The sequence below is a fragment of the Bacillus sp. SA1-12 genome, assembly GCF_000981385.1.
Lineage (GTDB): Bacteria > Bacillota > Bacilli > Bacillales > Bacillaceae > Metabacillus.
Window position 1 is genome coordinate 1 of the sequence record NZ_LATZ01000002.1, and the last position, 230,686, is coordinate 230,686.

A 230,686-nucleotide genomic window follows, 5' to 3' on the forward strand; every position below is an offset into this window, starting at 1 on the left:
TTTGTTGATGATAAATAACTTGAGCTTACATACCCTTCTTTTCCTGCGGCCTTTACTTTTGACCAGCCATTAGTTTCAGAGTAGACCGTTACTTCCGTTCCTTTTTTCAACGATGTGACCACCTTGGAGCTTGCGGACGCACTTTTTCGCATATTTAGCGAGCCGCTTTTTATATTGACATATTTTGTGGTTGCCTTGGAAGATTCGGTTTTAGTTGAGCTGACACTTTTGTTCGTTGATGATAAATAACTTGAGCTTACATACCCTTCTTTTCCTGCGGCCTTTACTTTTGACCAGCCATTAGTTTCAGAGTAGACCGTTATTTCCGTTCCTTTGATTAATGTAGCAAGAACAGTTGCGTTAGTTGATGGTATTTCTCTTAAATTTAGGAAGCCACTTTTAATATTCACATATTTAACTTCAGAACGTATCGAGTTTTCGCCGGATTTATTCTGCTCGGCAAATACTGTTTCCTCAATCGCAAATGTAGACAATACAGCAACACAAACAGTAGGTAATAGTACCTTATTCATATTTCCTCCTTACTAATTAAATTTATCTACGATATGTATTATGAACACTAGTAATCTTTGAAAAAGTGTCCAAAACTATATTAGCACAATTTACCAATGATAATGGCGAACTATGTCTAAAATGGGTATAAATACCTATTTTTTATTCAGGTGATTTTTAAAAAATAATTTACCGATCTAAGTGATTATTCTTGTTTCAAGAAAGAGAATGTGGGGGAATCAACTGGTATGTTTACAAAACTAAAAAAATGGATGAACTCCTCTGAGTCATCCACTATCCCAACCTATTTTGTTTAGTATCTTTTCGCCTTTCATACATCTGATCTAATTCTTTTATAAATTGATCGTCAAATTGATCTGAAAGCTGTTCACAAATTTGTTTTGCTAGCTTAGGGCTTGCCCCATTCGTAGATACAGACAAGGTTAGCCTTCCTTTTTTTACAGATTTAGGAACAATTACATTTCCTTTATCAGCGTTACTGACAACATTTACAAGCTGATTTACTCCGGCTTGCTCAGCGATCCATTCATTAACTAATGGATCATTAGTTGCGGCAATAATCATAAATGCCTGCTCTAAATCAGATTGTTCTACCTTTTTTTTTATCCATTGCAGTTTGTTTTGATTTGCGTGCTCCTCTATTTCAGGTAAAACTTCAGGACTAACCACGGTAATACTGGCACCTTCATGTAAAAACAGTAAAAGTCTCCGAAAGGCAATATTGCCTCCCCCAACTATAAGAACTTGCTTTCCTTTGACATCAATATGAAGTGGAATCATAACTTTATTCCTCTATCAAAATTGAATGCGCCATTTTTATTAACAATCGTCTCACTTATTCGTTCTAGAAAAAGTTCAAGCAGTACTGGATGCGGTCCAAGATAAGAACAAACTTCAATACTCCGTTCTTTCCAATCATACTTTTTAATTTTTTGATCAATTTCCCTTTTTAATAATCCAGTAAAAACCAAATAAGGAATAACAATAATTGATTGTTCATTTGTATGATATATATCTTCGATTACTTGGTCAAAGCTCGGTTCAGCAGCGGTTAGAAAGCAAGTAATAACATGTTTTACAGTTGTTTGATGATTAAGCAACATTGCAATTTGAGTTAAATCCTGAACAACGTCCATATCACTGCTTCCTCTTCCTACAAGTACCACAACAGATGATGCTTTAATGTCAGCTTTTTCGGTCATCTTGTCGACTAGCATATTTGCCAGTCTCCTATCAACTCCGATTGGTCTTCCATATGTTACAGAAACATCAGGAAACTTAGTCATCACATGTTTTATCTCTTCTGGAATGTCTAATTTAGCATGAGCAGCTGTTAATAAAAGCAATGGAATAACCGCAATATGAGTAGCTCCTTTTTCAACACATGTTGTAAATCCTACTTCAATTGAAGGTTCAGCTAATTCCAAAAAACAAACTTCCTGAATATTCGCCTCTACAAGCGGTTTTACCTTTTCAATGAATTGCATCGCCTCTTCACGAGCTTTTGGTACACGACTACCATGACAAACATATAACACAGCTTGTTTCATAAAAATAGTGCCTCGTTTCGAGTATTTTTTATTAACATATCCTCATGCCAGCTAAGTTTATCCCTTAAACTGCCAACTTCCCCACATTAATGATACTTGGAATTGTGATATTTTGCTGCTCACAAGGCCATTGATTGATTCAAGAGTAGCGAAAATCATTTTTTGAACATTCGTAAGGGTCAATTCCCTTTGCTAACGATTCCCACTTTGTCTCCTCGTCAGCACCAGTATTAAGAGAACCCGTAACACTTATTTCACGATGTGTTACAGTAAACCCAGCTTAAGCCGAAGCCGCCACTCCTAAGGTAATATCAGACACGATTTCAAAAGGGATCTGATGAATGGCTAAGGCTTCAGCTTCATCTCCGCCCCGGCAAAATATATATGGATCTCCGCCTTCTAGCCTTGTTACAATTTTGCCTCTTTTATCGTACTTTATAAAAAAATGATTAATTGTTTCTTGTTTCATTGTATGATAGTTTGCTAGCTTTCCGCAATAAATCAAGTCACAATCTTGCTTAGCATGCTGCAATATTTCTTTATTCACAAATCGGTCATAAAGAATGACATCAGCTTTTTGAATGCATTTGATAGCTTTAATTGTTAACAAATCTTCGTCACCAGGATCAGCTCCAACTAAATATACCTTAGCCATCCTATCTCCCCCTTTCTTCATCATCTAGTATTTCTCGTTCCAATTAAAGCTTGGCAGGCTTGTTTAATTAAATGGCCCGCAATTAGGAAAGCTCTTGGCTAATTAATCCCTTTTTAAAAAGAAAATCAACGATTTGTTTAACAGATTCCTCAACCGTTTGTTTTTCTGTATCCACTATAATAGCGGGGTTTTCAGGTTCCTCATATGGTGAATCAATACCTGTGAAGTGTTTAATTTCATTGTTTCTAGCTTTTTTATATAAACCCTTCGGATCACGAATCTCACATTCATCTAATGAACATTTTACGTACACTTCAAAAAATTCATTTTCATCAAGAATGTCTCTGACTTGCTGTCTATCCTCGCGAAACGGTGAAATAAAGGCCGTTAATACTATTTGACCGCTATCAACAAATAACTTGGATACTTCACCAATGCGGCGGATGTTTTCTTTACGGTCTTCATCTGTAAAACCTAAATCTTTATTTAATCCATGTCTGATATTATCTCCATCAAGAACATAAGTTTGAATATTTTCATTAAATAAATATCTTGCAAGTGCGTTAGCTAATGTTGATTTACCTGATCCTGATAGACCAGTAAACCACAAAACATAGCTTTGATAATTATTCTTCTTTCGTCTTTCTTCTTTTGTGACAGATGCATCATGCCACACGACGTTTTTCGATGCCATGCTTGGTGACCTCCTATGAATTTACAGTTTCTTTCATTCCATTAATTAATACTTCTACAACCTCTTTACGACTGAATGTGCTTGGCGGAAGTTCTCCATTGCGTAGCATTTCACGAACCTTTGTACCTGATAAAATCACGCGATCCTCTTTACCATGCGGACATGTTTTTGAAGATGCCATTGCCTCACATTTCGTGCAATAGAAGCTGTGCTCAAAGAATAAAGGAGTAATCCCTAGTTCATCAGCTGTAAAATTAGAGAATATTTTTTGTGCATCGTACGTACCATAATAGTCACCAACACCAGCATGATCTCTTCCAACAATGAAATGTGTACAGCCATAGTTTTTGCGAACCATTGCGTGGAAAATTGCTTCACGAGGTCCAGCATAGCGCATTGCAGCAGGGAAAACGGCTAAGCGAACACGTTCTTGCGGATAATAGTTTTTCAATAAAACTTCATAGCTTTCCATTCGGATATGTGCAGGAATATCATCAGACTTTGTTTCACCAACTAATGGATTTAAGAATAGTCCATCAACTGTTTCTAAAGCTGTTTTTTGAATGTATTCGTGAGCACGGTGCACCGGATTACGAGTTTGGAAGCCAACGATTGTTTTCCAGTTTAATTCCGCGAACATCGCTCTTGTTTCTTTCGGATCAAAATAATATTCTGCAAATTTCTTTTCTGGACGCTTAACAAGTGTAATCTCTCCGCCAACGTATACATTGCCTCGTTCAAACATTTTTCTCACACCTGGGTGAGCAAGCTCATCTGTACGATAAACATTAACAGCCTCTTTTTGTTTATCAGGTGTATAAATGTCTGCAATTTTAATCGTGCCATATGTTACGTTGTCTGCTACAAGGCGTACTTCTTCACCAATTTCAAGTGATTCTGCTTTTTCTTCAGAAACTGGTAGCGTAATTGGAATACTCCATACAAACCCATTTTTTAATTTCATGTTTTCAACAACAGATTCATAATCCTCTTGGGTTAAAAAGCCTTCAATCGGGCTGTATGCACCTATCGCTATTAACTCTAAATCACTTAAAGAAATTGCATCAAGTTCAATTTCCTTTTTGATGTGTGATACATCTGCTCCTAAAGATTGTTTTTGAATTAATGTTCCTCCATGTGGAAGTAAGCTCATTTTCATATCCTCCAATTCTTTAATTGAACCTTTTTTATAGGGATTAAATCCCTCCACCTTCTTCATGCACGGCACGTCTTTCTTGTTTACTTGCTTTCATTAAGCTTAGTGCACCAATTGTTGCAAGCAAGAGACTCCCTAACACAAAGATTGTATATAAATCACTTTCAATAAATAACTTCACTAGGAAATAAGACATCGTTAGTGATATTAGTGGCGAAATCAACCATACCATTAACATGTTTTTCACAACTCTTTGCTGAAACACATTTGTACCCGATTTTGCGATGCCGATACCCAAGATTGAAGAAGTCGTAATCTGCGTTAACGGGACAGGCATGCCAAAAATTGAAGCAATAATTACCAATGTGGCCCCAGTTCCAGATATTAATATCCCTTCAATTTTTGTAAAGCTCGTAATTTTCTTTCCATTTGTTTCAAGTACTCTTTTGCCTAATATCAGTGCACCTAAAGCAACAAATATGCCTCCAATAAATGTCCCTTTTGAGACTGAAAGGATTTGTGCACTCACTAGTGGTCCAACTGCATTTGCTACATTATTCATTCCTGCTGAAAAAGCTTCAAAGAAACCTGCCATGATAAGAAGATACGTAATAATCTTCCCTTGAAACGAAAATTTAGCCTCTAAATTAAAAGAATGTAACACCTTAATAAAGGTATATGCAATTAAAAACGCAATGATTGGAATTATGACCCAAAATAAGACAATCCATAGCAAATTGTTTACAAAAAGTACTTGATAAGCAATACCTACACCAACTACTGCCCCAACTGTGACCTCACTAGTAGAAAGTGGTATCCCTAATAAATTAGCTAAAAACAGCGAAAAAGTAGAGGAAAAAAGAATGATGATAACAATTTTAATTGTAATAAGTGACGTAGGAATAATTCCTGAACTTATTGTTTTAACAACCTCTCCTCCGCCAATAACAGCACCCAATACAACACCTATCGCACATAGGATCAGCGCGTTCCTGGGACGTAGAATCGCTCCTGCCCCATATGCAATTCCCATTGATGCAGCAGCACCGCTTGCACCAATGTTCATTGCAAAAAAGAGGCTGATGATTATTGCAATAATCTCTAACATCGTTTATAACCCCCTATTGATGGAGGCCGCATTCTGTTTTCATATTCCCAGTCCATCTGCCTGATCTTAAATCATTTTCATCAAATGCAGGCTTTGTGCAATGAAAACATCCGATGCTTGGATAACCCCTGTCATGTAGTGGATTATAGATTAAATCATTCTTATGGACGTATCTCCAAACATCCTTCCACGTCCAATGAATAAGCGGGCAAACCTTTATTGAATGGAAGCGTTCATCCTTATTAATAAAATTAACATGTTTTCTTGTTTCTGATTGTTCACGTCTAAGCCCAGAAATCCACGCTGTTGCTCCTTGCAATGTTTCATTTAATGGGATAATTTTACGGATGTTGCAGCATTTATTCGGATCTGTTTCCCATAGCTTATCACCATATTCTTGAGCTTGTTCTTCTAATGTAAGCTTTGGTTTTTTTAATTCAATATTAAGCTGAGGATACTTTTCCTTTACTTTATCAATTAGCTCATATGTTTCCTTAAAATGAACATCTGTGTCTAAGAAAACAATTTTTGCATCTGGTTTTACTTTAGAAATTAAGTCGATCAAGACAATTCCTTCGATACCAAAGCTGCAGGCATAAATAATTTCTTCTCCATAGTGGTCATATGCCCAATTTAATACATTAAGTGCACCTTTATAGGTGTCATCAACTTCAAAATTCTCGCCTACTTCAATCCAATTCTCATAAGTTAGCATACTATTCACCTCTTTCTTTCTAACTACTTAACTTTGTTTCTAAAACCCTTTATTCACACATTAATACTCGGAATTAAATTTAAACCAATATAGTATGAATTATACACGAAATTTTTTTTATGACAATCATTAAGTATTGCCAATCGATCTAATTTTTTTTTTAAAACTCCCCTTACTATATATATCTAGTCTATAAAAAGCCTTCCAAAGGAAGACTTTTAAGAACCATCTACACATATCTTCCAAATTGTATAGATATGGCCGAAGTTAGCTCCTTGCTATTGTAGCAGGTTTCCGGACTTCACAGGCCAGAACACTCTTGATAAGAACTTTCCTATCGATTCAAAATTTTAACACAATTCTTGCAAAAGTCAACCCGACTTTATTCATCGGAATAATTAATTCTCATTTTCTTTAATTTTTCTTCTTTTTCCTTAACAATTTGGACAAAATCTACTTCCCGGGTTTACGATTGAAAGTATAGGTTATATATATACAAAAACATAAAAAGCGTACTTTGTTCATTTCTTTTTTTGTGTGAATCTTGAACAATATTAGAATATTCAATGTTCGTCCTCGTAAACTAGTAATACAAAGAGTGAAAAAGAGAGGTTTTTCCAATGTGGGACATTGTTTTTAACAGCAGTTTAGCCATTATTGGGTTTTACTTATTTTGTTCCAGCATGGCCTATGTGTTTATGTATAAGCCAAACAAGTTTATTCTCAATGAAATAAAAGCAATTAAACATGCTTATCTTTTTACTCTTCTCGGCATTGGGGTTTTGATACTTATAGAAAAAGCCAAAATCCCTGAAAGACTAAATGAACCTGTGTTTAAAGGATGTTTCTTCACATTTGCTTTAGCTTCTTTTTTCATCATGATCTTTCATTTATAACAAAACATAGTATACAGCGGTCAAAAAAGGTATCTCCTAGGAGGATAATAAAAAAGAAGCAGTGAGGTTAATAATACACTCTGCTTCCTTTCTAAATTATTAATGGTGGAGATCCTTCCCTTTAAGTTGGGTTATAATGCTATAGGAGATTGTTTCCCAAACTGACTCATCATTTAGGTAAGCGTTTCTAAATTTGCCGTACATCTCCATTTGCTTCTCTTTAAAATCCGGAGCATCGTTTGCTGGTAAGGCTGCTCTTTCTTGATCAACAATCTTTTGAATTTTCTGTGCTCTTGGTCCCCAAACTGCTTTTTCTTCACCTTTTTGGTCGATAAATATATAAATTGGGATAGCACGGGAAGTACCGTTTGTTAAATATTGATCCATCAGCTCCAGATTTTGATCCCTTAGTAAAAAGCGTACCTCCATATTTGAAGCTTCTGTTATTTTCATAAGGATCGGATTATTAACAAGTGCATCACCACACCAATCCTCAGTTAAAGCAATTACTTTAAGCTGTTTATCTTGCAGCTTTTCTAAAAAGGCAACATCGTCTTCATTTAACGTATAGCGATCATATATAGATAGCATTTCTTCTTTATTAATGGTCATCTGATTCGTATATTTTTCAAAAGTAAAGCCTTTTTTAAACCATTCAAGTAAATTTCCGCTCACTTTTTCCACCCCATTATCAAATTTTAATCCTTAAAAATAAAGCTATCAAATTTTGAATATAGAAGCCAGTAAAAAGCTTGTTTATTTTTATGAAAGAAAAAGAGACTGTCAATCTAAAGGGTATTCCAACCTTTAGGGACAGCCTCTTACCAATCGTACAGATTAAACCTTTAATTTTGTAACCAAGCTTCTGAAGCAGGATTTTCTCTCCACATTTTTAGCTTGTTAAGATCTTGTTCACCAACATAGCCTTCTTTAACAGCCACTTCAATTAACGTATCATAGTCACATAATGACTTTGCATCCACATTCGCCTCAGCCAGACGCTCTGAACCAACTGAGAGACCGTAAGTAAAGATGGATACAATGCCAAGCACTTCACAGCCTGCAGCACGAAGCGCTTCAACTGCAGTAATTGCACTTCCACCTGTTGAAATAAGATCCTCTACTACCACAACCTTTTGGTTTTCCTTAACTTGTCCTTCAATTTGATTACCTTTACCATGTCCTTTGGCCTTGCTGCGTACATAACACATTGGCAAATTTAACTGATCGCTCACCCATGCAGCATGTGGAATGCCTGCTGTAGCTGTACCTGCGATCACTTCAACATCGGCAAAGTGTTCATTTACTAAACCTGCAAGTCCTTCAGCTATTTGTTTACGAATTTCTGGAAAGGAAAGTGTAAGACGGTTGTCACAGTAAATAGGCGATTTCATTCCGCTTGACCATGTAAATGGATCGTTTGGCTGGAGAAAGACCGCCTTGATTTCTAATAAATGTTTCGCAATTGTTTGTTTCATTATCCTATTCCTCCCATAATTTTTTCACGTTCAAATAAGCTTCATATGGATTAGGCTGTTTCGTAATGCTTCTTCCAACGACAATTGCAGTTGAGCCTAGACAACGTGCAAGATCCGGGGTAGCGATTCTAGTTTGATCATTTGCAGAATCTTCTTTCATACGGATTCCAGGCGTCACTGTCATGAAAGAGCTGCCAAGCTTTTCATTAAGGATTTCAACCTCATGTGTTGAACAAACGACACCATCTAGTCCGCTTTCTTGCGCCATTTTTGCATAATGAAGCACAACGTTCTCTATGTTTTCTTTTATTAACAATTCTTTTTCGACCATTGCTTGGGAAGTACTTGTTAGTTGTGTGACAGCAATACAAGCTGGACGCTGTTTCCCCATTAATGTTCCAGCCTCTAAACCTTCAATTGCTGCTTCCATCATCTTTTTCCCACCTGCAGCATGAACATTGACAATGTCAACATCAAGTTTAGCCAAGCCCTGCATTGCCTGTTTCACTGTATTTGGAATATCATGCAGCTTTAAATCCAAAAAAATATCATGTCCGCGTTGTTTAAGATGCGAGATAATCTGTGGACCTTCCTGATAGAACAGCTCCATGCCTACTTTTACAAAAAGCTTTTCATCATGAAAATGATTTAAAAACGCATCAACCTCTGAACGATCCTTGAAATCAAGTGCAATGATAAGCGGTCTTTCACTCATGATTTCCAGCTCCTTCCGATACATTCTGTAACATGCTCAAAGCCTAGTTCTTTTAATCTGTCAGGGAGCTGATTAATGATTTCAGGGCATACAAACGGATTAACAAAGTTAGCTGTTCCAACAGCAACCGCACTTGCACCAGCATATAAAAATTCAATTACATCGTCAACTGTTTGAACACCGCCCATTCCGATAATTGGAATATTGACAGCTTGACTTACTTCATGAACCATTCTAATTGCAACTGGCTTAATCGCTGGGCCGGACAATCCCCCAGTTTTATTAGCAATAACAGGTCTACCTGTTTTAATATCAATTCTCATTCCGATCAACGTATTGATCATCGTTAGACCATCAGCACCTGCCTGTTCAATGGCTTTTGCCATATCCACGATGTTTGCCACATTTGGCGAAAGCTTAACATAGACAGGGACAACAGATACTTCCTTCACTACTTTTGTTAATTCAGCAGCAACCTCAGGGATTGTACCGAACGCAATTCCTCCTGTTTTCACATTCGGACAGGAGATGTTTAATTCAAGAGCATGAACATTCTTGGATTGGCTGATTTTTTCTGCCACATATACATAGTCTTCAATTTGTGATCCAGCTACATTTGCAATAATCGGCAAATCAAATTGCTCAAGCCACACAAGCTCTTCAGAAACCACTTTTTCTACCCCAGGGTTTTGAAGTCCAATGGCATTAAGCATTCCTGCTTCTGTTTCCGCAACGCGCGGTGTCGGATTCCCAAAGCGCGGTTCCTGAGTACTTGCTTTAATCATAATTGACCCCAGCTGGCTTAAATCATAAAACTTGCTATATTCTCTTCCAAAGCCAAAGCAGCCGGATGCTGGCATAATTGGGTTCTTTAGATTTAAACCAGGTAAATTAACTTGCAACATGATTATAAAACCACCTCTCCGGCCTTAAACACAGGACCGTCACTACATACTTTTTTATAGCTTGTACCAGTTGGATCATCACCAGTGTGACATACGCATGCGAAACAAGCACCGATGCCGCATCCCATTCTTTCTTCCAGTGATAAAAATAATGGCTTTTGTCCATAGAATCTTTCAAGGGCTTTAAGCATTGGCGTTGGTCCGCAAGTAAACATCGTATCAAATTGTAAGTTATGCTTGTTTATCGCATCTGTTACAAATCCTTGGAAACCATAGGATCCGTCATCTGTTGTGATGATTGTTTGTCCAAGTTCAGAAAATTCATTCTCAAGAAAAACGGCAGCTTTAGTTTGGAAGCCCAATACATGTTGTACAGTAACTCCTTTTGCAACTAATTGTCTTGATAATTCAAGTAAAGGAGGAACACCAATGCCCCCTCCAACTAATAACGCTGCTTGTCCGCTATTTATTACATCTAAAGGAAAACCATTGCCTAATGGACCTAATACATCAACAACATCATCAGGTTTCTTTTTAGAAAGGAGCTGAGTGCCAGCTCCTTCTGCTCTGTAAATCATTGTGAATGTTAGTTTTTCTTTATTTATTTCAGAAATGCTGATCGGTCTTCTTAAAAGCGGTGTAGATCCTTCCGATACTTTGAGGTGAACGAATTGACCAGGATTACCCATTTCTGCAACAAGCTCACCTTGAAGGGTCAGCTGAAATATTTGTTCGGCAATTTTCTCATGTTTGGTCACGACCATCAGCTCTTGTTTCATCACGTTAAGCTCACCTCTAGCTGTTTGTTAATCTTTGGCATTGTATCAGTAGAGAATGTCATTGATTCAAGGACACGTAAAATTGCTACAGCCGTATCTAAAGATGTTAAGCAAGGGATTCCATTTTCAACTGATTCACGGCGGATTTTAAAGCCGTCTCTAGCTGGTTGTTTGCCTTTTGTAAGTGTATTAATCACAAATTGTGCTTCACCTTTGCGAATAACATCAAGTAGATTTGGTTCATCTGTTCCAATTTTATTTACAACCTTTGCTGGAATATTAAATGATGATAAATAGTCAGCTGTTCCGCTCGTTGCAAGAATCTGGTAGCCAATTTGATGGAATCTTTTTGCGATTTCCAATCCTTCCTCTTTATCTTTATCAGCGATTGTCAGTAAAACTGAACCATGATTCTTAATTTGAATTCCTGATGCGACTAGAGCTTTGTAAAGAGCCTTTTCTAACGTAATATCTTTTCCCATTACCTCACCAGTTGATTTCATTTCTGGTCCTAACGTAATATCGACATTGCGAAGCTTTGCAAATGAGAACACTGGAGCCTTCACATATACACCTTCACTTTCAGGATGAAGACCTGTTTCATATCCTAAGCTGCTCAACTTTGCACCAAGGATCACTTTCGTTGCAAGGTTTGCCATTGGTACACCCGTAATTTTGCTAAGGAATGGAACAGTTCGGCTTGAACGAGGGTTTACTTCAAGTACATATACTTCACCCTTAGATAAAACGAATTGAATGTTTAGGAGCCCTATAATGTTTAAACCTTTTGCAAGCTTTACTGTATAGTCAATAATCTTATTTTTAGTTTCAGCAGTTAACGATTGTGGAGGATATACTGCAATTGAGTCACCCGAGTGAACACCTGCACGCTCAATATGCTCCATTATTCCAGGGATCAGAACCGTTTTACCATCGGAAATGGCATCAACCTCAATTTCTTTACCTGTTAAATATTTATCGATTAACACCGGATGCTGCGGGTTGATTTTTACCGCGTTATGCATGTAATGCAGCAATTCTGCTTCTTGATAAACAATCTCCATTGCACGGCCGCCAAGTACGTAAGAAGGACGAACTAGGACTGGGTAACCAATTTTCCCAGCAATTTTCACAGCCTGTTCAACAGATGTAGCTGTTTTCCCAAGCGGCTGAGGAATGCCCAATGTTTCAAGTGTTTGTTCAAATTTATCACGATCTTCTGCACGGTCTAGATCTTCCAAAGATGTTCCAAGAATCTTAACTCCTCTAGCTTCTAAAGCACTTGCAAGGTTAATCGCAGTTTGTCCGCCAAATTGTACGACAACACCCTTTGGCTTTTCTAGATCAATGATGTGCATAACATCCTCAATCGTTAATGGTTCGAAGTAAAGCTTGTCGGAAATACTGAAATCTGTTGAAACTGTTTCAGGATTGTTATTTACGATAATCGCTTCATAGCCTGCTTCTTTAATTGCCCAAACTGAATGTACGGTTGCATAATCAAATTCAACCCCTTGCCCAATTCGGATTGGACCTGATCCTAAAACAACAACACTTTCTCTGTCCGAAACTATTGATTCATTTTCGTCCTCAAAAGTTCCATAGAAATAAGGTGTTGCTGACTCAAATTCTGCAGCACATGTATCAACCATTTTGTATACTGGAATGATATTTGCTTGTTTGCGAAGCTCATATACTTCACGATCATTCGTATTCCATAGATTTGCAATAACAGAATCAGCAAATCCCATTTCTTTTGCTTTTTGCAATGTTGTTAGTTCATAAGGATTTTCCTTGATATTCTTTTCAAATGAGATGATTTTTTCAATTTTCATTAAGAAGAACAAATCAATTTTGCTCCACTCATGAATCTGTTCTTTTGTCACACCTCTTCTAAACGCTTCTGCAATATAGAATAAACGTTCATCGCCAGCTTTACGGATACGTTTTTCGATCAACTCATCTGTAATGCTCTCTGCATCATTTAAACATAGGTAATCCACATCTGACTCAAGTGAACGGACCGCTTTTAGTAGAGATTCCTCAAGCGTGCGTCCGATCGCCATAACTTCACCTGTTGCTTTCATTTGCGTGCCTAAGTGACGATTAGCTGATTCGAATTTATCAAACGGCCAGCGAGGAATTTTTGAAACAATATAATCTAGTGCAGGCTCAAAGCAAGCATAGGTTTTGCCTGTTACAGGGTTTTCCATTTCATCAAGTGTTAACCCAACCGCAATTTTTGCCGCTAGCTTTGCAATAGGGTAACCTGTTGCCTTCGAAGCCAAAGCAGATGAACGGCTTACACGAGGATTTACCTCAATAATATAGTAGTTAAAGCTATCTGGATCTAAAGCAAGCTGAACATTACATCCGCCTTCAATTTTCAATGCACGAATAATTTTTAAGGAAACATTTCGCAGCATTTGGTATTCACGATCACTTAGCGTTTGGCTTGGAGCAAAAACAATGGAATCACCAGTGTGAACACCAACAGGATCAAAGTTTTCCATATTACATACAACAATCGCATGGTCATTGGAATCTCGCATAACTTCATATTCAATTTCCTTGAATCCTGCAATACTTTTTTCTAAAAGACATTGTGTAACAGGACTGTGTTTTAATCCGCTTGAAACAATTTCAATTAACTCTTCATCATTATGGCAGATACCGCCGCCAGTTCCGCCTAAGGTATAGGCTGGTCTTACGATTACCGGGTAGCCGATCTGCTCAACAAAAGCGAAGGCTTCATCGAGATTGTGGATGATTTCACTTTCCGGTACCGGCTCGTTTAACTCATTCATTAAAGTTCTAAAGAGATCGCGATCCTCTGCCTGTTTAATAGCAGATAGTTTTGTTCCAAGAATTTCAACACCGCATTCTTCTAAAACTCCAGATTCAGCAAGCTCAACTGCAAGATTAAGTCCTGTTTGACCACCTAATGTTGGCACTAGTGCATCTGGACGTTCTTTTCTTATGATATTGCTTAAAAATTCCAAAGTAAGGGGTTCGATATATACTTTGTCTGCAATTTCTGTATCTGTCATAATTGTTGCCGGATTTGAGTTAACAAGAACAACTTCATAGCCCTCTTCTTTAAGTGCAATACATGCTTGTGTTCCGGCATAATCAAATTCTGCTGCTTGACCAATAATAATTGGGCCTGAACCGATAACAAGAATTTTATTGATGTCTGTACGTTTTGGCATTATAAAACCCCTTCTTTCTTATTAACTTCAATCATGTCTAAAAATTGATCAAATAACCCGTTTGCATCCTCTGGACCAGGTGAAGCTTCTGGATGATATTGCACAGTAAACGCTGGTGCATGCTTATGCTTTAATCCTTCAACTGTTCCATCATTTAACGCGACATGTGTTACTTCTAATTCAGTATTCTTGATTGAATCATCTTTTACTGTATAACCATGGTTTTGTGAGGTAATATCAACTTTCCCAGTGCTAAGCTCTTTTACAGGATGATTAGATCCACGGTGACCGAATTTCATTTTTTCCGTATTTGCACCACATGCAAGGGCAAATAATTGATGTCCTAAACAAATGCCGAATAATGGGATCTTGCCTATTACCCCTTTAATCATTTCAATTGCTTCAGGTACATCCTTTGGATCTCCAGGACCGTTAGAAAGCATGATACCATCAGGCTTTAATTGTAAAACCTCTTCAGCTGTTACATTATGCGGAACAACCACAATATCACAATTCCGTTTATTTAATTCTCTTAGAATTCCGTGCTTCATTCCATAGTCGACTAACACAACACGATGTCCTCTTCCTGGAGAAGGGTAAGCAGTTTTTGTTGAAACTACCTGCACTTGATTTCTTGGCAGTTCTTCACCTTTCAGTTTGCTGATCATTTCTTCAGGATTTACCTCAGCTGAACAAATAGCGCCTTTTAACGTTCCGTGCTTTCTAATAATTCTCGTTAATTTACGTGTATCTACCCCTGAAATACCTGGTATGTCCTTCATTTTAAAGTATTGGTCAATTGAATATTCGCTTCTCCAGTTAGAAGGGAAATCACAGAATTCCTTTACAACAAATCCATTAATAAAAGGTGTTATGGTTTCAAAATCGTCACGATTAATTCCATAGTTTCCGATTAACGGATAAGTTAATGTAACGATTTGTCCGCAATAGGACGGGTCAGAGAGAATTTCTTGGTAGCCTGTCATCCCTGTGTTAAATACAACCTCACCACTATTCTCCTTGTCGCTGCCGAACGCTTCTCCTAAAAACACTGTTCCATCTTCTAAGATAAGTTGTCTTTTCATACTGTGATGCCTCCTAGTTTCCAAACAATATTTCCATCTACAATTGTTAATGTTGGCCAACCTTTACATGCCCATCCTGTAAATGGTGTGTTTTTTCCTTTTGATAAGAAGTTTTCTGGATCAATTTTCTCTTCGGTTTCTAAATCAACGACTGTTATGTCTGCTGGTTCGCCGACTTTCAACAGTCCACCTGGTAATCCAAATGCCTGTGCTGGTTTTATTGTCAAGAAGTCTACCAACTGTTTTAATGTTAGCTTATTTGTTAAGACAAAATTTGTATATAGTAAAGGAAAGGCCGTTTCTAATCCAACGATACCAAATGGAGCTAACTGCATACCCTCCGCTTTTTCTTCACTAGTATGTGGAGCATGATCAGTAGCGATAAAGTCAATAGTTCCATCAAGCAGCCCTTCAATTAGTGCTTCCTGATCTGCCTTGCCTCTTAATGGGGGATTCATTTTAAAATTCGGATCCAGACTTGGAATATCTTCTTCACATAATAAAAGATGATGTGGTGATACTTCAGCTGTAACATGAATTCCCGCACGTTTAGCGTCTCTCACCACTCGGACAGATTCCTTAGTACTGATGTGACACACATGGTAATGACAGCCCGCAGCTTCTGCAAGCAGGATATCTCTTGCGATATGGACAGATTCACATACAGAAGGAATACCATTGATCCCGTGCTCTCTTGAAAACTTGCCTTCATGAACAGCCCCTTTATTTATCAAGGTGTTATCTTCACAATGAGCAACAATTGCAGCTCCAATTGAAGCCGCCTGTTTCATTGCTTCAAGCATCTTCCCTGCTGATTGCACGCCAACGCCATCATCAGTAAAAGCGAATGCACCTGCTTCTTTTAGTGCCTTAAAGTTTGTTAACTCTTCCCCAAGTTGTCTTGTTGTAATTGACGCATATGGAAGAACCTTTACAACCGCTGTTTCCTTAATTCGATTTTGCAGCCATTCCATTTGCTCCTTTGTATCAGGAACAGGGCGTGTATTTGGCATTGGTGCTATTGTAGTAAAACCGCCCCTGGCTGCACTTTTTGTTCCAGTTTCAATCGTTTCTTTGTGCTCACCGCCAGGTTCTCTTAAATGAACATGTAAATCGACAAAGCCTGTTGATACAAGCTGTCCATCTACACTTATGACTTCACAGCCATCTGATTTAAGATTCTCACCAATTTCTTTTACCATCCCGTTTTCTATTTTCACATCTGCTTTTTTCAACTCACCAAGCTCATCTAAAATAAATCCATTTTTAAGAATAAATAACATTACCGTTTACCTCCTGATTATGCTCAATTTGTTGTAAAGCTCTTTTCAATACAGCCATTCTAACGAAAACTCCATTTTCCATCTGTTTAAAGATTCTTGATCTATCACACTCAATCAAAGCATCGTCTATCTCAACACCGCGATTAACAGGGGCTGGATGCATAATGATTGCATCGTCTTTCATTTGTTTTTCTCTTTCCTTTGTCAAACCGTATTGCTTTAAGTAATCATCCGCACCTGCCTTTTGATCATGTCTTTCATGTTGAATTCGAAGCAGCATCACCACATCTGATTGTGTGATTGCTTCATCAATTTCCACATATGTGCCATACGGATTTAAAGGATCTTGCCACTCTGAAGGACCGGAGAACAATACCTTTGCTCCAAGTCTTGTTAATACTTCAGCGTTTGATCTTGCAACACGGCTGTGGCGAATATCCCCTAAAATAGAAACGGTCAAGCCTTGAAACTGTCCAAATTCTTGTTTAATCGTTAATAAATCAAGGAGTGATTGTGTTGGATGATGACCACAGCCATCTCCAGCATTTATTATTGGAATCGATACCTTACCAATCAAATCCTCAAAAAAGTGATCTTCTTGATGTCTGATAACCACTGCATTTGCACCAATAGATTGTAACGTTTTGACTGTATCATATAGCGTTTCACCTTTTTGAACACTTGAATGCTCTGCAGTAAAGTTTAAGACTTGAAGCCCAAGTTTCTTCTCAGCTACTTCAAAGCTAAATCTAGTTCTCGTACTTGGTTCAAAGAACAGATTTGAAACAAACATCAAGCTTTTCGGCTTCCATCCTCTTCCTAAACGGTACATTTCAGCATCCTCAAGAATTGAGTAAATTTCCTCATTAGTAAGCTGATTCATTGTAAGCAGGTTTTTCATACCTTTAACCACTCCTTTTTTCGTAAAAAAACACCCTGATGCTTATCATCAGGGTGTAGAAAGGTAGCGCAAATTTCAGGTATCCATGTACCCTTTGTTTGCCTTACACCCTTTTAAGCCTCTCTGGACTTGCATTTAAAAGATCTAAGCAAATTATGCTGTTTCATGATTTGTTTGTTCGTCTTTATCATAAGGAAGAACGAGATTTAAAATGATTCCAATGATAGCTGCTAAAGCCATTCCATGTAAATCAAACTTTTCAAACTTAAGGGTTGCTTCACCGATTCCAATGACCAATATGACCGAAGGAATAATAAGATTTCGTTTACTTCCAAGATTAAGCTTGCTGTCAATCATCATTCTAAGTCCTGATGAAGCGATGATCCCGAAGAGAAGGATCGATACACCACCCATTACAGGTGTAGGGATCGTGCTGATAAATGCTGATATTTTCCCGATGAATCCGAACAGGATCGCAAAGACCGCTGCACCTGCGATTACATATACGCTGTAAACTCTTGTAATCGCAAGGACGCCGATGTTTTCGCCATAAGTTGTATTTGGAGGTCCGCCTATCAGCGCTGCTAGCATGGTTGCGAGCCCATCACCAAGTAATGAGCGATGAAGACCAGGCTTTTCTACATAATCTCGACCAACTACATTTCCAAGCACTAATTGATGTCCAATGTGCTCTGAAATCGTAACAACTACTACAGGAACCATTAATAGAATGATTTCTAATGAGACAGAAGGTGTATATTCAACAAAAGGAATGACGAAGTCTGGCGCTTGTACCCATTTAGCTTCAATTACTTTTGAAAAATCTATGATACCAATCGCTAATGAATAAAGGTATCCCCCAGCAATTCCAATTAGTACAGGTATCAGATTAAAAAATCCTTTTAAAAAGATCGAACATAAGATGGTGATTAATAATGTAACTAACGCTACTGAAAAGTATTGTAAGCTATATTCACCTGCAGGATTATTTGTTGCCATATCTACTGCTGTCCCAGCTAGTCCTAACCCAATTACGATAATTACAGGTCCCACTACGACTGGAGGCAGGATTTTCATGATCCACTTATGACCTGTAGCTTTAATGATTAGTGCAACGATCCCATAAACTAAACCTGCTAAAAAGCTTCCTACCATTGCCGCTCCAACACCGCCTGCAGCCTTAGCGACAATGATCGGGGTGATGAAAGCAAAGGATGAACCCAAATATGCGGGAACTTGGCCTTTTGTAATCAGCAGAAATGTAATTGTACCCAATCCGCTGGATATTAGTGCAACCGCCGGGTCTAATTCTACAAGATATGGGACCAAGATGGTTGCCCCAAACATTGCGAATAAATGTTGAAAACTTAAGGCGAGCCAAGTCATTGGTTTCGGTGTATCTTTTACATCAAGAATAATTTGTTCCTCTTTCACCTAAATACCCCCCCCAGTATGATGAATGTTCATGTTAGTTTTAATGTGTGAAGGAATGATGATTTTTAACAAAAAACCTCTTTGCTTTTGTGCAAAGAGGTGCATAAAGATCCTATTCTCGCATAATAAGCGATCCTAAGTCTTTAATTACCCCTTGCAGCCTCTCTGGACCATCTTTAAAAGGGCGTTTATTCAATTTTCATGGATTGTTACTTGATCTTGGTTATCTGCTTCACTGAGCTCAACCATAATTTTTTCAGAGCTTGAGGTTGGAATGTTTTTTCCAACATAATCAGCTCTTATTGGCAATTCACGATGTCCTCTATCAACCAGTACAGCTAACTGAATATTAGCTGGTCTTCCAATATCTACGAGTGCATCCATAGCTGCTCTTACTGTTCTTCCTGTATATAATACGTCATCGACTAAAATTACTTTTTGATTTGTTACATCTACAGGGATATCTGAACCTTTTACCAGCGGCTCAAGATCATCTGTCTTTTTCGATAAGTCATCACGATAAAGTGTGATGTCAAGCTCACCGATATGAATTTTCTTTCCCTCAATCTGTTCTATGCGTTCGGCCAGTCTTCGAGCTAAATAAATACCACGTGTCTTAATTCCTACTAAAACGCTATTTTCAATCCCTTTATTTCGTTCAATGATTTCGTGTGCTATTCTTGTTAGTGCTCTGCGAATTGCTTGTTCATCTAAAACCACTGCTTTTTGCGGCATATGACGATCTCCTTTCGTTACGAAAGTCTTAAAAAACAAACCTTAAAGAAACGAAAAACCCTCTCACCGATTTGTGAGAGGGTTTACGAAGAGATAGTTATACTAGGTCCTACGTTTGACCATAGTCAACATTTCCGTTTTCCTTCTCAGCCTCACGGGACTGTGTTAAAGGTTCTGATTAAGTTAAGTCTATTATGACAAACATGTAGAAATGTGTCAACGATTATTTCTAATTTGATTTAATACATTCTCGAATTCCTCAGGGAGCGGTGCTTCAAATTCAAGATATTCCTTTGTACGCGGATGCACGAAACCTAAAATGCCAGCATGTAAAGCCTGTCCATTAATAGAGAGCGTCTTTTTTGGACCATATTTTGGATCCCCGACTAATGGATAACCAATATATTTCATGTGTACACGTATTTGATGAGTTCTGCCAGTTTCAAGCTGACATTCTACAAAAGTAAAGTTTTCAAAGCGATCTATCACTCGAAAATGAGTAACCGCTTCTTTACTGCTTTCATTCGTTACGGTCATACTTTGGCGATCCATTTTATCACGGCCAATCGGAGCATTGATTGTTCCATGATCATGGGGTATACTCCCATGTACAATCGCTTTATACCTTCTTGTTACCGTTTTTTTGACAAGCTGCTCGACTAATGATTCATGTGCCAAATCATTTTTTGCCACCATTAATAACCCCGAAGTATCCTTATCAATTCGATGTACAATTCCTGGTCTTAGCACACCGTTAATTCCTGAAAGATCTTGACAATGAGCCATTAATCCATTCACAAGTGTACCGCTCATATGGCCAGGTGCAGGATGGACAACCATTCCCTTTGGTTTATTAACAACCAGTACATCTTGGTCTTCATAATAAATATCAAGGTCCATTTCTTCAGCAACAACGTCTAAAGGCTCTGGCTCAGGAATTTCAATGACAATTTTATCATGGAGCTGACATTTATAATTTGTCTTTACTGTTTGCTCATTTACTTTTACAACTCCTTCTTTGATCCAGAGCTGCACTTGGGTACGAGACCATTCTTCGTTATAAGATGATAAATACTTATCAATTCGTTCATTTTGATGTCCTTCACTTACTTGTAATTCAACGATGTCCATTTAAGCCTGCTCCTTCTCTTGTTTCCCTTCAAAAAACAACATATGAATAAATAATAATCCAACACCAATACATAATGATGAATCAGCTACATTAAAAATAGGGAAGTCATAGGTAAAGATATATGTATTAATAAAATCGACAACTTCTTTACGGAATAAACGGTCTATGAAATTTCCAATTGCTCCGCCCAGCATTAATCCAAGTGCAACGCCCATTACCTTATTATTCTTCGTATATTTTTGAATATAGTAGATAATTCCTACAATAACGATCGTCGTGATAATATAAAAGAACCACATTTGTCCCTGCAAGATTCCCCAGGCTGCACCCCGGTTGCGATGTGAGGTAATATATAAAAAGTTTTCGATAACCGTTATACTTTCTCCAAGCTCCATATTTTTTACAATTAGCCATTTTGTTATTTGGTCAATTACAATGATGATTGCTGCAATTAGATAATAAAACACAACTGTCCCCCCATCTTTGTCTTTTCTCCTATTTATTTAGCGTCTTTATCCTTTTGCATTGTACCATATAATAATGTTTAAAGCACTAGTAAAGACTGCATCAGCCCTGAAACATCGCTTCTTTTCCGCAAAAAGATAATGACTTAAACTTCTCCAAATAATAGAGAATTTAAGTCATAATAATCAAGAGTATCATTTTATTGGTTAATAATCGCTTCCGCTCATATATGCTTCGTATGGGGTATAATCAAATTGAGGGAGTGATTTTCGTTCATACAATTCCTGGAAAAAGAAATCATATTTTGTTCTAGCTGTTGGGAGTATCCTTAACTTCTCAAAAGGAATTTCTTCACCTGTTTCCTCACAATATCCATAAATTCCTTTATCGATCTTCGTTAAGGCACGTTCTACATCTTGAAGTTCCTCCTTTATATGATGCATCAAGGTACGATCCTTTCCTTGATGATCATCACAAGCCGCATCAAACAAACTGTGCTCAAATAATCGTGCTCTCAGTTCTTCTCTCATCACTTGCAATTCATAACGGATCCCAAAAAATTTATTCAAGATGGACAACTCCTTATCCTTCTCATGATGTAACAATAGTTTATCCTGATAAATACGACCTCACCCTGCTAAGATTTTTCCTTTAGTTGAAATGGATGTTAAAGTATAATACCAGCTTTTTACTCGATGCTACTTTTTACCCCGCACTTTTTGTCCCTTAAACCTTTTTTCATAAAAATAGGCTCATGTTTAAAATATAGTAAGTAAAAAGCAAAGGGACTTTCCCCAAAGAAGTGTAGACTAAATACTTAGCACTACTCTCTTTTGGGTCAGTCCCTCACAAAGTAAGTCTTATTAATAATGCTCTTTCACAATACCAGCACAACGCTGACAAAGTGTTGGATGTTCAGCTACTGAACCTACTTCAGGTGTGACAATCCAGCAGCGTTCGCAAGTTTCACCTTCTGCTTGTGTAATCACGATTTTTACTGTATCAAATGCCTGTGCTTGGTCGGGAGCGGCATCGTAATCGCCGGCAATTTCAAAGCCTGAAACGATAAATAACTGCTTTAAATCTTCTTCAACTGTATCAAGTAATGCTTTTGCTTTATCATTTGGATAAAGCGAAATACTTGCTGTTAAGGATTTCCCAATTACTTTTTCATTACGGGCAACCTCTAGCGCCTTTAAGACATCGTCACGTAATGACATAAATGCATCCCACTTAGCTTCCAGCACCTCTTCTTGAGGATATTCCTTAACCTCTGGCATATCAACTAATTGAACACTTTCTTCTGTAACAGAATCAATATGCTCCCAAACCTCATCAGCTGTATGCGGAAGTATTGGAGTCACTAATTTTACTAATGAAAGCAATGTTTCATATAAAACAGTTTGAATAGCGCGACGTTCTTTATTATCTTTAGATTCGATATAGAGTACATCTTTCGCAAAATCTAAATAGAATGAACTTAATTCGATTGTACAGAAATTATGAACAGCATGGTAAATTGCTGCAAATTCATATTGTTCATAAGCTTCCTTTACACGTTTTGTCAGTTTATTTAGTTTAACAAGCATGTAGCGGTCAACATCACGCAGACCTTCAAGGCTTACTGTGTCTTGGGCTGGATTAAAATCAGCCAGGTTACCCAGCAAGAAACGGAATGTATTTCGGATCTTCCGATATACTTCAGCTACTTGTTTTAAAATGGCATCTGATACCCTAACATCTGCTTGATAATCAACAGATGCTACCCATAAACGTAAAATATCTCCGCCTAATTGTTTCATGACTTTAGCAGGTACAACAACATTTCCAAGTGATTTACTCATTTTACGTCCTTCACCATCAAGAGCAAACCCATGGCTCAATACGCCTTTATAAGGTGCTTTACCTGTTACAGCAACCGCTGTTGATAAGGAAGAGTTAAACCAACCACGATATTGGTCAGAACCCTCAAGATATAAATCAGCTGGTCTTTGCAGGTCTTCTCTTTCAAATAATACAGCTTGGTGTGAAGAACCAGAATCAAACCAAACATCCATAATATCATTTTCTTTTGTAAATGTACCGTTTGGACTTCCTCCATGGGTAAAGCCTTCTGGAAGCAGATCCTTTGCATCCCGTTCAAACCAAACATTTGAACCAAATTCACGGAATAAATTTGAAACATGTTCAATTGTTTCATCAGTAATAATTGGCTCACCATTTTCAGCATAAAAGACTGGAATTGGAACACCCCATGCACGTTGACGTGAAATACACCAGTCTCCGCGATCACGTACCATATTATATAGTCTCGTTTCACCCCATGCAGGCACCCATTTTGTTTCTTGCACAGCTGTTAATAAATCGTCACGGAAATCTTTTATCGATGCAAACCATTGTGCTGTTGCACGGAAAATTGTTGGTTTTTTTGTTCTCCAGTCATGCGGATAGGAGTGTGTAATGAATTGAAGCTTTAATAATGCTCCAACCTCTTCCAATTTTTCAGTAATTGGCTTGTTCGCTTCATCATAGAATAATCCTTCAAATCCAACTGCCTCATTCGTCATATAACCTTTTTCATCGACTGGACATAATACATCCAAGCCATATTGCTGACCAATGATAAAATCATCCTCACCATGACCAGGTGCCGTATGAACGCAGCCAGTACCCCCATCACTCGTAACATGTTCACCCAACATAACCAGAGAATCGCGGTCGTAGATTGGATGCTTTGCAACAACACGATCAAGTTCCTCACCTTTTAAAGTTCGATCTACCTGATAATTATCCCATCCAATTGTATTTGCCACAGATTCAACTAATGCCGAAGCAACAACATACTTCTCGCCTTCTACAGCAACTACACTATATTCTAATTCAGGATGAACAGAAATTCCTAAGTTTGCTGGAATTGTCCAAGGAGTTGTTGTCCAGATGACGATTTTTTCGTCATTTGCTAACACATCTTTACCATCCTTGACAGGGAAAGCGACATAAATAGATGGTGAACGCTTATCAGCATATTCAATTTCAGCCTCAGCAAGAGCAGACTCACTTGAAGGTGACCAGTATACCGGTTTTAACCCTTTGTAGATATAACCCTTCTTGGCCATCTCACCGAAAACTTTAATTTGTTGTGCTTCATATTCCGGCTTTAATGTAACATAAGGGTTATTCCAATCCCCACGTACACCTAAACGCTTGAACTGCTCACGCTGCCCGTTGATTTGTTCCCATGCATATTCTTCACAAAGCTTACGGAATTCAGCAACAGACATTTCTTTTCGATTCACTTTTTTGTTTTTCGTAAGAGCTGTTTCAATTGGCAAACCATGTGTATCCCAACCAGGTACATATGGAGCACAATAACCGCTCATTGATTTATAGCGAACAATAAAATCCTTTAAAATTTTGTTTAAAGCATGCCCCATATGAATATCGCCATTTGCGTAAGGTGGACCATCATGCAAAACAAATAACGGCCGATCTTTCGTACGTTCTTGTACTTTTTCGTAAATATTCATTTGCTCCCATTTTTCTTGCATGTTAGGTTCTCTGTTTGGAAGATTTCCTCGCATTGGAAATTCAGTTTTTGGCATAAGCAAGGTATCTTTATATTCCATGTTCATTCCTCCTGCATTCATGATTAAACAGTTTTCACAAAACACAAAAAACCTTCTCATCCCACAAGGGACGAGAAGGTTTATCTCGCGGTACCACCCTATTAGATTAATGTCTTTTGATATTAATCCACTCTACATTCGTAACGTGAATGATTCGCCATTGCTTATTTATCTAAAGATGTTCAGCATGGAACTCAAGGGTGATCTTCATTCTTTGCCTTATGTCGAGCTTCCACCGTCCTCGATTCGCTAAATAAGGTTATAAAGGACTACTTTCCCTTTCACCGTTTTGATATAACGTTTTGCTAAAATTATTAATTTTTAAAAATAGTCTACGTTTTCGTATTATATGCGAATAAAATTCAAAAAGTCAAGTCTAGCTTTTAGTTTCTTCTGCTTCACCAAAAATTGGCTCAACTTCATATTCCAATAAATGATCCCAATCATCATTTTTAAGAAGGTCAAGCTGTGCTTCAATTAACATTTGAAAACGAGTTCTAAAAACTTTTGATTGTTTTTTAAGCTCTTCAATTTCCATGGCGATTTTTCGAGATTTTGCTAGTGATTCATTAATAATACGGTCAGCGTTTTTTTCAGCCTCTTTAATAATAAGTTTTGATTCTTTTTGGGCATTTCGTTTTACATCTTCACCTGCTTCTTGAGCAATGATGATTGATTTATTCAATGTCTCTTCTATATTGGTAAAGTGACCTAATTTTTCAGTTAGCTCTGACACGCGAGATTCAAGTTCTTTCTTTTCGCGGATAATCATTTCATAATCTTTTATCACTTGATCCAAAAATTCATTTACTTCATCTTCATCATATCCACGAAACCCTTTACTAAACTCCTTATTATGGATATCTAATGGTGTTAAAGGCATGGATGCCACCTCCAATATGTAGTGAAATAGTTAATCGTTGACAATATTATAAATCATATTTCGACAGGTTTGGTGAAAATCCTGCTAAATCCTCAAAATTATTTTTGTTTATGTATAACGATCCTCCACTTATCCTTCTTTGTTTTCCCTTCAATAGCCAGTAATTTGCTGCGCCCGTATCCGCGTACAGATACAGTATCACCTGTACGGCATTCAAAAGAAACGGAATCAACTGTTTTCCAATTGACTTTTACCAGTCCATTTGCGATAAGCGGTTGTATTTTTTGACGTGAGAGGTTGTAAATTGCTGAGCATACCACATCAAGACGTAAGGATGAAACCGTCGTAACAAGCTCGTGAACGTCTTCAAAATGCGGGATCAACTCGTTCATTGTAATTTCTTTAAGGCTGATTTTAGCTCTACCAACTTCTTGAAAATTCATTTTTATGTAATCTGCCACTTCACTTGCACAAACAAATTGGACGATTGATTCAGAAAAGCGGATATCGCCAAATTTTGAACGTTTTAACCCAAGGCTCATTAGTGAACCAAGAACCTGTCGATGCTGCAGGGTTATAAATTTACTAGGATACTGCACTTCAAAAACTGATAACTTAAAATCCTCTTGTTCCGGCTGAAAATAATCTGGATACAATAACGCTCGTTTCCGTTCTGTATCAAGACTGCCCCCTGAGAATGAAACTTTCACATCTGAATTTTCTCCAATCACAGAAGCAACAATCTCTTGCTCTCTGGGATCTAAAAAGTCGGTAAGCTTAGGGTGGTATTGATCAACAACACTTTCCATCCATTCCAAGACCTGGTCAATAAAGTGACGTTCTTCACCCCGAAAATGCTGATAAATTTGGTCCATTATTACAACTCCAGTAAGCTCATTCTCAATATATAAAATTCATGTGAAAATATGGCTCTTTTCTAAAAAGTACTTAGTATAACATTACATTAGGCAATATGCCTTACTCCTGTAACTTCAGACCCTGTCTCACACTTTGTCTTAAACAAAAAGAGGGACGAAATAGTTGTCCCTAGCCAATCATTGTAAAGAGTGATGAAACTCCGTATTGTGCAAAGCGCAATGCTAAGATAGCAACAATTGGAGAGATATCAATCATTCCTAATGGAGGTATTATTTTGCGAAATGGTTCTAAATATGGTTCACATATTTTTGCTAAAAATTGTCCAAAACCTGATTCTCTAGCTCCTGGGAACCATGAAAGTAATATGTATACAATAATTGCATACGAGTAAAACGTTAGCAATGTGTGTATTACACTATATAAAATGTCCATTTGTGATTACCACCTTTGTTGTTCTTCGTCTGAAACCAGCTCAGAAATAGATCCTGAGACATCTACGTTATCAGGTGTACATAAAAAGATATTCATTCCGATCCGCTGAATATCACCGCCGATCGCATAAACTGTACCACTTAAAAAGTCAACAATCCGCTTCGCCTGATCCCGTTGAATGCTTTGAAGATTAACAACAACAGCACGACGATTTTTTAGCTGATCTGCAATTTCTTGTGCCTCTGCATAAACCCTTGGTTCACATAGAATAACTTTAGAGGATTTTTGCACGCTTTGCAAACTTACAACATTTTGTTTTGGGGCATGCGGCTGTGATTTTTGAGGGATCTGCGGCTGCTCCTCATATTCAGGCTGCTGTTGTTCTTCATTCTCAACATATTCATATTCTTCATCATCTAATGCAAAAAAACTTTTAAACCTATTTTTAATTGACATATTAAACACCTCCGTTTTCATTACCAACCAGTGATGTACCAATACGAATAAAAGTTGCTCCTTCTTCAATTGCAATTTCATAATCATTGGACATTCCCATAGATAGTTCATGGCAAGGTGCAGATGAAAGCCCTAAAGCTTGTACTTCTTGCTGGATCGTTTTAAGTTTTTTAAAGCATGTCCGGATTAACTGTTGATCATCTGTAAAAGGGGCCATAGTCATTAAGCCGACAACTTGAATATTTGGATAAGATTTCAAGTCTTTTACAAAATCGATTATATTTTCAGGTGAACACCCGTGTTTTGACTCTTCTCCAGATACATTTACTTGAATAAAACATTTAATCGGTTTTGTTGCGCGTTTATCAATTTCCTTTGCGAGTGAAAGGCGATCAAGTGAATGGATGAACTCTACCTTATCAATGATGTTTTTCACCTTTCTCGTTTGCAGGGTACCAATAAAATGCCAAATTGCTGCATCATCAAGTTCTTGATATTTTGCATTCAGTCCTTCATCGCGATTTTCACCTAAATGAGTAACTCCAGCAGCAATTGCTTCTTTTGCCCTTTCAATGCTTACATACTTCGTCACTGCAATGACTTTAATTTCTGCTGGATTTCGACCACTCCGATTACAAATGCTTTCGATATTTTCCCTGATTGTTAAATAATTATCCTGAACGTTCATGTATCAAGTTAAGCCTCCTTATAAATACCGATAAAGCTTAACATTCGACCTGTTTTACCACCATCACGCCGGTGCGAGAAATACAGATCTTTTTCACAGCTTGTACATTGCTGTGAAATTGTTATGTTTTCTTCCTTTACTCCCGATTCTAGAAGCAAGTATTTGTTAAGCTGTTTTAAATCCAATTTATATTGTCCATCTGAAACAGAGTGATATACAGAAGGATACTTCCCAACAACGGTTTTGTTAATTGCAGAAATCACCTTATCATCCACTATGTAGCAGCATTCACCTATCGCAGGTCCAATTGCAACTTTAATATCCAATGGATCGGCATCTTCTTCATCAATCCATTTTCTAACCATTTTACCGCCAATATCATTTACAGTTCCCTTCCAGCCGGCATGTGCCAGACCAATTAAATGTTTTTCGGGAGCAATAAAATAAAGTGGGACACAATCAGCAAAACATAATGACAGCATTACCCCAGCATCTTTTGTGTATAATCCATCAGAGCCTGCAAGACCTTCTTCATAAGCGGCTAAGCCTCTCCCGCGATCCTGTTTGGATACTTTTTCAATATGAGTGGAGTGAATTTGTTCAGCAAACACCCAATTCTTCAATGGAAAAGAGAGGCATGATGCCAAAATCCCCCTGTTTTGGACAACCTTTTCCGAATGGTCCTGAACATGTAATCCAAGATTTAAGGTAGAGTATGCATCACTGCTAACGCCCCCAGATTTTGCGGTAAATCCTACGGTAAGACCTTTTATAAGGTTCTCCCACTGAGGCAGTGATAAAAATGTTGTATCTTTTTGTTGAAAAGGTTCTGCTGCCATTATCATTCAATCCTTTATTTTCGATATTTAAAAACGGTGTTTCGCACTTATTTTACCACATCTTATCAGTTAGGGTTAGTTTGAATGACAAATTATTCATCTAGCCCCTCAATTTGTCGATTCATTCTCACTAGAATAACATCTTCTCCTATCTTCACTATATTTCGCCATGGAATGACGAATTCCTCGTCTTTTCCAAAAAAACCTAACATTTTCCCATGACTATTAATAATAATCGCTTGTATTTTCCCATTGGTCACATTGATATCAAAATCATCGATATTCCCCAATTTTTTCCCATCAGACACATTTACAACATCTTTTGTCTGAAATTCTGAAATATACATCATAACGCCTCCTGTCCCTTATAGCGACACCCTATTACATATCTATGTAATGTGGATGATAAACTATTCAGTTGAAAAAAAATTTTTTAGTATTATTAAGAACAAAAATTCAAATTCCTGAAACCGCCTAAAGCAATTAAAACGATTTGGAATAAAAGAGTGTTTTTCTCTTCAAAATCCAAATTGTAGAGATTTACAGAGCTAGGATATACCCAGGAATCGAAAGTAAATTTTTATCATCTGTTCCAGAGCTTATATAAACGAAAAAGACTACTCATATTGAGCAGTCTTAGTTTTGAATATTTTTATTCATTTGTTTGATTGCAGCTTTTTCTAATCGAGATACTTGTGCTTGTGATATACCGATTTCTTCAGCAACCTCCATTTGTGTTTTCCCTTGAAAAAATCGTTTTCGAAGAATTAATTTTTCTCGACTATTAAGACGTCTCATTCCTTCTTTTAAGGCCAATTCTTCAATCCATTGAATATCTCGATTTTTTTCATCGCTTAATTGGTCCATGACGAAAATTGGGTCTCCCCCATCATTATAAATGGGTTCAAATAATGAAACAGGATCTTGAATGGCATCAAGTGCAAAAACAATCTCTTCATGCGGGACTTCCAGTACTCTTGAGATTTCTTCAGCAGTCGGTTCTCTTGATGTTTCACTCATAAGACGTTCCCTGACTTGGAGTGCCTTATAAGCAATATCTCGAAGTGAACGGGAGACACGAATGGGATTATTATCCCTCAAATACCTGCGAATTTCACCAATAATCATTGGTACAGCATATGTTGAAAATTTGACATTCTGGCCTAAGTCAAAATTATCGATTGATTTCATTAATCCAATACAGCCAACTTGAAACAAATCGTCAACAAATTCTCCTCTGTTGTTAAAACGCTGGATTACACTAAGTACCAATCTTAAGTTGCCATTCACCAGCTCTTCTCTTGCTGATAAGTCTCCATTTTGCATTTGTTTAAATAGTTCTCTCATTTTCTCGTTTTTGAGGACTGGAAGTTTTGAGGTGTCTACTCCACAAATTTCGACTTTATTTCTTGTCACATCTTTCCCTCCTAACAGGAGCTGCTGTACAGTGTTAAGTATCTCCTTGAGTGGAAAAAATATGCACAAGCCTTTCATGCAAGGAAGGGAAGATTTGTGTATTTTATTTGATAAAATAAGGAATTTTTAAGTGAAAAAAATTTTTTAAACCATTTTATTAAATTCTTTTTGCAATCTTTTAATAATTCGCTTTTCAAGCCTTGATATATAGGATTGGGAAATACCAAGCATGTCAGCAACATCTTTTTGGGTCTTCTCTTCGCCGCCTTGGAGACCAAATCGGAGCTCCATAATTTGTTTTTCCCGATCATTTAACTGCTGCAGAGCTTTCATTAATAATTTACGATCAACATTTGCTTCAAGGTCCTTTGTTATGATGTCATCTTCAGTTCCTAATACATCGGATAAAAGTAACTCGTTTCCATCCCAGTCAATATTCAACGGTTCATCAAATGAGACCTCTGAACGTAATTTATTGTTTCTTCGTAAATACATAAGAATTTCATTTTCAATACATCTTGAAGCATATGTAGCAAGCTTAATCTTCTTTTCTGGATTAAAGGTATTAACCGCTTTAATTAAGCCGATTGTTCCAATGCTTATTAAATCCTCAATATTAATACCTGTATTTTCAAACTTACGGGCAATATATACCACAAGACGTAAATTTCGTTCAATTAAGATTGATCTGGCTGCTTGGTCCCCGGAAGGCAGCTTTTGTAACAAAAGTTCCTCTTCTTCCTTTGAGAGGGGTGGCGGCAATGCCTCGCTGCCTCCGATGTAATATACCTCGTCAGTTTTGATTCCTAGCTTGATTAATAGTTTATACCATAAGTAAGTAAGGTGTAGTTTAAGTTTTTTCATGTTCCTCCCCCTTCTAAAATAAAAGAAACAGAGTAAGATAGAAGTAACCAAATTTTTATTGATTTCTAACTATAATCTAAAAAACAAGTTTAATTGTTGTAATAAGCATTAATAAACTGCCTAAGATACATGTTCAATAGATTGACCTTGCAGCATTTTTGGATGAACAATGCATTCATATTCATTTTCAGAAGATAAAGTTGTACGGTTTAAGCCAACAATTGTTTTATGTACCTTAATTTTTTCATTTTTTGTTTCTATCCACACTTCATCTGGTTTAAAGCCTAATAAAAACTGATTCTCGCTTCCAACAACGCGATATGGAATAATTCGGACACGATGTTCCCAAGGATGACTTTCATCCCCGCTCTCACTCAAAGATCTCATGACATCCTGCTGAAGAGCTTGATAAACAAGCTGAGCTGGTATATACTCCTTAGCCTTCATTGTATCAATAACCATAACCGGGCTTCTTGTGATTGGATCATAAAGCTGATTACCGCTATCAACAAGACCGCTTAACGTAAACTGGGTTGAATCTACACTTATCGTAACGGTTACCATTTGGTCGAAATGAATCTTTTTTGCTTCAAGACCCTCAAGTCGATTCCTTGAAAATATCCACATAATTGGGAAGCCGATTAGTACAAATAGCCAGCTTATTGGATGCCCAAAACCGGAGGAATTTGTCATGAGAAGCCCATCTAAATACTTCATTTCTGCTTGTAAAAAATAATGAGCACCAATCATACCTCCGCCAACCATAAAAGTAACAAAATAAAAGGTTAGCAAGCTTTGAAAAAAATAGCGAAACCGATAAAATCCAAAGGCTATAATCACCATCATCATAGATATAATCATTTTTCCTATAGGGTGTGTCGCCATAAACGCTAATGGTGAAAACATCATTAAGACTATGCTTGAACCTAAAAAGGCTGCAAGAAGAATTCGAAGCTTATAAATTTTCCTTTTCAATGCAATAGCTGTTAATAAGAGCAGAAACAAATCAAAGGAGAAGTTTAAAAACCAAATAACGTCTAAATAAATAGACATTCTCTACTCCTTTCCGTCTGGTATAAAGCGAGATTACAGCAGTAGGGGTTTTCTCGAAGTACAGGATGTGTATTAATGGTCTGACTTTGGTACAGGACTTGCCAAAGTTAGTCGACTATCTCCCACTGATGGGCAACAATACTTATCCCGCTTAAACCGCCGCGTCAATTTGCCTAGCGAGACATGAACATCCTGTCTTAGTTGGCACTTCATGTGCTGATATCCCCACTCAATTTTCTAAGCTTCACTTGAATCTTTAAATGGGAGCCTTACTGCCCGTCAAGGTTGGGATAAGAGTAGCTTTAAGCCTGATTTGTATTGCCCGATAAGATTGGATAAAGATACCTTTTCATCTATTACTTCCACATTATAAATAGATGAGGACCTATAGCCATTAGTATAAATCTTCATTAATAGGAAGTCTGTCACTTACTGCCGAGAAAACGTAAGAATTTTTGATAGATTATTAGAATTTTTGTCGAGTTTTTAGAAGGAAAAAACGATTTGTGAGAGGTCTAGAATAGTAGCGATTACTATTAACGAGGGGATAAAGCGAGACTTATCGGATCTTTACTAGTTGTTTTCTTCTAATCTTTCTTACTTTACTTGTTTTACTGCCCCCTTAAGATGGGATTTATGAGACTTCTATCAGTTGAGTTTCACAAATAGTTAGCAAAACATATTACGCATAAAACGTGATGCCTAATGTTTCCGCATCACATTGACAATCTGATCTTCAATGAAGTTCCGCTAATTAACTTTGAGTTGCACTTCAATCTTTAAGCGGGGATTGAGTCTGTTAATATGGAATAAAAAAAGAGTGCATAAATCATATGATCTGCACTCTTTTTCACTTATTTTAAAGTTTTTAGCGTCGTTTGTTTCGATTTCTTAAGAATGTTGGGATATCTAATGTATCCTCAGCTTGTTGAATATTATTACGAGTAGGGTTTTCCTGAACTGGTTCTTCTCGCTTCATTTCACGTTTTGGCATAGCCTTCGTTACATTTCCAGTGTTAAATTGACGAGGTTGTTGACTTAGCGGGTTAACCTCTTGTTCAGTGAATCCAGTTGCAATGACAGTAACTACAATCTCATCTTTAAGATTTTCGTTAATGACAGAACCAAAAATCATATTTACATCTTGGTCTGATGCCGTTGCAACAATATCAGCAGCTTCTTGAACTTCATATAGACTCAAGTTTGTGCCTCCAGTAATGTTCATTAAAACACCTTGAGCCCCATCGATTGATTTTTCAAGCAATGGACTTGAAATAGCTTTTTTTGCTGCCTCTGCTGCGCGATTTTCGCCAGTTGCTACGCCAATACCCATCAAAGCAGAGCCTTTATTTGACATAATTGTCTTAACATCAGCAAAGTCCAAGTTGATTAAACCAGGAGTAGCGATCAAGTCAGAAATACCTTGAACCCCTTGACGCAATACATTATCAGCTTCTCTAAATGCTTCAAGCATAGGTGTGTTTTTATCAACGATTTCGAGTAGACGGTCATTCGGTATAACGATAAGGGTATCGACAGACTCCTTCATTGAAGAAATTCCGCCAGCTGCTTGCATAGCACGTTTACGGCCTTCAAATGTAAATGGTCTTGTAACTACCCCAACCGTTAAGGCGCCTAGATCTTTTGAAATTTGTGCAATAACCGGAGCAGCCCCAGTACCCGTTCCGCCTCCCATACCGGCTGTAACGAATACCATATCCGCGCCTCGGAGTGCTTCTTCAATCTGCTCTCTGCTTTCTTCAGCAGCTTTTTTTCCAACCTCAGGATTTGCACCTGCTCCCAATCCACGGGTAAGCTTTGATCCAATTTGCATTTTAACTTCAGCTTTAGATAAATTTAATGCTTGCGCATCAGTATTAACAGCAATAAACTCAACACCTTGAACTCCGTGCTCTATCATTCGATTGACAGCGTTATTACCACCGCCACCTACCCCGATTACCTTGATGGTAGCTAAGCCGTCAATATTTGTATCAAACTCCAACATGCGAAATCCTCCTAATCCCTCAAATGACTAATTGATGTGAACTATTCAAAGAAGTAGCCAAAGAACTTCTTTACTTTATTAACTTTTTTCTCTTCTTGTTGTTGCTTATGATTTGAACGTTGTTGCTGTGGCTGTGGTTCCTTAGCAGCTGCTACCTCCACAGTATTTACAGAAACATTTGAACCTATTTTTCTGCCTTGAATTTTGGCATTCTTATGTGCAAATTGAATTAAGCCTACTCCCGTCATATATTGAGGTTCTCTTACTCCAATGTAATCAGGGCTTGCGATTCTTACGCTGTTTTGAAAGACTGCTTGTCCTAATTCAAGAACTCCTGGCATCCGAACAGTTCCGCCCGTTAGGACAAATCCGCCTGGCAGTTCGCGGACACCAAGTCGTTTTAATTCGTAAAGAATCAAATCGTAAATTTCTTCAAGTCTTGCTTCAATAATATCAGCTATTTCTAATTGATTAAAGGATCTCTTTTGATCTGAACCAATGATGGCAACTTCAAATACTTCGTCTTCTGATGCATGATCGTAATAAGCATGTCCATATTTGACTTTAATACGTTCGGCTTCATCAGTAGTTGTACGCAGCCCGATTGATATGTCCTTTGTAATGGTTTCTCCTCCAACTGGAAGAACACTGGTTGCCACTAAATGATTCTGCTCAAATACAGCAATTGTTGTGGATCCACCGCCGATGTCAACAAGAGCTACACCTAGGTTTTTCTCATCCTTAGATAGTGCAACAGACCCAGCAGCCTGCGGTTGTAAACAAATATCCGTTATTTCTAAGCCTGCACGCTCTACACAACGCAGTAAATTATGTAATATCGTTTTCGAACCAGTGATGATGGATCCTTCCATTTCCAGACGAACACCCAGCATTCCTCTAGGATCATTGATCTCATCCAATCCATCTACTATAAATTGTCTTGGGATGACATCAATAATTTCCCGTTCTGGCGGAATTGAAACAACCTGAGCTGCCTCAATAACTCTCCTTACATCCTCATTTGAAATTTCCCTATTTTCACTTGAGACTGCTACAACACCATGGCAATCTTGTAAGTGTACATGGTTACCGGTAACACCTACAACAACTCTTTTTAAGGAGATCCCCACCATTCTTTCGGCTTGTTCAACAGCTTTTTTTATAGAATGAACGGTTTCATCTATATCAACTATAGATCCTTTTCTTAATCCTTCTGATTTTACGTTACCTACACCAATAATGTTTAAAGTATCATTCGCCATTTCACCAATAATTACTTTAACACTGGATGTACCGATGTCAAGACTTACGAATAATTCATTGTTGTTCATTCTAAGGCACCTCCCCATCTATCAATACTTTCTATTTTATTCGTTTAAGAACAACATGACAATGAATCTAGTTTTACATATTTGTAACAAAATGATTTTTTATCTATTTACTTATTTTTCGCCCTATTAGGTTTATTCGTCAAATAGTTAATTTTCCCTTTTAAATATTCAATTTTTTTTCAGTTTTTCTCTGGAAATAGACCATTTTGATATTAGGATTCTTCTAATGACAGCAATATTTTGAAATAATCTAACTCCAAAGGCAAATACTGCTACTAAATATAAGTCTACACCAAGATGTACACCGAGAAAAGCTAAACTTGCAGCTAAAATGATGTTAAAGAAAAAGCCTGAAACAAAGACAACTTCATCATATATTTCCTGCAGATGTGCTCGAATACCTCCTAGTAGAGTATCTAGGGCAGCTAATATCGCGATTGATAAGTAATTTGAATATTCAGGGGGAATCCGAAGCTCAGATACCAAACCTAAAAACACACCTAATATTAGACCTAAAATGGGAAGCCACATGTTATTTTCCCCCTTCTTTTGTTTCTAATGGCTTCATATTTTTCACTCGAATCGTATCTTCATAAGCAGGAATGATTATGTTTTCTAAAGGCTTTGACACGGTTAGGCTTAGGTTGTCAATGGCAAAATCTTCGTCAGTTGTTGACGCACTCATCCTATTATATAGTTTATCGGCATCTTTTGAGATTACATTAATTTCGATAGGATACTCATTCAGGCTGTAATTGTCCATTTTTGTTTGGCCATTAATATCTCTGATAACACTGGAATTAATTAACCGCCTACCTTGTATCGAAATTTCTTCTGCATCATATGAATTTAATTCATTAATCAGCCGTTTTAATAGATCTGGCGATATGCCTTGCAGAGGTTGTCCAAGCAATTCCTCAGAAAATAAACTATCAATTGTAATAATGATACCTGGTCCTGTTACTTCAGTTAGACCCGCCTCTTTTTTGAGAACATTTAAGGTTTCTTTCAAAGCAGCTTCAGGGTTCTGATTATTTTCAGCTTCATATGTTTCTATGATCTCATTGTATTTTCTAATTTCTGATAGTAGTTCGACCTGAAGCTGCTGTTCCTTTTTCAAATCTTCTCTAAGCTGCCACATATCCCTGGTATCCCTCACAATAGGCTCTTGTATTGTTCGAAATTGAATCGCAAGCATTAGTCCAAATATCATCGTTAAAAGTGAAAAACTAAATCCTTTTTTCCAGCTCGTTTGCTTCAATTCAACCACCTGACTGTTCCCAAAATATAACTAATGCTTATAGGAGCCTTTTATGAAGAGGACTTATCCTCTTGTAACAAAGGCTTCATGTTGATTTCATCTTTTTTCTCAACAGTAACAACAATATTATCATATACCAGTTGATCAAGAATTCCTCCAGCAATATTAAGTGCAGGGATTAAAACATCGGGATCACCGATTGCCGTGATGACAAATGGTGCCGGGAATTGATTTCCATCCACCGTTATAACGGGTCCGTTACAGTATATATAGGAATCACTTGATAACCTTTGGCCATTAATTGATATCGCATCAGCCCCTGAAATATAGAGTTCGTTAATAACATTAAATATATGGCTTTCATGAACAATATAATTATTAACATTTTCACCGTCTGGGATATAAGATGCATCCTCTAATGTTATTTCCACGCCCTTCCCAGCTACGGGGAGATCTCCAACATACATACGAAGCTTCTCAACATCTTCAACAAGATTAGAATAAACCTGCTTTTGATTTTTTAGAGACTCTTCAATTTTTTTCACTTGCTCTTGTTTTTCATATAATTCATTCTGTAAGCCTTGATTAATTTCTTCGTTTTTGATGAAAAGGGATCTTATTTCGTATTCTTTTTTCCATTGTTCCGCAGAAATTACATGCTCTTGATTTTTTTCTTTTGTAAGCTGATATGAATAGGAAATTAAAAAACCTAAAACAAGGAGGATAAGGGATAAAATAACATACCTACCCTTCAGTTTCATTCTCGCCTTCATTCTCCTCCTCCTCTGCATTTAATGGTTCATACGATTCAAAGTATGAGCCTACTTCCAGATGAATAATTCCCCGGCTATTTTCATCAAGCTGGCTTATAATATCAGGGTAAGTGGCCATTTTTTCTGAGAAAGTACGAACAGAAGCAAGGACTTCATAACCATCATTCATATAAAGATGAATTAACCATGGATCTGTTTTTTTCGGTGTATGATGGATTTCAGAGATCGAGTTTAATATTCCTGGCGATAGCTTTTTAAGTTCATCTATCATAACCTCAATCGCTTTGTCATTTTCCCAATCAATTAATACAGGAGCGTCTGCGGGGGCTGATACCTGTTTATCCTTTAATACATCACCATTTTCAAGGATAGGTAAATAGGAACCATCACGTTCAATATACGCAATACTATCATGCTCTTCTACTAGTAAGACGATATGGTTCGGTAATTTTTTTTCAACCTGTACATCTTTAATTTGCAAAAGACTTTTTACAGAAGTCACTACTTGTTCCGAATTAATGCTCCAAAATTCTGAAGAAGTCGTGATTCCACTTAGTTCAATAATTTTTTCTGACTCAACCGTTTTATTTCCTTTTACTGAAATACTTGCTACTTTACTCAAAGGAGATTGAAAGTAAATAACAAGCAAAATAAGCAGGAAGAAAACCGATAAAAAAGAAATTAGTCTCCGATTCGTTTTCTGTTTTCTTTGTTGCTGTAATTTTGGTATACGATCCTCTAACGAAACAACTTTTTTCTCCAATCCTGTTCACCCCACCCTATCAGACACTAGGCAAACTCTCCATTCATTTAAAGAATTCAATACTTCTCTAAAGTTATTATTACGAACACACAAAAAGCACTCATATGATTACGAAAAAAAACAACTTTTTATGAGAAGGTTATTTTTTTTCGAAAACAAACGAAGAGTGTTCATTGTTAATTTCTGATAACTTGTCCTAGTATATCGTATTTAATGATAAAACAGGACTGTCTCAAAAGCAAAGGGTCAGACCCTTCCTGAGACAGCCCATTTGTTAACCGAAACCATTATTCAATACTAAAAGAAAATCGAGCCAATTCCATTAATTCATGAACAATTTTACATTGTCATTATAACACAGGAAAAGGTAATAATGGTGAGGTTTGTTTAATTAAGGCCAATTATTTCGACCTCTGTTTCCAATGTAACTCCGTAAGTATCAAAAATCGTCTTTTTCACGAATGAAATAAGATCTAAAACATCTTGTGCTGTCGCTCCTCCAGCATTCACAATAAAGTTTCCATGCATTTCAGATATTTTTGCTCCACCAATTTGATACCCTTTTAACCCGGCTTCTTCCACTAGCTGCCCAGCATATTTAGGAAGGGGATTGCGAAAAATACTGCCAGCGCATGGGTAATTCCAAGGCTGAGTTTCTCTTCGATAATCCTTATTTTTTTGCATAACTGCTACAATATCTTCCTTTTCACCTTTTTGCAAGTTTAATACCGCTTCAATACAAATTCCAGGCCTTTTTTCTTGTAAGATCGAAGTTCTGTAAGAAAACTCCATCTCTTTATTCGTTAACCATTCCATCGTTCCATCTTCAAACAAAATATGTGCTTTCTCTACTATTTTGGACATATCTGATCCATGCGCACCAGCATTCATGTAAACTGCTCCTCCGATGGAACCAGGTATTCCGCTTGAAAACTCTAAACCAGACAAGCCTTTTTTACTTATAAGGGTTGCGAGTTTAATAACGGAACAACCTCCGCCAACAGTAAGAGTTTCCTCATCTAATTCAAAATCATCCATTCCTGAACCAAGCTTTATGACAACGCCTTGAATCCCCTTATCTGCCACAAGAAGATTTGACCCTCTCCCAATTGCTCTCCATTTTGCTCCATGTTTTTTTATAATTTGAAAAGCTCTACTCAGGTCGTCAATGCTATTGGGTTCAATAAAGATTTCTGCAGGCCCCCCAATTTTCATTGTTGTATGCTTTGCCAGCGGTTCATTTTCAAGAACCTTACCTATATTCGCATCTGCCAATTCTTTATATAATGTATTCATAGTTACCTCCTTAAGCTGCCTTTATTTCCTTGAAAGTTCCTTCATCACCTGATATAGCCTTGAAGCTGCATCTGGAATACCAAGTTCTTTTGAAGCCTTCTTCATCTCAACTAATTTTCTTTCATTTAATAAAATTTCATCAATATGAGATAGCAGTAAGCTTCCATTTAGATCTTGTTCACGAAGCATCATTGCTGCATCATGGTCACTTAAAGATCTTGCATTTTTTTCTTGGTGATTTGCTGTAACATATGGACTTGGAATTAATATGCTCGGAATTCCTAATGCGGTGATTTCAGCAAGTGATGTTGCTCCAGCTCTGGAAACAATTAAATCTACACATGCCAAAACCTCTGGCATATTGTGAATAAATGGTTTAATTACTACATGTGAAGCATCACTCAATGCCCCCATTTCCTCCATCACTTTCTCATAATGGACCTCTCCTGTTACATAAACAACCTGGTATGGTTTATCATTTAAAGACGGAATCATTTGCAGTACAGCCTCATTAATGGCTTTCGCGCCACGGCTGCCTCCGAAAATTAAGACCGTTTTCTTTTGTACTGTAAGCCCTAAAGAATGTCTCCCCTTTTCTGCATCTTGACCTAAAACCTCTGAAGCCCGAGGATTCCCTGTTAAAACTACTTTATGCTCAGGAAAATACATTCTTGCATCTTCAAAGCAAATGGCGACTTTGTCGACATATCGGGATAAAAATTTATTCGTAATACCAGGCAGACTATTTTGCTCGTGAATAATGGTCGGAATTTTCAGCTTTGAAGCTGCATAGACGACTGGTCCGCAAACATAGCCACCCGTACCGATCACAACATCAGGCTTAAAATCTCTTAAGTATTTCTTACTTACTGTTACACCTTTTAAAAATCGCATGACGGTTTTAGCATTATCGAATGAAAGTTTTCGTTTAAAGCCCGTAATTTCAATGGCTTTAAAATTAATCCCTTCTCGCTTTACAATGTTTTTTTCTAATCCATTATTTGTTCCAATATATAAAAATTCAACATGTGAATGATGTTTCTTTATTTCTTTTATTAACGCAAGAGCAGGATAAATATGGCCTCCTGTACCTCCGCCGCTAACAACGACCTTCATTTTGCTCCCCCCATTTTTATAAATTGTTATGGTTAGCGACTTAGTATAACAGTCGCTTCTTCATATGTAAACGTAACGAAGGCTGACTATTAAGGTACTCACTTAAGGCACATATTAAAGCCTAAAGTCTGTTGCTTCCCTATCGTCAGCCTCACTATATCATTATCATGATAAACAACTTTTGATTAAACCTTTAATATTTTGAATACCTGCTTACATTTAATAAAACACCGATGGCCATTAACATTAAGGTTAATGATGATCCTCCATAGCTTAAAAATGGCAAGGTAATTCCTGTAACAGGCATTAGACCTGTTACAACCCCAACATTAATCATAACCTGAATCGCAACCATTGTGATGATTCCAATTGCTAAAAAGCTGCCGTATAAATCAGGAGCTCCTAATGCAATCCTTACTCCCCGCCACAACAGTAAACCGAAAAGCAATAGAACAAACGAGCCCCCGATAAACCCTAACTCCTCTGCCAATATTGCGAAAATAAAATCAGTTTGCGGCTCAGGAAGGTAAAAAAACTTTTGTCTGCTTTGTCCGAGACCTAATCCAAATAATCCACCAGGACCAATAGCATAAAGGGACTGGATAATTTGAAAGCCGCTGCCTAAAGGATCTTCCCATGGATCTAAAAAGGATGTAATCCTCTTAATCCGGTAAGGCGCTGACAAAACTAATGCTACAAACCCTGCAACTCCTAAGAGACCAAGCCATACAAAATGGGTAATTCTTGCGCCCGATACGAAAATCATCACAATACAAGTTCCTACCATTACAGTACCTGTACCTAAATCAGGCTGCATCATTATAATGCCAAATGCCATAAAAACCAAACCCAAAGAAGGTATCAGACCTTTTTTAAACGAAGTAATCTTTTTCTGATTTTCAGAAAGAAACTTTGCTAAAAAAGCGATCATGGCCAGCTTCATGAATTCTGAAGGCTGAATGGAAAAAGCTCCGACACCAATCCAGCTTCTCGAGCCGTTCCTCTCCATTCCGATTCCGGGAATCAAGACGGCAATTAAAAGGAAAAAGCAAATGATGATTAACATTTTTGCCCATGATCTCCATGTCCAATAATCAACATTCATTAAAAAGAACATAGCGATAACACCCACACCAGCAAATAAGAGCTGACGCTTAGCAAAAAAGAATGAATCATCAAATTTATACGTCGCCCACACCGCACTGGCACTGTAAACCATAATGAGACCAACTGTTAAAAGGAGCAACGTAAGGATCACTAAAATAAAGTCTGGTGTAGACCTTTTTGCTGTCAACGCCGAACACCCCTGTACCAATTTATTTAAGGGCTGTGGTTAGAAAAGCGTAAGCGTCTTGCTCAGCGACATATGAACTAAGAGCACTCCAATTATTATAGAGGAAGTTCATTAGTCGCCAGGCGCTTGACCTAGACACAAAAGCTACGTACAAAAATTATACTTTTTTACCTTTTGACAAAAGCGCGAGCGCCTTGAACCAAAGTTTAGAATAAATCGTACAAGCCCTTACTTAAGCTTATGCACGGCATGTATAAAAATGTCTCCTCTTTGCTCAAAAGTTTTGTATTGATCCCAGCTTGCACAGGCTGGTGATAAAAGAATGACATCATTTTCTTCGGAGATTTCAAACGCCGCATTTACCGCTTGTTCCACATTATCGACACGTTTTACAACTTCTATTCCACTTTCAATTGCAATCCTTTCTAATTTCGGGGCTGTTTGACCGAATAAAATCATTGCTTTTACATTTTGCAAATAAGCTTTAAGCTCATCAAACTCGTTACCGCGATCAAGTCCTCCAGCAAGTAAGATAGTCGGTGCAGTAAATGCTTGAAGAGCTTTGCTGGTTGCTAAAATATTGGTTGCTTTAGAATCATTATAAAAACGGCGCTTGTTTATCGTTTCAACATATTGAAGTCGATGTTTTACACCTGTAAAGGTTGTTAGAACTTTATGAATGGATTCGTTTGCTACTCCCCTTGTTTTTACTGCAGAAACAGCAGCCAGTATATTTTCAAGGTTGTGAATACCAGGCAAGACGATATCCTCCAAAGAAATAATTTTTTCACCTTTATACCAAATGCTATTATCTTTTATATAGGTACCGCCATCTAGTTCAGTTGTTGTAGAGAAGTAGAGTTTTTTTGCATTCGATTTTTCTGAACGCTCACAAACTTCCTGATCATCAAAATTAATAATCGATACATCTGATTCCGTTTGGTTCTCATAAATTTTTCCCTTTGCGTAGACATAATCCGCCTTCGTTCCATGATAATCTAAATGTGCATCAAAGATATTTAGAATGATGGCAATAGCGGGCTTAAACTCAATCGTTCCTAATAGCTGGAAAGAAGACAATTCCATTACAATAACATTGTCTTTTGTAGCCTTCTGTGCCACCTCACAAGCAACCGTACCGATGTTTCCCGCAATTAAAGGCTGCTTTTGATCTTCCTTGAGCATTTCATATATTAAGGTTGTTGTTGTTGTTTTCCCGTTTGAACCAGTGATTGCGATGATATCTGCTTCAGATATTTTATACGCTAATTCAACCTCTGTAATAATTGGTAGATTGCGCTCTGCAGCTAGAGAAATCAATGGATTTGAATATGGAATTCCGGGATTTTTCACAACTAAATCAACTGTGTTTTCCTCAAGTAACGAAAGTGGATGTCCCCCGCAAACAACCTTTATCCCAAGTTCTTTTAACTCTTGAACAGCTTCATCCGTTTCAGTTGCTTTAAAATCATTAACTGTCACCTTTGCTCCAAGCTGATGTAACAATTTAGCGGCTGCTAAGCCGCTTTTTGCCAATCCTATAACTAAAATCTCTTTATGTATATAATCACTAATCTTTTTCACTTACATCCACACCTCAATATAGATTCCAAGCACTGCAAAGACAAACCCAATTGACCAGAATGTGACAACAACTCGCCACTCAGACCAGCCAACTAATTCATAATGATGATGAAGAGGGCTCATTTTGAAAACTCTTTTCCCAGTTGTTTTAAATGAAAGTACTTGTATGATCACAGATAGAGTTTCAATTACAAATACTCCCCCAATTAAAACAAGTAAAATTTCCAGTTTTGTTAAAATCGCGATTGTAACAATTGCTCCGCCTAGGGCAAGCGAACCAGTATCACCCATAAATACTTTTGCAGGATGTGCATTAAATACTAAAAACCCTAATACTGCCCCTACAACTGCAACTGAAAAAATCGCAACATCATATTGTGATTGATTCCAGGCAAGAACAGCAAAAGCACCAAAGGCAACAGCAGCGGTACCTGATAATAATCCATCTAAACCATCTGTCAGGTTTACAGCATTTGAACCCCCAACAAGCATAAAAATAACAAGCACAACATAACCCCAGCCTAAATCAAAGGATAACGAAGTACCCGGAACAGCAATCTCAGTCGAAAACCCATATTGGGTAAAAACAAGATAAAAGATAACGGCAATGATAACTTGACCAAGCAATTTTTGTCTTGATGTTAATCCGAGGTTTCTTTTCATTACAACTTTTATAAAGTCATCTAGAAACCCTAGTAAACCATAGCCGATTGTGACAAACAATAGTAAATACATTTCAACACTTAATTGAGAGAATTTTCCTGTCATCACGATTGTCGTTATAATGATTGAAATGATAATCATGACTCCTCCCATGGTTGGAGTGCCTGATTTCTTTTGATGTGATTTAGGTCCTTCCTCTCTGATGCTCTGACCAAATTTTAATCTCCTTAGGTAAGGAATAATGATCGGAGAAAGCAGTACACTTATTAAAAATCCCATGACGAGTGTAATTAATATAACCTGCTCTAGCATGTATACTCCCTCCCTTCTATCGTTGTCTTAGTCAATATTCTGCTTACATGTACATGGAAATTATCATATAAGCAGTATGCTTTAATAAGATTATTTAATTGAATATCATTCATTTTATCAACTTCTCTTTCTATCCTTTGTACCTATCCTATGATGAAATGGAGGACGAAACAACACCCATTTATATTACATAAGTTCCCCTATTTCAGTCATAGACTAGTTTGTTTCATAGACGGTGTATTCTTCATCGTACCCTAACATTGTTCCGATCCTTAACTTTACCTTTAACCGGAAGATTACTTGCTTTCATTAATGGCTTTTAAAGCAACTTCCTTGTCATCAAAATCAAATGTTTGATCACCGATAATTTGATATGTTTCATGACCTTTACCAGCGATTAAGATGACATCACCTTTTTTTGCTTTCTCAATTGCGAAGAAAATAGCTTCTTCCCGATTTGAAATTAAATGATAATGCTCTCCAGTAACCCCTGCTTCCATGTCTTTAAGAATCATCATTGGGTCTTCACTTCTTGGGTTATCTGATGTGAAAATAGGTTCGTCACTATATTTTACTGCAATTTTTGCCATTAGCGGCCTTTTTGTTTTATCCCTGTCACCGCCACATCCTACTACACAATACACCTTACCTTCAGCAAATTGCTTTATTGTTTGAAGAACATTTTCTAAACTATCAGGAGTATGAGCATAGTCGACAATTACAGTATAATCCTGACCTCCATCTACAAGTTCAAAGCGTCCTCTGACACCTTCAATTTCCTCTATTGCTTTAATAATTGTATTTAATTCAATACCAGATGCTAAACTTGCAGATACTGCAGCTAAAACGTTATAAACGCTAAATTTCCCTAGCATCTTAATGATTACTTTTTTCGTACTGGCTGGTGTCACTAATTCAAATTCTGTTCCTTTAGACGTCATTTTAATGTCCCTAGCCATAATATCCGCACGATTATCAATGCCATAGGTGATTATTTTAGCAGCTGTCATTTTTATAAATTCTTCTGAAGCTTCTTCATCCGCGTTTAAAACGGCAATTTTAATTTGATCATGATCAAAACGATTCCCTAATTGAGCAAATAAAAGGCCTTTTGCATATTTATATGCTTCCATCGTTTTATGGTAGTCTAAATGATCCTGAGACAGGTTTGTAAAAACTGCAACATTGAAATCACAACCATGTATTCTTCCTAAATGGAGAGCATGTGAAGAAACCTCCATAATGGCATGTGAAACCTTTTTCTCATTCATCTCCCGAAATGTCTTTTGAAGCGTCAAACTTTCAGGAGTGGTGTTTCTTACACTTTTTAATTCCTCTGCAATTTTTATGTACATCGTACCAATCAAACCTGTTGTTTTATCAGCTTCTTTTAATATTCTTTCAATGATATGTGTAGTTGTTGTTTTCCCATTCGTCCCAGTTACGCCAATTAGATGTAAATTATGAGTTGGCTGACCATAAAAGATATCGGCCAGCACCGCCATTGCCCGTTTCGTGTCCTTCGTTAAAACTACCGGAATATCTAACCCTTCCAGCTGTTTTTCGGCCAAAATTGCCGCAGCTCCACTTTCCTGGGCCTTCTTTGCATAATCATGGCCATCAACTGTATAACCTTCTATACAAATAAATAAACTGCCATCCTTTACTTCCCTTGAATCCATCTCAATCGATGTAATAAAGGGATCTTCTTTTACATCAATTAATGTCTCATGCAAATATGTAAGTAACTCTTTTAATTTCACGTTTCTTTCCTACTTTCATAAAGGTTCAGGTCATTTCATAAGTGAGACTTCAATCAGTGGGATTTTCTTCATCCCTACAAATGGTTTGCGAAATTTCGGATCTTTACGCAGTATCCCCACTTTTCTTCTTATCTTCTTATTATTTTTGCTGCATGTTAAGCTTAAGATGAGAACAAGGAATGTTGTTTTTATCAACTAAAACCTGCTTCATCATACTCCGTTATTATTTTATCTTACTTATTTAAAAAGAGCCATCCTTCGTTTCATTTTCTTTTGAAAAACGCAGTTAAAATTTAAATGTTTTATTTTTTTGAATTTTCATCCAACCTATTAAACAGAAAGAAAGCCTGACAATCTTGATTTCTAGATCACAATTGCCATGCTTTCTACAGATTACTCGTTTTCCTGGCTCTGCTTTTTATCGCTTTCACCTAAATATACTCGCAATGTAGATCCTTCTTTTACTTTTACACCTGCTTTTGGGGACTGTTGCACAACAACATCTCCTTCACCAGCAACATCCAGCTTCAAATTTACAAACTGCTCAGTTAACTCTTGTTTAGTCAGCCCTAAAATATTCGGGATTTCGACTAATTTTGTGTCCAGCCATTTATATTCCTTTTCAATTTGATTTTTTCGAGGTTTAACACCCAGCTCTGGCAAGACATCGCGCATGATATTTCCTACAATTGGAGCAGCGACGGTTCCACCGAATTGGATGGTTCCTTTTGGATTATCAACAGCCACATAGACCACCACTTGAGGATCATCTGCTGGTGCGAATCCGATAAATGAAACGATATGATTGTTTTCCATATAACGTCCATCTTTAACCTTTTGGGCAGTTCCGGTTTTACCGCCTACACGATAGCCGTCAACATAAGCATTACGTCCTGTCCCAAGTGCAACAACACTTTCAAGTGCGTAACGGATTTCCTTCGATGTTTCATCAGAAATTACCCGTTTTTTAGCCTCAGGTGTTTGTCTGCTGATCACCTCGTTTGTTACAGGATCCACCCATTCCTTTGCAATATAAGGAGTATATAGTATTCCTCCATTTACTGCAGCAGAAACAGCCGCCACCTGTTGAATCGGTGTTACCGACACACCTTGACCAAACGCTGTTGTTGCAAGCTCAACAGGTCCGACCCTCTCCGGATTAAACAAGATTCCTCTTCCTTCGCCTTGTAGGTCAATACCTGTTTTTTGACCAAAGCCAAAATCCTTAATATATTTGAAAAGTGTCTCCTCCCCAAGTCGTTGGCCTAGTTCTACAAAACCGGGGTTACATGAGTTTTGTACAACTTCTAAAAAGGTTTGGTGACCATGTCCTCCTCTTTTCCAGCATCGCAGTCTAGCTCCATCAACCTCTACCGAACCGCTGTCATTAAACGTATCTTTCGTTAGATTTACCTTATTTTCTTCTAATGCTGCAGCTAATGTAATGATCTTGAAGGTAGACCCTGGTTCATAGTTACTCCAAACAGGCAAATTACGGTTATACACCTTTGGGTCAACCTCTCTAAAATTAGCAGGATCGAAATCTGGCCTGCTAGACATCGCCAAAATTTCACCATTATTAGGATTCATTGCAATCGCTATAATACCGTCTGGATTATAGGTTGCTTGTACATTATCTAATTCTCGCTCAACAATTGTTTGTACTCGTGAATCAATCGTTAATCTTAAATTATTCCCATCAACAGGTGCTGTGTAATCATCTGCTTCATCAGGCATTCTTTGTCCTTTTGCATCCGAAAAAAACTTTACATATCCTTTTTTCCCTTTTAACTCCTCGTCATAGTAAGCCTCTAAGCCCAACAAACCTTGGTTGTCAATTCCGGCAAAACCGAGAACATGTGATAAATAGCTTCCGAATGGATAGTAACGCTTTGAGTCCTCCGCAATATAAATTCCTTTTAAGCTCAAGTCTCTTACTTCATTTGCTTTAGCATGTGAAATTTTTCGACCTTCAGGATTGATCCTGACTATGGATTCATTTTCGGTAACATGCTTATACGCTTTTTCCTCTGACATATTTAATACAGCGGCTAATTTTTTTGCGGTTTCAGCAGGATTTTCAATTTGTCTTGGTACTACATATATGGTAGGTGCACTCATGTTTGTTGCCAATTTTACACCGTTGCGATCTAAAATTTCCCCACGCTCAGGCTCAAACGGAATATTTCTGCTCCATAAATCCTTTGCACCAGATGTTAGAGTATCCCCAAGAAAAAATTGTACGTACCCTAGACGTATATCAATCACAAAGAAAATGAAAAAACCGAATAGCAACGTTAAAGCTAGGCGCTTTCTTACCGTTACATTTGATACCCGCATATCCATTACTCCCCCTTGTCTAGGCTCGTTCAAATATATGCTTGTACATCGTTAGATAGAACCTATTAAAGGAGTGTTTTGGTCTGCCATCTGTAAAAAGAGGCTGACTAAAGGGACACCCTTTTTGAGACAGCCTCTAACTCATTTATTCCGTTTCATTTTCTTCAGTTGTTTCTTTCTCTTCTGTTGTTTGCTTCTCTTCCAATGTATTTTTCTTTTCCGTTGCCCCTAAGGTGACAGATAATACGTCTCCTTTTTTCAAGATACTCCCCTTATTGATACTTTGCTTGACAACATACCCAGAGCCTTCTGTTTCAACAGATAGTCCTAATAGATTAGCCAGTTTCATGACATCTCGTTTTGACCAGCCTGCCATATTTGGCATTTCCACATTTTCAGAGAGTTGAAGGAACACTTTTTCATTCACAATGACTGGTGTTTCAGCTTCAGGGTATTGTGCTTTAATACTCTCACCGTTTCCAAGAAGGATTGGCTCCAACCCAAGCTCTTTCAATTTGCTTTTTGCCTCAGAAGTATTCATGCCCTCTAATGAAGGAAGCATCATTCCGCTGTCTGCTTCTTCTTCCACTTTTGTCGTCTCCGTTTCTTCTGTTGGTTCTATTTGCAGATACTGAAGACTATTCTTCATGACCGTATTAAAAATCATTGAAGTTGGCACAGATCCTGCTTTACCTTCCAATTCAGGCTTTTGAACAGCAACATAAACAATCAACTCTGGATCATCCTTTGGCGCCATTCCAAGAAAGGAAAAGACATGATTATCATTACCTGATAAATAACGGCCTTTTTCAGGCGAATATATTTGGGCAGTTCCCGTTTTACCTGCGACTTCATACCCTTCAATTCGAAATGGTTTACCTGTACCTTTTTCCGAGCTGACAACCGTTTCTAAAATATTTAAAACTTCCGTTGCTGTTTTTTCAGAAATAGGCTGACCAACAACCTTAGGTTTCGTCTGTTTGACAATTTCCTTATTATCGGTATCGACTATTTTATCGATCACATATGGCTGCATCATTTTCCCATTGTTTGCAATAGCTGTTGCTGCTTGAATTTGTTGAATTGGTGTAACAGCTGATGCTTGCCCAAATGCTGTTGTCACTCGGTCACGATGTGTTTTAAAATTAATCTGGCTATTGTCTTCATTTGGAAGATCGATTCCTGTTTTTCCAAGAAAACCAAACTTATTTAAATATTGATATAATCGATCAGTTCCTAATAGCTTATCTGCAATTAATGAAAACCCTACATTTGATGAGCGTTGTACCCCTTCATTGTATGTAATAGGTCCCCACCCTGATCCGTTATGGTCAGATATATCCGGCCCTTCAATTGCATATTTCCCTGACTGAAAATAGGCATTTCCATTATATACACCTTCTTCAATTGCAGCAGCAAGCGTAAAAATCTTCATCGTAGATCCTGGTTCAAATGGATAGGAAATCACATCATTTGTATATGACGTTATATCTCTCGTATTTGGATCAAAGCTTGGACGCTGACCCATAGCCAATATTTTACCTGTTTTCGGATCTGCAACAACAGCGATGATCTTCTCTGGTGAAAACTCATCAACAACTTGATTCATTGCATCCTCAAGAAAGGTTTGGATTTTCTGATCAATTGTCAAGTAAACGTCATTCCCATTTTTCGGTGCAACAATTTTATCATTACTATTTGGCAGCTTCCAGTTATAATTGTCTTTCTCAAACTTCACATAGCCATCTTCTTCACGTAGGTATTTTTCAAGGTTTTTTTCCAGTCCCATCATACCGACTGTTTCTTTCGTCTCCTCTTGGGTTTGAGCATAGCCGATCAAATGTGAAGAAAAAACACCGTTTGGATAGAACCGTTGCTTATCACGAATGAACGTTATACCAGGTAGATCTAATTCTTCAATTTTTTCTTTTTGTGATTGACTAATATCCCTGCCGGCTGAACCAAATTCAACCTGGAATAAATCTTCTTTTGAAAGGATTTTTTCCACTTCACTGACTTTCATATCAAGTAACGGAGCAAGCTTTTGAGCCGTTTCATCAACATCAACAACATGCTGTGGCTTCTTAGGATTTGTAGTTACTTTTTCATCCAAAATAGCGATAAGTTTATAGGAGGTTTTATCTTCAGCTATAACCTCTCCGCTATGATCCAGGATTCTTCCCCGAGTAGCTTCGATTGGCCGTTGTTCTTCATATAGTTTTTCTGCTCTGGCAGCAAGGGCTTCACCGTGAACCGTCCCTGTTGCTTGAATATAAAAAAAGCGGATAAATATGACTAAAAAAAGGAGTGCAAATAGTAAAGACAAAATCGCTGCTCCTCTGTTCATATTTGTGTTTTTTTGTGTGATCTTCATACGTACCTCCTCTTTCGGCTTTTATTTTACCATATAGCGAGACTTCCTTCAGCGGGGTTTTCTTCATCCCCGCTGATGGATAGCGAGACTTATCGGATCTTTACGGGCAGTTCATTCATTCTTATTTTTCTTAAAGTGCTGGATATTACTGCCTGTTTTGATGGGATATAGCGAGTAAAATTTAGTGTTTAGGCGGGATTTAAAAAAAGCTGGCTACACCACCTAAACATGTGTAGCTCAGCTCTATATATCGTCAGCTTTCTTGAATTAGTTTTGAACACTCTTTACATTATTTTCATCTAATGTTAATCCAAGTTCTTTTGCCTTTTCCCAGATGCGTTCGTATGTGCTTAATTCTTCAACTTGTACATGAAGATCTTTATTTAGCTTCGTCTGCTCTTCAATTTTAGCTTCTGTTTTTTGAATTTCAATATTGCTTTGATAGACGGTGTAACTTTTTGCAATGATCGTAATTGCACCAAATACGAGAAGGCCGATAAATAAGACGATAAGCAGTTTTTCTCCGGGTGTAATCGATGCTCTTCTCTTTATAATAATTGGTTCTTGTACACGTTGCTGCTGTTGTTGCTCCTGCCTTTGCTGTTCTAATTTCATTGCTAAATTGCTCATGTTTATAACCTCCTTCTTTTTACTTGAATGGCAATCTATACTTGTTACATTTTCTCTGCAATTCTTAATTTAGCTGACCTTGCCCTGTTGTTTTCCTCAAGCTCTTTTTCTGATGGAACAATTGGCTTTCTAGTTATAATTTTTATTTTTGGTTCATAGCCTTCCGGTAAAAATGGCATATTACGAGGAAGTTCTGGTGGTGTTGCTGCTTCTTTAAAAGCAGATTTACAAATGCGATCTTCCAACGAATGAAAGGTAATGACACTTACTCTGCCATTTGGTTTTAATAAGTCAATTGATTGCTCGATCGCTTCCTCAAAAACCTTTAATTCATCGTTAACTGCAATTCGAATAGCCTGAAAAATCCTCTTAGCTGGATGACCACCTTTTCTCCTTGCTGGAGCAGGAATAGCCTCTTTAATGATTTCGACTAGCTCTCCAGTGGTACGAATTGGTTGAGTTTCTCTATATGCTTCGATTTTTCGTGCAATCTGTTTGGAAAATTTTTCTTCACCATATTTGAAAAAGATCTTTACTAGATCCTCATATGACCACTCATTTACAACATCATAGGCTGACCGATCTGATTGTTGATCCATCCTCATATCTAATGGTGCATCGTGGTGGTAGCTAAATCCCCTTTCGGGTGTATCCAGTTGTGGTGAAGATACGCCGAGGTCAAAAATAATTCCATCCACTTTTTCTACGCCATGTTCTGCAAGTTTTTCAGTGAGGTAACGAAAATTGCTTTTTATTAATGTCACTTGACCCTGATAGTTCGCCAGTATTTTTTCTGCATTTGCTAATGCCACATCATCCTGGTCAAATGCAAACAATCGACCAGCTTTCGATAATTTTGATAACAGATAACTGCTATGTCCTGCTCCACCTAATGTACAATCCACATATGTACCATCTGGCTTGACTTGTAAGCCATCGACAGTTTCCTTTAACAAAACCGTTGTATGTTCAAACATAAGTTGTACCACCTTTTCAAATCTTTTTTTGATCTGCTTGTCCACTTTACTATTCATTTTTTGCTTAAGAGAGAATTATATATCAAAATCAATCATATTTTCAGCAATTTCTTCAAATGAATCCTCTTGTTCAGCAACATAATTTTCCCAAATGGACTTGCTCCATAGCTCAATTCGATTTGAAACGCCGATAACAACACACTCTTTCTCAAGTTTTGCATACTGCAAGAGAGGTGTAGCAATATTAACACGACCTTGTTTGTCCAATTCGCATTCGGTCGCACCAGAAAAGAAAAAACGGGTAAATGCACGAGCATCTTTTTTCGTTAACGGGAGGGCCTTTAATTTTTCTTCAATTTGCTTCCATTCACTCATCGGGTATCCAAACAAGCATTGATCCAAGCCCCTTGTTAGGACGAATGTCTCTCCTAGTCCTTCTCTGAACTTAGAAGGGACAATCATTCTGCCTTTTAAATCGATGGTGTGATGGTATTCTCCCATAAACATGCTCGTTGTCCCCACTTTCTCTCCTCATCTCACCACTTTCCCCCACTTATCTCCACTTCCTATTTTACAGATGTTTTCATAAAAAAAAAACCCTGTATAAACAGGATTTTCAAAAAACTTTTATTTAAATTTTGACAATTTTATGTTTACCATTAAAGGAATATGACAAGTTTAGCAATTCTCCTACAAAATCCGGCCCGAATTTATTTAAATAGTAATAAATATTCCAAATTCTCTCTTGCGGCTGTAAATTTGGGAGCAACGATAATTCGATCGCTTTAAATTTTGATATTTGCACCTCATGCTGTTGTTGTTTACGTTTCTCAACTGCGCGATTTAAAAAGTCGAGTTGTTCCTGTATAAATACACCATTCTTTTTTAATAATGGTTCAAGACTCTTATCAATTTTTAAAGCAGCTTCAATTAACCCTTCATGAATATTTGAAATTTGCTGTTTTGCCTCTTCAACAAGTGAAGTCATATCCACTGGTGATACCGATTGTAGAAAATCATCAATTAATTTTTCAACACCATTTTGCAGAACATCTTCCAACAGGATATTGGCTTCTGTTAAATTCCTTTCAATTGATCTTTCTAAAAGCGTAATCGTTAATCTAGGTAAAACAGGGGGCACTTTAATCTCCATGATTGAAAAGACACGCTTTAACTCAGCCCAATAAGTAACTTCACCTGGCCCAGCGATAAAAGCAAGAGTTGGGAATAAATGTTCCTGCATGATAGGTCTTGTAACCACATTATTGCTTAGTTTTTGTGGATAAGTATTTATTAAATCGATTAATTCTGCTTTTGATAAGGTTAAACCAATATCAGGAACGAAAAATTCCTCATCATTTTTCCGTTCCATAAGAAACCGCTCTCCTTCATGATGATAAAAAAGATTTGCACTGTTTTCAGGCATTTCAATTATTGAATGGTAACTATGTGCATGCATTTCCTTCTGTTGTGATTTAACAGCTTCATATAAACTGCGATTTTGATTCACAATCGACTGGAAACAGGATTTTTCAAGCTGGCGAAGAGCAGGATCGCCTGAATTAACAAGCACTAAGCCTTCATGATTAAAAAGCTTCATAATGGCATGCTCAAAGAATTCAACATATGTCTCAGAGTTCTTAATCATACTGGTTAATTGCTCTAATAAATGATTCGAATGATCCGATTCTCCAAATGCTTCAAATACTTGTTCCACCCAATCTACCGTTTTCTCCTTGTTTAATGGCAAATCAGAAACGGGTTGTTTTTTGAGAGGTGAATCTTTTATGGCCATTTTTTTAGGCAGATAGTTCTGTGCAGCAAAAACATGGTTGATTTCGGCAAAATCATGATCTTCACCAGCGATCCAAAAGACAGGAATAACTGGAATGCCAAGCTTCTTTTCTTCATTTTTAGCTAAAACAATAATCGAAATAATCTTATGTATTGTATACAATGGACCAGTTAAAAGACCAGCTTGTTGACCCCCAACGACCACTACACTCTCAGGGTGCTTTAATTTTTCAATGTTTTCTAATGTTTTCTCAAGATTTCCTGAAAATCGTTTTGCGTATTCCTTTAAATAAGCTGATAACTCTTCACGCTGAAAGGAACGATTTTTTAAATCCGCAGCTCTATGTTGGAAAACCTCATTATTATGGATGTTATAATCGAAGAATAAGTCTTGATTTAACTTCTGCTCATTGAAGTCGTTCATAAATTGATTTGTAGAGCGCAGGGAGAGTTCAATAATCTCCATATATGTAACTTCCTTTCTAGATTATGATATACCAAGGTTGAGTATAGCATTTATGGTCCTGAAACAAAAAAACTTTGCTTAAAAATATATTGTATTCATTAGAATTCACTAAACTCCATTTTTAAGATACATAATAATAAAAAGAGAGTAGCATCAGTTTACTGCCCGTTAAGATGGGGTGAATACATTTTGAATCATTCCAGCTGCTATACCGAATAAGGTTAAAATGATGTAACTGACAAAGAAAAATAAAAAAGACAACCGCCACACCTTTTTTGACACTCTTGTAAATGATGGTTGTGCTCGTTTATTATCCATATAATAAACAAATAAAGATAAACATAAAATTCCTACTATTATATAAAATAGAAAAGAGCGTCCAAATAGGGTTAACAAAAGAAAATGAACAGACATAATAAAGAAAATCGTTGATAGATCAAAAGTCAAAAGGATTGATTTCTTTTTATTTTTTACCATGAGTCGTGAGACGAAGAGTAAAAAAACAAAGCAAACTATAGGCAGTGCAAAAGCAAATGAAATGATCCATATAATGAAATCCATCACCATGTCACCTAACGCTCTCCATTCCTTTTATGGCATGATAAAGAAAAGTAATATGTGGGTACAATTTGTTTGTATTGCCCGCTTGATTTATTAAATAGCCTAAAATAGAATCGATTTCTGTCTGTCGCCCCCCTTGTATATCTTTCAACATCGAAGAGCTATTTTCAGAAGTATTTTTACAAATTGTTTGGACATGATCCCAGAGATGCATTTCTTTTTCCAATCCCAATATATGTACAACCTCAAGAAAGAGTTCATGCAATATTTTTTTAAAATAGCCATTCTCAATTAATAATCCATTTTTTACATGTAAAACAGCAGTTAAAGGATTTATCGTTGCGTTAACAACCAACTTCTCTGAAAGCATTTTTTTCCAATCACTTTTTAATTCCATAGGAAATACCGGATCTTGATCCATTAATAATTGATCTAAAAGTACATTTCGTTTATTTTTTTGGTTATAATGGGAGATTTTCGTGATACCTATTCCAGTGTGATTCACTATGTAATCATTTGTACGTAATGCCCCATGCTCAGCAATCCCTAACAGAATTTGATGCTTATCTAAAGATGACAAATATGACAAATGCCCCATCCCATTTTGAAGGAATAAGATCGTCCGCGGAGATTGGTTTTTCAACTGAGTAATAACCTGCTCAATATCATATTGTTTAACCGTTACAATGAGCACCTGTTCTTTATAGTTGCTTGAGAAATCCGCTTTTATAATTGTTTTATCACTTATTTCATTTTTTTGTAATAATAAGCCATTATTATTAATTTGATCTGCTTGTTCTTTTCGCTTTGTATAAAGGGTAATTACATGGTTTTTACTAAGATAAAAGCTGTAAAGCAGACCGATCGAACCTCCGCCAATTATTCCAATTTCCATCTTTACCACCTTCATTTACCTACTAGTATCTATTTGAATTTCCATTTTGAGTAAATTTCCATTTTTTTGTATCGTTAGCTTAATCATATCAAAATAGCCGTTGATTTTACTAGACCTTTGCCTAATTATTGAAAATGTAAGGTTCATTCGGAAGTCGCCCAAACAATTGAAAGCGATTAACTTATTAAGCTACATTAATAATAAGTGTCATGATATAATATATAGTAGCTTATTTTCAATTAAATCAAAATATTCATTACAAGAAATCTTATTTATTTGATTTGCATCAAGGGGGTATGAAACATGTTTAAAGTTGAAAGATTGTTAGTTAATTATAAAACCTTAGAAGAATTTAAGAAATTTAGAGAGTATGGTATTCAAGAGCTTTCCATGCTTGAGGATCTTCAATCAAATATGATTGAAAACGATAGTGACTCGCCTTTTTATGGGATTTATTTTGGCGATAAGCTTGTTGCACGAATGAGCCTTTACCGGGTGGACAAAAAATTCGACCAATATTTTAGTCCTAAGCAAGATTATTTAGAGTTATGGAAGCTTGAGGTTTTACCTGGATATCAAGGGAATGGTTATGGCAAAGCACTTGTTGAATATGCAAAATCATTTAATCTGCCTATTAAAACGAACCCTCGTGTAAAATCTGGGGATTTTTGGTCAAAAATGGGGTTTGAACCCGTGAAGTATGATATGGAACGTGATAAGGGTGAAAATCCATTAGTGTGGTATCCTGCTGGGGTATCTGAACAACAATAATAAACATATAAATAGGGGCTGACATTACATCAGTCCCCCTTCTAATTTATTTTTCTACTCTCTCTAAATTCCCATTTTTATCCATTTGAAATTTCACTTTCCTATTTCTCTCGTCCTCTTGAAGAATGACCATTTTTCTTGCACGATCCATAATTTCAATCAATGCGTGATAATCCTCTTCAATAACTGTTAAGCTATTTGTCAGTGTTTCCTTTTCTTGTTGAAGAGTTGCTACTTTTTCTTCTAATTCACTTATTTTTCCTTTTAATTGTTGATTTTCTTGTTGAATTTCTTGTACAGATGGAGCTTCCTCATATTGCTGAAGAAATGAAATAAGTTCTTTAATAGCATTTTTTGATTGTCCAGTTGGCACATTGCTATCTTCTTTATTAATCGGCTTCTCAACTGGCTCCTCCTTTTGCTGAGGTAAGGTTCTGAGTTCTTTTCTTTGTTTTTTTGCCACTTCAATCCCTGTCTTATACTGTTTACGGACATGAGAATTCCAACGAAACCCGCATGCAGCAGCTGTTCTCGATAACTTTCTGCCTACCTCCTCAAAAGCTGCAAGCTGTGTTGCACCTTCGCGGATGTGTCTTAGTACAACCTCGGCTAATAATAAATCCTCATCATGTGTCCAAGCATCTTGACGCGTCGTAGTCATCTATAATCCCTCCAATAGTCACTTTTTTTCTATACATATGCAACTACTAGAATAGATAGACTAAATACAATCTATTACTTGTAAAAGAAAAAGCACAAACGCTCAGATTGTCTTGATCAAGCCATGTAATAGCCGTGGTGGCAGCTCTTTTCAAAAGAAAGCAATTATGTACTACTTATATTAATAAAACGAATAATATGATCATTACTTTTTCCTATTTATAAATAAGGAAACCGCTTTATGGTGCTCCTCCATTTCCCATAATTCAGCACAGCGCTTGATTTCAGACATTATTCTTACATGCAATTGCATTTGAGTCCATTGGTTCACTTTTACAGATTTGTACGCCCTCAATACAGAAGGATGTTCCACCAAGAAATTCCTAATAAAGTGATACGTCTCCGTGTAACCATTGGTAGCAGGTACAATTTTATCAATAAAGCCATAGGTTTCAGCTTCCTCTGCCGACAGTCTTTTTGCCGATAGAAGGAGGGACATTGCTTTTCCGTAAGGCAATTTTTCATGAAGCATTGTCGCTCCACCCCACCCTGTTGTAATGGCTAACTTTCCTTGAATAAATCCCAAAGATATTCCTTCTTGGGCGATTCGAAAATCACATGCTGTTGCAATTTCACAACCACCGCCTAATGCCACCCCATTTAAATAAGCAAAAGTAGGTAATGGAAAAGTCAAAAGCTCATAAAGGATATCCCCCATTTTCGAAAGCATTTCATATGCCTCTTCCTTAGTTATTAGGTTTTCAAAAGCCTCTATATCCCCTCCTGAACAAAAAGCCTTTTCTCCCTCCCCTGTCAGGACCAATCCTTTTAAATCCATTCTTTCACGAAGGGAAGAAAGACTCACTTTTAATTCATCCATCATTTCAACGTTAACTGCATTATGTTTTAAAGGACGATTGAACTTTATTTCAACAATTCCTGTTACTGGTTCACTAAGGATCAATTTATTCATAAAATTCCCCTTTTTAAGCCCATTGTAGTGCTGTTTCAATTAAAATAAAAGCGCAAAGTGTCATGTTCAAAAATTAGAAAGAAACACACGCTCCTGTAAGAATCTGACTAAACTTGCATGAACATGTACTGTAGTTTCCCTTTTATATTTGTACATAACAATACCAGAATCTTTTATGTTTTAACCAAAAAAAATAAAAGCGTGAAGATCATTGATCCTCACGCTTTTATTAGCTGTAACAAATAATTATTTGTTAACAACGTCTTTTCCTTTGTATGTTCCACATGCTTTACATACACGGTGCGCTAGTTTGCTTTCACCGCAATTTGGGCATTCTACCATACCAGGTACTTGTAATTTAAAATGCGTACGACGTAGTCTTTTTCTTGTTTTAGAAGTTCTTCTAAAAGGTACAGCCATTATTCCCACCTCCTTAAAGAGCGTTGCATCCTAAACCGATTAAAGTCGGTTTCGTTTGTGTTATAAGCTAATTTAATTTAGCTATCCTCATTTTCGAAGAATTTTGCCAAACCGGCTAATCGTGGATCAACCTTGTCTTTCTGTTCTTCTTCAGAAATAACCTGCCAGTCTTTCCCAGATTGCGGAGCAGCGCCTTCTTCATTCATACCATCATCACAGAATATCTGCATCGGAATTTCTAATAGGATTAATTCTTTAATAACAGGTGTTAAATCAACCATTTCACCTTCAGCAAGATAAAAATCCTCTTCCGTATCATAATCTGCTGGTTTTAATAAAAATGTTTCAGTTGTATCAATTGAAAATGGATACTGAACATCCACTAATGTTCGAGAACAAGGCAGAACCATTGAACCTGAAATTGATAAATGAAACGTTACCTTGGTCGAGCTGATATCTGCTCTTCCGCTTACGTTTACAGGTGTGATATCACGAATATCTTCATGACTTGTGATCAGTTCACTTAAATCAATTTCTTCATCAATTCTCAATCCCTTGCTTTGCAATTGATGTAGTTGACTAATTGTCCATTTCAACATGTTATCACCTCAAGGCAACAAAGGTAATTATAGCCTTCGTAAATATATTTGTCAATATTTTTTCTTTACAGTGTTAGTATTCATGAAAAATGCATTTTTAATTAACATGTCTTATTTTAATCATCCTGTAAAAGCTTTTCAAGCTATAATGATATTAAGTTTAAGTAAAATAATCCATATCTCAATTTTTACGAGCTTAAACGCCATAAGCTGTTGGAAGTTTCTCTTCACTGTATTATAATAACGATACTATAAAAAGAACGTGGTGATCTTTTGAACGCATTAGGTCTTGTTGTTGAATATAATCCTTTTCATAATGGTCATTATTATCACTTAACACAATCGATAAAAGAAACAAATGCAGATATTGTGATAGCAGTGATGAGCGGGAACTTTTTGCAAAGAGGTGAACCTGCCATCATATCGAAATGGGAACGGACGAAAATGGCATTGCACAGCGGCATTGATATAGTGATTGAGCTTCCTTATGCCTTTGCAACACAAAAAGCCGAAACTTTTGCAAGTGGTGCGGTTTCAATATTGGGAGCATTAAAATGTCATTCACTTTGCTTTGGAAGTGAGTCAGGAGATATCTTCCCTTTTTTAGAAGCAAATGAATTTCTTTTACAAAACAAAGAGCAATATGATCTATTAATCCAAAAATATATGAAAACCGGTGTGAGTTATCCCTCCGCCTTAACTCGTGCCTTCCAGGAGATATCAAACGGCCGCGACATTCTTGATTTGTCCTTACCAAATAATATACTTGGATTTCATTATGTGAAAGCCATATACCGGCAGAATGCTAAGATAAAACCATACACGATTAAACGGACAGCTGCAGGTTATCATGAACAAAACTTTGTTTCTCCTTCAATAGCTAGTGCGACTAGTATTAGAAAAGCTTTATTCGAAAATAAAGGACCTATTACGAATTATGTCCCAAATGAGACGCTTCAAATAATGGATCAATATAAAAATCAATATGGTTTGTTACATAATTGGGAGCATTACTTTGACTACTTAAAATACAGCATTATGACAATGAGCAGCGAGGAGCTGCTAACAATTTACGAAGCAGAAGAGGGGTTGGAAAACAGAATTAAAAGAATCGTTCCATCCTCTGAAAGTTTCCTGCATTTCATGGAACAACTCAAAACGAAACGATATACCTGGACGAGACTTCAGAGACTATGCACACATATTTTGACGAGAACAACCAAACAGCAGATTAGCTTTATTAATAAAGATCAAACAGCTCCCTATATTAGACTATTAGGTATGTCAAAAAAGGGACAAGAATATTTGAGTTCCGTAAAAAAACAAACCGAACTGCCGATCATATCGAAACTTTCGACAATTCAGCACCCATTGTTGGAGATCGATATTAAGGCTTCATCTGCTTATAACATTATATTTCCTGAACCGCTTCGCTCTAAGCATTTAAAGGCAGAATATGCAACTCCACCCATTAGACTTTAAAACATATAAGACAACAGATATGGGCCCTTTAAACAGCCCAGAGAATAAGAAGATTTGGAAACTGTCACACTGATTCACTTGCATAGCTTGTGGTTCTGGTCTCTTTGTCCGCGCTTATCCACAGGTTAAATCGTTATTTTGATGAAATAAAAAGAGAAAGGATTATAAATTAACCTTTCTCTTTTATATTCATTAAGTATTCTAGCGCTTCATCAAACGTATCGATCGGAATGATCTTCATATCTGTATTGATTTTTTCTCCTGCTTTTATGGCCTCTTTGTAATTAGATGTTGGACTATTGTTTTCATTAGGGGCAAAGAAAATATCCATCCCTGCATGATCAGCAGCAACAATCTTCTGAGAAATTCCTCCGATTGGTCCAACTTCTCCTTCTGTATTAATAGTTCCTGTCCCGGCAATATTATAGCCTTTTGTTAAATCACCTTTAGTTAACTGATTATATATTTCAAGCGACATCATTAATCCGGCAGAAGGACCGCCTATTTCCTCAGTATCGAGTTTTATATCAGGCTCTACGTCTATTTTGCTATCAGTTACCAATGAAATTCCAATCCCAACTTTAGTAGGATCATCTTTAAAAGCTGCAAGCTTTATCTTTCCTTGTTTTTGTTCTTCATCTCTTTCAAAAGTAATGGATATTTCCTCCCCAGCTTTCTTTTGCCCAACATAATCAATAAATTGTTCAGCTGTTTGAAACTCCTTTTTATCTACTTTAAATATACGATCCCCAACCTTAAGAATCTCGGCTGCCGGCATACCTTCGACTATACCGTCTACATAAATCCCGTGGAAAGAATACTCAACTGGCTTATTCGCTTTTTCGTATGCAACAGATATCGCTGCTTCCTGTGAAGCTTCCATCATATGTAATTGTCTTTTGAAATATTCTTCATCTGATTCTTCTTCTCTTTTAATTTCTTCTAGGGGGTGAATATAATAAAAATCATTCAGCTTAGCCCATAAATAAGTAATAGGATTTGCTCTTCCAAACCGGACTGTTGTTAAAGAAAAGCTCCCCTCTTCATCCTTATATCCGTTTTCAACCTCGATAATCGGCTCTAGCTCAGAAGCCATCCCTGGTTGTGTTACATAATAAGGAAGCTTAATAAAGGTCATGATAAGTGCAATCATTGCTAGCAAAATAATGGACCGTATAAATGTCTTACTCTTCACAACAATTTGTCTCCTTCCACTTTGCAATAAGTGTATGTATTTTTTCAACATGTTGCAAGGCTTCCTTCTCACCTATTTCAATTATTTCTTTAATATTTGTAAATGCACGGGAGCTATATTGTTCAACATGTGGACGAATCATTATATCTGAGGCAATTTCCCGATGATGTACCAGCTCATCCTGCATGATATCAAGACTCTGCATGATAACATCAAATATTGACGTAATTTCTTCATTTCTCTTTACATGGGAGACATCAACAGCAATGATAATGTCTGCACCCATATCCTTTACGACTGAAACAGGTACCCGATCTACAACACCTCCATCAACTAATAGTTTACCATTTATTTTTTCAGGAACAAAAATACCAGGAATGGCAATACTTGCTCTGACAGCTTCTGCCACAGGACCATCCTTAAAAATAACCTTACTACCATCATATAAGTCTGTTGCTACAACAGCAACCGGAATGTCTAATTCCGAGAACGTCTTACGATGTGTAAATAAACGGATCAATTCTTTTACTCGATTACCAGCAATAAAGCCCATTTTAGGTACTGTAAAATCTAAATAGTACTTTCTTTTAAAAGCTAATGCAAATTGGTACATTCTTTCTATACTTAAACCAGAAGCATAAAAGCATCCAACAAGCGCCCCCATGCTGCTTCCAGCAATTAAATCAACCTGAATTCCTGCATCTCGTAAAACCTTTAATACCCCCAAATGCGCAAACCCTCTTGCACCACCTGATCCAAGCGCTAGACCAATTTTTGGCTCCTTCGTCAAGGAGATGCCCTCCTTTTGATTGAAGAAAAAGTTCCTTCAAGAAAAATTTTTTATATAAAGTTATGATTAAATAAACGTTTTCATCCAAATTTCATTCACATTTATTTTCTAAATAGGATATACGACATTCTTATGGTCTAAAATATGCACCTATTCTCGTATATTGAATTAAAGAGGTTGTACGAAAATTGAAAATTTACTATCTCGCTTCATACTACCGTACAAATGCATTCAGATGTTTAGGGGGCATCATTTTGAGTCTTTCAAAACTAAAAACTATTTTTATCGCTATTTTTATCGGCGGACTTACGGTCGCCATTATCCTTAATCCCGAACAATCACTTGTTGCTTCAACCCGAGGATTAAAGATTTGGTGGGAGGTTGTGTTCCCATCCTTATTGCCTTTTTTTATTGTATCAGAATTACTGATAGGATTTGGCGTCGTAAAATTTATCGGTGTATTGCTTGAACCGTTAATGAGACCGATTTTTCGTGTACCTGGTGTAGGGGGCTTTGTTTGGGCAATGGGAATGGCCTCAGGGAATCCTGCTGGAGCAAAATTGACAGCTAGAATACGACAAGAGAAGCAAATCTCTTCTATACAAGCAGAACGTTTAGTATCATTTACCAGTTCCTCAAATCCCTTATTTATTTTCGGTGCAGTAGCAGTGGGCTTTTTTGGTGAACCATCACTGGGAATTTTACTTGCCGCTTCCCATTACTTAGGTAATTTATGTGTAGGACTAACGATGAGATTTTATGGAGGATCTGAAAAACAATTGGAGAGAGGAAAAAAATATAGGTTGTTACCTTCAATAAAACTCGCATTTAAAGAACTCCATTTAACAAGGATAAATGAAACTCGTCCTCTAGGAAAAATGCTTGGTGATGCAGTGATCTCATCAATACAAACTTTGCTGATGATCGGTGGTTTTATTATTCTTTTTTCTGTTTTCAATCAGATAATGGCTCTTGTCAATATTACCGATTGGATTGCAGCTGTTTTTTCAGGGATTCTGTCGCTATTACATCTTGCTACAAGTTTAAGTGTGCCTCTTATAACCGGAATTTTTGAAATAACACTTGGAAATCAGCTTGTCAGTGAAGCAACCGCAGATTTATTAGATAAGGTAATGATTGCAAGTTTTATATTAGCCTTTGGCGGGTTATCAATACAGGCACAAGTAGCAAGCATTTTAGCAGATACAGATATACGTTTTCAACCTTTTTTTATCGCCCGTATATTACAGGGAGTCTACTCTTCTGTTATTGCTTACTTTTTATTTAAGCCCTTGTATTTAGATTTAAAGGCTGAAAACCCAAATTCACTACCGGTCTTTCTGATGGAGCATAGTCCTGATTGGGCAAAAGATTACTGGGAATTAACAATCCATCTTGGACCACTTGTCACTATTATTTCATTGTTTGTTTATATTTACTTATACGGAAAGCGAAATGTATTTACGAAGACGACATAATTCCCTAAAACCAATGGCGCCTGGAATTAGAAACCAATATTAATAAAAACTCTACAATTTCTTATCTTAAAAAAGATCAGGACATCTGACATCCTAGAAAAATAAGACGTAAAGAATTTTTGTTTTCCATTCTTAAGTGGCTTAACTTGCGGAGCTAGGAGCTGGAGTTGAAAATCAATAATAAACTAAAAGGATGGCAGCTGCATCCGTTGCTCTGGAGCTGGCAGCTGCACGTTTACCAAAAGTAGTAAAATGTTTACATTTATCAAGAAGAACAAAAAGGTGAGGAGCTCCTCACCTTTATTTGTTAAACTTACTTTTTAATGCCTTTTCAACGGCTTCAGGCACTAACTCCGCTATATTCCCTTTATACTTTGCAACCTCTTTTACTATGCTGGAACTTAAAAATGAATATTGATTATTTGTCATCATAAAAAAAGTTTCAATTTGATCGTCAAGCACCCTGTTCATAGAGGTAATTTGCATCTCATATTCAAAATCCGATACTGCACGAAGACCTCTTAAAATGGATTTTGCTTGTTTTTCACGAGCATAATCGATGAGCAGTCCTTTATATGACTCAACAAAAACATTTGGGAGGTCCTTTGTTACTTCCCTAATTAATTCACAACGCTCTTCCACCGAAAATAAGGGCTGTTTTGAGGAGTTGTTTAATACACATACATAAACTTGATCAAATACCTTTGCACCTCTTTTAATAATATCTAAATGTCCGTATGTAATCGGATCGAAGCTACCTGGACAAACTGCTATGCTTTCCATCATTTATTCCTCCCCTAAACGACTCTTAGATCCGTAAATGGATATTTTCGTCATACCGTAAGTTTCATTTTTTATTAGAGAAAATTGAGCAATCCCCTCAGGTAATTGTACATCTGCGGCATGTTCAGTAATAATAAATCCCTTTTCCTGCAATAAAAGATTTTCTCCAATCGAACTGATAAGCGCTTTCAATTTTTGTTGCTTATACGGTGGATCTAAAAAAATCAATTCAAATCGTAGCTCACGCTTTATAATTGCTTTTAATGCCCGCTCTGCATCATTACGATAAACTTCAGCAGCTTCTTCAGCATGACATGCCTCAAGATTTTTATGTATAGTTTGTATAGCTTTATGCTCACGATCTACGAAAATGCAGCGCTCAATGCCGCGGCTAATCGCCTCAATACCCAAGCCTCCGCTTCCTGCAAACAAATCTAAGGCCATTCCTCCGTCAAAATAAGGACCTACCATATTGAAAATGGCTTCCTTTACCTTATCTGTTGTAGGCCTTGTCGTAACACCGGGAACTGCTTTCAATGGCCTGCCTTTATATTGACCTGATACTACTCTCATTTCTTTCACCACTACTTTTTTTAGTAAACATCCTAAAATAGAAAAACTTTACTATGTTAAAATATATCCAAGCTATATCCTACCATACGCCGTCAATATGTTACAACATGTAACCTCTACGAATAGAATAAGAAAAATTTTAACATTTATGTATATGGAAAAACCAATTGGTGATAATGAATAGTAACAACATCGATTCGTTGATGTTGTTGCCAACCGCGGAGAAGACTTACGTTTCCCCATAAGTTCTTCCTCCGGTTTCTCCTCTCCCTTTGCCTTCAGCCTTTTATTTAAAAGGTATTGAAGGACCCTGCAGAGAATATCTGCAGGGTTTTTTTTATCTATGCTCTATTTAGCATGCCTTTTGATTTCCAATAGTAGCTCCCTAACTTTAGACGATGGTCCATATGCACAAACACAGTGCTATGGGGTTTATTACGTCTCCCTTGTTCCATGCACCCTTAGGAGTCGTTTCATCCACTCTGATAGCACTATTCATAGTGAAAAAATAAACAATAAACTCTAACTAAGCTTACATTTAATAGTTATTTCTATCTCATTTCTTCTCATTTTATTCTCTTCATGATATAGTAATATGTCGACCTTAAATTATAGAATTTTACTTATTAGGGGGAGGTACAATGATTCAACGATTTATAGAAATTGGTGAAGGCTACTCAGATATTTATGAACTTATTGAAAATGCAAAAGCCAACAAACATCGTGTATCGAAATTGATTGCCTTACATACAAAATTGAATGAACGTGAGGTTTCTTCCTTAGTAGTGGTCATGCAGCCTACTGATCCGGGGAAATTTCAAGCACTCTATATGTGCAGGGAAGGAATTCCAAATCCAAAGTTCACACAAAATAAACGATATGAGCTGTTTGAAGAGCTTGCTTCCTTTTTAAATAAAGACATTATTCAAATCACAGTTAAACCATCTACAATGTTTAATGAACATGCCCTGTACTATCAATATTTAATTGGCATCCTGAGATTGAATCATTATATTCCACCATTACAATAGTATCATTATGATTAACATAGTGCCTATTCTACAAAGACCCTTAATATAGCCGGAAAATAAAAAAGCAGATCATTGGATAGTCAATGGTCTGCTTTTTTACAAAAAATCCAGTTCACGGATTATAAACCAATCTTATAATCATATTCCTTTGCCTTATCCACCTTGGATTCATATTCTAATTTTAAGTAAGGCTTATAAGAAGGCTCTGCATGTTTAACGAACGAATAGGATGTAAGCTTTTGTACATTTTGCTCCAGCATTTCCATATTACAATACAGAACTACATATTTAAGCCGTTTTGAAACATAATGGACATTTCCGAATTTTCTAAGCATCTTTATATGCTTTAATGAGTGAAGCCAAACAACGATACCTTGTCGCTTTTCAAACATAATGATTCTCCCTTATTGATAAGAAAAACGCTTGCGTTTTTCAATGATGTAGGAAGTCTGTGGCCAGACTCAGTGAAAAAAGACGAAATAATTTATAATAAATCAATCATAAAAAGTCTAGCAAAAATTTTAACTTCTCACAATATTTCACAAAAAAAAATTAAAAAAACTGAATATACCAAAAAATAAGAGGTTGCCTCTAAAGGGTTTGACCCCATCCAATAAACACCAATACAAGGAATTTTTTGTCCTATTTGTGTTTTGGAGTCTAACCCTATGGTTTGAGACAACCTCTTAAGATACCTTACAACCGCAGCCTCCGCCTGAGCCGCAACCACCGCCGCAGCTTGAACCTGTATCAAAAAACGGATTTCCGGTTGGAACTTTAATATGTTCAGAAACGGCTTGACCAACTTGAACACTTATTTCATCAAGTAAAGCTTGCAATTCATTTTCAGCCTTTTTAAAATTAGCTACACTCTCATTTAAATCGAGCTCTCTTTTTATATCTCTCATTTCCTTTGATATCTTACGATAATCTGGATGATATTTACCAAAACGCTGGACATCTTCATATATATCCTTTGTTTTTGCAAATTTAGAAATAAGCTGTTGCGCGTTCTTATCATTTTTTAATCTATAATAACTGCTTCGATAAGCTTCAGCCTGTTCAGATTGAAGCACCAATTTAGCAAGCTGATCGGCATGATCGAGCAGTAACATGCTTTCCATAGTAGCAAACATAGAGTATTTGCACCTCCGTCATTTATTTTACCATGTTTGCTGGAAAATGAAAAACATCTGCTTTTGCTTTTTACTATTGGATGTTCACTTCCAATGTTTTTTTCAGGTTATAACTTGAGGAATCATTATGTACAACCTCGACTGTCATAACATGATTTCCTGGTTCTAATCCCTTAACAACGAAGGCTGCTGTGTTCATATCATCAACTTTTTTACCATCTACATATACACTTAGATGACCTTCGCCAGCTACTTTATTTCCGCCTGTTTTTTTAAATTTAAAGTTTGGAATATAGCATTCCACATAAACAGACCGATTTCTCACATGATGTTTTATCATGAAAGACGATTCCCTGTTTTGGCTTACAACTTCTATAACATCCTTTGATGCCTCTGCAACTTGAATTGGAATTATATTCAAGGAACCTTCTGGTCTTGGCTTGTGTTCAATACATCCTGACAAACAAATAATTATTACTAAAAGAGCTAATAATCCCTTCATTGTTTCGCCTCCTTTTTTGTATTGTTTACCTTAAAGAATAAATTCATGAGTCATTATTATCTATATAGTAAGACTTCCATCTTTCTCGAGGTACAGGATGTAAAAGTGCTGACTTTGCCAATGGAAGTGGCGAGTCAGTCTTCTACATTGATGGTAAGCGGACTTATCATTCTTAAACCATTACATCTTTAAATATGGCCTGACTTGGATAACAATCCCTCGTGGCATTTTTACAGGCAGTTTACTCCACTTACCTTGTTAGATTCACTTTTACTTTTTAAGCTTAAATTTGGTATTAGTGCCCCGTTAAAACGGGATAATGAAAAAAACGACTTGTCAAAAGTCGTTTAATCTTGTTGCCTCATAGAATGAAACATTGCAATCATCATGGAGGCCATCTGTACTGAATTTGAAAATTGTTGAACTTTGTGGGGGATTGTTTTTTGATAATAGTTCATCATATTTAGTTCCAATGACTCTAAATCAGTGGGATTTCTTGAAAGTTTTCGAAACCAGATTGGTTGCTCTCTTAAAAAATTCTGCCGTTCTTTATTTGCTCGAATATGTTCTTGTACTTCTTTTCTCATATAACCACTCCTACAGCCGTCACAATTGGTTATTAATCCTTTCTGAAAGAAAAGGGATGTTGGTTACCACTTGATGAACTCTGTCTTGAACCTTTGGATAATCCAAAGGTATCAAACAATCCTTGTATTGTTGATATCGTATTGCTCATATTTGATATATGATGATTAACTGTATTGATATCCATATTTTTTACCGCTGCAATCACTTGAGACATAATGTCGGTTTTTTTTTCTGCAGTTGCAGTTGTTTCCTCTTCACTTTTACCATCACGGTATTGCTTCCAAACTTCATCATTTTCACCTAGTAAGTACCAATCCTCAAACACTTCCTGCCATTCTTTGTTTCCTTTTCTTACTTCTTGTACTAGCTTTGGATGCAGTTTAACAAATTCCTTAAATTGTTGAACAGATTGATGTGTTTTTTTTGATGCCATTATCCTCACCTCATTGCATTTACCTATCATATCTTATCGAAAAAGAAACATGAACGTTCGCCCATTTTTTCTGATTTGATATTTTCTTATTCGCCTTCCAAGAGTAAAAAAATGGATCAACCTTTTTTCAAAATGATTCTTACATTTTTGAGTAAGGCGCTAAATTTACTGTTTAATTTTCCTGTTGACGCTTCATTTAAGCGGGTGATCAGCGTGCCTCCTCAGCTCTTCTTGTCTCTCCCCTGTCCCGTTTTTCCCCTTAGCGTTTCGTCTATCCGTTCAAACAACTTACTTCACAATATACAATTTTAGGAACATAACCTTAAAACAAAGAAGTTTTAATATAAGGCAACTATATTACTTCGAAGTCAAAATTAATAATTGCTACTACATAGAATATTTTGGTAAAATATCACTAGCAAAAGGAGAGGGTTAGCCATGACAAAAGAAGAGCTTTTACAAATGACGAAAGAGATCTTACAAGTGGGAGATGATGAGAATCTATATGTCCTTCAACTTTTACTCAGCGGGTTAAAGAGGAAACAATATCATGAAAAGGGCTCTTATATCGGTGCACTCCTTCACGCGGAAGGTGAATTTAAAGATAATCATTTCACCATAAAAATCCCAAATACTCCGATTATCCAAAATTCCTTACAAATTGTCCATGGCGGTATTACTGCCACTCTGCTGGATTCAGCAATGGGCGGGCTTGTCCATCACGTGTTACCTCCAGACAAAACTGCTGTAACAACAGAAATAAAAATAAATTATGTAGCCCCTGGTGTTGGAAAAGAATTAACATGCACAACCAATATTATTCATAAAGGAAATAAAACTGTTGTGACAGAAGGGAAAGTTTTTCGAGACGATGGAACACTTATAGCACATAGTACTGCAAGCTTTTTTATCATTAACCGGAGTTAATTTAAAAATAGAGTTTAAATTTACATATTGAGACTGTTAAAAAACGAAAGGGTCAGATCCCCATGCCTAATATATGATACCTAAAAAGTCATATATTAGTTATTGGAAAGATCAGACCCTTTTTAATTACCTTACTGTTCCCACTTTTTTATAAAGTTTTGCGTGTAATACAAACCATCTACACCCACACCTAAATGGGTAAATTCTTCATTTAACAATGTTTCACGGTGTCCCTTGCTGTTCAGCCAGCCCTCAGAAGCTGCAATTCCATCTACATATTGTGCAGCAATATTTTCTCCCGCCATTTCATATTTCACATCTAGATCTGCAAGCCGATCAACTAATGTCCCTTCGGTAGGAGATTCATGTGAGAAATAATCATTAACCTTCATATCCTGACTGTGTAAAAATGCTACCTCTGAAGTCGGATCGTCCCACTTAACAGACGGGACATCATGACGGGCACGAATTACATTAGTTATTGACAAAATTTGTTGTTCTGCACCATCCTCTATTTTTCCCCATTTTTCTTCACCAATTTCATTTGCTTCAATAAGTTCTCCGCGATATGTTACTTCATATGAACGCTGCTTAATGAATGTTTCGGCATCCACTACTCGTATACTTGATAGAGTTCCATCAAACTTATCAATATATAATTGTACATAAACATCTTCAAGCTTAACTGTAGGCCTGGTGTTCATGTCTTCCTCTGAAAATTCAAATCGATAAGAATTACCATCATAATCCAATGAAATACTAGGAGAAACTGGTGCAATTTTAAATACCTCTTGGACAGGTTGTCCAATTTTGAATGGATCTGCATTTACCTCACTACCGATTGCATATACAGTCACAACCCGCTGACCTAATATCCCGATCTGCATGTATTGATTATCAGATTCTTGGTAAATCCACCAATCATAATCATACGCAGAAGGGTCAATTCGATCTGGTTCTCCAAAAAGAGCTGTGATTTCTTCTGAAGATTTATTCATTAACGACAATATTCCCTCATCAGGCAGCTTAGCAGTTTTATCTTTTTTCTCAGACTCTTCCTTTAATAATTCTTCATTTGAAATTTGAACATTTTCTTCCTCATGCTGTTCAGATGGAGTATATTGTCCAAAATATATAAATAGGGTGTAACTTAAAAAGATGATTAAAAAAATGACGGCCGTTCGGATCAAAATACGCAGTTTAATCCCCTCCTTTACTGCTCTGCTTTCTATCATTATATGAAACGTGACTATTGATATACTTGTTATTTGTTGTGTACGTGTTAATGCTATTGTTCCCGACCAAATAGTCTGTTAAACGTAGTATAGTATATGTTTACGTTTTTTCCTAATATAATGAATTAGAAACCTTCTTCATCTAAATTCGTCTTCTTATTATATTATACTAAATATTAGTTGATCTGGTGGACAAAAAATAGACACCTGCCAAAAAGGTGTCTACTTACTATAAGCATGTGACAATAACCTTTATTACCTTCCGATAAACATCTGTGTCCAATAATGGCCATATGAACCGCCTTTTGCATATCCAACACCTATTTCAGTTACATCACGTTTTAATATATTGGCACGATGTCCCGGACTCTGCATCCACGCTTTTACTACTGCCTCAGGAGTTGTCTGCCCAGCAGCAATATTTTCTGCTGCTGTTCTGTAAGAGATCCCAAAGTTTTTCATCATCGTAAATGGTGACCCATATGTAGGTGAAGTATGACTAAAGTAATTTCGGTCTCTCATATCAACAGACTTATAGCGAGCAACACGAGATAACTCCCAATTGCCTCTTAATGCCGGCAATCCAGCCTTTTGCCTCTCAGCATTTGTAAGTGAAATAACTTGTTGTTCAATTGATTTCGTTCCACTTATTTGTGGAATGTTCACCTTTTGACCTGGGTAAATTAAATTTGGATTTTTAAACTGTGGATTGGCACTTATAATTTCCGATAAGCCAACCTGATAACGCTGTGCAATAAGCCATAGAGTATCCCCGCTTTTAACAGTATGAGTAGTCGTTTGGCCTAAAGCGTTTTGCGGGAAAGAAAATAGCCCAATTAATAAAAAAATCATCACAAAACCTTGTATTGTTTTAGTCATTTGTACACCCTCCTTCAACGAATAGTTTTACCCATAAAGGAAGTTTTAACTCTATAAAAATAAGCCTCGCCATTTTAAGTTATTAACTTTACATTGCAAGTTGCATTCATTCATAATATTATTAAAAAAGATGCATGGTTCTTTATGGTGCATTTTTTGTTATGCGTTTACACAATGTAAGTATAGTAAAGGATTAAACTAAGAAAACAATATTTTCACTTTAACTTTTTAAGATAATTAAGCTATAATATATTATGGTGAAAAGGCTTTAGGAGGGACATACATATGAGAATGGAAGGTACAGGTATTGAAGGTGTAACACTCGATTTATCTCGTCTAACTGAAATAATGGAAGATCATGGTCTTGTATTAGCTGGTCAATGGGATTATGAGCGTGTTACATATGATCGTAAAATTGAAACAAAAGGGGAAATTTATTATCTTCGTATTCAAGGCTACGCTGTAGAGGGTGATGTAGGCGGCCGTCATGCAGTCATTAAATTAATAACTCCGCTTTTAGGTAAATATTATTACCCACACGGTGTTGAGTATGGCGAAGGCGAAAACTTCCCTGAAAGTGTTGTTAGCACTAGCAAAACTGTATTAAAGCAAGTTTCTGAGGCATTACAAAAAGTTCAATAATTGCAAAATAAAAAAGGTCAGGCCCTAAAAAACTTATAGGTGGAGTTATTTAAATCCACTCTTTTATGTTTAAAGGGTTCTGACCTTTTATTTTACACTGCGTCTTAAGTCGTCTGTTCTAAAAAAAGTCAAATAATAAAGATGTACCTGAAGATGGAAGTAATTCTTGAAGTAAGTTCAATTGTTGTTCTTCACCTTGGATCATGCCTATTTCAAATAGTTTTTTTGGATCAGAATGTCCCAATAAAACAGATGTTAATATCCCAATATTCATGATTAAGCCTTTCTTAGGAGCATTTGTGGATGCACCATTATCTTTTTGAAAAGATTTAATTGAATCACCTTGTAAAAAGAAAGTCCCATTATTCCACGTACAAACTGGATCTGATAGATGCAGGATTAAGGGATTCTCACCTTGAATATAAAATGGATATTTTTGAAGAAACCTCATTACATTAACAATTCTCCCCATAAAATAAGGATGAATTTCTGTTTTAACCCTGGGATTTGGGATAAACAATGTCAATCGATCTTCTTCATGTGTCTTCCATTTTACTGTCGATACCATTGAGTCATGCTGACAAATAAAATTCCAAAAATCCTTTTTCGACATTTCACTTAATACAACTACTTCATGAATAACTAATTCGCGGTCTTTCACTGTGTAAAGCATATAACCATCTTCTTGTTTATGCTCATTCACATGTATAATAACATGCTCACCTTTTTTTAATACAACATCTTGCCACCAGCTTTGATCTCGGATAAGCAGACTATTGTATGTTTCAGAAAATGCTTCGTATATATTCATTAAAGAAGGCAAGGCATCTTCTTTTGTTTTTCTAATAAATGTTCCATTTGAATTATGTATAAAAATTAAATCTTCTTTCGATATGGTATAGGTTTTTTCTGAGCAAATAAGCTCCCAACCAAATTTCCGATAAAAAGGAACATAAAAAGGATGCAAATATGAAATATCATATTCTTCATTATTCATCCAATTTAAACTTTCATTAAGTAAGCTTGCTACTTTCCGGTTTCTCCTTGCCTCTGGCCATGTTGCTACCGAAGCAACCCCTCCCATTTTAAACACTTGGTTTTTTATTTTAACTTGCAGAGGGTATACATGAAGCTTTGCATGAAGTTTATTTTCGTCGAAAGCTCCTAAAATGTACTGGTTATCCAATTTTCTTTTTACTTCATTCAACTCTTGATCCGCAACTTTAAATTGAAAGGCATATTCTGATAAAGCAATGATATCTTCATAATCCTCGGTTGTTATTTCCCGTATCACGCACATTCACTCCCCTGCGGTGGAAAGGGGAAAAGCCCGCATTCCACCAATTAAAGTTTCATTCTAAATCTTTCTTTTGAATCTCCCATTTTAAAAAGCGTCCATCTTTTTTCGTACAAATCATCCCTAGCTTTTCAAATAGTCTGATTGATTGATCCTTCCTGACATCGCACTCAATGACAACTCTTTTAACAAATTTTTGATAGGTTAACCAGTCAATAAAAGCATCGACTGCTTCAAATGCAATCGATTCATCAGTATACTTATCATCTACATGATAACATAATTCAACCTCACCTTCCTTAGAAGGCTTTCCTAATAATAAAATATCACCTATTATTTTCTTCTCCTCATAAAGTATAATCAACCATAAACCGCAATCTTTTTCAGGCAGTTTTTTTTCTAAGCATTCAATGTAAAATGGAAGGAAGCCCTTTACTAAAGGTGACGGCCAGCTATAAGGGAATTCAATTGGCGACCGTTTATCAAGCTCCTTTCGATGAAACACTAATGATTTAGCAATGTCCAGTGAACAAGGTATTATCATTAGCCGATTCGTTAAAATTTCGATCAATCCATTTCCCCCCTTTACCAATTATTATGGATGATGCAGAGGACTTTCCAAGAAAATTATACGTATACAAAAATGAGATTATCAGTGAGTGTTTTAAGATGTACAAATTCGACTTTACCTTAGAATGCGGCAAAGACCATCCCCCACCGATGATGTTTGCGAAACTTGTTAGGTCTTATTGGGCAATAATCCCTCACTTATCTTAACTTCACTTAAATCCTACTTCGGGTATTTTACTGTAAGTTGATAAATAAAAAAGGTGGTTTAGAACAGTTTATTCTAAACCACCTTGTAAATATGTTTAAAACCCTAAGATTGCTTTAATAACAGAGGTTGTTTCACCGCCGCTATAAAACACATACAGCAGTAAATAAACGGCAACACCAGTAATTCCTGAAAAAAACCAGATAATACTTGTTACCGGTCCTAATTTACGATGTCGTTCGTAATTTTTTTTATAACCTGAAACCAAAGTAATAATTCCTAATATTGCTCCTACTGTTGCTAATGTAATATGAAAAATCAAAAAGATCGTATAGTATATTTCAATATTTTCTGGACCACCAAAAGCAGTATTTCCAATAAATATCGTTCTAGATGCATAGATAAGGAAAAACAGAACTGCAAAAATGGCTGCAACCGTCATAGCCTTTCTATGAGCATCAATTTTTCGTTGTTTAATTAAATACCAGCCAATTGCAACAGTAATTGCACTTAACACAATAAAAGTGGTACTTATGGTAGGCAAAATAGGTAATGAAGTATTCATTTTTATTCCTTCCTTTATGTTATCGAAACAGTAACAATACCGATATTATGTATCTGGTGACGCAATTTCAACTCCCTTTCCATTGCTGACTTGCCAAAAGGAGCTGCGTCACCATAACCTTATTTAACAGGTTCAGGAGAAAAATCCTTTTTCATATCAATCTCATCTTTTTCACGTTCTTTACGTGCCCATTGGAAAAAGATATATGCCAGAATGGTTCCATAAACTATTTCTTGAATAATCTTCATTAGTACGCCGCCAAGTTGTTGATCTTCAATGAGCGGTAACGTATTAAACATTTCAGGGCCTGTTAAATTTAAACCTGAAAGCATATCAGCAGGTACACATAATGCTAGTGCATTTACCCATGCTTGGGGCTCAGAGTAGGTTGCATACATTGGATCTGATGCAAAGATAATCAAAGCACAGGCTGGAGTTAGCAAAACACCGTCGGCAAAGATGTAGCCAACCTTTTTAATTCCTGTAAGCGATTTCCATCCAGGCAATGTATTAAGTAATGGAAACCACATAAACATAGCTGTAAAAAAGATAATTATTGTCATTGCTGCATGGTAAACAGGATCTGTTTTCACAAAATCAAACACTAGTGGAACATGATAAAGTGAAAATACGCCGTTAAAAAGTATCAAAGCAATAATTGGATTTGTAAACAACTTCATCAATGGCTTAATTACTGGACGATAAATCATTGCCTTCCACAACCAAACAGGAATGCCAAGGATCAACAATGGAGGAACCACTAAATACAAAATGGCCATTTGCGTCATGTGGGCACTAAACATAATATGTCCAAGTAAATCCACTGGACTTCCCTTGCTTATATATAATGCCGCAATACTGCTGATAAATAATAATTTCTGTTTAGTTGAAACAGGAGTACTTTCTTTAAATTTAGAACGCCATGGTCCAATTATTAAAAAATACAAAATGGTTATTAATATCATAACGACTAAAAAGTAAGGACTCCATAACGCACGAAATCCAAATATTCCAAAGCTCATTTCCAAATCAGCTCCTTAAGCTAGTCCTTCAAACCAATTATACACATCTGCTAATCCTGTATCAATGAACGTTCTATGACAAAGAATGGATTACTTGAGAACGAAAAGATAAAAGGACAATCAGCATTAAAAGCCAATTGTCCTTTAAACATACTTACCACCAGATAATTGTAACAAAGGTTAAGATTGTTAGCGCTGCAACACCAATACCTGAGTATAAAAATAACGCTGCTGTTTCATGCCCTTTGTGACTCATATGCATGAAGTAATATAATTGGAAAATGACCTGAACAACCGCTAAAGTGATGATAAATGGCACTTTAAACCATTCTCCAATCCCATCATATCCAATTGCGATAAATGCAACTATCGTTAAAAAGATCATCAATGCAAATGATATGACCTGGTGCTTCATATCCTCTGCATTTTTCTTACGACGATATGCCAAGTCTACTTTTGGGTTTGCTGAATTATGATTATTTGCCATCAGTTTATCCCACCATTCCCATTAAGTATACAACCGTAAAGATGAACACCCATACGACGTCAATGAAATGCCAGTAAAGACTAGCTACATAATATTTAGGTGCATTGTATAAGTTTAATCCACGTTTTGCATTACGAACAATTAAGGTAGTGATCCATAAAAGACCGAAAGCAACGTGCAATCCATGAGTTCCAACTAAAGTGTAAAACGCTGAACCAAGAGCACTGCTTTTAATTGTAAATTCATAATGATGAATATAGTGATTAAACTCATATATTTCTAAAATAAGAAAGCCTAGACCTAAAAGAACTGTGATGATTAACCACAATTGCATTTTACCGAAGTTAAAGTTCTTCATATGATACATTGCGTAAACACTTGTCAAACTTGATGTTAAAAGCAGCATAGTTGCCAAAAATGTAAGAGGTATCTCAAATAGTTCTTGAGTTGTCGCTCCACCTGCTGTGGATTCTCTCAATGCTAAGAAAGTAGCAAAGAGACTAGCGAATAAAACTGTCTCTCCGCCTAAAAACAACCAGAAGCCTGTAAACTTATTTTTTCCTTCGAGGGTAGCTTTTTCAGGCGATGCAGGAAAATTTTCCGCAGTTAATTTTTCTTCAACTTGTGCCATTATGCTTTCCCTCCTTTATCTTCTTTAAGTAAATCTTCTTTATGAATGTGATACCCATGATCGTCGATTATGGATCGTAAGAACATACAAGCAAATGTAATAATGAAACCTACAAATATTGCTGGTAAAGCCCAAGCATGGTCTTCACGGTACATTAATCCAAACGATACAATGAATAATCCAAATGCCATAAAGAAAGGTAATATAGAACTATTTGGCATATGAATGTCGCCAAGCGGTTCTGCAGGTGTCAATTCTTTATTACCTTCCATTTTTTCAATCCAGAGTGCATCAAGACCACGAACAAGTGGAGTTTGCTTAAAATTATACTCTGGCGGAGGTGATGAAATTGACCACTCAAGAGTTCGGCCGTCTCCCCATGGATCTTTGCCAACTCTCTCACCTTTCACAGCTGTATAAACAACGTTTATTAAAAATATAATCGTTGCTGCTGCCATAAAGAAAGCACCAACTGTACTAATAAAGTTACCAGTATCCAAACCTTGACCAGGTAAGAATGTAAAGACACGACGAGGCATACCCATTAAACCTAAAAAGTGCTGAATAAAGAATGTTAAATGGAATCCTATAAAGAATAAAACAAATGTAATTTTATTCATTGCCTCATTTAACAATTTTCCAAACATTGTTGGCCACCAATATATTGCTCCGGCAAATAAACCGAATACAACTCCACCTACAATAACATAATGGAAGTGGGCAACTACGAAATAGCTGTCATGGTATTGATAGTCAGCTGCTGCTGCAGCCAACATAACCCCTGTAACCCCACCAATAACAAATGAAGGGATAAAGGCAACAGACCAAATCATCGGAGATGTATATTTTACTGAACCGCCCCAAATGGTAAATAACCAGTTGAAAATTTTAATACCGGTAGGGACAGCAATTGCCATTGTTGCGACTGCAAAGATCGCGTTTGCAATCGGTCCTAAACCAGTAGTGAACATATGGTGAGCCCATACCATAAATCCAAGGAATCCAATTAACACTGTTGCAAATACCATTGAAGAATATCCAAATAGGCGTTTTTTTGAAAATACCGGAAGAATATCCGAGAATATTCCAAATGCAGGTAAAATCAAGATATATACTTCAGGATGTCCAAAAATCCAGAATAAATGTTCCCAAATTATTGTATTTCCACCCAAAGCAGGGTCAAAGAATGCTGTACCGAATAAACGGTCAAACATAAGTAACGCTAAGCCCACAGTTAATGCTGGGAAAGCAAATAAGATAAGTGCTGATGCTACAAATGTAGTCCATGTAAATAATGGCATACGCATGTAAGTCATTCCTGGGGCACGCATGTTAATTATTGTTGCAAGAAAGTTAATCCCTGCAATAAGCGTACCTATACCAGATACCTGTAATCCCAATAGGTAAAAATCGACTCCATGACCTGGAGATTGTGTTGCTAATGATGCATATGAAGTCCAACCAGCGTCAGGCGCTCCACCTAAAAACCAGCTTAAGTTTAAGAATACTCCACCGAAGAAGAATAACCAAAAACCCAGAGAATTTAAGAATGGGAAAGCTACATCACGCGCACCAATTTGTAAAGGTACAACCGCATTCATTAATGCGAATATTAATGGCATTGCAGCTAGAAAAATCATAGTTGTTCCGTGCATTGTTAAAACTTCATTATATAGGCCTGCACTAACAAAGTCATTATTCGGAACAGCTAGCTGAATGCGGATCAGTATTGCTTCTAATCCACCAACAAGGAAGAAGAAGCCACCGGATATCAGGTAAAGGATGGCAATCTTTTTATGGTCAACTGTTGTTAAGTAGTCCCATAAGACCCCTTTTTTCTGAGTTAACGTGCTCACAGTGTTACCTCCCTTTTCATTTTGCTAAAAATTAATTGCTAGAGACTTTAAGTCCCATTAAGTATTCTGTTAGAGCATCTAGTTCTTGATCAGATAATTCTGGATAAGTTCCAGTCATCTTATTGCCAGGCTTAAAGCTTTCAGGATCTTCCAGCCAGTTGCGAATGCTTTCCTCATTATGCGGGAGGATGCCAGCAACTCTTGCACGCTCTCCAAATGTGCCTAAGTTAGGTGCAGTACGTGCTGCTGCAGGACGCTCATCAGTTGGAGATACTGCGTGACACGCAATACATCCCTTTTCTTCAAATAATTGTTCACCTTGTTTAGCTAAATCAGTTGCAGCGACTGATTTTGCACCTTTCATGTCAGAGATCCATTGGTCAAATTCATCTCTTGATAATGCTTTCACTTTAAAGTCCATTAAACCATGTGATGGTCCACAAAGTTCAGCACATTTCCCATAAAAGTATTCCCCTGCTTGATCAGCTCTCTCTGAATCAAACTTCAACCACATTTGGTTAACGTTTTCAGTGTTAGTATCAATCTTTCCACCTGCTGATGGAATCCAGAATGCATGCTTAACATCAGAAGAGATTAAGTTAAAGTAAACCTTCTCATCAGTTGGAACTACTAAGTCTTGACTCGTTACAACTCCGAAGTCTGGATATTCAAACTCCCACCAGTAAAGATTTGCACGCACATTAACGACGATTGCATCTTCTGGTTTACGATTCTTATCATCAATCGCATCAACTTCTGCAAGTTTAAAAGTTGCAGTAACAACAGGAATTGATAAGACAAGAAGTAAAAGAATAGGAATAACAGTCCAAATGATTTCCAGTTTATGATTCCCTTCAACTTGAACAGGAATGTTAGTTTCTTCACCTTTGCGTCTTCGGAATTTAACGAGAACATAAATGAAGATTACCGTTACGACTGCAATGACAACAACCATGATGAGCGTGCTTAACATCATCAGGTCGTACTGCATATCCGCTACTTCACCAGCAGGCTTTAGCGTGGAAAGAAACGGTTCACCACAGCCGGCTAAAACTAGCGTCATGAGAGCAAATAATGAAAACAGACGCCATTTTGTCAGCCATTTTTTCATAGCTAAATCAAACCCCTCTTTCAAAATTTTTAAAGTCCTATCAGTATTTCATTCAGGAACTCTTTTTATAAATAAATTCTTTTTAAGAAAGAATTTCACTATTAAACAATGGTAAAGAGCACCATTGATACAAACAAAATTGTTAAGTAATTGATGGAATAAACAAACATCTTTGTTGCCCATTTCATCTCTGCATCTTTATTATTAAAACCCTTTATTCCAATAATAATCCAGCCAATATTTAACGCTGTTGCTAATAGCAAAAAAACAATGCCCAATTCATAAAGATAAAATGGGAGCGGAAGCAAACAAGCAATCCAAACCATGATTTGACGTTTAGTTACATCAAATCCATGGACAACTGGCAGCATCGGAATATTAGCAGCGCGGTATTCCTCGGTTCTGCGCATTGCCAAAGCTAAAAAGTGCGGCGGCTGCCAAATAAACATGATTAAAAACAGCACCCATGCCATTACACTTAGATTAGCATCAACTGCTGCCCACCCAATCAACGGTGGAACAGCTCCAGAAACACTTCCTATTACAGTGTTTATTGTATACAGTCTTTTTGACCACATCGTATAAAGAAAAATATATGTAACAACCCCAATTAAAGAGATTATTGTTGCAGTTAATGTTGTCATTAACATAAAGACAAACCCGATTGTTAGTAGAAAAATTCCGATCCGCAATGCTTGGAGGGGATTTACTTTTCCGGTAACGGTCGGCCTTTCTTTTGTTCGTTCCATTAAGTGGTCAATATCACGATCATAATAGTTGTTAATAGCACATGATCCTGCTATGACCAAAGATGAACCAATTAAAGTAAACAAGACAATATCTATATTAGCTAGAAACCCTTCTCCACTAAAATAAAGGGCTAGCCATATGCCGGTAAATGTTGTAATTGCATTAGAATTGACAATACCTACTTTTATTAAAGAAAGGAAATCCTGCCAAAGCGTTGTTTCATGCATATCGTTTGAATGATGCTTGACAGCTGCATCGTCCAAAACTTTCGTATTTGCCAACTCTGTACCTCCTAACTTTCATATCATTATGCTAAATCTCTTCATTCATGTATGCCTATTCATTTCAGCGTAAGATGAAGGCGGTTCCAACCGACTATTTTTCTATATCCTATGATACTAAAAAATCGACAAATTAAAAACGGTCTACTTGTTATTAAATCATAATTCTACTTAGAATTGTGAACAATTCATGAAGTAATTTTGTCGAAATTGTGAAAGGGTAATTTTTGAATATATTCTATTAATTGCCACTCAGAAACCAACCATCCTATTTTATCATAGATCAGCAAACATTACTTAATAAAATAAACCAATTTCAATCTTTCTATTACTAAAGCTAATGTAAGAAAGTTACATGGGACAAAAGAAGCTAGACCCATAAAGCCAAAGTTAACAAAAAAATCAGGAGAACTATTTCAAAAAATGACAATACTTCAAATTTCTCCCCTTTTATTTCTAGCAAACTCCACTTGAATATTCAACCTTTTTTGTATAAATCACTATGAATAATGTAAAAATTTTATACTAGGAAAATTTTCATTCATTATTTCATCAGTTTATGGATGATAAATGCAATTTAATTATGAATAATAATTACTCTGTACTTTGGCTTCGCTTCATAAGCCAAGTCCCTAGAGTTCACTGTGATTGGCTGAACTTGCTGAGCTAAGAAGCCGCCAGTAGGTTGTAAAACTCTTTTTTTCCGCAGCGAGCAAGGCGCTTACGCATTTGAAGATATCTTATAGTTTTGTGAACTTTTTAGAGAATTTATTGTCTTTTTTTACTACATTGTGTACTATCGATGGAGTATTTACCAAAATATTTTTATCAATTTACTATATAAGTAGGTGAACATTTTGCAACGTGCTCTTAAATGGTTTGCCGTGTTGACGACAGTCATTATGCTGTTTGTTTTACTTGGCGGAGCCCTAGTGACAAAAACCGAGTCAGGTGCAGGATGTGGAACTTCTTGGCCATTATGTCATGGCGAGTTAGTACCAAGTGAAATTACCTTTGAGCTAGTAGTAGAATTAAGTCATCGAATGGTTAGCGGGCTTGCAGGGATTACTGTTCTAGTCCTTTCTATTTGGTCATGGAAAAAGATTGGTCATATTAGAGAAACAAAATTCTTAGCCATACTATCGATATTTTTCTTAGTTTTACAAGCATTAATTGGTGCTGCTGCTGTTAAATGGGGCCAATCAGATGCAGTCCTTGCTCTTCATTTTGGTATATCACTTATATCCTTTGCATCCGTACTTCTTTTAACATTGTTAATCTTCGAGGTAGATAAAAAATTTGATGCAAAGAAGCTGATTATTGATAAACAAATGAAGTTTCATATGATCGGTATTATTGTCTACTCTTATTTGGTTGTTTATACAGGGGCTTATGTCAGGCATAAAGAAGCAAGTCTTGCTTGTCCAAAATGGCCCTTATGCAGCAACCGGACTGGCGGGATGCCAGCAACATTGCATGAATGGATCCAAATGGGGCATCGTTTTGCTGCAGGATTAATTTTTGTTTGGATCGCATATGTGACATGGCAAGCAATCAAACACCATAAACATCAAGGAATTATTTATTGGGGTTGGATTATTGCTTTTATACTTGTTTCACTGCAGGTTACAACAGGTGCACTTATCGTTGTAACAGGGTTAAACCTGTATATTTCTTTAGCCCATGCGTTAATTATTTCTTGTTTATTCGGTCTTTTGAGCTACTTCCTTCTCTTAGTAAGCAGAAACAAAATGAATACTGGCGAATAAACTGATATCTGAAGCATTAAAGGAAAAAATAAAAAAGGGTTGTCTCAAAAACAAAGGGTCTCCCTCCAGCACTAAAAATAGGAATAAAGCAATGTAGTCCTATTTTAGTACCTGGAGGGGATCCTCTTGAGACAACCCTTTTTTTATGAAGCTTAAAAGTTAAATATTTTTCATTAGTTTTGTTTTTATCTCAATACCCCATTGGCAGGGTACAGAACGTGCAAGTGCAATCAAGCGATAAAGACGCCGCTTTTTAGACGACCTTTATGGGTTAGTGAAAATAGGAATTGAAGGTAAAAAATCCTTCGATTCCTATTCTTAGCATACTTAGTTTACTTACGCTTAATTTAATTAACCTTTTACGATTTCAATTAATAAATCACCGGTTTGTATGCTTTCACCATTTGAGACATGTACCCCTTTTACTGTACCTGCAAACGGAGCTTGAACGGTTGTTTCCATTTTCATGGCTTCAGTTATAATTAAATGGTCACCTTTATTTACCTTTTCCCCTTTTTCAACAAGGACTTTTATGACAGTTCCAGGCATCGTGGCACCAATTTGCTCCTCATTGCCTATTTCGGCTTTCACTTTTGAAACTACAGTTGATTTTATGCTTTCATCCTTAATAACGACTTCACGAGGCTGTCCATTTAATTCAAAATAAATAATTCTTGTTCCGTCAGCCTGCGGTTCTCCAATTGAAACAAGCTTAACAATAAGTGTTTTCCCTTGCTCTATTTCTATCTCAATTTCCTCGCCTAATCTCATACCATATAAGAAGGTTGGTGTATCCAATACGGAAATATCCCCATACGCTTCAAAAGTTTTGATATACTCAGAGAATACCTTTGGATAAAGAGCATTCGCTATTGCTTCAAAGCTTGTTACCGGTCTTCCCAGACTATGGAAAAGTTCTTCTTTCATTGCTGGAAAGTTTACTGGCTCAAGCCGTTCACCCGGACGATCAGTTAAAGGCTTGCGTCCTTTTAAAATAATCCGTTGTAACTCTTTTGGGAATCCGCCATGCGGCTGTCCTAAATATCCTTCAAATAATTCAATAACAGAGTCAGGAAAATCTAAACTTTCACCTTTCTCAAAGATATCATCTTCAGTAAGGTTGTTTTGCACCATAAATAAAGCCATATCTCCAACTACTTTAGAAGACGGTGTAACCTTCACAATATCTCCGAATAGATCATTCACTCTTCTGTACATTTCTTTTACTTCATTCCATTTTTCACCAAGCCCTACAGCTTTCGCCTGTTGTTGCAGATTACTATATTGTCCTCCTGGCATCTCATGCATGTAGATTTCAGTATGTGGTGAATTCATTCCGCTTTCAAAATCCACATAATATTTTCTTACACCTTCCCAATACTGGGAAAGCTTCTCAAGTGACTTGATATCCACTTTTGGTTGGCGTTCTACACCTTCTAATGCATAATAAAGCGAATTTGCACTAGGCTGAGAAGTAAGTCCTGCCATGGAGCTTACTGCAACATCCACGATGTCAACTCCAGCTTCAATTGCTCTTGCATAGGTAATAATGCCATTCCCGCTAGTATCATGGGTATGAAGATGTACAGGAATATTAACAGCCTCTTTAAGTGTTGAAATTAAGTTATATGCAGCTTGTGGTTTCAGTAGGCCAGCCATATCCTTTATCGCTAAGATGTGAGCGCCTGATTGTTCAAGCTCCTTTGCCAAATCCTTGTAATAAGTAAGATTATATTTTTGTCTGGTTGGATCAAGAATATCTCCTGTATAACAGATTGCGGCTTCAGCAATTTTACCAGTATCCCGAACTGCATCTATGGCTAATGTCATACCTTTTACCCAATTCAGGCTGTCAAAAATGCGGAATACATCAATACCTGCATAGGCAGACTTTTCAACAAACTCTTTTATCACATTATCAGGGTAATTTTTATAACCTACTGCATTTGAAGCTCTTAAAAGCATTTGTAATAAAACATTCGGAACCTTCTCACGAATGGTTAAAAGACGCTCCCATGGATCTTCTTTTAGGAAGCGATAGGCAACATCAAAAGTTGCTCCTCCCCACATTTCCAACGAAAACAGATCAGGTAATAGCCGTGCGGTCGGCTCAGCAATATGCTTCAAATCTTCCGTACGTACTCTAGTGGCTAATAACGACTGATGACCATCTCTGAATGTTGTGTCCGTTAATAGTACTTGTTTCTGGTCCTTAATCCAATTTACAAGTCCATCAGCACCATAATCAGTTAAAATTTGCTTTGTCCCGTTTGGCATCGCCTCAGAGTACTTTACCTTCGGAATAATCGGCTTATCAAATACAGGTTTCTTCTTTTCACCAATTCCCGGAAATCCATTCACAGTCACATTTCCTATATACGTAAGCATTTTCGTTCCACGGTCCTTACGTTTCGGGAAAACAAATAACTCTGGAGTGGAATCAATAAACGATGTATTATATTGGCCAGATAAAAAATCTTCATGCTTTACTACATTTTCTAAGAACGGGATATTCGTTTTAATTCCACGAATTCGAAATTCCCTTAAATTTCTGACCATTTTAGCTGCAGCTTGTTCAAATGTTAGAGCATGTGTAGAAAGCTTTACTAGCAATGAATCATAGTGCGGTGTAATAACGGCCCCTTGGAATCCGTTTCCTGCGTCTAATCGTACACCAAAGCCTCCGCCTGAACGATAGGCCATAATCTTTCCAGTATCAGGCATAAAATTATTCTGTGGATCCTCAGTTGTAACACGTGATTGAATCGCATACCCATTAATTTTTATTTGTTCTTGAGAAGTGATCCCGATCTCTTTGCTAGAAAAAGAATAACCTTGTGCCACCATAATTTGTGTTTGAACGATGTCAATGCCAGTAATCATTTCTGTAATGGTATGCTCTACTTGAACACGAGGATTTACTTCAATAAAATAAAACTCATTGCCAGATACTAAAAATTCTACCGTTCCGGCATTTAAGTACTGAACATTTTCCATTAATTTAACTGCTGCTTCACAGATTTCCATTCTTAGGTCTTCTGCAAGCGACACGCTTGGAGCAACCTCTACCACCTTTTGATGACGTCTTTGAACAGAGCAATCTCTTTCAAAGAGGTGAACAATCGTTCCTTCATGATCCCCAAAAATTTGAACCTCAATATGCTTTGGGTTTTCAATGAATTTCTCAACATACACTTCATCATTGCCAAAAGCAGCCTTCGCTTCAGACTTTGCACGATCATATGAATCTTTTAAACCTGCTTCGCTGCGAACGATTCTCATACCTCTTCCGCCGCCGCCAAGAGCGGCTTTAATTATAAACGGATACCCAAACGTTTCTCCAAACTGAATGACTTCCTCTAGGTTTGAAACAGGACCATCACTTCCCGGAATAACTGGAATGCCAGCTAATTCCGCCTGAGTACGTGCCTTTACTTTGTCACCAAACATATCCAAATGCTTGGATTCAGGCCCAACAAAAATAATTCCTTCTTCTTCACACCGTCTTGAAAAATGAATATTTTCAGATAAGAAACCATACCCTGGATGAATCGCATCAACATTATTCTTTTTTGCAATTTCAATGATGCCTTCGATATCCAAATAGGCATCAATCGGCTTTTTCCCCTCCCCTACCAGATAAGCTTCATCAGCCTTATAGCGATGGTAAGAGCCTGAATCCTCTTTAGAATAAATTGCGACTGTACGAATATTTAATTCGGTACAGGCACGAAAAACACGAATGGCAATTTCTCCTCTGTTTGCCACTAAAAGCTTTTGAATCTTTTTAAGTGCCATGATAATCCCCCTAAAGACAATGCAAATACATCATCATTTTTTACAAAAAATAGTATAACACATTTAAAAAAAACGCAACATAATTATCTTTCACTTTAACGCATAGAAGAATTGCGTTTTTGTTGGATTGGCTTGACAACGGCAATAGGCTGGGTTGTTTGCGGGACTGGTTTTTGATAGGTTTCGCGGTAATTAGTAAACATTGAAACATTAACTAGTAGTCCCATTGATATAAGTAATAAAAGGATCGAAGAACCACCGTAACTGATAAATGGCAGCGGGACACCTGTAATAGGAATTAACCCGGTAAGACCTCCTAAATTAATCAACGCTTGAATTGCGATCATACTAGAAATACCAACTGCAAGCAATGTACCGAATGGATCTTGGCATTTCCTAGCAACGGAAAAACCTTTTAATACAATAAAAGAAAGAAGAATCAATACGAACAACACACCAAATATTCCAAGTTCTTCAGCAATGACTGCCATTATAAAATCCGTATGAGATTCAGGCAGGTAGCCATACTTTTGTACACTTTGTCCCAATCCTAACCCAGTAAGGCCGCCTGAACCAATAGCATAGAAGGAATTAACCAGTTGATATCCCGCTTCGTCTACATGGGCAAATGGGTCAGCAACACCTTCAAAACGGCTTAGCTGTTCCTTACTAAAAATGCCTTTCCAAATGATAAATGGTGTCAAAAGCACTCCGAATATTAATACGAGAGAGATAAGTTTTCCGATGCTTTTAACAGCCATTCCAGAAGCGATAATCATGCAAACAGCAATCATAGCAATTATGAATGTTGTACCAAAGTCAGGCTGAATCAAAACAAAGAAACAAATAACCCCTGTAAAAATAAGCGGAGGCAAAACTCCTCTGCCAAACTCATCTATGTATGATTGTTTCTTATCATAAACTGCCGCTAAATAAATAATGACACTTAGCTTGACAAATTCACCAGGTTGAAGATTCATTCCCCCCAGCTTTATCCAGCTTTGTGCTCCTCCTGCAACATGACCAATAAAAAATAAAGATCCCAATAAACCAATTGATCCAAACACAACAATCTTCAAAATATTCCCATTTAAAAAAGCTCTGTATGGGAAAATCATCATGACAATAAATGCCAATCCACCGGCAAGCAGAGCCAATTTTTGTCGTTGATAAAAATGATCCGGCTCAAATCCGTAACGAGCAACAGCTGTTATCATGCTTGAACTATATACCATTACAAGTCCAAAAGCGCACAATAATATAACTGCTAATATTAATGAATAATCATAGGATTTTAGAATTTTTTTAATCATAATTATCTCTTCCTTATCTAATCATGGGGTTTATACTATGTTGTTTTTATTTTACTATATCTTCGCCTTGCAAAAATGAAATTCCTTTAAAAACATAACATTTATCAGGAATAATTAACATTACAAATATATTTCATCCATATTTCTTTTTACAGGCTATAACTAGTCTTGTTAAACCGGCTTGTTGAATTCTCTTTTGCTGCTTTCTATAAAACAGAAGTCACCTTAAGATTTCATACTTTGTAGTATTCCTTCTAATGCAATGGTTTCACAGACAAATAAAAAAACTCAAACTTACCTTATGTTAGTTTGAGTTTTGAATCATTATTTGGCTGTAAATGCATCATGTAATGCAGACAACTCTCGCTCAAGTGTATCAAGCAGTTCTTTTCCTTCACGTTCCTCAATTAATCCAAGCCTTACAGCGAAGTCTATTTCCCTAGATAAGCCAAACATTTGTGTATCTAAAACCTCTTCATAAAGAGGACATTGAGGCATCGTTAAATTGTCCATTTGGACTTTAATTAATCTCATGATTTTATCAGCATCTGCCTTTAAAACCGCAAGTGCCTTTTCTCGATGATCAACAGCAATCTCAGACGCCAATTTAATCCCTCCGTTTCCGAGCGATTACCCTATTCTATGTATTAATATTAAATCCAAATCGTTTAAAAAGCAAGGACAAACAATATAATCAGCTAAATTTGCATCTATCTTGTCAAATCATAAAATTTTATTGCCATAACAAGTGACAATTTTTTTATAAAAGCTTATACTTGCGAAGTAAGGGGTGTATATAATGGAATCGATCGTTATGATAAAAGGCAAGGTGGACTATCAGATTACATTGGATCCGGGAGTATGGATCTTTGACGATAGAAAGGTTGATTTAACCACCTTTTTTGTTCAAGAGCAAGAAATAAAAGATGAACTTGAAGAGTATACAAAGTCTGTTTCAAAGCATTGGGAAAGAGAAATACGTGAAGGAGCTATCTACCCTCCAACCTTAAAATCTGAAAAGAAATATGAAAAACAGAAAGTGTTAAATGGAACATTCGGGATTCCTTTCAAGCCTTTTCTTGAAAATGCTGGAGTACAGGCTGGAGCATCAAGTGTACAATTTATTACAAATAACGGACCTATATCGGTACCGATTGAGGAAGCATTTGACATTATTTTAGGTTTTAGTATAAAAGGCAAGCCATTAAAAGAAGATGGACCTATTCATATTTATTTCGGCGATGGATCAAATGCTTCCGAGCCGATCAAGCATGTAAAGGAAATTATAGTTATTTAATTTCACTTTCAAAAGGGCGGCTAAACCGCCCTTTTGCCATTACATGAACAATCCCTCTACAAAATTAGAGAATATCGGCTGCGAGCTGTGCCAAGCCGGAACGTTCCCCTTTAACAAGTCTGACATGACCTGCAATTGGCTGATCCTTGAATTTTTCAACAACATACGTAAGACCATTATTATACTCATCTAAATATGGATGATCGATTTGTTCCGGGTCTCCCATTAACACAATTTTACTTCTTTCTCCAACTCGAGTTAAAATTGTTTTAACTTCATGTTTTGTTAAATTTTGCGCTTCATCAATAAGTATAATTTGCTCCGGGATGCTTCTGCCTCTAATATAGGTTAGCGCTTCTACTTCAATCGAACCCATTCCAGCTAATATCGCATCGAGCTCACCCGGTTTTTTTGTATTAAATAAGTATTCTAAATTATCGTAAATCGGCTGCATCCATGGCCTTAATTTTTCCTCTTTTTCACCTGGTAAAAAGCCTAAATCTTTTCCGACTGGTACAATTGGTCTTGCAACTAATAATTTTTTATAAATACCTAAATCTTCCGTTTGCATAAGTCCCGCTGCAAGGGCAAGCAATGTTTTACCCGTACCTGCCTTGCCGATTAACGTAACCAATGGAATATCGGTTCGAAGCAGAAGCTCCAATGCCATTGTTTGCTGCACATTCCTAGGGCGAATTCCCCAAATATGATCATGGTCAAAAACAAGGCGCTGAATCTTTTTTCCGGATTGGTCAACTTTGCCAATTGCTGATGAAGAGCCGCCTAAAGCATCCTTCATCACTACAAATTGATTTGGATAAAAGGGATGATTCGTTATCTCAGATAGAACGAGCTCATTTTTTTCATAAAACCGGTTTAGATTATCACCGCTTATATACAAATCAAGGAAGCCCGTATATATATGATCAATTTCAACTACTCGATCACTAAGAAAATCCTCTGCTGTTAGCCCAATAGCATCTGCTTTAACACGAACTAGTGTATCTTTACTTACTAAAATAACAGCTCGGCCATTTTCCTTAGTCTGTTCCTCTAATGATAAATTTTTCGCTACAGCAAGAATGCGATTATCATTCGTTTTTTCAACAAAGATTTCTTGCAGCTGATGGAAAGATCGATGATTCAGTTCAATTCTTAATGACCCGCCGTTTGGCAATGGAATTTTTTCATGTAATTTTCCTGATTCCCTTAATTGATCAATTAGTTTTGATACTTGTCTTGCATTACGACCAATTTCGTCCATATAGCGCTTTTTTGAGTCCACTTCCTCTAAAACAACTGCTGGAATAACAACTTCATTTTCTTCAAAAGAAAAAATTGAATTCGGATCTTGCAACAATACATTTGTGTCTAGAACATAAATCTTCCTCAAACCTCCGCCTCCTACTCCGTTGCTATTTTTTAATGGAGTGAAACAAATAGGTAGTGAAAAAAGTCAAGCTGTGAATGAAGCGTTGCTAAAATATATGAAAGGATGAATAAAGATAGAAGGTTTATTAGACAATAAAATTAAAAAGCAAAGAAAAAACCTACATTTCATGGACCTTCATATATGTGATCCTAACTTTTAAGGAGTGATTTCATGCGATATTTACTTGCTGTTTTTCTACTATCATGTCTTGCACTTACTGGATGTGCCGTTAATCAAGGTGCACCTGAAACCGATAATGAAAGCAATAAAGGGACACCGATTAAAGTTAAAAACAGCGTTGACGAAACTGTAGACCGAAAAACTGGGCAACAAATTTCAAACCATTTAGTTGAACTTGCTAGCCAAGTACCACAGGTCAATGATGCAACCGCCGTGGTTTTAGGCAAATTTGCTGTCGTTGGTATTGACGTAAATTCAAATCTTGAGCGAAATAAGGTCGAATCAATTAAATACACGGTTGCTGAAAGCTTGATGCATGACCCATATGGAGCAAATGCAATTGTCATTGCTGATGCTGATACCAATGCCAGACTTCGAGAAATGGGCCGTGAAATTCAGGAAGGCCGCCCAATTGCTGGTATCTTAGATGAATTAGCTGCGATTGTGGGACGAGTGGTTCCTGAGGTTCCAACTGAGATCCTTGACAACCAACAAAAACAACCTACAAATCAAAATAATGATCAATTAAATCAAAAAGAAGAACAAATGTTAGAAAAGAACCAAGAAGAACAGTCTAATGATCATTTGAAAAAGTAACATTAATTCGTACTTTTCTGTTGCTTTTCGCTGAAGACTTTTGTTTACTGGGCGTCTGGGAGCTTCATTAAGTGACTCCCTTTGCGCTCTCCCCCACAGAAAGTCTAATTATGCCTTTTTGCTCCAATATTTTATTAGCAAGCTGTATAAAAATGGACTGGCCAATATGATGTGAATAGCTAAGAAAAGAATCAAACTATCGGTATTAACTGAGCTTATTCTTAGGATGTTATCACTTCTATGGCAGTCCATCTTTTTATGCTTTGCTTTTCATCGCATCTAATACTTGTTTATCAAGTTTTGCGGCAGCTTTTTCATCATATGTTTTTTCATATTGCGGTTCTGTTGCTATTTTCGATCCATAAAACATAACATCACGAACCTCAGAAATCGTTAGTTCAATTAAAGCAAGCTTTAAAGGGACATGTTCAAGTCTATCCTCCTTTAAATGTGCATTTCCGTTTATGGAATAGATTGATTCATTTGCAATGAGATTCAAAACAATGGCAGGATGATTATTAATATTTTCAACAATTCTTGAACGTTGATCAACCGCGAATAAAACTCGATCTCTGTCTGGGGCATAAACCCAGGAGATCGCACTTACATTTGGAGAACCTGTTTCATGATCAATCGTTGCTATTGTTACAAATCGTTCTTTTTGTAAGCAATTATACAAAGGATCAATTAGTGCAGTTTCAACCTTATTTGCCATCTCAAGCCCCCCTTTCTTGGTTTATACTCATATCATACCTTGTTTCCTAAGCTGATCCAACTATAAACATCTTATTCGCCATAATATCTTCCTAAAAATCATTTTTCAACAAGTGCTTTAAGCCAAAATAAGGTTTTTTTGAGAATACGTGATATACTAAAATTAGCAGATTTTATTCTGCTATATTTATTGTTTGAGGTGTATGATGAGAGTAAAATGTGTTATTTGCGATAAAGTTGAAACGATTGATGACGAAACGTTAATGGCAAAACGTCTTAGAAACCGCCCTATCCATACATATATGTGCAAACCATGCAATGAGCGAATCGAAGAAAAAACAAATGCCCGCATTGCAACTGGCAAGTTTCGCTTATATCAGGACAAAAAGTCGGAAGATTCCTGGTAAACCATTGGGCGAAATGAATCTGCTGTATAGATTGGGATAAATGAAAAGGCTGTCTAAAATAGGTTTGATCTTCAAACACAATAGATAGAAGCTAAGAATTCTATATATTGTTGATTTTGAAAGAGTCAGCCCTTTTTGAGACAGCCCTATTTCATGTTCTCAGCTTCCTGTTTCTTTGATTGATGAAGCCTGATTTTATAAATGATTAAGATAAGAGCAGCAACTACTAATCCTTCTGCTACTGGCAAAAATATTCCTAAAAAAGTTAATACGGTACATCCAAATGCTAAAAAGAGATAAATAACTGCTGACTTTAAGATAGGCAGTTTTTTCGCGAATCCGAGCTTATAAACAACGATAGATAATGCGAGAATGGTGAGATACAGCATCCACATTCCTACTTTTGGATGCTCAACAACGTTATATAAGCTTGGAAAAAACGACAACCTTTCGGTGATATCCATTTTTTCCTCCTCCTTATACCATATTAAATGAGACTTCAATCTGTCCGGTTAACTTTACCCTCATTGATGATTGGGCTGAGACTTATCACGCTTAAACTGCCACATCCTTATGTATCGTCTGGCTTAGACAACAATTCCTCATCGGATCTTTAAGGGCAGTTATCTTCCGCTTATCCTATTACCCTCTTTTAAATCTTAAAATGGGGTTTAAGTGCAGGTAAATGATAGAAAGAGGCTGAATCATTTGAATCAGCCTGCTACATATTCTTTTTCCAGCGTTCTAGATCCCAGCTAATTTTTTCTTTTTCGCTGCTTTTTCCCGTTCATTTTTATCCAAAATTTTCTTTCTCAGTCTAATTGATTCTGGAGTTAATTCACAATACTCATCATCATTCAAATATTCAAGAGCTTCTTCCAATGACATAATACGCGGTTTTTTCATTGTGCTCGTTTGATCTTTTGTTGCAGAGCGGATATTGGTTTGTTGTTTCATTTTGCAAATATTGACAACGAGATCATTTTCACGAGTGTGTTCCCCAACAATCATACCTTCATATACATCTACTCCGGCTTCAACGAAAATGACACCGCGATCTTCAACACCTTGTATACCGTAGGTTGTAGATTTTCCATTTTCCATAGAGACAAGAACACCTTGGCGGCGGCCTCCAACTTTACCAGGCTGCATTGGCTGGTAGCTGTCAAATGTATGATTTATAATACCGAAACCACGAGTTAATGACATAAACTCTGTTGAGTATCCGATCAAGCCACGTGCAGGTACATTAAAGATCAAACGCACTTGCCCGTTACCATTGTTGATCATATCCAGCATTTCACCTTTACGTGCACCAATTGATTCCATTACAGAACCTGTATGTTCCTCTGGAACATCTATCTGTACACGTTCAATTGGCTCACATCTAACACCATCAATTTCTTTTACAATAACCTCAGGTTTTGAAACCTGCAATTCATAGCCTTCACGTCGCATATTTTCGATCAGGATGGAAAGATGCAGTTCTCCGCGGCCTGACACTACCCATGCATCAGGAGAATCAGTCGGATCAACTCGTAAGCTTACATCTGTTTGTAATTGAGCCAATAAGCGCTCTTCAATTTTTCGAGCAGTGACATATTTACCTTCTCTTCCTGCAAATGGACTATTATTTACAGCAAAAGTCATTTGTAAAGTTGGCTCATCAATACGAAGGATTGGCAGAGCTTCTTGATGTTCCACAGGACAAACTGTTTCACCTACATTAATGTCCTCCATTCCAGAAACAGCAACAAGATCACCAGCAATAGCTTCTTGTATTTCTACCCGCTTTAAGCCTTGGAAACCAAAGATTTTTGTTACACGGAAGTTTTTAACTGAACCATCTACCTTCATTAATGCAACTTGTTGCCCGACCTTCATTGTCCCACGAAATACTCTTCCAATTCCAATACGGCCAACATAATCATTATAGTCAAGCAATGCTACCTGGAATTGAAGCGGTTCTTCCTGGTTATCAACTGGAGCCGGAATGTGTTCAACAATTGCATCAAATAAAGCTGCCATGTTCTCTTCTTGATCAGCAGGGTCCGGACTTGCACTTGCAGTCCCATTAATAGCACTAGCAAACACAACTGGGAATTCAAGCTGTTCTTCATTTGCATCAAGTTCAATAAATAAATCTAATACCTCATCAACAACCTCAGTAGGACGTGCAAAGTCTCGGTCAATTTTATTAACGACAACGATAGGCGTTAAATTTTGCTCCAATGCTTTCTTCAACACAAATCGAGTTTGCGGCATACAGCCTTCATATGCATCTACGACAAGTAAAACGCCGTCTACCATTTTCATGATACGTTCCACCTCGCCGCCAAAGTCTGCGTGACCAGGTGTATCCATAATATTAATTCGTGTGTCTTTATAATTAATTGCCGTATTTTTTGCTAAGATTGTAATCCCGCGTTCACGCTCTAAATCATTGGAATCCATTGCACGTTCTGCCACTTGTTCGTTTGTACGGAACGTTCCAGATTGATGTAAAAGCTGGTCAACCAAGGTTGTTTTCCCGTGGTCTACGTGAGCAATAATAGCTATGTTGCGGATATCGTTACGAAGTTTCACAATTTCATCTCCTAAAATGTATATTCAAATAGGCTCTACTAAAGGATTTGCCATAAATTCTTGTAGTATTCTGATTGAACATCCTAATTAATTTAAAAATCACCTTCGATATTATACCATAAACAATCTAGAAAAGCGGAATGATTTTCAGTAAACTATAGGAAGTAAGAAAATATTTTTTTTGCATGTAGGGAGATGTCAGTATTAATGAGACCTGGAAAGTGGATTTTTCTTATTTTAGCTTTTTTAGCGGCAGCTTGTATGATAGGGATCGGAATAGCAATAGGGGAACGCAGTATTCTTGGAATCCTCCTTGCAATAATTGGTTTAAATGCTGTGATGGCATCTGGCTTTATCTTAAAAAAAAGAATGAGGGAAAAAGGTATTTTATAAGAAAAGCGCAAGGCAATGGAAACATTTTTATTTCCACCCGAATACTGAAACCTCGTTGACCGGGGATCAGACAAAGGAAAGGTGATTTCTCACCTTTCCTTCTGGAATTTACTGGTCCTGCTTTATTATTTAAACCGCTGTTGTTGCAGTTAAGTTTATGATAAAGGCTTTAAAGTGATCATATACTCTTTAGAAGTCGATTCATCCTTTTCTACTTTAAACTGCTCAAATCCACATTTTCCGAGAAATTGAAGCCAAGAATCTTGTTTAATTGGACAAGCAGCAAATACAACTTTTTGGCCTTTTTGCTTTAGTTCAAGACCTATCTCAGCTAAAATCCTCCTACCCAATCCTTGTGAGCGTGAGGCTTGATGAATTAAAATTGTGCCGATCCAAGGTTTTTCGTTGGTGGGAGACCACTCCAAGGAATAAGTAACCCCTACCTGGACTTCTCCTAACTTCCATATTTTCCATTCACCATTGTACATTTTATAAGCATTTAGATATGAATCCAATTCTTCCGCATGACATTCTTCATTCTGCCATTCGGGGCTTGCAGCAATGATCTCTTTAAGAAAAAAATAATCTTCTTTTTCTAATGTTCCCGACGAAAGTTCCTTCAATTATTGAGGTACTCCTTTAAAATATGCTGATGAAGATTTTTTTCTCCTACGAAGAAAGAATTTTTTGATAACAAGTTAAGCTTTTCTCCGTTCATAGTTGACGTTATGCCGCCGACCTCTTCAATTAAGATAATGCCTGCTGCGAAATCCCATGGAGCTAGTCTCATGGTCATATAAGCATCCAAACGTCCTGAAGCTACATAGGCACATTCTAAGGCGGCGGAACCATACGAACGGGTACCGCGAACTTTTTTTACGATCGGGGTTAACCGGTTATAATCGATTCGAGGATTTTCAACCAACCATGTTGAATTAATACTTATAACCGCTTCTTTTAGATCGACCTCATCTAATTTCGGCAAGGGCAGATCGTTCATATAAGCACCTTCACCTTTAAAAGCATGATAAAGTTCATTATGTACGACATCATAAATTAAACCGATATATCCTACACCATCTCCGTAAATACCAACTGATATCGCAAAATTGCGCTGCTGATGAACAAAATTCATCGTACCGTCTATTGGGTCAATAATCCATATAACCCCATCAAGAGATGTTACTTCATCACCATAACCTTCCTCGCCTAATATTCGATGGTCAGGGTAAGTGTCTTGAATTTTCCCGATTAAATATTGTTCAATTTCCTTGTCCATATTTGTAACTAAATCATTGGGGTTTGATTTGTATTGAATGGAAAGTGTGGACTCAAAGGATTGACGAATTTTTTCGCCCGCTTCTTCAACCCATTGTTTTGCCTTTTGATCAATGTCCTTCCAGTTTGTCATAAAGCATCCTCATTTCTATGTATTAAATCGTTCTCTATGATAAGGATACTGCATTGATTTAAAGGAAAGCAAGTATGATCAATTATCATTGCGCAGATAAAAACGAACCCTAACGAGGTTCGTTTGCAGATCTTAGAATCTCCAGCTATGCTTGGAGCTTCATCCACTCTTTTCGCAACTTTTCAAGCCTTTGTTTACATTCTATTTTTTTCTTTGTATCTTCATTTTGCATCGCTTCATAAAGGGTGGCTAACTCATAATCTAATTCTAGCCTTAACACCCCAATACGATTGTTTATGATTTTTTGACCACTGGTTTTTACTACTTGTTTCATCTTTCTACCGCCCCTTTCGTTTCATCTCTTTTCATTTTATTTAGGTATCATGAAATGATTTCAAAGATTCAATCAATGTGTTTAATAGTTTTTTTATATAATATGTGAAGCGAAAAAAAGTTGGAACTACCTGAAGAAAATTGTGTATTTACCTATTTCTTACCACCTAAGATCGAATGCAAAACATCTTAGTTTATAGAAAGCACCCCATGTGATACTATATGCATATCCATTTAAGACAGCTAAGGAGGAATTTTTTCGATGAACTTTAATGGTTTTACTTCTGAGGATTTCCAAACGTTTACAATAGATGGCCTTGAGGAAAGAATGGAAGCTATACGTACGAGGATCCAGCCTAAATTTAATGAGATAGGGCAAGTATTAACTGAAGAGTTATCTATATCATTACAAACTGAAATGTTTCTTCATATTGCGAAACATGCAAGAAGAACAAAAAATCCGCCTAAGGATACATGGTTAGCAATTGCCGCAAATAAACGCGGATACAAGCAGCATCCGCATTTTCAAGTCGGTTTATTTGACGACCACCTTTTTATCTGGCTTGCATTCATATATGAATTACCTAATAAAGAGAACATCGCTGACGTTTTTTTAAATAATATCAACACCCTTTCTTCTGTTCCTGATGATTTTTATCTCTCATTAGACCATACAAAAAAAGATGCACAATCGGTGGGAGAAATTGACTTAAAAAAATCTCTTGAACGCTTCAGAGATGTAAAAAAAGCCGAGTTCCTAATAGGTCGTCATATTGAAGCAGATAAGCCTATTTTGCAAGATGGAGATCAATTAGTCAGAGTAATTAAGGAAACGTTCCAAACACTTATTCCTTTATATAAGCTTTCCTTTAAGCATAAAAATGTCCATGACTAAGCATGGACATTTTTAGTATTACATTTTTACAACCGAAACCTCATCTGAAGACTTTGCTTTTTTCATGACTCGATATGAAGAATACCCGCTAACTTCTTCAAACTCATTACATAGTGTCTTTTCTTCAGCTTTACTTGGAACAATTTCCTTAAATCTGCGGTAAGCTATCATTAATTGACCGCGTTCTATCCCTTTTTCATATGCATGTTCAATACATTCGAAAAATTTAATAACATCAACTATTTCTTGTGTACTCCAGTCTAAGGAGATCGGATATTGATAATCCATGATGTACTTATTCCTCACTCTCTTTTAAGAAGCGGAATAATGGACTTTATGCCCATTCTCTCCGAATAGATTCCGCTTCTAAAATCATTCTAGCGATTAAGTCATATGCAGATGGTATGTCCGAGATAAGACCCATTACCTGTCCTGCCCATGCAAAGCCTTCATCTATTTTACCATCATATATATATCTTTTGTTAGCAACACCGCTAATATAATCCTTAAGTTCTTCATAGCCGCCTGAATTTCTTTCGATTTCAAGTATTTGTTCTGCCCACTTATTAGCAATTACTCTTGCAGGAGCCCCAATTGTTCTTTTAATCACTACTGTGTCACTCTCATCACTTTCAAGCAATGCTTGTTTATAGACTTGATGGGCATGGACACATTCTTTTGTTGCGATAAACCGAGTGCCCATCTCTATCCCTTCCGCGCCTAGGCTTAATGCTGCCATCAATCCTCGGCCATCACCAATGCCTCCTGAAGCAATGACTGGGATGGAGACAGCATCCACCACTTGAGGAATTAAGACCAACGTCCCTACGTCACTTCTTCCTAAATGGCCGCCTCCTTCCTGTCCTACAACCATTACGGCATCAGCACCAAGTTCTTCAGCCTTCAACGCTTGTCTTTTTGCAGCCACTAAAACAAGCTTTTTAACATCAACACCTTCTAGCATATTAAATATTGGTGCCGGGTTTCCGCCGGTCATGGAAATGATTGGAACCTTTTCATCAATCGCAACTTCTACTAAATCTTCATAGCCGTGACCATGCTGTCCGATCGCAAAATTCACACCAAAAGGCTTTGAGGTTTTTTCTTTTAATTTTCTAATTTCATCTCTTAAGGCATCTGCCGTTCCTAAGGACATAGCTGTAATTTGTCCTAATCCGCCTGCATTGGATACAGCAGCTGCCAGCTCAGAATAGGCCAAATAAGCAAGACCACCCTGTATGATCGGATATTGTATTCCTAAAAGCTCCGTTACCCTTGTATTCCAGTTCATTGCGATACCTCCTATTTAAGCTTCTTATTCTAGATAAAACAAGAAAATCCTTCCCGAATGAATGGTATTGTACCTGAGAACACTAAAAAGCAATGGCTATTTAAAGGAAGGAAAAGCACTTGGCCGCTATTCTTCGTTAAGATATAGAAGGAACGAATCGCATGTGAGACCATTAAAATTGGTGAATAAATTACATGTTATTTTTATTGACTGTCACTATTGATAAAGGTATAATTCATTTGTTTTTATAAATATACAATTTTCGACATGATCTATCTGAGTCTTTTAAACAACATAAATTTATCGTAATAGGTCAATAGGCAGCATTCTTTTTGTAGAAAGTTTTCAGTGACCTTTATCTATAAAGACGACATATAGACGAACATTAAACGATTAATGAAAAAAGAAGGTGGGAATAACTTTGTTGCAAAATGAAACTCCATTGTTTACAGGTTTAATTGAACACGCTAAAAAAAATCCAATTCAATTCCATATTCCTGGACATAAGAAAGGGATGGGAATTGATCCTGAATTTCGAAATTTTATCGGTGATAATGCCCTTTCAATAGACTTAATTAACATTGGTCCACTTGACGACCTTCATGCACCAAAAGGAATGATTAAAAGAGCTCAAGAATTAGCAGCAGAAGCGTTTGGAGCAGATCATACATTCTTTTCAGTTCAAGGTACAAGCGGTGCCATTATGACGATGGTGATGGCTGTATGTGGACCTGGAGATAAAATTATTGTTCCGAGGAATGTTCATAAATCTGTTATGTCAGCTATCGTATTTTCAGGCGCCACACCAATTTTTATTCATCCTGAAATTGACAAGAACCTTGGAATCTCCCACGGTATCACAACAGATGCAGTTGAAAAAGCTCTTGAACAACACCCTGATGCAAAAGGGGTTCTGGTTATTAACCCTACTTATTTCGGAATTTCGGCTGATCTAAAAAGGATCGTTGAAATTGCTCATTCCTATCATGTTCCGGTATTAGTTGATGAGGCCCATGGTGTTCATATTCATTTTCATGAGGACTTGCCTTTAAGCGCCATGCAGGCTGGAGCCGATATGGCTGCAACAAGTGTTCACAAACTTGGCGGTTCCATGACCCAAAGTTCTGTACTAAATGTAAGAGAGGGACTAGTTTCACCACAGCGTGTCCAATCAATTTTAAGCATGATGACAACCACATCAACATCTTATTTGTTGTTAGCATCCCTGGATGTAGCTCGAAAGCAGCTTGCTACAAGAGGCCGTGAGTTAATTAAAAAAACGATCGATTTAGCAAATTATACAAGAGATAAAATTAATGCAATCGATCATATTTCTTGTATTGGCAAGGAAATCCTCGGAACAAAAGCAACCTTTGATTATGATCCGACAAAATTAATTATCCCTGTTTATAAATTAGGCTTAACAGGATATGATGTTGAGAAATGGCTTCGTGAAAAATACAATATTGAAGTAGAATTGTCAGATTTATATAATATTTTGTGCATCGTTACTCCTGGAGATACGAAGGAAGATGTTGATACACTCATAACTGCTCTTCAGGATCTTGCAAATGAATTTAATATGCAACATAAAGAACAAGAAGCAAAGGTCCGTATTTTATTACCTGATATCCCTGTCTTGGCATTAACACCTCGTGATGCTTTTTATGCTGAAACAGAAATTGTCCCATTAAAAGAGTCAGCAGGAAGAATAATAGCTGAATTTATTATGGTATATCCTCCAGGAATCCCGATTTTTATTCCTGGTGAAATCATCACAGAAGACAATTTAGCTTATATTACAAAAAACCTGGAAGTTGGATTACCTGTTCAAGGACCTGAAGATCCTTCATTAAATACAGTCAGAGTCATAAAAGAACATCGGGCAATACGATAAATAAAAGCGGAAGGGCATTGTTCAGCCCCGACTAAAATAAGACACTTAGGAATGGAAGACGTTTTTTGTCTTCCATTTCTAAGTGTAGACTTGCGGGTCTTGGCGCTGCAGCTACCCACCAAGACAAGTACAAATAGTAATACATTCGCAGCTTTAAAAAAGCAAAAAAACACCTTATTAAGCCGCACAGAATACTTGTATCCTGTGCGGCTTTGCCTTTCATATGCGAAAATCCACATATAAAAATAAAGCATGCAACTTGAAAAATTGCATGCTTTCATCCCCTTATTTTTCCTATATTGTAAACCCCTTTATTTGACTTTTAATTTGCTCTCTTCTTTATTGCAATCATGATGACTGCATTTTCCATACAATGTTGTCACTTTTTCTACTTCAATATGACCGATTGTAGAGTTGCAGTGTTGACAAACGATTGTTCCCATCTCCATACCCCTTTTCAATCATGATTTTTTCACTCTCAAAGTCTCTTATTCTTTGAAAGCGGTTAACGTTTTGTTATTTATATAATAATATGTCACATTTAATTCGTCAAGCACTAAATTGTATAACACATTTATTTTTTTATAAAGAATATTCATCATTTAAAAGATAATTAAGCAATTGAATAAAATTCTTCACCAGACAGTTATTCGCTTCAATCTGCTGAAGAAATTATTCATGTGATCGATCTGTATTGCACAGTATGAAACATTCTTTCTCAAAAGGATCATCTAATAATGCTGATTATACAAATAGTAATAAAAACACTTGCTTCCCAAGCATAAAAAATATGAGCGTGACTAAAGAAATGAGAAATGCTGCTTTTTTGGTTTTTAAACATGTATATGCGATCAAATATGCTAAATAGAAAAAAACGAGAAGCAAAATTGCCTTTGCTATCAAACTATCCTTCTTGGATAACCAGCCTACTAGACTATAACCACTCCATAGAAGGAGCTGATAACAATATACAAAGCCAAATGTTAACTTCATACCACCTTCTCCCCTCACCTAAAACCTATAAAAAGTTTATGCTAACAAGATGTGAAACTTACATCTTTCACAATAGAAAGATTAAACTAACCAAAAGTAAAAGTGGGTATATTACATGTTAAACTAGGATAAACGGTTTATTTTTCAATTATGTAACAAATAGATGACAAGAGGAAGAAACTTCATTATTTATGATAAAATAGGTTTAATTTAACAGAATAATAAGAGGATTAGCCTTAAAGTTTCTGTTTGCGCATACTAAATTAGACCTATTTTATCCATAATAAAGAGGTGGGCAGGGATGACAAGATCAATACTCATTGCCTTCATCATTCCAGTTATTATCCTTTCTTCATGTGAAAGTGTCTTATATTCACAAGCTAAACCAGATGAAGAAATGACAAGTGAAAAGCAGCTATTATTTTTTTCGGATGAAGAAAATATTGATCGTGAAGCAGTCTACTATGATGCATTATTAGATATTCAGAAAGAGTTTCCTGAGGATTTTAACAATATGAAGGTTATCCCGGAAAACAGTAACTATAAGGATTTTGAGGTGGACATCTACCCTTCCCTTCTTGTCATAAAAGAGGATAAAGTGATCGTTCATATAGAAGGAGCCCTTCTAACAAAGGATGAAATTATGAAACCTATTTCGAAGGCCCTATCAACAAACTAGCCATAACCTTCCTACCCAATGAAGTTGTTTCAAAAGGCCCTGCCCCTGTGAGACAGCTTCTTTTTTATTAATAATAATCTGAAGGCTCTTGATTAAAACCGAAAGCAAGGAGCGGAAAGCAACAGTCAAGTTCAAGAAATCAAAAAAGAGGCGTCCTCATAAAAATGAGAAGCCTCTTTGGTCATTTATTTTACGATATGAATTGGAGTACCAATAGCAACTTCTGCTGCTTCCATTGTGATCTCACCTAATGTAGGGTGAGCATGAATTGTCATAGCAATATCTTCTGCAGTCATACCAGCTTCGATTGCTAAGCTTAATTCAGAGATCATATCAGAAGCACTAGGACCAGCAATTTGTCCGCCAATGACTAATCCATCTTCTTTACGTGTAATAAGTTTTAGGAATCCGTCCGTATCATTTAAAGATAATGCACGGCCATTCGCAGCAAATGGAAACTTAGCAGCGACCACTTCAATTCCATCCTCTTTTGCTCCTGCTTCAGAATAACCTACAGATGCAAGCTCTGGCTCAGAGAATACAACAGCTGGAATACCTAAATAATCAATTTCAGCTTTTTCTCCGGCAATTGCTTCTGCAGCAATTTTCCCTTCATAAGAAGCTTTATGTGCTAATTGTGGTCCTTCAACAATATCACCAATTGCATAAATGTTTGGAATATTTGTACGGCATTGTTTATCAATTTTGATGATGCCTCTTTCCGTCATTTCAACACCAACTTGCTCTAATCCAAGCTCATCAGTATTTGGACGGCGGCCAACTGAAACAAGTAAGTAATCGGCTTCAATGGTTTTTTCTTCACCTTTTACTTCAAATGTTACTTTTACGCCAGTTTCACTTTCTTCAACACTCTTTGCTGAAGCATTTGTATGAATTTCTGCACCTTTTTTCTTAAGGCCGCGTTTAACTAAAGCGCTCATTTGCTTTTCAAAACCAACTAAGATATCATCAGCTGCTTCAATGAAAGTAACTTCAGTACCAAAGTTAGCATATGCACTTCCAAGCTCGATTCCGATAACCCCTCCGCCAATTACAGCAAGTTTTTTAGGAATTTCAGGAAGGTTTAATGCACCTGTTGAATCAATAACACGTTTTGTATATTTGAACGCAGGGATTTCAACTGGACGTGAACCTGTTGCAATAATTACGTTTTTAAACTTGTATGTTTGTGAAGATGTTTCATCCATTACTTTAACTGTTTCATTATCTACAAAGTATGCTTCACCATAAACGACATCAACTTTATTACCTTTAAGTAATCCAGCAACACCGCCTGTTAGCTTTTTAACAACACCTTGCTTAAACTCTTGAACTTTTGAGAAATCAACTGTCACGTTATCAGCTTTGATACCCATATCTTCTGAATGTTTAGCTGTTTCATAACGATGACCAGCTGCAATTAATGCTTTAGAAGGAATACAGCCAACATTTAAGCAAACTCCTCCTAATGTTGCTTTTTCAACAACTGTTACCTTCTGTCCTAATTGAGCAGCGCGGATCGCTGCAACGTATCCGCCTGGGCCTGCTCCGATGACAAGAGTATCTGTTTCAATTGGGAAATCTCCAACTACCATCGATTACGCCTCCATTAAAATTAATTGTGGATCATTAAGTAAACGCTTGATGTGGTTAAGAGCATTTTGTGCAGTAGCACCATCGATCATTCTGTGGTCGAAGCTTAATGATAGTGCAAGAACCGGAGCTACTACAATCTCTCCATCACGCACTACAGGTTTTTCTGCAATACGTCCAATACCTAAAATAGCAACCTCTGGGTGGTTAATAACTGGTGTAAACCATTGTCCACCTGCTGATCCTATGTTTGTGATTGTGCAAGAAGCACCTTTCATTTCATTAGGAGCTAATTTACCTTCACGCGCTTTTGTAGCAAGTCCATTAATTTCATCTGAAATTTCAAATACAGATTTACGTTCAGCATGTTTTACTACCGGTACAAGAAGACCTTTTTCAGTATCAGCAGCAATACCAATATTGTAATAGTGCTTTTGAACAACTTCTTCTGTTTTGTCATCAAGTGAAGTATTAAGAACTGGATACTTTTTCAACGCAGAAGTAAGAGCCTTCACTACGTACGGTAAATATGTTAACTTAATACCCTGCTCTGCTGCAACATTTTTGAATTGTTTTCTGTGAGCAACTAGGTTTGTTACATCAACTTCATCCATTAATGTTACGTGTGGAGCTGTATGCTTAGAGTTAACCATTGCTTTTGCGATTGCTTTTCGGATTGGGCTCATTTTCTCGCGAGTTTCTGGGAAATCACCTTCAGGAACCGCAACTGCCTTCGCTTGTTTTTCTTCTTTAGCAGCTGGTGCCACTTCTGATTGCGCTGGTGCTGCTTCAGACACACCGCCACCTTGAAGGAATGAGTCTACATCTTCTTTTAATACTCGGCCATTTTTGCCGCTGCCAGAAACTTGGCGAATATCCACATCTTTTTCACGAGCATATTTGCGTACAGAAGGCATTGCAATTACGCGTTTATTTGGATCAACTTCAGCTTCTTTTTGTACTTCTGCTTCTTCCTTTTTAACTTCTTGTCCAGCTTCAGCTGTTGCTTGAACCTGTGCTTCTGTTTTTTCTTCTGCTTTAGGTGCATCATCACCGTGATCGCCTTTAAACTTCAAGTTTTCATATCCAGGCGCATCGAATGTTATAATTGTTTGTCCAACAGTTGCTACCGTTCCTTCCTCAACGTTCACCTCTGTAACTGTACCTTTAACAGGTGATGGAATTTCAACAACTGCTTTATCATTTTGTACTTCCGCTAAGACATCATCTTCTTCAACCTTGTCACCAGGTTTAACGAACCATTTAACAATTTCACCTTCATGGATACCTTCACCAATATCAGGCAGTTTAAATTCGAATGCCAAATCATTCTACCTCCTTATGTTTTAAAAAATACGCGAGCAAAAAATCGGGCTTAACGTCAATGCTTTAACGTAAGCCTAAAATTTTTCATTAATAAACGTCCACTTTAGTATTAGAAATTCACTACTTTTTTAGCAGTTTCAATAATATCTTTATAAATAGGCAACCATACATTCTCAGCCTCAGTAAATGCGTATACTGTGTCAGGGGCAGTTACACGAAGTACTGGAGCTTCTAAGCTTAGGATTGCTCGTTCAGTAATTTCCGCAACAACGTTCGCTGCGATACCTGCTTGTTTTTGTGCTTCTTGGACAACAATTGCACGGCCTGTTTTTTCAACAGAAGCAATAATTGTCTCAATATCTAACGGGCTGATTGTACGTAAGTCAACAACTTCTACAGATACGCCTTCTTTTGCTAATTCATCAGCGGCTTTTAATGACTCATGAACCATTGCTCCGTAAGTGATGATGGAAAGGTCAGTACCTTCGCGCTTCACATCAGCCTTACCAATTTCAATTGTATATTCTTCCTCAGGAACTTCCTGACGGAATGAACGATATAATTTCATATGCTCTAAAAATACAACAGGATCGTTATCACGAATAGCTGAGATTAACAGCCCTTTTGCATCATATGGTGTTGATGGAATAACAACTTTTAATCCTGGTTGTTGTGCTACTAATCCTTCTAAGCTATCAGCATGAAGCTCAGGAGTATGTACGAATCCGCCAAATGGAGAACGAATTGTTACAGGAGCTGTCCAACGACCGCCAGAACGATAGCGCATACGAGCTAATTGACCATTTAAAGAATCCATTACCTCATAAACGAAACCAAAGAACTGAATTTCCATTACAGGACGAAATCCAGTCAGACCAAAACCGACTGTCAAACCGCCTATTCCTGATTCTGCAAGTGGAGTGTCAAATACTCGGTCTTCACCGAATTCTTTTTGAAGTCCCTCCGTCGCACGGAATACACCACCGTTTACGCCAACGTCTTCTCCATATACGAGAACATTTTCATCGTTTTTTAACTCTGTGCGTAAAGCATCAGTGATGGCTTGAATCATTGTCATTTGTGCCATGGCTTATTTCGACTCCTTTGCTTTATAAATTTCGTATTGCTCTTTTAAGTTATAAGGCATTTCTTCGTACATGATTCCCATCAAGTCCGTTACCTTTTGTTTTGGATATTTATCTGCTTTTTGAATTGCTTCTTTTATATCTTCTTTTGCTTGTTCAATTGTTTTATTTTCTTCTTCTTCGTTCCAGATACCTTTGTCTTCAAGGAATTTACGGAAACGTACTAAAGGATCCTTCGCTTCCCACTCGTTTTCTGTTTCTTTTGTACGGTAACGAGTTGGGTCATCCCCGGCCATTGTATGCGGACCATAACGGAATGTTAAAGTTTCGATTAATGTAGGGCCTTCACCATTAACAGCACGCTCACGAGCATCACGTACTGCCGCATAAACCGCTAATGGGTCCATACCATCTACTTGTACACCTACGATACCTGCAGCCACTGCTTTTTGAGCAATTGTTTGAGCAGCAGATTGTTTTTCAACAGGTGTTGAGATTGCATAACGGTTATTTTGTACAACGAAAATAGCAGGAGCCTTGTATGCACCAGCAAAGTTAATTCCTTCATAGAAATCACCTTGAGATGCTCCGCCATCACCTGTATATGTAATCGCAACTGCTTGTTTACCTTTCTTTTTCAAACCAAGTGCAACACCAGCTGTTTGAATGTATTGAGCTCCAATAATGATTTGTGGAGATAGGCAATTTACACCTTCAGGCATTTGGTTACCATGGAAATGTCCGCGTGAGAACAAGAATGCTTGATATAATGGAAGGCCGTGCCAAATAATTTGAGGTACATCACGATATCCAGGCAAAATCCAGTCTTCTTTTTCTAACGCAAATTGAGATGCAAGTTGAGAAGCTTCTTGACCTGCTGTTGGTGCATAAAATCCTAAGCGTCCTTGGCGATTTAAGGAAATTGAACGTTGATCTAAAATACGTGTATAAACCATACGACGCATTAGTTCTTTTAACTGCTCATCAGAAAGATCCGGCATAGCCGCTTCATTTACGACTTTACCTTCTTCATTTAAAATTTGGAGTGTTTCAAACTGCTTAGCAATCGCTTCAAACTGTTTTTTACTGTCTACAACAGCGCTTTTTGTTTTTGCAGCCATTTATAACCTCTTCCTTTCCTTTTTAAGAGTGTTTGTTCAGGTAATTTAAGCTTGCAGCTTCACTGTTTAACCCTTTAATGCTAGCATCCTGCATGCTTGTCAAACCTCAACTGAATTAGTATTTAGTAAGAGAATTCCATAATGCACAGCATTAGGTTACCCTAAATCGCGAGTGATGACACATTTTTTTGAATTCAAACCTACCTAACTATTTACCACTGAAGAGATCGTATATAACTTTCTCAATATGATGTGGTTTAAAAAGCTTCTATGGTTTATTCTGTATTAGTTTTGATTAATAGTCAACTAATACAACCCTTTTTAATTCATAACAAGTTTACACCAATGGTTTTGAGTCCGTCAATCAGTTTGTATAAGGTTTTTTTAAAAGATTACATAAAAACTAGTATTTAAATTTTTATCTATAATCCCAACTGTATTATTACAAAAAGAAAAACTGTACCAATAAATATTGATACAGTTTCTCCCCTTAGTTAAAATAAATGATAATTAAGGTTGAATTTTAAGTTAAATTTTATTTTTCTATTCATTGTATGTTTATTTTAAAAAAGAGCCTGACTCAAAACCGTATGGTCTTTGTCAGACTCCTTACTAAAATCACCTTTAGTTTTCTTCAATATTTAATTCGGCATTTTTATAAAATTCCAGTTTTATTTTATTATATTGCTCAGTTAATTGATTAAATTTTTCGTTTTGTTCCATAACTTTATTATAAGATTCATTAATTTTTTTTACGTGAGCTTCCAGCTCTTCTATTGTTAACTCCTCGTTCTGAAGCATCGAATAAAGCTCTTTATCAAGAGAAATTGAAGCCTTATATGCTTTATATAAACTTTCGTATGTATTGTAGCGTTTATCCATCGTTGTTTTTATTTCATTTGCCTGTGCTTTCAAATTTTCATCGTCTATTTTTTCAATTTCTTCCTCTATAGCCTGAAATTCTTTTTTGGAGGACGATATACTTTTATGCTCTGCCTCTATTTTCGTTTCTCGTTGTTCAACAAGGGCCTGAGCTTCTTTTGATAAAGCTACAATTTTTTCAAACTCTTTCATTCCGAGGTTCATGATTTGATTATATAATTCCGACTCTTTCTTTTCCAGCTCTAACAACGGCTGTTGCTGCTCCTGAAAGGGTTCTTCTAATTTGACCGCCTTTTCTAATGTGGTGTAAATATTTTCTTCAGGCGAAGGACCAAAACAGCCCGAAAGTAAGAATAATAGAATTGACGATACTAAACCAAAACGTATAAAAGCATTTTTATTTAAGAAAAACAATGATACTCCCCCTAACGTTCAACCAATTTCTACTATAATGCGAAATGAAATTTTTTACAATCTTATTCATATGATTAATACTATATTTTATGAATGAATCTAGCATATAGACCAGTATCAATTTTGCATCTTCTAGTTAAGAATGATTTTCTGAATGAAGACATATATTTTTTGTTATACATTACTCTTATAATTACAATGAAATAAAGTTAAGATTCTTTTCGTTTATCAGATCTTTTTATATAATCTTATATATCCTTAAATATTTGATACATAAAGGTTACATTCGCTGGTATAGACGTTTATGATTTTTATTTATCAGTTTTGTTATGATAAAATTTTAGTTGGTTTGTCAAAAAGGAGTGTACAACATGATTACAATGGAAGATATTATTAGAGAAGGTCATCCGACACTAAGAAAAGTTGCAGAGGAAGTACCTATCCCTGCCTCAGAACCAGATAAAGAAACTTTAGTAAAGATGATTGAATATGTTAAAAACAGTCAAGATCCGGAAACATCTGAAAAATTCGGCCTTCGCCCTGGAATCGGCCTGGCTGCACCGCAGATAAATGTTTTAAAAAGAATGATTGCAATCCATGTAGTTGATGAAAAAGGGGAACAGCATAGCTATGCGCTTTTTAATCCGAAAATTATAAGTCACTCGGTTGAAAAAAGTTTTCTAACAAGTGGTGAAGGTTGTTTATCAGTGGATCGCGCTGTCCCTGGTGTCGTGCCCCGCTATGCTCGAATTCGAGTAAAAGCAACTAACCTTGAAGGAGAACAGATTGATATTCGCTTAAAAGGACTATTAGCTATAGTCTTTCAACATGAAATAGACCATTTAAATGGTGTTATGTTCTATGATCACATTAATGAAGAAAACCCATTCCAAGAACCGGAAAATGCAATTGCAATAGATCGGTAAATACAAATGCGGAAGCGCCTTGATCAGCCTCGAAAAGCATAAGACGCTCTGGAATAAAAGACGTTTTTTGTCTTCTTCCAGAGTGGCTTATGACTCGAGAGGCTAGGCGCAGGAGCTGGATGTCAAAGCGCTAACAATTAGTATGGGATGTTTTAGTTTCCTGGAAGAATACAAAAGCGTCTTATTGCTTAACCAAGGGCATATAAGTCATCTTGGAAAAGTTACCGTTCTTTAACTAGGCTATCGCCTAGCCGCATAAGTTAAATGATCTATTAAAATAAGAAGGGCAACCGCCCTTCTTATTTTAATAATCCAAGTTGTTCACAGCCAAATTGAATGCCGTCCTCATCAACCGGCTTTGTGATAAAATCAGCAATTTCCTTTAAGGATGGTACCGCATTCCCCATTGCTACCCCTGTTCCAACAAATTCGATCATTTCAAGATCATTCAGACCATCGCCAAATGCATAAATATTTTCTTTTGGAATATTTAATCTTTTAGCTAATTGTTTAATCCCCTCAGCTTTAGAGCCATTTGAAGGTAAAATATCTGTTGAAACATCATGCCAGCGAATGAGCTTCAATTCTGAATATTGTTTCGTGTAACGTTCTTCTTCCCCGATTTCACAAAACAATAGAGTTTGATAAATATTTCGTTCTAGATAATAGTTACGGTTTTTTTCAGGCTGTGTAAATTTCAAACTTCCCATGCTTTCCTCTATCAAGGGATGGTCGCCTGTTGTAGACATCATATTTACATCACTCATAAACACAAGAGGATGATTTTCTTTGTCAGCAAATTGTAAAAGATTTTCTAATGTTTCCTTTTTTATCGGGTTTTCGTAAATAACTTCACCTTCAAATACGACATATTGTCCATTATAACTAACGAATGAGTGAATATTTAATTCTCTGCGCAAATCTTCAAACATAAAAGGCGCACGTCCTGTAGCAATAGCAACATGATGGCCGGCACTTTTAAGTTTTTGTATGGTTTCTCTAGTTGTTTTCGGTATTTCCTTATTATGATCTAGAATCGTCCCATCAATATCAAAAAAAATAACTTTATCGCCCATAATCAAGCTCCTTATTCTATAACTATAAAAATAATCTAAACATCATAAACCAATTACCATATTAGCTGAGTTGAGGTCACCTAGCAACATTTAATAATTTCCACGAAAACCCATGTAAGTGATTAATTCATTCTACATATACTATCTTTGAAAAAGTTTATATTGGACGGATCTCATCAAAAGATTTAAGGAATAAAGAGCGTTTTTGCCCGCTACACATGAAAAAAGGAGGAAATCTGCTATGTTAAAAAAAATCAAAAGATCATTAAAAAGACAATGGAAACATCTCTTAAAACGCAAAACGATCGCTTAGTTTAACCTTAAGTAATTTTTTTATTGTATCTTTGTACAATTTATAAAAATAAAAGGGTATATTGGAAGAAGTAATGTCGCGAATAAAAAGAAGATTCGACACATTCCCCTCTAGGCTTGGCTTGTAAGTAAATATCGCATATAATAGAAAAAGTTAGTCTAACATACGGAAGTTAAGGAGAGATTTGGTAAATGATTTTCAAAGTGTACTATCAAGATAAAATTTCAGAGGTTCCTGTTCGTGAAAGAACAAACACTCTATATATTGAAGCAACATCTGAAGAGGAAGTACGCTCTAAGCTAATAGACCGTTCTTATAATATAGAATATATTACACCTATTGATGGAGCTTATTTAGAATATGAAAAACAAAGTGAAAATTACAAAGTATTGGAGATTTGATCGTTATGAAATTTGTAAAAAATGACCAAGTTGCCGTTTTTGCCTTAGGCGGACTCGGTGAAATTGGTAAAAACACGTACGGTGTCCAATTCCAGGATGAAATCGTGCTTATTGATGCTGGTATTAAGTTCCCAGAGGACGAGCTGCTTGGAATTGATTATGTAATTCCCGATTACACATATTTACAAAAAAACGAAGAAAAAATTAAAGGACTATTTATTACGCACGGACATGAAGACCATATTGGGGGAATTCCTTATTTACTTCGTCAAGTAAATATCCCGATTTATGGCGGAAAACTTGCATTAGGATTATTGAGAAACAAACTTGAAGAGCACGGTTTATTACGTCAAACAAAATTAATTGAGATTAAAGAAGATGACATTATTAAATTTCGAAAGACATCTGTTACGTTCTTTAGAACAACACATAGCATCCCTGATTCATACGGAATTGTCGTCAAAACACCTCCAGGGAATATTGTACATACCGGTGACTTTAAATTTGATTTTACGCCAGTCGGAGAGCCGGCAAACTTAACGAAAATGGCTGAGATTGGACGTGATGGTGTCCTTTGTTTACTGTCTGATAGTACGAATAGTGAAATTCCTAATTTTACAATGTCTGAAAGACGTGTTGGCGAGAGCATTCATGAAATTTTCCGCAAGGTGGATGGCCGAATTATTTTTGCGACATTTGCATCAAATATTCACCGCCTGCAGCAAGTTGTGGAAGCGGCTGTCACAAATAACCGTAAAATTGCGGTATTTGGCAGAAGTATGGAAGCGGCTATTCAAATTGGACAAGATTTAGGATATATTAGCTGTCCTAAAGATACATTTGTTGATGCACATGAAATCAACCGCATGCCAACAAACCGAGTGACAATTCTTTGTACTGGAAGTCAAGGAGAACCAATGGCAGCACTTTCACGGATTGCCAATGGTACGCATCGACAAATTCAAATTATTCCTGGTGATAATGTTGTCTTCTCATCTTCGCCAATTCCCGGGAACACATTAAGTGTTAGTAAAACCATTAATCAGCTCTTCCGTGCAGGTGCTGAGGTTATTCACGGTCCATTGAATGATATCCATACATCAGGACATGGCGGCCAAGAAGAACAAAAGCTTATGTTGCGTTTAATGAAACCAAAATACTTTATGCCAATCCACGGGGAATACCGTATGCAAAAAATGCATGCAAAGCATGCTGTTGACTGTGGTGTTGAACCAGAAAACTGCTTTATCATGGATAATGGAGAAGTATTGGCAATTGGCGATAATGAAGTTGGAATTGCTGGTAAGATTCCATCTGGCTCTGTTTATATAGATGGCAGCGGTATAGGTGATATTGGAAATATTGTTCTTCGTGACAGAAGAATTCTTTCTGAAGAAGGACTTGTCATTGTTGTTGTCAGCATTAATATGAAGGACTTCAAAATTGCAGCTGGTCCAGATATCATTTCACGTGGATTTGTATATATGCGAGAATCCGGGGATTTAATTAATGATGCACAATCATTAATTACAAAGCATTTATCGAAGATTATGGAACGCCGAACAAGCCAATGGTCAGAAATTAAAAACGAAATCACTGATACACTTGCTCCGTTCTTATACGAAAAAACGAAACGCCGTCCAATGATCCTACCGATCATTATGGAAGTATAATTGAATAGATGTATTAAAAGGGGCTGCCTCAGTTTTTTGAGACAGCCCCTTTTTCTAAAAGAAAAGACAGTGCAGTGACTGTTGTTAATCACCCATTAAACGTTTCTCAAAACGGTTAATATCTGCATCTGCACCAATAACAATCAAAATATCATTTTTCCGAATAATCTCATTAGCTTGGGGTGATACGATAATGTCTTTATTCCGTTTTACAGCAACAATATTGATACCGTATTTTGCGCGTATATCCAAATCCATAATTGAATTACCATGAATTCGTTCATTTGCTACGATCTCTACGATACTATGTTCTTCGGAAAGCTCTAGATAGTCCAATACATTATTAGAAACTATTTTATGCGCAATTCTTCTCCCCATATCACGCTCTGGATGAACAATGCGATTTGCCCCAATTTTAGAAAGAACCTTTTCATGATAGTCATTCGTTGCTTTTACCGTAATATCCTGAACACCTAATTCTTTAAGTATTAATGTGGTTAGTATACTTGCTTGTATGTTATCTCCAATCGCAACAATTACATGGTCAAAATTGCGGATACCCAAACTTTTTAATACAGTTTCATCAGTCGTATCACCAACTACTGCATGTGAAGCAACATTTGCAAACTCATTCACCCTATCTTCATCGATATCAATTGCCATTACTTCCAAGCCCTCTTCACTAAGAGCCCGACAAATACTGCCCCCAAATCGACCAAGTCCGATTACTGCATATTCTTTTTTCATTCGTCTACCTCCGCAAACTATAAACGTGGTGTCGTTAAACTTATAGAAACGATTCCTCACTCAATATTCTTAACGATAAAATCGTACCACAATTTGACTTTTTTTTATAGAGCATAAGTGCAAATGTCCACTCCTTATGTCTGTAATACTTTTTCCAAATATCCTTGAATTAATGGTAAAATAGAAACAATAGCAAATTAAAGGGGGAATGAAATGCAGATCAAGATATACAATATCCTCTTTCCATACGTATTAGGTATAGGCGGCGGCTTTCTTTTCTATATTTGTCATGTACCACTTGCATGGATTCTAGGACCAATGACCTTTTTAATCATCTGGAGATCCATTTTCGCCAATCAAAAAGATTTAAATCAACCCATTGTATTAAAAAATGGTTCATTTATCATTTTAGGTATTTCATTTGGACTTTCTTTCACAAAAGAAACTTTCCTCACAGTCGGCCCATATGTGCTGCCATTTTTAGTTACAACGATTTTATTAATCATTATCAGTATCATAAATGCCCTGATGATTAGCAAGATCGTAAATGTTGATAAAAATACAAGTATTTTTGCTTCAATACCTGGCGGATTATCTGAAATGGTTGCAGCGAGTGAATCAGTTCAAGCAAATTCATCGTTAGTAACAATCTTTCAAACTGTCAGGCTTTTAACGGTGGTATTTTTTGTACCGTTCGCCATTCTTCATATGTTTGAGCCACAGGCAGTAATGCAGCCAATTCAATCGCTGTCAAATGAAGGCGGAATTTTAACTTACGGATGGTTTTTATTGGCAGGTTTTGTCGGTTGGTTAATAAGATCAAAAGTACCTGCAGCATTTGTGATTGGCCCATTACTAACGACTGCGTTACTTAATATAAGTGGTATTTCTTTACCTGACTTTAGTGATTTATTTTTAGTCTTTGCTCAATTAACGATCGGAATTGGATTTGGATTGATGATAACCTTTTCAGATTTGAAAAAGGGCGGGAAGTATTGCGGATTATATTTTGCTGGTACGATTTTATTAATTGGAGCTAGTTTTGGTTTAGGCTATTTGTTCACCTTGTTAACTGATTTGGATCTAGCAACTGCCATGCTATCACTGGCACCGGGCGGTCTTGTCGAGATGGTGTTAACGGCATCAACAATTGGAGCAGATCCAGCTGTTGTCAGTTCTCTGCAATTTATTCGCTTGCTCTTTATTATTAGTTTTGTCCCGAGCATTTTAAAGTATGGAATAAAGAGAGCTACAGTCAATAAACGATTGGGGGAAAATAGTCATTCGGCATAAATTGAACCTTATATCAGGTTTTTCCAAGTAAAGTATGTAATGTATTAATTTTGCCGCGATTTCCTTATGTCTTACCTCACTTGCACAACAATCTATGTCCGAACTTTTCAGGCGGTTATCCCTCCTCTTGACTTTTTAGAAAGGGTTTTACTGACCGTTGTGATTGGAATAATCATTGCTTTTAAAAACGTTCACTTTTGCAAAGTTTTTTGAAAAGTGAACGTTTTTTTTATGAAGTTATTTAAGGCTTTTTAGCTTCTTTTTAGAAACTGCTGCTTTAATTTGAAAATAATCAACTTCATCTGGCAGAGCCTCTTTTAATGGTTTAAGCATATCAGTTCCCAGCTCGTTTATTTTTTCAGTAATTAATGCTTCTAGTTCTTCTGTCATAATTTCAGACCAATCAATTGGATTCCCCTCTTCCATTGCTCGGATTAAATGATTTTGCACAGTAATAACCGATATTCCACGAGATTCACTAATTTCTTTTATTGTTTGACCGTCTCGGAATAATTGATAGCTAGTGAGATGGCTGAACGTTTTTTCACTTACAAGGTGGACAGGAGCTGCCTGTTCTTGCTGTTTTTCCGAACTCGCTCTTTCTAACTTCATGTACTCACATATAGCGGATATAAATTTTTCTCCATAACGATCTAACTTTGTTTTTGCTACCCCTTTTACTTGCAAAAACTCTTCCTCTGTTGTTGGAACTTTATTGCTCATATCTCTTAAACTACTATCTGAAAATATAATATAAGGGGGTACTCCCAGCTGTACAGACAATTCACGTCTAACCAGCTTAAGTTTTTCAAATAAATCATCGTCTACCTCAATTGATTTGATAGTCACTTGTTCCTTCTTAAAAACTTGTTGATTATCGACGATAACATCTCTTGCTTTGTTACTTAACATTAAAACTGGGTACTTATCATTTGTGAGTGATAAGTATCCTTCTGCTATTAAAAAATCGATTAAATCGACAATTTGCTTTTCTGTTTTCTCCTTCATCAAACTGTAGGTTGATAGTTTATGAAAGCCCAATTGGTTAATTCGTTTATTATTTGAACCTTTTAAAACTTGTGCTACAAGGGTTTTCCCAAATCTCTCATCCATCCTCTTGACACATGAAAAAGTCATTAATGCTTCTCTCGTCACATCAATTTTAGAACGGGTATCTGTACAATTCATGCACCGTTCACAAGGAGCATGTGGAGTCGTTTCTCCAAAGTAGTCTATGATATAAGTTTGTAGACATTTTTCTGTATGACAAAGATCCACCATCTGCTGAAGCTTTTGATATTCTTGTACCTTTTTATCTTGACTTAAAGTTGTTTGCTCAATTAAGAATTTCTGCAATTGGATATCTTGAGCGGCAAACAATATTGTACATTCGCTTTTTTCTCCATCCCGGCCTGCACGGCCTGCTTCCTGATAATAAGCCTCAATATTTTTTGGCAAATTATGATGAATAACAAATCGGACATTTGATTTATTTATTCCCATTCCAAACGCATTTGTAGCCACCATAATATCTAGCTGATCAAAGAGAAATTGATCCTGCTGCTCCGCTCGTTCATGTTCTGATAAACCTGCATGGTATTTTCCAGCTTTTATTCCGCTCTTTTTTAAGAATTGAGATAAATCATCAACTTCTTTCCTTGTAGCAGCATAAATAATACCTGCCTGATCACGATTAGCTTTCACATATCGAATAATATAATCACGTTTATTTTCACCCTTAATCACATTAAATGTTAAATTATCACGAGCAAAGCCTGTTACATACGTAGATGCGGGCGGTATACTTAAAAGCTCACATATATCTTCAGTTACTTCTTTTGTCGCAGTGGCAGTCAAAGCTATAACAATCGGTTTTTTTGCAAACGCTGCAATCATCCTTTTTATGCTGCGGTAGCTTGGACGAAAATCGTGGCCCCATTGAGAAATACAATGAGCCTCATCAACTGCCACCATTGATACTCTCTTCGTTAAAAGAAACGTACGAAAGGATTCTACTTCAAGGCGCTCAGGGGCAATATATAGGATTTTATAAGCACCCTCATCTATCTCTGCCATTCTTTCGTTCACTTCTTTTGTTGTTAAGCTGCTATTGATAAAAGTAGATGAGATCCCAATGCTAGTTAACGCATCTACTTGATCCTTCATTAACGAGATTAATGGAGATATCACAATGGTCATACCATCCATAAGTAATGCAGGCACTTGATAACAAATTGATTTACCTCCACCAGTAGGCATAATCGCTAATGTATCTTGCCCCTTTAAGACACTCTCTATTATCTCTTGCTGTCCTTTTCGGAAAGAACGGTATCCAAAGTAATCGTTTAATAGTTTTTCAGCTTGCTGTAGCATTTAATCACCTAGCTCCCTGAACATTCTTATTTTTTATTCTAAATAGTATATCATGTTTAGATTGTTCCATTTCATTTTCTGTCAAAATTGAATTTTGTCTCTTTTGCAAAATGAGTTTTATTTCGGTAATATGACAAAATAATGACTAATTCTTTTTAAAAATATGTCAGCCCCCATAAAACTACAAACTTCTACAAATATTATAATAAAGTACGGAAGAAAAGAGGTTTTATAAAATTATGTTATCAAATACTGAAATTGGGATAGATTTAGGTACCGCTAATATATTGGTTTATAGTAAAAATAAAGGAATCGTTCTAAATGAACCATCTGTGGTTGCAATTGATACAACGACAAAAAAGGTTTTAGCAGTTGGCTCAGAGGCGAAAAGTATGATCGGAAAAACACCTGGCAAGATTGTTGCAGTAAGACCTCTTAAAGATGGGGTTATCGCTGATTATGATATTACAACAGATATGCTGAGACATATTATGAAAATCGCTTCACGTAAACTTGGAATGTCGATGAGAAAACCTACAGTGGTTGTTTGTACTCCTTCTGGTGCTACATCTGTTGAAAGAAGAGCTATTCAAGATGCCATCAAAAGCTCTGGTGCAAAACAAGTTCACCTAATTGAAGAACCAGTAGCTGCTGCGATTGGCGCAGACCTGCCTGTTGATGAACCGATTGCAAATGTTGTTGTCGATATTGGCGGCGGAACAACTGAAGTAGCCATAATCTCCTTTGGCGGAGTTGTTTCTGTTCATTCAATTCGTATTGCCGGTGACCAATTAGACGAAGATATCATTCAATACATTCGTAAAAACTATAATCTATTAATTGGTGAACGTACGGCTGAACAAATGAAGATGGAAATTGGCTATGCATTAGTTGAGCACGAAAAAGAAATAATGGACATCCGCGGGCGAGATTTAGTAACGGGATTGCCAAAGACCATTTCCGTTTCTTCTTATGAAATGCAAGAAGCAATGAAAGAATCCTTACTGCACATTTTAGAAGCAATCCGAGCTACGCTTGAGGATTGTCCTCCTGAACTTAGCGGTGACATCGTTGATCGTGGTGTCATCTTATCTGGTGGCGGAGCATTAATGAAAGGAATTCAGGAATGGTTAAGTCAAGAAATTGTTGTTCCTGTCCATATTGCACCTAATCCTTTGGAATGTGTTGCGATTGGTACTGGCAGATCTTTAACAGTCATAAGCAAGTTATTAAAAACAGCTAAATAGTATTACAATAAGCACCTTTCAATAGAGCTCATGAGAGAATTTGTATCATCTTCTCTCATGAGCTTTTTTAATTGAATTCTATCTTCATCTAGTACATCCACGTAACAAAATAATTATATTTTTTACAAAAATTTTACATGAATTATTTGCATCATTTCTAAATTCATTGAATACATTATGTGTGGCTTACTTGATAAGCGAAATTCCCTTTCTAAATCTTTTTTACGAGATTTCAGGAAGCAATGAAACATTTGCATTTTGCATTTCGTCTTATATTTGAAAAATAGGGAGGTACATTTGTGAAGGATCTAAGCAGAAGAATTATCATTAGTTTAACGTTAGCAGGTATTATCATGGGAGGTATGAGCGTATCGCTTGCGAATATGCCATCAAGTCCCGCAGGTAATAATGAAATCGGCCAAGTCCAAGGAGAATAATTTGAAAGGCGTGTTTGTTACATGGAACTTAGCAGTAAACAATCATCTTTATTGAATTTGATTCCGTTTTGTTTCCGCTTATAGCAATCCTATTACTAGTAAGCGGCGGAATGGGCTTGCATACTGTTCCGATTTTTATCGGCGTTCTTTTGATTGGGTTTGCCTATTCATTGGTCTTGATGTTTACAAAAAAAGGCATGATCGGTGCCATTATCAATATCTATGTAATTGGAATCTTAGTGTTAGGTAGCAGTGTTATCTACTTACTTACTATAGCAGCAGGTGTATAAGTATATGAGTACATAGATACATATAGTAAGGCTGTCTCACCCCATATAGTTTAGAGTAGAGACAGCCCCTACAATCATTTTTTAGTTAACCCTCTACACCTTAGCTTCGAAACGCTCGGTCAGCTAATATTTTTGACGTTATATCATCTGAAGGCGGATTATGCAAACCGGCACGAACATCCCGATAATGTCTTTGCAATGCATTGGACATAAATAAACTTTGCCCGCCAACAATTCTCATTGCCAGATCAACAACCTCAACAGCGGCATTCGTCACAATTGTTTTTACTGCTGCTAAATCATATGCTAAATTTGCACGATTTGTTGGATCAGCATCCCACTTATCAGCAACAGCATACATAAATGTTCTGGCAGTTGTCAATTTTAAATCAATTTCCGCAACCTTTCTTCTTACCTCTGGAACCTCTTTAATAGGATGTGTAAGGCTTGTCGGCTGATAGGTTTTTGCAAACTCTACTGCTTCATTTCTAGCAGCAACAGCTACACCGATATAGCATGCTGGAATATGTAGCAGCCAGCCCTGAGCAGCAGGTCTTTCCTTTTTCACCTTTCTCTCAACTAATGCATCAAATGGAACTTCAACAGAATTTAATATCAAATCATCACTTCTGGTTCCGCGCATACCTACTGTATCCCATGTTTCCTCAATAGATACCCCACGTTGTGTTCGAGGAATGAGGAAATCACCTATTTCTCCAGTTTCTTCAATTGTTGCTGGAACAATAAAATAGTCTAGTGCAGGTGCCAAAGATGTAAATATCTTTTTCCCATTTATAACCCAATTATCGTCCTTTTTAACAGCGGTTGTTTCCGGCTTCCCACCTCTTGCAGGACTGCCGGAGTTTGGTTCTGTTGCCGCACTATTTATGAGTTTATGATCTAAAATGATTTCCTTACAGATTTTTTCATAAATGGCTATTTCCCATTTTTTCGTTATATGAACATCCATCAACAAACTTAAATGCCACCCAAGCGATAAAGCTGTAGCTGCATCACCTTGAGCAATTTTTTCCTGTACCATTAGGAATTCATATAATGTAGCACCATCTCCGCCATACTGTTTTGGAATTGTTAACTTTAAAAAACCTTCTTCTTTTAAGCGATTAAAATGCCGAAAGGGAAAATTACCCTCCCGATCATATTTGTCAGCGGTTAAAGTAAATTCCTTTGCTAACTTATCTGTTTTCTCTAATAATTTCTTTTGATCAGATGTTTTAATAAATTGTTCATCTAAAAAGTTCACGTCATCACCTCGATAGTTACATTGTAATAATTTTCTGTCAACACATAAAGTAATTTAGCTTAAAAATGGTTTTGGCTTTTTATTTCTCTGAATGAGATTACTAAATCGAAACTTATCATAACTGCCACAGCCTTATGTCTCGGCCGACTTGAGATAACAATCCTTCATCGAACCTTTACGGGCAGTTCTATCCCCGCTTTCTTTTTAGATTTACTTAATTCTCGAAGTATAAGGTTTTACTGCCCGTTAAGAATGGGATAAAATAAAAAGGTAAAACTTCCTTATTTGGAGGCTTTTATAAGGTGATTATAAAAAAAGGAGGTTAAAGCATTGTCTAATTTTCAAGAAAACTTAGAAAAGTATGCAGAATTAGCTGTTCGGGTAGGGGTTAATATTCAACAAAATCAAAATTTAGTTATAAACGCTTCAACAGAGGTTGCTGAATTTGTCCGTCTCGTCGTTAAAAAGGCGTATGAAGCTGGCGCGCGAAATGTATATGTTGAATGGCATGATGATATGGTGACAAGAACCCGTTTTGAGCTTGCGTCAGATGATGCATTAAGCGATTATCCTGAATGGAAAGCACGCGGGTTAGAAACATTAGCTGAAAATGATGGGGCATTTATGTCAATTATTTCATCTAATCCTGATCTATTAAGTGGAATTGCCCCAAAAAGAATTGCTGCCTCTACAAAAGCAGCTGGAATGGCCTTAACAAAATACCGCAACTATTTACAAGCTGACAAAGCTAGCTGGACAGTAATTGGTGCTCCATCAAAAGAGTGGGCAGCAAAAGTGTTTCCTGCCGAAAGCGAAGATAAACAAGTGGAATTGCTATGGGAAGCCATCTTCCGAACAACTCGTGTCGACCAGCCAGATCCTGTAAAGGCATGGGAGGAACATAATCTTAATTTACATAATAAGGTAGACTATTTAAATAGCAAAAAATACAAAAAGCTTCATTATAAAGCATCAGGTACTGATTTAACCATTGAACTTCATGACACACATACTTGGGTTGGCGCAGGAAGTGAAAATGAACAGGGCAATTTTTTTATGGCAAACATGCCTACAGAGGAAGTCTTCACTGTTCCTTTACGAAACGGTGTAAATGGTGTAGTAAAAAGTACGAAGCCGCTTAGCTACAGCGGAAACCTTATTGATAATTTTTCACTTACCTTTGAAAATGGCCGTATCGTTGATGTAAAAGCAGAAAAAGGTGAGGACGTGTTAAAGCAATTAGTTGAAACAGATGAAGGCTCTCACTATTTAGGTGAGATCGCATTAGTTGCACATGATTCACCTATTTCTCAATCTGGCGTATTGTTTTACAACACATTATTTGATGAAAATGCATCAAACCATTTAGCCATTGGTAATGGTTATGCTTTCTGTGTTGAAGGCGGAAAAAAAATGTCACGTGAAGAGCTTGAGAAAGTTGGCGTTAACTCTAGCATTACCCATGTCGACTTCATGATCGGCTCTGCAGATATGGATATCGATGGCATTTTAGAAGATGGAACATCAGAAGCTATCTTCCGAAACGGAACTTGGGCTTTTTAAACAAATGACCATCGAATGTAAATGGGGTCAGACAGATTTCCTATCGTCAGGCCCCTCTTTCTTATTGCTATTGAAATGAGGGAAACACCATGAAACCTGTAGAGGTCTATATATTATCCGGTTTTCTCGGAGCTGGAAAAACAACCTTATTACAAACTATACTTTTTCAAGAAAAGCAGCAAGAACGAAAAATTGCCGTCATCATGAATGAACTTGGTGAGGTTTCGATCGATTCTAACGCCGTACAAGAAGAAATACCATTAAAAGAACTTCTAAATGGCTGTGTATGCTGTACAATTCAGGGACAGCTTGAAGTTCAGCTAGAGAATATGCTAAAGGATTATGAGCTTGATGCCATCTATATTGAAACAACAGGTGTTGCTCATCCAATTGAGGTTTTGGATGCTTGTATGTCTCCTCTATTTGCTGAAAAGCTGGCGGTAAAAGCTATTATTACATTAATCGATGCAAAAAGATGGAAAGACCGTTCTAAACTTAGCATACAAATTCGGAAACTTTTAGCAGAACAGATTCAACATGCAGATATTGTTCTATTAAACAAAATTGATCAGCTATCAGAAAGTGAAAAGGCAAGGCTTATTTCTGAAATTCAAGCCTTAAATAAAACGGGGAAGCTGTTGATGACTGAATTCGCCAAAGTCCCTCTATCACAGCTGAAACCGATTCAAAAATCCAGTAAAAAAGAACATGAAAAAACACATGTTCACGAAACATTACATATGCGTACATATGTCCATACCTTTTCACAGCCAATAGATATTGAAAAATTTGAACAGTTTTTAAAGGACATGCCTGATACAATCTATCGGATAAAAGGCTATCTTTCATTTACACATTCAAAGGACACTTATCTTTTTCAATATTCCTACGGGATGCCGCTATATCTGAAAGAAAGAATAAAAATGAAAAACACTCTTGTTTTTATTGGAGAACATTTGGATCACCATTGGATAAAAACAGAACTTGAGTCATTAGAAGAACATGCTTTATCCTAATAAATCCCGCAGCCTCAAAAGGTTATTTAGGCTGCCGGGGGTTTATTCTTCCTTCTATTGATATTAATGATCTCATTAATACGTAAATTTGAACTTAAAATTGGTTTATAAATGGTGCTCTCAAAATGATAAGCCTTTGTTCCAATCAAGACATGGCTCTTAAGGGCATAATTAGAACTCTAGTTCTATGAATCTGATACTTAATCATCATGAGCAGGTACTTTTATGACGAAATCGATCCGCCGATTCAATTGATGATTTTCAGCATTGCCATCATTTGGGGCAATCGGCTTCTCCTCCCCTGCTCCTACAGCTGAAAAAGTAAGATGAGATAATGTCGCAACGCCCTTAAAGTGATGTAATAAACGATTAGCTCGTTCTTCTGTAAGCTTCTGGTTGAATTGATCATCTGCACGATCATCCAAATGAGCTTCGATGATGATTATGGTATTACTAGGCAATGTGGCAAATACTTGATCCAATTCTCTTAAAGCAGCTGCTCCTTTCTCATAAAATACTGCTTGATCATAATTAAAAAGGACTTCATCTAACATTCGAAAAATGATCGAATTCTCTTGTTTTACTACTCTGGTCCCTGGTAAATTTATATTTAAATCAAGTTTTATACTAATCTGAGAACCGGATCCAGGCTCCACCTTTTGACCCTTCATAACTGGTTCACCATCTTTTAGTTTTTTCATCGTTTCATTTTCAGATGCTATAACAGATGCTGCTGCCTCTTCTTTGTTTCCGCAGCCTGAACTAACAAGAACAACAGCTAACAAACTAAACGCATACCATTTCATCATCATCAACTCCTATAACACGCACTACTTAATTCTTGCCGGCTCCTTATGTAGCATTTATTTCTATTGTATCACCAAAATGGAATAATTTGTTTATTTTTCCAATTATCCTAATTCCTTTTCGAAGAAAAATTTGGTGCTCTCTTAAATAGGAAAATGATGATTTACCCATAAAAAAAAATGGCCCACCAGACAAATGTAAATGTCTGTGTAAGCCATCTCTTTTTTAATTCTATTCTTTTACGCGTACAATTCCTTCACTTGCTTTTGAACATTATCATCCTCTAAAAACTCATCATAGGTCATTTGCTTATCGACAATACCGTTTGAGGTAATTTCGATAATCCGATTCGCTATTGTTTGCACAAATTGATGGTCATGTGAGGTAAATATCATCGCACCCTTATATGCAATTAAGCCATTATTAAGAGCTGTAATCGATTCAAGGTCTAAATGGTTTGTTGGTTCATCTAATAATAGAACGTTCGCCCCGCTTAACATCATTTTCGATAGCATACAGCGTACTTTTTCCCCTCCTGATAATACACTTGGCTTCTTCATGACTTCCTCACCTGAGAAAAGCATCCGTCCTAAGAAACCACGTAAAAAGCTTTCACTTTGGTCGTTCGGAGAAAATTGGCGCAGCCAGTCGACAAGATTTGGTTCATCTCCAGTGAAAAACTCACTGTTATCTTTAGGGAAATACGCCTGTGTTGTTGTAACACCCCATTTAAATGTACCGCTATCAGGCTCAATCTCACCAGATAAAATTTTAAATAAAGTTGTTATTGCAATTTCATCACGGCCAACTAAGGCAATTTTATCTTCTCTATTCATAATGAAGCTGATGTTATCTAATACCTTAACACCATCAATTGTTTTAGATAGTCCTTCTACACGAAGAACATCATTTCCGATTTCACGATCCGGTGTAAAGTTCACGTATGGATAACGTCGTGAAGAAGGTTGAATATCATCTATTGTAATTTTATCCAATAGTTTTTTACGAGAAGTCGCTTGCTTTGATTTAGAAGCATTTGCACTAAATCTTGCTATAAAGTTTTGAAGCTCTTTAATTTTCTCTTCTTTTTTCTTGTTTGCTTCCTGCGTCAATTTAAGAGCTAATTGACTTGACTCATACCAGAAATCATAGTTTCCGACATAAATTTTAATTTTTGAAAAGTCTAAATCAGCAATATGTGTACAAACCTTATTTAAAAAGTGACGGTCATGTGAAACAACAATAACTGTATTTTCAAAGTTTATTAAAAATTCCTCAAGCCATGCAATTGCATGAATATCAAGATGGTTTGTAGGCTCGTCTAAAAGAAGAACGTCAGGTTGTCCAAAAAGAGCTTGTGCTAAAAGAACCTTTACCTTCTCTCCGCCGGTTAGATCAGCCATTTTTTTCGTATGAAGTTCTTCCGTAATTCCAAGGCCTTTTAACAAAATAGCTGCTTCACTTTCCGCTTCCCAACCATTTAATTCAGCGAATTCTCCTTCTAATTCTGCAGCCTTCATGCCATCTTCATCAGTAAAATCAGCCTTCATATAGATTGCATCTTTTTCCTGCATGACCTCATATAGGCGTTTATGTCCCATAATAACAACCTTAAGAACTTCATGCTCTTCATATTCAAAGTGATTTTGTTTTAACACCGCTAAACGTTCGCCAGGCGCCATGCTGACGTCACCTGTTTGCGGTTCAATTTCGCCGGATAGTATTTTTAAAAACGTAGACTTCCCAGCCCCATTAGCACCAATTAACCCGTAGCAATTGCCCGGAGTGAATTTAATATTAACATCTTCAAAAAGCTTGCGATCACCATACCGTAAGCTGACATTTGTAACTTGAATCATGAAATATCCTCCAATAAACACAAGGGTTTTTAACCCTATTTACTTTTCACTGATAATATCTAATACATACGATTCACGTATTTTAAGATATGCATAATTATAAAGGAATTTATTAGTAAGGGCAATCTATTGAGAAAAAGACTTTAAAAATTTACATATTCCACTAGGATGAATATTGTGAACAATCAACAAAAAGCTTAATTATTGTTTAAAACAAAAAAGGTAATTTCCAAACAACAGATGTTTTAAAAATAAAAATAAATATTCACTGGTAATTGAATTCCTTATACAACTTTTTTATGTTTATTTGGACAACTCCCAAATGATCAATGGAAGCAGTGGAACTATATCCAGAGCAGAAGAAATTGTATGTGGCTTATATGAAAAGACAAAAGGTGAAGTGTTTGTTTAAATTCATTCTACTATCACTTCCATCTATCTCTATAATGTAAAATATTTATAAGAGAAGGAATAATCGTCATATAATTGATTGTTTCCGTAGATAGTAATAATTGCCACTTTTTGAACTAAAGAAAGTTCCAATGAATTTCTAAATCACCATCTTATAAGGATTGTCTTTATCTAGTTTAGAACTACTATTCCTATTTTCATTTCATTTTAGTTTAGAAGTTGTTGAATTATCTTTTATACAATCTCTTATGTATTGAAAAACTCATCTCTCCTACTTCCAGAAAAAGAGCGATCCCGTAGAAATTCCTTCATTATTATCGATTCATTTGCTTTTCTAAAAATGATCTGTTATTCTTAATAAGAATTATTTTTGTTCGGTCTGTGAGGAAAGATAAGTATTTAAACTTTTCGCCTTTGATATCTAATTGAGCAAGGATAGTATTAAACAGTGGATTATTCCACTCAGGAGGTACAAACATGCAACAAGGTACAGTAAAATGGTTTAACGCAGAAAAAGGATTCGGATTCATCGAAGTTGAAGGTGGAAGCGATGTATTCGTTCATTTCTCAGCTATCCAAGGCGAAGGATTTAAATCTTTAGACGAAGGTCAAAAAGTGACTTTTGATGTTGAACAAGGTCAACGCGGACCACAAGCAGTTAACGTAAACAAAGGTTAATGACGAATGGACTCTTTATTAGAGTCTTTTTTTATTGAGTTTAAAAAAGATTAAAACAACACAAAAATCCCCATTCAAAAAATGAATGGGGACGTAACATGAAATAAGGTAATAAAATGGTTACATAAAGCATACCACATTATTTATAAAACACCTAATTAAATGAAAAATTAATGATAAGTTTAATTTCTTTTTTGATTAAAATTTGATTGTTCGTTTCCTTTCTCAATCCCTCCTTATAACAAGAATTTATTATTCTCACACCTTACCCTTTATAATTCCATGTTTATCTCACGCAAATTAAATATTTAATGAATATGCTACATTAAGTCGCTTGAAAACCATTGTAAAGCTGTATGGCTAGTATAATTATTACTGGCCTTTTTATTGATTTCATTTATCTATAAGTTTTCAAAAGGGGGTATGGTAATTGAAGCAATTTGTCTTTTCTATTGACTCTGAAGAAATTATTGTTCATTCAAATAGTCTTTGGGATGCAGTTGAACATTTAAAGGAGAAAATGAAAGTTAATGAAATCGAACGAGATCAATGGAAAAAAATAAAATTTATAGGTATTAAATATTAGATCCCTCAACTTCCTATCCATACCGAGCTTTAGAGGCACATAGATGAAAAAACTAAGACCACTTTAAACTTAACTATCTATGTGTCTTTTTCGTTTTAACGTTGTTTATGCTTATTTTCTTCAGCAATAAACCAAGATAAGGTTGTTACATAAAGAATGACAAAAACAGCAGATACTTCATGATTTCCATCATTAATTACCACCCATACCAATGCACCAAAAAAACAGGTATACAGAATCATAGTGATATTGAATAATATTGATAAAAGTAAATTGAAAAGTTTTATCATATTAGTCAATCCCCTTTAATCAATTACTCCCGCTTTGTTCTGTTTCCTTCTTAAATATAAATTGAAAATGTATAAAAATATTCGATCGCTTTTTATCGATACAAACACAAACAACCTTAATGAAATATATTAGATGTTGTTTAAAACATTGTATGTAACAACAGATAGTCCCGATTAATTTTTGTATGTAGGACAATCAATTATTGCCCATAAAAAAATCACTTTCCCATGGCATATCTTGCTGCGATATCCTAGAAAAGCGATCTTATGCTATTTATTGATAAAGTATTTCCTGGCATTCTTAGAGGTTTACTATATGGCATGCCTCTATAGTTATCTAGTTCCCCTTCCGATGCTTTCTCATCACTATGTATAAAAAAATCAATCCAGTCGTAACAGTCGTCAGCGCTGATAACATCGCGTTAACGTTTGTTACAACAAATAAAGATGGAATATTACCAACTACTGTATCCTCCATGGTTAGAAAAATACATAAAAACATGTTATTTGCGGCATGGGCACCAATGGAAAACTCAGAACTATTTGTTTTTATGGAAATATAAGTCCAAATGAATCCCATTGCTAAATAATCAATTGCAACCCAAATTGCCCCGTGCTCCATTTCAGGATTTGAAAAGTGCAAGCTTCCAAAGATACCTCCAATGATGATCATTAAAATAATGGGGTTCTTTGTTAATTTTCCTGCCCATTGCAACAAAAACCCTCTAAAAAATAATTCCTCTGAGGTTGTTTGAATAGGAACTAACAGGATCGAAGCAACTACCAACCAGGCAAATCTAGAACCATCAAAATCATTTAACATATAATCATTTGGAAAAATGGCGTAGTCTAATAGAGCGAACAGCGCAAATAACGAGAAAGCAATCAAAAATCCATATAATATCTTTGACCAATTCACCATATTATATGGCGTGATAAAGGAAATCAGTTTTCTCTTTAAAATCGTGCGTGCTGCAAGCCACATTCCGAAAACAGCAGAGATATTGACGATATGATATAGATAAAAATCCACTAACGGATCTGTAATCATCATATCTTCTAGATCAACAATACTCGGGTTTATAAACGCTGTTAGTAATACAGCAATTATGTATGCGATCGTTCCGATAACAAACATAAATGCTAAAATAACCAAGAGTGACCAAAAATAACGCCAATGGCTGTTTTTTCCCTCTGACATTCTAATAAAATGTTGTCCCATCTTACCACTCCTCTATGTTTCTACCATAATTGAAATAAAAGATACCCTGCAACACCCCAGATTATTTGGCTGAAACTTTATTAATTTTATGTAAAAAAAATTCCTTCATGATCCATTTTTCATAACCGCTATACACTAAAGAGCTTGTTCCAATCACACCGATTGTATCTAAAATAGCGTGAGGATTTAGCAATGAAACAGACATCGCAAACATCATTTGCCTTTTAGCTGATAAGGATGTGTGATTGCCCTGTTGATTTGAGTGACTGCCAGTCTTTCAAATGTACCAGCCCATAAAAATTAAAAATACAATGCCAATCAAAAAAATAATTGTTTTTAGCCACTCAAAAGAAAAAACAATAACTGATACTCCCATTACAGCAAGAAGGATTAAGAAAGTGTCACATAGCGCAGCAGTTAAAATTGCCGGAAGTGCACGAAAATATGTAGGCTGTGTGGCTCCTTGGTTAAACACAAATACATTTTGAGCACCCAATGGAAAAATGAGTCCAAAAGCAAGTAATATCCCATGTAAAATTGCGTACATTATCTACTTATCCCTTCATTTACTTGTCTTTTTCTATTAATCTTATTACCTTCATATCACACTTAGTATTTTTAACAAAAATTAACAACTAAATCAATGAAAAGACACAAATTTTCATAAAAGAAAAGATGATTTTGTGTTTTAAGTATTCGAAAACGATTTCTCATATGTTCCTAGTTAGGAATGACATATTACATTTATTGACCCCTATTTAAACAAGAGCAAATAATTTACAGCTTAAAGCTGATGAACAGATGGATGAAACAAGCAAATAAAAGAGCTGAAACCAATTTTCAGCCCTTTCTTTCTTAAACTTCATATAATTTATTATACAAATTCTTAAAGATTGTGATAACTTCAAAAGTCTTTTCATTTGGTACACCAAAGTCTTCAATATCCCAATATAAGCTTAAAATTGAATGACAATAACCCCATAATAAAATTCTCTCTTTATTTAAATGTAAATAATCTACTAAAATATTTATCCTTCTTTCAATCAGTTTTTCTACTTGGTCATCAGGTAATTTATTCAACAAAAATTGAATGACATCATATTCTCTTTCACCTATTAATCCCTTTGGATCAATGACAATCCAGTCTTTTTGATTTATTGATAAAACATTGTAGTGATGGAAATCACCGTGTAGAAGGTATAAACCTTTCATTGTACTGATCAGCCTTGAAAAGATCTCTTCTGCCTCTATCAGCATTGTTTTCGTAAGAGGGCCAACTCCATCTTTATGAGTAAGCCGTATTTTCTGAAAGTCCTTTTCCCGTTCGAAAATTGTCTGAATGCTTGTGTTATTCGGGGGGGATTTCCATAATCTTTTCATAACCTGTGCCATGATCAATGTGGCCTCATCATCATTTTTAATAGATGCCAGCTTTTCACCTGGCGATACATGCTCTAAGATCATAATGCCATTTTCAGATTCTTCATCAAGAAGGCGGATAATTCCTTGTCCGTTGAAATGTTTAAGGGCCTCGACTTCTTTTTGAAACCCCTCATCACCTGGTACCACTAATTTAACTACAACTTTACTTCCATCTGCTCTAACTGCAGGTGCTACAAAATTATAAGATAGCTCATAGGGCGGCTGGATCTTAAGCTCCCATTTTTCTTCACAATGTTTGATTAGCTGTTCAAAATGATTTAACCACCTCTGTCCATTCTCTTTATGGACCGATTTTATCGTTTTAACAAACTCATCTGGCAAATACGTCATCCTTTTCACCCTTACCTAAAAATTGCTGTAATTTGTACAAAATGATATTAAAATCCCTAACATTTAAAAGTGATCTCTTTTACTATTTCGATATGTATTAAATAAGTCCTTTCCAATTTTTATACTTAGTTTATACTTACAGTTAGGATTCATTTCTAAACTTTTAGCAGGTTTTATGATAAAATGGGCTTTCAATAGGTAAAAGGAGTTCTAAATTCATGAAGTTATATACATTAATTGAATACTGTTTATTACTAATTTTGGCAGGACTATATTTCGCCTTCCTTGGTTTTCAATCAAAAGGCGCAACCTTTATAATTGGGGTTATTTTTCTATATGTCATGATTAACATCTTTTCAAAAAGACTCCTGCCCCGGTATATTCCAGAGAATAAGCAAGTGTCGGTATTATCATGTGTACTTTTGATTATTGGCACCGTATTTTTAACCATGCTTATCTTAACACTGCTGGCCATTTAATCATTTGATTGGCCAGGTGGTTTTCCTTCATTTAGCTTACGTCTTTTCCGGATAATTAAAATAATGATTAGCAGGAGGCCTCCTAAGATAGCTAGTATCGGCAAGCTTCCTACAAAGAAGATGATAAGTGCAGAGCAAGCTTGCAATAAAAAATTGATACTGTTCATAAATTGTTCCTGCGTTCTTTCCCAAGTGTTTAACTCTTTATTTTCTAAACCAGGAACATTCACCTTATCCTCCATTAAATGAATCGTAACCGTAGCAAGGTCTACCTTATTGTTTAAGTAGTTCATTCTCCCTTTAATTTGTTCAATTTCTTCCTGAACAGCGGCCAAATCATTTGATATCTTAAGTAAATCCTCGGTTTTTTCAGCCTTACTCATAAAGTCGAGCAAGCGAGCTTCAACGATTTGTTTTGATTTTAAACGTGCTTCAAGGTCTACATATTCTTCAGTTACATCCTGACCTGAAATAGAACGGTCATTTACCTTGGTACTTCCATTTTCAACTGCCTGTAAAAAAGACTTAAATTGCTCCTGAGGGAGGCGCACCGTGATGGTCCCCTCTAACAATTGACGTTCTCCTGTTGTATACGAATTAGATTCAACGACATAACCATTAGCTGACTCAAGCTTCTGTTGGATAAACTCCATTGTCTTTTGATAGCTTTTTACTTCAATCGAAAGGTTTGCAGTATAGATAACCATTCGGTCGCTTTGATTTGATGTTTCTGAAATTCGTTGTTCATTTCCTTCTGCCTCTGTTCTCTCATTTGAATTCTGTGCAGCATCTTCATCAGCGTTTTCCGACTTTTCCCCTATATCTTGAGCAGTGTTGCTTTTATCTACCATTTCTCCAACTGCTTTATCTGCCTGTTTGCTTTCTTCACTAGAATTGCTGCAACCGCATATCAGTCCTATCAATAGAATTGTCCAAGCAATCAACAACAGCTTTTTCATCCTGCCACACCCTTTGTATAAATTTTCCGGTATGATTAGGTAGACGTTTTATACATAAAAGGGTTACAAATTTAAAAAGGCAAATAAGGTTATCAAAAATTAAAAGGCCAGAATCACGCAAGCACAATTTATGACTTTGATATACATGAAGTCATATTTATTGTGAATTTTGCTGAATTCTGACCTTTTTTATTTATTCTGTTTTACTCAGATGGCCAAACGGGAAGAAAATAAATTCCGATTTACCTAAAATTCGATCTGACTCTATCAAGCCAAGTCCGTTGCGGCTATCCATGCTATTTAAGCGATTATCCCCCATAACAAAATAACTTCCTTCTGGGACCTCAATCTCTTCAAAATCATTAGTCAGGAGCATACCCATTTGTTGTGCTTCTTCTTTGTTACTCTCTAAATAGGGCTCGTTTATCACTTTACCATTGACATACACCTTACCATTTTCCGCACTAATCTTATCTCCTGGAGAGCCGATAATTCGTTTAACATAGCGTATATCTTCTTCTTTTCCTTTAATGATTACAATATCTCCTTTTTCTATTTCACCAATAAATTGCAAGGTTTTATTGACGAAAAGCCGATCTCCATCCTTTAAGGTTGGATCCATTGAAGAGCCTTCAACAAGATACGGCTCAAATAAAAAGAAACGTATAATCATTGCCAGCCCGATTGCTAAAACAATTGCTTTTATCCATTCCCAGATCTTTGACTTTGGCGCTTCTGTTTCTGTTTGCGACATGATGAACCTCCTAATTTCAGTGCTCTAATTCTATTATACCTATATACAAATTTATTTGCTAAAAAATAAAAAAATCCTTTATCTTTTTTTATTAATGACAAAATGAAAACAAATGGAAAAATAATCAATTCAAAGAGAGGTGGGCTAAGGAACGGAATTTGTTTTCATGTCATTCGAGGATTACATATTATAGGAGGGTTTGCTGCTCTTTTTGTTTTTTGGATTCCGATTGTTACGAAAAAAGATGGAAAGCTCCATAAGATGTTCGGCTGGCTCTACGTCAATGGTATGATTATTGTAGCAATTAGTGCTTTTTATATGGGATTTTTCCGTATTTTTATTGATCATTCAGCAACACAAGAATTGACCTCTTTTTCCTGGCTTCTCTTTGTTATAAATATTTTAAGTTCAGCAGCATCTTATTATGGAGTATGTGTTCTAAAATTTAAAAATCGCAAAAAATCCATTCTGATCTACTTGATTTCATTTTTCCATTATTGCTGCTTACTTCAGGTATAGGGATTAGTATTTATGGGTTTCAAAAGACTTTCAATTACTAGCATAGTTTCCTCTAATTGGAATAGCTCTAGACATCAGTCAGCTTAAATATCCGCTGAACAAACCAAAAAGAACTATGCATTGGTGGTTTGAACATTTTTCCGGAATGCTTGCTTGTTGTATTTCCACCGTTACAGCGTTTATTGTTTTTGGTGCTCCAACGTTATTGGTCAGTAAATTATTGTGGTTTTTACCGAACACGCCAATAATAATCGGCCTAGGTTTATATAGGAATAAATTTTACCAATCAAAAAATGCACGTTTATACATCTCATACATGTGTTTAAATCATGAAAAAGGTGCAAAAGTGCACCTTTTTCATTTATTTACTCCACTACCTCCAATGTTACATCAATATTCCCTCTAGTCGCTTTTGAATATGGACATAAATCATGTGCTATATGGACGATACCATCCAGTTTGTTCTTTTCAATTCCAGAACCTTTAACTTGTAACGTTACGGCTAATTTAAAGCCTTGATCTGCTTCATCCTTTAATAAACTTACATTTGCCGTTACTTCTGAATCAAATTGCACTTTTTCCTTTTTAGCCATAAGCTGTAATGCACCATCAAAGCACGCAGCATATCCTGCTGCAAAAAGCTCCTCAGGATTTGTTGCTTCTGGCAACTCCTTTGATCTTGGGGTGCCGGGCATTGCAATATCTAAGTCAAAATTTCCGTCAGAGGATGTTACATGTCCTTCCCGGCCGCCAACGGCAGTAACTTTTGCTGTAAATAATGATTTTGACACAGTGATCATCCCTTCTATATTATTTTTCCTTTATAGACTTTACCCTTTTTTATTCATTTTAATCGAATGTTTTCCTTTCCTGATGTTATGAGCTAACACTTTGTTTGGGATTTAGGATTCTCGTGTTTCTGTTCATTAATAGTTAGTATTTTTACAATAAGCTTTAACACGTAAAAAGCTGATTAAAACGAAAGTTAACTTCATTCTAATCAGCTCAGTATAAAAAATTTATTCTCTAACTTGTTTTTTCAATAATCCCAGCAGAATAGCTGTGACAATAGCACCAATGACAATCGCCAGCAAATAAAGCAGAGGATTTCCTTCCACTAATGGAATAACGAATGCTCCTCCATGCGGAGCTCGTAAACCATTTCCAAAGAACATAGCTAAAGCACCAGCAACCGCTGAACCGGCAACTATTGAAGGAATAACGCGGCCTGGATCTGAAGCCGCAAATGGGATTGCGCCTTCAGTAATAAAGGAAGCCCCCATGATATAGCAAGTAATACCTGCTTCACGTTCACGTTTTGTAAATTTACTGCGGAAAAATGTTGTTGCAAGTGCAATACCTAATGGAGGTACCATCCCACCAGCCATAACAGCTGCATGTGGTGCAAAATTACCTGAATCGATCATGGCAATACCGAATGTAAACGCAGCTTTATTAATTGGACCACCCATATCAATTGCCATCATTCCCCCAAGAATCAATCCAAGAAGAACTAAATTACCTGTGCCTAATCCGCCTAAAAACTCACTAATTTGTGTGTTTAATGCACTTACTGGTTTATTAACAACAAAAAACATAATCATTCCGACACTGAAAATGCTAAGAACTGGATATAAGAGCACCGGCTTAATGCCTTCCAATGATGAAGGCAAACCTGATAATAATTTTTTCAGTAGAACGACAATATACCCCGCTAAAAATCCTGCGATTAAACCACCTAAAAACCCCGCTCCACCTTGTGCAGCCATAAACCCGCCAACCATACCCGGTGCCAAACCTGGACGATCCGCGATACTTAAAGCAATAAATCCTGCTAACACTGGAACCATCAGTCCAAATGCATTTCCCCCGCCAATCGTACTTAATGCTTCCGCAAAAGCGTTATACGTTTCATGAGTTGGGTCTGATGCATGGATACCAAACATAAATGAAATCGCAATTAAAATACCTCCGCCGACAACAAACGGCAGCATGTTTGAAACACCATTCATTAAATGTTTATAAAAACCAGTTCTTTCTCCGCCGCGATCTTCTTTTCTTGTCTCACCGCTGCCTTGATAGATGACTGCATCTTGTTTTAACGCACGCTCGATTAATTCTTTAGGCTTACGAATCCCGTCTGCTACAGGTACTATGATAACATGTTTCCCTTTAAAACGTTCCATCTCCACCTGCTTATCGGCTGCAACAATAATCGCGGTTGCTTCTTGAATTTCAGCATCTGTTAAAACATTTTTCGCACCGCCTGAACCGTTTGTCTCTACCTTGATAGAGACGTTCATTTCTTTTGCTTTTTCCTTTAAGGAATCAGCAGCCATATACGTATGTGCGATTCCAGTTGGACAAGCTGTAACAGCTAATATTTTGCCGGTACTTGACTCATTTACTACTGCTTCTTCATCTTTTTCATCATATTGATCAATAATGTCCAACACTTCACTAGCTGTATTGGCTGCTAATAACCGATCTCTCACTTCTTGTTTCATTAGGATGGAAGAAAGCTTGGATAACGCTTCTAAATGGGTATTATTTGCACCTTCAGACGCAGCAATCATAAAAAACAGATAGCTTGGCTTCCCATCAAGTGCCTCATAATCAACACCGCCATTTGAACGGCCAAATACAATGGCTGGATGCAAAACGGCATTTGTCTTTGCATGCGGGATTGCAATTCCATCACCAATCCCAGTTGTGCTTTGTTGTTCACGAGCCATTACTGCTTGTTGATATCCTGCTTTATCGGAAAGCTTACCTGCCTTGTCTAAAACATCAACTAGTTCACCTATTACATTTGCTTTTGATGTTGAATGGAGGTCAAGCTTTATCGTTTCTTTTGTCAAAAGTTCTGTAATTCTCATTGTATTTCCCCCTCTATCCCTTTATTACTTCGACCTGTGGCAGTAACTCTTCAATTTTTTCTTTTGTACAAAGCTCCATCGAGAAGGCTGTTGCACTCCCTGCAGTTACACCAAGTTTAAATGCTTCTTCCATTGGGTAATTTTTTTGCAGAGCGCTTAAAAAACCTCCTACAACCGAATCTCCTGCACCTACGGAATTAAGAACCTTTCCTTTCGGTACATTTGCTGTAAGACTTGTCCTTTCAGTGATAAGCAAGGCTCCCTTTTCTGCCATTGAAACTATGACATGCTTTACACCTTGCTCGACCAATTTCTTTCCATATTTGAGAGCATCCTCTACTGTTCGGATATCTGTCTGAAACAACTCACCAAGCTCATGATGATTTGGTTTTATTAAATAAGGCTTTTCTGAAATGACTTCTTTTAGAGCTTCACCAGAAACATCCGCAACAACTTTTATTTGTTTTTCTTTACATAATGCGATGATTTCTTTATAAATTGATGCCGGTAAAGTCCCTGGTATACTGCCTGCCAAAACGACGATATCTTCTTCAGTCATTTTTTGAAATACAGCTAAAAATTCTGCTAGCTGCTCATCTGTAATACTTGGACCAAGTCCATTGATTTCTGTTTCTACTTCTGTCTTTAATTTAATGTTAATCCTTGAATCACCAGAAACCTTTACGAAATTAGTTTGGATATTTTCAGCAATTAAAAAATCCTCGACAAATTTCCCTGTAAAACCGCCGATAAATCCTAATGCTTTTGTTTCAACCCCTAATCGTTGCATGACCCTTGATACATTGATCCCTTTTCCCCCAGGAAACTTTGTATCCGCAACTGTGCGGTTTAATGACCCTATTTCAAATTGATCAACCTCTACGATGTAATCAACAGATGGATTTAATGTCACGGTATAAATCATTCATTCACGACCTTTATTTCTGTATTTTTCCCATAGGAGTTCAGGATGTCTTTGTCTACATCATCCGTAATTATTTTCGCCTCAGACAGCTCTGCTATGTTTGAAAAAGAAATCTCGCCAAATTTCGAATGATCAGCGAGCACATATTTTTCTCTTGATAACAGGAGAGCAGTCATTTTAATTGCAGCTTCCTCTGGATCCGGTGTTGTAAACCCCAGTTCAATATGGATGCCATTAACACCTAAAAAGCATTTATCAAAACGGTATTGTTCAAGGGCTGTCATGGCTCCCCGACCAATCATGGCGCCTGTCAGAGGCTTTATATATCCACCGATTAAATACGTCTTTATTCCTTTATTCATAAGTGGCTCAATAAGGGTAAGTCCATTTGTTACAACCACAATTTCCTTGCCATTTGGAAGAAACTCAACCATTTGAAGAGTGGTCGTTCCAGCATCCATATAAATACAATCACCCTCTTCAACTAAGGATGCCGCTTCTTGTGCAATCCTTTTCTTTTCATGAAGGTTTTTGGCTGATTTTTCAATGATATTTGGTTCTCTTAGTTTTCCTTGGAGGAGTGCTGCTCCGCCATGAATTCTTTTTAAATACTTTTCTTCTTCTAATTGTGTTAAATCACGTCTTATTGTTGATTCAGAGGAGTTTGTTAAATCTACAAGCTCTTGAATCTTGACTGACTGTTTTTCTTTTAAGACATCTAAAATGATCCGATGCCGTTCAGGGGTTAACATGAATCACACCTTCCTTTTGTTGTAAGCGAATACAATCTCCCTTACACATTCATTATACTGTCGGATTCAGTCAAAATCAATCACATTTTATCAAAAACTATCATTTTCCAATCAAAAATTACTATTTTCTATTATTTCTAAATTACTAGATAACAAATGAGGAAGCGCCACAAACAGCGCTTTAGTATTTGTTGTTCCTTGCTTAAGATAAAAATTAAGTATAAAAACTCAAGCTATCCTACTTGAAAATAAAAAAACTCCTTTCAAATCAACCGCTTTTTGGAAAAGCAGTTGATCCAAAAGGAGATTTCCTATTTTATTCATATCGAAGTGACTCAATTGGACTTAATCGTGCTGCTTTATTTGCAGGGAGCATGCCAAACACTACACCAATTAGCATCGAGAATAAAAGTCCTCCTAAAACTATCTGCCACGAGATAAGCGGCGGCCATCCAGCAAATATAGAAACGATATTTGCAGCAACAGCACCCAAAATAATCCCAACAATCCCGCCAATTAATGTTAATGTGACGGATTCAATCAGAAACTGGGTTAAAATTTGACGTTTTGTTGCACCTAATGCTTTTCTAATACCAATTTCCCTTGTTCGCTCTGTGACAGAAACAAGCATGATATTCATTACACCAATCCCGCCAACGATTAGAGATATTCCTGCGATTGAACCAATAATTAAGGTCATAATGGTTGTAATTTGCCCAATTCCTGCCGCCATTTCTTCCATATTAAACACTTTGTAAGACTCTTCTGTGTTATGTGCAATATTTAATGTACGAGTCGCTTTTTCTCCAGCTTCTTTGATTACATCCGAATCAGTCGCTTGGAGAGTAATTTGATTATAATCATTAATACCGAAAGATGATCGAAACGTATTCCAAGGCATGTAAATTTCCATTGTACCGAAGGCAAAAAGACCAGTAGGCTTCTCCAATACTCCAACAATTTCAATAGGCTGGCCTTTTACCCAGATAACTTCACCTATGGGATCATCTTTAACAAATAATTCATTCCTTAATTCATCACTTATAACACCTACACGTGTGCCTCCAATAAAGTCTGCTTCAACAAGATGTCTGCCTGACTTGATGTTTAATTGATTCACCTCGATATATGCCTGGTTTACCCCGTATACACTCGTATCCATTGTTTCTTCGCGATATCTGGTAGAAAATAATTCAGTAGATGATGCCACTACCTTTTTCACTTCTGGTATATTGTTCAAAGCAGCAACATCATCCTGTGTAAAAGCAGCATTCATATATGCGTTTGGATTTGACATTAATTCCTCTTCACTAGGTTCATAGTAAACTTCAATCGTATTTCCTGGGCCAGTAATTGATGTTTTTAATAATTGTTCCCCGCCCTGGCCAATGGCAACGACCAAAATAACCGAGGCCACACCAATAATGATTCCCAACATTGTTAGAATAGATCTCAATTTATGAGCAAGCACAGAGCTTAAGGCCATTTTTATATTTTCTACTAAACTCATGCTTTAAAAACTCCTCTCATCATCTGAGAGAATCGTTCCATCCCTAACTGTTATGATTCTCTTGGCATATTCGGCAACTTCCTGTTCATGTGTAACTAGAATCACTGTTGTACCTTCTTTATTTAATGCTGTAAACTGCTCCATAATCGAAGAGCTTGTTTTGGTATCAAGTGCACCTGTTGGTTCATCGGCTAAAATAATGTCCGGCTCATTCACAATCGCCCTAGCAATCGCTACACGTTGTTTTTGACCGCCTGAAAGCTCATTCGGTAAATGATTCATCCTTTCAGCTAACCCTACTTTTTCAAGGGCGCGGCTGGCTCGTTCTTCTCTGTCCTTTTTCCTTACACCAGCATAAATCATCGGAAGCTCTACATTTTTTAATGCTGTTAAGCGCGGCAATAATTGAAATTGCTGAAAGACGAAACCGATGGAAAGATTGCGAACCTTTGCGAGCTCCTCATCCTTAAAAGAAGAAATATCTTCGTTATTTAGGAAATATGTACCTGAAGTAGGGTTATCTAAACAACCGATAACATTCATTAACGTAGATTTGCCAGATCCTGAAGGACCCATTATAGCAACAAATTCTCCATTACCAATTGAAAGATTGATCTCTTTTAAAACATCTAACGTTTCATTTCCAACTTTATAGCTTTTTGTGATAGCTGCAAGTTCGATCATTTCACTTTCACTTCCATCCCATTCTGAAGATTATCTGGCGGAATGTTGATAACCGCATCTCCGTTTTCTATACCTGATGTAATCTCCATATAATCATCACTAGTAGCTCCGGTTGTTACCTTTTTACGGATGGCTTTTCCATCATCGACTATAAATACATAATAATCTTCCCCATCCTGCTTTACCGCTTCAATGGGAACGGCTTGAACGGTGCGTTTATTCGTTTCTATTTCCATAATCAGCTTAAATCCAGGCTTTGCAGTCAGATCCTTTGCATCAATTGATACTTCAATCGGATATTGGACAGCTGTGTCCTCACTTCCAAGTCCATTTTCAGCTTGTTCTGGCAATAGACTTACTCTTGTTACAGTACCCTTCCATTCCTTATCAGATATGACGTCTGATCTTAAAACGACTGCTTGTTTTTCCGTAATTTTTAATGCATCATATTCTGAAATAAACCCTTTGACAACATATTCATCGGTATTTCCTATATGAATCATTGGTGCTTGTGAGATTCCAGTAACTGCCTCATCATTGACAGATAGCACCGTTCCATCCATTTCACTTTTTACTTCCAACTGGCTTAACTTCTTATTGATGGTTTCTTTTTGAAGGAGGAGCTGCCTTGCTTCAATATCAGCCACCTTTAAATCAATTTCTAATTGATCCCGCTCTGCTGCAACCTCTTTTTCTGCCTCCTCATCGCCAACCTGTTTCGCCAAGTCCTTTTCCTTTTCTTCAAGGTTTTCAATTTGGTCTTTAATTTGGTTAATTCTTAAATAAGCTGATTCAATCGAAAGTGTATTTTGCTCTTTTTCTAATTGAAGCTGCTCATTTTTATATTTTAATATGTGAGTTCCTTTTTCCAGCTTATCTCCTGACTTTATTAGAATTTCTTCCACTTCACCCTTTTCAGAATCTAAGTAGACAAAGTCCTCTTGACTTAAGGAAAGTGTTCCAGGAACCATAACTTTCTCGGTAATTTCCCGTTTTTCTAGATTTATAGCTTCTATAACAGGATTTTCTTCTCTCAAAGTTGCAAATACATTTACTCCTATAAAAATGAGGATTATGGTACCGACACCAATTGAAATCCAGATCTTTTTCTTCATTAGAATTGTGTCATCCCTTCAAATGCTCCCCCTACTGCTGCTAAGATTATTCCTAAAACAAAGAAGATTACTGTGGTAATCACCGCTACCGGCTTTGAAAGCTTTGCTACTTTTACTAGACCCATTGCTAAAACGATATAATACCATATACCGAACACTTCAAATGTGCTTAGCACAGCTCCTAAAACACCATCTGCACCTACAAGACTATTTATACTGGTTAACATAATCAGCGGATCTCCATCTATCGCCAATATAATTAGCTGATTTAAGATTTGTCCGATTGTGGTAATAAAACTAGTAAAAATCATTAATGAGAACATTTGCTTAAATGTTGCATCTGATTTTGCAATCTTAGCTATGGCCCAAAAAATGAGTCCAAAAAAGAGGCAGCCAATTGACGTTCCAAAAAATCCAACTAATCCAGCACCAATAACACCAAAAATTTTAGCCATTTGCTCCTCTTCAGCAGACATTTCCATTCCAGGCACGGCTGAATAATCAATATTTAATGCTGAAATGACTGATACAATAGTCATAACTAATGTCAATAAAATTAAGGGCAGCCAGATAACCGGTCTTTCCCGAATTCTCTCTAACTGTTCTCCCGGACTAAAAATCATTCCAAATAAAGATGGCTTTTTCGTTTGAATTGTTTCTTGTTCCACTATAACCAACCTCCAAATTATGTAGTCATTTACTAATACGTAGAAATAGGGAAATAGTTTCATAATTTATTATTTTTTACCATAAAAAAGACATTACCTAAAATGATAATGTCAAAATTCATATTATGCTCTTTATCTAATAAGCAAAAGAGATCTTTTATTAGCTATTACGCTTCTTCATTAATGACTACATTTCGGCCCTTCATTTTTAATATAATTGGGATAGTCATCCACAAAAGGGCGGCCAGGATAAAGAATAGTGAAAGCGGTTTTTCAAGAAAAATCACGAAATCCCCATTAGAAGTTGTTAATGCCCTTCTCATATTATTTTCAATCATTGGACCTAGAACCAAGCCTAAAACAAGTGGTGCCACAGGATAGTCATTCTTCGTTAAAAAATAGCCTGCAACACCGCAGCCGATTAATAACAATAGATCAAATACAGTAAATTGAACAGCATATACGCCAAAAATCGAAATTGCGATAATGATTGGCAATAAATATTTCGTTGGTGTTTCAATAATTTTCGCAAAAATCCTGACAAGAGGCAGGTTTAAAATAAGCAGCATTACATTGCCAATAAACATACTGGCAATCAATCCCCATGCAACCTGAGGATGATCTGTAAAAAATAAGGGACCTGGTTGAATATTATACATAATCAATGCACCCATTAAAATGGCTGTTGTACCAGACCCTGGAATCCCTAAGGTAAGCAATGGGATCATCGCTCCTCCAGATGCACCGTTGTTTGCGGCCTCTGGTGCAGCAACTCCTTCGATTGCCCCGTGACCAAATTTACTTGGTTGTTTACTGATCTTCTTTTCGAAAATATATGAAAAAAATGAAGCTAGAGTTGCTCCTGCACCTGGTAAGATTCCAATAAAAAATCCTAATAATGAGCCCCTTACTATTGGACCTGAGCTATTTTTCAAATCTTTTTTCGTCGGCAGGATCCGCTCAACTTTTGCAATCGAACCATCGTTTTTCTCTTTTTCAAGAATGGTTTTGAACACCTCGCCAAGTGCAAAAAGTCCAACCGCTACTGTTAAAAATTCAATCCCGGAGTATAGGACGGGATGATCATAAGTAAACCGCGCGACTCCAGACACATTATCCATCCCGATTGTTGCAATTAATAGCCCAACCACGGTCATGATCATTGCTTTTGTTCTGGATTTGCCAGCAAGTCCGCTTACAGCACATAACCCTAAAATCATTAAAGAAAAATACTCCGCTGGTCCAAAGGATAGAGCAACACTTGATAAAGGCTCAGCTAATAATGTTAAGCCAATAAGAGCAACGATCCCGGCAACAAATGAACCGATAGCAGCAATTGATAAAGCAGCTCCTGCCCTCCCCTGTCTTGCCATTTGATACCCATCCAATGCTGTTACCACAGATGATGATTCTCCTGGTGTATTCAATAAAATTGATGTTGTTGAACCACCGTACATTGCACCATAATAAACACCAGCTAATAATATGATTGAACTGGCTGCTGCAGATTCCGGATCCAGACCTGATGTTAAGGTTGCGGTTACCGGTATTAATAACGCCACTCCGCTCATAGGGCCTATTCCTGGCAACACCCCTACAGCTGTTCCGATCAACACACCAACAAAAGCAAATAATAAATTATGCCATTGTAACGCTTCAGAAAATCCATTTAAAAGAAATTGAATTGTATCCAATGTAATCACCCCACTTTTAAAACCAAATTGGCAATCCAGGTAAAGAGCCTTCCAAAACTTCTACAAATAAAAAGTAGACCCCGCCTGAAAAGCATGCTGCAATGATGGCAGATTTGAAGATCTGCTTCCGATCCATTACTTGAAAACAAATCAATAAAAAAAGAAAGGTTGTAAGGATAAATCCTACATTCTCAAGCAACAAAGCATAGAATAATGCTGACACCAAGATAATGAAAAACCGTTTATAATCTAATGATTCTTTCTCTGTAGCAGGATCAAAATAGTGGAAAGTTTCATAAAATAACCTAATACTAAGCAAAATTAAGATCGCCCCCAATATAGTCGGAAATATATCAGGACCAACATTGCTCCCATATGCTGTATCAGAAATGTTTCTGCTTTCAAAAATGAAAAAGATGCCGACCATCATATAGACAATACTTGAATAACGGTCAAATGTTTTACTCATGGTAATTCACCTCCAATAAGAAAAGCTCAGGGCGCCTTGATCAACCCCGACAAGCCTGGTATAAGGCATATGGGAATAAAAGGTGTTTTCACCTTAAATTATCATTTAACTTATTAAGCCTTGATCGATGGCGCCTGGAGCTAGACATCAAATCTGCATACAGATTTTTTATTCCTTCTTAATACAGAAATAATAAGCTAAGAGAGAAACCTTCTCCCCCATTAAGGGTTATTTATTTCTTCATATTTAATGCAGTTAATAGTTCTTGAACAACGACATTTTGCTCGTCTAAAAAAGCTTTAAAATCTTCCGCATTTTTATAAGCACTTTCCCAGCCGTTTGTTTCCAATTCTTTCACCCAAGCTTCGTTCTCAGAAAGCTCTTTTAATGCTTCTTTCCAATAAGCCAGTTCAGCTTCCTTCATTTCCTTTGCTGCAAAAACACCTCGCCAGATTGTAAATTCTGCATCAATTCCCGCTTCTTTAAAGGTCGGCACCTCTGCCAATTCTTCATCTAATCGTTCTGTAGAACTTACTGCCAACACTCTTACTTTTCCTGATTTTACATATTCACCAATCGTTGAGGCATCAGTAGCTATAATATCGGCATTTCCTCCAAGCAAAGCAGCAACTGCCTCTCCACCGCCGTCATATGAAACATACTTAACCGCTTTTGGATCTATCCCATATTTAAAAGCGGGTAATACGGCGATTAAATGATCCATTGAGCCAGGAGCAGATCCGCCCGCTACCGTTATTTTGGAAGGATCCGCTTTTATTGCCTCTAATGCTGAGGTTAAATCAGTAAATGAAGAATCCTTTCTTACAACAATGGCACCATAGTCTCTCGTCAGCTGTGCAAGAGGAGTCGTATCCTCATATCCATATGGACTATTTCCTTCTTTCTTCTCGTGATTAATTAGAATTGGTGGTGAACTGATCATCAATTTATACGGATTATTTTTTTCTTGTGTTGCAAATTCAGCCATATAAACAGCACCGCCGCCGCCTGGTTTATTTTCAACTGTTATTGTTTCATTTACTAATTTCGTCTCCGTTAAAACCTTTGCTAAGGATCGGGCTGTTAAATCCCATCCTCCACCAGCACCAGAGGGTGCAACAATGGTAATTGGTTTTTCAGGATAAGAGGTAACGCTTCCATTTTTACTCCCAGCTTCCTGATTCCCCCCACATGCAGCCAGCACTAAAGTAAATAAACCTACGATAACAACAATCAAGATTTTTCTCATTCCAATCCCCCTTATATTAACCCTCTCTAATTGAAAAGACAGCGTTTGTAAGCGCTGTCTTAAAAGTATCAGAATGATTGATTTTTTAGAATCTTATTTTCATAAGTCCAATAAAACCTATATCGATCTTTTTGTTCATAAATTTCATGAAAAAATCGATTAGGATTAGAAGCGAAAAAACGACTGTTTATTTCTGTTTAGGACGAAAATATCTTCTTTCTGGTCTCCCAACTTGACCATAAACTAAATCTGCAACAATTTCTCTCTGTGATATTAAATACTCTAAATAACGTCTTGCCGTAGACCGGCTTACCCCAGACTCTTTGCTTAGTGTTTCAGCTGTTATTCCTTCTTCGTTTATTGATGGGAGATAGAGGAGAATTTTATTTAATGTGAGCGGATCAATTCCTTTTGGCACATCTGTTAAAGTTCGATGATCCTCCGTTCTGGCGTTAGTCCACAGTTCTGTAATTTCCTCTTGTGATAAATTTTTGTTAGTGTTTAGTTTTATAAGCTTTTTTTGATAGTTTTCAAGGCTATTTTTAAATCTCTCAAATATGACTGGCTTGACGATATAATCAAATACTCCGCTTCTAAGTGAGCGACCGACGATTTCTACTTCAGATGCTGCAGTTATCATAATGATGTCAAGATCTTGATAGGTTTGGCGAATAATACTTGCTAATTCGGTTCCCTTTATATCAGGCAAATATACATCGAGAAGCACCAGCTGCGGTTGGATAATCTCTAATAATTCAAGAGCCTGCTTACCAGATGAAGCAATCGCAATGACGTCAAATCCTTCCACCTTTTTGGTAAACCGACTATTAATTTCGGCAATTCTTGTATCATCTTCAACAATCATAACCTCTATCTTCATCAAGCTTCCTCCTTAGGTATGGTTACAATAAATAAAGCTCCGTCATAATCCCCTTTTTCAATCGAAATGCTGCCATTCATCTCCTTAACAAGCTCTTTAACCCTTGATAATCCCAAGCCCCGCTTTCCACCTTTCTTTGTAGAAAACCCCTTCTCGAAGATAAAAGAGATCAGCTTGTCATCAATACCTGGACCTGAATCCTCCACTTCAAATAATAAATCCTCACCTAAATCTGTTATAAATAATCTTGCCTTACGATCACGATATGGTGTTTTCTCCATTGCCTCAAAAGCATTTGTCATGATATTTCCTAAAATGGATACGAGGTAACTATTGTCGATATGCTTAGGTAATTTTTCAAAACTGCTTTCTCGATCAAACTGAAATGATATTTTTAATTCCTTTGCACGATTATAAAAACCTAGAATGATTCCTCCAAGCCAAGGGTCTTTGATTTTTTGCATTATAAATTGGACAAAGTCCTTGTGATTTTCCGTTTCCTGATGAATAAGTTCAAGTGCTTCACCAGATGATCCAAGTTGAATTAAACCTGAGATGGTGTAAAGTAGATTTGTGAACTCATGTGTTTGTGCCCGCAATGCTTCAGTATAACGTTTTACCTGTGATAGCTCTTCAGTTAATTGATCCATTTCAGATTTCAAGCGAAAGCTGGAAACAACCCCGATTACGTCATCACCGAGCATAAGAGGCAAGCGATTAGCAATAATTTCCTTTTCCTTATATTCTATTTGTCTATCTAATTGCTTCTCCCCTGTTTTTAGCACTTCTAAAAGTGAAGTATTTGGCATAATCGTTTCAATGGATTCCCCTACTACTTGATTTTCCTTATCTAACGATAATATCTCATATGCAGCTTGATTCATGATTAAAATATGCCCTTCATTATTAATGACCATAATGCCTTCTCTGACAGATTCTAATACTGCATTACGTTGCAAGAGCAAAGTTGAAATTTCATCCGGCTCAAGTCCAAACATTAGTCTTTTAATGCTAATCGCAAGCAGAAGTGATCCAAATGTTCCAATGACTAAAGCAATGAGCGCTATCCAAATGACGGGCTTCGCATACCCATTGACTAGATCATGCACATCCTCAATAAGAAAACCAACAGAAACAACACCTATTATCTCACCATTTTTACCTATAACAGGAACCTTACCACGTAAGGAAGGTCCAAGAGAACCTGTTGCCTTTGAAACATATGACTTCCCATCTTTAAGTGCTTTTTCATTATCTCCTCCTACCATCTTCTTCCCGATTCTTTCAGGAAGCGGATGGGAATAGCGTATTCCTTCCTTATTTCCAACAACAATGTACTCTGCGTCTATTTGAATACGAATCTTTTCAGCAATTGGCTGAATAACGACCGAAGGATCTTCAGTATAAAAAGCGTTTTGAATATCCGGCATTAAGGCGATTGTTGTCGCTACATGCAGAGCCCTATTGCTTAATTGCTTTTCAACCGTCGTTGATAACGTCTGGTAATATAACAAGCTGCATAAAAGAACGATAAGTAAAATAAGGCCAACTGCAAAAATAATAAGTCTATCAAGAAGTTTAACCTTCCAAAATTTTTTCATGGCATCACCTAGCTTCTAAATTTAGTAACCGCTTACAATTTTATAAGAGCAATCGTATTTTGTCATTAACTATAATAATAACTAATTGAAAAAAGACTCTTAAGCAATACTTTAAATGTAACAACTCTATCAAGCTTCAATCGTTGTTATTTAAAGAACTTATACTTAAGAGTCATCCTTTTTATACGTTAAGGTTAGTTAGTCAGGAATTCTTTACAAGTGCATTTTCTTCCTTCATCAAATCTTTCCTGGCAACGCCTGTTTTATATGCTGCTTTTACAACAGCCTCCCGAACCCTTTCAACTACTTTTTGATTAAAGACACTTGGAACAATGTATGTTTCACTTAATTCATCATCTGTAACGACATTTGCAATTGCTTTAGCGGTTGCAATTTTCATCTCTTCATTGATCTCGGAAGCACGGCAGTCTAGTGCACCGCGAAATATCCCTGGGAAACAGAGGACATTATTAATTTGATTTGGATAATCTGATCTCCCTGTCGCAAGCACTTTAACATATGGTTCAGCATGCTCTGGATCAATTTCAGGATCAGGATTTGCTAAAGCAAACACAATCGGATCTGCTGCCATTGATTTTAAATGCTCCACCTTTAATACTCCTGGGGCGGAAACACCAATAAATACATCCGCTCCTTGGATCACATCAGATAATGACCCTCTTACATTATCCGGATTGGTCATCTTTGCAAATGAAGTCCAATTAGGATTATCGTACGTTTCACTTCGATTTATTGCACCTGTACGATCCACTCCAATAATATTTCGAACACCAGCTGCTATCAGCATTTTTGCACAGGCTGTGCCTGCAGCACCGACTCCATTTAGGACGACCTTAATAGACTCAATTTTCTTGCCAGTTAGCTTTAATGCATTATAAAGGCCTGCTAACAGGACAACTGCTGTTCCATGCTGATCATCATGAAAAACAGGGATATCTAATTCACGCTTTAGCCTTTCTTCAATTTCAAAACATCTAGGTGATGAAATATCCTCTAAATTTATGCCGCCAAAGGCTGGTGCGATCGCTTTAGTGATCTGAATAATCTCCTCAGGATCCTTTGTGTTTAAGCAAATAGGAAATGCGTCAACTCCTGCCATTTGCTTAAACAACATAGCCTTGCCTTCCATCACTGGCATAGCTGCAAATGGACCGATATCACCCAGCCCTAACACTGCCGTTCCGTCTGATATGACAGCAACTGTGTTCCTTTTAATAGTCAAAGAATGTGCTTTAAGCGGTTCATCAGCAATAGCCCGGCATACCTGGGCAACACCAGGTGTGTAGACACGTGACAGGTCATCACGGTTTTTGATTGGATTCTTTGGTGTAATCTCAATCTTTCCTCCAATATGTAAAAGAAAAGTGCGATCCGAAACCGAGATGATTTTTACTCCTTCAAGATCATGAATACAATCCATTACTAGCTGACCATGCTGTTGATTTTTTACGGTTATGGTAATATCGCGAACGGTTTGTGTTTTACTTGTCGAGATAACGTCAATCCCTACGATATCACCGCCTGTTTCTCCTATCACCTTCGCAATGTCACTAAAAGAAATAAGTTTTTTTTGAATATGCATTCTTATAATGATGTTCATACTGGCATTGCTTAATTGAGACATATGTTACCTCCGTAAGCATTAAAAAATAAACCACTATTTGCGGGGATATTAGAACTGTCTAACCTATATCTATGTACGCAGTGAAAGCTAGAGATAGGTTAGCAGTTATTTTGGAAGCGTTTTAATATCCTGACATCATTCTAATACAGCTCTCTTCAGATGTAATGGTTTACAAAATATATTGCTTTAAATTCTTTTTGTGCATTTTATTCATTATGTTCATAAGTTTTGTTGTACCCTAAAAGCTTATCTGCTTCGACTAATGGTACAAATAAAGAAAGACTAACCCATTTTTTATCAAATTTCTCCCTCCATCACTATGGAGAGGGGGAATTTTGATATTCATCATGAGTCAGCCTTTTAGGATTTTAACGAATTGCTTCGGCAAATTGATCGTTATAATAGACAATATGTGAGAGAATTTTTCGCCCTTTTATTTTCTGAATCGATTGTTTTGCTTCAATTTCATCTTCAAATTCAAACATTTTAATGCTATCCTCTGTATAAACCGTGATAACCCACATAACTTTAGTCCCCCATAAAAAGATTAAAAGCAAAACAGCAAGCCACTTGCTTTTCAAGCAGTATTTACTTTTGGGACTATCTTATAGCGATAAGTATAGAAAGTAAATAAATCATTTATTTATTTTTTTATGTCTAAATCGGATGTTTTGTTTATTTTATCCAAAGAATTATTCTATTTTATTTACCCCCATTAATTCTTCATACATTTTGCTTTGGTTTTCAAGATATTCAGTGGTTTCACGGCTATTCTTATAAAAATCCTTCCATATATACGTTTTCAGTGTTTGTTTCCATTGTTCAGTTCTTACCATTTTTCCAATTGCGTTGTCCCAAAATTGAATTTCATCGTTAGTCATATTAGGAGGTCCCATAATTCCTCGCCAATGCTCGAAAACTAAATCGACCCCTGCTTCTTTCCATATTGGAATATGAGGCAGCTCTTTTAACCGTTCCTCTGCTGAAATGACAAGCAGTCTTATTTGGTTCAAATCATAATACTTTTTGGCCTCAGATAATGTCATCGATGCAACATCAATTTGTTTTTTTACTAATGCCTCGACTACTTTATCACTATTTTCATACACATAGAAATCAAGCTCTTCAGGCTGTACGCCTGCATGTTTGCTTGCTAAAACAAAGGAAAGTTGATCATCATTTCCTAATCTTGGAGAGACGCCAATTTTGTAAGCATGTGGTTGCTTTTTTAGATTCTTCATAAGACTTTTGGCATCTTTTATGCTAGATTCTTTTGAGACAATGACCACTTCCCATTCTGTTATTAAGGTGGCAAGCGGGGTGAAATCTTTGTAGGTTAGCTTACTTCGGCCCATTAAATGGTTTGTAATGATAAGACTTGAATTTACGGCTAAAACATCGTGTTTTTGATTATGAGTAAATTTCCAGCCTAATTCACCGCCAGCACCTATTTTATTGACGACTTGAAGATTCTCATCGATTATGTTTTCCCTAGTCAGAATATCTTGCATGGCCCTTGCTGTTAAATCCCAGCCTCCGCCTTCTGAGCCAGGGGCAATTAGCTTTACATCAGTTGAGATGGTCTCATTGTTTTCAGCTATTGAACATCCGGAAAAAAGCAGGACAATAAGTGTAAAAATAATAAATTGTTTTATTCTCATTACTCATCCTCTTTTAATGGTTAAATAACCCTGTAATCCTTGACAAGATAATATTTCCGCTCTGGCCGGCCGACAATTCCATAATCATGTTTTGCAATACAGACATCTATCGAGACAAGATACTCTAGATACCTCCTAGCAGTTGTCCGGGATGCCCCCATTTTTTCACCCATTTCCTCGATAGAAATTCCCCCTTTCAGCTCTGCCATCACTTCTTTTACCTTTTGTAAGGTTAAACGATCCACACCTGAAGGGAGTTCCTTTTGACTAACTGGCGCTTGATTAGATATTCCAAAATAACGATCAATCAACGACTGGTCAACCTCTTCACGACAGCTAATCATGTTTTTCTTCTTCTTATACTCTTCAATTGTTTCAACGAATTTCTCTATTGTTACTGGTTTTAATAGATAATTGAAAACGCCATATCTTATTGCTTTCTCAAGCATTGTTCGTTCAGTTGCAGCAGTTATCATAATAATATCTACCGTTGGATGGCTTTCCCGTATTCTCGGCAGTAATTCTGTACCAAGCTCATCAGGCATATAAATATCAAGCAGCAGCAAATCAACTTCATGTTTATCTAAAATTTCCATTGTCTCCTTTGCATTCAGTGCCTTACCTACTAATTTAACTTCTGAAACCTTCTGTAAAAATTGTTCCTGTATTTGGGCAATTCGAAAGTCATCCTCTGCAATCATAACTTTTATCATGTGTTTTCTCTCCTTCCCGGTTATTCCATAAGCTTTTTTGGAAGATACACAGTAAAGATCGCCCCTCCATTTTTCTCATTGCTAACCTCGATCGTTCCTCCTAAGGCTCCAACTATCTGCTGAACATTGAAGAGCCCGTAACCTCTATTTTTCCCCTTAGATGAGTACCCTAAAGTAAACAATGAATCGATTACTTCTTCATCTATTCCTTTTCCGTTATCAGTTACTTCAATAATAATATCGTTTCCCATACTTGAAATCGAAAAAGTAACCTTTTTTTCTTTTTGATCAATTACTGCCTCGAACGCATTATCGATCAAATTTCCAATAATCGTAATCATCTCCGTTACCTCGATATGCTGTGGCAGAGGGTCTACAAAACTGTCAGGATCAATTTCAAGTAATATCTTGTTTTCTGAGGCTTTACCTAGTTTACCTAAAAGAATGGCCTGGACATTTGCATCATGGATTTGATTAAATAAGATGCGATTTTGATGTTGTTGAATGTTAGACTCTTTTTGGATAAAGTCGAATGCCTCCTGATATCGTTCTAATTGAAGCAATCCTGATAATAAATATAATTTATTTGCATATTCATGTGTTTGAGCCCTTAGTCCTTCTGAATAAGTACGTACCTCAGAAATCGTTTCGAGCAGTTTTTTTAATTCAGTTTTATCACGGAAACTCGACACAACTCCTACCACATGCTCGTCTTCAAAGATAGGGATGAGATTAAAAATATACATTTTATCATTTACTTGTATCTCCACATTATGAATCGTTTTGCCCAGTTGCAATACTTCATCTATGATTAAATTTGGAAGGACTTGGTTAAGATGTTTCCCAGTAAAGCTTTCCTCATTAAGATGTAACATCGACTCTGCAGAATGATTAATTAATGTAATTACCCCTTTCTGGTCAAGAGCAATAATGCCTTCTTTGATCGATAAAAGGATGGCACTTCTTTCGCGAAATAGGGAAGAAATTTCATGGGGCTCTAACCCTAAAGTATCTTTTCGTATGCTTTTTGTCAGAAAAATACCGCCGATGATTCCTACAAATAATACTAGTGTTGATACTAAGGCAATTGTTTTTATCCTATTAAAGATGTTCTTGTAAATATCTTTTTCAAAAAATTCTACCGATACAATACCAATTACTCTAGTATAATCACCATAGTCTGCGATAATGGGAACTTTTCCAATGATAACTGAACCTTCAGTACGTTCTACTTCAAATATGTTTGATCCTCCAAAAAGCAATGCGTGATAATTGGTGTGACCAGAACTCTTTGAACCGACTTTATCAGGGGTTACATGTGAATAAATAATTTCATTGCGATTTTCAATCATGATATTTGCTGCGTTCACCTGATCCTTTACTTGCTCGGCAATTGGTCTAAAACTGATTTCTAAATCTTTGTCTTCAATTGCTTCCCTGAGCTCAGGCATTAGTGAAATCGATTTTGCTGCTTGCAGTGCTAATTGTTCTACTTGATTTCTAGTGTCAACAGATTGCAAATAAGCAAAAATGCTTGCAAGAAGAAAGATGATCACCAAAATCAACGTGCTAATAAGCCCTAATATTTTTGTTTGAAGTGAAATCTTATTTATTTTATTCATTCTTATTAAGCCCTTTTATATATAGTAACTTCATTTGAGCAGATTTACCGCCAGGTAAAATTCAAATAAATTATTTCTACTATTTTCACATACTAAGATTAACGGTGCAATATTTCCTATTACTGAAAAAAGAGCTAGAGAGAAATCCCTAGCTAAATCATTGTTTGTCATCTTTACACCTGAAAGTTCTCTCATGCATTGAACACGCTTCCAAATGATAAAATTCTTACACCAATGGTTTCTACTATAATAAAAGTTATTATAAGAGTAAATATTATGTTTTATTTATACGTTAAAAACAATTTGGATATAAAATCCCTTTTAAACTTTAATAATCTTTTATTCTTTTTGTTCACAAACAAAAAAAGCGCTGATATCGCGCTTTTTTCTGGACTACCTTAATGTTTTTTAAGCTTATCTCTTTTCATTTATCCACACAAGCATTTCACCCGGTTCACGGTTACACCATGCAAAATAAGGAATAGCTTTGATATTAATACTGTTTTCATGTGCCTGTTCTTCCACAGGACGATATAGCTGATTTTCCCAATTTTTTTCTTGAATTTTTTCTGCTTTGCCGGTAATCACAACTACTCCATCAAGAAAATCATCTTTAAATGCAGCTTTTAATTCTTGGTTTCTAGGCAAAAAAATGCTTGATAAATTCCTTCCATTATCAATCTCCTCGAGACAGTAAACAACGGGTCCTCGCTTGAGTGCAACCTTACCATTATTATTGCGGACAAGCGGATTTGCCTGAATGCGTTCAATTACCATTGGAAATGACAATTCCACTTCATCATGTTCACTCCATACCCGATTCAGATAAACATAGCCATTCTTCATTAGTGGCTGATAATCAACCATTTCACCATTGATTTTTACAATAGCACTCTTTGTCCAGCCCGGGATACGAAGTGCTAAAGTAAATTCTTGCTGAGAATGAGGCGATACATTGAGTGTTATATTTCCGTCCCAAGGATAATTTGTTTTTTGTGAAACCCCAACAGATTGTCCTTCAATTTCTACTGTTGTATCATGCCCCATATACAAATGAACATATAATTCCTTCCCTTTTTGAGAGTAAATATAATGGCCAATGGAAGCGATTAATCTTGCAATATTTGGCGGGCAGCAGGCACATCCAAACCATTTTTGTCTGACAGGCTTTATATGCTTTTTATCATTTCGTTTATAACTTGCTTCTGGTTGCACTTCTAATGGGTTAACATAAAAGAATTTTTTACCGTCTAAATCCATTCCGCTTATGGTTCCATTATATAAAGCTGTTTCCATAACATCAGCATACTTTCTGTTTACTTCCAGATTCAGCATTCTTTTTGCCCAAAATACCAGCCCGATTGAAGCACATGTTTCAGTATAGGAGAGGTCATTTGGAAGATCATAATCAAATGAAAATGCCTCACCGAAAACCATTGAGCCAATACCAGCAGTAATATACATTTGCTTTTGGGTTACATTCTCCCATAATGCTTCACATGCTCTCTTCAAGGATTCATCCTTTGTCTTTTCAGCAAGATCTGCCATGGCCGAATACATATAGACCGCACGAACTGCGTGTCCAACTGCCTCTTTTTGCTCTCTTACTGGAAGATGTGCTTGGTGATAAGCATAATCATTATTGAACCAAAATGGTTTTGTGTCATTTCGTTCTTTTTTCTCAATATCAAAATAATTAGGCTGTTTACCTCGCTCATCAATGAAATATTTACTTAAGTTTAAATATCTTTCATTTCCTGTCACTTCATATAATTTCACTAGTGCTAATTCTATTTCTTGATGTCCTGGATACCCTTTTCTCTTATACTCCTCAGGTCCAAAAACAGAATTGATATAGTCGGTATACTTACACATAATATTTAAAAATTGTTTCTTTCCTGTGGCTTTATAATAAGCAACCGCAGCTTCAACTAAATGGCCCGCACAGTATAATTCATGGTTATCGCGCAAGTTCGTCCAACGTTTTGTTGGTTCCTTCACCTGGTAATACGTATTTAAATAACCGCTTTCATCCTGAGCCCTGCCTAATAATGCAACCACTTCATCAATAATTTGTTCAAATTGCTCATTTGGCTCAGTTTCTAAGCTAAACGCAACAGCCTCGATCCATTTTGCAACATCACTATCCTGAAACACCATACCAAAAAACTCACCCTCGGCTTCACCTGCGGCAATTCGAAAATTCTCAATGGCATGACTTGGATCTGTATCAGGAATCTGGTCATTCAATGCTTCCCATTGATATGGAATAACATGATCGCGAATAACCTCTAAACGTTTTTTCCAAAAAGGATCGGTAATTCTAATCATTTGCTTTCCTTTTTGTTCAATTTTCATAGTAATTCCTCCTTGTATAAGCATTTTTATATTAAGCGGGTGCTAAGCACCGATTATTACCAACAGAAATATTCACTTAATCGTTTCATAAAATCCAATAACATGCCATTGTCAAATAGCTTAATCCCCTGTTAAAGTACTGACTGATTCCCTTTCAATCAGTTTACATCTGAACGTTGTTTTCAGTTCCATACAATCTGTTAAACTCCCACCTATTAAGCTGTTAATCGTTTCAATTGACAATAAACCCATCTTTCTTAATGGAAGGCTCATTGTCGTTAGTCTCGGAGAGTAATAAGCGCTAAATTCCCGATTATCAAAGCCAATGATCGATATATCGTCAGGTACTTTATAACCTAAATCATTGCAAGCACGAATAGCACCGACAGCCATCTGATCATTCATTGCTAGAATCGCGGTTGGAAGGCATTTTATAGTAAGCAGTTCTTTTGTGAGGGAATACCCCGAATCAAATCGCCAATCTCCCGTCTTAATATAAGCGGGTTTAAAGAAAAGATTATGTTCTTTAATCGATTTATAATAGCCTGCATATCTTGAGTGTGAGGACATGGAATCAATATGGCCGCTTATCAGGGCAATTTTTTTATGGCCTTTTGAAACAAAGTAATTTGTTGCATCATAAGCAGCTTGTTCATCATCATAATTAATAGAGCAGTGATGATCATTTGTTGTATAGCAATATGTAAAAAGGATTGGTATATCTATTGTCGGAATGATTTCCGTCACATCTCTTGGATGTAAACCAATATAAATTATGCCATCAACTTTTTTGCTAATTAAATCATCGATTATTCTTCTTACGATCGGTTTTACGGTATCCGAATTTTTTGGGCTGTTGCTTGCTCGCCTTTCTAAGCGCATATTTGTTAACAAGATCGAAAGCCCTAGCTTTTCGGCGTTTTCATTTATTCCATCGATTATCGCAGGTGCATTAAATACGGTCATATCTTCAACAATAACACCAATAGTATTTGTTTTCTGCATCTTAAGGCTCTTAGCAATTAAATTAGGGCGATAGTTTAATTCTTTTATAACTTGCAGGACTTTCCTTTTTGTTCCCTCACTTATGTTACCGCTTTCATTTAATACATAAGAAACAGTAGCAACGGAAACATTTGCTCGTTCTGCAATATCCTTCATTGTAACCATCTTCATCGTCTCCCCAATTTAATCGTTTAAACTATCTTGATCATAAACGAGGAAAATGAAAAAAACAACCCGTTTTCTGAATTTTCTTTCAACAAAATTTTCTGAACCAAAAAAATAAGAGATGAAACTTCCATCTCTTAGCCAACCTCAAGCATATTAAATTGCGCCTTTACAAGTCCGTAATAAATTCCTCTGCGCTCCATTAACTCTTCATGGTTTCCTTGCTCCATGATATTTCCATGATCAAGTACGATAATGTTGTCTGCCTCACGAATTGTTGATAGCCTGTGTGCGATCATGATTGCTGTCCGGCCTTTTAATAAGGTTTTTAATGCTTTTTGAATTTTGATCTCTGTTTCTGTATCAATACTCGCAGTTGCTTCATCCAAAATGATGATGGTTGGATTAGCGAGCAATGCTCTTGCAAAAGAAATTAACTGACGCTCTCCGACAGAGAGGACATTCCCTCTTTCCTCAACCTCTGTCAAATATCCGTTTGATAATTGTTGAATAAAATCATCCGCACCAACAGCTTTTGCTGCTTCCATGACCTCCCTATCAGATGCAGTCGGACGGCCAAAGCGGATATTATCAATAATCGTTCCTGAAAAAATAAACGTATCCTGAAGAACCACGCTGATTTGTGATCTTAAGTCTTCAATCGAAAGATCTTTAATGTTTACCCCGTCAATTTTTACTTCACCGGCAGTTGCATCATAGAAGCGGCTTATTAAGTTGGCAATTGTCGTTTTTCCTGAGCCTGTGTGGCCAACTAAAGCAACAGTTTGCCCTGCATCGATCGAAAGCGAAATATTATTTAATGCCTTCCTTGATTCATCATAGGAAAATTCAACTGATTCAAAATCAATTTTGCCCTTCATATCTGTTAGATAGATAGGATCCTTTGCCTCTGCAACAATCGGTTTTTCATCCATATATTCAAAAATTCGTTCCGAAGAAGCCATCCCCATTAATAGTTGATTATATACCTGGCCAAGTCTTGAAATCGGCTCCCAGAACATCCCTAAATAAAAGGCAAAAGAAACAAATGTACCAATTGTTATGGAACCGTTTGAAATAAGAGTGGCCCCAAACCAAATTAAAATGGCCGTACCAATTGCATTTGTCATCTCTACCATTGGAGTAAACATGGCATTTCGTCTCGTTGCATTTTTCCAGGACAGAAAATTTTCTGTATTTACTCCATCAAAAAACTCAATATTTTCTGCCTCTTGTGTGAACGATTGGGTAACGCGAATTCCTTGAATCGACTCATTTAAGTGAGAATTCAGCTTTGATTGCTTTAATCGAACTGCTTGCCATGAGCGGCGAATTTTTTTTCGTAAGCTTGTTGAAATAAAAAACATTAACGGAACAATGACCAAAATGGCAAGAGTTAATTCCGGACTTAACGTAAACAGCAGAACCACAACACCAATAAGCAAGAAAAAATCCATTAATAGATTAATAACCCCGCTCGTAAATAACTCTTGTAACGAATTAATATCATTCATGATTCTTACTAAAATTGACCCTGCAGACCTTTGGTCAAAAAAACGATGTGAAAGAGACTGAACATGTGTAAATAAATCCTTGCGCAAATCATAAATGATGTTTTGCCCAAGCATATTCATCCATTTTATACGAAACGTATTTGCTAAATAAGATAAAACGTACAATCCAGCTATGGTGATGACAAGAATTGTCAGTAGGTTCATATCATTATTTTTAATGGCATGGTCAAGCGTATATTTCCCTATTAAAATAGGAGCAGTTAACCGAACAACGGCAGAAACAATTACTGCAAGGAAAGCAAGCGGAAGCAGGTTCCTTGAATAAGGCTTTAAGTAGCTTAACAGCCTCCACATCTGTTTCCAGTTAAACGGCTTATCAATGATGGTATCGGTTGAATAGCGGAAACGTTCCTTAATAACTAAGCTTTTATCTTGATTCTCCATGTATCACACCTACCCTACAGTAGACTGAAGAACAGCCTTCTGATCCTTATATTGAATATCGTAAATTCTTTTATAGTAGCCATGTTTTTCAACTAACTCATCATGTGTTCCTCTTTCAATAATGGAACCATTGTCAAAAACAATTATTTCATCCGCATGCTTTAATGAGGAAATCCGATGAGCAATAATAAACGTTGTTTTTCCCTTCATGACTTCTTTTAACGCTTTTTGAATATTAAACTCTGTAGTCATATCTACAGCACTAGTTGAATCATCCAAGATTAATATTTTAGGATCCACACAAATAGCTCTTGCAATCGAAATCCTTTGTTTTTGTCCCCCTGAAAGCCCCATTCCTCTTTCGCCGAGCATCGTATCATACCCATTAGGAAGCTCCATTATAAAATCATGTGCTTGTGCCCGTTTAGCTGCATCAATAATTGTCTCCATTGAAGCATCCGGTCTACCATAGGAAATGTTTGCTTTTATAGTGGATGAGAAGAGAAATGATTCTTGTAAAACAACCCCAATATTAGAACGAAGTGTTTTTAATGAATAATCAGTTATATCTCTGCCATCGATAAAGATTTCACCACTTGTAGGTGTATAAAACCTTGTCATTAATTGAGTCAAGCTTGTTTTTCCAGATCCTGTTCCGCCGATTAGACCTATTATTTTTCCAGCTGGTGCATCAAATGATACATTATTTAATGCTAATGTATCCTCTTGCTTATAGCGAAGGCTGACATTCTTAAATGTTACATGCCCTTTAATTGACGCAACCTCGACTGTATTGTCTTTATTCCGAATCGTTTCATCTGCTTCAAGGATTTCAAGTAAGCGTTCTCCAGATGCCTTTGATTGTGAAAACATATTAATGACAAAACCAAGATGCATGATCGGCATCATCAAATACCATACTAAGCTAAAAAATGCTACAAGCTCACCCGGCTTCAGCCCTCCTTGCATAACAAGAACGCTTCCATATGCTAATAAGGCAACAACACTAATATTCCCAATTAGTTCCATAAGAGGAAAATACTTTGCCCAGACTAATGAAGTTGATAAGTAATTGTCTTTATAATGACCATTTGCTTGATTGAATTTTGAAATTTCGAAATCTTCCCTCGATAATGCTTTTACTGTTTGTATGCCGCTTATATTTTCTTGTACATTTGTGTTCAGTTTCCCAAATGATTTCCTGATATTCCGAAAAGCGGGATGTACCCTTTTATCAAAACGGTAGACAGCAACTGCCAAAAACGGTAATGCAGCAATTGTGACCAGTGTTAAAGGAACAGAATAAATAAACATGACGGTTAATGTTCCCGCAACTAATAGAAAGAAACGAACAAGCTCAGAAAAACCAAATGATAAAAAGAATCTGAAACCTTCAACATCTGCTGTAAGCCTTGACATTAAATCCCCTGTTTTTGCATTGTCGTAATAAGAAAAAGGCAAACGCTGAAGTTTCTCATATAGCTCATTGCGAAGCCGATATACGGATTGAATCCCAAACATATCCCCTAAATACTGATGAAAAAAAGCTGAAAATCCTTTTATCGCCATCAATGATAAAAACCCTATCACAATCCACGGAATGTAGTTATACTGCTCTTTTAATACAATTTCATCAATCGTGAGCTGTAAGACAATTGGATAAATAACGGTTATTGAGGTGATAAATAAAACAAAAAACAATGACGTAAAAAAATACTTTTTATAAGGCCAATAAAAGGATTTCAATTTTTTAAAGGTCTCCATGAAAATTCCTCCCGTCTAAAAGACGAATTGTTTAATTTTTACATTATTTATAAATATAGCGGCATACAAATAAATATATCGGCAATCGAAATAATTTTCTAGCCCTTATTTCATTTTTCTGAAAATCACATCATTAGGTTGAAGATGCCTCCTTCTTTTTGACGAGCGGTCTACGACTTTTGAATGAGAAAAAATGGAGAGAATTAATGAAACAAGCCTTTGAAATTCAGCTGCAACCGCTCTTCTTAGCTGGAGCTAAATTTGCCCCCAGCGGCTTATGAACCTGCTTGTACTCCCTTGTTCTTCAGCTTAAGGGGTTCGTTTTTATGCTCCAATCAAAAACAGCGGCTAAATAGCAAGGTGCTTTAACCTTGCAAAAAATAAAAAAGCAACCTGTCAAATGAGGTTACTTCCATACCTTGTTAACGATATGCAGTTTAAGCTTATTTAAGTATTCACCGGGAGATTTTTTTATTTTATAAACGCCCTTCTGCCTTTTGCGTATAGTCTAGTAAATATAGGAAATACTTTTTATGAATTATATTATAAAAGAGGACTTTTATGTACTTATTTTTTATTATTGCAGCTTTTCTCATAATTGTATTCCTTTTTATTGATCGCGAACAGTTGAAGGATTATTATCCAACCATTCAATACTATATTATTTGTAATCTACTTTATAATTTTGTCTTTTACCATCATACTTTATGGAGGTATGAAGGAGAAACAGCATGGTTAAAACATTCAATCATTGAAATTACCTTTACATTTATCGTTGTCCCGATCATGATAATCGTCTATCTTCGTTTTTTTCCTTCTGACTTAAAAGGATTAGCATATTTAGCAGCATGGGCTCTCTCCTTTTGGATTACAGAAGTTATCTTTAATAAAAAAGGGAATTTCATCTATGAAAACGGCTGGAATATTTGGTGGTCTTTCCTTTTTAATCTCATTATGTTTCCTATATTAATAATCCATTATAAAAGACCAATTGTAGCCATTATTATTTCTATACCTCTCATTTTGCTTTTGTTATTATTTTTCCATCCCGCTTTGAAAGATTTAAAATAAAGCCAGACTACTATCAAAGGGTGTTTTCCTGTTTGAATTAGATTTTATTATTCAAGCGGTTTTCCCATCACTTAAATAATAATTAAGGAATTTTAAAACAGAATAGTAGAACAACTTTAGTTCTTAATGTATATGAAAGCAGAAAGGAGAATTTCATTTGCTGGTATTGTGTTTATCTATTTTCATTGCATCCATTCTCTTCATTCTAATTTTGAATAAAGAGTTACATCCCACAGAGATTGTTTTATATTGGATGATAAATGCAATGATCAATGAGGAATTTCTTCTTATTTTTATAATCAATTTAAAAATGATGCACATGGCAAATAATCTTTCTTCCGTTTTCACAGTTATAATAGGTACGATTTATTTAATGCCAATGCTGACTCTTAGTTTTCTTCTTTATTTTATTAAATTTCAATCAATAATCAGCAGATTCTTTCTCATTTTGGTTTCGTTATTCATTCATTCCTCTTGCATCTATATTAGTGAAAGAATCGGGTTACTTACCAACGTACAATGGGAGTATTCATATACCTTATTTTACTGGGGAGCAGCATTATTAGTAAATGTAATGTTACTTTTAGGATATAGGAGATTACTAAGGAGAGCTGGAATATTTAATGAAAGTTATAACACTGCCAAAAAGCTTCGATGAAAATGAAATCTTTCTTTTAGTTATTGCATTTGCCTTACTGATCTATTCCATTTTATTGCCAAAGCGGTTCCCCATCCATGTATTTCTTGTATTATTTATTAGTAATTCTTTTATTGGCCGTACCGTTGACATGGCCATTGCTATTCCGCCGATAGATTTGTACAGTAGTTTAGATTCTAATACACACGAATTATTTGATGAGATCATATATTCAGTCATTTATCCTTTGTATGGATATTTGTTTTATTATTTTTATGACAAATATGATCATCTCCCAACGTGGGCTTCCATTATCACTTGGTCTATTCAAAGCTGCTTTCTAGAATGGATTTCAACCATGATCAATATTTTCCAATACAATAAATGGCATATTATCTTCTCATTTTTCGTCTATCTTTTCGTCTTTTCTTTTCATAGCTTCTTCTTTAAATGGGTAACAAAACAATTTAATTACACATCTAAAAGAACAGAAAGAAATTAACTAAAACTTCCGCTAAAAGGAGATTGTCTAATAACGAATTACTTAGCATAGGAAGAAGATATGTCATGTGGCATTTTCAAAGATTTAATTAAGAGCTAATTTATTCACCTCTCACTTAAAGCGGGATAATGGTTTTCCACAGAACAAAGATTATAAAAACAGCCAAAAATCGTTTCAAAAGATACACATCCTTATTTCGTTTACATTATAAGCCCTACTTTTCCTTACAGCAATTTCAGTTATATAATGATGAAGTATGAAAGAAGCAAGGATATTTATCATGCTTGTTGAAGGGAGAAATAAAAATGGAACTAGGAAGCGATCAACGGTTCATTGTAGCCGGATTATTGTTGGCCATCTTAATGGCGGCAATGGATAATACCATTGTAGCAACTGCCATGGGGACAATCGTTTCTGATTTAGGCGGATTTGACAAGTTTGTCTGGGTTACATCAGCTTATATGGTCACCACAATGGCAGGTATGCCGATATTCGGTAAACTTTCTGACATGTATGGCAGAAAACAGTTTTTTATTTTTGGATTAACTATTTTTTTAATAGGCTCAATATTGTGCGGGTTTGCTCAAAACATTGTTCAATTAAGTATTTACCGTGCCATTCAAGGGATTGGCGGTGGAGCTTTAATGCCGATTGCCTTTACGATTATCTTTGATATTTTCCCTCCAGAAAAACGCGGAAAAATGACAGGACTCCTTGGAGCGGTTTTTGGAGCTTCAAGTGTATTGGGTCCGCTTTTAGGAGCCTATATTACTGAGTACATAAGCTGGCATTGGATTTTTTATGTAAATATTCCAATTGGTTTGGTTTCTTTATTCTTTATCTATCGTCACTACAAAGAATCACCGCAGCATAACAAACAAAAAATTGATTGGTGGGGTGCAATTACCCTCGTGATTGCCGTCGTCAGCCTAATGTTTGCCCTTGAGTTAGGCGGTGAGGAATTTGCATGGGATTCTCTCCAGATTATTTCTTTATTCGTCATTTTTATCATCTTTTTTATTGCATTTTTCTTTATAGAACGTGTGGCAAAAGAACCGATTATTTCATTTTGGTTATTCAAAAAAAGACTTTTTGCCACTTCTCAATTATTAGCCTTTCTATATGGAAGTACATTTATTATTTTAACGGTGTTCATTCCAATTTTTGTTCAGGCTGTCTATGGCGGTTCTGCTACAAGTGCTGGCTTTATCTTAACCCCCATGATGCTCGGATCTGTCGCAGGCAGTGGAGTAGGCGGTGTTTTCCAGACAAAAACCAGCTTCAGAAACTTGATGATCATTTCCGTTATTTCCTATTTTATTGGCATGTATTTGCTAGGAACGCTTACTCCTGAAACTAGCCGAATGGTATTAACCATATACATGATTATCGTTGGCTTTGGAATGGGTTTCTCTTTCTCTCTATTGCCAACTGCTTCCATCCATAATTTAGAACCGCGATATCGGGGAACGGCAAACTCAACGAACTCATTCCTGCGATCATTCGGGATGACATTGGGAATCACAATATTTGGGGTTATTCAAAACAATGTATTTACAGATAAAATAAAGAATGCTTTTAAAGATATGCAAGAGGGCCAAGGAATGGAAGGACAACAATCATTTAATCTCCAAGACCCTCAACAGCTCTTCCAAGCGGGTGAACGCGATAAAATACCTGATTTTATATTGGATAAAATTGTTCATTCAATGTCTGACTCAATTACGACTACTTTTATGCTTGCTCTAATTCCAATAGCCGTTTCTGCTATTATCGTGCTATTGATGGGTAATGGTCGAGTAGAGACGAAAAAGGTTCCCAGCAAAGAGTAAAAATTTGTTTTTAAAACAAGTTGCAGTGCACTATCTAGCGATCTAGACATTGCACTGCCTTTTATTAATAACTTCCCTAATCTAGTGATATAATTCGTGTTTGCCTTTAATCCCATTAATCGAGTAACTAACCGTCATTCTTGAATTTAAAGAATGAGATACAGAACAATATTTATCTTTTGACAACTCGATGGCACGAACCACCTTTTCTTCAGGTAACTCTCCTTCTAAAACGTAATGGATATTAATGTTTGTAAATCGCTTTGGATGGTCTTCTGCTCGGTCCCCTTCAACCTCCATATGAAAAGATGTAGGTTCTAATCGCATTTTATGTAAAATTGAAATGATATCTATCCCTGTACAGCCGGCAATTGCATTCAGAAGCAATTCCGTCGGTCTTGCACCACTATTCTCCCCGCCTACTTCCTCCGCAGCGTCCATTTTTATTTCATGTCCCGAAGGGGTTTTTCCAATAAAAGCCATTTTACCTGTCCACTTTATCATTGATTTCATTTATCTGAAACCTCCTGCCGCCAATTATTTTCAACATTGTTCTTATTTGTTATACTACCTTTTTTCAAGGAATAATTACCACTTTATATAAAGTGCCGTCTCTTAGGAAAGAGAGATTATATTCCTTTAAATTGTGTTACTCCAAAAGCATGATCTTGAGAATACCCATTGAAAAAAATATCTAAGTCATGGAAAAGTCTGTGAAGTTTGACCATAGCTTCCCGGTCATCTGACTGAACAACTAATTTAGCAGTGCTCTCAATCGTGACAAAATCTTCGTGTAATTTGCTATCGTTCACTTTCAATCCCTTAAATGCTTCAACAATTCTCATAGCTATTTCTTGCTGGTTCTTATAGTTTGCCGTATCTACACGTCCCCAGCATAAGGTATCATTATAAAAATTATGAAATTCTTTGATAAAATCATGTCCGTTGGCAAATTTAGCTGTTGAAAAAACAACCATATCCTCTGGGACAGGTTCATTTACAGCAACCTTTCCTAAATCCTCACTGGCTTGCTTATCTTTTCCGGCATCATTGATTAAATTTAAAATAGTTGACTCATTCAATGAAGACCATCTATACCAACCAAATCCAGCCAAAAAGATCCCAATTATGCAAGCAATTACAATCCTTTTATTTAATTGCACAATATCCCCCCTATTACATTTTTTTATTTTGATTGTTTGAAACCTCTTTTAAACTTAGAGGAAAATGGCATTGTTTCCAAGGGAAATTACACCAAATTTCCATGCTTCAGATAATTATGAAATTATAGTCAAACTTCATCTTCTCTTATTGTTTATAAAAAAAGGTGAATAAAAAAATAAGAGGCTTTTAAGAGTGAACCCTCTAAAACAAGATATTTCCTTTCTTGTTTTTATAGGATGAGCACCATAATAGCCTCTTTGAATTATTTATAATTTATATTTTTCATGTATTTTTAGGATTGAACTTGCTTTTGCTTACGTTTCACAAAAAATAAGACTATACCACTTACTATAATCACAATTCCTGCTGTCAGTAAATTAAATATATTTGTAGCAGTACTTGGTAATGAATTTCCAGAATTAGGACCCGAACTATTTTTTGTATCATTACCTGAAGCTGGATTATCAGCAACTGGATCTTTATCCCCATTATCATTTACAGGATCCTTACCAGGTTGCTCAACCGGTTCTTCTTCTGGATTTTCTGCAGGTTCTGCTCCGATCGTAATTCTGCCTTCAGTTTGAGAATTTACAATACCTATTTCATTCAGATATTCTTGGAAAACTTCATAATCCGGAATAAACAGTTCTGTCATTCGGCCATCTTCTTTTGCAGTTTTAAATGAAGCATAGCCATCCCCGCCATCAGCAAGATAAGCATTTGTAGCAACCGTGTATGTTTTATCCAGATCAATCTTTTCGAATCCATTTTCAGTTTGGATCTGAACACTGTGAACACGGCTTCCTGCTGGTTTTGCAGGATCAAACCCAAATGTTAAACCTGCTACCTGTGGAAAGCGGCCAGCCATATCTTCAACTTGACTTACTCCATTCTCAAGCCCGTCAATAATTTCTTGACCTGTTAAATCAAGTGTTACAAGTGTATTAGCAAACGGTAAAACCGTTAAAACTTCGCCAAGTGAAATTTCACCCTTATCAATTGAAGCACGGATTCCACCGCCATTTTGAATAGCAATTGTAGCACCGGTATTTTGTTTTTGTGCACGCCAAAGCATTCCATCAGCTATTAAGTTACCTAGATTTGTTTCTTTTGTACGGACATCTTCACGTTCGCCATTTAAGAATACTGATGTTTCTCCAACAATTTGATTTTTTAATTCTTCGATCGGTTCAGCCAATTCAGCCAAACGTTCAGCAGCTGCTGCGTTTTCCTCAATTAAATAATGACCATTCTCATCTTGGGCATCTAAATCGATCAGATTTTGCTCCCACTCTTGAAGAACACCATTTTTATTAAATGTTACGTTTGTATTCCCTAAATAGTAGCTGTATTCTTGTGCCGATAAAATAATAGTTGGCTCAGTATTTTCGTTATATACTGTAGGTTCTTCGAGGAATGTATGACTATGACCGCCAACGATCACGTCAATCCCTTCAACCTCTTCTGCTAAAGCCTTGTCATTGTTATAACCAATATGTGTTAAGGCAATGATCTTATTAATACCTTCATTTTCTAGTAATTTTACAGTTTCCTTTGCTTTTTCAATATGATTTTCAAAGGAAATATTCTTTCCAGGGTTTGAAAGAATTGCTGTTTCCTCGGTTGTTAACCCAAACACTCCAACCCTTTCACCATCTACATTCAAAATAGCTGCTGGATAAATTCCGTTTTCCCCTGAATTTGCAAACTTGTCCTTAAAGAGCGAACCAAGATGACTGTCTTTTGAGTAATCGATATTTGAACTTACTATCGGAAAATTCGCTTTGTTAATAAAGTCTGCAAAAACACTTGTCCCTTTATCAAATTCATGATTTCCAGGTACCATAGCATCATATTTCATCATGTTCATGAATTCAAGGTCAGCTTGTCCGAGATATTGATTAAAGAATAATGTTCCTGAAAAAACGTCACCTGCATCCAGAAGGATTGAATGTTCAGAAGCTGAACGGACTTGCTCTACGGCAGTAACACGTCTAGCAACATTGTCCAAATGAGCATGTGTATCATTTGTATGCATAATGGAAAGATTCCACTTATCAGATCCTACTTCTAATTTATATTTGCTAAACCCTGTTTCTAATGTTTCAACAAATTTAATCGTATCCGTATTTTCGGCAAACTGTTTTGCCTCTGTTGATGAATCAAAGGTTACGTTTACATCTCCAAAAATTGGAGCAATTGACCAGTTGTTATCTGCAGAAGGATTTACTTCGCCTTTTTCCATAATATAATTCATGACAGCTTGACGATTTTCATCTGGAAATTGCTCAATAATCTTTGATGACAGATTTCCAGGGAAATTACCTCCGCCTGAAGCACGATAGTTATTCGTTACAACAAGAAATTCCTGGTCTAAATCGATTGGCTTGCCATCATACATCAAATTTTTAATTCGTGATGATTCACCATTAATAAGGTTGCCCTTTGAATCATATTTAGCAGGCTTTGTTACATCGATTTGGTATGTAACACCATCAACCACATCATAATTGTAAGTTGGAAACTCTGTATTGATTAAACTTTGTTCTTCTGATGAAGCAGGATCAATTTGATTGAACTGACCTGCTGACATTTCTAACCATTCCTTCACTTCAGCACCAGTTATTTTCACGATTTGGACTGTATTGTCATACAGGTACAGATCACCAACGTTTTTAATAGCTAAATCACCTTTTGGGATATTTGTATAATAATCTGCTCCATTTCTCCCCCCAGCTTTAAATGGGGCACCAACTGATAATAATGGCATCCCTTCATATTCAGTTCCTTTTAGTTTTTGTTCAGCATACCATTTTTGAGCATCTGTCACGATTTGAATAGAAGGATCATCTTGAACAAGGGCAAAAAAACTATTAATAGGAGCTGTTGTTGTTCCAACACTTTTTCTTACATATTCTAATGTAGCATCATGGGTACTCTGAACAGCTGCAACCATCTCCTGATTTTTTTCAGTTACACCTGCTATGGATTCTGCTTTTGACTTAGAATCAATGACATCCCATTCCTCATCATCATTTATACCCCCGGTTCTTTCTAAGGTAAGGTCAATCATTCCTAAGTGGCTTCCCCAGTTTTTCGGCATGACAACTGGGACGCCATTTACAGTGCCCTTTTCATTATCAATAGTTGAAATCCCATTAAATCTTGAATCTCCTGGGAAGAGGTTATGCTGATGGCCAGATACAACCGCATCAATATCGGCAACCTGTTTCGTTAAATCAAATACAGCGTTTTCTGACTCGCTTTGGCCTTCATTTGTATCAATACCAGTATGTGCGATTACGATCACCAAATCTGCTCCTTGCGCCTTCATTTCAGGAATTATCTTTTTGGCGGATTCGACGATATCCTTCGTAACAACCTTGCCATCTAAATGCTTCTTATCCCATACGTTAATTTGTGGAGGCACAAACCCTGTAAAACCAACTTTAACTTTATGAGTTTCCCCATTATGGTCAACAAATTCCTTCTCAACAATTTCATATGGTTTAAAATAATAATCATTTTGATTGCCTGCATGGAAGACATTAGCATTTACCACTGGGTAATTGGCATCATCCATTGTCTCATTTAAGAAGTCTAAGCCATAATTAAATTCATGATTCCCTACGGTCGCAGCGTCATAGTTCAATAGATTCATTGCATTGATAATCGGATGAACCTGTCCATCTTTTAATCCTTGTTTATAAACATATTCTCCTAAAGGATTTCCTTGAATTAAATCCCCATTATCTACTAATATACTATTCTCTACCTCAGCCTGACGCTGCTTTAATAATTCAGAAGTTCTTACCAATCCGAAGTTTGTAACAGATTTGTCCCCATAATAATCATAATCCATAATATGAGCATGAATATCCGTCGTCTCTAGAAGCCTTACGTTCATTGTAACGGGTGTATCCTCAGCATGTGCAATGCCTGGCAATGATGAGAATGGAAACACACTAAGTACTAGAGTTGATGCCATGGCACCATAAAAAAGCTTACGCCTAAATATATGATTTAATCTTCTCTTCAAAACATTTCCACCTTTCCATTTATTTATTTAGTTACCATTACTTTCCTACTACTAAATTATTGTACTAATAGATTGTAAATAAATCTGTAGGTAATTGTTCATTTTTTGTAAAGACATGTATAATAATGTAATAAAATCGCTTTTTTTAACGAGATTTGTACATAAAAAGAAGACCAAATGAAGGTTTTCCCATTGCTTCATTTGGTCTTCTTTTATCATTTTTCAAATTATGCTTTCGTTAATCGTTCATATAAATCTTTCAGCGATTCACATCCTCTTTGATTAAGCTTGTTAACATAAATGCTCCATAGCTGCGCAGTTAATTTCGCATCTTCTAGTGCATGGTGTCTGCCTATGATCGGGATTCCATTATGCTCGCAGCATTCTTCAAGAGTAATCAACTTTACATCTGGTTCAGCAATGCGATATAAGAAGGACATATCAACTAATCGATGCTTAAACGGGGCGCGATACAGCTTCCAGGATGCATGCTGTAAAAAAATTTTCTCATGATTTGCATGATGGGCAACGAGTGTATAGTCTTGGGCAAACTGAAAAAATTGAAAGAGGACCTCTGATAATGGTGGCGCCTGTTGTAATTGAGTGTCATATAAACCAGTCAATTGACTAATCTCGTCGGTAAGCAGTTTATCTGATCTGACTAGTGAATAGAATGTTTCGTTCTCGTTAATTTTATTCCCTTTCACCTTAATAGCACCGATTGAAATAATTTGATCTCCTTGCTCGGGATAAAAACCAGTTGTTTCTATGTCAAAAACAATAACATTTAAGTCAGTCAGAGGTATATTTAGTGTTTCCTCCACTCTCATTTCACGTTGCAATTGCCTTAAAAACGCAACCTGCTGCTGACTTTGCCCACTTTGTGATCCACCAAGCTTCCCTTGTATTCCTTTCATAAAAAAAAACGGGTCAAATGTCATTCATAACACCCTTTTTCGATTATCCCTTGAACATATTGATGGAGTTTTTTGCCGCCCTTCAATATGTTTTTAATTTCTTTTCGTTCATATTTTGACAATTTCCTGATATTAAGATAATGAATATCATCATAGGATTCAGCATTAGCAAATACTAAAAGCCGATATTCAAGAAGCTTTTCAAAATTATGTTGATACTGAATCAGTTCATTACGATAGGTTTCCTTTTCACAAAGGCGTTGTATTCGTTCTAGGGTCGACGTTTCAACCAACCCTTCTTTAATCGCCAAAAGTCTAATTGCATTTACATATGGCAAAAAAGCTGCTTTTTTAATATCAATGCAGCCCTCATATTTACCGCCAGTTTCAACATAAAGTTGACCCAAAAGACCCACTGAATGCTTAATATGCTGAACATTATCCAAAAAACGCTGGAGAAGCTTATGATGTTGCTTTTGATAGGAAAATATCGATTGTTTCAGCTCATCCACATACTTTTTTTCACCAACAAGGCTGCGAGAATCGTAAAAAATTTGCAAATAACGAATTGACTCCCAGGTTTGTTCGTCCATCCATTTAAAAAGTTGCTGTTTCCAATCCGCAATTGATTGACACCATAATCGATTCGAACTCATGATCTTTCCTTCACAATATGGATAACCGATTGCATGAAGCCCTTTTGAATACTCTTCCCCAAGCTTTTTAAAATAAAGACCCGCCTGTTCAGAGTCCTCTTCATAGATTAAACCATGGTCCTGATCGCTAATAATTCCTTGTTCGGTCCTGCCCCCGCTTCCAGTAATAAACCATGTGTATTTACAAGGGGGTAAACCAACGTTTTTCTCAAGATGAAAGAGTGCTAACTTGCTAGCACTCCTCATCATCTCGTCATGGAAATCATTTAATTGTTTTGTATCAAACTCATATTGATGAATATGATCGTCTTTCCATTTTTTAATTGATTCATATGAATCAAATTCTACATGCATGAGAGACACTCCCTCAACATTTTTCAAATTGGGCGAGATGGACCAAGCTTCCTGTTTATGAACCAACATTTTGATCTTTTGTTACAAATAATTCAGGGTAACCATAGCTTCCATGTTCACTTATATCCAAGCCCATGATCTCTTCTTCTTCTGTTACTCGCAATCCATTCATCAGTTTTTTCGCGACTGCTAAAATAACAAATGATACAACGAATGCATATGCACCAGAAACTGCTACTCCCATAAATTGTACGCCAAGCTGTGTCAATCCGCCACCGTAAAATAATCCAGGTAAGCCAACAGTTGCGAGTTCCGGTGTTGCAAAAAATCCTGTAGATAATGTTCCCCATACCCCTGCTGCACCGTGAACTGATAAGGCAAAAATAGGATCATCAATTTTTCTTTTTTCAAAGAATCTAGCACTATAGAAAACTAGTATACCGGCAATAAAACCAATGACAACCGCAGCCCATGTATCGACGAATGCACAAGATGCCGTAATGGCTACTAACCCCGCTAAAGCTCCGTTCAACATTGTCGGGATATCTGATTTGCCTAATACGATCCAAGAAATAATTAGGGCTGCAACAGCTCCGGCACCTGCCGCTAAATTCGTATTTAACGCAACAAATCCAAAAAATCCGTCGTCAACTGCTACAGTACTTCCTGCATTAAAACCGAACCAGCCAATCCATAAGATTAACACACCTAATGCTGTAAATACTTGGTTATGCCCTTGAATATTATTGGCCGAACCATCTTTATTATATTTACCAATCCGAGGCTTTAACAGTATTGTTGCGGCAAATGCTGCCATCGCACCCGTTAAATGCACAACTGTAGATCCTGCAAAATCTTGCTTGCCATGCTCAGCTAACCAGCCGCCTCCCCAAATCCAATGTGCAATAACCGGATATATAAGTGCAGAGAATAACACGGTAAAAACTAGGTAAACAGAAAGCTTTGCCCTTTCTGCAAATCCTCCTAAAGCAATTGTGATAGAGATTCCTGCAAAAGCTAATTGGAAAACGAAAAATACAGAAGTTGCTAAACCCATATCTTCTACTTGATAACCAGAATAGAAAAAATCAGAAAGGCCAACTAAAAAGTTTGCATTATCACCAAAAATAAATCCATACCCTACTGCCCAAAAAACCAATGAAGCAAGCCCGAATGTAAAAATTGTTTTTCCCGCAATATGACCTGCGTTTTTCATTCTTGTTGAACCAGCCTCAAGTAGAATAAATCCACCTAACATAAAAATAACTAAAATAGCCCCTAGCATAACCCACAAGCTGTTCATTAAAAACATCGTATCCATTGCATTTCCTCCCTTGTGTAATTTCCTAACTTTAGATGTTAGAAAATATAACATCTCGTTCTTATTTACTATTTTATACGATAATCTTTAAGTGTCAACCTATTTTCGAATGTTTCTGAAAATTCCACGTTAGAAAATCTAACACACTATCCTTTTTTTGCTTTACATCTTACAAAAAAAGGATAGTAATAACCAATCGAGCATCTCAAATGTAAGATGCTCAATTGGTCTAACCAGGATGATGTTAAATTTATTTCTTTTTGTTATTAACATCGGGTGAAAATCTTTTCAATAAAAATAAATGTTAACCGAAAGCACAGACAAAAATTGCAGTTTTCATTCCCAAAAAGACCGAAATTCACTTGGATGTTACAATAATTAACAATACTTAAAAGACAGCTTCTGATAATTCAGTTCTTTGAAGAATACTGTTTGCGGTTGATCGAAGCAGTCAGCGAGACTCCTGTGTGAGCAACAAGACAGAAAGACTATGCAGGAGTATACGCAGAGGAGACACACCACACCCCCCCTGCTAAAAGTTAGCTTCTCTCGCTGCAATTAACCACTTAGCCCTGCTCTTTGTAAATAACAACAAGGTTTGATAAAAAAAAACGGTTTCTAAGCTTTTCCACTAAAATTTAATCACTTAATGAATTCAAGATAAATGATTTGACATATTTGGCTTGTTTCCCTTAAAAGGCTATAATAAAATGAGACTTCCATCAGTGGAGGTTTTTCTTATTCCCTTAAGTAAAAATTCTGGTTCTAATAGAAAAGAGGTTACATAAAGCATGAAAATTATTGAATCAACAATCGAAAGATTAGAAGATCCATTTGGCATTCTTACAGGTGAGCGGTTTGAAATATTTCTTACATTGGATATTGATGAAGAAGATGAACTTTATAGTGAAAACGGAATTGTCCTAAAACTCATCTATGCAGTTGAAGGAGAACAAGCTAAAATTGCTCAATATCACTTTATCGAAAAAACGACTGAGCTTGTTCTGGACTTTGCATTGGAGGAAGATGAAGAGGAGGAAGTAATGAACTACTGTAAGCAGCTTGTTGAAGGAATTTAAAGTTCGCTAACCATTATTCATTCTTTAATCGTTAGCTACTTATAACCCTTTATTTTCCGCTTCCTGCGGGTTGCGCCTGACTAGAACAACATTCCTTCAACTGATCTTTTGGGCAGTTATCTCCAACTATCACTTAACTTTCCTTGTAGCTTATTTGGTGGTTTTACTACCAGTTAAGATCAGGAAAATATCCACACAAAAAGGATCAGATCCTCAACCAAATCTTCTATTTTTCCAGAGGATTTGGTTGGGTTCTGACCCTAATCACTTTTACATCGCTTTTTTTACACCAATCAACTTTCTCACAAATGAGTTTCTTTTTAGTTTAGGTTGTTTTCTTACCATAACCATTAAATGAATAATTAAAGTAAATAAAAATGATTTCTTATATACGAGATATCGAGGCATCCAATCAGTGGCAAATTTAGCTTTATATCTGCGCAGACCTTTAAAGTTATAATATTTGCAGCCATTCAAAAAGACATATCTCGCTATCTTTTCCCGAATTGACGCCCCTTTCTCTGTACCGACATTTGATAATGGCGACATTCCTAAGCTGCATGATGCATACCCCTTTTCCTTCGCCCACATAATTGTCGAGAGAAAAACCATATCCATTGCTCCAGAAGAACCTGCCTTTGTGTACCTCATTAAATCAATGCTTATGGACTCATCAGCTTTATAATCAGATGGCAAGCTTGCAAAGGCGACTAACTTCCCATGAGAATTCCTTAAGATCGAGATAGGAAAGAGGCTAATATAATCCTCTTGAAAGGAGCTAACTGAATAGCTTTTTTCTTGCCGGTCTGCTAACCATTCGTTAGAAACCTCTTTAAGCTCATTAATTAGTTCATTACTAAATGGAGGATATATGATGAAAAATTGATAACCCTCTCTTAAAAACTTGTTTCTTGTCGTCCGAATTTTCGCAGACTTCTTCCCCTCTATCTTGAAACGTTCCAAACAAACCTTTGCTTCTTCACCAACTTTGAAGAATCGGTAGCCACGATCTTGTAAAAAAGGCAGGAACCTTTCGCTAGCTTGGTAAAAAACAGGTGTTGCCCGCTTATTGCTGGCATAATCAAGAAATTCATCCAAGCCAGCTTCAAATCGCTCCTCATCCCCAATTGGATCACCTAAAACAAAAAATTTGTTTCCTCTTTGTCTATAGGAAATAAGCACAGAATCATTTTGAGCCATATAAATTTGTTTATCCTGCAAAAATAAAAGATGTGATAACGAATTCCCGCCATATCTTTTAATAAAAGAACGAACAAAGGATTCATCAAACATTGTTTCTGCTGAACGTTTTGTGACATTCAGGATGAAAAAACAAATAAAGACAAATTGAAAAATTAAATACTTCAAATTTAGCAAATACGCGATCCCCCTTATTTTAATTCCCTTATACAAGATACCATAATAAACAGAATGAAAAAATAACTTTTCGATTCCTAATTATTCTATTTTTTCGAATAGTTATTTTTCAAATCGGACATGGTATAAGGGTATACTTTATTTTTCAAATAAACTTTGGATGAAAGGATGAAAAAAGATGAATATAAACCGAGCAAAAGAAATATCTGAAATGGGAGAAATGATGAATGTCCTTTACCAAGGTGAAGGCATATACATACAATCAGTAGATGAAGAGCAAGGAACAGCAAGAATTTATCCGCTAAATAATCCCCAAGCGGAAAAAGATGTTTCAGTTGACCACTTAATTGAGGAATGATAAGTAAAGCGAAAGGTGCTAAGTATTCGGCGACACGCATAAGGCGGATAGGAGAATAGAAGGTGTTCTTTACCTACAATTCCTATTAGACTTTAACCTAAAGGTAGTTAAAAAACCGACTTCTGACGTCCTTATCTTATCACTTACCCGCGCTTGCACGTCCTGTACTTCGAAGTTGCAGGCTAGAGCTAGCCAATAACACTAGGTAAAAATTTTATATTTTCTTACCTTTTAAAGGAAAGAGGGCTGACGTTTATGATAAAACGTCAGCCCTCTTTATGCTTATTATAATTTAACAACGTCTTCTGCTTGAGGTCCACGGTTTCCTTCAACAATGTTGAATTCAACTTTTTGTCCTTCTTCTAACGTTTTGAAACCTTCACCAGCGATAGCGCTGAAATGAACAAATACATCGTTTCCTTCTGCAACTTCGATAAATCCGAAACCTTTTTCTGAGTTAAACCATTTTACTGTACCAGTCGTTTTCATGAGAGAACCTCCAAAGATTTTTTAATATGTTACTTGTATTTACTTGGTAAATAAAAATTCACATATTATAGAGACTATCAAAAAAGGAGTAGATAATCTCGATAATATGTGAATTATATAGCTCCATATTTGGTCATTTTAATAACATTAATTGAACGATATATTATTATTATTATTATTATTGAAATTGCACTATCTCAAAACAACGAAAGCCCTGCCTCTCTTTCGTCCTTACGGCTCCTAGACCGCGCCAGTGTGAATTGTGATCAAACGTCCTCTTTTACTATTACATGATGCATGTAATTCAAAGACTTTAACCATTCACACAGCACTACCAAGGTGAAATTCTATAAAAAGCACTCTATTACTTTAACCGATTTGTAAGGTATTGTCAATGTAAACACATTATTTGTAAATGTACGAATTAATATGATATTTTCATTAATTTTTATTAAACAATTAAACAAAGTCTAATAGATTAGCTGTAATAACAATCCTAGAACAAACCGATAGCCAAGCCAGTTTCATATTTCCACTATCGATGGAAACATAAATGGCAGTTGAAACAGATGTGTTTTTCGGGAATGTTTCTGCAAACATGAGAGTAGCCCCAAACTCTCCTAAAGCACTCGCAATGCTTAACACAAAACGAGGAATGATATGTTTTTCGTCAGGGGCAGGGATATGTACAAATAAACAAAGAGGTTATCAGCACCATCGGCTAGGAGCGATCTCTATATCAGTATTTCACATGTTCAGAAGCCAGTCTTTGCTACTTGATACATTAAAAGAAATCAATCACTACTAAAACGAGCAGTCCTGCCCACCAAGTAAAATATGGGGAGTTAAAGATTGATACAACGCTTAGCCGATTGGGCCGTTTGTACCAAATATAGAAATAAATGATAAAAATAAAAAGCATAGGAAACATTAAAATAGCTTTTCCCATTCATTACATTAGCCACCGCTTACTGGCGGAATAAGAGCTACTACATCATCCGATTGAACAAGGTCTTCATCTAGGGCATATTCTTCATTTACCGCAATCATGACATGCTCTAAAGCGCCAAGTTCAAACCTAGCTCCAATAAGCTCCTTTAATTCTTTCACAGAGATGCTTGGAATATCAAGAGAGAGGCTCTCCTTTCCAATCTTTTCTTGTAAATGAGCAAATAACAAAACCTTAATCATCTCGACAACCCCTTTTCCGGCATTCCTTTTGGATAAGGTGTTTTTCCTAATTGATCACCTATCCATGATTCACCATCTTCCCATATCTCTTTTTTCCAGATCGGTACTATTTGTTTTATCCGCTCAATGGCAAATTCATTTGCATCATAAGCATCTTTACGGTGGGGAGTGGAAACAGCAATGACAACAGCAATCTCTGATATTGTTAATTTGCCGATTCGATGTGTAATGGCTACCTTGGCATCACTCCATCTCTCCTTTATTTCATCACCTATCTGCTCTAGTTTTTTCAAGGCCATTTGTTCATATGCTTGGTATTCTAATGACAATGTACGTTTACCATTAGTAAATTCCCTTACAGTACCGACAAAAGTTGTAACTGCGCCAGCTTCACGGCGAATCACTTTCTCCGTAATTTTTTCAATTGATATGGGATCCTTAACAATTTCAAACAATGGTTCAGTCAATCATTTCACCTACTTTATTTGTTAAAAGCCACTTAATACATTCTAGTGGATTTGTAAAACAGTTATATTTTTTTGTAATAGTAACAGGTAGAACTACTCTCGATATCACACTGCTGACATTTATTAAATCATCTAACATGTGTAAATCATCATGAGAACTTATTAATACCACTTTCGGATAGCCCGCTGTCTTATACCCTTCAACAACAATTACATCTAATTGAAAGTGGCTATATAAGGATATCATTTGATCAAGTGATAAAGATACTTGTTCTGACGCTAAAAAAAACGAGCCATTGCCCTCTACCACAGAAACATAAGCACCAGCTTTTCGATGCTTCCCTGTATCCTTTTTATGATCACCCATATCGATTGTCCCTTGGTGGCCATGATGCTTGATTGTCCCTACTTTTAAACCTTGCTCAGCCGCCATTTTAATATAATCAACAACAAAAGTAGTTTTACCGCTATTTTGATAACCGACTACTTGAAGGATTCTGCCCATGAGGATTCACTTCCCACTTGATCATCAATAAGTAAAACATCAACACGATCACCTTTCTGATATCCTCTTGTTCCACCAGGTAATACGATAAGTGCATTTGCATCAGCAAGTGATGTCACAACATTTGATTTATCTAATCCTACTGGTAATGCCAGAATTTTACCGTCGAAAAAGGTAATTTTCCCGCGCACAAACCTTGTGAAAGGATTAGGTTTTAAAAAGTCTTTTTCTAAGCTTGCTGTTACTCGTTGAAGATGAACATGATCTGAGAATAAAAAGGTGCGAATAATAGGTCTTACAAATAACTCAAAACCGACATAACATGCAGATGGATTGCCGGATAGACCAAATAATAATTTTCCATTAAGCTCAGCAACCGTTGTGACACTGCCAGGCCGCATCGCTACTTTATTAAACAAAACATTAGCTCCTAAACGATTATAGATTTCAGGCAAATAATCAAAGTCTCCTACGGACACACCGCCAGTAGTAATTAAAAAGTCGACATCCTCTAATGCATTCTTGATTGCAACATAGCATTGTTCAAGGTTATCCATAAGCTTTCCTAGATAGATAGGATCAGCACCGCTTCTTTTAGCCTGTGACTCAATCATATAAGAGTTACTATTTCTTATTTTACCAGGCTTTAACGGTTCCTCAACATCAAGCAGTTCACTGCCTGTCGCTATAATTCCGATTCGCGGTTTTTTGCTAACCAAAACTTTTTTATACCCAAAAGTTGCCAGCAAGGCAATCGTACCAGGGGTGATATATGTCCCTTTTTTCACTAATACACTGCCTTTTTGTGTATCTTCCCCCTCAAAGGAAATATTATCTCCCTTTTTGAAGGGCCTTTTAATAGACATGAATTTCCTTCCATCCTTTTGAAATTCCTTCGTTAATTCCAACATGACGATGGCATCACAACCGCTAGGAATCTGGGCACCTGTCATGATTCGCGCAACTTGCATTTCACCAAGAGTAAACGGACTGACATCTCCGGCACCAATCTCATCAATTACTTCAAACTCCGCTGGTTGTTCGGCACTTGCATATATCGAATCAGCAGCTCGAATCGCAAATCCGTCATATGGAGAGCGATCAAAAGGCGGGACTGGATGGTCAGCAATTAAATCCTCAGCTAAAAATCTCCCATAGCTTTCCTGTAAAGACACGGTTTCACTCTCACCATGTATAGAGTAACGTAATACTTTTTGTATTGCTTCACTTACAGCCAACGGCTTTCTTTTTTCTACCATTTCATCACTCCGGTCTATCATTGATCAAGTAATCAAGAATTGTTATGTGATTCTGATATTTTACCATTAGTATGTAGTTCTTTGTAATCCTCTTGTGAGTTTATATTACGAAAGATGAATGGATCAACCTGTAAATCTTTTTCAGTAACATATAATACCTTGATTTTTTCAAGAAGTGAACCCATTTTATACTGTTGATTTTTTAATTGCTTTTTCACAAGAGAATGGATCGAATGATGATAAACCCCTATTAATGGCTGAAGCCTACCATTTATTTTAGGAATGACCGCTTCTATATCATTCCCTCGTAAATCTAGCAACCTTAAAACGGCCTCATTTGTGATTAACGGCAGGTCACAAGCTAAAAACACATACCATTCTGCCTGTACATGATTCATTGCCGTATACATCCCTGCCAAAGGCCCCTTACCTTTAACATCAGGTTCATCAAGTAATACAGGACAAGGAGCTGCATCCTTTAGTCTTCCGGCAATATTTGGATGACTGATAATCATTTGCTTTTCTGTTACAGCTTTTAATACGGAAAAAGAATGCTCCCAGAATAATTCTCCTTGATAACTCGCAAATACCTTTTGATGGCCAAATCGGCTGGACTCTCCCCCAGCTAATAAAACTCCTGCCGTTTTTCTCATTGCATAGCTACCCCTTTTATTGTTTTATCGTAATCAAATTTCTTGAACTTATTTAAAAAGCATGTTCTTAGTCACATTTCTGCAAAAAAAGTCAGCTACCATGTTTATGGCAACCGACTTTAACATATCGTTAATTATTCAGCGTTTTCAAGTTCAGTTAAAACACGATTCACGCGTTTTTCAAGCATTTTCATCCCGCTACCTCCAGCTTGGAAGTGGCGAAGTTTTCCTTCTTTATCAAAAACATAATACGCTGGTACATATTGATTTTCAAAAGCGTCTGTTAATTTGTGCTCGCTATCTACGAAGATTGGCTGGCTAATATCATGCTCTCCAGCAACCTTTTTAATTTCGTCAAGATTTAAATCATCTTCTGAACGTGGCATATGAACTGCTACTACGTTCAATTTATCTTTAAATTTGTCGCGGAATTCGTTAACTTGCGGCATCGCTTCCTTACATAAGTGGCAGCTAATTGACCAGAAATGAATAAGCGTTGGCTTCTCACCAATTAATTGTTCCTTTGTTACCTCACCATTTAACCATTCGGTTGCACCAGTAAGCTCTGGCATTGCCTCACGTAATTTCATCTTTTTCCCTCCATGTTAAATGAGCAGATTAAAAAAGGGGCTGACATTTTTATTTTTGTCAGCCTCTCTTTAACAATGTGTCTTTTTAAGAAAATTATAATGTAGCTTGGCCTGGCTTCCAGTTTGCAGGGCAAAGTCCGCCAGTTTGAAGTGCTTGAAGCACACGAAGTGTTTCATCTACGTCACGGCCAATGTTGTTATGGTTTACGACAGAGTATTGTAATTCACCTTCTGGATTAATGATGAATAATCCGCGAAGAGCAATACCCTCTTCTTCAATTAACACACCATATTCACGTGAAACAACATGATTCGTATCAGCAGCTAATGGGTATTTTAAATCTCCTAAGCCATTGTCTTTGCGATCTGTTTTAATCCATGCTAAGTGTGTATGAATGGTATCAGTTGAAACACCGATTACTTCTGCATCTAAATCTTCGAATTCGTCATAACGATCTGATAATGCAGTGATTTCTGTTGGACATACGAATGTAAAGTCCATTGGGTAAAAGAAAAGAACAGTCCATTTGTCGTTTTTCATGTTTTCTTCTAAGCTTACTTTACCAAACTCTTTGTTTGCTAAAACTGCTTCCATTTCAAATCTTGGTGCTTGTTTACCTACCATACGTTCTGCCATTATGTATCCCTCCAAATAAGTTTTGTTAGGTCTACTAATTGAGAAAAATTAATTATTCCCAATTAATATTTATATGTCTAATACAGTGACCATTATAGGACAAGCTTCCTTTTTAGTCAATGTAAGATAATAATGATTTTAATAATGAATCATTTGAGAAAATGTACATAATTCATTATTTCGTATCATTAAAGGGAATACAACTAATTTGCTCAAGAAAAAAGAAAAGGCTGTCGTAAAAAAGAATCAGTCCTAAAACCAAATTTATACAAGAACCTAATAAGTAAAAAGGTCCTTGTCTAGGTGTTTATTAGGAGCGACTCTTTTAGACAGCCTTTCTTCCCACAATTCTTACCGATTTATTTTGCTTTCAACTTGCTGGCAAATTTCATCTGCTGTCATACCGCTGGCTTCAATAACTGAGCCTGCAGTTACAACATTGCTGATCCCCATAACATTTGAATCTTGTCCTGTAACCACACAGCAGTCACAGCCTTGTGCATCACTTTCATTTTTTAATTGGACAACCTCATAGCCCTTTTCCTGCAAAGCAGATGATACGTCAGATAATGATTGTTCTACACCGATTTTTGGCATTGTTTATCCACCTCCTACATGTATTGTGTACATGGGAGGAAAAAATATACTTTATTATTTTTGATTTGCCTTGAATGTGATGTACTTAGTCATCAGGTCAACAGCTACATGAATAGCCTCTTCATTAGGCTCTAATTTTGCATGGTGTAACCCGAACGATGATTCTACACCCAGCCAAAACATGAAGCCGGGAATCTGATCGACCATATATCCGAAATCCTCGCCAGTCATTGCTTCCTTACATTCCTGGACCGTAACTGATGTGTTACCAGCGATAAATTCCATAAATTCTGCTGTTAAAACTTCTTCATTAAAAACTTGATGATACATGGAGCCGTAATCAATGGTCGCTTTACATGAGTAACCAATCTCAACACCTTTAACCAGTGCCTCAATTCTTTCCTTTACTTTATCCATTGATTGAACAGAAAGAGTTCGAATGGTTCCCTCTAATCTTGCATTCTCAGCTATAATATTCTGCACGGTTCCACCTGTTATCTTTCCGATCGTAATCACAGCACTGTCAAGCGGGTCGACATTCCGTGCTATAACAGTTTGCAGCTGTGTAACAAGTGAACACGCTGCTACAACCATATCATTTGTCATATGAGGATATGCTGCATGTCCACCTTTTCCTTTTAAGTCTATAAATAATTCGGATGTATTGGCAAAAAGCAATCCGGGTTTTGTTGCAATGGTTCCTACCGGAAGCTCCGGAGAAATATGGAGAGCTGTAATGATACTAGGTTTCCATTGCTTGGCAATATTGCTATTTAACATTGGCTCCGCACCGCCTGGCCCTTCCTCAGCCGGTTGAAATAAAAATAAAATATCATCCCGTACAGGATGTTCAACAAAATGGGTAAGGATCCCTAACGCAATTGTCATATGAAAATCATGACCGCAGGCATGCATATAACCGGGATGTTCTGATTGAAAATTATAGTTGGTTTCCTCAGTAATCGGCAGTCCATCGATATCAGCGCGATAGCCAATAATCCTTGTAGGGTTTGTTCCTTTAACCAGTGCAAAAATACCTGTTTTCCATGTTATAATCTCAATTCGATCTTCAGGTAATTGCCGTAATACATCTAATAAATATTGCTGTGTTTTAAACTCTTGAAAACCAATTTCAGGTATTCGATGAAGATCCCGGCGAATTTTATTAAGCTGCTCTTTGATCATTTAATCACCCCTATATAAAAGAGGCTGACTCAAATCAAAGAGTCACCCCTGGATACACAATATATAGGATCTATAATCGTCAGCAAATCCATATATTAATGTTTCCTTGTGTGACATACCCTTCTTGAGACAGCCTCTCTTCATCCTATAATTGTCTTAACTCTTGCATAATTTCAGTTTTTGATTTAGTTTTGGCATCAATATCCTTAATTTTACGGGCAGGGGCACCTGTTACAACTGTAAATGGTTCTACATCCTTTGTAACAATTGCGCCAGCACCAACTACCGCACCTTTTCCAATCGTAACGCCTTCTAAAACAACAGCGTTTGCTCCAATGACAACATCATCTTCAACAACAACCGGTTTAGCAGAAGGCGGCTCGATAACACCCGCTAAAACTGTGCCTGCACCAATGTGACAGTTTTTACCAACAGTTGCACGACCTCCAAGAACTACATTCATATCAATCATTGTACCTTCACCAATTACGGCACCGATATTAATAGAAGCCCCCATCATGATAACTGCATTATCACCAATTTCAACCTGATCACGAATGATTGCGCCCGGCTCGATACGTGCTTTAATTCCTTTTAGATCAAGTAAAGGAATCGCTGAATTTCTGCGATCATTTTCAACCACATAATCTTCAATTTGATCTTTATTCGTTTCAAGTGCATCTTGGATTTCAGCCCACTCACCAAATACAACACCTGTATTTCCAGTTATGAAGGTTTGAGCTGATTCGCCAAAATTAATGCCCTCTAAATTTCCTTTAAGATAAACCTTTACAGGTGTAGATTTTTTACTGTTTTGTATAAATGAGATGATCTCATTTGCATCCATCATTTTCATATGTATTTTTCCTCCTTGTTTCGAATTACAATCATTCTTTACTGTATCAAAGGATTTAATTCTTGACAAGCATATGTTTCACTTATTTATGTTGTTTTACAATATCTAAAAATGCCTTTACTTGTTTTAATTCAAACGAAGATTCATATCCTAATAGCCACGTATCTCGCTCAATTGGTTTTCCATTTTCATCAAGCAAAGGAATCTTAAAAATATCCTGCTCATCTTCCTTTAATGTGACGGATGGTAAAATAGCATAACCGATGCCATTGAATGCCATTTGTTTACATGTTTCTATTTGATCAACAACGATCGTTCGCTTCGGTGAGGTTTGAAACTGCCGATGCCACCAATCTTGAATTTCCTGATAATAAGTGGAATCACTTTTGAATTGAATAAAAGGTCTTTCAGTATGCAGAACTTCCTCAACATTACTGATTTCAGTATCGACTAGATATAGAGTGTCTGAAAACAGATGTTCCTTAATCCCTTTCCAATCTGGATTTCCTCGAATGATACCAATATGGACGTGATCTTCAAACATGCTTTTTAAAATTTCACTGCTCCATCCAGTAATGAGAGAGATTTTAGCATGTGGATTTTTTCTCACATAGGTTTTTAAAACCTCCGGAAGCCAATGCTGACCAATAATGGATGCAACTGCAAGCTTTAGCGTTCCATGTACTTCCCCTTCGAGCTCTAAAATTTTCTCACGGACCTGCTCTTCTTTTTCGACAACCTCTCGAGCAAAGGAAATAACCTTTTCTCCTGCCGGTGTTAAGGTTAACCCTTTTTGAGAACGAATAAAAATTTGAAAGCCCCATGATTTTTCTATCGTTTGTAAACGCTGTGACAATGCCGGCTGGGAAACAAACAAACGTTCAGATGCTTTCCTCATATTCATTTCCTCAGATAAGACAACCAGCATTCGGAGCTCAGACATCTGCATAAACATACACCTGCTTTTCTAAAATACTATCCTCTTCATGAGATGAAACTAAAATTATTTAGATTCGGCCTTTTCATTTTTGGGCAGAAATAATATTAAGACAAAACTTAATAATGCAAAACCAAAAACAACCAAGTAAACATCATGTAAAGCAAATTCCAGTCCCTGCTGAAGCAGCCCTCTTGACTCAGCGGTTAAACCTGATCGTTCGGAAGATTCCAGCAATGTGGTTGCAGAGTCAAGGCTCAGCTCTTCATCTACACCCTTGCTTGATAAATAACTTAAAAGCCTGCTGTTTAAGATTCCTCCTAGCAATGCGGCACCAATTGTACTTCCTACATTTCTCATAAACATATTTGTTGCTGTTGCTACGCCTCGTTTATTCCAAGCTACTGTACTCTGAATTGAAACAATGAAAGCTGTTGTTGTTAGTCCCATCCCTACTCCAATTATAAATGAACCAGCAGCAGCAAAAGAGCACTATCGTTAGCAGATAACATGATAAAAACAATACTTCCACAAACTAATGCTATGCCTCCTAAAATAGAGGTTGTTCGAAAACCGATTGTTAAAATAGCTCTCCCAGATATCATAGCAGCAATTGGCCAGCCAATAGACATGGTTGTTAATGTAAATCCGGCAACAATTGCTTTCTCTTCCATAACCCCTTGAACAAATGTAGGCAAAAATGTTGATAGGCCTATCAATAACACACCTGTTGTTAAAGAGGTAAGATTAGCTATTAAAATCGATCTTTCATTCCAAAGCTCAAAAGGCATCATTGGTTCCTCAGCTTTTCGTTCATATAGAACAAATGCAATAAAGCTAAAGATCGAAAGACATCCTAATAAGAGGATTGGTATCGAAAGCCACTCAAAGCGGACTCCGCCTTCAACGAGTATAAACATGATCGAGGTCACTGATAAGGTGAGAAGGACCGCACCGATATAATCAATCTTTGGCTTCTTTTTATCTATGTTTTCATGAAGATACATAAATAAACCAATGATCGCAAGGATACCAAGCGGCACGTTGATCCAAAAGACAAATCGCCAGCTGACAAACTCCACTAAAAGCCCGCCAATCGCAGGTCCCAAAATGGCAGAAATCCCCCATACACTTGATAAATACCCTTGTATTTTTGCCCGCTCTTCCTTTGTATAAATATCACCAACTATCGTTGAGGCAATTGGCATCACTGCACCTGCTCCAAACCCTTGAACAAACCGTGCAAAGATAAGCCATTCCATTGTTGAAGCTAAGCCACAAATTATAGATCCTATCAAAAAGATAATGATACCAATCGCAAGCACCGGCCTACGTCCAAATAAATCTGAAAGCTTTCCGTAAATCAAGACCGTTACCGCATTCATTAATAAATAAGAAGAAAAAACCCAGCTATATAAAGAAAAGTCTCCTAGTTCTGCTACAATAGCTGGCATGGCTGTTGCAACAATCGTTGCTTCTATTGCAGCCATAAACATTGCAAGCATAACCGTTACTAACACCAACGGTCTATTGGTTTTCTTTGATTTGTCCTTTTGCACCATTAACCGTTTTTGAGTGATTGCTTGTCCCAATCCTAATCACCGCCTATATGTATTAAAGATCTGTTTGATCATCCATGGACGATTTCCGTAATCAAATGTTTATAGAGAAAAAAGAAAACGATGCAATGAAGTTAGCCTTCACATCTACATCGTTTCCATCAGTTACTGTTCTTGTTCCAAACCTCTCATTCGCTTTTTTAATTGTTTTAAAATAGCTCTTCTTGTAAAAATTCCTTCAAAAACATTTTCTTTATTTTGTACACATACGAACGGATGATTCACAACAAGGTCTAGTCCCTTTTCCAAAGGATCATCCAAGTACAGCCTTGGTATCTCTTTATTCATAACCTCTTCAACCTTCATATTTTCTAATTTTTCAAATTCAATCCGTTCTAAACCAAAAATATTATCCATTATTAAATTCATTCCTATTAAACCATGCAGCTTAAAGGTTGGGTCTAATACTGGTATGGCTGTATAGCCTGTTTTTGTTAAGACAAGTAAAGCATGCTCTAAATTATTTCCTATTTGAACATGTGCCACTTTATCTCCTGGAATCATTAACTCTTGAATAGTTGTATTCATTATATCTCCTGTTTCTAAACGAATCATAGTTGTTCTTCCTCTCTAAAAAACATTGTCTAAGGCCGCTTTCTAATTAAAGAGGTCATAAAGTGAGACTTCCATCAGTGGGATTTTCACGAAGAATGGTGTACAAGTGCCAACTTTGCATAAGGACGAGACGAAGTTACTCGTCCATCCCCAACGATGGTTGTGCTGATACTTATCGGATCCATTATGGACAGTTTCCCCCACAAATCATCTTAGCTTATCGTGAATCCTGAAATGGGAGGTTACTGCCAGTTAAGATGGCGATAAATTTACCAACTCTATCATACCATATTGTTTGCATTCCTTCTTATAAAAACGAATCGTATTAAGCAAAACTAATATTTTATTTTCTCATAAAAAACGAATAAAACGAACTTATATAATCTTTACGGGCAGTAATCTTCATCCTTCTGAAATCCTAGATGTGATAAAAAAATGATACCCAATATGAGTATCATTTTAACTTTCTTAGAAACTTCCTGACTATATTCATTTCATCTTACTGATTTACTATGTAAATAGCTACCTGGCTCTTAGTCGTTCATACAAGGCTAATAATCGTTGATATGTTTTTTGATCCGTGCTTTTCATACCTGTTTCAATATCGTTAATTTCACTGCATACAATTTCCAATGCGTATTGTTGGCGTAATAAAAGTTCTATAAGTAATTTTTGTTCATCAATTGTAAGCCATTCTATTGTCGCTTTCATAAAATCCTCCTGGTAATATTCAAATAATATAAGCATCAATTTCATTTCATCCAGAAAGCATATTCCATTTATTTTGTATATCGATTGGCATAACTGAATGCCGTATAGGACTCTGGTTTAATTTTCGCCTCAACTCCCATCGCTTCGATCCTGCCTGTCATTTCTTGAATTAATTCCTTTGTCATGCCCTTCTGACCGATATCTAAATGGATTTCAAATAATAAATTTGCTCCCTCATCAGCAAATGGGATCAACAAGTCTGTTAATACATTAAGATATTTGGTAATAAAAAAATAAGCCACCTCTTGACTTAATGCTGTTTCGATTGAAATCTTTTCACGTACACTTAAAATTGGACGTTTCACACTATGTGCCTTTAAGCATCCCCAAGCACCTTTGCCTTTGCGATGGAGATGAATGGCTGTAATAAATTTTGTCTCCTTTTGATGAACATGCGAATCCGAACCGATTGAGAGTATATATTCTGAACGCAGATCTCTTGACATAAATCCTTTTATACGCTCTATCACGGTTTCAAAAGACATCTTCTTTTCTGAGACATTATAAAAGGTAAAAGATTCGTTCATATCACATCTCCCCATCAACATATCTTTAGTTCCTGCTCATTTTTGTACTATAATTTCTCACCTCAAAAGCCAGCCTTATAAATTATATGACGTATATCATTTAAAATATGAACATAAAAATGGTAACTTTCAAAAGTTTTCAAGAACAAAGCGCAGACACCTTAATCAGCCTCGGGCAATTAAGCCAATCTGCAATAGAAAGTATAATTCCCTCTATCCCAAATTGGCTAGATCTAGAGAAACCAGAAGTTGGATTCCGAATTGCTTATCCTATTTTAAAGCAATTAATAATTTCCAAAGAAAAAAAATAGCTATGCCTATAGAGGCATAGCTATTCTCCCTTACTCGTCTCAATGTTTCGCAATTTTTCATGACAATGAGTGCACGTAAAGATAACATTTTGATTTGATTGTGCTGTTAAAGATTTTGATAGTGGCTGCTGATTTTGACAAAACGGGCAAATAACTGTAGGCTCTTTTCCCATAATGCCTCCTTTATATTCCCTAAATAAAAGGCAGTAATGTTCATAATAAATTAATCAAAATGTTAATTACTGCCGCCTTGCCTCAGATAAGTGAAACCATTAAAGCTTCACCTATTGCAGAAGATCGAAGATTTCTATAGCAATCATATCGATATTATCAAATTGATATGATTGAGGTTTGTCTCCTTTTTGAAATACCTCTAATTCAAATGTATTGCTTTTATCGAAGTATTTCACACTGCAACGCTTTTCTCCCTCAACCTCAAAAAAACGTTGTAAAGGTTCACCTGAACCAGAATTTTCCTGTAAACTTTGTAATCTTGTAATAATACCTAATAGCTGTGACAAAAAGAGATCCCCCTTCCGGAAGAGTTAACGTATAACTGATTCCTTATATTTAATATTGTTTTACTCTACCATACATTCTATCCACTAAACAACGATTCAATAATCAGTATCTTTACTTTGTGCCCATTCAATTTTACACTATGTATGATGGGATTTCCAAAGTATTTACGCCTAAACACCCTTGTCAGTCATAAAAAGCTTTATTTTCAATTAATATCAGCTAATTATAAAGGGGAACAAATAATAATGGCATACATAAATACAATTGATGAAAGAATCTCGATTATTGATAGTTTAGACTTAGGAATGCAAGGCCGAACAAGCTGCTATGTTCTCCAGGATGAGAAAGTGGTCCTTTTTGAACCATCTGCAAGCCCATCTATCCCTCACTTACTGGATGGCTTAGCAGAACTTTACATTCCATTAGAAAAAATAGCCTTCATTATTGTAACACATATTCATCTAGATCATGCCGGTGGAGCTGGATTACTTTTAGAAAAATGTCAAAATGCAAAACTTATTGTCCACCCTAAAGGTGCAAAACATATGATAGATCCTTCCAGGCTAATCTCTGGTGCCAGAGCTGTTTATAAAAATGAGTTTGATCGTCTTTTCCATCCAATAATACCTGTTCCCGAACATCGTTTATTAATAAAGAAGCACGGAGAAAAAATAAAAATCGGGAATAATTCATATTTAACGTTCTTTGATTCTCCTGGTCATGCCAACCATCACTTCAGTATTCATGATTCAGTTAGCAATGGGATATTTACCGGTGATACAGTTGGAATTTATTATAAAGATCTTCTCGATCAAGGTATTGAGTTTTATTTACCCTCAACGTCACCAAATCAATTTAACCCGGAAGCCATGCTTGCATCAGTAAAAATGATTGATGAGTTACAGATTGATAAAATATATTTTAGCCATTTTGGTATGAGCTGCCATCCAAAGATTGTATATAGTGAACTTAGAAAATGGCTCCCTAAATTTGTCGATACTGCTCAAAAGGTTGTTGAAAAGGGCAAAGACACTTCCTTCGAAGAATGCAGTAAAGCTGTTGAAACTGAATTAAAATCACTCGTTTTCAATGAACTGCTCGAGCAAAATATTGTAATAGTTGACAGTGTATATGATATGTTAAAACTTGATTTATCGGTAAGCGCTATGGGATTAGTTGATTATTTACGAAAGAATCCTAATAAAGGATGAAACGGAAAATTAAATGTTTGGAGAGAGAATAATGGAAAAGATAGTAACAGTATATACACAGCCAAGCTGTCCACCATGTCAAATTGTTAAACAATTTTTAAATCATCATCATATCTCATATATTGAAAAAGATATTAGCATTGATTCGGAAGCACGTGATAAGTTAGTATATGAACTTGAATCAACATCAACACCGACTATTACAGTGGATGATCAAGTAGTGACTGGCTTTGATTTAAAAAAACTTGAAGAGCTTTTAGGCCTCTAAAAGGGATATTATAAAAAGACCCATGAAAAAAAGCTTGGTGACCAGCCAAGCTTTTTCACGTTCTATTAAAAGGGGTTTGGGGAAAATCGAGAGTTCATGACTAATCAAATTCCATGTGTTAATTGTTTACAAGGGTGAATGAAACAATTAACTTTTTACACACAGACAGTATGTAAAACAAGAACTTAATTGATTACCTTTCTCATCTATAATGATAATGATTATCACTTTCAATGTCAACAGTTTTTATAAATTATTTTATTTTAGTTATATTAAAATTCAGCATATTTTATTGTTAATAAAGAGAGAGGCATCCCGCCCCTCACTTTTTACTGAATGACACTGAATTATTTATTCATTAAAGATAAGAATAATACTTTACTTTGATTAATAAAAGACTGATTTAAAATTGAATAGTCATTTTGTAAAGCCTGTGTCATTGATTGAAAAGAAGTGTTTTTGCTAATGTTTAATGATGTATATTCTTCACTCTTTATCGTATCTTTCATTATTTCTGGCTTCTGGGTTTGACTATCAATTGAATAGATCTTCCAGCCTTTATTGGTTTTATGCATTTTTACAAACTCGTAATGGTCTTCATATTCAACCGGCCCATCAGAAGCAGCTTGGAAAAATTCAAAAATTATCCGTTGATTCCCTTCTTCGATTACTTTTGTGTTTTCATCATAACTAAAGAAAGGAATCGTATAAACCGGAAAATCTGTTCCATATACAATAAATTGATCTTTAATCGGATGAACATTTTCATCCATATACTTTTTAATTAATTTATGCTCGAAATGGGTTGATAAAATCTGTTTTATTTCATGAAGTGATCTTGGTTTCTCCGTTAAAGAAGTTTGTGCTTGAAAAGCATCTTGTATGTGATTCAGAATTTCTGCTTTTGAGTTACTCTTAAGTTCTTTAGCAGCTGCTTCATGTGAAAAGGAAAAAATAGTAATCAATAGGAGTAGACTAAAGCCTAAGAAATTATGTTTCAACGTACTCATCCTTTCTTCTTTTTCTACCATCTGGACAACCATTATCTTCATCTAATTTTCATTTTAACAACTATCTTGTCGAGATAGCCTAATAACCGTTCGTAAAATACCCTTAAAAAGCGACACAATTTTTAGATTTAATATGTATCTACCCCGAAACATGATTTTCTAATCAAAAAAACAGCGGAAAATTCCGCTGCTACCAAGCTATCGTATAGGCCAAATATAATATAAAGGCTAATGCAAGTATGCCGAAGACTACATATGCCAAAAATATTGGGTTCCGCAAATATGGATGCTCTTGAACTTTTTCATTTATCTGCGTATCCATATTTGATTTTCTTGCTCCAACAAGTCTCCCTACTTTAATTGTATAAATTAAACTTGATGCTAAAATGAGTAATGCAATTATACCGAGTATCATTGTTAAATTGCCCACTTATTTGTCACCCCTTCTATGTATAGGATGACTAAAATAGCAGGGTCTATGCCATGGTTTTCTTTACCATTTTAATTGGGGCATTACCCCATCTTAACGCAGTATTGTATGCTGGTAGGATGGTTACTGGCGAGTCTAACTGACCGTAAAGATACGATAAGTCTCACTTATTATAGCAGGGTTGTAAAAAACCCTGCTGATGGAAGTCTCGCTTTATAATAAACCTTCTTGTTCATATAAAAATTCATATGATAAATCAATAAATAGATAATGATTTTGTTGTAAAGGATATGAAAAAGTCCGGATTAAATCTCCTTTTTCAATATCACTATATACATCACTGAGAAATCCCTTTTTATCAAAGCGCATTTTCATAATATTAGCTAAAAAGTAAGGGCGCCAGCTCCAATTTTTCATAAAGTAATTGGGCTGAATTTCCCAGCCATTATTTTTATAGATATTCACCGATTGCTGAAAACCATCTTCGTCGCAAATATATATCCGAAAACTGCAATCATTCAGATGAACGGAAAGCTCCTTTAAAAGCTGATTATAATCACTATATTGCTTACCTATTTTGGAAATAAGTTGATCAATTCTGTAATGGAAATCTTCCGTAAAATGATAAAGTCTTTCCAGCTTTTTTTTCTCTGCAGAAATATAATGTTGGAATTCCTGTTTCAATCTTTCCTTACAATGGTCTTGACGAATAAATTGTCTCTTTGGTCTATCTAAGAAAAATCCTTGATAATATCTGCCGCCGTTTTTCCAAGCATATTGTAGTTGATAATTAACTTCTACATCCTCATATAAAAGAGTGGCACCGATCTTTCTTGCTAAAAGAGAAATCGAATAAAGAACATCATAATATGATTGAGATGGTGATGTTAATCGTAATGGCTGTAAATCAATTTTTAATATATCTGGAGAAAGCATGCCGATACGGTCCAAGTTGCTGCTTGCCTTTCCAATATTATCTATTGCTATTTTAATGCCATATGTCCTGTAATAAGTTAATAAATGATACAGTTGCTCAATATCGCCTTTAAAATTATGCTCAGTTATTTCAAGAACAATTTGATTAAGCTTCAATCCTAATTCTTGTTTTTCTAATAATATTTGCAAAAAACTCTCCCCATGATCAAGCATGAGTATATTTGCATCACGATTAATAAAAAGCAGGAGTTCTTGATCATACAATTGTAAAAATTCTTCAATTGACATATGTAAAATATAGTCGTCAACCTCAATTCGATATTCATCAGGTACATTCTCATCTTGGAAAAAAGGGCCTAGACTTTTAATTTCATCATTATGTTGAATTCTGCCGAATACTTCATAACCAATTACTCTTTGTTCATCCGCACTGAATATCGCTTGGTAATAAGGAATGACCTTCTCAACATTTGTCAGTACATCCAATGGATCCATTGCAATCCCCTCACCTATATCTATATAGATTACGTATGGATTATACCATATTACTTTTTATAAGAGGGGGAATCCCTTACAAGATATTTAACAGAGGTATATAATTGAACAATCCATTTTAAAATGGGAACTGATTTAACCATTGCCCGCCATCCATCGTAATACACTCACCGTTTATATAGGCAGCATCGTTAGATAGTAAAAATGCAGCAAGTGCGGCAATTTCTTCAGGGGTTCCAAGTCGGCCAAGCGGCACACTTTTTAATGTTCGTTTTGCAGCTTCCTCAGACTCCCATAATTTATCGGCTCCTCCTGTTCTTTCAATTGGTCCTGGAGCAATGGCATTAACCCTTATCCCGTATTTCCGCCCCCATTCAACAGCCAATGTTCTAGTCATGGATAATACACCAGCTTTTGCTGCTGCTGAGTGAATGACTCCAGCCCCTGCATTCCAGGCATAAGTAGCAACCATATTTATAATTGTACCTTTAGTCTGACGATCAATCCAATATTTTCCAACAGCTGAACTGCAATAAAATGTCCCATTTAACACAATATCAATGACAGATTTCCAGCCATTGATCGATAAGTTCTCAGCAGGACAGATAAAGTTCCCGGCAGCATTATTAACAAGAGCATCGATTCTCCCATACAGCTGATCAACTTCCTTTATCATCTGAGAAACCTTTTCCGGATCTCGAACATCCAGTTGAATTGTGTGTATTTTTCCTTTGTCGGATTCAATCTCCCTTTTGGCAGCTTCTAATTTATCAAGCGATCTTCCAATTATAACCACACTTGCTCCATCTTCTGTAAATTTCTTTGCCATCACTTTTCCCATCCCGCTTGAACCGCCTGTCACAATAATGACTTTTTCTCTCATCCTAATTCCCCCTAACAAAATGAATGAATGACCATTCATTTTATATTTTACCATATCTTTTCAATCCTTCCTATTAAAAAGTCAATTAGATGACAATTCAGTTTTTAAATAGAGTCCTTATTGAAACCATGCTATACTTAAAAGTAAAGCGCACGGCAATAAGCATTCGACGAATAGCATATGGTTAATGGTGTTTTTACCTTCTATTCCTATTTACCCAAACCCTTGGGCTGACGGCGCGTAGAGTTAGACATTTGATATAAAAACTAAGTAAAAATTTTATACCTTTTTTAAAAAGAAAAGAGCGAACAGATTTGCTCCATATTTTTTTAAAACTTTAAATGAGGATAAAACAATGAAGAATGGTTGATAAAGATGACAAAACAATATTCAAGGAGATCGTTTTTAAAAGGTCTTCTTTCTTTTTCTTTAGGAAGCATCATTACGGCTACAGGGGGATATTCATATTCGCGGTTTATTGAACCCGCATTATTGGATATAACGAAACACTCAATCTTACATGAAAAGATTCCAAAGGCCTTTGATGGCTTTAAAATTGTTCAATTCAGTGATACTCATTTAAGTGACTTCTTTACACTGAACAGATTGGAGACAGTAGTCAATAAGATAAATGAATTGTCACCAGATCTCTTATTATTTACTGGTGATTTAATGGATGAGCCAAATCAGTATACTGAAATTAATAAAATTGTTCCTGTTTTAGAAAGATTACATGCCCCGTTTGGAAAATACGCCGTATACGGTAATCATGATCATGGCGGTTATGGAACAGATATCTATAAAAATGTTATTACGATGGCCGGTTTTACACTTTTGCAAAACGAAGTAACAAATATTTCGATGTTAGACGGCAGTAAAATAAGTGTAGCTGGTATTGATGATTTAATGCTTGGTAAACCAAGCTATGAAGGAACTTTAGGAAATTTAAATAAAGATATTTTTAATATCTTGTTAGCCCATGAACCTGATGCAGCACTAAATGCGAAGAAATTTCATGTTGATTTGCAATTATCAGGACATAGTCACGGAGGGCAAATTCAGCTCCCATTTTACGGACCGCTGATTACTCCGCCATTTGCTACTGTTTATTCGGAAGGTATGTATGAGGTCGATCAGATGAAGCTATATGTAAATCGTGGATTAGGAACGACAAGACTTCCTTTCCGTTTTTTATCTGTACCTGAAATCACACAATTTACACTTAATACAACATCATAATTTAAAACTTGTTAAGGGTTGTCTTTATTTGGTACTGTTCTTCCTGACAAACACTAAAATATGAGTCTTTTCGTTTAGATAGTTTGTTCGGAGCAGTAACCATTTATATTAGACAGCCCCTGCTTTTTCTATTTTATCAGAATGAACAGGCTTACTAATTAAATAGCCTTGTTCCTTTTGACAGTTCATGCTTTAAGAAAATCAAGCTGTTTCCTCTGCTTCAATATCTTCAGCAACAACGAATAATCCCTATTTATTGTCAAAATGGTAAAATCGCAGTGACAATAGCTTGATTTTTTGTCATGTATTTCTTTTTTATAAATTGATCGGGACAAGTATTTTAGTAATAAAAACCCCGTTTCACAGAAATAAGGATTCTATCTCTTTTAACTTGTGAACCATTATGAAAGCTTCTTTTGGATTTGCAGAGACCCTTCTGTAATTTTTAAAAATCGATTCGGTTATGGATTAATCGTATAGGTGTAAAAAAGAGCGCCAATTAAACAACGAACTTTAACATAGCTTTTAAAAATTGAATAATTTAAATAATCAGGACTATTATCTTTCATACCATTATAATGGGTCACCTTTTATAAAGTGAATGATTTCCCTATCAGAATACCTGAAATACTTCCAATTATTGATAACATAACATATAATGTGAATTTCACATATTGCTTATTTTGGATTAGCTGCACTGCTTCTATACTAAAGGTTGAAAACGTCGTAAACCCTCCACAAAAGCCTGTTATAAAAAACAATTCACTTCCGTGCTTAGCTGTTCCTAGAAACAGCCCAAGCATTAAAGCACCGACACTATTAATAATTATGATTGTTAGTGGCAAAGCTATTTTCTTTGTAACCTTTTGCAGCAGTTCACCTAACAGATATCTAGCAGCAGCTCCTAATGCACCGCCTAGCATAACACTTACCATGATTTAGTCTCCAGTCCTTTTCCAGCTTTCAAACCTAATAAGGCAGCGAACAACCCCATGATAATGGAGCAACTTCCATAAAAGATCGCTTGTAAGAATCCTAAACGTGTCAATTCAAAACTAAAGGTTGACATCGTGGTGAAACCGCCGCAAAAACCAGTTCCTAGCAGGCATCTTAACCATTCTTTTTTAAATCGCTTAAATAAAAGAGAGGTCAGCCAACCAAGCAAAAAACTCCCAGTTATATTCACCAGCAAGGTTGGAAGAGGTCCATAAGGAACAATAATCAAAACAATGTACCGCAATAATGACCCAATGGCACCGCCAGCAGCAACATAACCGCTGTTAAGGAGCTTTCTTTTCATTTCTGACCCCTTTCTACCAATTAAAAATCCGTTAAATTCCTTTTTCGATTATCTCAAAAAAACCAAAAATATACTATAGAAAATGAAAAGCAAAATTCCCTTAGTCTGCTCCGAAATACATTTAACGTTGAAAATATAATTGGTATTTATCTCTATGTTGATTAAAAGATAAGAAATGCTTCGCGAAATCAGCTAAAATAAAAAAACAAACCCCTTTATTCAAAGGAGTCTGCCTTCTAATTTAAATTACTCTTCGTCATCCATTACTTGGTAAGCCTTACTGAACAATAGTAATTGACTATCAATTACAGGTTCATCTAAATCCCTTGATACATAATGATACTCGCCATGTTCATCTTGTTCCCTTGCTTTTACATTATCAGCCAATTCACTTGCGAGAATATATTTTACCCGTTTTTTAATCTCGCCTTCAAAAACGGGAAATAAAATCTCTACTCGTTTTTCCATATTTCGTGTCATCATATCAGCTGATGAAAGGAAGGTTTTTTCCTCTCCATTATGATGGAAATAATAAATACGGCTATGCTCTAAAAATCTACCAACAATGCTTCGAACTTTTATATTTTCACTTACTCCATTAATACCCGGGCGTAAACAGCATGTACCGCGGATGATCAAATCAATTTTCACTCCAGCATTTGATGCCTCATAAAGTTTCATGATAATAACTTTATCAGTTAAAGAATTCATTTTTGCAATAATCCTGCCGTTTGCAAATCTTTTGTGAAATTCTATTTCCTCATCAATTAATCTTATAAAATCTTTACGAATGTCAAATGGTGCAACAGATAAATGGTGAAATTCAGGTTTTTCCGTAAAACCGCTAAGATAATTAAAGAAATTCGTAGCATCTATACCAATTTTTCTTTTTGATGTAAGTAAGCCCATATCTGTATAAATCTTTGCTGTTTGATCATTATAGTTTCCAGTACCGAGATGAACGAAGCGTTCTATTCGGTTATTCTTTCTTCTTACAACCAGTGTAATCTTGCTATGTGTTTTTAAATAAGTCATACCATAAATAACATGACAACCAGCCTTTTCTAGCTCTTTAGCCCATTGAACATTATTTTCTTCATCAAAGCGTGCTTTAAGTTCAACCAATACGGTTACTTGCTTCCCATTTTCAGCTGCTCGTTTTAACGCTTCAATAACTGGTGAATCACCGCTTACGCGATAAAGGGTTTGTTTAATTGCTAAAACATCCGGGTCCTCTGCAGCCTCAGCAACAAATTCAACAACAGGTTCAAACGATTCGTATGGATGATGCAAAAAAACATCTTGCTCTGAAACCTTTTCAAAAATATCTTCATCTGAAGCAAGGTCTCGTGGCGGCTGAGGAATTAGTGCTTCATATAGTAAATGCTCTCTCAGTGTAGCCATCTCTTTATAGAATCCAAATAACAATGTTAAATCTAAGGGGCCATCAATCTCGTAAACATCTTTTTGGTGTATTTCAAGCTCTTCAGTTAAATAACGTAAAATATTTCGGTCAAATCCGTCTTGCTGGATTTCAAGCCGGACTGCTGCTCCCCATTTTCTTTTTTTCAATTCTTTTTCTATCTCTTTTAAGAGATCACGTGCCCCTTCCTCATGGATCGTCATATCGGCATTTCTCGTAATCCGAAAAACTGAGACAGATCGAACATGATATCCCTTGAATAGTTTCTGAATAAAATAACTAATGACATCCTCCAATAGGATCAACTGCACTTTTTCGGCTGATGTATTAAGTCTGACAAACCTATGTAATACTGCAGGTACTTGTACAATAGCCGTTTTGTAACGATTATCCACATATTCATCATGATCCTCAATAACAATGGCTAAATTTAAGCTTTTATTTAACAGCATAGGAAAAGGACGATAGGCATCAATAGCCATTGGAGTTAAAACAGGGAAAATATGTTCATCGAAATAACCTTCCATCGCTTCCAACTGTTCCGTTGTTAATTGATTCATCTTTAAGAATTCAATATCTTCCTGGTTAAGCAAAGGCAGAAGTATGTTATTAAATGCTTCATATTGCAACTCAACCAGATGATGTGTTGTATCAGCTATTTCAGCTAATTGCTGTTTAGGTGTCATTCCTGCTTTATTTTCGGGCTTATTAAAGCCTGCTTTCACCTGATCCTTTAGTCCAGCAACACGAACCATAAAAAACTCATCGAGATTTGAGCTGAATATCGCCAAAAATTTCAATCTTTCCAATAGTGGGTTGCGTTCATCAAGTGCTTCCTCTAGTACACGTTTATTAAATGCAAGCCAGCTAAGTTCTCTGTTGTTGTAATATATTGGACTATTTAGTTCAACTGCATTTTTATTTATTGTATTCATTTGTACTTCCACCCTTTTATTCGACAATTTCTTACAATTCCATCTTAGCACTTCCTTTTATTACTAATGTAAATTATTTGTAAATACTTTGTTAATATTGTGTAAATACAGACAATTTAACAAGATATCAAAAAAGCGACGAATGATGATCGTCACTTTCAGGTGGGTTGTGTTAACTATTTTGTTTTTCTATAAATTTTAAAGTTATTGATTTTTTAATTTGCTTTTCCAAATGCTTTTTTTGTTTTTCAACTTGATACTGCTCAGGCTTCCAATCTTTTTGACAACTAAAGGTAAATAAAAGCTCTTCATCATTTAGCCTCAGGTCAATATCATCAATAATATTTCTTTTTGTTGCATGAAGACTGTAGGAAAATTTTAAGATAGCCCCTAATAAACGATATTTATTTAGTTCTTCTTTAGTAAACCATTGATTAAAAGGTATGACATTTCGCTTGAAAGCCGCTTTGCTAGTAAAAGAAGCGATTAGCGCAATGATCAAACGTTCCCTATGAAGGAGTCCGTCTATTGTCCGATTTGCTAGTAAATAGAATGTATGCTGGCTGCTTGATTCTGAATCTATGTATGCTCCAAGGTTGTAAACAAAGGCACTGCGCTTTAAAAGTTTTGCATCTTGCTTATTTAGGGAAGAGAGTCCAGCTTTATTTAATAATTGTGCAATGTTCATTGCACTATTTGTGACATGGAATACATGATTTAAATTAATATGGTAATCTGCAGCTAATTCATATAAGCTCTCTTCAATGACATTTGGAAACACAGCAATACCAAAATCTTTTGTCAATTCCTTATAAAAAACGCCGTCCCTTAATCCTTTTCTGCTTAGTGCGAACATATCAGTATTGACCACATCCATTAAACACTTAAAGACTTCAACTGCAGGAATTATAATGTCTGCCCGATCCTTCGATAAGCCCTCAATACGTTGGATTTCCAGAAATGACAGCGATTGTAAAAGACTATTTATTTCTTGAACATCCTGTTTTTTCATCACATATTGATGAACTCCTCCAAGAGGATAGCCAATATGCTCTTGATGGATTTGAACCATATTCCTAGCACTTCCACCAATCCCGATAATTGGAAGCTTCTTATCAATGATCCAATCAAGTGTGTTAAATTGTTCACTAAGGTATGTTTTTAGTAGATAAAGTTCATCATTCGTTGGAGTGTCGCTCAACACAAATTGCTTTTTTAAAGATAAAGCCCCAAATGGAAAGCTATGATAGTTGATTATTTTTCGATCTTTAAAATAGGTAACCTCTGTGCTTCCTCCACCGATATCAATAGTGATTCCGCTTTCAAACGGAGTTGAATTGACAACAGCTAAGTAACCAAAATAGGCTTCTTCGTATTCTGATAAAATTCGAATTGAAAAATCTGTCTCCTCTTCAACTTTTTTTAGGATTTCCTTTTGGTTTTTTGCTTGCCTGATTGTTGCAGTTGCTACACATTTTACTTCGTCTAATTGATGGTGCCTTGTAATTTCTTGAAAACTTTTTAATGTATTTAGTAAAATGGCAATCCCTTTATCCGCAAGTCTTACATCGTCCGTCAAATAATTGCGAAGCCGTGCTACTACTTTTACATTTTCTGTTTCTTTTAATCTGCCGCTAATGTCTCTTAAGTAAATAACAAGCCTTATCGTGTTAGATCCTATATCGATAATTGCATACTTTTCATGGTTCACTATCTACCCACACCCTTATCATAAAACATGCTCATCGCCAAATATTATTAATATATCAGCTATACCTTTAAAACAAGGTCATTATACCATAACAAGTAATGTATATTGGGATTTTTTAGCTTAAACTTTAGATTAAAGCAAGACTTTTAAGAACTTAGCTAACAGTTATCCCCTGCATATCTACTTAGCTTACTCATGAAAACTTATATGTGGGTTTTTATTGAAAGTTGGAATAAAACGTATGTGGAGGGGTTATATGATCCATATTGTCAAAAAGGGAGAATCATTGTCCATGATTGCTGCTAATTACCGTATTTCGCTAAATCAATTAATGGCCGCAAATAACATTATGAACCCAAATATACTTTATATTGGACAACGCATCAATATACCAAGCTTACCTGACCCAGACTCTATTCCTTATTCGATTCACATCACTGTTTCAGCGAAAAGATTAGTCTTAAAAAGAGGAGAACAGGTTGTTAAGCAATACCCGATTGCTGTTGGAAAAATTGTAACAGCTACACCTATTGGGGATTTTGTCATTGTCAATCGAGAGCCAAACCCCGGCGGACCTTTTGGAGTGATGTGGTTAAGTTTATCCAAGCTTCATTACGGAATCCATGGTACAAATAACCCCGCTTCAATAGGAAAGTCTGTTTCACTTGGATGTATCAGAATGTACAACAAGGATGTTTTAGAGCTGGCCTCTATCGTTCCTAACGGGACCAGAGTATTTATCAGACCTTAAGATTTTATTAATATTTTGTAAGATACGTATTCAAAACCACTAAAAACCCTTATAATGACAAATGTAGCAAAGATAGAAATCAGCTAGAGCGAATTTCCTATTATTCAGAAAGGAAAGTTAAGGTTTTCTTGGTAAATTAATACCCAACAAGTCTTATTCCTTAGAGCTGATCGAAACCGCAATTAAGGAGCGAACAAATGAAAATTTTTCAAAATAAGAATTTTGTAAGATTATTTTATGCAGCTCTATTCTCACAGATGGGAACTACAATTGGAAATATGGCGTTTGCTTTTTATCTCCTTGATCACTTCAGCCATCAGCCGTCTTATGCAACGATTGCTGAACTGATGTACTCCTTACCGACCATTTTAGTCTTTTTTGTTGTAGGAGTGGTGGCCGATCGCTTTGACAGAAAAAAGGTTGCTGAAAATTGTGATTGGATTCGAGCAGCACTAACAGTAGTATTATTCGGTGCTTTATTTACTAACTCCATTCCACTCGTTTTTCTGATATTATTCTTACGAAGTGCTGTCACTAAATTCTTTTTTCCGGCAGAAAATAGTCTTGTTCAAGGAATTTTAAACAAGGAACAATACGCACAAGCCGCAGGTCTAAACCAAATGCTTTTTAGTATTTTTATGGTTTTCGGAGTTGGGATTGGAGCAGCTATTTATAAAACGATCGGAATTCATGGAGCTGTTACAGTAGATTTTTTCAGCTTTATTATTTCAGCTCTGCTTATTCGATCTTGTAAAATCCCTTCATCTGCCAGACTTCCAAATGGCAAACTTGAATGGAAAGATATCAGCATCAAATCATCGCTCAATGACTTTAAAGCGGGAATTGTATATATCATTAAAAATCGTTTGCTCGCTGCTTTAGTTTTCGGTTTTTTCATATTTGGTATTGTAAATGGAGCCTTCGCCATCTTGCCAATGTTTACAATGAAATATAAGTTAACACCTGATAATTATGAATGGTATGCGTCATTTTTTGCAATTTCACTCGGATTGGGATTATTAACTGGCAGCGGGGTTGGAACGCTGATTGCATCAAAGTTTAAGCCTTACCAACTAATGGTATTTCCAATTTTTATTACAAGCTTGCTTATTTTCTTTTTAGGTTTTACTGATAAGGTATCGATATTTTTAGTGATTGTGTTTATTATTGGTATGTGTTTAGGACCAATAAATATAGCTATAGGTGGATGGATGCCTAAAATTGTTCATCCAAAGCTAATGGGAAGAGTCAGTGGATGGATTGATCCGTTAATGATGATGGCACAGTCCATTACATTAGGGCTAATCGCCCTGTTATTCCCTAAAATCATTGAAACAATTGATTATTTATATTATGGAATGGCGCTTATTATTCTTTTAGTGTCCCTCTTTTATGCATGGACATTGCCAAAATTGAGTGAAACTTTAGAGGCAAAAGAAAAACGAAATCAACCAACAAAAACGAACCCAAATGTTACTTCGATATAAAGAAGATGACCAAAACCTAAGGTTTTGGTCATCTTCTTTTTTTAAAAGGAATTAAAGTTTTTACCTAGTGTTACTGACTAGCTCAATACGCCATCGGTTCATGTTAATAGGACAAACTGAAATTGAAGGCAAAGAACACCTTTATTACAAGTTCGCCATATGGTCGTCGCCGAATGCTTAGCGCCTTGCGTTTTTCTTAAAACAAGCACTAGAATTTCCAATGTATTTTGCATGAGTCTCCTAATTATTAGTTGCTTTTTACTATACTCAAAGTATAATTTAATTAAGAATGGTCCAAACTGAAAGTGTTCAAGAAAAGGAGAGAAACAATGGACGATCATAATCGACTCGATCCAACGAATAAACCAACAACTGAAAACCTCGCACGTGCAATTTATGTCGTAAACCGTCATGCTAAAACCGCTACAAATCCTAAATATCTTTATGAACTTAAAAAGAAGGCATTACTTAAACTTGTCCATGAAGGCAAAGCAAAAAAAGAAGGATTACATTTCTCAAATAATCCAAAATTCAGTAAACAGCAGTCTGACGTTCTCGTTTCAGCCGGAGACTATTACTTTCATATGCCTCCTACAAAAAATGACTTCGTTCAACTTCCACATTTAGGATCCTTGAATCAAACATATCGTAATCCTAGAACACATATGTCCCTATCAAAGGCAAAAATCCTTTTACAAAATTATGTAGGAATGAAAGAAGCAAAACACCCACCAAAACCATACCAACCCAAAAAAACACGTACATACCAAAAACCCGTGTTTAAAAAGCTAGGAGAAAGTTATCATTAAAAGCGAAGCGACTTACTCAGCCTCGGGCAAATAAGACGTTTCAGAATAGAAGGTGCATTTTACCTTCAATTCTGAAATGGCTTATTTATCGTAGGGGATAAGTGCTGCAGCTAACCAAAACCGAAGTACTATGCCCCTTTTTTATTACTCAAAATAACCAAGAAGAACCCTTTTCCAATCTCAACAAAAAAGACGATTCAAAAAAAGGTTGTTCCAGAGCTTGATATAATGCACTCTCTGGAACAACCTATTCTATAAGATAACTTCATCAATCTTAGAAATTAGATTGGCAATTTCCGGTTTACTAATTTGCCCGTTTGCTCCAACTTTTTCCCCTTTATGTCGCAAATCATTTGTAATAAGCGATGAAAAAATGATAACCGGCAATATCGTTAATGTCTGATCTTCTTTAATTTTTTTTGTAAGATGATGTCCATCCATCTGCGGCATTTCAATATCTGTTATTACTAACTGTACCACATCTTCTATTGCTTTTCCTGATTTAACAATAGCTTGTAAGTATGAAAAGGCCTCTTTGCCATTCTCAAAAAACTCAATTTGATAAAAGCCCGCTTTATTCAATGTGTCTTGCAGCAGTTTTCGTAATAATGGTGAGTCTTCGGCAACTATCAGCTTTTTAGCAGAACGGTTTTCTTGGTCCTATTTTTTTCACCTGATCTACATGAATACCTGATTCTGGATTAATATCCACCACGATCTTCTCAAAGTCTAACAATAATACCATTTCACCGTTTATTTTTACAACACCTGTAACTTGATTCTCTAATCCCTGATACATTACTGATGGTTTTTCAATTTCATCCCAAGAAATACGATGAATTTGTGTAACAGCATGAACATAAAACACAACCTTTATTTGATTGAATTCAGTGACAATAAATTTTTCACTTCGAGGGTCCTCATATAACTCCAACCCAAGTGCGGTTCCTAAATTAACTACAGGGACAATCTCTCCTCGAATGTCGATAATCCCTTCAACATTTGGATGAGAGTGCGGAATGTTCGTCACTTTAACAGGCTGAATGATTTCTTTCACCTTCATCACATTGATTCCAAACTTATTTTGTCCAACGCTAAATTCTACGATCTCCAATTCATTTGGGCCACTTTCAAGTAAAATGCCTTTATGCTGCACCATACACTTCTTCCTCCATGTTAAAACGATGTACCTATTATATCGGTTGTTTTTTCTCATTCTTTAATACAGACAAAGAAGAAGGTGCTTTTTTCTGATTTTGTATCTTTTAATATCCAGATTCTCGCAAACATAAAATAAGCCTGGATAAGGATCCAAGCTCAGCTAATACAGATAATTTATTACTTTTTCATCTGAAAGATTTGTATTGATCGGGCATTTATTGGCTTCCCTTCCATATGTCCACAACCATACATTCGCTTTGCATTTCGGTTTTACTGGATTAAAACGAGGGGCTTTTCTTTCCGAAGTTATTCCTATTTCAGGTTCAGCACTCCATAGTATACTTTCCACAGCTACTTCACTGTTTTGCTGGACTGCTTGGAAATAGGCTTCAGCAAAATCCCCTTTAACAGGATCGTGGTAAAATCCTGCTCTAAAGCCAGTTGGCAAAAGTGTTTCTACCCAGCCTCTTATCCAGTCAGGATCTACCTTAAAATGATGATCCACATATGCAAATAACACGATATTTGTCGGTAATCCCAATCTTCTTGCATGATATACAGCATTTCTAACCGCTATCCTTGCCTCTTCATAACCTATCGCGTTCGAATGTCCATTGTAGATAGGTAAAATCTTTATTCCTTTGCTTTTAATAAATCCTATTTCCTTTTGTGTAAGCCCGCTGGATCCATTTGGTGTTTCTGTTAAGTATCTTCCCCAATATTTTGGAGAACCGAATCGGCTTTTCACACAATCATATAATGTCTGATCAACAGGACTAGCTGAGTCAACACCCCATACTTTTCGTGCCAGAGAATTCACACCCTTTCTCTCTATACTCTACACATATATATGAGATAATGGGTTGTCTCAAACGTATTACATGTTCAAATGAATGTTTAAAGATATTTTGTTCCATGATAAAAGGAGAATATCCAATTTAAAATAATGCATTTTTGTTTAACTCTTGCTATAATCCTTTTGTGAATCGTTTTAACGATTATACGGGTTGGGCTGAGGGTTATTCTTAAGGAAGGTATACATTGGAAAAATTTTTTCATCTTAAAGAGAATAACACATCATTAAAAAAAGAAGTCCTGGCAGGAACGGTTTCCTTTTTTACAATTGTATATATTGTTGTCGTTAATGCTTCCATTTTATCTGATGCAGGGATTCCATTAGAGGCAGGGATTATTGCAACAGTGCTCACTTCAATTGTCGGCTGCTTGATTATGGGGCTTTTCGCAAACGCTCCAATTATCCTTGTGCCAGGGATGGGAGTAAATGCCTTATTTACCTATACAATTGTGTTAGGTATGGGATTATCATGGCAGGAAGGATTAGCTGTTGTTTTTGTATCAGGATTACTGTTTACTGTTATCGCATTTACAAAATTAGCAACGATCATTTCAGAATCCATTCCTCATTCATTAAAAGAAGCGATAACTGTCGGAATTGGCTTATTCTTAACGTTTATTGGTTTGCAAAAAGGTGGAATCGTTGTATTAAACGAAGAAACATTTGTTTCATTGGGTAATTTTAGTGACCAAACTGTTGTCCTTACATGTATATCACTAATCATTACTATTGCATTATTTGCAAGACAGGTTCCTGGTAATTTTTTAATCAGTATTTTGCTCGGTACAGTCATTGCAGGCTTATGTGGAAAATTGTCTATTGATTCTCTTTCACAATCAGCCAGTGTAATTTATCCTTATAAAGATGTTTTAGCTGCTATGTCATTTGATCGAATTGCTGATTTAACCTTTTGGACGGCAACGTTTTCCTTAACACTGGTTATTGTCTTTGAAAATATCGGCCTTGTTTTTGGTCAAGTTCATATGTTTAATCGTCCAGAGGTATATAAACGAGCAATGCAAGCAAATGCTTTATCTACCATCACTTCCGGTTTATTTGGTTCAAGTCCAACTGTGAGTACGGTTGAGACCGCTGCAGGCATCACTGCCGGCGGAAGAACTGGCTTAACATCGATTATAACGGGAATTTTGTTTTTAAGCTCATTATGTTTTTTACCATTTATCAAAATCATTCCGGATAGTGCAATTGCTCCTATATTAATATTAATAGGCAGTTTGATGATCCAAAACATTCAACATATTGATTTATCTGACTTTAGCGAAAGTTTTCCTGCATTTTTAATTATTGCGCTGATTCCTTTCACTTATAGTATCGTTGATGGCATGGCATTTGGATTTATCATGTATCCACTTATAAAGCTTTTGCTTAAAAGAAAAAATGAAGTTAAATTACCGCTTTATTTTATTGCTTTGTTATTTCTCATGAATTTTGTTTTTCATACCTTACATTAGTAATAAGAGGCTGTTTAAAAGGTTTTCCCCTTTTAGCAGTCTCTTTTTTGCAATTGCGAATCCTGTATAAAATAGAAAAATGATTACAAACTAACGAGAGTGAATCCATATACTGTCAACAATAATTATCTTTTATGAGGTGTTTAATGAAGTATTTCTTACTATTTATCATGATTGCTGTTTGTTCGGCTTGTAATGTAAATGATCAAGATGAGGCTTTAAATAATACTGGTAAAAAAGAAAACCGCATACTGCAAACCGGAAAAGAGAATACAATCACAAATGATGATATTTTGATTGAAAATAGAGAAGAAGAGAACCTTGATGAAGTCCATGACCCCTCGCACCCAACAAGGGCAGAAGAGCTCGTTCGTGATAAGTTTGATTTGGAAAAAAACAGAAATTTAATTGTTCAATATGATCACCTGGAAAAAGGCAAATATATTATCCATGTTTATTCTGTTGAAGGTTCCCAAGAAAATAGTGAAGCGTGGTATATGGTAGATTTGCAAACAAAGAATGTAGAACCACTTAGACGCTAAGCCAGTTTGCACTAGATCATAATAAGGATGCTTCATGCAGGTAACTCCCAGATGTGAGTTAACCTTTTTTCTATTAATAATCCATTACTTAAAAATATCGGAGAATATAGAGAGACTTATCCCTTATAAATCTCACTTTCTTATGATTTTCCCGACCATTTTCTTAGCCCTCTTAAACCTTAAAGCTGGAGTGTTACTACCATTTTAGATTGGGATAATATTTACACTATTTTTACAAACCCCATTTGGGAGTTATAGTAAAATATGATTATATATAAAGCTTGTATTCAAAATAGGAGTCGTGAAATCGATGTTAACCATAGGGGATATTTCAGAAAAGGTACCTATTGTTTCTTTAACTACCAAATGTGCTGATATAAACTTACTTTTTGAAAAAGATCCCGATCTTGAAGGAATCCTTGTTGAAGATCAAGATAAACCTGCAGGATTGGTTATGAAAGCCCAATTTCACCAGAAAATTTCTACTAAATATGGCTTCGATCTATTCATGGGCAGGTCTATAAGTCTTATTATGGATAAAAATCCATTAATCGTTGATTTCTTTGATCCAATTACCTCAGTAAGCACCAAAGCCATGGCAAGAAGTCAAAAAAACTTATATGATTATGTGGTTGTCATGCAAAACGACCGTTTATATGGGATCGTCAGCATTAAAAACCTACTTACAAAGCTAGCTGAAATCCAAGTTAACCAAGCTATCTATACCAATCCTTTATCAGGTCTGCCCGGAAATGTTTTAATTGAGGAAAAAATACATGAATACATACAAGCTGAAACGAAGCCTTATTCACTCCTCTATTTAGATCTTGATCATTTTAAGGAGTACAATGATACCTATGGATTTAAAAAAGGCGATTTACTCATTAAAGAAATTTCAAACCTCTTAAGTCAATGCATTTTATTAAGCGATGAAGAGAATACATTTATCGGCCATATAGGCGGAGATGATTTTGTTGCTATTTTACCCCACTTTAACTATGAGCCAACTTGCCACTCTATCATTCAGGAATATCATATTCGCATAAAAAAGTACTATGATTCATATGATTTGCAAAACCAATTTGTTTATACAAACGATCGAGATGGACATTATGAGAAAATACCACTTGTTTCTCTATCAATCGCTGTTGTAACAAATGAATATCAAACATTTCAATCAATCGAATATATAAGTAAAGTTGCTGCGTTGGTAAAAAAACAATGTAAATCAATTGAGGGCAGCTGCTTTATTTCCTATGAGACGATAGTTCAAATCTAAATCCACTACCATTTAATAAGTTATTAAGGATCTCTCTTACTTTCTATTGGGCATTCACCTATTCCCCGCCACCTGCATATCGTAACCGTGAAGGTTCGTGTGAGAGGAGCGAAAAATTGAATGTATCCATATTATCGACAATTACCAATACAAATCCCAGGTTTTCCACAGTCGGGCGGTGGAACAGGCTTCCCGCCTTTTGGGCCACCTGGTAGTGGGCCGGGCGGTTTTGATGGAGGATTCGGCGGAGGGCAAGCTCAAAGCGGGCCGCCATCAGGACCTCCACCTTCTGGTATCCCGCCTGAACAAGGACAAGGGCAGTTTGGGGTGTTTGCAGTAGATCCCGGCGGTATTCGAGGTTGTCTCTTTCGTTTTACGTATGTTCGTTTAAATAATGGCAATGCCTTTTGGTACTATCCAACATTTGTAGGCAGAAACTCTGTAGCCGGCTGGCGTTGGCGCAGAAATCAATTCCGTTGGGTTTATTTTGGCATCGATTTAAATCGTATTCGTTCATTTAGTTGTAGTTAAAAAGAATGAAACCTCATTCAGTGAGGGGATACTTCAGCCCAACTGATGGTTAGGTAAAATTGTCTTTTTGGCCGGTAAACTCTCCATAAAGTGCCCGTTATTATGATTTAGATAAGATATCCGTTCTCCAGATTTACCATTTTATTTTCAATGTTTTTATCGATAAAAATACCATCAAAGGACATGATAAAAATGAGCATCGGTTGCTCAAAGTTCTTAAACCATTCAATTCAAAAAGGGGTGTTGGAAGATGGCAAGAAATAAATTGTTAGTGCCAGGTGCCGAAAATGCTCTAAATTCCATGAAAGAGGAAATTGCGAATGAATTAGGGGTTGAACTTGGTGCCGATACGACAGCTCGCGCAAATGGTTCTGTTGGCGGGGAAATGACAAAACGGATGATCGCAATGGCAGAAAACCAGCTTCAGAACCAATCCCGATAAAGTAAGACTACCATCCGTGCGGTTTTACTGCCCAATAAAATTGGGCAAAAATTGGGGAGAAATTAAGAGGGTATCTAAAGGATTGAGCCTTTTTAGATATCCTCTTCTATTTTCGGAAACTTTTTGAAGGATGCTTTCGTAAACACTGACTACGAATGAATGCCAGCAGTAGAAATCAACAACTAGTTTTACGAAGCCTTATTTTATAAAAGAAACAAATTAAGTTAGAAAAGAACCTAAACATTTGAATGTCTATTTAAAAATTGATGGCGTCTTTTTGCTTGAGAAATAATGGTTTGAATTTCATTTTTATAAAAGTTAATATGTGAAAGAGTAAGTGCGTACATCATTTCAGCTTCTAATTTTGCAACAATTTCTTGTTCTTCTTTCGTTAGCAATGCTTTATCATCGATCATCTTTTTCACCTCTATCATAAATTGGTCAAAAAGTTTATATATAAATTCGATGATGATTATTTATTTGTGTTGGTTGCTGTAAAAAGTTTTCACTTATTCGTGTGATTTTTTCGTTAATAGCAGAAAATTAGATGACAACAAAACCAAAGATGGTAAAATAACACCTATATATTATTTTTATGAAAAGTATTTGTTTTTGCAGGTAGCTACATGTATGAACCTTCTAACAAAAGCTTTTCTACCATGATCGAGGTGGAGTCTTATTCCACGAGGAGGTTAAAATGGAACATTTAGTGAATTCAAAGGTAAGACAAATTGAGCTTTCAGGAATAAGAAAGTTTTTTAACATGGTAGCAAATTATGAAGACGTTATATCCCTTACAATCGGACAACCCGATTTTGAGACTCCACAGCATGTCAAGGACGCTGGGATTGCAGCAATTGAACAAAATTACACTACATATACTCATAATGCAGGATTTATTGAACTTCGTGAAGCAGCGAGCAAGTTTTTACGAAGAAAATATGAATTGAATTACTCTCCCGAGGATGAAGTGATTGTAACTGTTGGTGCTAGCCAAGCAATTGATTGCACCTTTCGTACATTATTAGAAGAAGGAAGTGAAGTTATACTGCCTAGCCCTGTTTATCCTGGTTATGAACCGTTGATTAAACTTGCTGGGGGAACTCCTGTTTATATCGATACAACAGAAAATCAGTTTAAATTAACTGCAGAGTTGCTGGCTCCATTTATCACAGAAAAAACAAGATGTATCGTTCTTCCATATCCCTCTAATCCTACAGGAATAACATTAGAAGATGATGAGTTACAAGCAATCGCAGACTTGGTAAAAGGGAAAGATTTATTTATTTTATCTGATGAAATTTACAGTGAGCTTGTTTATGGAAAACAGCATCGATCAATAGCCCGTTATTTAAGGGAACAAACGATTGTCATAAACGGATTATCAAAATCACACAGTATGACAGGTTGGCGTATTGGGTTATTATTTGCACCAGCTCCTGTTACAAAGCATTTAATTAAGGTCCATCAATATAATGTGTCATGTGCATCATCGGTATCCCAAAAGGCAGCATATGAAGCTCTCACGGCCGGTATTGATGATGCTAAAACAATGAAAGACTCCTATCAAGATCGGTTAGAATATGTATATAACCGTTTGGTAAATATGGGATTTGATGTAGTAAAACCTGATGGAGCTTTCTATTTATTTCCTTCAATAAAAAAATTCAATCAAACTTCGTTTGATTTTGCATTGTCACTAGTAAAAGAAGCTGGTGTTGCATTGGTACCTGGCAGTGCATTTTCTGAATATGGGGAAGGTTATGTTCGCCTATCCTATGCCTATTCAATGGAACGTCTAAAGGAAGCGATGGATCGCATTGAAAACTATGTGAAAAATTTATAAAACCCCTTCTAAAACAGCGGCGAATAAGCCGTTGTTTTAGGTTAAACGACTTAACTCTCCTTAAAATCACCAAATGGCATTTCAACCGTAAACGAACTGCCCTTCCCTACTGTACTCTCAACAGAAATTCTACCATTATGATCCTCAATAATTTTGTATGTAATCATTAGGCCTAGACCATTTCCTTTTTCTTTTGTTGTTAAAAAAGGCTCACCTATTCGGTCGATTAGATCTACAGGAATTCCTTCTCCTTCATCTTTAACGATGATAAGAACTTTATCCTCTTTTCTTTTTGTTTGAACTGTTACAATCCCACCTTTTGGCATGGCATCAATTGCATTTTTAAATAAATTGATAAAAACTTGTTTCAGCTGATTTTGATCACAATTAATCAGCAAGTTTGCATAATCATGTTCTTGTACAATTGAAACACTATTTAGATTTGCCTGTGTTTCTAATAGCATGGTTACATCCTGAATCAATGTGACCAAATTGGTTTTCCTGAACTTTGTTTCTTGAGGCTTAGCAAGAACAAGCAATTCACTTAATATCATTTCAATTCGATTTAATTCTGAAAAGATAATATGAAAATATTGAGTATGATTTTTAAATTCAGGATGCATGATTTGTAAGAAACCCTTAATAGCCGTTAATGGATTTCGAATTTCGTGCGCAATTCCTGCTGCTAATTGGCCTGCTATTGATAGCTTTTCTGATCGCAGCATTAATTCCTCTGTTTTTTTACGGTCGGAAATATCGCGCAATATGACTTGAACTGCCTGTTCACCAAAATAGGTTGTCGGAATGCAAACCATTTCTGAATAAATGGTCTTTTCCTCAGAAATAACCCATGATTGATTTGTTACATTTACTTCAGCTTTACCAGATAGGATGCTTTCTAATGATTCCTTCATTTTCTGATGATCATTCTGGTGTAAATGTTCAAAGATGTTTTTCCCTAACATTTCAGGATAATCGCCAGCTTCAAAAAGCTTTACTCCTGATTCATTAATAAAAACCCATTTATCCTGATGGATTACGCCAATGGTATCAATCGAATTATCAATAAGGCGCTGATAACGCTCCCTGCTTTTTTGGAGTATTTTTTGAAAGTTTCTTCTTGAAGATATATCTGTTAATATGATTAATTCAACCTTCTCTCCTTTGAAGGTTGTAAGATTAGCAGTTACTTCCACATTGATTTCGATACCGTCAAGTCTGCTCCAAGTTTGTTCAATAATCCCTATCTTTTCGCCATTATGCAGTCTTTTAATTCTATTTTTCACTACCTCATGATAACCATTATCAATGAAATCTACTGTGTGTTTTCCGATAAGCTGAGCTTTAGAACTTGCCCCAAGTAACTCCATAAAAGCTTTATTTACATAAACGATTTTCCCTAGATGGGAGATATATAGCGGACTTGGCAAATCGTCGAGTAAAAGATCGCCATCCACCTGCCCAATCGTATAATCCTTATTTTTTTTCTCATTTTCTTTTGATTGTTCAAACATGACATTGTAGGTATCCAGCACTCTAATTTTTAGAACGATATCTTTCCCCTGCTTTGATACGGTACTTCTAATGAAATCTACTGTTGCCTGAAACCATACATATGCCCCATTTTTATGCATAAAGCGAAATGTACATGGGTGCAGATGATGTTCGTTAAAAAAATAACTCTCGATTAAAAATAAATCCTCACTATGTATAAAATCCTTCACATATTTGCCGATTAAGTCATCATACGAATAACCGATAAGTTCAGTAGAATTTGAAGAAATATATTGGAAGCGCCCATTTGAAGAAACTACAGCATATACTTCGACATCTTGTATAACTGTATGAACATTTGTTGCATTATGATCCATAGCATCTCCTCCTAAGTTATGACATCTTCACTATGAAATAGCAGGATAAAATAAAGTGAGATTTCCATCAGTGGGGTATTCTTCCCCCACGGATGGTTAGAGAAACATATCACGGATGGACTGCCACATTCTTATGTCCAGCCTGACTTAGACAACAATCTCTCATTGGATTTTAAGTGCAGTTATCCCCAGCTTATCTTCTTAGCTAAATTTCAATCTTGAGTAGGGGTTTTATTGCCGTTAAGATTAGGATAAACTTGAAATGGTATTTTAAAAAATATCGTTTTTATATTTGTATAGATCCTCACATGATGAACACTATGAATTATCACCTTTTTATACTATTCGATTCCAATTTAGAAAAATCCTTTTTTTAGGTAATTCTCGTATTCGATTAGCATTAAGATATTTTAAGTGTACGTTGTTATCCTCTTTTGTCAATACACTGTTCAAATAATAGGAAAAAAGCCGGTGCATACCGACTTTTTCCTTTGTACCTTTTCAATTAACTCAACTCTCCAATTTCCACTTAAAAATAGGAATTACTGCTTTTTAGCACTCTCATCCCGAAGTATCCTGCGTAAGATTTTTCCTACGTTTGTTTTTGGCAATTCTTCTCTAAATTCAACAATTCTCGGGATTTTAAAAGCAGCTAAATGCTGGCGGCAAAAGCTTATGATCTCCTCAGGATCTGCTGTATTTCCCGGCCTTTGGACAATAAATGCCTTTACTGTTTCCCCGCGAAAATCATCTGCAATCCCAATTACAACAGCTTCCTGCACGGAAGGATGCTCATAAAGAACCTCCTCAATTTCACGTGGATAAACATTGTAACCGCTTGCAATAATTAAATCCTTTTTACGATCAACAATCGATACATACCCTTCCTTATCCATCCTTGCAATATCCCCTGTAAAGAGCCACCCATCCCGAAGAGTTACGGCCGTTTCCTCTATCATATTCCAATAACCTTTCATCACTTGAGGTCCTCTTATAATTAGCTCACCAAGTCTCCCTGTTGGGACTTCTAGGGTACCCGTTGCAACATCAACTATTTTGTATTCTGTGCCTGGGAGGCCAATTCCCACAGTACCTGCTTTTCTTTCAGCAAAGGCAGGATTGCAATGTGTTGATGGCGAGGCTTCTGAAAGGCCATATCCCTCCAAAATTTGGGCACCTGTCTTCGATTCAAACTCTCTTAAAAGCTCGACTGGCATTGGAGCACTGCCGCTATTGCATATTCGAATTGAATCAATCCCATATTCCTCGGCCCTTGGATGGCTGGTAATTGCCATATACATCGTTGGAACTCCAGGAAAAAGTGTTGGCTGCTCTCTTTTGATCGTTTCAAGCACTTCCTCAAGATCAAATCTTGGCAACATGATCATTGAATTCCCACAATAGATAGAAAGATTCATGCAAGCAGACATCCCAAAAACATGGAATAAAGGAAGAACCGTTAAGCATTTTTCATGACCTTTTACGATTTCATCTTTAAAGAATTTATAGGTTTGAACCGCATTTGCAACTATATTACGATGTGTGAGCATCGCTCCTTTTGCCCGACCAGTTGTCCCACCAGTATACTGCAGAACAGCAATATCATGTTCTGGCTCACATTCAATTGGAAGAACAAGACCATTTTGTTTTGCTAAGAAACTGTCAAACGTATCATCCTCCTGTTGGCTTTTCACAGTGGATTGGAGACTAACAGTAATGATATTTTTAATGCTTGTTTTGATTTGAATCGCTTTTATTCTTGGATAAAGAGCATTTAATAATACGATTGTTTCAGCTTCACAATCATTTAACACATATTCAAGCTCTCTTTCAACAAGCATCGGATTTAGTTGTGTAACAATTGCCCCTGCAGTCAATGCACCGTAATAGGAAACTACATATTGCGGACAATTTGGCAGCATGATCGCTACTCGGTCACCCTTTTGGACTCCTGCCTGCTGCAAAGAGGATGCAAATCCAACTACCAATCTTGCAATCTCATTGTATGTAAAGGTGTTTCCATAAAACGAGACCGCTTCATGTTCTCCAAAAATGTCAACTGTCTTCTGAAGCATTTCTGGAACAGAAATAGGAGGTATTTCCACTTCATTTTGGACATAGTCAGGATACTTTGCCATCCAATGTTTAGGATCTTTCATTTTTTGCCTCCTCAATCTTGTACATAATCAATACAACCCTTTTGATATTTTATTCGCCCATTAAATTATGTATTCGCTGCCTGAACCTATGTACCCTTTTTTGAAAAAAAAATTGTTTACTCTTTTTCATCAAATAATTAAATTGAAAACAAAAAGAGACACTAGGTCTCTTAATGACTTCCTTTATATTCTCCGTTATTTTTTGCAGCTTTTACTTTTTTCGCTTTATCATGATGAATTTTATTTGTTGCTGCACTGCCCATTTCATGGCTGAATTCTGAATCAATTACACTTGAATCAAAGCCTTTTTTGTTTTTTTGCTGTGGATCGTTTTTCTTTGTCCGTTTCGCCATCATCTTCACCCCTCAATAGAGATTTCAAGAGTATTTTGTGAAGAAATCAGGGAATTATGTAGCAGATAAGAAAAAAGAAGAGGTTATTCCTCTTCTTTTTTACTGTCTGTGTTTATTTCTGTTGTTGTTACATATTTTTCTTGAAGATCCATATAAGCTTTTACAATTCTATTTGCAATATGCTTATTGACTGGATCACCATCGTCACTAGCCCAAGGTACAACGACACTAAACGCAACCTGTGGATTTTCAGATGGATAATATCCAACGAAGTTTAAGTTATTTGTTTTTCTTCCCCAGTATTCACGTTTAGGACCATAATATAATGTTTGTGATGTTCCAGTTTTACCAGCAACATCATAATCGATATAGGCAGATGCTGTTCCTGATGAAACAACCAGCTTAAACCCTTGTTGGACCTGTTCAATTTCATCTGTCGTATTGTTTACTCGATTTAAAATATTCGGCTCCTTATCAACAACGATAGGTCCTAGTTCATTTTCCTCTACTGGCGCATGGATGCTAGTAACAATACGGGGCTGTACACGATACCCTCCATTTGCAATAACAGAAACATATTGAGCTAATTGGAGTGGTGTATAGGTATCAAATTGTCCAATGGCAATATCCAACAGCTTACCTGCTGAGTCGGGTGTACTGATTAAACCCGAAGACTCCTGTGGTAAGTCGATACCTGTTGCAACTCCTAAGCCAAATTGAGCAAAATAATTACGAAGCTTTTGAAAATCCTCTGAAGTAGCATTAAACGGTCCATTTTTCGTATATGTGATGTCGGCAATTCTCATCGCTACATGAAACATATAAACGTTTGATGATAGCTTTAATGCACTTAAATCAGTCATATAACCAAGATTTTTATATGAGCCTTTTGGCGGTGTTCCTCTAAAGTAAAGGGTCGTATCATAAAATCCTTGGCCGATCGGCATTCCGTCTTGATAACCGGAAAGCACAGTCGCTCCTTTTACTGTAGAACCTGCTTCATATTGAGTTGCAAAAGTCCCATATGCAAAATCAAGCATTTCACCGCTGCGGTTCTCTGGATTAAGCATCTTTCCTACCATCGCTAATACATCGCCTTGATATGGATCCATCATGACAACAAAGGCGCGGTCCATCAAAAAGTGGCTTCCGCTAGCTTTACGGAGTTCTTCCTCAACAATTTTTTCTACTTCCATTTGCAGCTCCATGTCAAATGAAAGCTTTAAGTCATAACCCCTTTGTCCTTCATCAATTACTTCTTCGGAAACAATGTTGCCACTTTTATCGGATATATATTCAATCTTTGCTTTTCTAGGATTTAAGTAATCTTCGTACTGGTATTCAAGGTAGCTCGTCCCCACTCGTTCATTACGGGCATAGCCTCTTGCAGTATAAAAATCCTCCCGGGATTGAAGAATACCTTGTTCAGGTGTACTAATACCGCCGAAAATTGTTTTCAATGATTCATACGGATAATCTCTTGCCCAATCCGTGATCACATCTACACCGGGCAGCTCTTCTAAATGTTCCGCAACCATAGATACTTCTTCATCTGTTAAATTCGTTGATTTGACGATTTGCGGCTCATATTGGTAGCCTGATGAAAAGCGTGTGAAGATGTAGGCAAGCTCCTTTTCTTGATTGCTAGCCTTAATGGCAGCTACATCCTCTTCTGGAACACGTTCAACCTGTAAGCGGTAGGTTTCCGATGGCTCTAATTCCAATTCACTCTCTGAAAGCAGCCCTTTCGCTTCATCCGGATGTGAAGCAAGCCAATAATCCTTTATATCTCGTTCCTTCAGTTCTTCCTCTAAAAACGCTGCATCATAGCTTATATACTGTGCCAGCTTTTTAGCGGTCTCAATTTTGTTCTCCGCTTTTGTTGTTTTATCAACAGTATACGTAATAGCAGGCACACTTTTGTTGTTAACGACTACTCGATTATAACGATCATACATTTTCCCCCGTGGTGCGGGCAAACTAGCATAATCTGATTCCGTTCGTGCCACTTCCTTGGAAAATGCCTCACCTTGGACAATTTGTACGACACCGAGCCGGACAATCAGTGCGACAAACAATAAAAACACAAGGAAAAAAAATACATTTATGCGAATGTATCTGGATTTTTTTAATTTACGATGTTCGGATGCATTCGCGCCTTGTTCTGTCAATACAATTTCCCCTTTCATTAAAAGATCAGCTTATGTTAATAGGTCTATTTTTACTCAATTTAGTCCACCCATTATTTTACCACTAATTTTAAAGAAGATATAGATTTTGAATATGAAAAAAATGTGAAGTAAAAAACTGCAAAAGAAGAGGATCACATCCTCTTCTTTTGCAGTTTTTGAACTCTTAATCGTAATTATGATTATTCTTTATTTTTCAGTTTTCCATAGTTTAATCAATGCCTGTGTACCGCTATTTTCTTCTCCTAAGTCTGCAAGCTGTTCATAGAGCTTATGAGCAAGCTGCAAGCCTGGGGTGTTTAAGTCCAAGTTAGCCGATTCATCGAGAGCAATACCCATATCCTTTATAAAATGCTTCACGAAGAAGCCCGGTTCGTAATTGTCAGCAAGCATTCTTGGAGCTAGATTACTTAGCGACCAGCTTCCTGCTGCTCCAGTAGAAATACTCTTCAATACATTTGCCGGATCTAAACCTGATTTTTCAGCATAAGCAATGGCTTCACATACACCGATCATTCCTGAGGCAATGGCAATTTGATTACACATTTTTGTATGCTGGCCAGCACCCGCTTCACCTTGATAAACAATATTTTGCCCCATTAGCTCAAAGAGCGGCAAGCATTCATCAAATGCTATTTTATCACCACCGACCATTATAGCTAACTTTGCTTCTCTTGCCCCGATGTCTCCTCCTGACACTGGGGCATCAAGTGCATTAATTTCTTTTGCCTTTGCATGATCATAGATTTTTTTGGCTAAGGACGGCTGTGATGTTGTCATATCAATTACGTATGTACCAGGCTTTGCTGATTCAATAATTCCTTTTTCCCCTAAATAGACCTCTTCCACATCTTTTGGATATCCGATCATCGTAATGATGATATCACTATTTGCTGAAAGCTCTTGAATAGAATCCTTCCAAATTGCTCCTTCTTTTAAAAGCATTTCTGCCTTCTCTTTTGTTCTAGTAAAGACATTTAGCTGATATCCTCCGTTTAAAAGGTGCTTAGCCATGCTTTTCCCCATAACACCCAGACCAATAAATCCTATTGTTTTATTCATAGTAAGATTTCCCCCTTACAATCATTTATGCCTACCTTTTATATTGATTTTAACATGCCGCCATCTATTAAAAATGTTTGTCCAGTCATATAGCTATTTGCATCAGATAATAAGAAGCTGACATAATTGGCAAATTCTTCAGGTTCACCATAGCGTCCTAATGGAATTAAGCTTTTCATTTTTTCTTCTATGTCTTCTATTGACACTCCTTGCTTTTCGGCCGCTTTTTCATCTAAAAAGGCAACACGGTCTGTTGCGATTCGCCCAGGTGCGACTGTGTTAATTAGGATTTGATAGGGAGCGAACTCAGTTGCAAGTGTTTTGGTTAGTCCAACAATGCCTGTCCGAAAGGTATTCGATAAAATAAGTCCAGGGATGGGTTCCTTAACAGAGGATGACGCAATATTTACGATTTTTCCTCCTTTTAGCTTCATATAAGGCAATACTTCTCTCATAATGCGAATATAGCTTAATAGATTTAATTCAAAGGCATGCTGCCAATCATTATCTGTCATTTCCTCAAAAGTTCCAGCAGGCGGACCGCCGGCGTTATTCACTAGTAGATCTATTGAACCGAATTCAGACACAGTTGCCTCTACAAGCAGTTTGATGTCATCCTTATCTTTTATATCACATGCTTTATAGTGAATTTTTCCTTTTGCTGTTCGTTCTAGCTCACTTTTTACCAATTTCAATTTTTCCTCATTACGGCTTGAGATCATCACATTTACGCCTTGTTCAGCAAGCTTTTTTGCGATTGCCTTTCCAAGCCCTTGGCTTGATGCAATAATTAGGGCATTTTTCCGGTGATACTCTAACATCATTTTAAAACACTCCTTATGTAATGATATGTTTATTTTACCATTTCCTTATGAAAGCTTTAACTAAAGTATCCTGAAAATTTTTATAATGATTGATAGGAGTAAAATGACCGAGATTTATGAAGGAACAACGGACTTATAACAGTGGCACTTGCTAAGCCTCCTAAACCATCACTAAAAACGAGCCGGATGGATTTTAAATCACAAGGCAGTTTAACAGAACCTTATTTAGAAGCAACAGCTTTTAGAAAAGAGCTTGAACATTGTTAAACAAAGTTTTTCATCTCGTTCATGTACTTAGTTGTTCATTTAACACCTAAGTTCCGAAAAAAGCTTTCTGTAAGATTCATGATGTGATGTAAATAGAGGTAATCATTAAGTTATAGAGAGGTTGATTAATTTGTTCATTACTTTTTTAGAGGTAAATTTCCCAAAATGTTGAAAATCATTTTATGGATACACCATTTTGACTGCTAACTAGTTAGTTTTTCATTGGGGATAGCCCCCACATATTTTTGGGGACTATCTTTAATAATCGTAAAACCGATTTATATTCTAAGTAAAATATTCAACTTTGCCATTAGGAAAATATTGATCTACATAGCCTTCAAGTGTTTCACGAAGTTCTTGTTCTTGATCCTTGGGGTAGATGTATTTTCCTATTCCATATCTTCCCCATTTATATCTTCTTTCTTCTTCATTTAACTCCAGCCTTGTTTTCGGATAGTTTTTTTGTATCACCCGTTTTGCTGGTTTTGTAAACCTATGCTGGATCATTTCAAAGGTGATATCATCTCGAACATCTGCGGGAATGTGAGCGTCGAGTTTTTCAAATAATTCTTTATAGCCTTCCTGCCAATTTTCGTGTACATAAATTGGTGCAACAATAAAACCTAATGGATAACCTGCTTTTGCTACTTTCACTGCTGCCTCAATTCTTTGCTCTAATGGAGAAGTACCCGGTTCAAAATTCTTAATCACATAGTCAGCGTTTATACTGAATCGAAATCGTGTTTTTCCATTATGTTTGGCATCTAATAGATGATCAACATGATGAAATTTTGTCACAAACCTTAATCTTCCTATATCCGTTTGACCGAAATATTCGATCGCTGATTTTAATGAATGTGTTAAATGATCAATCCCGACAATATCTGATGTACACGAAGCTTCGAAACGAGTAATTTGCGGGCTCCGCTCTTCCATATACTTTTGAGCTTGGTCAAGAATCTCATCAACATTTACATAAGTACGAATATATGGCTTACTCCCCATAGTTGTTTGCAAATAACAATAATGACAGTGACCCATACAACCTGTAGCAAGTGGTATAGCATATTCCGCAGAAGGTTTTGAACTGTCAAATTCAAGTGTTTTTCTGACACCGATAACTAAAGTAGATTTTGCAGTCCGGTATTGTTGAAGATGATTATTACCAGGAATATTTCGCACTTGATTATGTGAGGTTGTTTCCCTAATCTCCAACCCCATTTCTTCAAACTTTTTTTTCAGTTCAACTCCACGAGGGTATTCAAGTGCTCTTGGTTCAATATAAACTAACTGTGGAACAAAAGGTTTTATCATAATTACCATCCCCTCAATAAAAAAAGCGCTATGACACCTGCTCATCGGCAACAAAGCAAGGTCTGGCAGAAAAAGAAGGTGTTTAACACCTACGTTATTTCCAAAATAAAAAATAAGCAGAAGCCGATTGAAGCTAAGTGCATTTTTTTCTTTCTAAACGTAAAGAAGGCATCATATATGATTAACCTTTGCTTATTACATGTTTCTTAATCTGTGAAAAAATGACATTAATTATATTGCTGATAATCGAATAATTGATTATAAAGCTCCTCCGCTTCATCGAAACTTGTGAATACAGCATCATCTTCTTCTAAAGGATGGTATGCATCATGAAGAAATAAGGCAAGCTCATTCGGATTTTTTGGATGCTCTACAACTTCTGCTTTTTCAATATTTGCAACATTCACTGCATGCGGGTTTCGGTAGATCACATAGACTTCTTCACCAATTTGATAATTGTTTTTTACCATTTGAACCTTCCCTCCATTTTTTAAGTTCATTCTAGGAATAGGTTGTCCAATTTAGTAAATTTGAATAAAAAAAGACAGGCATAATACCTGTCTTTAAATAATTATGAAATGTTAAAGGTTTCTTTTACAAATGTAACAACTTCTTCAGTTGTGCTCATTGCTAATACTTTTTCTTTAAAGCTTTGTGCTTCTTCTTTAGAAAGACCTTTAATTTGAGAACGCGCTGGAAGGATAGAAGTAGCACTCATAGAGAACTCATCTAGACCTAGTCCGAGTAACAATGGGATAGCAATTTGATCTCCCGCCATTTCCCCACACATACCTGTCCATTTTCCTTCTTTATGAGCAGCATCGATAACCATAGAAATTAGACGTAAAATCGCTGGATTATATGGTTGATACAAGTAAGATACACGCTCATTCATACGGTCAGCAGCCATAGTGTATTGGATTAAATCATTTGTTCCAATGCTGAAGAAATCAACTTCTTTTGCAAATTGATCTGCCATTACAGCTGTTGATGGAATTTCAACCATCATACCAATTTCAATTGAATCTGAAACTTCTGTTCCATTAGCAACAAGCTTTTCTTTTTCTTCTAAAAGAATGGCTTTTGCTTCTCTAAATTCTGAAACCGTAGCAATCATTGGAAACATAATTTTTAGATTTCCATAACCGCTTGCACGTAATAATGCACGCAATTGAGTACGGAAAATATCCTGCTCTTCTAAGCATAAACGAATCGCTCTAAAGCCTAAGAAAGGATTCATTTCTTTAGGAAGATTTAAGTATGGAAGCTCCTTGTCTCCGCCAATGTCTAGTGTACGTACAACAACCGGCTTTCCTTCCATTCGTTCTAGAACCGTTTTATAAGCATCAAATTGCTCGTCCTCTGTTGGAAGTTGGTCTCTGCCCATATAAAGGAACTCTGTACGATAAAGGCCGACAGCCTCTCCTCCATTTTCTACTACACCCTTTACATCATCAGGTGTACCAATATTAGCAGCAAGCTCTACATGCACTCCATCTTTAGTTAGAGTTGGCTCGTTTACCAGCTTTGCCCACTCTGCTTTTTGTGCTTCATATTTTGCTTTCTTCTCTTCATATTGAGCAATAACTTCTGATGAAGGATCCACGATTACATCACCATCAAGTCCATCAACGATGACAATCACACCATTTTCTATAGTGGAAGTTGCTTGTTTAGTTCCAACTACAGCTGGTATTTCCATAGAGCGAGCCATAATAGCCGAATGTGATGTCCGTCCGCCAATATCTGTTGTAAAGCCCTTGACATATGTTCTGTTTAATTGTGCAGTATCAGAAGGTGTTAGATCTTCCGCAATTATGACAACTTCTTCAGAAATTAAACTAGGGTTAGGAATTTGAACACCTAATAAATGAGAAATTACACGTTTTGTAACATCTCGGATATCTGCTGCGCGTTCTTTCATATATTCGTTATCCATCGACTCGAACATAGAAACAAACATATCAGCTGTTTCTTTCATTGCAAGTTCAGCATTTACTCCCTCAGTGCTAATCTTATCCACAACGGGGTTAAGCAGTTCAGGGTCGCTTAAGACGAGTAAGTGAGCAGCAAAGATTTCTGCTTTATCTGCGCCTAGTTCACGATTTGCATGCTCTTTAATTTTTTCAAGCTCAGCTTTTGATTGACTGATCGCTTGTTCAAAGCGTTGTTTTTCAGCTTCTTTATCAGTAATTTCTTTCTTTTCGATCTTTAGTTCTGGTTCCTCCAGGCGGTATGCTTTTGCAATAGCAATACCAGCAGAAGCTCCAATCCCTTTAAGGTTTGTACTCATTATTCGCCAAGCCCTTCTTTTTTCAATGTTTCTTCAATACCAGCAATTGCATCATCTGCATCTGAACCAGCTGCAGTTATTTTAATTTGAGATCCTTGAGGAATTCCTAAAGACATAACACCCATGATTGATTTAAGATTTACAGTTTTACCATTGTATTCTAAGTTAACATCTGCATCATATTTGCTAGCTGTTTGTACTAAAACTGTTGCTGGACGTGCGTGAATTCCTGTTTCTGCTGTTACTGTAAATGTTTTTTCTGCCATTTTTCATCATTCTCCTTTTAGTTACGTTATTCTACAAAATACTATTTTATCAGTCACAAATCAAAAAACAAGTGTATCGGATAGAATATTCAAATTAATCTTCTATCGAAATGATATTGTCTTCCTTTGCACTTACCTTGCCTTTTGCTTGCAATCTAATTGATTGACCTTCTTTTAAGTTGGTAAAGACAATCGGTGTCATTGTTGTTGGTGCATGTTGCTTTACAAATTCAAGATCAACTTCAAGTAATTTTTGCCCTTGCTCTACAATGTCGCCTTCTTGAACAAATGCCTCAAAGCCCTCACCTTTTAGGTTAACTGTATCAATACCGAAGTGAATTAAGATTTCTTTTCCACCGTCAGACTGTATTCCAATTGCATGCTTTGTTGGGAAAACATTTAAAATTTTACCATTAACTGGTGATACTACAGTTCCATTATCAGGTAAAACAGCAAATCCATCTCCCATCATTTTGCCTGAAAATACTTGGTCAGGAACTTCGGTAATATCTTTAATTTCACCTGTCAGCGGGGATACAAATGTCTCATCTGCTACATCATTTTTTAGGCCATCTGCAACTACATCTTCTACTTGTTCTTGAACTTCTTGAGTTTGAGAATGTGTTTTTGTTACTCTAGGCTTTTTACCTGCCATAACATCCTGAATTTGTGTCTTTAAATTGTCTGATTTCGGCCCGAAAATAGCTTGAATATTGTTACCAACTTCTAATACCCCTGAAGCTCCAAGCTTTTTCAAACGGTTTTTATCTACTTCTTTAGCGTCATTTACCGTTACACGTAAACGAGTGATACATGCATCAAGATGTTTGATATTTTCTTGACCACCTAGTGACTGTAAAATTTGAACTGGCAAATCATCTGAAGCTCCTTTTGTTTCACCTTCATCAGAAGTTTCAACCTCTGCAGCTTCACGTCCAGGTGTTGCAAGATTCCATTTGCGAATCGCAAAGCGGAAACCAAAATAGTAAATGACAGCAAGCACTAAACCTACTGGAATAACCAGCCACCAATTTGTTTGCGGGTTCAATACTCCAAACAATAAGAAGTCAATTAATCCCCCAGAGAAAGTCATCCCGATTTTTACATCCAATAAATGCATTGTCATAAAGGATAAACCGGCAAAGATAGCATGAATTCCAAATAACACTGGTGCAACGAACAAGAATGAGAATTCAAGAGGTTCTGTGATACCAGTTAAAAAAGAAGTCAATGCAGCAGAACCCATTAAACCAGCTACCACTTTCTTGTTTTCAGGCTTTGCTTCGTGATAAATCGCTAATGCAGCAGCAGGTAAACCGAACATCATGAATGGGAATTTACCAGTCATAAATGTCCCTGCAGTTAAATCTTGTACACCATCTCTTATTTGATTAAAGAAAATTGTCTGGTCACCACGCACTGTCTCACCTGCAGCGTTCACATAGGAACCAAACTCAAACCAGAATGGCGAATAGAAAATGTGATGTAATCCAAATGGAATCAGGGAACGTTCGATCACACCGAAAATAAATGCTGCTAACGTTCTATTAGCATCCAACAGGTTTGTTGAAAATGCATTTAAGCCTGTTTGAATAGGCGGCCAAATGAAATACATAATAATTCCAAGAACGACTGCTGAAGCAGCAGTGGCAATTGGTACAAATCGTTTACCTGCAAAGAAACCTAAATATTGCGGCAATTCTATTGTAAAGAACTTATTGTACATATAGGATGCTAAAACACCTATGATGATTCCTCCGAACACTCCTGTTTGCAAGGTAGGAATTCCGAGAACATTCCCATATGCGGCACTATTTGCTGCTAAAAATTCTCCTAGTGCAGCTGAATCTGTAGGCATGACTCCCAAGCCTTTTAAAATACTGCTCATTGTAACATTCATGATAAGGTAACCAATCAATGCAGCGATACCTGCTACCCCATCACCATTTGCAAGACCGATGGCAACACCGACTGCAAATAATACCGGTAAATTTGAGAAAACAATATTACCAGCATTCTCCATTACACTCGCGATCAATACAACCCAATCGCTTGTTAAAAATGGCGCAATGTTAATTAATGTTTCATTTTGCAAGGCATTACCTATTGCTAATAAAAGCCCCGCAGCTGGCAATAACGCAACCGGCAACATGAGTGCACGTCCTATTTTTTGCAGGACGCCGAACGCATTTTTAAACATGTCGTTAACCTCCATTACTTTTATTAGTGATAACAAGCATTTTTAACCATTAAACATGAGCTTTCAAAAATTTTTGACCGTTTACATTAGTACAGATAACAGATTAAAAGGTAAAAACAAATAAAAAAAGGCATGATGAACAGAGGTTTATCCGCTAATAGGTATACTTCCCCAAAATAGCAAATAAAACACATCTTGTTCACTCATGCCTGATCGAATCAGTAACACGTGAAGCGCGTACCGGACATTTTATTTATTTGTTAGTCGGTATAAATGCATGGTTAAATAAACAGCTTCTGCTTCATAGACTGGTTTTTTTAACGCCTGTTGCATCACTTTAATCATTTTCCAAGAGATATTGTAGCATAGAGGATATTCATTTTTCAACAAAAAAGCTAATTTTTCGGGTTCAGCAACTGTTTCACCAGTATTAACTCTTTCAATCGTGTAACGAAGATGCCGAACAAGCCTCAAATAATTCACACTTTCACGATCTACCTTTATTTTTAATGACTCTTCAATAACATCTGTTAATCTGCTAATTAACTGAGAATATTGGTTTACTTCTGACAG

Annotated in this window: 221 protein-coding genes, 4 pseudogenes and 1 other annotated feature (1 of these 226 cut by a window edge); of the genes and pseudogenes, 45 read left to right on the plus strand and 180 right to left on the minus strand. The window is 36.4% G+C overall.

Features of this window, described 5'->3' with window-relative positions; genetic code table 11:
* From WQ54_RS01190 to WQ54_RS01225, 8 genes and pseudogenes are all read right to left on the minus strand, one after another.
* On the minus strand, window positions 1-533 hold a 533-nt coding region (locus tag WQ54_RS01190; protein WP_156177615.1), incomplete at its 3' end, for an SH3 domain-containing protein.
* A 274-nt stretch (window positions 534-807) separates the two neighbouring features.
* Window positions 808-1,314, minus strand: a complete 507-nt coding sequence (locus WQ54_RS01195) for a bifunctional precorrin-2 dehydrogenase/sirohydrochlorin ferrochelatase (protein ID WP_046510930.1) — start codon at window positions 1,312-1,314, stop codon at window positions 808-810.
* Window positions 1,311-2,084: a sirohydrochlorin chelatase gene (locus WQ54_RS01200; protein ID WP_046510932.1), complete on the minus strand. Its 774-nt coding sequence runs from the start codon at window positions 2,082-2,084 to the stop codon at window positions 1,311-1,313. The genes WQ54_RS01195 and WQ54_RS01200 overlap by 4 nt, the downstream gene beginning before the upstream one ends.
* Window positions 2,085-2,262: 178 nt before the next feature.
* Window positions 2,263-2,739: pseudogene (locus tag WQ54_RS01205) on the minus strand (SAM-dependent methyltransferase); the annotation flags it as partial.
* A gap of 82 nt (window positions 2,740-2,821) precedes the next feature.
* Window positions 2,822-3,433 (minus strand): adenylyl-sulfate kinase, encoded by a 612-nt coding sequence (gene cysC, locus WQ54_RS01210; protein ID WP_046510935.1) that lies wholly within the window; start codon window positions 3,431-3,433, stop codon window positions 2,822-2,824.
* Window positions 3,434-3,446: 13 nt separating this feature from the next.
* Complete coding sequence (gene sat / locus WQ54_RS01215) at window positions 3,447-4,586, minus strand: sulfate adenylyltransferase (RefSeq protein ID WP_046511653.1); 1,140 nt, start codon at window positions 4,584-4,586, stop codon at window positions 3,447-3,449.
* 43 nt (window positions 4,587-4,629) lie between these two features.
* Window positions 4,630-5,697 carry an inorganic phosphate transporter gene (locus tag WQ54_RS01220; protein WP_046510939.1) on the minus strand — a complete coding sequence of 356 codons (1,068 nt, stop codon included), beginning with the start codon at window positions 5,695-5,697 and terminating at the stop codon, window positions 4,630-4,632.
* A 13-nt stretch (window positions 5,698-5,710) separates the two neighbouring features.
* Complete coding sequence (locus tag WQ54_RS01225; RefSeq protein ID WP_046510942.1) at window positions 5,711-6,412, minus strand: phosphoadenylyl-sulfate reductase; 702 nt, start codon at window positions 6,410-6,412, stop codon at window positions 5,711-5,713.
* A 620-nt stretch (window positions 6,413-7,032) separates the two neighbouring features.
* Here WQ54_RS01225 and WQ54_RS01230 point away from each other — a divergent pair.
* Window positions 7,033-7,308, plus strand: coding sequence for a hypothetical protein (locus WQ54_RS01230; protein ID WP_046510945.1), 276 nt, complete (start codon window positions 7,033-7,035; stop codon window positions 7,306-7,308).
* Window positions 7,309-7,407: 99 nt separating this feature from the next.
* Here WQ54_RS01230 and WQ54_RS01235 read toward each other — a convergent pair whose 3' ends face one another.
* From WQ54_RS01235 to WQ54_RS01455, 45 genes and pseudogenes are all read right to left on the minus strand, one after another.
* Entirely contained in the window at window positions 7,408-7,983 is a 576-nt protein-coding gene (locus tag WQ54_RS01235) for a thioredoxin family protein (protein WP_231597426.1), read from the minus strand.
* A 170-nt stretch (window positions 7,984-8,153) separates the two neighbouring features.
* On the minus strand, window positions 8,154-8,786 hold the full coding sequence (gene pyrE / locus WQ54_RS01240) for an orotate phosphoribosyltransferase (RefSeq protein WP_046510951.1): 633 nt from the start codon (window positions 8,784-8,786) through the stop codon (window positions 8,154-8,156).
* A 4-nt stretch (window positions 8,787-8,790) separates the two neighbouring features.
* Entirely contained in the window at window positions 8,791-9,501 is a 711-nt protein-coding gene (gene pyrF / locus WQ54_RS01245; RefSeq protein ID WP_046510953.1) for an orotidine-5'-phosphate decarboxylase, read from the minus strand.
* Window positions 9,494-10,406 (minus strand): annotated as a pseudogene (locus WQ54_RS01250) (dihydroorotate dehydrogenase). Before WQ54_RS01250 ends, pyrF begins: the two are co-directional and overlap by 8 nt.
* Before the next feature lie 2 nt (window positions 10,407-10,408).
* Window positions 10,409-11,185 carry a dihydroorotate dehydrogenase electron transfer subunit gene (locus WQ54_RS01255; protein WP_046510960.1) on the minus strand — a complete coding sequence of 259 codons (777 nt, stop codon included), beginning with the start codon at window positions 11,183-11,185 and terminating at the stop codon, window positions 10,409-10,411.
* Complete coding sequence (carB, locus tag WQ54_RS01260; protein ID WP_046510962.1) at window positions 11,185-14,397, minus strand: carbamoyl-phosphate synthase large subunit; 3,213 nt, start codon at window positions 14,395-14,397, stop codon at window positions 11,185-11,187. Before carB ends, WQ54_RS01255 begins: the two co-directional genes overlap by 1 nt.
* A complete protein-coding gene (locus WQ54_RS01265) occupies window positions 14,397-15,482 on the minus strand; it encodes a carbamoyl phosphate synthase small subunit (RefSeq protein ID WP_046510967.1) in 1,086 nt (361 codons plus the stop codon). The genes carB and WQ54_RS01265 overlap by 1 nt, the downstream gene beginning before the upstream one ends.
* Complete coding sequence (locus tag WQ54_RS01270) at window positions 15,479-16,765, minus strand: dihydroorotase (RefSeq protein ID WP_046510968.1); 1,287 nt, start codon at window positions 16,763-16,765, stop codon at window positions 15,479-15,481. Before WQ54_RS01270 ends, WQ54_RS01265 begins: the two co-directional genes overlap by 4 nt.
* Window positions 16,749-17,666, minus strand: a complete 918-nt coding sequence (locus WQ54_RS01275; protein WP_046510971.1) for an aspartate carbamoyltransferase catalytic subunit — start codon at window positions 17,664-17,666, stop codon at window positions 16,749-16,751. The genes WQ54_RS01270 and WQ54_RS01275 overlap by 17 nt, the downstream gene beginning before the upstream one ends.
* 153 nt (window positions 17,667-17,819) lie before the next feature.
* Complete coding sequence (locus WQ54_RS01280; protein WP_046511656.1) at window positions 17,820-19,052, minus strand: solute carrier family 23 protein; 1,233 nt, start codon at window positions 19,050-19,052, stop codon at window positions 17,820-17,822.
* 240 nt (window positions 19,053-19,292) lie between these two features.
* Window positions 19,293-19,835, minus strand: coding sequence for a bifunctional pyr operon transcriptional regulator/uracil phosphoribosyltransferase PyrR (gene pyrR / locus WQ54_RS01285; RefSeq protein ID WP_046510974.1), 543 nt, complete (start codon window positions 19,833-19,835; stop codon window positions 19,293-19,295).
* 216 nt (window positions 19,836-20,051) lie between these two features.
* The gene (locus tag WQ54_RS01290) at window positions 20,052-20,966 is read right to left on the minus strand and encodes an RluA family pseudouridine synthase (protein WP_046510977.1); all 915 of its coding nucleotides are present in this window, start codon (window positions 20,964-20,966) and stop codon (window positions 20,052-20,054) included.
* Window positions 20,967-21,434, minus strand: coding sequence for a signal peptidase II (gene lspA, locus WQ54_RS01295; RefSeq protein WP_046510980.1), 468 nt, complete (start codon window positions 21,432-21,434; stop codon window positions 20,967-20,969). It abuts the gene before it with no gap.
* 204 nt (window positions 21,435-21,638) lie between these two features.
* Window positions 21,639-21,962 carry a TraR/DksA family transcriptional regulator gene (locus WQ54_RS01300; protein WP_052737625.1) on the minus strand — a complete coding sequence of 108 codons (324 nt, stop codon included), beginning with the start codon at window positions 21,960-21,962 and terminating at the stop codon, window positions 21,639-21,641.
* A gap of 333 nt (window positions 21,963-22,295) precedes the next feature.
* A complete protein-coding gene (gene ileS, locus WQ54_RS01305) occupies window positions 22,296-25,058 on the minus strand; it encodes an isoleucine--tRNA ligase (protein ID WP_046510983.1) in 2,763 nt (920 codons plus the stop codon).
* Window positions 25,059-25,121: 63 nt separating this feature from the next.
* Window positions 25,122-25,352: a binding site (T-box leader), on the minus strand.
* 82 nt (window positions 25,353-25,434) lie between these two features.
* Window positions 25,435-25,941 carry a DivIVA domain-containing protein gene (locus WQ54_RS01310; protein WP_046510985.1) on the minus strand — a complete coding sequence of 169 codons (507 nt, stop codon included), beginning with the start codon at window positions 25,939-25,941 and terminating at the stop codon, window positions 25,435-25,437.
* A 98-nt stretch (window positions 25,942-26,039) separates the two neighbouring features.
* Window positions 26,040-26,816: an RNA-binding protein gene (locus WQ54_RS01315; protein WP_046510987.1), complete on the minus strand. Its 777-nt coding sequence runs from the start codon at window positions 26,814-26,816 to the stop codon at window positions 26,040-26,042.
* Window positions 26,817-26,988: 172 nt separating this feature from the next.
* Window positions 26,989-27,252: a YggT family protein gene (locus WQ54_RS01320; protein WP_046510990.1), complete on the minus strand. Its 264-nt coding sequence runs from the start codon at window positions 27,250-27,252 to the stop codon at window positions 26,989-26,991.
* A gap of 6 nt (window positions 27,253-27,258) precedes the next feature.
* Window positions 27,259-27,708, minus strand: coding sequence for a cell division protein SepF (locus tag WQ54_RS01325; protein ID WP_046510993.1), 450 nt, complete (start codon window positions 27,706-27,708; stop codon window positions 27,259-27,261).
* A 1-nt stretch (window position 27,709) separates the two neighbouring features.
* Window positions 27,710-28,396: a YggS family pyridoxal phosphate-dependent enzyme gene (locus WQ54_RS01330; protein ID WP_046510996.1), complete on the minus strand. Its 687-nt coding sequence runs from the start codon at window positions 28,394-28,396 to the stop codon at window positions 27,710-27,712.
* 8 nt (window positions 28,397-28,404) lie between these two features.
* Window positions 28,405-29,235, minus strand: coding sequence for a peptidoglycan editing factor PgeF (gene pgeF / locus WQ54_RS01335; protein WP_231597427.1), 831 nt, complete (start codon window positions 29,233-29,235; stop codon window positions 28,405-28,407).
* 92 nt (window positions 29,236-29,327) lie between these two features.
* Complete coding sequence (locus WQ54_RS01340) at window positions 29,328-29,585, minus strand: YlmC/YmxH family sporulation protein (protein ID WP_046511002.1); 258 nt, start codon at window positions 29,583-29,585, stop codon at window positions 29,328-29,330.
* A gap of 286 nt (window positions 29,586-29,871) precedes the next feature.
* Window positions 29,872-30,651, minus strand: a complete 780-nt coding sequence (gene sigG, locus WQ54_RS01345) for an RNA polymerase sporulation sigma factor SigG (RefSeq protein WP_046511006.1) — start codon at window positions 30,649-30,651, stop codon at window positions 29,872-29,874.
* Between the two features lie 144 nt (window positions 30,652-30,795).
* On the minus strand, window positions 30,796-31,515 hold the full coding sequence (sigE, locus tag WQ54_RS01350) for an RNA polymerase sporulation sigma factor SigE (protein ID WP_046511010.1): 720 nt from the start codon (window positions 31,513-31,515) through the stop codon (window positions 30,796-30,798).
* Between the two features lie 120 nt (window positions 31,516-31,635).
* Window positions 31,636-32,568 (minus strand): sigma-E processing peptidase SpoIIGA, encoded by a 933-nt coding sequence (spoIIGA, locus tag WQ54_RS01355; protein ID WP_046511013.1) that lies wholly within the window; start codon window positions 32,566-32,568, stop codon window positions 31,636-31,638.
* 868 nt (window positions 32,569-33,436) lie between these two features.
* On the minus strand, window positions 33,437-34,576 hold the full coding sequence (ftsZ, locus tag WQ54_RS01360; protein WP_046511016.1) for a cell division protein FtsZ: 1,140 nt from the start codon (window positions 34,574-34,576) through the stop codon (window positions 33,437-33,439).
* 41 nt (window positions 34,577-34,617) lie between these two features.
* Entirely contained in the window at window positions 34,618-35,907 is a 1,290-nt protein-coding gene (ftsA, locus tag WQ54_RS01365) for a cell division protein FtsA (protein ID WP_046511019.1), read from the minus strand.
* 168 nt (window positions 35,908-36,075) lie between these two features.
* The gene (locus WQ54_RS01370; protein WP_046511020.1) at window positions 36,076-36,438 is read right to left on the minus strand and encodes a small basic family protein; all 363 of its coding nucleotides are present in this window, start codon (window positions 36,436-36,438) and stop codon (window positions 36,076-36,078) included.
* Window position 36,439: 1 nt separating this feature from the next.
* On the minus strand, window positions 36,440-37,168 hold the full coding sequence (locus WQ54_RS01375; protein ID WP_231597428.1) for a DUF881 domain-containing protein: 729 nt from the start codon (window positions 37,166-37,168) through the stop codon (window positions 36,440-36,442).
* Between the two features lie 50 nt (window positions 37,169-37,218).
* The gene (locus WQ54_RS01380; protein WP_046511665.1) at window positions 37,219-37,923 is read right to left on the minus strand and encodes a DUF881 domain-containing protein; all 705 of its coding nucleotides are present in this window, start codon (window positions 37,921-37,923) and stop codon (window positions 37,219-37,221) included.
* Window positions 37,913-38,704, minus strand: coding sequence for a cell division protein FtsQ/DivIB (locus WQ54_RS01385; protein WP_046511021.1), 792 nt, complete (start codon window positions 38,702-38,704; stop codon window positions 37,913-37,915). The genes WQ54_RS01380 and WQ54_RS01385 overlap by 11 nt, the downstream gene beginning before the upstream one ends.
* Window positions 38,705-39,091: 387 nt before the next feature.
* Window positions 39,092-40,000 (minus strand): UDP-N-acetylmuramate dehydrogenase, encoded by a 909-nt coding sequence (murB, locus tag WQ54_RS01390; RefSeq protein WP_046511022.1) that lies wholly within the window; start codon window positions 39,998-40,000, stop codon window positions 39,092-39,094.
* Window positions 40,001-40,021: 21 nt separating this feature from the next.
* Window positions 40,022-41,116 carry an undecaprenyldiphospho-muramoylpentapeptide beta-N-acetylglucosaminyltransferase gene (gene murG / locus WQ54_RS01395; RefSeq protein WP_046511025.1) on the minus strand — a complete coding sequence of 365 codons (1,095 nt, stop codon included), beginning with the start codon at window positions 41,114-41,116 and terminating at the stop codon, window positions 40,022-40,024.
* Window positions 41,117-41,309: 193 nt separating this feature from the next.
* On the minus strand, window positions 41,310-42,410 hold the full coding sequence (gene spoVE, locus WQ54_RS01400) for a stage V sporulation protein E (RefSeq protein ID WP_046511028.1): 1,101 nt from the start codon (window positions 42,408-42,410) through the stop codon (window positions 41,310-41,312).
* Between the two features lie 228 nt (window positions 42,411-42,638).
* A complete protein-coding gene (murD, locus tag WQ54_RS01405) occupies window positions 42,639-43,994 on the minus strand; it encodes a UDP-N-acetylmuramoyl-L-alanine--D-glutamate ligase (RefSeq protein WP_046511031.1) in 1,356 nt (451 codons plus the stop codon).
* Window positions 43,995-44,969, minus strand: coding sequence for a phospho-N-acetylmuramoyl-pentapeptide-transferase (gene mraY, locus WQ54_RS01410; protein WP_046511034.1), 975 nt, complete (start codon window positions 44,967-44,969; stop codon window positions 43,995-43,997). It lies immediately after the preceding gene.
* A 296-nt stretch (window positions 44,970-45,265) separates the two neighbouring features.
* Window positions 45,266-46,732 (minus strand): UDP-N-acetylmuramoyl-L-alanyl-D-glutamate--2,6-diaminopimelate ligase, encoded by a 1,467-nt coding sequence (locus tag WQ54_RS01415; protein ID WP_046511037.1) that lies wholly within the window; start codon window positions 46,730-46,732, stop codon window positions 45,266-45,268.
* Window positions 46,733-47,125: 393 nt separating this feature from the next.
* Window positions 47,126-49,072, minus strand: a complete 1,947-nt coding sequence (locus WQ54_RS01420) for a stage V sporulation protein D (protein ID WP_046511668.1) — start codon at window positions 49,070-49,072, stop codon at window positions 47,126-47,128.
* 145 nt (window positions 49,073-49,217) lie between these two features.
* Window positions 49,218-51,440 (minus strand): penicillin-binding protein, encoded by a 2,223-nt coding sequence (locus tag WQ54_RS01425; protein WP_231597434.1) that lies wholly within the window; start codon window positions 51,438-51,440, stop codon window positions 49,218-49,220.
* A gap of 273 nt (window positions 51,441-51,713) precedes the next feature.
* Entirely contained in the window at window positions 51,714-52,076 is a 363-nt protein-coding gene (gene ftsL, locus WQ54_RS01430; protein WP_046511044.1) for a cell division protein FtsL, read from the minus strand.
* A 44-nt stretch (window positions 52,077-52,120) separates the two neighbouring features.
* Window positions 52,121-53,053: a 16S rRNA (cytosine(1402)-N(4))-methyltransferase RsmH gene (gene rsmH, locus WQ54_RS01435; RefSeq protein ID WP_046511047.1), complete on the minus strand. Its 933-nt coding sequence runs from the start codon at window positions 53,051-53,053 to the stop codon at window positions 52,121-52,123.
* A 75-nt stretch (window positions 53,054-53,128) separates the two neighbouring features.
* Entirely contained in the window at window positions 53,129-53,560 is a 432-nt protein-coding gene (gene mraZ / locus WQ54_RS01440; RefSeq protein ID WP_046511050.1) for a division/cell wall cluster transcriptional repressor MraZ, read from the minus strand.
* 124 nt (window positions 53,561-53,684) lie between these two features.
* Entirely contained in the window at window positions 53,685-55,313 is a 1,629-nt protein-coding gene (bshC, locus tag WQ54_RS01445) for a bacillithiol biosynthesis cysteine-adding enzyme BshC (RefSeq protein ID WP_046511053.1), read from the minus strand.
* Window positions 55,314-55,481: 168 nt separating this feature from the next.
* Window positions 55,482-55,874, minus strand: coding sequence for a DUF3397 domain-containing protein (locus WQ54_RS01450; protein WP_046511056.1), 393 nt, complete (start codon window positions 55,872-55,874; stop codon window positions 55,482-55,484).
* Between the two features lie 7 nt (window positions 55,875-55,881).
* Entirely contained in the window at window positions 55,882-56,769 is an 888-nt protein-coding gene (locus tag WQ54_RS01455; protein WP_046511059.1) for a 2-dehydropantoate 2-reductase, read from the minus strand.
* Between the two features lie 303 nt (window positions 56,770-57,072).
* Here WQ54_RS01455 and WQ54_RS01460 point away from each other — a divergent pair, with 303 nt between their 5' ends.
* Window positions 57,073-57,540, plus strand: a complete 468-nt coding sequence (locus WQ54_RS01460) for an N-acetyltransferase (protein ID WP_046511062.1) — start codon at window positions 57,073-57,075, stop codon at window positions 57,538-57,540.
* 46 nt (window positions 57,541-57,586) lie between these two features.
* Here the strand turns inward: WQ54_RS01460 and WQ54_RS01465 are convergent, their stop codons facing one another.
* The 4 genes from WQ54_RS01465 to WQ54_RS01480 form a co-directional block, all read right to left on the minus strand.
* Window positions 57,587-58,201, minus strand: coding sequence for an RsfA family transcriptional regulator (locus WQ54_RS01465; protein ID WP_046511065.1), 615 nt, complete (start codon window positions 58,199-58,201; stop codon window positions 57,587-57,589).
* A 204-nt stretch (window positions 58,202-58,405) separates the two neighbouring features.
* Window positions 58,406-59,173, minus strand: coding sequence for an enoyl-CoA hydratase/isomerase family protein (locus WQ54_RS01470; RefSeq protein ID WP_046511067.1), 768 nt, complete (start codon window positions 59,171-59,173; stop codon window positions 58,406-58,408).
* Between the two features lie 246 nt (window positions 59,174-59,419).
* A complete protein-coding gene (gene rpmF / locus WQ54_RS01475; RefSeq protein ID WP_046511069.1) occupies window positions 59,420-59,593 on the minus strand; it encodes a 50S ribosomal protein L32 in 174 nt (57 codons plus the stop codon).
* A 77-nt stretch (window positions 59,594-59,670) separates the two neighbouring features.
* A complete protein-coding gene (locus tag WQ54_RS01480) occupies window positions 59,671-60,189 on the minus strand; it encodes a DUF177 domain-containing protein (RefSeq protein WP_046511072.1) in 519 nt (172 codons plus the stop codon).
* Between the two features lie 276 nt (window positions 60,190-60,465).
* Between WQ54_RS01480 and WQ54_RS01485 the strand changes: the two genes are divergently transcribed.
* On the plus strand, window positions 60,466-61,674 hold the full coding sequence (locus WQ54_RS01485) for a nucleotidyltransferase (protein ID WP_046511075.1): 1,209 nt from the start codon (window positions 60,466-60,468) through the stop codon (window positions 61,672-61,674).
* A gap of 169 nt (window positions 61,675-61,843) precedes the next feature.
* Here WQ54_RS01485 and WQ54_RS01490 read toward each other — a convergent pair whose 3' ends face one another.
* Together WQ54_RS01490 and WQ54_RS01495 are read right to left on the minus strand one after the other, a co-directional pair.
* Window positions 61,844-62,869: a SepM family pheromone-processing serine protease gene (locus WQ54_RS01490; RefSeq protein ID WP_269431543.1), complete on the minus strand. Its 1,026-nt coding sequence runs from the start codon at window positions 62,867-62,869 to the stop codon at window positions 61,844-61,846.
* The gene (locus WQ54_RS01495) at window positions 62,859-63,659 is read right to left on the minus strand and encodes a patatin-like phospholipase family protein (RefSeq protein WP_046511078.1); all 801 of its coding nucleotides are present in this window, start codon (window positions 63,657-63,659) and stop codon (window positions 62,859-62,861) included. The genes WQ54_RS01490 and WQ54_RS01495 overlap by 11 nt, the downstream gene beginning before the upstream one ends.
* Window positions 63,660-63,913: 254 nt before the next feature.
* Between WQ54_RS01495 and ylbJ the strand changes: the two genes are divergently transcribed.
* On the plus strand, window positions 63,914-65,137 hold the full coding sequence (gene ylbJ / locus WQ54_RS01500) for a sporulation integral membrane protein YlbJ (protein ID WP_046511081.1): 1,224 nt from the start codon (window positions 63,914-63,916) through the stop codon (window positions 65,135-65,137).
* A gap of 300 nt (window positions 65,138-65,437) precedes the next feature.
* On the opposite strand, the gene coaD is transcribed toward ylbJ, so the two are convergent.
* Together coaD and rsmD are read right to left on the minus strand one after the other, a co-directional pair.
* Window positions 65,438-65,920: a pantetheine-phosphate adenylyltransferase gene (coaD, locus tag WQ54_RS01505; RefSeq protein ID WP_046511672.1), complete on the minus strand. Its 483-nt coding sequence runs from the start codon at window positions 65,918-65,920 to the stop codon at window positions 65,438-65,440.
* A 3-nt stretch (window positions 65,921-65,923) separates the two neighbouring features.
* Window positions 65,924-66,493: a 16S rRNA (guanine(966)-N(2))-methyltransferase RsmD gene (gene rsmD, locus WQ54_RS01510; RefSeq protein WP_046511084.1), complete on the minus strand. Its 570-nt coding sequence runs from the start codon at window positions 66,491-66,493 to the stop codon at window positions 65,924-65,926.
* 641 nt (window positions 66,494-67,134) lie between these two features.
* On the opposite strand from rsmD, the gene WQ54_RS01515 reads away from it, so the two are divergent.
* Window positions 67,135-67,524, plus strand: coding sequence for a hypothetical protein (locus WQ54_RS01515; RefSeq protein WP_046511086.1), 390 nt, complete (start codon window positions 67,135-67,137; stop codon window positions 67,522-67,524).
* Between the two features lie 119 nt (window positions 67,525-67,643).
* Here the strand turns inward: WQ54_RS01515 and WQ54_RS01520 are convergent, their stop codons facing one another.
* The 5 genes from WQ54_RS01520 to WQ54_RS01540 form a co-directional block, all read right to left on the minus strand.
* Entirely contained in the window at window positions 67,644-67,916 is a 273-nt protein-coding gene (locus tag WQ54_RS01520) for a YlbG family protein (RefSeq protein ID WP_046511089.1), read from the minus strand.
* Window positions 67,917-68,210: 294 nt separating this feature from the next.
* Window positions 68,211-68,660, minus strand: coding sequence for a YlbF family regulator (locus WQ54_RS01525; protein WP_046511092.1), 450 nt, complete (start codon window positions 68,658-68,660; stop codon window positions 68,211-68,213).
* Between the two features lie 73 nt (window positions 68,661-68,733).
* On the minus strand, window positions 68,734-69,162 hold the full coding sequence (locus WQ54_RS01530; protein ID WP_052737614.1) for a hypothetical protein: 429 nt from the start codon (window positions 69,160-69,162) through the stop codon (window positions 68,734-68,736).
* A 347-nt stretch (window positions 69,163-69,509) separates the two neighbouring features.
* Complete coding sequence (locus WQ54_RS01535) at window positions 69,510-69,749, minus strand: YlbE-like family protein (RefSeq protein WP_046511096.1); 240 nt, start codon at window positions 69,747-69,749, stop codon at window positions 69,510-69,512.
* Between the two features lie 32 nt (window positions 69,750-69,781).
* Entirely contained in the window at window positions 69,782-70,183 is a 402-nt protein-coding gene (locus WQ54_RS01540; RefSeq protein ID WP_046511098.1) for a YlbD family protein, read from the minus strand.
* Window positions 70,184-70,621: 438 nt separating this feature from the next.
* Between WQ54_RS01540 and WQ54_RS01545 the strand changes: the two genes are divergently transcribed.
* The gene (locus WQ54_RS01545) at window positions 70,622-71,110 is read left to right on the plus strand and encodes a PaaI family thioesterase (protein ID WP_046511101.1); all 489 of its coding nucleotides are present in this window, start codon (window positions 70,622-70,624) and stop codon (window positions 71,108-71,110) included.
* Window positions 71,111-71,241: 131 nt separating this feature from the next.
* Here WQ54_RS01545 and WQ54_RS01550 read toward each other — a convergent pair whose 3' ends face one another.
* Window positions 71,242-72,309 (minus strand): CAP domain-containing protein, encoded by a 1,068-nt coding sequence (locus WQ54_RS01550; protein WP_046511678.1) that lies wholly within the window; start codon window positions 72,307-72,309, stop codon window positions 71,242-71,244.
* A gap of 291 nt (window positions 72,310-72,600) precedes the next feature.
* Window positions 72,601-73,224 carry a SafA/ExsA family spore coat assembly protein gene (gene safA / locus WQ54_RS01555; RefSeq protein WP_046511105.1) on the minus strand — a complete coding sequence of 208 codons (624 nt, stop codon included), beginning with the start codon at window positions 73,222-73,224 and terminating at the stop codon, window positions 72,601-72,603.
* Between the two features lie 285 nt (window positions 73,225-73,509).
* Here safA and WQ54_RS01560 point away from each other — a divergent pair, with 285 nt between their 5' ends.
* Window positions 73,510-73,866 (plus strand): YugN family protein, encoded by a 357-nt coding sequence (locus WQ54_RS01560; RefSeq protein WP_046511109.1) that lies wholly within the window; start codon window positions 73,510-73,512, stop codon window positions 73,864-73,866.
* 118 nt (window positions 73,867-73,984) lie between these two features.
* Here WQ54_RS01560 and eis read toward each other — a convergent pair whose 3' ends face one another.
* The 9 genes from eis to cyoE all read right to left on the minus strand — a co-directional run bounded on the left by eis (window position 73,985) and on the right by cyoE (window position 82,641).
* Window positions 73,985-75,160, minus strand: a complete 1,176-nt coding sequence (gene eis / locus WQ54_RS01565; protein ID WP_046511112.1) for an enhanced intracellular survival protein Eis — start codon at window positions 75,158-75,160, stop codon at window positions 73,985-73,987.
* Between the two features lie 58 nt (window positions 75,161-75,218).
* The gene (locus WQ54_RS01570) at window positions 75,219-75,734 is read right to left on the minus strand and encodes a GNAT family N-acetyltransferase (RefSeq protein WP_046511114.1); all 516 of its coding nucleotides are present in this window, start codon (window positions 75,732-75,734) and stop codon (window positions 75,219-75,221) included.
* A gap of 301 nt (window positions 75,735-76,035) precedes the next feature.
* Window positions 76,036-76,503: a DUF420 domain-containing protein gene (locus WQ54_RS01575; protein WP_046511117.1), complete on the minus strand. Its 468-nt coding sequence runs from the start codon at window positions 76,501-76,503 to the stop codon at window positions 76,036-76,038.
* Window positions 76,504-76,622: 119 nt separating this feature from the next.
* Entirely contained in the window at window positions 76,623-77,525 is a 903-nt protein-coding gene (gene ctaG, locus WQ54_RS01580; protein ID WP_046511120.1) for a cytochrome c oxidase assembly factor CtaG, read from the minus strand.
* Between the two features lie 154 nt (window positions 77,526-77,679).
* Entirely contained in the window at window positions 77,680-78,012 is a 333-nt protein-coding gene (gene ctaF / locus WQ54_RS01585) for a cytochrome c oxidase subunit IVB (protein ID WP_046511123.1), read from the minus strand.
* Window positions 78,013-78,016: 4 nt separating this feature from the next.
* Window positions 78,017-78,643: a cytochrome c oxidase subunit III gene (gene ctaE, locus WQ54_RS01590; RefSeq protein ID WP_046511126.1), complete on the minus strand. Its 627-nt coding sequence runs from the start codon at window positions 78,641-78,643 to the stop codon at window positions 78,017-78,019.
* On the minus strand, window positions 78,643-80,499 hold the full coding sequence (gene ctaD / locus WQ54_RS01595) for a cytochrome c oxidase subunit I (protein ID WP_046511129.1): 1,857 nt from the start codon (window positions 80,497-80,499) through the stop codon (window positions 78,643-78,645). Before ctaD ends, ctaE begins: the two co-directional genes overlap by 1 nt.
* A 31-nt stretch (window positions 80,500-80,530) precedes the next feature.
* Window positions 80,531-81,610 carry a cytochrome c oxidase subunit II gene (gene coxB, locus WQ54_RS01600; RefSeq protein ID WP_046511132.1) on the minus strand — a complete coding sequence of 360 codons (1,080 nt, stop codon included), beginning with the start codon at window positions 81,608-81,610 and terminating at the stop codon, window positions 80,531-80,533.
* Between the two features lie 101 nt (window positions 81,611-81,711).
* Window positions 81,712-82,641: a heme o synthase gene (gene cyoE, locus WQ54_RS01605; protein WP_046511135.1), complete on the minus strand. Its 930-nt coding sequence runs from the start codon at window positions 82,639-82,641 to the stop codon at window positions 81,712-81,714.
* Window positions 82,642-83,498: 857 nt separating this feature from the next.
* Between cyoE and WQ54_RS01610 the strand changes: the two genes are divergently transcribed.
* Window positions 83,499-84,410, plus strand: coding sequence for a heme A synthase (locus tag WQ54_RS01610; protein ID WP_046511138.1), 912 nt, complete (start codon window positions 83,499-83,501; stop codon window positions 84,408-84,410).
* Between the two features lie 351 nt (window positions 84,411-84,761).
* Here WQ54_RS01610 and pyc read toward each other — a convergent pair whose 3' ends face one another.
* From pyc to WQ54_RS01625, 3 genes are all read right to left on the minus strand, one after another.
* Window positions 84,762-88,208 carry a pyruvate carboxylase gene (pyc, locus tag WQ54_RS01615; RefSeq protein ID WP_046511139.1) on the minus strand — a complete coding sequence of 1,149 codons (3,447 nt, stop codon included), beginning with the start codon at window positions 88,206-88,208 and terminating at the stop codon, window positions 84,762-84,764.
* A gap of 95 nt (window positions 88,209-88,303) precedes the next feature.
* A complete protein-coding gene (locus WQ54_RS01620) occupies window positions 88,304-89,521 on the minus strand; it encodes an FtsW/RodA/SpoVE family cell cycle protein (RefSeq protein ID WP_046511143.1) in 1,218 nt (405 codons plus the stop codon).
* 324 nt (window positions 89,522-89,845) lie between these two features.
* Complete coding sequence (locus WQ54_RS01625) at window positions 89,846-90,127, minus strand: YlaN family protein (RefSeq protein ID WP_046511146.1); 282 nt, start codon at window positions 90,125-90,127, stop codon at window positions 89,846-89,848.
* A gap of 193 nt (window positions 90,128-90,320) precedes the next feature.
* On the opposite strand from WQ54_RS01625, the gene WQ54_RS01630 reads away from it, so the two are divergent.
* Entirely contained in the window at window positions 90,321-90,818 is a 498-nt protein-coding gene (locus WQ54_RS01630) for a hypothetical protein (RefSeq protein WP_046511149.1), read from the plus strand.
* Window positions 90,819-90,882: 64 nt separating this feature from the next.
* Here the strand turns inward: WQ54_RS01630 and WQ54_RS01635 are convergent, their stop codons facing one another.
* The gene (locus tag WQ54_RS01635) at window positions 90,883-92,211 is read right to left on the minus strand and encodes a PhoH family protein (RefSeq protein WP_046511152.1); all 1,329 of its coding nucleotides are present in this window, start codon (window positions 92,209-92,211) and stop codon (window positions 90,883-90,885) included.
* A 210-nt stretch (window positions 92,212-92,421) separates the two neighbouring features.
* On the opposite strand from WQ54_RS01635, the gene WQ54_RS01640 reads away from it, so the two are divergent.
* The gene (locus WQ54_RS01640) at window positions 92,422-93,027 is read left to right on the plus strand and encodes a YhcN/YlaJ family sporulation lipoprotein (protein ID WP_046511155.1); all 606 of its coding nucleotides are present in this window, start codon (window positions 92,422-92,424) and stop codon (window positions 93,025-93,027) included.
* Window positions 93,028-93,283: 256 nt separating this feature from the next.
* Here the strand turns inward: WQ54_RS01640 and WQ54_RS01645 are convergent, their stop codons facing one another.
* Window positions 93,284-93,742, minus strand: a complete 459-nt coding sequence (locus WQ54_RS01645) for a pyridoxamine 5'-phosphate oxidase family protein (protein ID WP_046511158.1) — start codon at window positions 93,740-93,742, stop codon at window positions 93,284-93,286.
* 205 nt (window positions 93,743-93,947) lie between these two features.
* Here WQ54_RS01645 and WQ54_RS01650 point away from each other — a divergent pair, with 205 nt between their 5' ends.
* A complete protein-coding gene (locus tag WQ54_RS01650) occupies window positions 93,948-94,148 on the plus strand; it encodes a YlaI family protein (protein WP_046511161.1) in 201 nt (66 codons plus the stop codon).
* Between the two features lie 146 nt (window positions 94,149-94,294).
* Here the strand turns inward: WQ54_RS01650 and WQ54_RS01655 are convergent, their stop codons facing one another.
* Together WQ54_RS01655 and typA are read right to left on the minus strand one after the other, a co-directional pair.
* On the minus strand, window positions 94,295-94,612 hold the full coding sequence (locus WQ54_RS01655; protein ID WP_046511164.1) for a YlaH-like family protein: 318 nt from the start codon (window positions 94,610-94,612) through the stop codon (window positions 94,295-94,297).
* 280 nt (window positions 94,613-94,892) lie between these two features.
* Window positions 94,893-96,734 carry a translational GTPase TypA gene (gene typA / locus WQ54_RS01660; protein ID WP_046511167.1) on the minus strand — a complete coding sequence of 614 codons (1,842 nt, stop codon included), beginning with the start codon at window positions 96,732-96,734 and terminating at the stop codon, window positions 94,893-94,895.
* A gap of 207 nt (window positions 96,735-96,941) precedes the next feature.
* On the opposite strand from typA, the gene WQ54_RS01665 reads away from it, so the two are divergent.
* Complete coding sequence (locus WQ54_RS01665) at window positions 96,942-97,127, plus strand: YlaF family protein (RefSeq protein ID WP_046511170.1); 186 nt, start codon at window positions 96,942-96,944, stop codon at window positions 97,125-97,127.
* A 155-nt stretch (window positions 97,128-97,282) separates the two neighbouring features.
* Here WQ54_RS01665 and WQ54_RS01670 read toward each other — a convergent pair whose 3' ends face one another.
* From WQ54_RS01670 to WQ54_RS01680, 3 genes are all read right to left on the minus strand, one after another.
* On the minus strand, window positions 97,283-97,750 hold the full coding sequence (locus WQ54_RS01670; RefSeq protein ID WP_046511174.1) for a GNAT family N-acetyltransferase: 468 nt from the start codon (window positions 97,748-97,750) through the stop codon (window positions 97,283-97,285).
* Window positions 97,747-98,538 (minus strand): inositol monophosphatase family protein, encoded by a 792-nt coding sequence (locus WQ54_RS01675; RefSeq protein WP_046511176.1) that lies wholly within the window; start codon window positions 98,536-98,538, stop codon window positions 97,747-97,749. The genes WQ54_RS01670 and WQ54_RS01675 overlap by 4 nt, the downstream gene beginning before the upstream one ends.
* Window positions 98,539-98,683: 145 nt before the next feature.
* A complete protein-coding gene (locus WQ54_RS01680) occupies window positions 98,684-98,872 on the minus strand; it encodes a hypothetical protein (protein WP_046511179.1) in 189 nt (62 codons plus the stop codon).
* 261 nt (window positions 98,873-99,133) lie between these two features.
* Here WQ54_RS01680 and WQ54_RS01685 point away from each other — a divergent pair, with 261 nt between their 5' ends.
* Complete coding sequence (locus WQ54_RS01685; protein WP_046511182.1) at window positions 99,134-99,766, plus strand: YktB family protein; 633 nt, start codon at window positions 99,134-99,136, stop codon at window positions 99,764-99,766.
* Between the two features lie 18 nt (window positions 99,767-99,784).
* Here the strand turns inward: WQ54_RS01685 and WQ54_RS01690 are convergent, their stop codons facing one another.
* Both WQ54_RS01690 and WQ54_RS01695 read right to left on the minus strand, forming a co-directional pair.
* Complete coding sequence (locus tag WQ54_RS01690) at window positions 99,785-100,054, minus strand: UPF0223 family protein (protein ID WP_046511185.1); 270 nt, start codon at window positions 100,052-100,054, stop codon at window positions 99,785-99,787.
* Window positions 100,055-100,100: 46 nt separating this feature from the next.
* Complete coding sequence (locus WQ54_RS01695; RefSeq protein WP_046511188.1) at window positions 100,101-101,057, minus strand: nitronate monooxygenase family protein; 957 nt, start codon at window positions 101,055-101,057, stop codon at window positions 100,101-100,103.
* A gap of 421 nt (window positions 101,058-101,478) precedes the next feature.
* On the opposite strand from WQ54_RS01695, the gene WQ54_RS01700 reads away from it, so the two are divergent.
* The gene (locus tag WQ54_RS01700) at window positions 101,479-102,954 is read left to right on the plus strand and encodes an aminotransferase class I/II-fold pyridoxal phosphate-dependent enzyme (RefSeq protein ID WP_046511191.1); all 1,476 of its coding nucleotides are present in this window, start codon (window positions 101,479-101,481) and stop codon (window positions 102,952-102,954) included.
* Window positions 102,955-103,265: 311 nt separating this feature from the next.
* On the opposite strand, the gene WQ54_RS32365 is transcribed toward WQ54_RS01700, so the two are convergent.
* Together WQ54_RS32365 and WQ54_RS01705 are read right to left on the minus strand one after the other, a co-directional pair.
* A complete protein-coding gene (locus WQ54_RS32365) occupies window positions 103,266-103,397 on the minus strand; it encodes a GapA-binding peptide SR1P (protein WP_084821793.1) in 132 nt (43 codons plus the stop codon).
* Window positions 103,398-103,698: 301 nt separating this feature from the next.
* Window positions 103,699-103,947: a hypothetical protein gene (locus tag WQ54_RS01705; protein WP_046511194.1), complete on the minus strand. Its 249-nt coding sequence runs from the start codon at window positions 103,945-103,947 to the stop codon at window positions 103,699-103,701.
* 301 nt (window positions 103,948-104,248) lie between these two features.
* Here WQ54_RS01705 and WQ54_RS01710 point away from each other — a divergent pair, with 301 nt between their 5' ends.
* On the plus strand, window positions 104,249-104,626 hold the full coding sequence (locus WQ54_RS01710) for a hypothetical protein (RefSeq protein ID WP_052737615.1): 378 nt from the start codon (window positions 104,249-104,251) through the stop codon (window positions 104,624-104,626).
* Between the two features lie 185 nt (window positions 104,627-104,811).
* Here the strand turns inward: WQ54_RS01710 and lpdA are convergent, their stop codons facing one another.
* The 5 genes from lpdA to WQ54_RS01735 form a co-directional block, all read right to left on the minus strand.
* A complete protein-coding gene (gene lpdA, locus WQ54_RS01715; RefSeq protein ID WP_046511197.1) occupies window positions 104,812-106,221 on the minus strand; it encodes a dihydrolipoyl dehydrogenase in 1,410 nt (469 codons plus the stop codon).
* Window positions 106,222-106,224: 3 nt separating this feature from the next.
* Window positions 106,225-107,544, minus strand: a complete 1,320-nt coding sequence (locus WQ54_RS01720; protein WP_046511201.1) for a dihydrolipoamide acetyltransferase family protein — start codon at window positions 107,542-107,544, stop codon at window positions 106,225-106,227.
* 110 nt (window positions 107,545-107,654) lie between these two features.
* Window positions 107,655-108,632, minus strand: a complete 978-nt coding sequence (locus tag WQ54_RS01725; RefSeq protein ID WP_046511205.1) for an alpha-ketoacid dehydrogenase subunit beta — start codon at window positions 108,630-108,632, stop codon at window positions 107,655-107,657.
* A gap of 3 nt (window positions 108,633-108,635) precedes the next feature.
* Entirely contained in the window at window positions 108,636-109,751 is a 1,116-nt protein-coding gene (gene pdhA / locus WQ54_RS01730; protein WP_046511208.1) for a pyruvate dehydrogenase (acetyl-transferring) E1 component subunit alpha, read from the minus strand.
* Window positions 109,752-110,375: 624 nt separating this feature from the next.
* Window positions 110,376-111,047, minus strand: a complete 672-nt coding sequence (locus WQ54_RS01735; RefSeq protein ID WP_231597429.1) for a YkyA family protein — start codon at window positions 111,045-111,047, stop codon at window positions 110,376-110,378.
* 371 nt (window positions 111,048-111,418) lie between these two features.
* Between WQ54_RS01735 and def the strand changes: the two genes are divergently transcribed.
* Window positions 111,419-111,973 carry a peptide deformylase gene (gene def / locus WQ54_RS01740; RefSeq protein WP_046511211.1) on the plus strand — a complete coding sequence of 185 codons (555 nt, stop codon included), beginning with the start codon at window positions 111,419-111,421 and terminating at the stop codon, window positions 111,971-111,973.
* Between the two features lie 299 nt (window positions 111,974-112,272).
* Here def and WQ54_RS01745 read toward each other — a convergent pair whose 3' ends face one another.
* On the minus strand, window positions 112,273-113,049 hold the full coding sequence (locus tag WQ54_RS01745) for a Cof-type HAD-IIB family hydrolase (protein WP_046511214.1): 777 nt from the start codon (window positions 113,047-113,049) through the stop codon (window positions 112,273-112,275).
* Between the two features lie 504 nt (window positions 113,050-113,553).
* Between WQ54_RS01745 and WQ54_RS01750 the strand changes: the two genes are divergently transcribed.
* Both WQ54_RS01750 and rnjA read left to right on the plus strand, forming a co-directional pair.
* Entirely contained in the window at window positions 113,554-113,763 is a 210-nt protein-coding gene (locus WQ54_RS01750) for a DNA-dependent RNA polymerase subunit epsilon (protein ID WP_046511216.1), read from the plus strand.
* Between the two features lie 5 nt (window positions 113,764-113,768).
* Window positions 113,769-115,436, plus strand: coding sequence for a ribonuclease J1 (gene rnjA / locus WQ54_RS01755; protein ID WP_046511219.1), 1,668 nt, complete (start codon window positions 113,769-113,771; stop codon window positions 115,434-115,436).
* A gap of 84 nt (window positions 115,437-115,520) precedes the next feature.
* Here the strand turns inward: rnjA and WQ54_RS01760 are convergent, their stop codons facing one another.
* Window positions 115,521-116,183 (minus strand): TrkA family potassium uptake protein, encoded by a 663-nt coding sequence (locus tag WQ54_RS01760; protein WP_046511222.1) that lies wholly within the window; start codon window positions 116,181-116,183, stop codon window positions 115,521-115,523.
* A 213-nt stretch (window positions 116,184-116,396) separates the two neighbouring features.
* Here WQ54_RS01760 and WQ54_RS01765 point away from each other — a divergent pair, with 213 nt between their 5' ends.
* Entirely contained in the window at window positions 116,397-117,476 is a 1,080-nt protein-coding gene (locus WQ54_RS01765) for an AbrB family transcriptional regulator (RefSeq protein WP_046511224.1), read from the plus strand.
* A gap of 237 nt (window positions 117,477-117,713) precedes the next feature.
* Here the strand turns inward: WQ54_RS01765 and recQ are convergent, their stop codons facing one another.
* Window positions 117,714-119,849, minus strand: a complete 2,136-nt coding sequence (gene recQ, locus WQ54_RS01770) for a DNA helicase RecQ (protein WP_046511227.1) — start codon at window positions 119,847-119,849, stop codon at window positions 117,714-117,716.
* Between the two features lie 239 nt (window positions 119,850-120,088).
* On the opposite strand from recQ, the gene mreBH reads away from it, so the two are divergent.
* The 3 genes from mreBH to WQ54_RS01780 all read left to right on the plus strand — a co-directional run bounded on the left by mreBH (window position 120,089) and on the right by WQ54_RS01780 (window position 121,823).
* Window positions 120,089-121,096, plus strand: coding sequence for a rod-share determining protein MreBH (mreBH, locus tag WQ54_RS01775; RefSeq protein WP_046511230.1), 1,008 nt, complete (start codon window positions 120,089-120,091; stop codon window positions 121,094-121,096).
* A 299-nt stretch (window positions 121,097-121,395) separates the two neighbouring features.
* A complete protein-coding gene (locus WQ54_RS34160) occupies window positions 121,396-121,533 on the plus strand; it encodes a protein YkpC (protein WP_197089518.1) in 138 nt (45 codons plus the stop codon).
* Between the two features lie 68 nt (window positions 121,534-121,601).
* Window positions 121,602-121,823 carry a hypothetical protein gene (locus tag WQ54_RS01780; protein WP_156177620.1) on the plus strand — a complete coding sequence of 74 codons (222 nt, stop codon included), beginning with the start codon at window positions 121,602-121,604 and terminating at the stop codon, window positions 121,821-121,823.
* Between the two features lie 100 nt (window positions 121,824-121,923).
* On the opposite strand, the gene WQ54_RS01785 is transcribed toward WQ54_RS01780, so the two are convergent.
* Entirely contained in the window at window positions 121,924-123,087 is a 1,164-nt protein-coding gene (locus WQ54_RS01785; protein ID WP_046511236.1) for an acyl-CoA dehydrogenase family protein, read from the minus strand.
* Between the two features lie 330 nt (window positions 123,088-123,417).
* On the opposite strand from WQ54_RS01785, the gene WQ54_RS01790 reads away from it, so the two are divergent.
* Both WQ54_RS01790 and WQ54_RS01795 read left to right on the plus strand, forming a co-directional pair.
* Window positions 123,418-124,650, plus strand: a complete 1,233-nt coding sequence (locus WQ54_RS01790; RefSeq protein WP_046511239.1) for an aminopeptidase — start codon at window positions 123,418-123,420, stop codon at window positions 124,648-124,650.
* An 89-nt stretch (window positions 124,651-124,739) separates the two neighbouring features.
* Window positions 124,740-125,666 carry a GTP-binding protein gene (locus WQ54_RS01795; RefSeq protein WP_046511242.1) on the plus strand — a complete coding sequence of 309 codons (927 nt, stop codon included), beginning with the start codon at window positions 124,740-124,742 and terminating at the stop codon, window positions 125,664-125,666.
* Window positions 125,667-125,866: 200 nt separating this feature from the next.
* Here the strand turns inward: WQ54_RS01795 and WQ54_RS01800 are convergent, their stop codons facing one another.
* Together WQ54_RS01800 and WQ54_RS01805 are read right to left on the minus strand one after the other, a co-directional pair.
* On the minus strand, window positions 125,867-126,478 hold the full coding sequence (locus tag WQ54_RS01800) for an OmpA family protein (protein ID WP_084821794.1): 612 nt from the start codon (window positions 126,476-126,478) through the stop codon (window positions 125,867-125,869).
* A gap of 234 nt (window positions 126,479-126,712) precedes the next feature.
* A complete protein-coding gene (locus WQ54_RS01805; RefSeq protein ID WP_046511248.1) occupies window positions 126,713-128,332 on the minus strand; it encodes an ABC-F family ATP-binding cassette domain-containing protein in 1,620 nt (539 codons plus the stop codon).
* Window positions 128,333-129,220: 888 nt separating this feature from the next.
* Between WQ54_RS01805 and WQ54_RS01810 the strand changes: the two genes are divergently transcribed.
* On the plus strand, window positions 129,221-129,421 hold the full coding sequence (locus WQ54_RS01810) for a cold-shock protein (protein WP_046511250.1): 201 nt from the start codon (window positions 129,221-129,223) through the stop codon (window positions 129,419-129,421).
* Window positions 129,422-129,851: 430 nt separating this feature from the next.
* A complete protein-coding gene (locus WQ54_RS33315; protein WP_156177622.1) occupies window positions 129,852-130,007 on the plus strand; it encodes a hypothetical protein in 156 nt (51 codons plus the stop codon).
* Between the two features lie 95 nt (window positions 130,008-130,102).
* On the opposite strand, the gene WQ54_RS01815 is transcribed toward WQ54_RS33315, so the two are convergent.
* The 4 genes and pseudogenes from WQ54_RS01815 to WQ54_RS01830 form a co-directional block, all read right to left on the minus strand.
* Complete coding sequence (locus tag WQ54_RS01815; RefSeq protein ID WP_046511253.1) at window positions 130,103-130,297, minus strand: hypothetical protein; 195 nt, start codon at window positions 130,295-130,297, stop codon at window positions 130,103-130,105.
* A gap of 337 nt (window positions 130,298-130,634) precedes the next feature.
* Entirely contained in the window at window positions 130,635-131,519 is an 885-nt protein-coding gene (locus WQ54_RS01820) for a CPBP family intramembrane glutamic endopeptidase (protein WP_046511256.1), read from the minus strand.
* Window positions 131,520-131,631: 112 nt separating this feature from the next.
* Window positions 131,632-132,066: pseudogene (locus WQ54_RS01825) on the minus strand (LysE/ArgO family amino acid transporter); the annotation flags it as partial.
* 308 nt (window positions 132,067-132,374) lie between these two features.
* On the minus strand, window positions 132,375-133,292 hold the full coding sequence (locus WQ54_RS01830; protein WP_046511260.1) for an aminoglycoside phosphotransferase family protein: 918 nt from the start codon (window positions 133,290-133,292) through the stop codon (window positions 132,375-132,377).
* Window positions 133,293-133,510: 218 nt separating this feature from the next.
* On the opposite strand from WQ54_RS01830, the gene WQ54_RS01835 reads away from it, so the two are divergent.
* On the plus strand, window positions 133,511-133,771 hold the full coding sequence (locus WQ54_RS01835; protein ID WP_046511263.1) for a hypothetical protein: 261 nt from the start codon (window positions 133,511-133,513) through the stop codon (window positions 133,769-133,771).
* On the opposite strand, the gene WQ54_RS01840 is transcribed toward WQ54_RS01835, so the two are convergent.
* Window positions 133,768-134,730, minus strand: coding sequence for a DUF4349 domain-containing protein (locus WQ54_RS01840; RefSeq protein WP_046511266.1), 963 nt, complete (start codon window positions 134,728-134,730; stop codon window positions 133,768-133,770). The genes WQ54_RS01835 and WQ54_RS01840 overlap by 4 nt on opposite strands.
* Before the next feature lie 193 nt (window positions 134,731-134,923).
* Window positions 134,924-135,484, minus strand: coding sequence for a signal peptidase I (gene lepB, locus WQ54_RS01845; RefSeq protein ID WP_046511269.1), 561 nt, complete (start codon window positions 135,482-135,484; stop codon window positions 134,924-134,926).
* A gap of 102 nt (window positions 135,485-135,586) precedes the next feature.
* On the opposite strand from lepB, the gene WQ54_RS34530 reads away from it, so the two are divergent.
* Window positions 135,587-136,003, plus strand: coding sequence for a DUF2306 domain-containing protein (locus WQ54_RS34530; protein ID WP_231597430.1), 417 nt, complete (start codon window positions 135,587-135,589; stop codon window positions 136,001-136,003).
* 365 nt (window positions 136,004-136,368) lie between these two features.
* Here the strand turns inward: WQ54_RS34530 and WQ54_RS01855 are convergent, their stop codons facing one another.
* From WQ54_RS01855 to WQ54_RS01955, 22 genes are all read right to left on the minus strand, one after another.
* Window positions 136,369-136,794, minus strand: a complete 426-nt coding sequence (locus WQ54_RS01855) for an organic hydroperoxide resistance protein (RefSeq protein ID WP_046511272.1) — start codon at window positions 136,792-136,794, stop codon at window positions 136,369-136,371.
* Window positions 136,795-137,022: 228 nt separating this feature from the next.
* Window positions 137,023-138,882 carry a PTS fructose transporter subunit IIABC gene (locus WQ54_RS01860; RefSeq protein WP_046511275.1) on the minus strand — a complete coding sequence of 620 codons (1,860 nt, stop codon included), beginning with the start codon at window positions 138,880-138,882 and terminating at the stop codon, window positions 137,023-137,025.
* A gap of 13 nt (window positions 138,883-138,895) precedes the next feature.
* Entirely contained in the window at window positions 138,896-139,807 is a 912-nt protein-coding gene (gene pfkB, locus WQ54_RS01865) for a 1-phosphofructokinase (RefSeq protein WP_046511276.1), read from the minus strand.
* Window positions 139,804-140,559: a DeoR/GlpR family DNA-binding transcription regulator gene (locus tag WQ54_RS01870; protein ID WP_046511279.1), complete on the minus strand. Its 756-nt coding sequence runs from the start codon at window positions 140,557-140,559 to the stop codon at window positions 139,804-139,806. The genes pfkB and WQ54_RS01870 overlap by 4 nt, the downstream gene beginning before the upstream one ends.
* A gap of 316 nt (window positions 140,560-140,875) precedes the next feature.
* Complete coding sequence (locus tag WQ54_RS01875; RefSeq protein WP_046511282.1) at window positions 140,876-142,069, minus strand: ABC transporter permease; 1,194 nt, start codon at window positions 142,067-142,069, stop codon at window positions 140,876-140,878.
* Between the two features lie 3 nt (window positions 142,070-142,072).
* The gene (locus tag WQ54_RS01880) at window positions 142,073-142,753 is read right to left on the minus strand and encodes an ABC transporter ATP-binding protein (protein WP_046511285.1); all 681 of its coding nucleotides are present in this window, start codon (window positions 142,751-142,753) and stop codon (window positions 142,073-142,075) included.
* Window positions 142,750-143,868 carry an efflux RND transporter periplasmic adaptor subunit gene (locus tag WQ54_RS01885; RefSeq protein WP_046511287.1) on the minus strand — a complete coding sequence of 373 codons (1,119 nt, stop codon included), beginning with the start codon at window positions 143,866-143,868 and terminating at the stop codon, window positions 142,750-142,752. The genes WQ54_RS01880 and WQ54_RS01885 overlap by 4 nt, the downstream gene beginning before the upstream one ends.
* The gene (locus WQ54_RS01890) at window positions 143,868-144,536 is read right to left on the minus strand and encodes a Yip1 family protein (RefSeq protein ID WP_046511290.1); all 669 of its coding nucleotides are present in this window, start codon (window positions 144,534-144,536) and stop codon (window positions 143,868-143,870) included. The genes WQ54_RS01885 and WQ54_RS01890 overlap by 1 nt, the downstream gene beginning before the upstream one ends.
* A gap of 167 nt (window positions 144,537-144,703) precedes the next feature.
* On the minus strand, window positions 144,704-146,230 hold the full coding sequence (locus WQ54_RS01895) for a tripartite tricarboxylate transporter permease (protein WP_046511293.1): 1,527 nt from the start codon (window positions 146,228-146,230) through the stop codon (window positions 144,704-144,706).
* A gap of 16 nt (window positions 146,231-146,246) precedes the next feature.
* The gene (locus WQ54_RS01900; RefSeq protein ID WP_046511296.1) at window positions 146,247-146,699 is read right to left on the minus strand and encodes a tripartite tricarboxylate transporter TctB family protein; all 453 of its coding nucleotides are present in this window, start codon (window positions 146,697-146,699) and stop codon (window positions 146,247-146,249) included.
* A 232-nt stretch (window positions 146,700-146,931) separates the two neighbouring features.
* The gene (locus WQ54_RS01905; protein WP_046511299.1) at window positions 146,932-147,948 is read right to left on the minus strand and encodes a tripartite tricarboxylate transporter substrate binding protein; all 1,017 of its coding nucleotides are present in this window, start codon (window positions 147,946-147,948) and stop codon (window positions 146,932-146,934) included.
* Window positions 147,949-148,135: 187 nt separating this feature from the next.
* A complete protein-coding gene (locus tag WQ54_RS01910) occupies window positions 148,136-148,828 on the minus strand; it encodes a response regulator (RefSeq protein ID WP_046511301.1) in 693 nt (230 codons plus the stop codon).
* Window positions 148,828-150,429 (minus strand): sensor histidine kinase, encoded by a 1,602-nt coding sequence (locus WQ54_RS01915; RefSeq protein ID WP_046511305.1) that lies wholly within the window; start codon window positions 150,427-150,429, stop codon window positions 148,828-148,830. The genes WQ54_RS01910 and WQ54_RS01915 overlap by 1 nt, the downstream gene beginning before the upstream one ends.
* Before the next feature lie 202 nt (window positions 150,430-150,631).
* Complete coding sequence (locus WQ54_RS01920) at window positions 150,632-152,074, minus strand: NAD-dependent malic enzyme (RefSeq protein WP_046511308.1); 1,443 nt, start codon at window positions 152,072-152,074, stop codon at window positions 150,632-150,634.
* A gap of 368 nt (window positions 152,075-152,442) precedes the next feature.
* On the minus strand, window positions 152,443-152,598 hold the full coding sequence (locus tag WQ54_RS34165) for a hypothetical protein (protein WP_197089519.1): 156 nt from the start codon (window positions 152,596-152,598) through the stop codon (window positions 152,443-152,445).
* Window positions 152,599-152,766: 168 nt separating this feature from the next.
* Window positions 152,767-153,735 carry a tripartite tricarboxylate transporter substrate binding protein gene (locus WQ54_RS01925; protein WP_046511312.1) on the minus strand — a complete coding sequence of 323 codons (969 nt, stop codon included), beginning with the start codon at window positions 153,733-153,735 and terminating at the stop codon, window positions 152,767-152,769.
* A gap of 20 nt (window positions 153,736-153,755) precedes the next feature.
* Entirely contained in the window at window positions 153,756-154,448 is a 693-nt protein-coding gene (locus WQ54_RS01930; RefSeq protein ID WP_046511315.1) for a response regulator, read from the minus strand.
* 20 nt (window positions 154,449-154,468) lie between these two features.
* Window positions 154,469-156,070, minus strand: coding sequence for a sensor histidine kinase (locus WQ54_RS01935; protein ID WP_046511318.1), 1,602 nt, complete (start codon window positions 156,068-156,070; stop codon window positions 154,469-154,471).
* Between the two features lie 414 nt (window positions 156,071-156,484).
* Window positions 156,485-158,428: a glycoside hydrolase family 127 protein gene (locus tag WQ54_RS01940; protein WP_046511321.1), complete on the minus strand. Its 1,944-nt coding sequence runs from the start codon at window positions 158,426-158,428 to the stop codon at window positions 156,485-156,487.
* Window positions 158,429-158,548: 120 nt separating this feature from the next.
* Complete coding sequence (locus WQ54_RS01945; protein ID WP_331434719.1) at window positions 158,549-159,598, minus strand: LacI family DNA-binding transcriptional regulator; 1,050 nt, start codon at window positions 159,596-159,598, stop codon at window positions 158,549-158,551.
* A 137-nt stretch (window positions 159,599-159,735) separates the two neighbouring features.
* Complete coding sequence (locus WQ54_RS01950; protein ID WP_046511327.1) at window positions 159,736-161,556, minus strand: ABC transporter ATP-binding protein; 1,821 nt, start codon at window positions 161,554-161,556, stop codon at window positions 159,736-159,738.
* A gap of 9 nt (window positions 161,557-161,565) precedes the next feature.
* Window positions 161,566-163,320 (minus strand): ABC transporter ATP-binding protein, encoded by a 1,755-nt coding sequence (locus WQ54_RS01955; RefSeq protein ID WP_046511330.1) that lies wholly within the window; start codon window positions 163,318-163,320, stop codon window positions 161,566-161,568.
* Between the two features lie 561 nt (window positions 163,321-163,881).
* Between WQ54_RS01955 and WQ54_RS01960 the strand changes: the two genes are divergently transcribed.
* The 3 genes from WQ54_RS01960 to WQ54_RS01975 all read left to right on the plus strand — a co-directional run bounded on the left by WQ54_RS01960 (window position 163,882) and on the right by WQ54_RS01975 (window position 167,362).
* Window positions 163,882-164,391: a CBO0543 family protein gene (locus tag WQ54_RS01960; RefSeq protein ID WP_046511333.1), complete on the plus strand. Its 510-nt coding sequence runs from the start codon at window positions 163,882-163,884 to the stop codon at window positions 164,389-164,391.
* Window positions 164,392-165,014: 623 nt separating this feature from the next.
* A complete protein-coding gene (locus WQ54_RS31715; RefSeq protein ID WP_052737616.1) occupies window positions 165,015-165,530 on the plus strand; it encodes a hypothetical protein in 516 nt (171 codons plus the stop codon).
* A 305-nt stretch (window positions 165,531-165,835) separates the two neighbouring features.
* Window positions 165,836-167,362, plus strand: a complete 1,527-nt coding sequence (locus WQ54_RS01975) for an MDR family MFS transporter (RefSeq protein ID WP_046511339.1) — start codon at window positions 165,836-165,838, stop codon at window positions 167,360-167,362.
* An 81-nt stretch (window positions 167,363-167,443) separates the two neighbouring features.
* On the opposite strand, the gene WQ54_RS01980 is transcribed toward WQ54_RS01975, so the two are convergent.
* The 6 genes from WQ54_RS01980 to WQ54_RS02005 all read right to left on the minus strand — a co-directional run bounded on the left by WQ54_RS01980 (window position 167,444) and on the right by WQ54_RS02005 (window position 175,813).
* Window positions 167,444-167,875: an OsmC family protein gene (locus WQ54_RS01980; protein WP_046511342.1), complete on the minus strand. Its 432-nt coding sequence runs from the start codon at window positions 167,873-167,875 to the stop codon at window positions 167,444-167,446.
* A gap of 116 nt (window positions 167,876-167,991) precedes the next feature.
* Window positions 167,992-168,525 carry a hypothetical protein gene (locus WQ54_RS31720; RefSeq protein WP_052737617.1) on the minus strand — a complete coding sequence of 178 codons (534 nt, stop codon included), beginning with the start codon at window positions 168,523-168,525 and terminating at the stop codon, window positions 167,992-167,994.
* Window positions 168,526-168,818: 293 nt separating this feature from the next.
* Complete coding sequence (locus WQ54_RS01990; RefSeq protein WP_052737618.1) at window positions 168,819-172,565, minus strand: bifunctional 2',3'-cyclic-nucleotide 2'-phosphodiesterase/3'-nucleotidase; 3,747 nt, start codon at window positions 172,563-172,565, stop codon at window positions 168,819-168,821.
* A gap of 227 nt (window positions 172,566-172,792) precedes the next feature.
* Complete coding sequence (locus WQ54_RS01995) at window positions 172,793-173,506, minus strand: exonuclease domain-containing protein (RefSeq protein ID WP_046511345.1); 714 nt, start codon at window positions 173,504-173,506, stop codon at window positions 172,793-172,795.
* Entirely contained in the window at window positions 173,503-174,492 is a 990-nt protein-coding gene (locus tag WQ54_RS02000; RefSeq protein ID WP_046511348.1) for a DUF294 nucleotidyltransferase-like domain-containing protein, read from the minus strand. The genes WQ54_RS01995 and WQ54_RS02000 overlap by 4 nt, the downstream gene beginning before the upstream one ends.
* A 55-nt stretch (window positions 174,493-174,547) precedes the next feature.
* Window positions 174,548-175,813, minus strand: coding sequence for an ammonium transporter (locus tag WQ54_RS02005; RefSeq protein ID WP_046511352.1), 1,266 nt, complete (start codon window positions 175,811-175,813; stop codon window positions 174,548-174,550).
* 791 nt (window positions 175,814-176,604) lie between these two features.
* Here WQ54_RS02005 and WQ54_RS02010 point away from each other — a divergent pair.
* Window positions 176,605-176,892: a DUF6509 family protein gene (locus tag WQ54_RS02010; RefSeq protein WP_046511354.1), complete on the plus strand. Its 288-nt coding sequence runs from the start codon at window positions 176,605-176,607 to the stop codon at window positions 176,890-176,892.
* A gap of 270 nt (window positions 176,893-177,162) precedes the next feature.
* Here WQ54_RS02010 and WQ54_RS02015 read toward each other — a convergent pair whose 3' ends face one another.
* Window positions 177,163-178,269: a phosphatidylglycerol lysyltransferase domain-containing protein gene (locus WQ54_RS02015; protein ID WP_052737619.1), complete on the minus strand. Its 1,107-nt coding sequence runs from the start codon at window positions 178,267-178,269 to the stop codon at window positions 177,163-177,165.
* A gap of 178 nt (window positions 178,270-178,447) precedes the next feature.
* Between WQ54_RS02015 and WQ54_RS02020 the strand changes: the two genes are divergently transcribed.
* Window positions 178,448-178,627 carry an H-type small acid-soluble spore protein gene (locus WQ54_RS02020; protein WP_046511357.1) on the plus strand — a complete coding sequence of 60 codons (180 nt, stop codon included), beginning with the start codon at window positions 178,448-178,450 and terminating at the stop codon, window positions 178,625-178,627.
* Between the two features lie 285 nt (window positions 178,628-178,912).
* Here the strand turns inward: WQ54_RS02020 and WQ54_RS02025 are convergent, their stop codons facing one another.
* The 20 genes from WQ54_RS02025 to WQ54_RS02115 form a co-directional block, all read right to left on the minus strand.
* On the minus strand, window positions 178,913-179,116 hold the full coding sequence (locus WQ54_RS02025; protein ID WP_046511360.1) for a cold-shock protein: 204 nt from the start codon (window positions 179,114-179,116) through the stop codon (window positions 178,913-178,915).
* Window positions 179,117-179,575: 459 nt separating this feature from the next.
* Window positions 179,576-179,716 carry a hypothetical protein gene (locus WQ54_RS33320; protein WP_156177625.1) on the minus strand — a complete coding sequence of 47 codons (141 nt, stop codon included), beginning with the start codon at window positions 179,714-179,716 and terminating at the stop codon, window positions 179,576-179,578.
* A gap of 357 nt (window positions 179,717-180,073) precedes the next feature.
* Complete coding sequence (gene moaD / locus WQ54_RS02035) at window positions 180,074-180,307, minus strand: molybdopterin converting factor subunit 1 (RefSeq protein ID WP_046511363.1); 234 nt, start codon at window positions 180,305-180,307, stop codon at window positions 180,074-180,076.
* Entirely contained in the window at window positions 180,304-180,774 is a 471-nt protein-coding gene (locus WQ54_RS02040) for a molybdenum cofactor biosynthesis protein MoaE (RefSeq protein ID WP_046511366.1), read from the minus strand. Before WQ54_RS02040 ends, moaD begins: the two co-directional genes overlap by 4 nt.
* Window positions 180,767-181,279, minus strand: a complete 513-nt coding sequence (gene mobB, locus WQ54_RS02045; protein ID WP_052737620.1) for a molybdopterin-guanine dinucleotide biosynthesis protein B — start codon at window positions 181,277-181,279, stop codon at window positions 180,767-180,769. The genes WQ54_RS02040 and mobB overlap by 8 nt, the downstream gene beginning before the upstream one ends.
* Entirely contained in the window at window positions 181,258-182,538 is a 1,281-nt protein-coding gene (gene glp / locus WQ54_RS02050) for a gephyrin-like molybdotransferase Glp (protein ID WP_046511370.1), read from the minus strand. Before glp ends, mobB begins: the two co-directional genes overlap by 22 nt.
* 32 nt (window positions 182,539-182,570) lie before the next feature.
* Window positions 182,571-183,191 carry a molybdenum cofactor guanylyltransferase gene (locus tag WQ54_RS02055; RefSeq protein WP_046511372.1) on the minus strand — a complete coding sequence of 207 codons (621 nt, stop codon included), beginning with the start codon at window positions 183,189-183,191 and terminating at the stop codon, window positions 182,571-182,573.
* Between the two features lie 134 nt (window positions 183,192-183,325).
* Window positions 183,326-183,781 (minus strand): TlpA disulfide reductase family protein, encoded by a 456-nt coding sequence (locus tag WQ54_RS02060; protein WP_046511375.1) that lies wholly within the window; start codon window positions 183,779-183,781, stop codon window positions 183,326-183,328.
* A gap of 94 nt (window positions 183,782-183,875) precedes the next feature.
* Window positions 183,876-184,418: a peroxiredoxin gene (locus WQ54_RS02065; protein ID WP_046511377.1), complete on the minus strand. Its 543-nt coding sequence runs from the start codon at window positions 184,416-184,418 to the stop codon at window positions 183,876-183,878.
* 351 nt (window positions 184,419-184,769) lie between these two features.
* Window positions 184,770-185,015, minus strand: coding sequence for a YkuS family protein (locus WQ54_RS02070; RefSeq protein ID WP_046511379.1), 246 nt, complete (start codon window positions 185,013-185,015; stop codon window positions 184,770-184,772).
* 54 nt (window positions 185,016-185,069) lie between these two features.
* Window positions 185,070-186,200, minus strand: a complete 1,131-nt coding sequence (locus WQ54_RS02075; RefSeq protein ID WP_046511381.1) for an N-acetyldiaminopimelate deacetylase — start codon at window positions 186,198-186,200, stop codon at window positions 185,070-185,072.
* Window positions 186,201-186,345: 145 nt separating this feature from the next.
* Complete coding sequence (dapD, locus tag WQ54_RS02080) at window positions 186,346-187,056, minus strand: 2,3,4,5-tetrahydropyridine-2,6-dicarboxylate N-acetyltransferase (RefSeq protein WP_046511383.1); 711 nt, start codon at window positions 187,054-187,056, stop codon at window positions 186,346-186,348.
* An 82-nt stretch (window positions 187,057-187,138) separates the two neighbouring features.
* Window positions 187,139-188,005: a LysR family transcriptional regulator gene (locus WQ54_RS02085; protein WP_046511385.1), complete on the minus strand. Its 867-nt coding sequence runs from the start codon at window positions 188,003-188,005 to the stop codon at window positions 187,139-187,141.
* A 54-nt stretch (window positions 188,006-188,059) separates the two neighbouring features.
* Window positions 188,060-188,443 (minus strand): hypothetical protein, encoded by a 384-nt coding sequence (locus tag WQ54_RS35410; RefSeq protein ID WP_331434734.1) that lies wholly within the window; start codon window positions 188,441-188,443, stop codon window positions 188,060-188,062.
* Window positions 188,444-188,454: 11 nt separating this feature from the next.
* Entirely contained in the window at window positions 188,455-189,585 is a 1,131-nt protein-coding gene (locus WQ54_RS02090; RefSeq protein WP_331434735.1) for an MFS transporter, read from the minus strand.
* Between the two features lie 132 nt (window positions 189,586-189,717).
* Window positions 189,718-190,167, minus strand: coding sequence for a cyclic-di-AMP-binding protein CbpB (gene cbpB, locus WQ54_RS02095; protein WP_046511388.1), 450 nt, complete (start codon window positions 190,165-190,167; stop codon window positions 189,718-189,720).
* 522 nt (window positions 190,168-190,689) lie between these two features.
* On the minus strand, window positions 190,690-190,878 hold the full coding sequence (gene abbA / locus WQ54_RS02100; protein ID WP_046511391.1) for an antirepressor AbbA: 189 nt from the start codon (window positions 190,876-190,878) through the stop codon (window positions 190,690-190,692).
* A gap of 68 nt (window positions 190,879-190,946) precedes the next feature.
* Window positions 190,947-191,465: a ribonuclease H-like YkuK family protein gene (locus tag WQ54_RS02105; RefSeq protein ID WP_046511395.1), complete on the minus strand. Its 519-nt coding sequence runs from the start codon at window positions 191,463-191,465 to the stop codon at window positions 190,947-190,949.
* A gap of 331 nt (window positions 191,466-191,796) precedes the next feature.
* Entirely contained in the window at window positions 191,797-191,949 is a 153-nt protein-coding gene (locus WQ54_RS34170) for a hypothetical protein (protein WP_197089520.1), read from the minus strand.
* A gap of 111 nt (window positions 191,950-192,060) precedes the next feature.
* Window positions 192,061-192,297, minus strand: a complete 237-nt coding sequence (locus WQ54_RS02115) for a YkuJ family protein (protein ID WP_046511401.1) — start codon at window positions 192,295-192,297, stop codon at window positions 192,061-192,063.
* 246 nt (window positions 192,298-192,543) lie between these two features.
* Here WQ54_RS02115 and WQ54_RS02120 point away from each other — a divergent pair, with 246 nt between their 5' ends.
* Both WQ54_RS02120 and WQ54_RS02125 read left to right on the plus strand, forming a co-directional pair.
* On the plus strand, window positions 192,544-193,509 hold the full coding sequence (locus WQ54_RS02120; RefSeq protein WP_046511404.1) for an MBL fold metallo-hydrolase: 966 nt from the start codon (window positions 192,544-192,546) through the stop codon (window positions 193,507-193,509).
* Between the two features lie 31 nt (window positions 193,510-193,540).
* Window positions 193,541-193,777: a glutaredoxin domain-containing protein gene (locus tag WQ54_RS02125; protein WP_046511407.1), complete on the plus strand. Its 237-nt coding sequence runs from the start codon at window positions 193,541-193,543 to the stop codon at window positions 193,775-193,777.
* Between the two features lie 347 nt (window positions 193,778-194,124).
* Here the strand turns inward: WQ54_RS02125 and WQ54_RS02130 are convergent, their stop codons facing one another.
* From WQ54_RS02130 to fadH, 4 genes are all read right to left on the minus strand, one after another.
* Window positions 194,125-194,808 (minus strand): DUF3993 domain-containing protein, encoded by a 684-nt coding sequence (locus WQ54_RS02130; RefSeq protein ID WP_197089521.1) that lies wholly within the window; start codon window positions 194,806-194,808, stop codon window positions 194,125-194,127.
* A 169-nt stretch (window positions 194,809-194,977) separates the two neighbouring features.
* Window positions 194,978-195,217, minus strand: a complete 240-nt coding sequence (locus tag WQ54_RS02135) for a hypothetical protein (protein WP_231597431.1) — start codon at window positions 195,215-195,217, stop codon at window positions 194,978-194,980.
* 213 nt (window positions 195,218-195,430) lie between these two features.
* Entirely contained in the window at window positions 195,431-196,648 is a 1,218-nt protein-coding gene (locus tag WQ54_RS02140) for an EAL-associated domain-containing protein (protein ID WP_046511412.1), read from the minus strand.
* A 118-nt stretch (window positions 196,649-196,766) separates the two neighbouring features.
* The gene (gene fadH, locus WQ54_RS02145; RefSeq protein ID WP_046511414.1) at window positions 196,767-197,531 is read right to left on the minus strand and encodes a 2,4-dienoyl-CoA reductase; all 765 of its coding nucleotides are present in this window, start codon (window positions 197,529-197,531) and stop codon (window positions 196,767-196,769) included.
* A 375-nt stretch (window positions 197,532-197,906) separates the two neighbouring features.
* On the opposite strand from fadH, the gene WQ54_RS02150 reads away from it, so the two are divergent.
* Window positions 197,907-198,770 carry a metallophosphoesterase gene (locus tag WQ54_RS02150; protein ID WP_046511427.1) on the plus strand — a complete coding sequence of 288 codons (864 nt, stop codon included), beginning with the start codon at window positions 197,907-197,909 and terminating at the stop codon, window positions 198,768-198,770.
* Window positions 198,771-199,360: 590 nt separating this feature from the next.
* On the opposite strand, the gene crcB is transcribed toward WQ54_RS02150, so the two are convergent.
* The 4 genes from crcB to ppx form a co-directional block, all read right to left on the minus strand.
* Complete coding sequence (gene crcB, locus WQ54_RS02155) at window positions 199,361-199,705, minus strand: fluoride efflux transporter CrcB (RefSeq protein ID WP_046511429.1); 345 nt, start codon at window positions 199,703-199,705, stop codon at window positions 199,361-199,363.
* On the minus strand, window positions 199,699-200,070 hold the full coding sequence (locus tag WQ54_RS02160; protein WP_046511432.1) for a CrcB family protein: 372 nt from the start codon (window positions 200,068-200,070) through the stop codon (window positions 199,699-199,701). Before WQ54_RS02160 ends, crcB begins: the two co-directional genes overlap by 7 nt.
* A gap of 246 nt (window positions 200,071-200,316) precedes the next feature.
* Window positions 200,317-202,428 carry an RNA degradosome polyphosphate kinase gene (locus WQ54_RS02165; protein ID WP_046511435.1) on the minus strand — a complete coding sequence of 704 codons (2,112 nt, stop codon included), beginning with the start codon at window positions 202,426-202,428 and terminating at the stop codon, window positions 200,317-200,319.
* A 172-nt stretch (window positions 202,429-202,600) separates the two neighbouring features.
* A complete protein-coding gene (ppx, locus tag WQ54_RS02170; RefSeq protein WP_046511437.1) occupies window positions 202,601-204,139 on the minus strand; it encodes an exopolyphosphatase in 1,539 nt (512 codons plus the stop codon).
* Window positions 204,140-204,395: 256 nt separating this feature from the next.
* Here ppx and WQ54_RS02175 point away from each other — a divergent pair, with 256 nt between their 5' ends.
* From WQ54_RS02175 to WQ54_RS02185, 3 genes are all read left to right on the plus strand, one after another.
* Window positions 204,396-204,890 (plus strand): L,D-transpeptidase family protein, encoded by a 495-nt coding sequence (locus WQ54_RS02175; RefSeq protein ID WP_046511440.1) that lies wholly within the window; start codon window positions 204,396-204,398, stop codon window positions 204,888-204,890.
* A gap of 197 nt (window positions 204,891-205,087) precedes the next feature.
* Entirely contained in the window at window positions 205,088-206,377 is a 1,290-nt protein-coding gene (locus tag WQ54_RS02180; protein ID WP_046511442.1) for an MFS transporter, read from the plus strand.
* A gap of 329 nt (window positions 206,378-206,706) precedes the next feature.
* Entirely contained in the window at window positions 206,707-207,186 is a 480-nt protein-coding gene (locus tag WQ54_RS02185) for a YkyB family protein (RefSeq protein ID WP_046511445.1), read from the plus strand.
* A gap of 252 nt (window positions 207,187-207,438) precedes the next feature.
* On the opposite strand, the pseudogene WQ54_RS02190 reads toward WQ54_RS02185, so the two are convergent.
* Window positions 207,439-208,345: pseudogene (locus WQ54_RS02190) on the minus strand (chemotaxis protein).
* A 162-nt stretch (window positions 208,346-208,507) separates the two neighbouring features.
* Window positions 208,508-209,158, minus strand: coding sequence for a glycoside hydrolase domain-containing protein (locus tag WQ54_RS02195; protein WP_046511707.1), 651 nt, complete (start codon window positions 209,156-209,158; stop codon window positions 208,508-208,510).
* Between the two features lie 230 nt (window positions 209,159-209,388).
* On the opposite strand from WQ54_RS02195, the gene WQ54_RS02200 reads away from it, so the two are divergent.
* The 5 genes from WQ54_RS02200 to WQ54_RS02220 all read left to right on the plus strand — a co-directional run bounded on the left by WQ54_RS02200 (window position 209,389) and on the right by WQ54_RS02220 (window position 213,469).
* Entirely contained in the window at window positions 209,389-210,675 is a 1,287-nt protein-coding gene (locus WQ54_RS02200; protein ID WP_046511448.1) for an NCS2 family permease, read from the plus strand.
* 146 nt (window positions 210,676-210,821) lie between these two features.
* Window positions 210,822-211,217: a hypothetical protein gene (locus tag WQ54_RS02205; protein ID WP_046511450.1), complete on the plus strand. Its 396-nt coding sequence runs from the start codon at window positions 210,822-210,824 to the stop codon at window positions 211,215-211,217.
* A 310-nt stretch (window positions 211,218-211,527) separates the two neighbouring features.
* Entirely contained in the window at window positions 211,528-212,496 is a 969-nt protein-coding gene (locus tag WQ54_RS02210) for a GGDEF domain-containing protein (RefSeq protein WP_046511453.1), read from the plus strand.
* Between the two features lie 120 nt (window positions 212,497-212,616).
* Entirely contained in the window at window positions 212,617-213,027 is a 411-nt protein-coding gene (locus WQ54_RS02215) for a hypothetical protein (protein WP_156177628.1), read from the plus strand.
* Window positions 213,028-213,277: 250 nt separating this feature from the next.
* Complete coding sequence (locus WQ54_RS02220; protein WP_046511456.1) at window positions 213,278-213,469, plus strand: alpha/beta-type small acid-soluble spore protein; 192 nt, start codon at window positions 213,278-213,280, stop codon at window positions 213,467-213,469.
* Window positions 213,470-213,705: 236 nt separating this feature from the next.
* Here the strand turns inward: WQ54_RS02220 and WQ54_RS02225 are convergent, their stop codons facing one another.
* The gene (locus WQ54_RS02225; RefSeq protein WP_046511458.1) at window positions 213,706-213,885 is read right to left on the minus strand and encodes a hypothetical protein; all 180 of its coding nucleotides are present in this window, start codon (window positions 213,883-213,885) and stop codon (window positions 213,706-213,708) included.
* A gap of 281 nt (window positions 213,886-214,166) precedes the next feature.
* On the opposite strand from WQ54_RS02225, the gene WQ54_RS02230 reads away from it, so the two are divergent.
* On the plus strand, window positions 214,167-215,315 hold the full coding sequence (locus tag WQ54_RS02230; RefSeq protein ID WP_046511461.1) for an aminotransferase A: 1,149 nt from the start codon (window positions 214,167-214,169) through the stop codon (window positions 215,313-215,315).
* 50 nt (window positions 215,316-215,365) lie between these two features.
* Here WQ54_RS02230 and WQ54_RS02235 read toward each other — a convergent pair whose 3' ends face one another.
* From WQ54_RS02235 to glcT, 12 genes are all read right to left on the minus strand, one after another.
* Window positions 215,366-217,186 (minus strand): PAS domain S-box protein, encoded by a 1,821-nt coding sequence (locus WQ54_RS02235; protein WP_046511464.1) that lies wholly within the window; start codon window positions 217,184-217,186, stop codon window positions 215,366-215,368.
* A gap of 542 nt (window positions 217,187-217,728) precedes the next feature.
* Window positions 217,729-219,345, minus strand: a complete 1,617-nt coding sequence (locus WQ54_RS02240; protein ID WP_046511467.1) for a long-chain fatty acid--CoA ligase — start codon at window positions 219,343-219,345, stop codon at window positions 217,729-217,731.
* Window positions 219,346-219,515: 170 nt separating this feature from the next.
* Window positions 219,516-219,698 (minus strand): hypothetical protein, encoded by a 183-nt coding sequence (locus tag WQ54_RS02245; protein WP_046511470.1) that lies wholly within the window; start codon window positions 219,696-219,698, stop codon window positions 219,516-219,518.
* A gap of 83 nt (window positions 219,699-219,781) precedes the next feature.
* Entirely contained in the window at window positions 219,782-221,869 is a 2,088-nt protein-coding gene (locus WQ54_RS02250; protein WP_046511474.1) for a penicillin-binding protein 2, read from the minus strand.
* Window positions 221,870-222,076: 207 nt separating this feature from the next.
* Complete coding sequence (locus WQ54_RS02255; RefSeq protein WP_046511477.1) at window positions 222,077-222,949, minus strand: NAD(P)-dependent oxidoreductase; 873 nt, start codon at window positions 222,947-222,949, stop codon at window positions 222,077-222,079.
* A gap of 38 nt (window positions 222,950-222,987) precedes the next feature.
* Complete coding sequence (locus WQ54_RS02260) at window positions 222,988-223,773, minus strand: SDR family oxidoreductase (RefSeq protein ID WP_046511480.1); 786 nt, start codon at window positions 223,771-223,773, stop codon at window positions 222,988-222,990.
* A gap of 552 nt (window positions 223,774-224,325) precedes the next feature.
* Window positions 224,326-225,354: a spore photoproduct lyase gene (gene splB, locus WQ54_RS02265; RefSeq protein WP_046511483.1), complete on the minus strand. Its 1,029-nt coding sequence runs from the start codon at window positions 225,352-225,354 to the stop codon at window positions 224,326-224,328.
* 227 nt (window positions 225,355-225,581) lie between these two features.
* Window positions 225,582-225,824, minus strand: coding sequence for a transcriptional regulator SplA domain-containing protein (locus WQ54_RS02270; protein WP_046511486.1), 243 nt, complete (start codon window positions 225,822-225,824; stop codon window positions 225,582-225,584).
* Window positions 225,825-225,925: 101 nt separating this feature from the next.
* Window positions 225,926-227,647 carry a phosphoenolpyruvate--protein phosphotransferase gene (ptsP, locus tag WQ54_RS02275; protein WP_046511489.1) on the minus strand — a complete coding sequence of 574 codons (1,722 nt, stop codon included), beginning with the start codon at window positions 227,645-227,647 and terminating at the stop codon, window positions 225,926-225,928.
* The gene (locus WQ54_RS02280; protein ID WP_046511491.1) at window positions 227,647-227,913 is read right to left on the minus strand and encodes a phosphocarrier protein HPr; all 267 of its coding nucleotides are present in this window, start codon (window positions 227,911-227,913) and stop codon (window positions 227,647-227,649) included. Before WQ54_RS02280 ends, ptsP begins: the two co-directional genes overlap by 1 nt.
* Before the next feature lie 94 nt (window positions 227,914-228,007).
* Complete coding sequence (gene ptsG / locus WQ54_RS02285; protein ID WP_046511493.1) at window positions 228,008-230,113, minus strand: glucose-specific PTS transporter subunit IIBC; 2,106 nt, start codon at window positions 230,111-230,113, stop codon at window positions 228,008-228,010.
* Window positions 230,114-230,362: 249 nt separating this feature from the next.
* Window positions 230,363-230,686, minus strand: the 3' portion of a protein-coding gene (glcT, locus tag WQ54_RS02290) for a glucose PTS transporter transcription antiterminator GlcT (RefSeq protein WP_046511494.1). It continues 516 nt past the right edge of the window; 324 of the gene's 840 nt are visible here — the last part of the coding sequence; its start codon lies beyond the right edge, outside the window; the stop codon is at window positions 230,363-230,365.

Bases quoted from the DNA above. Each gene is read 5' to 3' on its own strand.
- WQ54_RS01805 (WP_046511248.1), bottom strand. From the start codon at position 128,332: ATGATTCAAGTTACAAATGTCAGCTTACGGTATGGTGATCGCAAGCTT.
- WQ54_RS02055 (WP_046511372.1), bottom strand. From the start codon at position 183,191: ATGAGAAAAACGGCAGGAGTTTTATTAGCTGGGGGAGAGTCCAGCCGA.
- WQ54_RS01795 (WP_046511242.1), top strand. From the start codon at position 124,740: ATGAAACCTGTAGAGGTCTATATATTATCCGGTTTTCTCGGAGCTGGA.
- WQ54_RS01280 (WP_046511656.1), bottom strand. From the start codon at position 19,052: ATGACTTGGCTCGCCTTAAGTTTTCAACATTTATTCGCAATGTTTGGG.
- WQ54_RS02130 (WP_197089521.1), bottom strand. From the start codon at position 194,808: ATGGTAGAAAAAGAAGAAAGGATGAGTACGTTGAAACATAATTTCTTA.
- WQ54_RS01815 (WP_046511253.1), bottom strand. From the start codon at position 130,297: ATGATAAAACTTTTCAATTTACTTTTATCAATATTATTCAATATCACT.
- fadH (WP_046511414.1), bottom strand. From the start codon at position 197,531: ATGAGAGAAAAAGTCATTATTGTGACAGGCGGTTCAAGCGGGATGGGA.
- WQ54_RS01680 (WP_046511179.1), bottom strand. From the start codon at position 98,872: ATGAAACAAGTAGTAAAAACCAGTGGTCAAAAAATCATAAACAATCGT.
- WQ54_RS01460 (WP_046511062.1), top strand. From the start codon at position 57,073: ATGTTTAAAGTTGAAAGATTGTTAGTTAATTATAAAACCTTAGAAGAA.
- WQ54_RS02240 (WP_046511467.1), bottom strand. From the start codon at position 219,345: ATGAAAGATCCTAAACATTGGATGGCAAAGTATCCTGACTATGTCCAA.
- WQ54_RS01760 (WP_046511222.1), bottom strand. From the start codon at position 116,183: ATGAAAAAAGAATATGCAGTAATCGGACTTGGTCGATTTGGGGGCAGT.
- glp (WP_046511370.1), bottom strand. From the start codon at position 182,538: ATGGTAGAAAAAAGAAAGCCGTTGGCTGTAAGTGAAGCAATACAAAAA.
- WQ54_RS02070 (WP_046511379.1), bottom strand. From the start codon at position 185,015: ATGCCAAAAATCGGTGTAGAACAATCATTATCTGACGTATCATCTGCT.
- WQ54_RS02010 (WP_046511354.1), top strand. From the start codon at position 176,605: ATGAAAATTATTGAATCAACAATCGAAAGATTAGAAGATCCATTTGGC.
- WQ54_RS01800 (WP_084821794.1), bottom strand. From the start codon at position 126,478: ATGATGATGAAATGGTATGCGTTTAGTTTGTTAGCTGTTGTTCTTGTT.
- WQ54_RS01725 (WP_046511205.1), bottom strand. From the start codon at position 108,632: ATGGCACAAATGACAATGATTCAAGCCATCACTGATGCTTTACGCACA.
- pfkB (WP_046511276.1), bottom strand. From the start codon at position 139,807: ATGATTTATACCGTGACATTAAATCCATCTGTTGATTACATCGTAGAG.
- WQ54_RS01255 (WP_046510960.1), bottom strand. From the start codon at position 11,185: ATGAAACAAGAGCTGATGGTCGTGACCAAACATGAGAAAATTGCCGAA.
- pyrF (WP_046510953.1), bottom strand. From the start codon at position 9,501: ATGAGTGAAAGACCGCTTATCATTGCACTTGATTTCAAGGATCGTTCA.
- WQ54_RS01930 (WP_046511315.1), bottom strand. From the start codon at position 154,448: ATGATAAAAGTTATGATTGCAGAGGATGACTTTCGAATTGCCCAAATA.
- WQ54_RS01810 (WP_046511250.1), top strand. From the start codon at position 129,221: ATGCAACAAGGTACAGTAAAATGGTTTAACGCAGAAAAAGGATTCGGA.
- WQ54_RS01230 (WP_046510945.1), top strand. From the start codon at position 7,033: ATGTGGGACATTGTTTTTAACAGCAGTTTAGCCATTATTGGGTTTTAC.
- WQ54_RS02260 (WP_046511480.1), bottom strand. From the start codon at position 223,773: ATGATGTTAGAGTATCACCGGAAAAATGCCCTAATTATTGCATCAAGC.
- WQ54_RS01620 (WP_046511143.1), bottom strand. From the start codon at position 89,521: ATGATTAAAAAAATTCTAAAATCCTATGATTATTCATTAATATTAGCA.
- mobB (WP_052737620.1), bottom strand. From the start codon at position 181,279: ATGGGCAGAATCCTTCAAGTAGTCGGTTATCAAAATAGCGGTAAAACT.
- WQ54_RS01225 (WP_046510942.1), bottom strand. From the start codon at position 6,412: ATGCTAACTTATGAGAATTGGATTGAAGTAGGCGAGAATTTTGAAGTT.
- sat (WP_046511653.1), bottom strand. From the start codon at position 4,586: ATGAGCTTACTTCCACATGGAGGAACATTAATTCAAAAACAATCTTTA.
- WQ54_RS01455 (WP_046511059.1), bottom strand. From the start codon at position 56,769: ATGGAAATTGGAATAATTGGCGGAGGTTCGATCGGTCTGCTTTACAGC.
- WQ54_RS01915 (WP_046511305.1), bottom strand. From the start codon at position 150,429: ATGAAAAAATTTTGGAAGGTTAAACTTCTTGATAGACTTATTATTTTT.
- WQ54_RS34170 (WP_197089520.1), bottom strand. From the start codon at position 191,949: ATGGGAAAAGAGCCTACAGTTATTTGCCCGTTTTGTCAAAATCAGCAG.
- WQ54_RS01695 (WP_046511188.1), bottom strand. From the start codon at position 101,057: ATGAACTGGAATACAAGGGTAACGGAGCTTTTAGGAATACAATATCCG.
- WQ54_RS01265 (WP_046510967.1), bottom strand. From the start codon at position 15,482: ATGAAAAGACAACTTATCTTAGAAGATGGAACAGTGTTTTTAGGAGAA.
- WQ54_RS01925 (WP_046511312.1), bottom strand. From the start codon at position 153,735: ATGAGAATAAAACAATTTATTATTTTTACACTTATTGTCCTGCTTTTT.
- WQ54_RS01195 (WP_046510930.1), bottom strand. From the start codon at position 1,314: ATGATTCCACTTCATATTGATGTCAAAGGAAAGCAAGTTCTTATAGTT.
- lepB (WP_046511269.1), bottom strand. From the start codon at position 135,484: ATGTCGCAAACAGAAACAGAAGCGCCAAAGTCAAAGATCTGGGAATGG.
- WQ54_RS01645 (WP_046511158.1), bottom strand. From the start codon at position 93,742: ATGGCAAATAAGGTTGAAACTGCACTAATTGATCCTTTGTATAATTGC.
- WQ54_RS01675 (WP_046511176.1), bottom strand. From the start codon at position 98,538: ATGACAAACTGGAAGGACATTGATCAAAAGGCAAAACAATGGGTTGAA.
- WQ54_RS01220 (WP_046510939.1), bottom strand. From the start codon at position 5,697: ATGTTAGAGATTATTGCAATAATCATCAGCCTCTTTTTTGCAATGAAC.
- WQ54_RS02230 (WP_046511461.1), top strand. From the start codon at position 214,167: ATGGAACATTTAGTGAATTCAAAGGTAAGACAAATTGAGCTTTCAGGA.
- ctaE (WP_046511126.1), bottom strand. From the start codon at position 78,643: ATGGCACAAGTTGAAGAAAAATTAACTGCGGAAAATTTTCCTGCATCG.
- WQ54_RS01575 (WP_046511117.1), bottom strand. From the start codon at position 76,503: ATGAATACTTCATTACCTATTTTGCCTACCATAAGTACCACTTTTATT.
- ptsG (WP_046511493.1), bottom strand. From the start codon at position 230,113: ATGTTTAAAAATGCGTTCGGCGTCCTGCAAAAAATAGGACGTGCACTC.
- WQ54_RS02280 (WP_046511491.1), bottom strand. From the start codon at position 227,913: ATGGCAGAAAAAACATTTACAGTAACAGCAGAAACAGGAATTCACGCA.
- coaD (WP_046511672.1), bottom strand. From the start codon at position 65,920: ATGGAAAGCATAGCAGTTTGTCCAGGTAGCTTCGATCCGATTACATAC.
- WQ54_RS02255 (WP_046511477.1), bottom strand. From the start codon at position 222,949: ATGAATAAAACAATAGGATTTATTGGTCTGGGTGTTATGGGGAAAAGC.
- cysC (WP_046510935.1), bottom strand. From the start codon at position 3,433: ATGGCATCGAAAAACGTCGTGTGGCATGATGCATCTGTCACAAAAGAA.
- carB (WP_046510962.1), bottom strand. From the start codon at position 14,397: ATGCCAAAACGTACAGACATCAATAAAATTCTTGTTATCGGTTCAGGC.
- WQ54_RS01830 (WP_046511260.1), bottom strand. From the start codon at position 133,292: ATGACGTATTTGCCAGATGAGTTTGTTAAAACGATAAAATCGGTCCAT.
- WQ54_RS02060 (WP_046511375.1), bottom strand. From the start codon at position 183,781: ATGAAATTACGTGAGGCAATGCCAGAGCTTACTGGTGCAACCGAATGG.
- WQ54_RS01640 (WP_046511155.1), top strand. From the start codon at position 92,422: ATGCGATATTTACTTGCTGTTTTTCTACTATCATGTCTTGCACTTACT.
- rpmF (WP_046511069.1), bottom strand. From the start codon at position 59,593: ATGGCTGTACCTTTTAGAAGAACTTCTAAAACAAGAAAAAGACTACGT.
- ctaG (WP_046511120.1), bottom strand. From the start codon at position 77,525: ATGAGCTTTGGAATATTTGGATTTCGTGCGTTATGGAGTCCTTACTTT.
- pdhA (WP_046511208.1), bottom strand. From the start codon at position 109,751: ATGGCTGCAAAAACAAAAAGCGCTGTTGTAGACAGTAAAAAACAGTTT.
- WQ54_RS02120 (WP_046511404.1), top strand. From the start codon at position 192,544: ATGGCATACATAAATACAATTGATGAAAGAATCTCGATTATTGATAGT.
- WQ54_RS01690 (WP_046511185.1), bottom strand. From the start codon at position 100,054: ATGGATTATCAATATCCGATCTCCTTAGACTGGAGTACACAAGAAATA.
- WQ54_RS01945 (WP_331434719.1), bottom strand. From the start codon at position 159,598: ATGGTTACAATGAAGGATATTGCAGAACGAGCAAATGTTTCCGTTGCT.
- WQ54_RS02225 (WP_046511458.1), bottom strand. From the start codon at position 213,885: ATGATCGATGATAAAGCATTGCTAACGAAAGAAGAACAAGAAATTGTT.
- murB (WP_046511022.1), bottom strand. From the start codon at position 40,000: ATGAATACATTATATAAAGAATTGGCAGATGCGAATATAGGTAAGGTT.
- WQ54_RS01340 (WP_046511002.1), bottom strand. From the start codon at position 29,585: ATGATGTATATTTCAGAATTTCAGACAAAAGATGTTGTAAATGTGTCT.
- WQ54_RS01905 (WP_046511299.1), bottom strand. From the start codon at position 147,948: ATGAGAAAAATCTTGATTGTTGTTATCGTAGGTTTATTTACTTTAGTG.
- WQ54_RS02270 (WP_046511486.1), bottom strand. From the start codon at position 225,824: ATGGTAAAAAACAATTATCAAATTGGTGAAGAAGTCTATGTGATCTAC.
- pgeF (WP_231597427.1), bottom strand. From the start codon at position 29,235: ATGGCAGCAGAACCTTTTCAACAAAAAGATACAACATTTTTATCACTG.
- pyrE (WP_046510951.1), bottom strand. From the start codon at position 8,786: ATGAAACAAACAATTGCGAAACATTTATTAGAAATCAAGGCGGTCTTT.
- WQ54_RS01370 (WP_046511020.1), bottom strand. From the start codon at position 36,438: ATGTGGCTTCCCATTTTAGGTCTAATATTAGGTGTGTTTTTAGGTTTG.
- WQ54_RS01560 (WP_046511109.1), top strand. From the start codon at position 73,510: ATGAGAATGGAAGGTACAGGTATTGAAGGTGTAACACTCGATTTATCT.
- WQ54_RS02125 (WP_046511407.1), top strand. From the start codon at position 193,541: ATGGAAAAGATAGTAACAGTATATACACAGCCAAGCTGTCCACCATGT.
- WQ54_RS01960 (WP_046511333.1), top strand. From the start codon at position 163,882: ATGTACTTATTTTTTATTATTGCAGCTTTTCTCATAATTGTATTCCTT.
- rsmD (WP_046511084.1), bottom strand. From the start codon at position 66,493: ATGAGAGTAGTATCAGGTCAATATAAAGGCAGGCCATTGAAAGCAGTT.
- ctaF (WP_046511123.1), bottom strand. From the start codon at position 78,012: ATGGCAAATAATCATAATTCAGCAAACCCAAAAGTAGACTTGGCATAT.
- WQ54_RS01320 (WP_046510990.1), bottom strand. From the start codon at position 27,252: ATGGACATTTTATATAGTGTAATACACACATTGCTAACGTTTTACTCG.
- WQ54_RS01535 (WP_046511096.1), bottom strand. From the start codon at position 69,749: ATGAGAAAAGAAGTACAAGAACATATTCGAGCAAATAAAGAACGGCAG.
- ftsZ (WP_046511016.1), bottom strand. From the start codon at position 34,576: ATGTTGGAGTTTGATACAAATATTGACGGCTTAGCTACCATCAAGGTA.
- mraZ (WP_046511050.1), bottom strand. From the start codon at position 53,560: ATGTTTATGGGAGAATACCATCACACCATCGATTTAAAAGGCAGAATG.
- WQ54_RS01470 (WP_046511067.1), bottom strand. From the start codon at position 59,173: ATGAATAAATTGATCCTTAGTGAACCAGTAACAGGAATTGTTGAAATA.
- WQ54_RS35410 (WP_331434734.1), bottom strand. From the start codon at position 188,443: ATGGGACTAACAACAACAGCTTTCATTGTTTCAATTCAGAGTACAGTA.
- WQ54_RS02005 (WP_046511352.1), bottom strand. From the start codon at position 175,813: ATGGATACGATGTTTTTAATGAACAGCTTGTGGGTTATGCTAGGGGCT.
- cbpB (WP_046511388.1), bottom strand. From the start codon at position 190,167: ATGATTCGTTTAGAAACAGGAGATATAATGAATACAACTATTCAAGAG.
- WQ54_RS01315 (WP_046510987.1), bottom strand. From the start codon at position 26,816: ATGGACCAAATTTATCAGCATTTTCGGGGTGAAGAACGTCACTTTATT.
- WQ54_RS01940 (WP_046511321.1), bottom strand. From the start codon at position 158,428: ATGAAAATTGAACAAAAAGGAAAGCAAATGATTAGAATTACCGATCCT.
- WQ54_RS01995 (WP_046511345.1), bottom strand. From the start codon at position 173,506: ATGACATTTGACCCGTTTTTTTTTATGAAAGGAATACAAGGGAAGCTT.
- WQ54_RS01310 (WP_046510985.1), bottom strand. From the start codon at position 25,941: ATGCCTTTAACACCATTAGATATCCATAATAAGGAGTTTAGTAAAGGG.
- ftsA (WP_046511019.1), bottom strand. From the start codon at position 35,907: ATGAACAACAATGAATTATTCGTAAGTCTTGACATCGGTACATCCAGT.
- WQ54_RS01765 (WP_046511224.1), top strand. From the start codon at position 116,397: ATGCAGATCAAGATATACAATATCCTCTTTCCATACGTATTAGGTATA.
- WQ54_RS02075 (WP_046511381.1), bottom strand. From the start codon at position 186,200: ATGATCAAAGAGCAGCTTAATAAAATTCGCCGGGATCTTCATCGAATA.
- WQ54_RS01705 (WP_046511194.1), bottom strand. From the start codon at position 103,947: ATGAAGTTAACATTTGGCTTTGTATATTGTTATCAGCTCCTTCTATGG.
- WQ54_RS02245 (WP_046511470.1), bottom strand. From the start codon at position 219,698: ATGGCGAAACGGACAAAGAAAAACGATCCACAGCAAAAAAACAAAAAA.
- mraY (WP_046511034.1), bottom strand. From the start codon at position 44,969: ATGCTAGAGCAGGTTATATTAATTACACTCGTCATGGGATTTTTAATA.
- recQ (WP_046511227.1), bottom strand. From the start codon at position 119,849: ATGCTACAGCAAGCTGAAAAACTATTAAACGATTACTTTGGATACCGT.
- WQ54_RS02165 (WP_046511435.1), bottom strand. From the start codon at position 202,428: ATGAATACAATAAATAAAAATGCAGTTGAACTAAATAGTCCAATATAT.
- spoIIGA (WP_046511013.1), bottom strand. From the start codon at position 32,568: ATGTCTATTTATTTAGACGTTATTTGGTTTTTAAACTTCTCCTTTGAT.
- WQ54_RS01545 (WP_046511101.1), top strand. From the start codon at position 70,622: ATGACAAAAGAAGAGCTTTTACAAATGACGAAAGAGATCTTACAAGTG.
- pyrR (WP_046510974.1), bottom strand. From the start codon at position 19,835: ATGCCGCAAAAAGCAGTGGTTTTAGATGAACAAGCAATTCGCAGAGCA.
- mreBH (WP_046511230.1), top strand. From the start codon at position 120,089: ATGTTATCAAATACTGAAATTGGGATAGATTTAGGTACCGCTAATATA.
- WQ54_RS01880 (WP_046511285.1), bottom strand. From the start codon at position 142,753: ATGATCGAACTTGCAGCTATCACAAAAAGCTATAAAGTTGGAAATGAA.
- WQ54_RS01920 (WP_046511308.1), bottom strand. From the start codon at position 152,074: ATGTCTCAATTAAGCAATGCCAGTATGAACATCATTATAAGAATGCAT.
- WQ54_RS02020 (WP_046511357.1), top strand. From the start codon at position 178,448: ATGAATATAAACCGAGCAAAAGAAATATCTGAAATGGGAGAAATGATG.
- WQ54_RS01270 (WP_046510968.1), bottom strand. From the start codon at position 16,765: ATGTTATTTATTCTTAAAAATGGATTTATTTTAGATGAGCTTGGTGAG.
- crcB (WP_046511429.1), bottom strand. From the start codon at position 199,705: ATGGTAAGTGTTATGCTAGGCGGTGCATTAGGAGCTGCTGCTAGATAT.
- WQ54_RS02160 (WP_046511432.1), bottom strand. From the start codon at position 200,070: ATGAAAAGAAAGCTCCTTAACAGCGGTTATGTTGCTGCTGGCGGTGCC.
- WQ54_RS01885 (WP_046511287.1), bottom strand. From the start codon at position 143,868: ATGAAGAAAAAGATCTGGATTTCAATTGGTGTCGGTACCATAATCCTC.
- WQ54_RS02065 (WP_046511377.1), bottom strand. From the start codon at position 184,418: ATGGCAGAACGTATGGTAGGTAAACAAGCACCAAGATTTGAAATGGAA.
- WQ54_RS01530 (WP_052737614.1), bottom strand. From the start codon at position 69,162: ATGAAGGGATTATTAGCTCTTTTAGTAATAATTATTTGTTTGTCAGGA.
- WQ54_RS01300 (WP_052737625.1), bottom strand. From the start codon at position 21,962: ATGAGAGAAGAACTGAGAGCACGATTATTTGAGCACAGTTTGTTTGAT.
- WQ54_RS01750 (WP_046511216.1), top strand. From the start codon at position 113,554: ATGATTTTCAAAGTGTACTATCAAGATAAAATTTCAGAGGTTCCTGTT.
- abbA (WP_046511391.1), bottom strand. From the start codon at position 190,878: ATGAAAGCGACAATAGAATGGCTTACAATTGATGAACAAAAATTACTT.
- WQ54_RS01685 (WP_046511182.1), top strand. From the start codon at position 99,134: ATGAACTTTAATGGTTTTACTTCTGAGGATTTCCAAACGTTTACAATA.
- WQ54_RS02205 (WP_046511450.1), top strand. From the start codon at position 210,822: ATGAAGTATTTCTTACTATTTATCATGATTGCTGTTTGTTCGGCTTGT.
- WQ54_RS01540 (WP_046511098.1), bottom strand. From the start codon at position 70,183: ATGGCATCAAAAAAAACACATCAATCTGTTCAACAATTTAAGGAATTT.
- WQ54_RS31715 (WP_052737616.1), top strand. From the start codon at position 165,015: ATGAAAGTTATAACACTGCCAAAAAGCTTCGATGAAAATGAAATCTTT.
- WQ54_RS32365 (WP_084821793.1), bottom strand. From the start codon at position 103,397: ATGGGAACAATCGTTTGTCAACACTGCAACTCTACAATCGGTCATATT.
- rsmH (WP_046511047.1), bottom strand. From the start codon at position 53,053: ATGTTTGAACATACAACGGTTTTGTTAAAGGAAACTGTCGATGGCTTA.
- moaD (WP_046511363.1), bottom strand. From the start codon at position 180,307: ATGATTAAGGTTTTGTTATTTGCTCATTTACAAGAAAAGATTGGAAAG.
- bshC (WP_046511053.1), bottom strand. From the start codon at position 55,313: ATGGAGATTATTGAACTCTCCCTGCGCTCTACAAATCAATTTATGAAC.
- WQ54_RS01450 (WP_046511056.1), bottom strand. From the start codon at position 55,874: ATGGATTTCATTATATGGATCATTTCATTTGCTTTTGCACTGCCTATA.
- WQ54_RS02150 (WP_046511427.1), top strand. From the start codon at position 197,907: ATGACAAAACAATATTCAAGGAGATCGTTTTTAAAAGGTCTTCTTTCT.
- WQ54_RS02215 (WP_156177628.1), top strand. From the start codon at position 212,617: ATGTATCCATATTATCGACAATTACCAATACAAATCCCAGGTTTTCCA.
- coxB (WP_046511132.1), bottom strand. From the start codon at position 81,610: ATGAAAAAATGGCTGACAAAATGGCGTCTGTTTTCATTATTTGCTCTC.
- WQ54_RS01420 (WP_046511668.1), bottom strand. From the start codon at position 49,072: ATGCGGGTATCAAATGTAACGGTAAGAAAGCGCCTAGCTTTAACGTTG.
- splB (WP_046511483.1), bottom strand. From the start codon at position 225,354: ATGATAAAACCTTTTGTTCCACAGTTAGTTTATATTGAACCAAGAGCA.
- WQ54_RS34165 (WP_197089519.1), bottom strand. From the start codon at position 152,598: ATGTGGGTTATCACGGTTTATACAGAGGATAGCATTAAAATGTTTGAA.
- def (WP_046511211.1), top strand. From the start codon at position 111,419: ATGATTACAATGGAAGATATTATTAGAGAAGGTCATCCGACACTAAGA.
- WQ54_RS01325 (WP_046510993.1), bottom strand. From the start codon at position 27,708: ATGTCAATTAAAAATAGGTTTAAAAGTTTTTTTGCATTAGATGATGAA.
- rnjA (WP_046511219.1), top strand. From the start codon at position 113,769: ATGAAATTTGTAAAAAATGACCAAGTTGCCGTTTTTGCCTTAGGCGGA.
- WQ54_RS01525 (WP_046511092.1), bottom strand. From the start codon at position 68,660: ATGTTTGCTACTATGGAAAGCATGTTACTGCTCGATCATGCCGATCAG.
- WQ54_RS33320 (WP_156177625.1), bottom strand. From the start codon at position 179,716: ATGTTTGCAGAAACATTCCCGAAAAACACATCTGTTTCAACTGCCATT.
- WQ54_RS01515 (WP_046511086.1), top strand. From the start codon at position 67,135: ATGATTCAACGATTTATAGAAATTGGTGAAGGCTACTCAGATATTTAT.
- ileS (WP_046510983.1), bottom strand. From the start codon at position 25,058: ATGGAATATAAAGATACCTTGCTTATGCCAAAAACTGAATTTCCAATG.
- WQ54_RS01665 (WP_046511170.1), top strand. From the start codon at position 96,942: ATGAGACCTGGAAAGTGGATTTTTCTTATTTTAGCTTTTTTAGCGGCA.
- WQ54_RS01465 (WP_046511065.1), bottom strand. From the start codon at position 58,201: ATGACTACGACGCGTCAAGATGCTTGGACACATGATGAGGATTTATTA.
- WQ54_RS01275 (WP_046510971.1), bottom strand. From the start codon at position 17,666: ATGAAAAACCTGCTTACAATGAATCAGCTTACTAATGAGGAAATTTAC.
- WQ54_RS01950 (WP_046511327.1), bottom strand. From the start codon at position 161,556: ATGGAGAATCAAGATAAAAGCTTAGTTATTAAGGAACGTTTCCGCTAT.
- WQ54_RS01650 (WP_046511161.1), top strand. From the start codon at position 93,948: ATGAGAGTAAAATGTGTTATTTGCGATAAAGTTGAAACGATTGATGAC.
- WQ54_RS01710 (WP_052737615.1), top strand. From the start codon at position 104,249: ATGACAAGATCAATACTCATTGCCTTCATCATTCCAGTTATTATCCTT.
- pyc (WP_046511139.1), bottom strand. From the start codon at position 88,208: ATGGCACTTAAAAAGATTCAAAAGCTTTTAGTGGCAAACAGAGGAGAA.
- WQ54_RS02210 (WP_046511453.1), top strand. From the start codon at position 211,528: ATGTTAACCATAGGGGATATTTCAGAAAAGGTACCTATTGTTTCTTTA.
- WQ54_RS01520 (WP_046511089.1), bottom strand. From the start codon at position 67,916: ATGTTTGAAAAGCGACAAGGTATCGTTGTTTGGCTTCACTCATTAAAG.
- WQ54_RS34530 (WP_231597430.1), top strand. From the start codon at position 135,587: ATGAAAACAAATGGAAAAATAATCAATTCAAAGAGAGGTGGGCTAAGG.
- ptsP (WP_046511489.1), bottom strand. From the start codon at position 227,647: ATGAGTACAAACCTTAAAGGGATTGGAGCTTCTGCTGGTATTGCTATT.
- WQ54_RS01935 (WP_046511318.1), bottom strand. From the start codon at position 156,070: ATGAATAAAATAAATAAGATTTCACTTCAAACAAAAATATTAGGGCTT.
- WQ54_RS01630 (WP_046511149.1), top strand. From the start codon at position 90,321: ATGGAATCGATCGTTATGATAAAAGGCAAGGTGGACTATCAGATTACA.
- WQ54_RS02140 (WP_046511412.1), bottom strand. From the start codon at position 196,648: ATGGATCCATTGGATGTACTGACAAATGTTGAGAAGGTCATTCCTTAT.
- WQ54_RS01330 (WP_046510996.1), bottom strand. From the start codon at position 28,396: ATGAACGTTCAGGATAATTATTTAACAATCAGGGAAAATATCGAAAGC.
- dapD (WP_046511383.1), bottom strand. From the start codon at position 187,056: ATGAAAATGATGGATGCAAATGAGATCATCTCATTTATACAAAACAGT.
- WQ54_RS02000 (WP_046511348.1), bottom strand. From the start codon at position 174,492: ATGCATGTAGAATTTGATTCATATGAATCAATTAAAAAATGGAAAGAC.
- WQ54_RS01840 (WP_046511266.1), bottom strand. From the start codon at position 134,730: ATGAAAAAGCTGTTGTTGATTGCTTGGACAATTCTATTGATAGGACTG.
- WQ54_RS01290 (WP_046510977.1), bottom strand. From the start codon at position 20,966: ATGGACATCGTTGAATTACAAGTAAGTGAAGGACATCAAAATGAACGA.
- sigE (WP_046511010.1), bottom strand. From the start codon at position 31,515: ATGAAAAAACTTAAACTACACCTTACTTACTTATGGTATAAACTATTA.
- lpdA (WP_046511197.1), bottom strand. From the start codon at position 106,221: ATGGTAGTTGGAGATTTCCCAATTGAAACAGATACTCTTGTCATCGGA.
- WQ54_RS02180 (WP_046511442.1), top strand. From the start codon at position 205,088: ATGAAAATTTTTCAAAATAAGAATTTTGTAAGATTATTTTATGCAGCT.
- WQ54_RS01900 (WP_046511296.1), bottom strand. From the start codon at position 146,699: ATGAGTAAAACATTTGACCGTTATTCAAGTATTGTCTATATGATGGTC.
- WQ54_RS01200 (WP_046510932.1), bottom strand. From the start codon at position 2,084: ATGAAACAAGCTGTGTTATATGTTTGTCATGGTAGTCGTGTACCAAAA.
- WQ54_RS01875 (WP_046511282.1), bottom strand. From the start codon at position 142,069: ATGAGTTTAGTAGAAAATATAAAAATGGCCTTAAGCTCTGTGCTTGCT.
- WQ54_RS01860 (WP_046511275.1), bottom strand. From the start codon at position 138,882: ATGAGAATTACAGAACTTTTGACAAAAGAAACGATAAAGCTTGACCTC.
- safA (WP_046511105.1), bottom strand. From the start codon at position 73,224: ATGACTAAAACAATACAAGGTTTTGTGATGATTTTTTTATTAATTGGG.
- WQ54_RS01910 (WP_046511301.1), bottom strand. From the start codon at position 148,828: ATGAAGATAGAGGTTATGATTGTTGAAGATGATACAAGAATTGCCGAA.
- WQ54_RS02235 (WP_046511464.1), bottom strand. From the start codon at position 217,186: ATGGATCATAATGCAACAAATGTTCATACAGTTATACAAGATGTCGAA.
- WQ54_RS02220 (WP_046511456.1), top strand. From the start codon at position 213,278: ATGGCAAGAAATAAATTGTTAGTGCCAGGTGCCGAAAATGCTCTAAAT.
- WQ54_RS01955 (WP_046511330.1), bottom strand. From the start codon at position 163,320: ATGGAGACCTTTAAAAAATTGAAATCCTTTTATTGGCCTTATAAAAAG.
- WQ54_RS01975 (WP_046511339.1), top strand. From the start codon at position 165,836: ATGGAACTAGGAAGCGATCAACGGTTCATTGTAGCCGGATTATTGTTG.
- WQ54_RS02175 (WP_046511440.1), top strand. From the start codon at position 204,396: ATGATCCATATTGTCAAAAAGGGAGAATCATTGTCCATGATTGCTGCT.
- WQ54_RS01820 (WP_046511256.1), bottom strand. From the start codon at position 131,519: ATGGGACAACATTTTATTAGAATGTCAGAGGGAAAAAACAGCCATTGG.
- WQ54_RS02185 (WP_046511445.1), top strand. From the start codon at position 206,707: ATGGACGATCATAATCGACTCGATCCAACGAATAAACCAACAACTGAA.
- WQ54_RS02105 (WP_046511395.1), bottom strand. From the start codon at position 191,465: ATGAACGAATCTTTTACCTTTTATAATGTCTCAGAAAAGAAGATGTCT.
- ftsL (WP_046511044.1), bottom strand. From the start codon at position 52,076: ATGAGCAATTTAGCAATGAAATTAGAACAGCAAAGGCAGGAGCAACAA.
- murG (WP_046511025.1), bottom strand. From the start codon at position 41,116: ATGAAGGTCGTTGTTAGCGGCGGAGGTACAGGAGGCCATATTTATCCT.
- WQ54_RS01655 (WP_046511164.1), bottom strand. From the start codon at position 94,612: ATGGATATCACCGAAAGGTTGTCGTTTTTTCCAAGCTTATATAACGTT.
- WQ54_RS01980 (WP_046511342.1), bottom strand. From the start codon at position 167,875: ATGAAATCAATGATAAAGTGGACAGGTAAAATGGCTTTTATTGGAAAA.
- WQ54_RS01870 (WP_046511279.1), bottom strand. From the start codon at position 140,559: ATGTTAACCCCTGAACGGCATCGGATCATTTTAGATGTCTTAAAAGAA.
- WQ54_RS02025 (WP_046511360.1), bottom strand. From the start codon at position 179,116: ATGAAAACGACTGGTACAGTAAAATGGTTTAACTCAGAAAAAGGTTTC.
- WQ54_RS02085 (WP_046511385.1), bottom strand. From the start codon at position 188,005: ATGCAGATGTCTGAGCTCCGAATGCTGGTTGTCTTATCTGAGGAAATG.
- WQ54_RS01745 (WP_046511214.1), bottom strand. From the start codon at position 113,049: ATGGGCGATAAAGTTATTTTTTTTGATATTGATGGGACGATTCTAGAT.
- WQ54_RS01835 (WP_046511263.1), top strand. From the start codon at position 133,511: ATGAAGTTATATACATTAATTGAATACTGTTTATTACTAATTTTGGCA.